This window comes from Neobacillus rhizophilus (genome assembly GCF_018343535.1).
Taxonomy (GTDB): Bacteria; Bacillota; Bacilli; order Bacillales; family Cytobacillaceae; genus Neobacillus; species Neobacillus rhizophilus.
In genome coordinates, this window is record NZ_JAGYPF010000004.1 from 145,666 (window position 1) to 376,351 (window position 230,686).

Below are 230,686 nucleotides of genomic sequence, written 5' to 3' on the forward strand. Positions count from 1 at the left end.
CGGAAAGCGAAGCACCTGGAGCGGAAATCAACAGGCCCATTAGCAGGGACAATTTTTCATAAAAATGAATTTCGGATTCTGATAAAATAAAAAATTGCCGAGAAAAATATACTTTCTCGACAATCTGTGCACCGCTTTGCGGTGCTTTGAATTCTAATTCTGTTTAATAGGAAATGTAAGTTGAAAGGTAGTTAAGTGATTATCTGATATACATTCTATTTCACCGTGATGTTTCTCAACAATATTCTTACAAACGAATAAGCCGATACCGGTGCCTAGTTTCTTAGTAGTGAAGAATGGTTCGAAAATTAATTGTACTGCCTCAGGATCGATAGTGGGGCCATTATTAGAAATACGAATTTTGATTTGGTGATCATCTATATTTGTTTGGATATCAATTTTTCGCAGATTTTCTTCTTCACACACAGCGTCAACTGCATTTATTAGCAGGTTTAGAAAAACTTGTTTTAACTCATTCCTATCGCCAGTAATACAAATATCAGCATCAATATTAGTATGAATTTGGACATTACCATCGACGATGCTTGGATATAGGAATTCAAGCACTTCTTCTATTAATAAATGGATGGTAATGTCTTCATTCTGGCTTTCTGCCAGCATGTTCAGTTTTGATGTATGAAGGAACTGAGTAATTCTGAACTTAAGTTGATCTAATTCTTGGCTGACGACATCTAAATACGGTAGAGTGGGATGCTCGTGTTTTAATAGTTTTATAAAGCCCATAACGGAAGTAAGCGGGTTGCGAAATTCATGGACAAAGCTCGAAGACATTTGGCCAAGAATCGCCAGTCGGTCCTTATGTGTTTGGGAAATAAATAAATTTTGTTCTTGAAGTTTCTTATCTTTGATTTCGGTGTACTTAGAAACAGCAAAATAACAGAATAAATCGAACTGTTTATTGACCAAGTTAATAATTGCCTGAAGATCTTCGGGCATGAGTCCGGAAAGGTTTAAGTATTTAATAATAATACTCCTACCCAGATTAACATTATAAACAAACTCCCCAATATTGATATTGGCCTTGACCCGTTCCCGGGCTACTTTGTGCGCCAATAACTTAACATCTTCTTCCGAGAATCCATTTAACATAGAATTTGTTATGAGATGGTACATTAAATGACCGTTCTGTAATATTAGCTCTGGATTATCCCGGTAATGATGGACAATAATTTGCTCTTCCCAAAAATGTATAAACTTTTGTTCATTCTCAATTAGAAATTGGCCTACTTTTTTATCCATATACAGCCTGCTTTCCACTATATTAAAGTGATTATAGCATAAAAGTTTGATGCATGGGGACGGTTCTCGTGTCTCAAAATAGGGTGTACATGAGAAAAAATTCGAAGCAATTTGATGAACGTACGAGTAAATATTTCAACTTGAAATGTTTGACTTTTCTGATTAATGTGTTAACATAAATCCATATAAGGTAATATGTTCAAATGAATATGAATCAAATCCGCTAGAGGTGCCTTTTTGAAAAGGCTGAGATTGAAGTGTGACTTCGGGACTCTATGAACCTGATCTGGTTAATGCCAGCGTAGGGAAGTGGACAACGGGATTTTTGGAGAGCAAAATTTTTATTTCTAAATTTCGGCCACTTTCTTACAAAAGGAAGTGGCTTTTTGGTTTGCCTGTTTTGCGTTTCCTTAGACCAGCGAAATCCACTCAAAGGGGGGGGACTTGTATTTTTACTAGTCTAAAAGAAAAAGAGTTGCATCTTATATCCAATGGCAAAATGTCGGTCGACCAGTTGGCTGAAATAGCAAAGGATATTCATCCATTTGTAACTGCGCTACACTTGCGGGAAAAACAAAAATCAGCAAAGGAACTTTTTCAAGCAGTCGAACTTTTAACAAATGTAAACGTCCCTCCAGCAAAAATCGTGATTAACGATCGGGTAGATGTTGCAATCGTGGCAATGGCCCTTGGAGTTCAATTAGCCTATCATAGTTTAGATTCAGACTGTGTAAAAGAACATTTTCCTCAACTTAGGGTCGGGACCTCGATTCACTCCTACGAGGAAGGACAAAATGCAAAGGAGAAGGGTGCTGACTACCTCCTATACGGGCATGTTTTTCCCTCCCAATCAAAACCGGGCAAGCCCCCAAATGGGCTTGGGGAATTGACAAGGCTCACTCAACTGGATATTCCGGTGATTGCCATTGGCGGAATAACACCAGAGAATACTGGGCAGGTAATCAAGGCGGGGGCAAACGGGATTGCTGTCATGTCTGGTGTATTAGAAGCGCGTGACCCCATTTTAGCCGTTAAAGATTATATCAAAGTATTGAAAAATTTTTCGGTATAGGAGGTAAGAACATGAAGGTAACCTTAAATGGCGAGTGGACCCAAATACCAGACAATATCATATTTGTCTCAGATGTTCTCAAGCATTATAAAATCCACGATAAGGTTGTGGTAGTAGAAGTAAATGGTGGAATATTATCCAAGTTAGAACACCAAAGTACTAGATTAGCAGATAAAGACCGAATTGAAATAGTTCATTTTGTTGGAGGCGGTTGATATGTTAAAAATTGGTCCATTATCCTTTCACTCTCGTTTGTTGCTGGGAACGGGGAAGTATCCAAGCTTCGACATCCAAAAGCAAGCGGTCGAAGTGTCCGAAGCAGAAATCCTTACATTTGCAGTTAGACGGATGAATATTTTTGAAGCCAGCCAGCCGAATTTTTTGGAGCAGCTAGAAACCAATAAATATACGCTGCTGCCGAATACAGCAGGAGCGAAAACAGCTGCAGAGGCTGTCCGAATCGCTAAGTTAGCGAAAGCTTCAGGCTTATGCGACATGATTAAAGTGGAAGTGATCGGCTGTGATAAAACGTTACTTCCTGACCCGATTGAAACGCTAAAGGCCACCGAAGAATTGGTGAAGGAAGGCTTTATTGTACTCCCTTATACATCGGACGATGTGGTGCTAGCCCGGAAACTTCAAGAAGCAGGCTGTCATGCTGTCATGCCAGGGGCGTCGCCAATTGGTTCTGGTCAAGGGATTATCAATCCGGTAAACCTCCAGTTTATTATTGAACAAGCCGTAGTTCCTGTCATTGTCGATGCTGGTATCGGATCGCCTGCTGATTCTGCTTATGCAATGGAATTAGGAGCTGATGCGGTGCTGTTAAATACTGCGGTTTCAGCTGCAAAGGATCCGGTTAAAATGGCAAAAGCGATGAAATTGGCGATTGAAGCGGGAAGGCTGGGTTATGAAGCGGGCAGAATCGAGAAAAAGAGATATGCGACAGCCAGCAGCCCTAAGGAAGGAATGAGTATCAGGTGAATAATCGATACTCTAGGCAAGAGTTGTTTTCTCCAATAGGAAAAGATGGTCAGCAGCAAATTTCCAATAAACATGTACTCATCATTGGAGTTGGAGCACTTGGATCTGCAAGTGCTGAAGCACTTGTCCGTGCTGGGATTGGCAAACTCACCATTGTGGATCGTGATTATGTCGAGTGGTCCAATATACAGCGGCAGCAGTTATTTACAGAGGAACATGCGAAAAATAGAATTCCAAAAGCGATCGCGGCCAAAAATCGGTTAATAGCGATAAACTCTTCTGTGAACATTGAGGCCATCATTGCAGATGCTTCAGCCCTAGAGCTTGAAGACTGGGCAAAAGAAGCAGATCTGGTGATGGATGCAACGGATAATTTTGAAACAAGAATGATAATAAATGATGTCTCGCAAAAAGTCGGAGTTCCCTGGATTTACGGTGCTTGTGTAGGAAGCTACGGCATTTCCTACACGATCATTCCTGGAAAAACGCCTTGCCTTTCTTGTTTGCTTGAAACAGTTCCTCTGGGAGGGTTAACCTGTGACACGGCAGGAATAATTAGTCCAGCCGTAAACATGGTTGTCTCCTTTCAAATAAGTGAAGCATTGAAAATCTTGGTTGGGGATATGGATTCATTAAGAAACAAACTTGTTTCCTTTGATTTATGGAAAAACCAATATAGTGCCATTCAAGTAGACAAATTGAAGAAGAAGGATTGTCCTTCTTGCGGACCTCAGCGCTCGTACCCTTATTTATCCTTTGAAAATCAAACAAAAACGGCAGTACTTTGTGGAAGGGATTCGGTTCAAATACGTCCCTCCGTTCCAATGGTGCGCGACCTGGAAGCGTTAGAAAAAATATTGGCGAAACAAACTGGAGCTGTACAGAGAAACCCGTACCTTCTATCCTATTCTGAGAATGCTCATCGACTAGTGATTTTTAAAGATGGAAGGGCATTAGTTCACGGAACTAAGGATATTTCGGAAGCTAAAGCGTTGTACCATAAATATTTGGGGTAAATGGTAGTGAAGCGAACCTATTTAAAGAAAAACTTTATCAAGAAGGGCGATGTTTTCGGAAAGCATCGCCTTTCTCTATTTTATAACTCACTGCTTTTCAATTCCTCCTCAACCATTTCGTCTAACCGCTCAATCATTTTTATGGCTCTATCTCGATCCATTTTTCGATAATGATGCATTCCGCCTTCTTCCTCATCCATCTCATCGGCTAATTTGACGATTTCTTGTAACGGGGTCCGGTTGATAAAACCTTCCGGCATATAAGAATCCGTATGGAATAAAACTGCCAGTGCGATTTCTTTGGCTATAATCGGATTTTCTCCCAACCGGATCAACAATTTATGGGCTCTTTCCGCTCCCTTAATCGCATGTATATCATTCTGTTTATATAAATCATAATCCCATTTTCCATTGCGATACCAAGTGTAATGCCCCATATCGTGCAGCAATGCCGCTTTCGTCGCCAGGTCAACAGAAACGCCGCGTTCTTTTGCCAACTTAAAGGCATGATAGGCACAAGCAATAGCATGTACAATTCCAGACCGGCTTAAATATTTTTTTGCAATATGATGATTGAAAATTTGAATTAATGTTACCTCTCTCATTTTAATCACCTACTTAAAATTGTTATTTTGTATTATAAAACAATTAATGTTGTTTTGTTAGAAAAAGTTCTTGATTTGACAGAAATATATTATGAAAGGTTATGGAATATAAGGGGATTTTAGAGAAGGAGGGTTTTTTAAAGCAAAGGGTTCAACATAGTTGGTGATTTTTCCTTTTATTTTTCATAAAATTCTGTTAGAATCACTCCAATAGGAGGTGTCTTACTTGAGTAACAACTTAACCGAACTACTAGGTCCTCCATACGATCAACTTATGGATGCCAAGGTAGATAAAAGTCCTAGTGAAGTCGTGATTACGAATAACGATGGCGAAACATATTACATAATTTCGGCCGAAGAATACGAAAATGGTCCGAAACAACAAGGGTATAATATCGTTGTAGCAGAAGGGGAGTAATTTTTACTCCTCCTTTTATTTTTTGATTTCATTTTCTAAAATATCCCTCAATCAATTTTATTCCAGGTTCATTTTTTGGACGGTAAAACGGAATAATAAGAGTGTGGAGGTGATAGTAGTGGAAAAAGAAAACAAATTTCCTGAAGCGATGAATGATATGGGGACACCCGCAGAAATGAGTCCCGTCAAAGACATAACGGATGCAGATTCAAAGGCACCAATGGTCGAAGTCAATCAACCGGTTGATGCACAAGATCCACTTGAAATAAGGAGCCGCGGGTCAGTGACTGTTTTATAAACCAAAAATAAAAACAGGTAAAACACAAGTTTTACCTGTTAAGAGAACTTATTAAAATTTGCACATGAAATGGCTGTAAGCCAGGTTTTGTACTTCCGTACTGCAAACAGCGTCAAGCCTCGTACAGGAAGCAGTAGTCATCTATCTATCAACGATTGGTTGATCCATCCTTTAGGTTCATTTCCCGCGGGATGGTGCCCCGACCAAAATTTGGGTTGCTCGCTCGTGGGGTTTACCCGTTCCACCTTTTCCGTTTCCAGAAAAGCATCGTCACTGTGGCACTTTCAGGCTATTCTCAGCATATCCTTAGAGACTTAGCATGATTTCACCGCCGTCAGCCAATATCAAGATTGGCTGCCCACCCTTGCAGATGGCACGAACACTACAGGCATCTCAGCACTGTGCGAGCCTGGACTTTCCTCAGCTCCTATAAAGGAACCGCGACTACTCACCATTCCATGTGTCCTTCGCTTAGAAGCGACAATAACTAATATAACAGGAATACTAAGTAAAATCCATGGTAGTTTTATTCCATTGTTACCAATTCAGTTTTTTCTAAGTGAATAGTGGGTCATTCTTTAATGGACTCTTAGCATAAAATCACCAAAGTGAAAATATTTATGTAAGAGGACAAGCATTCGTTCCCCTCATAAGCTTCTGAAAAGGGCTGATATTTTGAACAAGAATAATAATGTGCTGATCGTCATGTTCTTGCTATTAATCTTATTGATTGTTCTTATAATCAATGTGATTATCCACGTTAAAATTTATGTCGTATACAGTTCCGGTGTTGGCCCCATTTTCTTAATAGGCTTAATCATTTTTTTAATTGCTTTATTTTATTTCAAGGGTTAAAACCTTACTATGCCAGGCATCCTCAGTATGCCTGGCATTTTATTTTTATAAAAAATTGGACAGGAAGGTTAGAAAAATCTAGAAATTATAGTAAGATGGTATATATCATCTTAAATATGGTAATAGAGAGTTTTTATTATTAAAAATAACAAATAGAGGTTATGTAGCATGAGCATCGATTTGCTTGCTAGACTCGAGGAAGAAAAGGATCAATGGTTACATAAAGCTATGGATCGCTTTAATGAAGAGTTTACGTGCTTTGATGACAAGACAGTACTCACACCGGAATATCAAATAATGCAGATGAAAAGCATTCATAGACAGAACAATCTTGATCTGGACAGGCTGGAAAAAGAAATAAAGCTTATAAAGGATCGCATTGAAGAAGAAGAGCTGGGTTATCAGAATCTGACCAAGGCTGTCCAGTATTTACAAGAGGAAATAACCCATTATGAAGGGCTGCTATTGGAGTTAGAATCTATTCAATTGGAAAAATTCAACTGTTTTTTAAATATGAAATTTGAATTTGATCCGAAAAAAGATCAAGTCGTGTTCAAGGATAGGAAAACGACCAGACTGATAGAAGGCTTTAATGAGGTAGAAGCGGAGATGGCGGAGTTCTATCGAAAGCAGCTGGATGATAATGAAAGAAAATTAGCGCGAATTTTTCGCGATGCCGCTCCTGACATAAGCTATGTATTCCAATCCAATCCGCAGGCGTCCAGCCTTTCCTTGAAGCATGGCCGGGGACTTGACCAGTATTTAGTCCTGAAAAACTTTGAAGAGGATTATCGGATTGTTGCAGATACATTAAATGAAAACAACATGTTAGTTTACGAGTATTATATAAACCAATTGAATCATGTTAAGCAAATGGGAAAAAGAGATCTTTTGCTGCAGTCTGCGGCCAAAAAGGAGCAGCATCAAATGGCCTCAGAAAAAGCAGCCGAACTACAAGAGCAAAAACGGCAAAAGGAATTGAGCTTGGCAACGTTAGAAGAACAATTTACAAGGGCGCTCTGGGAACAAAACCAAGAATTAGAACGGCTCCAAAAGCTGGATGAATTTTTAAAAGAAGAATTTGTAGAAGCCGTTTCAAAATGGCAGGCAAAATTGTTTGGGGAGCAGACGCCGGACGTGGAACGCTGGTTGTATCATCAATACAGCCTGATGATTTTAAAGCATGCAGAAAGGATTATTGGAAATGAGCACTTCTAACAGAACCGTGGATGAAAAATATAATGAAGCGATTCAATCGTTAAAAAAAATCAATAACCTTCTTTTTTATGATGAATTAAAGACATTGTTAAAAGACCGGGAACAAACGATAGCCGAATTGAATGGGGAAGTATTTGAGTCTGTTGAAAATATGCGGCAGTCACTGAGTCAGTTTCCTCTAGATATCAGTGACAAGCTAAAAGAAGAAATCATCGCTCCTCAGTCGGAATTGTTTGACAGCAGGATGCACCATTTTAATGAAACGTTAACCCTATTGGAAAAAAAGATTGCCATGTGGCATCAGCAATATCAAGAATATTTATCGAAGACGGAACAGCTGCTAGAGGATTTAAAAGAACGGCAGCGCAATGATTATAAGTTCATGGAAATGCAAACCGAAAAGGTCCTAGAGGCCATTCGGTCATCGCAGGAGCAGATTAGTGTTCTATTTACACAGGGAATTACCGACCAGGCCTCCATCACGAATATAAAATATGAGGCAATGAGTGAAAGAGTATCGGATATTTCTAAATACCTGCAAAATGTTGAAGTCAGCCTGCTAGCCGAGGTTGAGCAATGGAACCTAAAACAGCAGCAGGACCAAAGAGATTTTCAGGAGCAATGGGAAGAGAAATGGAAACTGAATGCGGATGCGACTGCGAAGAAGGAAGAGCTATTTAAAAAATGGCTGATTGGGCTGGCTGTAGGGCAGGGTGTATCCATTCTATTAGTGTTGGTGGTACTATTTTTTAAGTAAAAGATGGATTTTCCTTTTATTAGAGGGTTGGGGCGCTGCTATGCAAGGCTCATAACGCCCGGGAGACAGGAAGAAACGGTGTCCCGGGCGTTATGGAAAAAACATATGCTCAACGATTCCGTGCAATCATATATCCATTATCTATTCTCTCAAACCCAATGCGCGGATAATATTCCATGGCAATCGGAGAGGCCAGTAAGATGAGCGTCACTTCATCTCCAATTTGATCTTGCAACAATCTGACCATTTCCTTGCCTATCCCCATTTTTTGATAGGTCTTGTCTACAGCTAAATCCGATAAATAGCAGCAATAGTTGTAATCGGTAATAGCTCTGGCTACTCCAGCCAGTTTTTCACCAACCCAAGCCGTAATTGTAATATCAGCATGATCAAGCATCCGCTGCAGCCGAGGTAAATCGTCAACAGGCCGCTTAATGCCGGATGCTTTAAAAACTGTAGAAAGCTCCTCTGCACTGATTGGAACATTGATTTTGTACGTTAATTGTAAAGAATCATTCATTTTTCCATCCTCCAATTTGTTAAGATGAAAATAATTGTAATGGATGGATGGCTCCCCAGAAAGTACCAGATAGAAAGGTTTTAATGGTGCCAGTTATCTATATTATGAAACATCTTCATACTGCCAACCCAAATCATAAACCCTAAAGTTTGAACCATAGTAATTATTTCCATCAAAAAGCCTGATTTCGTCAATCATAGGATTGTTGAACTTAATTACTAGTCTATGCTTGCTTTCGAAAACAATATGATTTAATTGTTCCTCTAGCAATCTATCTAAATAATCCTTCTCGTCCCAATACAATCTCATTCCTATCACGGATTTTAACCAATTCTCTTCCACGGTATTTGGATTGCAAGTATGATGATGCGTATTTCCCTGACATACCCACTTTCCTGGACCATTGCCGGGCTTTCTTCTAAATGGTTTCATACAAAAATTACAGTAGATTTTTCCTGCAAAAAATGACATACGAACCACTTCTTTCCCTTTTTAAGACTATTATATGACCAAGAATCTATCATTATTCATTAATAGTAGAGTAATTTAGTAGTTGAATTTGTCCTAAAAATCTGTAAAGCAGTTTTACCGAAAGTTGTTAATTTCCAATAAAATGAAACTTAGGATTAAAAAATAACGTATAAGGTATTAAAAGGATAAAAAGGGGGGGGGAGCCACCTAATGCCTACTTGCCAAAACTGTAGAGAAAAATGGTCTTGGTTGGATTCATTAAAAAAAATATTAACATTCCGCAAAAGTATGAAATGCAATCTTTGTGAAGAAATCCAATATCAAAGCAAGTCTTCAAAAAACGCCACATCTTTATTGGCTTTATTCCCGATAATAACTATTCCGTTTACGGTAATGTTTAATTTATCTTTAACATCCATGCTAATATTAGAACTTCCTATAATATTATTGGTACTGTTTACAATGCCATTATTTTTAATATTAAGTGAAAAAGATGAGCCACTTTGGTGAGTGATCGTTTCATTTAAAAAAGTACAAGTTACCCTCCCGCCGTGCCCGCTTCTAAGCGTTTTTTCTAAAAACTAATATTGTATTTTTTAATGCAGCATAATTCCCGATTGCCGCATATCCATAAAACCATCCCATAAAAATTCCTGCCTTTAAGCTGTGATGGTGGCTAATAAATATGGCAAATATCAACCCAAGTGCCAATGCGACCACAGGGACATATTTTTTTGAAATTTTAAAAAATACTTTCAAGAGCTGTGTTAAAATCATGACAACTGGAACAGCTATGACAGCATCCCAAAAATTTGTATAAATTGTGGGGAAGTCCATATAATGTCACCTCTAAGTGATAATCTGTCCTGAATCTACAGAATGATGCACGGGGACGGTTCTCGTGCATCATTCTGTAAGTTGGAAAGTTAACCAGTTGATTAACAAAAATCGAAAAAAGGTTATTGACAAAAAGAAATTTAAGTAATATGATTATCTCAGATTCAAGATAATTTAATTCAAGATTTCGGAGGAGGTGAAGGAAATGAACAGGAAATGCTCGAATTTGCCCTTTCTAGTATTAATGCAAACATCAAAAGCTATTCATGAACGCATTAAAGATGAAATCGCAAAAAACAATCTTGGTATTACGGAGTTTTCTGTTCTGGAGGTACTTTATCAAAAAGGGAAACAAACCATTCAACAAATCGGAAATTGCATATTAATCTCGAGTGGTTCGATGACCTATGTAATAGATAAGCTTGAAAAAAGAGGTCTGTTATGCAGAAATGCCTGTCCGGATGACCGCCGGGTGATTCATGTGACCTTAACGGATGCTGGTAATGCTTTGATGGATGAAATCATGCCAAAATATCATGAATTCGTGAATTCCATGTTTGATTCATTAAATTCTGATGAGGAAGAAACATTGGTCCGGCTTTTAAAAAAAGTAAGAGATAAAGTGTAGATTTTAATTTTTTTTTAAAATATCTCGAATCCGAGATAAAAACAATTAGGAGGCTTTTAAAATGTTAAATATTGGTTTGTTAATTATTCGTTTGGTAATTGGTTTACTATTTGTAGGGCATGGTGCGCAAAAATTGTTTGGTTGGTTCGGTGGTTACGGCCCGAAAGGCACAGGTGGTTGGTTTGAATCTATTGGCATAAAACCAGGAGTGACCATGGCAATTCTAGCAGGTTTGGCAGAGCTTTTCGGCGGATTATTGTTTGCTTTAGGATTATTAACCCCGCTTGCAGGAATTTTGATTGCAGGAACGATGGCAATGGCGATTATCAAGGTTCATGCTCCTAATGGATTATGGGCAACAGCAAATGGATATGAATTTAACCTGACTTTGCTTGCTGTTGCAATTGGTGTAGCTTTAATCGGCCCTGGTCAATATGCATTAGATGCATTTTTATTCTAAAATATCTCGAATTTAAGAATCTTAATTTATAATTAAAATGAAAAGATTTTAATTAATGGACTAGGAATAAACTAAGGTATCGAATTCATTTAATTATCTCACGAAAAAGGGAGTGTTTAAAAATGAGTAAGAAAACAATGGGTATACACCATATCACAGCCATTGTCGGACATCCACAGGAAAATGTAGATTTCTATGCCGGCGTTTTAGGGATGCGCTTGGTAAAGAAAACGGTCAATTTTGATGATCCAGGGACCTATCATCTTTATTTTGGAAATGAAGGTGGAAAACCAGGGACTATCATAACCTTCTTTCCTTGGCCAGGTGCTCGTCAAGGAATCATTGGAGACGGTCAAGTTGGGGTAACATCATATGTGGTTCCTAAAGGAGCGATGGGATTTTGGGAACTGCGATTAGAAAAGTTCGAGATTCCTTTCACAAAAATAGAACGCTTTGGAGAGCAATATTTAGAATTCGATGATCCACATGGACTTCATTTGGAAATTGTCGAAAGAGAAGAAGGGGAAGCTAATACATGGAGCTTTGGGGGAGTAACACCTGAAGTGGCGATAAAAGGATTTGGCGGAGCAACCCTTTTATCGGAACAGCCTGATAAAACAGCGGAATTGTTAGAAACGGTAATGGGGCTCGAATTTGTCGGTAAAGAAGGCGATTTAGCCCGTTATCGTTCAACAGCTGAAATCGGTAATATTATTGACCTGAAATTAACTCCAATTGGACTCGGGCAAATGGGTGTCGGTACCGTACACCACATTGCATGGCGGGCAAAGGATGATGAGGATCAATTAGATTGGAAGCAATATGTAAAGCGCCATGGGTACGGGGTAACACCAGTACAGGATAGAAACTACTTTAATGCAATTTACTTTAGAGAGCATGGAAAAATTCTGTTTGAAATTGCAACGGATCCTCCAGGATTTGCGCATGATGAATCACAAGCGACAATGGGAGAAAAGTTGATGCTGCCTTCCCAGTATGAACCACATAGAGCACAACTAGAACGAGTGCTGATTCCAATTGAAGTAAGGCCATTAGACTAATTTCTCGAGGGGACTGATTTCTATGCGTTCGATTGACCCTGCAACAATTAGCGAAAGAGAAAATTATAAATTCTTGATAGGAAGCATTATCCCAAGGCCTATTGCGTTTGTCACATCGATTTCGAAGGATGGGGTGTTGAACGGTGCACCATTTAGCTACTTTAATATTGTGTCAGCTAACCCCCCAATGATTTCTTTATCCATTCAACGTTCAGCAGGGAGGCAAAAGGACACAGCGCGAAATATCCTGGAGTCCAATGAATTTGTGGTCCATATCGTTGACGAACAAAATGTTGCAGAAGTTAACAAAACAGCGGCGACTCTTCCCCCTGACCAAAGTGAAATAGACTTAACGGATTTAACTCCAGTGGAAAGCGTGAGAATTTCAGTCCCGGGAGTAAAGGAAGCGAAAGTCAGGATGGAATGTTTATTAGAGCATTCAATAGAATTGGGAGGAAAAGATTCTCCTGGGTGTGATTTGATTATCGGAAAAATTGTTCAATATCATATTGAAAGCAGCATTTATGAAAATGGAAGAATAGACCCAAGGGGACTAACTGCTGTCAGCCGATTGGCGGGAAATAGTTATGCCAAAATTGGTGACATTTTTGAAATTGAAAGACCTAAATAGTTCCACATTCTGGAGGGAAAACAAGGATGAAACATGTATTCAATAAAGGGCAAGACCAAACAAAACCCACCTTTTTATTGCTTCATGGAACGGGTGGCAATGAATTAGACCTGCTGCCACTTGCGGGCATGATTGACGATGAAGCCAATGTTTTAAGCGTTCGAGGGAATGTATTAGAAAATGGTATGCCGCGATTCTTTAGAAGGCTAGCGGAAGGAGTCTTTGACGAAGAAGATCTTATTTTTCGAACAAAAGAGCTAAATGAGTTTCTGGATGAAGCTGCTGAAAAGTATAGTTTCGACCGAAACAATATCGTTGCGATTGGTTACTCAAATGGAGCAAATATCGCGGCAAGTTTATTATTTCATTACCAAAATGCCTTAAAAGCTGCCATTCTTCATCATCCAATGGTACCGCGAAAAGGAATTGAGCTTCCTGATTTGACCGGAACGTCCGTGTTTATAGCTGCTGGGACGAATGATCCAATCTGTTCACCAATGGAATCTACAGAACTTCAATCGTTATTACAGAACGCCAATGCAGAAGTAGAGCTTCACTGGGAGAATCGAGGACATCAATTAACGGTAGAAGAGGTAAATGCTGCCGCAAATTGGTATCGGAAGGAAATAATTAAATAATAATTACTGCATTCGAAAATGGCCAGGAAGAGGGAGGCGGAAACCTTGAATGAAAAGAATATAGTGGGAGAACTAGCAGCTGATTTCGTTAAAGATGGGATGGTAGTTGGGCTTGGAACTGGTTCAACCGTTTATTTTACACTTATGAAACTTGGAGCGCTAGTGGAAGCGGGGCTTTCCATTCAAGGAATCCCAACCTCGGTTCAAACAGCAGAATTAGCAAAAAAATTACAAATTCCATTAGCCAGTATGGACGAGGTTAAGAAAATAGATATTGCAATAGATGGGGCCGATGAATTCGATTCTAACCTGAACCTCATTAAGGGTGGTGGCGGAGCCCTAGTTCGGGAAAAAATCGTAGCCAAGGCTGCGGAAAAATTTATTGTAGTGGCTGACCCATCGAAAATGGTGAAAACATTGGGAGCCTTTCCGCTTCCTGTCGAAGTCGTTCCTTTTGGGGCGGTGCAGACTGAGAATTATATAAGGGAATTACAAGGGAAAACTAAATTGCGTCAAACGAATGGAATGCCATTTCAAACGGATAATGGCAACTTTATCATTGACTGTTCATTTCCCAGTATCATAAAGCCTCAAGAGTTGGAAAGTATCCTGAACAACATTCCCGGTGTGGTTGATAATGGCTTGTTTGTTGGCATGGCAGATATGGTGATTACAATAGATCCAGGTCATAAGCCGGTTTTGCTAGAAAGAGAAAAACAGTAATAATTGGGAGGAAATAAACATGAACAAATTAAAGGGTGTACATCACGTTACAGCCATTACAAGCAGCGCAGAAAAAATTTATGAATTCTTCACATATGTATTAGGGGTGCGCTTAGTAAAGAAAACTGTGAACCAAGACGATATTCAAACATATCATTTATTTTTTGCAGATGATGTAGGCGGTCCAGGGACGGACATGACATTCTTTGACTTCCCAGGAATTCCAAAAGGGGTTCATGGGACAGACGAGATTTCAAAAACATCCTTTCGTGTACCGAATGATACTGCATTAGATTATTGGCTAAACCGGTTTAACCGGTTAAATATTGAACATACAGGAATCAAAGAGCAATTTGGTAAGAAAACACTGTCCTTTGTTGATTTTGATGATCAGCAATACCAATTGATTTCCGATGAGAACAATCAAGGTGTTGCCGCAGGTATACCTTGGCAAAATGGACCAATCCCATTAGAACATGCCATTACAGGATTAGGACCGGTCTTTGTCCGTGTTTCCAACTTCGATTACTTTAAAGCAATTATGGAAGAGGTATTACTTTTTAAAGAAATTGATAAAGATGGTTCTTACCATTTGTTTGAAACAGGAGAAGGCGGGAATGGCGCACAGGTGATTGTTGAGTATAATGCCATTCTTCCCCGGGCACGCCAAGGGTTTGGAACTGTACACCATGCTGCGTTCCGAGTTGAAGACCGTGCTGAAATTGATGAATGGACGAAACGCATGCAATCCTTCCGCTTGCCGAATTCCGGTTATGTGGAACGCTATTATTTTGGTTCCTTATATACGAATGTTGCCCCGCAAATTCTGTTTGAAATTGCAACAGATGGACCAGGATTTATGGGGGATGAACCATATGAAACACTTGGTGAAAAACTATCATTACCGCCATTTTTTGAATCGAAACGCGAGCAAATTGAAAAACTGGTCCGGCCGATTGATACAGTAAGAAGTACCAAAGTGTTTGAAAAAGAATAGAATTCGCCGATATTACTTATAAATAATTTTTAAAAAAGTCCAACAGCTTTTTTTGACAATAAAAATTATTTCGATTACAATTATCTCGAATTAAGGATGATTTCAAATGTTAAAAATTAGACTATCATTTACGTCATCACTTGTATTCCTAAATATGCCAAGCTTATATAGCTAATGAAGGGGGTTGGAGCATATAGCGGATGAAAGTCTGCTATATTTTCCAACTTTTTTTTCATGATTTTACTATCATCAGAGGAGTGACAGAAATTGATTCAGCTTTATCCTGCAAGTAAACGCTATACAGTAAAAAATGACTGGCTGGAGAGTAATTTAAGTTTTTCTTTTGGAGAATATTATGACCCATCCAATATCCGCTTTGGCCCGCTTCGTGTCTTTAACGACGATACAGTCCAGCCGGGACGGGGTTTTGGCATTCATCCGCATCGTGAAGCGGAAATTGTCTCAATTGTATTAAAGGGACAGCTTAAGCATGAGGACAACTTAGGGAACGCTGGAATCATCGGCACTGGAAGTATTCAGCGGATCAGTGCTGGAACCGGAGTGCTTCATTCTGAATTTAACGCGTCAAAACAGGAAGAAGTCCAATTCCTGCAGCTATGGTTTTCCCCAGATGAAAAGAAGTTAACGCCTTCCTATGAGGATATTTCATATGACTTAGAGCAAATGCATAATCAGCTCTTACCAGTTATCTCTCATACCGGTTCGGAGCGGGTTGCTAAAATTCATCAGGATTTAACCCTTTATTTATCCAGATTGGATGGGAAGGAGACACTGACCTTTCGGCAGGAAGAAGGCAGGAGAATATACGTCTTTACGATTGAGGGAGAAATATCAATTAATAATGATAACATTTTAAAGTCCAGGGATGCTGCCCGAATCACAGATCTTCCGGAAATTACGATTCAAGCAAGTCAAGATAGTTTCTTTTTATTAATTGACTTACCCGGAGGTGAATTCTAATGTTAATGATTCGCCATTCCATAGGCAGCCGATTGCTATGTCAATCAGAAACCTACACGATTGATGAAAAAGAGGATCATTGGCTGATATCGCTCCCTATCGATGAGGAAACCGCTTCGAAGGTGTTGGAATTCCAAGATGAGTTAAATTTATTCGTAACAAAAGAAAAGGAAAAGACTTGGTTTTACTCCTCAGATGCCCAAATAAAGTTCCTGCCTAAGGAAAATCAATTAATGATACTAGCTGATCATAAAACGGTTTATCCAGTTTAGTGATGAATGTTGAGGACTGCCAACTAATCAGAATTATATTGAAAATGAATTTTTTACCCGCCATTTAGGAGAATGGCGGGTTTTTTCATTTTAAATATCTTTAATGCCGCTTTGAAAATACGGATCCTTTTTTCAAATAATACATCTATTTTTCTTTTATTAAAGAAAGATAAAGATTCCTTTAAGACTTAATAAATGCGAGCCCAATCGACAAATTCTTAAAAAACGCCTCTTTATAATGGCATTTATGGGAAAGGGGGAGATTGATCCTTAACACAACGCCCTGCCTTCCATCAATTGCCGTAAATACAGAAGACAACTAATTACTAATATTTTTTTTGAAAAAAGGGAGGTTTCTGTTTTGAAAAATTTACTTAGAACTGTGGTTAAGCAAAGAAGACAATTTCTGATGGATCAGCTTGTTCAATCAGGTGTTTATAAAAAGAATAATAAGCATCTATATGAATGGACTTTAAGTGATTTAGAGGAAGAGTACAACTATATCTATAATTTGGAATCCAGTAAAAAAGAAAAATATCTTCACCCTTAAAAAGGAGGAATGGGATGTTAAACAAACAAACAGTCGTTTTTTTAGGAGCCGGTTCTATGGCTGAGGCGATGATTGCAGGTATTGTTAATACCGGCAAAATACCTTCCAAACAAATACTGGTTTCCAACCGAAGGAATCAAAAACGTTTGCGGGAACTCCAGAATACTTACGATATTAAGGGAATAAGTCGAGAAGAGTTAACCTTTGAACATATTGACATCTTCATATTAGCCATGAAGCCCAAAGACATAGAATCCTCATTACAATACCTTTCAAATAAGCTTAAACCTAATCATATCATTCTATCAGTTGCAGCAGGGATTCCCACGAACTCGATTGAGAGATATCTTCCACAAGGGCAGCCTGTTGTTCGGGTTATGCCCAATACATCCAGTAAGATTGGTGAATCGGCCACGGCGATCTGTCCCGGTAAACATGCCACAAAAAAAGTGATGACAATCGTGAGGGAATTATTATCATGTTTGGGTACTGTTTATCAAATTGCCGAAGATAAAATGGATATCTTTACAGGGATCGCTGGGAGTGGCCCTGCATATTTTTATTACTTAATCGAACATATGGAAAAGGCAGGAAAAGAGTGTGGCCTTGATACCGCTATAGTTAAGCAAATAAGTGCACAAACCATTTTGGGTGCCGCCAAAATGATGATGCAGGAAACGGATACGCCGGCAGAGCTAAGAGAAAAAGTGACATCTCCGAATGGTACCACGGCTGCCGGATTGGAGGCATTGGAGAAGCATGGCGGAGGAAGGGCTATTATGCAAGCCGTTAAAGAAGCAGCAAAACGTTCTCAGGAAATGAACAGCCACTATCAAAGACGCCAAATAGGAGTGATTGGATGACCTCAGGCTTTAAAAAGAGAGTAGTTGTCAAAATTGGCAGCAGCTCACTCACAAGCCTTCGTGGTGAAATTAGCCGCAGGAAATTGGAAAAATTGGTGGAAGAAGTTGTGCAATTAAAGGATGAAGGCCACGAGCTGCTGCTTGTTTCATCTGGTGCTGTAGCAGCGGGCTATCGAAAACTTGGTTTTACGGAACCACCAAGAGCGCTGCCGGAAAAGCAAGCATCCGCCTCGATTGGCCAGAGCCTATTGATGGAAATCTATTCTGAGCTTTTTCTTTCCCACGGCTATGTTGCTTCACAAATTCTCATCACTAGAGAGGATTTATCGGATGAAAACCGTCATAACAATGCTAGAAATACAATCAATGTCCTGCTAAATCGTGGAATTGTTCCAATAATAAATGAAAACGATACGGTGACAGTCAATCGCTTAAAGTTTGGAAATAATGATGTTCTTTCCGCCAAGATAGCAGGACTCATCGATGCCGATATGTTAATTATTCTTTCGGATATTGATGGGATGTATAATGCAGATCCCCGCAAAAAAAGCCACGCTGTAAGGTTGGAACACGTTCACGAAATTACCATTAAAATCGAAGAAGCAGCCGGCGGCTCTGGAAGCTCGGTTGGAACAGGTGGAATGAGATCGAAAATTGATGCCTTTAAAATCGCCATGGCGTCCGGAATCCTTTCCTTTTTAGGGAAAGCGGGAACGCCTAATATATTAAAAGATGCCGTCCATCAAGTAGCAACGGGGACCTATTTTATCAAACGGGAAATGGTTTCAAAAACAGGAGGTTAAAAGAAAGGATATGTATCTTCCTTATCATATTTAAAAAAAATGGAGGGATTCGATGGTTCTTTTAAAAGTGGATTCAACAAAAATTGAAATTCAGGCAATCAAGGCAAAAAAAGCGGCCAAAAGACTAAGTATCTTATCGACAGAAGAAAAAAATCAAGCCCTCACTCTGTTAGCAGATCAGCTAGAAGCGAAAGTTGAGGACATATTGAAGGCTAATGAAATCGATATAAAATACGGGAGAATCGAAGGGTATAGCGAGGCCTATTTGGATCGTCTTACATTAACAAGAGAACGAGTTTTTGATTTTACTAGCGGACTTCGTGAAGTCGCCAAGCTTCCAGATCCTGTCGGCGATACCCTTTCCAAGTGGACACTTGATAATGGACTTCTTGTTAAAAAAGTATGTGTCCCTTTAGGTGTGATCGGTATGATTTATGAAGCACGGCCGAATGTGACTGTTGATGCAACAGGGCTTGCTTTGAAATCAGGAAATGCCATTCTCCTGAAGGGAGGTTCCTCAGCCATTTTTTCAAATAAAGCTATTTTTAAAGTGATTCAGGAAACGCTGGATAAGACGGCAATCCATAGAGAGGCGGTTCAGTTGATTGAGAGTACAGACCGCATCGCCACTCAGCAGCTGTTTACGATGAAAGAGCATATAGATGTGTTAATTCCAAGAGGTGGGGCTTCGCTCATTTATTCAGTTGTCAATGAAGCGACAGTACCTATCTTAGAAACAGGAGTGGGTAACTGTCACCTATATATTGACAGGGAAGCGGATGTGGAAAAGGCGCTGAACATACTGGTGAATGCCAAAACGGATCGACCTGCTGTATGTAACGCGGTGGAAACGGCAATTATCCATCTTGACTGGCTGGAGCACAATAAACAGGCGTTGATTAAAACGTTGAAAGACCACAATATTTCCGTCCATGCTGATAAAAAAGCGGCGGCGGTTATTCCTGGAGCTGAACTGGCAAACGTTGAGGATTGGGCGACAGAATACTTGAGTTTGGATCTCGCCATTAAGACGGTCACAAGTGTGGAAGAAGCGATTGAACATATTGATAAATATGGAACGAAACACTCGGAAGCTATTATTACTGAAAACTGTAAAACTGCTAAGAAGTTTATGGACTTAGTGGATGCCGCTGCGATATATCATAATGCTTCTACCAGATTTACGGACGGCGGGGCACTTGGGCTCGGTGCAGAAATTGGAATCTCTACCCAAAAGCTGCATGCACGCGGCCCAATGGGGTTGGCTGAATTGACCACGACGAAATATATTATGACCGGAAATGGCCACATAAGATAAGGAAAAGAAGCTGATTTAAAGGCATATTGCGTGCTTTTAGATCAGCTTCTTTGATTTTTTTACAATAGGCTATAACTATTTTTTAAGCTATTTTCGTAAATATTGTTGCTTCATTCTATAGAATCGACGTAACAAAGAGTAATATTAAACTTTTTTGGGGTATGTTTAGGTTTTATTTGTGAATACAGTATTTTTATTTGCGATTTTACGAGTTCTGTTTGCGAATTCAACCCTTTTATTTGCGAATCCTTATAGCAGAAATATATTAGAAAAGAGCCAATTTTTAAGAACGTCTGGATGGGCTTTTCTGTGGTTTTCGACTTTGCCATGGATAGAACGATAAATTTAATAATATCCATTGAAATATAGTCAGAATTACTCCAATTTGGTCAAATATCCTGTTATTATCAAAAAACCTAAGAAGTACTAATTGAATTGGGAAAAAGCAAAAAAATACAATTAATAGATTACGATTTAATCTTTTCCAAGAAGGTGATTGGAAGTGAGAAGTTGACCTCTTATCACGAATAATCCATAAGCAAGTAAGAACCAAAAAAAATACATCGAAAGGAAAAATTATTTTTTCCAAAGAAAAATTGAGTCCTAGGGTATCCCCTTTAAAATGGACCTTTTCTGAAGAAAAGAACCAAGAACCTGACTCAATGACTAAAAGAATAAACCATGTTAGCAATAACCAATGAAATGGTTTTTGAGCTCCTCTCCACCCCAAAATAACTATTGAAGTCATTAAGGAAACAAGAATCAATAACAGCCAATACTGCCCTCCTATTCCAGATCCGCCTAATCCCATCCATCCTGACCACGTGTATGTTGGTCCATCGAATAATCCTCTTATTATTGGCAGCCAGAACATGAACCCGCTAAGAATCACATAAAGAAGAATTAAAACTAATAACCTATCAGGTTTCCATTCCATAACAAAATCACATCCATTTTATGATCTTAATCATTATTATACTTTGGATATTTCAGTGAAATGCTTTAGGGCTAGGTATTTCTCATCTGGGCTTTACGATTCACATGGCCAATTCTGCAGGTCCAGTTTTGTGAAAATATTCCTATAAAGAGGCATTTATTTTCAAGCGCTATATACTGTATGGAAGGGAGCGCTGTGAAAATGAAAAAAGTTTCTGTTGGATTAGGTATAATTGGAGTGTTCATCGTTGTTTTCGGATTTATGTTAATGTCCAGTTATAATAACTTTGTTAATTTAGAAGAAAACGTCGATCAATCTTATGCTCAAATTGAAAATCAATTACAGAGAAGACTGGACCTAGTACCCAACTTAGTAAATACCGTAAAAGGATATGCAGCCCACGAAGAAGAAGTCATCGCTTCTATTTCAGATGCACGTGCAAGACTTGCCGGTGCTAAAACGCCGGAGGAAGAGGCCACAGCTAACGCCGAATTATCTGGCGCATTGAGCCGTTTGCTTGTTGTTGTTGAAAACTATCCTAATCTAAAAGCAGATCGTCAATTTACACAATTAATGGATGAATTGGCTGGAACAGAAAATCGAATTGCCGTTGCTCGCAAGGATTATAATGACCAGGTTGCGATTTATAACAAAAAAGTAAAAAGCTTTCCGGGTGTAATGATTGCAGCTATAACAGGTTTTGATGAAAAGGAATATTTTGAAGCAGATCCTAAGGCCTCTGAAGCTCCAAAGGTTGATTTTGGAGGAGGCAATGGATAATGAAGGCAAAGAAGGCCATCAGCTTTCTTTTGGTATTTTTGACTATTTTTCTTTTTGCAGGAAAGGCATTTTCAGAGGATGTCCAAATCCCAGAACCAGTTGGCGATATTTACGTCCAGGATTTTGCCCATATATTAAATGATAAGGAAAAAGAAGAATTACAAAACTTAGGAAGAAAGGTTGAAGACCAAACAACTGCGCAGGTTGTCGTTTTAACGGTCCAAACAATAGGCGACAGAACCATTGAAGAATATGCCAATGAAGCATTTCGGCAATACGGAATTGGAAACAGCAAGGACAACAATGGTGTGCTCCTCGTCTTATCCATGAACGAGCGAAAATTGAGGATTGAGGTTGGCTATGGTTTGGAAGGGAGGATTCCCGATGGAAAAGCAGGCAGAATTCTTGATAAATACGCCATTCCCAACCTAAAAAGTGAGCAGCCCAATATAGCTGTAGTCGAAACATATAGGGTACTGGTAAAAGAGGTTCTTGCCGAATATGGTAAAGCAGGAGACCAGCCAAAAGAGGATGAAGGAATCGGCATTCCAGGTTGGTTAATTTTTCTTTTGGTCATTATTCTTGTGTTTCTTGATTTCAAATTTTTTGGAGGGGCCCTAACCTATCTCGTTCTTTCCATTCTGTCTAGAGACGATGGCAAAGGGGGTGGAGGTGGTGGCCGAGGCGGTGGAGGAGGCTCTTCGGGTGGCGGCGGTGCAAGCCGCGGCTGGTAAACTTGATGATAGTTAATTTCCATAAATATAACTGGTTATAAGTGTCATCCCCACCCTTAAGCTTTAGACTTGTTAAATTAGTCTAAGGCTTTTTATATTTTTAACAATTTGACGGGCACATATTGGTTTAATAGCCTTTACAAAAAAGCTGAAACATTGAAAAGCCATCATTTAATTTTGACAAAGGAAAAATTCGTGTTGACAAATTGTCAACGTAAATGTATATTTCTAATAGCATTTTTTTCCGAACTGGAGAAACTGTACATAATTTTGTGAAAATTTTTCTTTATGTTTTTAATAGTTTCCTATGTTCATACGACGAATTGTAAAAAAGGAATGAAAGCGAAAATGGCGGAACAGAAAAGGGATAACAAACTTGGTTTGTTATTGAAGAAATTGCTAAAAGAACGTTCTTTATCCATGCGGAAGCTGAGTGAACTTACTGGTATTGACACAGCCACAATCTCCCGGATCATAAATGGTAAACGAAAAGCGCAGCCGGAGCATTTACAAAAGTTTGCTGATTATTTAGGGGTCCCCATCTCTGAATTATTTATCGCTGCAGGCTTTGCAGTTGAAGAGAAAAAAGAAATTCAGCAATCTGATATCACTATGTCTGTTGAAAGTATTCAAAAGTTACTTGAAGCCTCTAATTTAATAGATTCTGAATTTAGCATAGCAAGTGTTGAACGGCAGTTAGCAAATTATGAACAATATGCACAAACGGAAGAGGGAAAAGAAAGTATTCTCAAAAGCTTTGGTGAAAAGCTTAAAAAGATTGGCAGTTTAGGTCCTTTTATAAGCCAGCTAAAAGATATGTTTGAGAGGTTTCGTTTAAATAAGGGAACGCCAAGAGAGCTTGCAATTGCTGGAAGTGCACTAATCTATTTTATAGTATCAGTGGATGTTATTCCAGATTACATTTTTCCAGTCGGTTATATTGATGATGCTATGGCCATTCAACTTGTTGCAAATTTACTAACAATTAAACAGTGATCGTGAATTCAAGAAATTGTTTAATTCCTATAATTGGTTGTTAATGGGAATTGATAGGATTTACAAAATAAAAATAATCGGGAAGGTGTACTATGGAAAGAATGCAACGTAGGAAAAAACGTGTCAAGTGGACAAGGATTATTCTTTTAATTCTTCTCTTAATGATTGGCAGTGTGGGTGCTTATGCAACTTATCAATATAAACAAGGAGTTTCACTTGCTGAGGGCGGGAAATTTAAAGATGATACGAAAAAAGCGAAAGCTTTTCAAGGAGAAGATGTGAAATTTGGAAGAATTAATGTGCTCCTTTTGGGAAGCGATTCTCGTGGGGAAGAGCATGCCAGAACGGATTCCATTATGATTGCCCATTATGACCAGGATACTCATCAATCTAAGTTGATTTCTATTATGAGAGATACATATGTTAATATTCCGGGTCATGGAAAGCAAAAAATAAACGCAGCATATGCATATGGCGGGCCAGAGCTCCTTCGACAAACCATTAAAGAAAACTTTGATATTGATTTAAATTATTACGCTATAGTTGATTTTGAAGGGTTCTCAAAGATTGCCGATATTATTGCACCAGATGGAATCGAAGTGGATGTTCCTTCTAAAATGTCGTATGGAATAGGAACGACAATAGAACCTGGAAAACAAACCTTGCATGGGGACAAGCTATTAGGATATGTACGTTTTAGACATGATAAATTAAGTGACTTTGGCCGGGTTCAAAGACAACAGGAAGTCATAGGCAAGTTGAAGGATCAAGCTATGAACGTAGGAAGTATTTTAAAACTTCCTAAAATGTTAGGGGTTATAAACCCATATGTTGATACTAATTTGGATACACCTACTTTATTGTCTTTGGGAAAAGATTTGCTTACTAATCAATCTAATGACATAAAAACAATGCGTATTCCCGTGGATGGGTCTTATACAAATAAGCAATTCAACAACGTTGGTGCAGTGTTAAGTATCAACCTGGAACAAAATGAGTCTGCTCTAAATGATTTTTTATCATTATAATCATTTTGGGTTATTAAGAAAATGAAGATGTAAAATTGATAAAATTGCCCATGAAAAATGCATGATGGAAAGTGGGCATCTTGCATTTTTTATGGAATGTCTCAATTTATTAGGCAGGAGTAACACTATGGATGATAAAGAACTTAATTTAACGGAGCATCTTGATGAGTTGCGAAAAAGATTAATTATTTCGGCAATTGTTTTCATATTATTTTTTATTTTAGGAATGGTTTATGTCAAAGAAATATATGTTTTTTTTATGGGCAATCTTGATTTTAAATTAATGGTTCTCGGCCCCAGCGATATTATCTGGATCTATTTTCATATCGCAACTGTTATTGCTGTAACTGGAACAATCCCAATAGCTGCATGGCAAATCTGGTTATTTGTAAAACCTGCTTTAAAGCCAGGGGAAAGGAAGGTTACATTAGCGTATATTCCTGCCTTGTTCTTTCTTTTTATTGGAGGGCTTGCATTTGGTTATTTTTTTATTTTCCCAAATGTTATGAGCTTTCTTATCAAATTAGGAAATGATATGTTTACAACCTCTTTTACGGCAGATAAATATTTTAGTTTTTTAATAAATATGACTTTACCTTTTGGTGTAGCGTTTGAATTGCCTCTTGTCTCGATGTTTTTAACAACTTTAGGCATTGTGAATCCATATAAATTAGTAAAACTCAGAAAATATGCGTATTTCATTCTGGTCATAATAGCCTCGATGATCTCTCCGCCAGAATTTATTTCTCATATTTCCGTAGCAATTCCACTGATTCTAATATATGAGATAAGCGTTTTATTATCCAAAATGGTATTCAAACGAATGCAAAAAAGTCTTAGTGTTCAAGATTTTAATAAAGAAATGGAGCTAATTAACAATTAAAAAAATGAATAGAGTTTTTTGAGGGAGCTCATCAATGGGTCTCCTTTTTATATTTTCGAAGAGTTGAAACCTTATTAACATAATTCAAACCATTCGAATATATAAATACACAAAAGAATTGTTCTAAAGTGGCAGCTAGATGAACAGCACACCCACAGGAGGAGAATATGCATTATTTATCTATTTTGTTAATAGGTATTGCGGCAAATCTAGATAATTTAGGCATTAGTGTTTCTTATGGATTAAGGTCAACGCGAATTCCCTTTGCTTCTAATTTGATTATTGCTATCGTCTCAATGGTTTGTGCTTAGCTTTCCATTATTGCAGGTGAATTCGTTACGCAGTTTATTTCTATTGCATTAGCCAATTTTGTTGGTGGTTTAATTATTAGTAGTATTGGGATTAAATGCATAGCAGACTCCTTTTCTGTTCAAGAAACTCCAAGCAAAGTGAAAGTTGACTCTAATTTACACATGTTATCAGTCAACCAGATTCGGCAGATGTTAATGATGATAAAGTGATTTCAGTAAAGGAATCGATATTATTAGGGTTTGCGTTAGCAATCAATTGTTTAGTAATGGGGTTGGGAGCAGGTATTACAGGTCTTTCTCCAGTTTTAACAACAAATTCGATTGGATTATTTTCGGTACTATCCATTTGGAGTGGAGTAAAACTTGGAGGTGAAATTTGTGGTATGAACGTTGGCAAGTATTCTAATTTTGTTGCGGGTATACTGTTAATAATGATTGGTGTTTACGAAATGATTGTATAAAAACTGATTTAAAAAGAGGGGTGGGGTATTTGCCAACTCTCTTCTTTATTTCTACTCATTAAAAGCTTTCCATACAAAAAAAGAGCCGCCGAAGCAGCTCCATTAAAGATTAATTTTTAGAAAGGTTGCTCTTTCGTTTACCGTACAAAAGATAAACAACAAACCCCACCAACATCCAAATCACGAAGCGAATCCAAGTAATCGAAGGCAGGCTGATAATTAGATAAATCGAAAAACCAATCCCGATAATAGGGACGAATGGAACCAACGGCGTTTTAAATCGCCTTTCCAGATTAGGCTGTTTGACGCGCAGCACCATGATGGAAGCGCAAATTAGGATAAAGGCGGACAGGGTTCCGATGTTGACGAGTTCTGCGACTTCATTGATTGGAGTTAAGCCGGAAACAACAGCTGTTACCGCACCAATAATCAGTGTAGGGCGGTAGGGGGTCTTATATTTGGAATGTACTTTTGCAAACCAGTTCGGAAGCAAACCATCGCGGCTCATCGCGAACCATATACGTGAACCGGCAAGCATAAAGGAAAACAGTACCGATAAAATCCCAGTGATGGCGGCCGCAGAAATAATCAAGGTAATCCAATTCAACCCCACTTGACTAAAGGCCTTCGCAATCGGGGCTGCATTCCCTAAAGTTTCATATGGAGCCATTCCTGTAATCACGAGGGACATGCCGATATAAAGGCAAAGAGCAATCGTTAAGGACAGGACCACCGCCCGTGGCAAATCGCGTTGCGGATTTTTCGCTTCTTCTGCAGCAGTGGTTAATGTGTCATATCCGAATACGGCGAAGAATACCAGTGCGGCACCACCCATCACACCGTGAAAACCAAATGGCATAAACGGATGCCAGTTGGCAGTATCAACGTAAAAGCTGCCGACGGCAATGACCACAACCACGATGCTTAATTTGATGATGACCATCAAGTTGTTAAATCGTGCTCCCCATTTCATCCCAATCGTTAGCAGCCCGGCAATGGCTAAACTAATAATCATGGCAATCAGGTCAATTTTATGGCCGGCACCTGTTCCTGGAGCCCCCTGTGCCCATACAGGAACATGAATACCGATTTGCTGTAATATTTCTTGCATATACCCTGACCATCCAATCGCCACTACTGCAATGACCAGGGTATATTCAAGCAATAAATCCCACCCAATCAGCCAAGCGGCTCCCTCACCCAAGACAGCGTAGCTATAGGTATAAGCACTGCCCGCGACTGGAATTAAGCCGGCGAATTCCGCATAGCATAATGCCGCTGCCGCACTGGCAAGCCCCGCGATAATAAATGATAAGATAACGGCAGGTCCTGCATGTTCTGCAGCTGCCACTCCAGTCAGAACGAAAATTCCTACACCAATGATTCCCCCCAACCCGATCGCTGTCAGCTGCCATAATCCCAAGACACGTTGAAGTCTGGTACTATTTGTGCCTTCTTGCTGTAGTTCGTTAATGGACTTCCTTCTCATAAAAGATTTCATTGATTACCTCCATTTCTACCTTAAAAAGTAACAACCTATTATTTTAATTGAAGTTTTTAAGGTTAATAAAACAACTATGTTTTAATAAATGGAGATATACAAAAGTTGCCTAATACTAATGTGTTTGAAAAAAATGAAGTAAACTTACAAAAGGGTTTTCACGAATACGTAATACTTGTAAAACTTAATTTTGAATCCAATAAAATTTGAACCGCCTGGTCTTTTTGCTAAAAAAGCCTAAAACAGGCCAGTAAATGAAAATTTGGATTTGAAATATCTGAATTTTTTAATTATAATAAAAATATAACACTCGACTGTCGACAAGAAAATTAGATACGAATTAAAAATTGGAAAAGAGGTGTGCAAATGTTGGAATGCAATCCATTGCAAAAGCCGTTACCTTATTATCAACAAATTCAACAATCGATAAAAGAAAGCATCTTTAATGGTATATACAAACCAGGGGATCGATTATATGAAGCTCAAATTGCGACGTTTTATAATACCAGCCGGAGCCCAGTAAGAGAAGCGATTCGGGCACTGGTGATGGAAGGTTTACTAGTAATGGATCAAAAGTCACAAATATCCGTCTACAAACCAAACTTACAGGATGTGCGGGATATTTACGAATGCAGGATTTCCCTGGAATCTACTGCTGTTGAACTGACAGCGGTACGAGCGACAGAGGAACAGCTGCAGGAGCTTGAAAAAACGTTAGAAGATTCTGAGCAAGCAATGAAAGAAGTAATAACAGATAGGGTTATTGCATGTAATGCCCGTTTTCACGAACTAATTATCCAGTACAGCGGGAACCCCAGATTAATGAAGCTTGTTGAGGGTTTGAATGGTTTGATCCAGTATTACCGTGTATTAAACATCCAAGGTGAAAACCGCTTCAATACGATTTTAAAAGGACATAGGGAGATTTATGATGCAATAAAAGAAAGAAACCCGAAAAAAGCAGCTGATAGATTAAGAGAGCATACGCAAGAGGATCTAAGTAACTTAGTTCATGTAATCGAACAATTAGAGGAGAGATAATTTTTGCGAATCGTTCATGTTGATCAAATCATTGAAACCGTTGCCAAGCTTTGCTGGGAGGCCTGCTATTACCTTCCTGAAGATGTATTAGCAGGATTTAGAAGGGCTGAGAAGACAGAAGCATCGCCGATTGGAAAAACAATCTTGCAGCAGCTTCTAGAAAATGCCGAAGAAGCCAAGGTCAATCACATGCCGTATTGTCATGATACGGGCATGGCCGTTGTATTTGTAGAGGTAGGCCAAGATGTCCATATAACGGGCGGGAACTTTTTGGATTCAATCCAAGAAGGGGTGCGCACTGGATATCGGGAAGGGTATCTAAGAAAATCAGTTGTCGGTGACCCACTCATTCGCGTGAACACCGGGGATAATACACCGGCAGTCGTACATACTGAAATCGTTCCCGGAGACCAGATTAAATTCACGGTCCTGCCTAAAGGCGGGGGCAGTGAAAATATGAGTGCGATGAAATTCTTACTTCCTGGTGAAGGGATGCAAGGGGTTAAAAATTTTGTTTTACAAACGATTAAAGAAGCAGGCGGGAAGGCCTGTCCGCCTGTTGTCGTCGGAGTTGGCATCGGCGGAAGCTTTGATAAAGTAACCTCACTGGCGAAACATGCCGTTTTGAGGGAAATCGGTGTTCATCATCATGAACCGCATATTGCGCAGCTGGAAAAAGAACTCCTTGAGGAAATTAACAACACAGGAATAGGGCCGCAAGGGTTAGGCGGGACCAGTACGGCGCTATGGGTGCCAATTGAAACATATGCCTGTCATATAACTGCACTGCCAGTTGCGGTAAATATTCAATGTCATGCTGCCCGTAAAAAGACGGCTGTGTTATAGGAGGGGATTTTAATGGCAGAATACCGGTTAAAAACACCGCTGACAGATGAAGATATCCAAATGTTGCAGATAGGGGACCAGGTTCTCTTAACAGGGACCATCTATATGGCCCGCGACGCAGCCCACAAAAGAATGGTAGACCTGCTTGAATCAGGCCAGTCTTTGCCAGTTAATTTAAGGGGCGAAGTCATTTTCTATGCCGGTCCGTGTCCGCCAAAACCTGGGCAAATCATTGGGCCAGTGGCTCCGACAACAGCATATCGGATGGATCCTTATGCTCCTGCCATGTATGAATATGGGGTAAAAGGAACGATTGGTAAGGGGCCAAGAAGAGAAATGGTCAAAGAAGCATGTAAGCAATATGGCGCCATTTCCTTTGCTGCCGTCGGCGGGCTCTCCACGATTTTAAGCAGACGGGTAACAGATGTTGAGGTAGTAGCTTATGAGGACTTAGGGCCAGAAGCAATCAGACGGCTTGAGGTAGAAGATTTCCCGTTACTTGTTGCCTATGATGCGCACGGTCAAGATTTGTATGAACAGGAAATAGCCAAGTATGAAAATTACAATAAAAACGCGAATAAGGGAGTAGGTATATAATATGAAGAAACTAGAAATTGCTGTCATTCCAGGGGATGGAATTGGGAAAGAAGTAGTGCCAGTAGCAACAAAAGTTCTAGATACAGTGGCTGAAATTCATGGCGGCTTAAAATTTGAGTATACAGAATTTCCATGGAGCTGTGATTATTACCTGGAGCATGGAAAAATGATGCCAGAGGACGGCTTGGATATTTTAAAGAACTTTAATGCCATTTTTCTAGGGGCAATCGGGAACCCTCAGGTTGTTGCAGATCATGTTTCTTTATGGGGTTTATTAATTAAGATTCGCAGAGAATTTGAGCAATCGATTAATATTCGTCCAGCTAAATTTTTTAAAGGATTGAAATCACCTTTAGTTAATCCAAATGACTTTGATTTAATTGTTGTCAGGGAAAATAGTGAGGGTGAATATAGTGAGGTTGGCGGAAGGATTCATCGAGGGGAAGATGAGGTCGCTATCCAAAATGCCATTTTTACAAAAAAAGGCACAGAACGTGCGATGCGGTATGCATTTGAACTAGCGAAACAGAGAAGAGGGCATGTCACATCCGCGACAAAGTCAAACGGGATTTTCCATTCGATGCCGTTTTGGGATGAGGTCTTTAATGAGGTAAAAGCAGATTATACCGATATTCAAACCGCTTCCTATCATATCGATGCGTTGGCTGCCTTTTTCGTAACAAGACCGCAAATTTTTGACGTGATTGTCGCTAGTAATTTATTCGGGGATATTTTAACGGATATTGGCGGGGCCATCATGGGAAGTATCGGGATCGCGCCTGCAGCCAATATTAATTTAAATGGAAAGTACCCTTCAATGTTTGAGCCAGTACATGGATCAGCGCCAGATATTTATGGTAAAGGAATTGCCAACCCAATTGGACAGGTGTGGACAGCGAAGATGATGCTCGATCACTTTGGCGAGCAAGAACTGGGGCAAAAGCTTTTGGATGCTATCGAAGATGTTACCAACGACGGAATTAAAACTCCGGATATTGGCGGCACATCCTCCACCAATGAGGTTGGGGAAGCTATTTGCAGCCGGTTGAAAGAGGTTTGTTCAGTGTCTTAAATTAATAGTTAAGAAAGGGAGGCTGCTCAAATCAATACTTGGGCAGCCTCTTTTTGTGTTTCCCCAAAAGGTATTAGAAAGGAGGTGACCCGTAAAAATCGAGGTCTTATTTTGCCTGTGAAGTGTTGGAGAGATGGCTGACCGGTAAAAATAGAAGTCATATTTTACCCCCATAGGGTCTAAACAGAGATCAAACGGTAAAATATGCCCTGCGCATTTCAAATGAATTGCGTTCTAAGTGCTAACTCAAATTAAAAAACCCCTAACCTATAAAAATCTCATAGATTAGGGGTTTGCACTAACTATTATTTATTCTTGCTTTCTGCATCCTTAATGATATCTTCGCCGATTTTCTTAGCCCATTCATCATAGATTGGCTGAAGTTCTTTCTTAAATCCTTCAATTTCAGCTGGTGAAAGCTCATTAATCTTGGTTTGGCCGCGATCTTTTAGCTTTTTCAAGGATTCATCATTTAGCTTTTTAGCAGATTCGCGTGCAACTTTTGTACCTTGGTCAACACCTTTTTGAACAATTTCCTTCGTTTTTTCATTCAGGCTGTCCCAGAATTTCGTATTGGTTAATAAGGCATAGTCCACTCGAGTATGACCCATTACAGTTGTATACTTCTGTACTTCGTCGAATTTCTTTGATTCAATATTACTAAAAGTGTTTTCTTCTCCATCAACCGTACCTTGCTGGAGGGCAGTGTAAAGCTCGTTGAATGGAATGGATACGGAACCAGCATTAAGCTTGCCGTAAATTTCTTCGAGCAACTGTCCGCCTTGAGTCCGAATCTTTAAGCCTTTTAAGTCTTCCGGTTTTGAAATGGCTTTTTTGTTATTTGTCATGTGTTTAGCACCGTTTGGCCACATGGCAAGACCAAGCACGCCGTCCTTTTCTAAACGTTTAAAGATCTCTTTTCCTTTTTCGCCATCCCAGAAAGCTTCTGCAGCTGCATCGTCTTTAAACAAGAAAGGCATCGCAGGGACGTTAAAGCCAGGGTCGTTACCAACCATCTTGGACATATCCGGGATAATGAACTGGACGTTATTGGCTACTAAGTTCTGATATTCATCCTTATCACCAAATAGCTGGCTGTTTGGATAAACCTGAACCTTGATTTTCCCGCCGGATTCTTTTTCAATATATTCCTTCATCGCAATGGCACCGGCTTGTTTAGGTGTGTTTTCTGCCACAACGTGGGAAATTTTGATTGTCAATTCTTGAATGTCATCACCAGATTTGCCTTTTTCACCGCCGGATGAGCTGCTGCTTGTTTCTTTTGAGGAAGAGCCGCAAGCTGCAAGGCTAAATACCAACAGAAGTGTTACTGCTACTACTAATAGTTTCTGAATCTTTTTCATTTAATTTCCCCCTTAATAAATAACTTGATACAAATTGATAGATTTCTGTATGGTCCGCATCCTTATCTAGCGCAGCACTTGCTTCATAGAATCGGTCAAACACGAGCTGAGGCAGATTTGTTGCCGCCTCCGCATTTAAAAATAGCCCATTCGCCATTTCTAGATCTTTTCTTAACAGTTCCAGACTAAACCCTGAATCAAAACTATCCGTTAAGATAAAGGATGGGAATTTATACTCTGTTGAACCGCTTCGGCCTGTACTATGATTAAATACATGAATCGCTTTCTCTGGTTTCACATCAAAACTATGGAGCAATTGAACGGCCTCACAGCTCGCTAACAGATGAGTAGCAGAAAGATAGTTATTAATGGCCTTGATTAAGTGACCGCTTCCAATTGGACCAACATGAAAGAGGTTACTGCCCATCGAACCTAGCAAACGCTTACATCTAGTAAATGATTCCACTGGTCCTCCGATCATGATGGTTAACTGAGCAGTGACTGCTTTCTTGACCCCGCCGCTGACGGGTGCGTCGATAAATTCAATATTTTTTTCTGTTAATTTTTTAAAATTCTTTCTCGTTTCATCAGGGTAGGAGCTGCTCATATCAATGATGACTAATGGTTCTTGGTGAGTGTGTTGATCTGAGGTGAAATGGTCAATAATTTGGTCTATGACTTGATTTACGATCTTAGATGAAGGAAGCATAAGAATGATACATTGTACATGGTGAATCCAATCAGTAAAATAGCCCGGTTTCCCGCCATAGCTCTGGAATTCATTGATAGCGGCTTCGTTAACATCGCTGCCGTAAACAGTAAATCCGCTATTTATTAGGTTTTTTGCCATAGGCAAGCCCATTTTACCAAGCCCGATAAAACCTATTTTCTGAATCATGAAGGAAAAACTCCTTCAAGCTCTTTATGTAAAGAGCCAATCCGCGGGTGCGCCCGTCCGCTCGTGGTGACGACGGCGGCGATGACAATTTCGTCGTTTCGAGGTGCATCAGGAATCCTTGTTTCAAAGGTCATGTGGTGGCTGCGAATTTTTGCATCCATTTTGTGTTTAATCGCTAAATCCAAACTGCTGCCGGCGGCACCCCGTTTCTCAGCGGAAGGAAGGAGCGTTTCAGCATTTCCACATTGGGACCGAAATGGATTTCCAAACGTTAGGGTATGGATAATGGCAGAACCGTGTTCGATTTCTCCATCAAGTCCAACTAGTGCACCCTTTCCATAGCCTTCGACTTCATCACCTGTAACGCCTAAAGCTTCCATTGCCTTCTTTGGCAAAAGTTCACCGAGCTGTTCAGAACAGGCTTTGATCAGAGGAAGTAGATCCTCTACGTATATGCCGGCATAAGGATTCTTAATGACGGCTAGAGCAGCAGCGACCCGAACGGGCTTATCTGCTTTTTTGAAACCTTCTATAAAGGTCTCCTCCGAGATGGTCACAATTTTTCTTATTTCTAATTTCATCTTCAACCTCCTCATTATAATGGATTTTGGATACAATCTACACCCGAGTTGTTTCAACAAATGCTGATATTTCCACTATAACAAAAACAATAAATGTTGTGAATACACAAAAAATATAAAATAAAATAAATTTTCTGTTTATTTTTTGGAAACTATCTTGTATATTTTAAATTAAGGTCCAGTTGTATATTGGATACAATCTACTGAATAAGGAGTTGATTTTTATGAAGAAACTCTTTAAATGGCTTGATCACATCGAAGAAGGTTTAGCAGGAGTGCTGTTTATTGGAGGAGTAGTCGTAAGTTTGTACGGAGTTTTTACAAGGTATGTTCTCAATGCACCAGAATCATGGATTACGGAAATATTTGAATTTCTACTTACGTGGTCCATATTTATTGGTTTTGGGCTGGCGCTGAAGGATAACCGGCACATCCAAGTAGAATTATTATTTGACGTGCTTCCGAAAGGTCTAAAAAGAATAGTTGCAACGATTAGTAATCTAATTGGTGGTGGATTTTCCTTCTACCTTGCTTATTCTTCCATTGAATTAATAACGCTATCAAAAGAACAAGGAATTAAAACAATTGATGTTGGGATTCCAATTTGGATTTCATATCTGGTTCTTCCAATCGGAATGGGACTTCTCGGATTCTACTTTTTTGTAAAGGCTTACAGAGCGGCGAGAGGTGATCAAAGCGAGCTTATCGGCGAGATTGAACAGCTATATGAATCAATGCAAAATGGTGATGGAAAATCAGGTGAGAAAGGGGTAGGAGCATGAATCCAGTCTTAATGCTATTCATAATTTTTGCAGTCCTGTGTTTATTACGCGTACCGATCGCTGTTAGTTTAGGATTATCAAGTGTCATCGCTTTATCAATGGCAGATTTTACCCTTTACACCGTTATTCAGAAAATGTTTAATTCATTAAACTCAGCCACCCTAATGGCCATTCCAGGCTTTGTATTTGCCGGAATTATTATGTCAAAAGGCGGTATCTCACACTATTTAATTGAGGCATTAAAATCATGGGTAGGGCATATCCGTGGAGGGTTGGCGATCATCACCATCCTTGCTTGTATGATCTTTGCAGCCATTTCTGGTTCAAGCCCAGCAACAGCAGCGGCTGTCGGAAGTATTATGATACCGGCGATGGTGGAAGCTGGATATGGTAAAAGATATGCAATGGGGCTTGTAGCCGCATCAGGGACACTGGGAATTTTGATTCCACCTTCGATTCCATTAATCATTTATGGAACGGTGGCCGAAGAATCAATCGGAAAATTGTTCTCAGCTGGTATCATCCCTGGTTTATTGTTAGGTGGAATCCTATTAATCTCTGCGATTATTCATGCAAGAATTCATAACTTTGGTAAATTGCCAAAACAGTCGATGCAGGAAAGATGGAGAAAGACAGCGAAAGCTTCTTGGGGATTTTTTCTGCCAGTCTTGATTTTAGGTGGAATATATTCTGGTGCGGTAACACCAACAGAGGCTGCATTTGTATCTTGCTTCTACGGATTAATTGTTTCTGTCTTTATCTACAAAGAAATGCCTTTTAAAACATTTAGAGAAGTCACGAAGGAGTCTATCAATATTACGTCGATGATTTTTCTAGTCATCGCATCGGCAATGATTTTTGGTATGTTCCTGACAACAGAACAAGTACCTCAGGCATTTGCAACCTGGATTGAAACAAGTACAAGCAATAAATGGCTCTTTATCATTGGTGTCAATATTATGTTCTTTATATTGGGTATGTTCTTAGAAGCCGTCGCCATTATTTTAATAACACTGCCAATTCTTTTACCTGTACTTGCAATATTTGATATTAATGTCATTCATTTTGCGATTATTATGACCATAAACATGGAGTTAGCGATGATTTCTCCACCTGTTGGGCTCAATTTATTTGTAGTCAGTGGAATCACGAGGGAAAAGGTTGGGGAAGTTGTTAGAGGGGTGCTGCCATTCTTTGCGCTTATGGTTTTAGCGCTCGCTATCGTGGTGATTTTCCCACAGGTATCGTTGCTTTTAGCGAAATAACCTGATTTCCAAAATAAGAGAATCTGCTTACTCATTTACTAGGGTAAGCTGTTCTTTTTCTGTATCCAATATCCCAAAATAAGGAGTTTGATGGAATTAATGCGATCCTATTTATTTGTTCCTGCGACCTCCACCAGAATGTTTGAAAAAGCGCTGGCAAGTGTTGCCGATTGTGTCATTTTTGATTTTGAGGATGCCGTAGCGATCTCTGAAAAACAAGAGGCAAGAGAACGTGCGAAACATTTTCTCCTAAATAACCAGCCGGAGAAAGATGTGTTGATTAGAATCAACGATATGACCACGAATTTTTGGCGAGAGGATTTAGAAGCTGCCATTGAAGCCGGAGCCAGCGGTGTCATGGTACCAAAGGCTGAAAGCTTGGTTAGCATAAAGACGTTATGTGAAACAGCTTTAATTAATCTTGAAAGACAGAAAAGGGACCTTCATTCCTTTTCCGTAATCCCGTTAATTGAAACGGCCAGAGGGGTCCAATTTGCCTATGAAATCGCATCAGCCCATTATTTGGTAAAAAGATTAGCATTTGGTTCCATTGATTATTCCTTGGATGTCGATTGCGAACTAACGGATGAGGGAATAGAACTGCTCTTTGCCAGGTCGCAGGTGGTAACTGCGTCGAAAGCAGCGGGGATTGGCAGTCCGATAGATTCGGTATACCCTGATTTTGCAAATGAAGCAGGGCTCATTAATGAGTCACATAGGGCGAGGAAAATTGGGTTCAAGGCGAAGCTGGCCATCCATCCTAAGCAATTGCAGCCAATACACGAAATTTTCTCGCCAAGCAAAAAGGAAATGGAAGCGGCATTAGAAATTGTCAATGCCTTTGAAGCTGCTGAGCAGCAAGGGATTGCTTCGATTGCTGTAGGGAATAAACTGGTGGATTATCCGGTTTATAAAAAAGCGAAAGCGTTATTAGAGTCGTCGGGAGTTTCATAGAGAGGGTCTACGTGCCCGAAATGGGGTTCAAGAGTGGTAAATGGTCACGTAGAGGAGTTCTACGTTCCTGAAAAGCGGTTCAGGAGTAGAAAATGGTCACGTAGATGAGTTCTACGTTCCTGAAAAGCGGTTCAGGAGTAGAAAATGGTCACGTAGATGAGTTCTACGTACCCGAAAAGGGGTTCATGTGCAGAAACCGGACACGTAGATGAGTTCTACGTACCCGAAAAGGGGTTCATGTGCAGAAACCGGACAAGTAGAGGAGTTCTACGTTCCTGAAAAGCGGTTCAGGAGTAGTAAATGGTCACGTAGAGAAGTTCTACGTACCCGAAAACCGGTTCATGTGCAGTAAATGGTTACGTAGAGAAGTTCTACGTACCCGAAAACCGGTCCAGGAGTAGAAACCGGTCACGTAAAGAAGTTCTACGTTCCCAATAAGCGGTTCATGAGTAGAAACCGGACACGTAGAGAAGTTCTACGTACCCGAAAACCGGTTCATGTGCAGTAAATGGTCACGTAGAGAGGTTCTACGTACCCGAAAACCGGTCCAGGAGTAGAAACCGGTCACGTAAAGAAGTTCTACGTTCCCAATAAGCGGTTCATGAGGAGAAACCGGTCACGTAGATGAGTTCTACGTTCCTGAAAAGCGGTTCAGGGGTAGTAAATGGTCACGTAGACGAGTTCTACGTACCCGAAAAGCGGTTCATGTGCAGAAACCGGACACGTAGACGAGTTCTACGTTCCTGAAAAGCGGTTCATGAGTAGTAAATGGTCACGTAGAGAAGTTCTACGTACCCGAAAACCGGTCCAGGAGTAGAAACCGGACACGTAAAGAAGTTCTACGTTCCCAATAAGCGGTTCATGAGTAGAAACCGGACACGTAGAGGAGTTCTATGTACCCGAAAACCGGTCCAAGAGTAGAAACCGGTCATGAAGAGGGGTTCTACGATATCGATTTTTAAGAGAAAACGAGAATAATGGAGGTCAACCAAATGGTAACCGAAAAACTAGCTTTACATATTACCAATACTTCTTACGAGGATTTTAGCCAAAATGCGATCAGAGAATCCAAAAGAAGTCTATTAAACTGGCTTGGGGTGGCGATCGGCGCGGCCAACCATGAATCGATGGATATGGTGCTGAACGTGTCAAAATTAACGGCCAGTCAGCCGCAAGCAACTGTGCTGGGAAGAAATGAAAAAGTCGATATCCTGTTTGCGAGCCTATTAAATGGGATGTCATCGCATATCTTTGATTTTGACGATACCTTACTAGAAACGGTTTTACATCCGTCAGCACCTGTATTTCCAGCCATCCTCGCTTATGCCGAGCAGCAAAAGAAAACCGGGAAGGATGTACTTGAAGCATTTATTATTGGATGCGAGGTCGAAGCAAGGCTCGCTTTAAGTGTCTATCCGTCTCATTACTGGCGCGGTTGGCATATTACCGGCAGTGTGGGCGGAATTGGAGCGGCAGCAGCGATTTGTAAGCTGATGGGGTTAGATGTTGAAAAAACCATTTATGCCCTCGGGATTGCAGCAACCGACCCAACTGGGTTACGTGAAATGTTTGGCACGATGACAAAGCCTTATCACCCGGGAAAAGCGGCGATGAATGGTTTATTAGCTGCACTTGTTGGGGCTCAAGGTTTTACAGCCTCCAAACAGTCGCTTGAAGCACAGCGGGGATTCCTAAACGTGTTATCCGAAGAAAATAAGGCTGAGCTCGTGACCGAACAATGGGGCGAAAAATGGGAAGTAGAGAAAAACAGCTACAAGCCTTTTGCTAGCGGAATCGTTACCCATCCGGCGATTGATGCCATTATTACGATCCAAAAGGAGCATAAACTGCAAGCAGAAGAAGTGGAATCAATCGTTATCACGGCCCATCCACTTGTGAAAGAACTAACTGGCAAAACGGCCATCACAACCGGACTGGAAGGAAAGTTTAGTGTCTATCATTGTGTTGCAGCCGGGTTCTTTAACCTGAAGGCAGGCGTCTATGAATTCACAGATGAATATGTGAACGACCCTTCTGTAAAAAATCTTCGTGACAAAATAACGCTTGTGATCGATGAGAAGATAAAAGAAGATCAGGTTCATTTAACTGTTAAGTTAACAGATGGCCCGGAAATCTCCCTTTTTGTTGAACATGCGATTGGAAGCGCGGATACTCCAATGTCAGATGAACAAATCAAAGAGAAATTCCTGGATGTTACAGGAGAAATCATCTGTTCTGCGGCAAAAAATGAACTCATTGACCTTATCGACCGATTTGAAGAGGTCGAGGATTTGACTTCGTTCTTCCAACTCTGCCAGCCAAAAGAGACCGCCAATCAATACTAAACAAATCACCGAGGGAACAGCGGTTAGGTTCCTAAGGTGATTATGTATTTCTATCGAAAAAGGAGAGAATTATGGCTTTCCCAAATACAAGGGTGAAAGTAAATGTTGTAGCGAAGCAGAAGCAAAAGTCTTCCCTAGAAGTAAAAAAAATTATCCTATTGCTCCTTGGAATCGCGTTGATGGCGGGAGTCTATTTTATCCTTCCCGCCAACTATACAGGATCAGCCAGAATGATGCTGTCTTGTTTGGTACTAAGTGTGTTTTACTGGACGTTTGAGCCGATTCCGATTGGCTTAACAGCGGTTATTTTATTAATAATAATGCTCGTATTCGGAGTAGTCACAACGGATGTCGTCTATAGTGGATTTGCTTCACCCGCTGTATTTCTGATCATTGGCGGGATGATGCTGGCAAAAGGGGTCAATGATACGACACTGACCAAAAGAATCGCCTATATTTTCTTATCAAAATGGGGAGGTACGGCTAAGGGGCTCTTGGCAAGCATCCTAATGATTCCACAAATCCAATCTTTTTTTATCCCAGCCGCTGCAGTACGTGCGCAGCTGATGCTTCCGATTGCAACAATGTCACTTGATACCATCGGGGAAAAGGCAAAAGGGAATCTTAGAAAAATGATTCTTCTTGGCGTGGCGTTTGGCGGGACAGTCAGTGGTACTGCGGTGATGACGGCTGCGATTGGGAATATTTTAACGGTTGAATTATTAAAAGAGTTTGTTGGGATTAAAATCACCTATATTCAGTGGTTTACCTATACCTTCCCAATCTGGCTCATCATGATCCCAATACTATGGTTTACTTTATTGAAAAGCTTCCCCTTAACAGAAGAAGAGAAACACTTTCCTCATGTACAACAAGAATTGGAAAATAAGCTGGAGGAATTAGGGAGGTTAAATGTTGAGGAGAAAAAGTGTTTAGCCATCCTCTTCATTATCGTGGCATTATGGTTTACTGAGCCCCTGCATGGGCTGCACCCCAGTGTGCCTGCACTGATTGGGGTGGTGTTAATGGCCTTACCGGGAATCGGCTTCACCAGTTGGGGCAATTTAGTAAAAATCAATTTTGATACCGTCCTGTTGATGGGGGTAACACTGTCTCTAGGCTACGCTTTCAATAAGTCGGGAGCAGCCAAGTTGATTGGAGACAGCTTAAGTTCAGATTGGATTCTCTACTTTCTCCATTCACCGGTTGTCGCCGTCATCACGATTCTGGTGATTACCCATATCCTTCATTTAGCAGTGGCAAATGTTTCAACGGCGGTCGTCACCCTTGTCCCGATTTTTATTGGCTTATCCACCAAAGCCGGGGCAGATCCTGTGCTGATTTGTTTGACAGCCTCTATAGCTTGTTTACATGGCTATATTCTTGTTGTAGAAGCCACGCCAAATATCATTGTCTATAGTTCAGGCCGGATTCAGCAAAAAGAGTTCCTCATGCCTGGATTGTGGTTAACGGGTCTAATGAGTGTCGTTGTGCTTGTGATTGCGGTTACTTGGTGGAACTGGCTTGGGCTTCTATAAGAAATATTTATGAGAAATAAGCTTAATCTATAGACATTTGAAAACGGATTCTGTATCCTAATCAAAAATAGGATAATAAGAGGTATTTAATATGCTTGAAAAAAATCGACTCATGATAGAAAACAGAGATACCTTGCATTTAAAAGTATGTAATATTATTCGCGAAGCCATTTTAAAAGGAGAGTTAAAACCTGGCCAACGCCTTAAACAATCGGATCTTGCCGATGCGATGGGAGTCAGCCGGATGCCAATCCGGGAAGCTCTGCAAAAACTCGAAGCAGAAGGACTGATCAAGCTTGAGCCGCATAAAGGGGCAGTCGTTAAGTCGATTGAAGTAGGCGATATCGAAGAGATATATGCTCTCCGGACGGAATTGGAAAAAATGGCTGTCTACCAAAGTGTGGAGTATTTAACTGATGAAGACCATCAACAATTAACGTCCTTGGTAGAGCAAATGGAAGCGAGCGAAGATGTGGATGATTTTATCCGTTACAATATTGAATTTCATCGTCTATTAATGAAGCGGTGCAGCTGGGAACGGCTCAATTCCTTCATTAGTACCTTGTGGAATGGTTTGCCGCAGCAAACTCCACATATTTTAAAAGGTCAAAAGGAAACATCAAATGTTGAGCACAGAAGTATCTTAAATGCCGTGTTAAATAGAGACAAGGAAACTGCAGCGAATCTCGTTTCCAACCATATTTCGCGAACCGGCAATATGTTAGTGAAAAGATTAAAAGAAGAGGAAAAAAAATAGTTCTCTCTTTTTTTGATAAAATTGTATCCAATATCCAATACAAGAATGTGAGGGAAGTAAAATGACACTATCGAAAAGATTAGCTGAATATGTGTGCCAAACGAGTTTTGAAGATTTACCTGAACATGTCGTGGAGTTTACGAAAATCTGTATCCTAGATTGGTATGGCTCTGCCATCGCTGGAAAAGACATGCCGCCTATTCAAGCGGTGAAGGAACTTGTCGAAGAATGGGGCGGTCATGAACAAGCAAGTCTCGTCACGGGAGGAAAATCCTCACTAGGCAATGCAGTGCTGGTCAATGCCGCCTCCAGCCATATTGTGGAGCTCGACGATATTCATAAATCTTCTATTATACATGCCGGCACAGTAGTCATTCCGGCCGCAGTTACCGCAGCAGAAGCCTATGACCTCAGCGGGAAAGAATTGATTACCGCAGTAGCAGTTGGCTATGAAGTGTGTTACCGAATTGGCGAGGCTGTGTCTCCATCGCACTATTATTTCTGGCATAATACCGCCACATGCGGTACATATGGCTCCGCAGCTGCTGTGGCGAAGCTATTAAACTTAGCTGTGGAGCAAACGATGCATGCCCTCGGAAATGCCGGCAGCCAAGCGGCAGGACTGTGGGAATTTATCGAAGACGGGGCCAACACAAAACAATTACACACCGCTAAAGCAGCCTACAACGGGACACTCGCCGCCCTGCTTGCCAAAAAGAATTTCTCAGGAGCAACAAAAATTTTAGAAGGAAAAAGAGGGTTCTTTAACGCGATGGCTGAATCAGCAGATCCATCGAAAATCACGAAGAATCTTGGAACTGAATGGAAAATAATCGAGAACAGCTTTAAGATCCATGCATCATGCCGCCATACCCATCCAGCCATCGATTGTATCCTCGACATCATGAATGAACATTCCATTGCGTATCAACAGATAGATAGAATCACGATTAAGACCTATCAAACAGTCCTGAATATTACCGACAAACCAAACCCTGACAGTATCTACGCCTGTAAATTCAGCAGTCAGTTTTGCGCTGCATTGGCCGCAGTAAAGGGCTCCGCTTCGTTACAGGATTTTACGAATGAGAGCTTACAAGATTCCGAGATTTTAAATCTTATGGAAAAAGTAGACGTAGTCGTCGATGCCTATTATGAGGGAGCCTATCCGGAAAAATGGGGCGCCAAAGTCGAAATTGCTCTTACAAACGGGAAAATTTTTGAACAAGCAACCGATTATCCAAAGGGTGACCCTGAAAAAATGGCCACAAAAGAGGAACTAATCCAGAAGTTTATCATGATGACTGCAGAAAAATTAGAACATCCTGAGGAAGAGGTAGAAGCGATTTTTAAATTAGATTCATCCAGCACGAGAGAATGGCTGAGGAAACATGAAATCAGCCATTTAAAGCAGTAATGGAGGATATCCTTATTTCATATCGAACTAAATTATTGGGAGTGGTTTGAAAAATGCCCATGAATGTTGATGTCATCGTGATTGGCGGGGGCCAGGCTGCGCTTGCAGCAGCGATAGCGGCTAGGGAAGAAGGGGCACGTGTTGCCATAATCACCAAAGGGAAAGCCGGATTCGGCGGTTCATCCGTTATTTCAGATGGTGTCCAATCAGCCATTTTTTCAACAGGGGATTCGCCCGAAACCTTTTTCGAAGATATGATTCGTGGCGGCCGAAATCTATCAAATCCAATGCTAGCGAGAATTTTAGCTGAGGAGTGTACCTTCAGGGTCAACGAACTGGAGAGTAAATTCGGCATCCCCTTGGAACGAGAGCGGAAAATCAGTACGCCCGGACACTCGTTTCCGCGCAGGGTTTATGCCGCAAACGGCCTCGGGAAAAACACAACAAAGGTATTAAGACAATATGCGCTGGAAATCGGCGTAGAATTGTTCGAGCAGTCCACCTTGATTGATTTAATCAAGGTGGACCAGGTTGTGGTCGGTGTGGTCGTTGAAAAGGCAGCGGAATTACATGCTTTTTATGCGCCTTCTACGATTCTAGCAACAGGTGGATTCGGAGGGCTTTATGCGTCTACTGATAATCCAAAGGATGTATCAGGAGAGGGGATTGGCATGGCGTGGAGGCATGGTGCCGAGCTGGTCGGTATGGAATTTGTTCAGTTTTATCCGTACCGGCTCCAACATCCTGCGAACGTAGATGTCATGACCAGGATTTTTGGAAAAGGGGCCGTCCTTTTAAATGAGGGTGCGGAACGCTTTATGGCGGATTTTCCAAGAAAAGAGCTGGAAACACGAGATATTCTAAGCTACGAAATGTTCAAACAAAACGATGTGTACCTAGACTTTTCTAATGTTTCTGATGAGGATTTGGCGAAGGACAGTCCATATGTATACCGGCTTGTTAAAAAAGGACATCAAGGGGAGTGGAAAATGTACCCTGTTCAGCATTATTGCATGGGCGGGATTAAAGTGGATGAATGGGGCAGAACGAGTTTACAAGGATTATATGCCTGTGGGGAAACATCCGGCGGACTCCACGGGGCGAACCGGCTTGGAGGAGGTTCCCTGACAGAAGCACTTGTGTTTGGGCGTCGGACCGGCACGATGGCGGCTCAAGAAGGTGTGTCCGTTTCAAAAGCGTTCGAGATCCCTGCTTTTGGGGAAAACACTTTACCTAATGGAAAAGAGTTGGAGGTATCTCAACGACTAAAAGAAATCATGTGGAACCTTGTTGGCATCGAAAGAACCACTAATTCCTTACAGCGGGCGGAAAAAGAATTAGACCTACTGGCGGCGGAATTAAATGAGGATAAAGGAGTCACGGCACTTCAGCTCCAAGATAAAGTCCGTGCAGCATGGGCAGCCGCGTTTGCCGGAGCGATGAGGAAAGAAAGCAGAGGGGCCCATATCCTTCAGGATGTAAGAGGGGAACAGAAACAATGGGAAGGAAACCTTGTTATTAAAGGGAAAACCATTGAATTCAGGCAAGAAACTGTGAGTGAAAGGACATAACTTTTTTTACATAAAGGGGAAGATGGCTGTGCGAACGATTTTTTATGAAGAGATTGTCAATCAGGTGGCCAACATGTGCCAAGAGGCCAATTTTGAGCTGGGCCAGGATGTTATTCAAGCCTTTCAAGCTGCCTTGAAAAAAGAAACCTCCGAAACAGGGAAAGACATTTTAGAGCAATTGCTGCTGAATGCTGATATCGCTAGGTCTGAGCGCGTGCCGATGTGTCAGGATACAGGTGTATCCGTTTTTATCGTCGAAGTCGGACAGGATTGCCACATTAGTGGCGGCAGTCTGTACGATGCGATTAACGAAGGAGTAAAGAAAGGCTATGAAGAGGGCTATTTAAGACACTCAATTGTTGACCATCCGATCACTAGGGAGAAGAGTAAGGGCTATAATACCCCGTCGATTATTCATATTGAATTGGTACCGGGTGAGGACCTGGTCATTCATATGTCGGCTAAAGGCGGCGGCAGTGAAAATATGAGTGCCTTAAAGATGTTGAAGCCTGCAGACGGCTTAGACGGGATTAAGGACTATATTTTAAGCATTGTCGCCCAGGCAGGTCCGAATGCCTGTCCACCGTTAGTGGTTGGAGTGGGAATCGGCGGGAATTTCGAGCGTTGTGCCTATTTAGCGAAGAAGTCGTTATTTAGGCCAATTGGTCATCGCAGTGAACGGCCGGAAATCGCGGAGCTGGAAAAGGAATTAATGGGAAAAATCAATGAGCTAGGTATTGGACCGCAAGGAATGGGCGGAAATACAACGGCTCTTGATGTGAAAATCGAGATTGAACCTTGTCATATTGCCGCGCTGCCCGTCGCTGTGAATTTGAACTGTCATGCCAGCAGGCATAAAGAGGTCAGAATTTAGGGGGGAGCATTAGTGTCAGCTATTCAAATCACCAATCCAATATCCGAACAAGAATTGCTGAAATTAAAAGCGGGCGATCGAGTATTATTAAGCGGAACCATTTATACAGCCAGGGATGCTGCCCATAAAAGAATGTTCGAAACTCTGCAAAAAGGGGAAGAATTACCTTTTGATGTTGCCGGACAAACGATTTATTATGTCGGTCCGACTCCTGCCAAGCCAGGAGCTGTGATAGGTTCAGCCGGTCCTACCACCAGCGGCCGGATGGACAAATATACTCCCGTCTTATTGGATCTTGGTTTAAAAGGAATGATTGGAAAAGGCTACCGCAGTGAAGAAGTCATTGAATCGATGAAGAAAAATAAAGCCGTTTATTTTGCTGCCATCGGCGGTTCGGGAGCATTGATTGCCAGAACCATTCAATCTGTAGAAGTGGTCGCTTACGAAGACCTGGGCCCAGAAGCGATTTATAGATTAACCATCAAAAACTTTCCTGCCGTGGTCATCATTGATAGTAAGGGAAATGACTGGTACAAAATAGGGAAACAGCAATTTTTTGAGCAAAATCATGTACAAGGCGCTGACTGTTAAGGTCGGCAGCCTTGTTTTTTTGAGAAAGGAGAAATAAATTTATGAATATTCGAAAAACTATTGAAAATGTATTTTGGATACAGTATCCTATTTATATAGAAAAACATCATTTTCCTGTTGGAGGAACCATACAATGAAATTGCCTGATCAAGTCACGATTTACGAAGTAGGCTTACGGGATGGGCTTCAGTTAGAGTCAAAAGTATTAACGGTGGATGAGAAGGTTGAGATTTTTTCTTTATTGCAGAAGGCAAATGTATCTGAGATTGAATTTGGTTCGTTTGTCCATCCAAAACTCGTCCCGCAAATGGCCAATACGGCAGCATTTCACGAACATCTAAAGTCATACCCTGAGCTGAGCCTGATCGCTCTTGTTCCTAATTTGAAGGGGCTCGAGCTGGCTAAACAAACAGGCGTAAAGTCCGTCAATTATGTTTTTTCAGCAAGTAATACCCATAACGAACAGAATGTTCGGCAGACCACCGAACAGTCATTGGAAAACTTCAAGCATTTATCTCAATTTGCATCAGATAACGAGATCAACCTTAACGTTACAGTTGCTACCTCATTTGGCTGTCCCTTTGAAGGTCCAGTTCCGCGACAACGCATCATGAATCTGATTGAACAACTTCTCTTACATAACATCAAAAGAATTACACTAGCAGATACAACAGGAATGGCCAATCCGAAGCAGGTCTATCAATTGACGAAGGAAGTCGTGAATGAATGGAAGAATGTTGAATTTGGCTGCCACTTCCATAACACAAGGGGAATGGGGCTTGCCAATATCCTTGCCGGTTTAGAAGCTGGAATCACCGTTTTCGACGCATCCTTAGGCGGGATTGGCGGCTGTCCATTTGCCCCTGGAGCAACAGGTAATGTTTGCACGGAGGATGTGGTCCATATGATAGAAGAAATGGGCGTCCGCACTTCTATCAGTCTTGATGGTTTAATCGAAGCTTCCCATCGGCTGGGGGAATTACTGGAACATGACTTGCCAGGTCAAGTCGCAAAAGCAGGGAAAAGCTCACGCTTGTATCCTGTACCAAATAAAACTACAAGTTCTTTATGTTGAGGGGATGAGGATATATGCTAGTTAAAACCTATGAAACGATCAAACTAGAGCGGGCGGAGAGCCATCAAGGAATCGGCGTTTTAACCCTGAACCGTCCGGAATCCATGAACGCGATGAATACAAAAATGGCGTTGGAATTAATCGAAGCTTTTGAGGAACTTAAATACGATGAATCGGTCCGCGTTTTGGTGCTTACCGGGTCGGGTACTAAGAGCTTTTGTGTGGGGGCCGACTTGAAAGAGCGGAATGGCATGTCCCAGAAGGATTGGAAGAAACAGCATGATTATTTTGAAAAAGTAACCGAGTGTATCCGCGAATTCCCGTATCCAGTGATTGTTGCCATTAATGGTTACGCACTGGGAGGCGGCCTTGAAATGTCTCTAAGCTGTGACATTCGAACCGCAGCAGAGGGTGTTGGACTCGGACTGCCGGAGGCGAAACTGGGATTAATTCCTGGCATCGGCGGTTCTCAATTGCTTCCTCGCATTCTACCAATTGGGTTAGCGAAGGAAATGTTGTATACCGGGAAACGGATTACAGCAGAAGAAGGTAAGCAGTGGGGACTAATTAACCATGTATTTGAGAGTGAAGCCCTTTTAGTGGAAACTATTAAACTAGCTGAAACCATTGCTATAAATGCACCTCTTTCCTTAAAAGCTTTAAAGAAAGCGGTTAGTAAAGGGACTGAAACAGATTTGGCCACGGGTCTTGCCTTAGAATTAGAAGCCTACTATAGATGTGCTAACTCAGAAGACCGGTTGGAAGGCATTTATGCCTTTAATGAAAAGCGGGCTCCGGAGTGGAAAGGGCGTTAATTCGTTGGAAAGGAAAGGGTTATTTGCGGGTAAATGGGTGTAACTTGCGGAAAACCGAGTTTAATTTGCGGATAAACGGTCTTTACTTGCGGATAACCCAGTCCAACTTGCGGGTATACAAAACAGTACTATGCAAACCATTAAAAAATGATCGTGGAGGTATATAAAAATGACAAATACAAAACTAGTAGAAAACACAGAACACGAAATGATTCGGAAAAGCGTTCGAGCTTTATGTGAGCGCTTTCCGGAGGAATACTGGCGGGAAACTGATGAAAAAGATGCTTATCCTACCGCCTTTGTCCAAGCGCTAACCGAAGAGGGATGGTTATCCGTATTAATTCCTGAAGAATACGGCGGTGCTGGACTAGGAATGACGGAAGCTTGCATCATTTTAGAAGAGATCAATCGCTCAGGCGGAAACTCCGGTGCCTGCCACGCCCAAATGTATACCATGGGCGCTCTTCTCCGCCATGGGAATGAGGACCAGAAACGAAGATATCTTCCTAAGATCGCAAGCGGGGAACTTCGCCTGCAAGCATTCGGCATCACCGAACCTACCGCTGGAAGCGATACAACCAGCATCCAAACCTTTGCTGAAAGAGTTGGAGACAAATACGTGGTTCATGGTCAAAAAATCTGGACATCAAGAGCGGCGCATTCCGACTTAATGTTGTTATTGGCTAGAACGACACCAAAAGACCAAGTAGCAAAAAAGACTGACGGGTTGAGCCTGTTTATTTTAGACATGAAGGAACAAGCGGATAAAATCGACATCCGCCCGATTGATACGATGATCAATCATGCGACTACAGAAGTATTTTTTGAAGGAGCGGAAATCCCGGTTGAAAATCTAATCGGGGAAGAAGGAAAAGGATTCCGCTATGTGTTAGGCGGAATGAATGCAGAGAGAATTCTCATTGCATCTGAATCCATTGGTGATGGCATGTACTTTGTTGATAAAGCGGTCCAATATGCCAATGAGCGCGAAGTATTTGGCCGTCCAATTGGGAAAAACCAAGGGGTTCAATTCCCAATTTCTAAAGGCTATATGGATATCCAAGCCGCTAAATTGATGAGAGATAAGGCTGCTGAAATGTTTGATGCTGGAATGGATTGCGGGGCCGAGGCGAACATGTCAAAATATCTTGCATCCGAAGCTACATGGCGCGCAGCGAATGCCGCAATGGACACATTCGGCGGATATGGTTTCGCAAAAGAATACAACATCGAACGGAAATTTAGGGAAGCACGTCTATTCATCGTAGCACCGATTACCAATAACCTGGTTGTAAGTTTTGTTGGACAGCATGTCCTTGGATTACCACGTTCATTCTAAAACAACATCAGGAGGACCTTTTTTAAAAAAGGGTCCTCTCTTTGAAAAGGGGGAGCCAAGATGCCAGGACCACTAAGCGGTATTAGAGTAGTGGATGTAACAACAAATGTTTCAGGGCCAAGTTTAACGATGATTCTAGCTGATTTAGGTGCAGAAATTATTAAAATTGAGAGACCTGATATTGGTGACGATTCGAGAGGAATGGGTCCTTTTTGGGAAGGGGAAGGTGTTTATTTCCTTCATATCAACCGTAATAAACAATCGATCGTCATCGATTTAAAAAAGGAAAGCGGCCGAGAGATTGTCTACGACCTTGTCAAGACTGCAGACGTTTTTGTAGAAAACTTCCGCTTTCAAAAAGCGAAAAAAATGGGCCTTGGTTATGAGAGACTAAAAGAACTGAATCCTTCGTTGGTGTATTGTTCCTTATCAGCCTACGGCCAAGATGGCCCTCTTTGTGACCGCCCCGGTTACGATGCCATTGCCCAAGCAGATTCCGGCATTATTGGAATTAACGGTGCGGAAGGGGCAGAGATTGCCCGTGTTCCAGTTTCAGTCCTCGATCAAGGGAGTGCGATGTGGGGAGCGATTGGGGTGATTTCGGCACTTTTTCATAAACAAAAGACGGGAGAAGGACAATTAGTCACTACTTCCCTTTATGAAACTGGGGTCTTCTGGGTCGGCTATCATATGCTGTCATGGCTTGCGACAGGTACGGAGCCTAAGAAAAATGGTGCCGGACATACGGCGTTTGCACCGTATGGGGCCTTCCACGCAAGTGACGCACCTGTGATTATTGGAATCTCCAATAATTCCTTATTCAAACGTTTATGCAAGGTACTCGGAAAGGAAGAATGGGTTGAGGATCCGCGCTACAAAAATAACCCTGAGCGAGTGGAGCATCGAGAAAATTTAAGAGTGGCGATTGAAAACATTCTCCAAGCTAAAACGGCGGATGAGTGGGTACAGCTATTAGTAGATGCAGGAGTCCCAAGCTCAAAGGTGAAGAAAATATCAGAAGTAGTCCAGGATCAGCAGACAGAAGCGATCCAGATGTGGACTGATGTTGAACACTCAACTATTAAAGACTTCAAACTGCCAAGACTTCCTTTTGAGCTTAGCAGTTCACCTGTGTCCATTCAAAAGGCTCCACCTAAACTGGGCGGGAACACAGAGGAGATATTAAACAAGCTTGGTTACAACAAAGAACAAATAGAACAGCTTTTAAATGATGGGACCATCCAAATAGACGCTAAAAAGCTAGAATCGCATAAATAGTTTCCAAGGAACCCACTGCCAAATTGTAGGCAGTGGGCGTTCGTTTTCTTGTTGACAACACTAATTGGCAGGAAATACAGTAAATGTAAAAGGGGACAGAGAGGGGAAACCGTAATGAAAGCAATTGTTGTCACCGGCTTTGGCGGTACAGAAAACCTAAAATACAAAGATGTTGAAATGCCAGTTATAGCTGACAATGAAGTATTAATTAGAGTTGTGAAAACGAGTGTGAATTTTGCCGATATTAAATCAAGATACGGGCAAAAAGGAGCAACACTACCGTTTATCCCAGGTCTAGATGCCACAGGCTTTATTGAAAAGATAGGGAGCAAGGTATCGGGGCTTGAAGAAGGACAAAGAGTCATCGCCTTCCCGAAAAATGGTTCTTATGCGGAATATGTGGTGGCATCGGATCAATTAGTCTTTACCATCCCGGATGAATTGGATTTCAAGACAGCAGCAGCTTGTCCGATTGTGTCTTTTTTGTCCTATCGTTTATTGAAAAATATCGCTGCCATTCAAAAGGGAGAAACGGTATTAGTTCATTCGGCTGCTGGCGGAGTAGGGACAACTGCCATACAAGTTGCCAAGATATTGGGAGCAGCAAAGGTCATTGGGACTGTCGGCAGCAGGGATAAAATAAGATTGGCTGAAGAATGTGGAGCGGACTTCGTTATTTGCTATGAGGAGGAAGATTTCGCTCCCATTGTAAATGAGATTACCAATGGGCAGGGTGTGGATATTGTTCTCGACTCCATTTCTGGAGCCGTCACGGAAAATAGCTTCAATTGTTTAGCGCCATATGGCAGGCTGGTCCACTTCGGTAATTCCAGCGGCCATGTAGGAACAATAAAAACGGTTGATTTACATGCTAGCTGCAGAAATGTATTGGGTTTTAGTCTAGGGACAACGAGAAAGTTAAGGCCGCATTTATTAAAAGAAACAGCTGAAGAAGTTTTTCCTCTTATAGTGAATAATCAGCTGAATATTAAAGTGGGACATGAGTACAAGTTGGAAGAAGCGGCAGAGGCCCATAACCTTATGGAAAATAGGCTAAGTATAGGAAAAATAATATTGAATGTTGATCCAAATTTTTAATTAGTTCATACCTATTACTTTGGTTAAAAAGAGGAATAAATACCCATATTAAATATAAATAAAATATTTAAGGGGAATTCCCATGATTTATATTTATAATGACTATGGCGGCACACATACTACTTCTTTGGCTGCGGCCTATCATTTAAAACAATTACCTCAATCGGAAAGAAAACTAACTACCGAAGAAATATTAAATGTGAAATATTTTAACAAACTTACGAAAAAGGATTTTGGAAAACTCATTTTTCATGGTACGGATGAGGATGGGAACAAAGTTTATACGATTGGCCGGAAAAGAAACAAACTCGTTGTACCAGCGATGAAGGAGATGATTTTACTACTTCAAGAGAAATTTCAGTTTGAAGAAAAAATCGTTTTTTCCAATACCTCACCAACCGTTCCGCTTTCTATGTCTTTTGGGGGATTTTTTTCTAGAGGCTTAAAGATAGACTTTATTGGTGTACCGTTACTAGTGAGAGGTGCCAAGCAATGCTGCGATAATATTTATCGGTTGGTGGAAAACACCAAACAAGTCGGAAAAACCCCATTCAATGAAAATGTGATTATTTTAGACAATGAAATGTATAAGTAATGGGAGAAACAGCAATGCAAGGGGCTATTGAAGTCATCTTACGGACATTTACCGCTTTTATTTTATTATGGTTATTTGTCATGGTTCTCGGTAAACAGACGATTGCACAGAGGTCCTATCATCTTTATATTGCTTCAATTACGATGGGAACAATTGCAGGAAATCTAGCATTCAATGTTAAGGTGAAATTCCTGTATTTTATTATTGCGATTATTTTAATGGGTACCATTGTTTTTATGCTAAATTGGGTTGCTGTTCAAAAGTCGCGCATAGGGAAATGGATTGCAGGTGAACCGGCCACCTTAATTCAAAACGGACAAATTCTTGAACAGTCCATGGAGCAAATGGGTTATTCACTGCAATCTCTTAAACAGGCTTTACGTGCTAAAGATATCTTTAACGTAGAAGAGGTGGAGTGCGCTATTTTAGAGACAAATGGGTCACTCTCTATATTAAAAAAAGAGAAATACCAAAATGCGACCAAGCAGGATTTAAATTTACTTTCACCAACAAGGAATATACCAGTAGATAATTAGAGTTTCAAAACAATATGAAACAAAGGAAACAATGAAGAGAAAACTATCTCTTCTTTTTTATTTTCACTTCATAACTAAAATTATTTTTTAAGTAAACAAGGGAAACGAGATTATTTTTAAAAATACGGTTATGAAGGAGTGAATTATATGAAGGTTCAACCTATCATAACAAAACAAAATAAAGAAAGATATGTACTAATAAATGGTTTTGGCGAAGTTGTTGTTCCTGTAGCAAGATTTCTAAAATTCAAAGATAATATGAGTTTTGCAAGAAATACACTGCGTCGATATTGTTATGACCTTAAACTTTTTTTTGAGTTTTTAGAGCAGAAGCAGTGCTCGTATAACGAAGTGAATATGGATTTATTAGCTGAGTTTGTAAGTTGGCTTCAAAACCCACATCAAAACACAAAGGTTCTAAGTTTAAAAGAAGTACAAGAATCAAAAAGAAGTGCGAGAACTATTAATAACTGTTTAAATTGCATACTGGAATTCTATGATTATTTATTGAAACATGAAGAATTCTCTTTAACAATTAATGATAAATTCAAAAGACAAGTTTCAGGAAATAGAAGCAATTATAAGAGTCTTCTTCATCATATAAGTAAAAATAAAGTGAACTTAGTTAATACCTTAAAGATTAAAGTACCAAAACAACGATTGAAAATTTTGACTCCAGAACAAGTTGAAACACTTTTAAATGCCTGTAACAATTCACGGGATAAATTCCTTCTTTACCTACTTTATGAAACTTCAATGAGAATCGGAGAGGCTTTATCACTTAGATTTTCTGATATTGTGCCTGGATTACGTAAAATTCACATTAAAGACCGTGGAGAACAAGAGAATATGGCAGAAATTAAAACTGTTAATAGCGAAAGAACTATTGACTGTTCACAAGAGCTAATAAACTTATATAGTTCATACGTTCTAGAATATCATACAGAAGATGTTGATACCGACTTTGTTTTTATCAAACTACATAGAGAAAACAGGAATCAACCAATGACATATACAACGGTAAATGGATTATTCAATAATTTAAAAAGGAAAACTGGCATTAACATAACACCTCACATGTTTCGTCACACGTCTCTAACAGAGTTATGGAGAACCGGTGAAATGAGACCGGAAACTCTTAAAGAACGTGCTGGTCATAAACATATTCAAACTACTAATATTTACATACAAGTTAGCGAAGAGGATGTTCGCGAAGACTGGGAAAAAGCTGTGCAAAAAAAGAAAAGAGGAACTAACGATGTCGATAGGTAATGCACCATCAATCTTGCGTTTGTTAGAAAGAAATAATGAAATAAATATTGAAGTAAGTGGTTATTGGGAAACGGATAAGTGGGATTTAAAAAGTGAAAATTTAATGCAATTTGGTAAATATACTGAGCCTCTAAAAAGGCGTTATGTTAATTTTTCTGATTTTATTATTCCCTTAAAGATAGAATTAAAATTTTACTATTTAACAAAGTTAAAAACTGGAGAGATAACATTAAACACATTAATTTCTCATGCCTGTGATTTTAGTCATTTAAAAGGATTTTTAAAAAAATACTACCCTTACATCGAGGGTTTCGTGGATATACCGGAAAACGGCGTAAAGAAGTGGAAAATGTACCTTTTTGATAAGGGCTTAAAAGATTATACGCCAAGAACAGAACTTTTAAAGCGGATTATCTCTTTTTTTCAGGATTATTATGATGAACGTGACGAGTTCGAAAAAGACATTTGGGATTTTAGAAAAATACCAGGAGCAAAATTCACAAAAAATAGGACTAGTTATAAACTAAATTTCACCAATACCCCTGCTTTGTTTAAAGAACTAATTAAATCTTATTGTAAATATAAAGTCAGCACTAATGAATCGCAAGTAACCATAAATGCTAAGTTAAGAACAGTAAATTTCTTTTTAAAGTATATTCTTAATCAAAATCCCGATTGGAAAAGCTTAAATGGATTAACAAGAAAAGAGATGGAAGATTATATGAGTTATTTACGCTCATATAGAAGTGATTCTGAATATAGTTTTGAACGAGATTTAATAAATATTCGTGATTTTCTCGAACATCTGGAAAGAACTGAAAATGAATTAGGTCCAAGAAAGTCTTTAAATACATTGTTGTTTAAAGAAGATTTTCCAAAAAGAAATCAGGATAATAATAAAATCAAACATATTCCGGAAGATGTAATAGCACAATTAGAAAGCTTTTTAAACACATCTCCAGAGGAATTATTTCCCCCATTGTCGGAAAGTGATGCAGATAAAATCCCTATTGTTATTTTACTTTTAAGAACTGGTTGGCGCATTAGTGATATTTTAAATTTACGTTACCATAACTGTTTGTATTATAACAATGGATGGTACTTACAAGGTGACATACCAAAGGTAGATGTGAAGTCTCATCGAGTTCCAATTGACGAGGAAGTTGCTAAAATGATACAGGCTGTTGTAGAAACGACCAAGAAGAATTCTACATCTGAGAATAACCCACAAAAATACTTGTTTCCAACTTTAAAAGGAAAAAGAAGAGGTTTACCAATCTTAGCTGTTTCCGTTTCGAATGCACTTAATAAATGGGCAACCAATTATAGAATAGTTGGATACGATAGAAAGCCTTATTACTTTAGAAATCACGCATTTCGCCATACCAAAGGTATAGAACTTGTAAACGCAGGAATGAGTATTCTCCATATACAAAAATGGATGGCACATTCCTCTCCTGAAATGACTTTGGTTTATGCAAAGATAACTGATGATACTTTAAGGAAAGAATGGATTAAAGCAAAAGAAAAATCCAATTTATTAAAAATAGACATTAACCAAGGTACGATTTCTGAAGTTGGCGATGAGGATTCCTTGGAATGGGAATACATACGTAGTAATTTAGAAGCAGCAAAAGTGCCGATGGGTTATTGCATGGCTTCAAAAAAAATGGGCTGCCCATATGTAGAAACACCTTGTCTAACATGCACAAACTTTTGTACAACACCAGATAATCTGCCAGAATTTGATGCTGAAATTAATAACTTAGATAGTTTAATAGAGCGAACAAAGGATATGCCTATTTGGAATGAAAAAAACCAAAAAAGAAAAGAAAGACTTACTGAAATTCGAAATACATTAGCTATTGGTAAAATACATCATCCAGCCGGAAAAGCAATGAGAGAACGTCTGAAAGGAATTAATTAAATGGCAAACAATACTCCTAAAAATAATACTGGTAACTTACTTAAACACGCACAATCAAAAAGCCGGATTTCACATGAGAAAGTTGAATTGGCAATAAAAAAAATGATTAAGAACAAAGAATTAATTAATTTCAATTCAGTGGCAGCAGCAGCAAAAGTATCAAAACCATTTCTTTACAACAACAAAGAAATAAGAGAACGAATCGAAACTTTACGAAAACAACAAGAAAATGTAAGTAATCCAAAAACGATAAAACGGAACATGAGTGACCAAAGCAAAGATGCTCTAATAGAAATTTTAAGAATGAGAATAAAAGATTTAGAAATGAAGAATAAAGAATTGACTAAACAATTACAACAATATTTGGGTAATATTTACGAACAAATATAAAATAAAGGTTCTCATCAATTGTATTTGGCAATTAAAAAATGCTATAAACGTCAGTATGTTTTAAGAATGTAAAAAGAGCCAAAATACGCAAGTAGTGCATAAAAACTTGCATATTTTTGGCTCTTTATTTTTACTCCTTATTGCGCTAAAGCCCCCTTTAGCTTAAGTACAATACTTCACAATCTTAGTCTAAACCTTATTAATTGTTCTATTTATTAATAAAGGAAAAAACAAGATAAACTGCTGCCGCCCACATGATTAAGGCAGATATTTTATTAAGAATCGACAAAAAGTTTCCAGACTTATCAATTTTCCCTATGATTCTACCAACCATTGAAAGCCCAATAAACCAAATCCATGAAACCATAATACATGTAACAGTAAATATTATTTTTTCTTCTCCCTGGTATTGTAATGAACTGGTTCCAATTACCCCCACAGTGTCCATGATTGCATGTGGATTTAATAAAGAAACAGATGCTGCAAATAATACTTGTTTCTTTAAAGAAAATTTAATTTCCTCAGAATTTCTTTGACTATTTGGTTTACTATTCCATGTGGTCCATCCCATATACACTAAAAAAATAACCCCTCCTGTGATTAAAATGACTTTCATCCAAAAGGAACTTAAAATCAGTAAGGAAACGCCTAGAACAGATATTGAAATTAACAGGGTGTCGCAAAGGGAAGCTGTTATAACCACGGGTAAAACATTCATATATCGTGGTTGTAGTGCCCCTTGGTTAAAAATAAAAACATTTTGGACACCCAGTGGTAGAATTAATCCAATTGCAAGAATAAACCCATGAATAAATGGTTCGAACATCAAAAATTCCCCTTTCTTTTTATGCTCCAAAGTCAATTGTAGTTGAAATGTTGTCTTTGTCTCCTACCAATTGGGTGGAAACCAAACCAACCAAGTAATATAATAGTTTACAAAAAGGAGAACTTTTTGATGTTTACAACCGATTGGAAACCAAATAAATCATCTTCAGTACCATTACATAAGCAGATAACTGATTATATTAAAGAAAAAATATCAAATGGTGAATGGACAATAGGATATAGGCTCCCTCCCCAACGTACTTTAGCAAAAGAGTTCGAAGTAAATAGAAGTACAGTTGTAACTGCATATGATGAATTAATAGCTGAAGGACTTATTGAAGGAAAAAGCGGCAGTGGAACCAGAGTGGTAAACAATACTTGGAACTTGTTAGCGACTAACCCTCCCCCCGATTGGAATTCATATGTAAAGGTAGGAAATCACAAGCCCAACTTGCCAACGAATCAAGAAATAAATCAAGCAGAATTTATTCCTGGTATAATTCGCCTCGGAACTGGAGAATTATCACCAAATCTTATTCCGAGTACAATGATGAAAGAAATATTTCATCAATTGTCGTATAAGGAAATTTCTTACGGATATGAAGAGCCTAAGGGGTTGCTCCCCTTAAGAGAACAGATAAGCAACTATTTAAATACAATTGGGATTTCTGCTTCTCCTTCTTCCATTTTAATCGTATCAGGAGCATTACAAGCTCTACAGCTTATTAGTGTCGGTTTATTGCATAGGGGTTCTACCGTATTAACAGAAAAGCCATCATATCTTCATTCTTTAAATGTCTTCCAGTCAGCGGGTATGCGTTTAACGGGCATCCCACTGGATAAAGAAGGTATTCAAGCCAATCTGATTCAACAATATAAAAAACAACAGAAAGCTGCTTTACTCTATACTATTCCTTCATTTCATAATCCAACTGGTACCTTAATGACTGTTGAAAGACGGAAACAATTGCTGGATAATTGTCAACAAGAACAACTACCCTTGATTGAAGATGATGTCTACCGAGAATTATGGTTTGATGAACATTCACCAAAACCAATTAAGGCTTTTGACAAACATGGACTTGTCCTTTATTTGGGAAGTTTATCTAAATCTTTAAGTCCTGGTCTTCGTATTGGATGGATTGTTGGTCCAGAACCAGTAGTTGAGCACTTAGCTGATATTAAAATGCAAACCGACTATGGTTCTAGCTCTTTATCACAGTGGGCAGCAGTAGAATGGTTCTCCAGTGGACTTTACTCTACACATCTTAATGATGTAAGAGAACAACTAAAAACTCGAAGAGATTTTACTTTAGATATTTTGAATAAGTATTTTTCTGATATTGCAGTTTGGGAAAAACCAATTGGAGGATTTTATATTTGGTTGCGTTTGTTACCGACACTCTCTATGAGAAAATTATTTGAAGTTGCACTTTCAGAAGGAATACTACTGAATCCAGGAAATGTTTATGATAATCAAGCTGAACAATATCTGCGAATCTCCTATTCATTTGCTTCTCTTCCGAATATCGAGGATGGTCTTAAACGCTTATCAAAAATTGTTAAAACAATAACCAAATAAGGGCTACATTTGTAGCCCTTATACCTCGATTCTTTGTTTAACTAAACTGCTCTTTAGTTGAAGAAAAAAAGCCGGCTGTAACCGCAGCCGGAACTTTAAGTAATGCACCCCGTTAGTAAAAAAAGACGGAATATATTATAATCCCTAATATTATTACAAGAATAAGTATTCCAGTACCTTTCCATCCCAAACTACCAACCAAATCAACAAGACTGCCATTGTTTGCTCTGTTAAAAGCATCGTTCAGATTGCCTGTTGGATTACCTTTTAATTCTTGTTGTCTTAATATCTCTCTTTTTTGTTCAGGAGTTTCTTTGTTGTCTTGCATTTAAACACCCCCTATAAATTAAACAATCTTTCCTTATAAATTTAACCACTAAAATCCATTAACATATTCAACAATCGCACCCTTTAGTTTAATAACGGGGATTAAGATTCTTTAAATCTTCCTCTTTAATACCTTCTTTCTGTCCTTGTTCGTTGAGTTTGTAATTAGATTGAAATACATCATTATCTTGTGCAAAGTATATATACTCAACTTGTGGCTCATTTTTAAAAGTTACAATTACATAATATGACGGGAGTTTAAAACCCCATTTTCCTTTAATAGATTCTATATCGTCTCTATCAATGCCTTCCTCTTCAACTAGGTAATTAGATACTCTATTTTTGTAGATAAATTTATTTGTTTGGATTGTGATTATCGGGACAATTATTATTCCTACTAATAACACCAGTAGAGTGACGCGAAAAATCTTCCTCGTTCTTTTCAATCTAATACTCCCCCTTGAATTTTTTGTTCACTATCTTTAAGTTCATTAATTCCACAATAAAGCGTTTACCCCTTATAGCCTTGTGTTTCCTATATAATAACATTAATTCCTAAAAATAGTATGAATGCTTATTGAACTAAATTTCCCGTTAGTTCAGTAAGCTTCGCTTTTCGAATATGAATAAATATTAGTGTTTATTCAGGTTAGCTTCTATGTAATGATTCATAAAGATTTATAAACATACTGCCAACACATGCATCAGTTTATTCCCATAACACTCGTTAATTACATATAAACATGGGGAGAACCCTTTTGTATTCTGTTGTTTATTTTTTTAATTACAGTTATCTAATGAGATGATCTATGATGGGGAAATCTTATATGCAAATTTAACCGAAAACGGCTATGACGAAGAATGGATAATGACTGAGCTTAAAAGGAGAAAACTTGCTGTTAATGACATTTCATATGCTGTAATGGGGACAAAAGGAAATTTATATATTGAATTGCTTCGCATGCAATAAAAATAATCCCATCCCTTCAATTTATTTCATTAAAGCTAGATTTCGGTACATCACTTTTTTCTGAATACTATTAAAATAAAAAGCCAGGAGGAATGAAGAGACCTAGTTAAATAAGACAAAGGAAAAAGCACCCCCTGGATCGTATTTAAATAATACGTAACTCAGGAGGTGTTTTCTTATGGGGAAGAAAAATGCTTACTCAGAAGAAGTTAAAATGGCTGTTATTGAGATGAAATTAAGTGGTGAGTATTCAAACCGTGAGATTATGGACAAATTTGGAATAACAAATGTTACTCAGGTCAAAAGGTGGATGCAGTGGTATCGTGAAGGACAAAAATATCGTTTGGCACAGGGGATTGGTAAACAGTACAGTTATGGGAAGGGTCCCGAAGAATTATCTGATATGGAAAAATTAAAGAGAGAAAATGAGTATTTAAAGGCACAATTAGAAATTTTAAAAAAGTACCAAGAAATCGAGAGGAGTTGGTTCCAGAAGCTGTAGTTACCTTAGTTGAAAAATTAAAGGAAAAATATTCTGTAACCTTTCTTTGTAGGTGCCTAGGTATCCCGAAATCAACTTACTATAGATGGAGGAATCAAGGTCCAAAAGGTAAAACTGAACTCGAAATACAAATCACTGAAATTTGTAAACGTCATAAATTTTTAATTGGTCATCGGACAGTTAAAGCCTGGTTATTACGTGATTATAAAAGGAAAGTTAACCGAAATACTGTCCAACGTATTATGCAAAAATATAATCTCCAATGCCAGGTGAAGCCTAAACGTAAGAATAATATAGCTGGAGAAATTAAGATAGTAGTCCCTAACCATTTAAATAGAAATTTTACTTCTTCTAAACCAAATGAAAAATGGGTTACAGATATTACTTATCTGCCATTCGGCCAATCTATGTTGTATTTAAGTACAATCATGGATTTATTTAATAATGAAATAATCGCATACCGAATTAGTACCAGCCAAGATGTGTCTTTAGTGGTAAACACATTAAAAGACGCTGTAGAAGGCCGTGATACGAGTGGCTTAATATTACATAGCGATCAGGGAGCTCAGTATACGTCCCATTCATTTCAAAGAATAGCAAAAGAAAAAGGCATTACCACAAGCATGTCCAGGAAAGGCAATTGCTTGGATAATGCCGTTATTGAATCCTTCCACTCCACCATAAAGTCGGAAGAATTCTACTCTCAAGGAAGAGAGTTTCTTACAAATTCTATTGTAATCGAAAGAGTTGAGAAGTTCATCAATCATTATAATCAAACACGACTTCAGGCAAAATTAAACTACCTGTCCCCTATTGAGTTTAGGGAACAGGCAGCATAAATTGGTGCTTTTTCGTTGTCTCATTTTAATAGGTCAGTTCAGAAATCCTGGCTTTTTATTTGAAATATGTGATACATAAACCAAGTATCGTAAGTCTTTTGAACCGAATTTCCTTTCAAAAAAATCATCTTACCTTAAATGATCATTAAGTACATTTTCCTCCAAAACGGCGAATTTGTCCCCATAAACCTTTGTAATATGGTTTTCTCCCCAAGCACATAATGAATCAAGTATACCTTTCAGACTTAATCCATAATCACTAAGTTCATATTCCACTTTCGGTGGTACTTGATTATGGACGATTCGGTCTATGACCCCGTCATCCTCCAGTTCACGTAATTGCTGCGTTAACATTTTTTGTGTAATATTTGGCATCAGGCGTTTTAATTCGCTTGTACGTTTTTTGCCGTGTGTAAGATGGCAAAGGATGACACACTTCCATTTTCCTCCAATAACTTCCAATGTGGCTTCAACGGCAATATTATACTTCTTATTATTCATGGTGTACCTCCAATTTCATAGGTACTAAAAAGTACCTATCGCACTCTTTGGTGCCTATGGCACTTTAAAGTACGTTCTTTTCTATTAGACTGATATGTTCCATAATAACATGTGCCGGTCAAACTTCAACATATTCAATATGTATCTGCTAGCAGATTAAATAATACAACCATACTGTGTTCAGGAGGGGAACCATATTATGTCCTTTGATAAAAAAAAGAGTACATTAGCGCTCTTGGCATTGGCAGTGAGCGCATTTGCAATTGGAACAACAGAATTTATCAGTGTAGGTTTATTGCCGCTGATTGCGAAAGATTTACAAATCTCGGTTACAACAGCTGGATTAACAGTTTCTTTATATGCATTAGGGGTAACATTTGGGGCGCCGATCCTAACGTCTTTTACATCTAGTATGTCACGAAAGTCTTTATTACTTTGGATCATGATTGTTTTTATTATAGGCAACAGCATTGCAGCCGGTGCTGAAAGTATAGGTGTTTTATTAGTTGCCCGTGTTCTTTCCGCATTTTCACATGGGGTGTTCATGTCGATTGGATCTACTATTGCCGCCGATTTAGTACCTGAAAACCGCAGGGCAAGCGCTATTGCCATTATGTTTACAGGGCTCACAGTCGCTACCATTACAGGTGTTCCTTTCGGTACGTTCATCGGCCAAGAATTTGGGTGGAGAACCTCATTTATGGTAATAGTGGCAGTTGGAATCATTGCTTTTATTGCTACTAGCATCCTTGTTCCATCTCAGTTACGTAAAGGCGTTCGTACAGCATTTCGCGATCAGTTCAAATTATTGTCAAATGGCCGATTAGTACTTTTATTTGCGATTACAGCATTAGGATATGGTGGGACGTTCGTTGTCTTTACGTATTTATCTCCACTGCTTCAAGAAATAACAGGCTTTAAAGAAGGAACAGTTGCTGTGATTTTGCTTGTATACGGTGTTGCAATTGCAATCGGAAATGTTATTGGCGGGAAGGCAGCAAACCGAAAGCCGATTGCCGCATTATTTTATATGTTTATCCTACAAGCCATCGTTCTATTTATCTTAACGTTCACTGCACCATATAAGACTGCTGCCCTCATAACCATCATCCTGATGGGCTTATTAGCTTTTATGAATGTGCCTGGACTTCAGGTCTATGTCGTAATGTTGGCTGAACGTTTTGTACCGAGTGCAGTAGATGTTGCTTCTGCCATTAACATTGCCGCATTTAACGCAGGAATCGCAATTGGTTCATACTTAGGTGGGGTAATAACGGATTCAATCGGGCTCATTCATACGCCTTGGATAGGGGCATTGATGGTAGCAGGAGCAGTGATTTTAACAGGCTGGAGCAGAGCTCTGGAGCGCAAAGATGAAAAAACAGCTGACACAAATCGAAAACAATTTTTTCAATACAATTAGGAGGTAATTTCTTATGACAGCAAAAAATTTAAAAGCTACAACAACTTTAAAGAACGGCGTACAAATGCCTTGGTTTGGCATCGGAGTGTTTAAAGTAGAAGAAGGTCCGGAACTGGTTGAGGCAGTAAAAACAGCGATTAAGCATGGGTATCGCAGCATTGATACAGCAGCTATTTACGGAAATGAAGAAGGAGTCGGACAAGGTATCAGGGAAGGTTTGAAAGAGGCAGGCATTGCCAGAGAAGACTTATTTGTAACCTCGAAGGTTTGGAATGCTGATTTAGGGTATGACTCAACAATCGCAGCCTACGAAAAAAGCTTAAATAAACTCGGTTTAGAATACCTGGATTTATTCCTCATTCACTGGCCTGTAGAAGGTAAATATAGAGAGTCTTGGAAAGCTTTAGAGACTCTTTATAAAGAAGGCAGAGTCAGAGCAATCGGAGTAAGTAATTTTCACGTTCATCATCTAGAGGAATTAATGAAAGGCGCGGAAATCATCCCCATGGTGAACCAAGTGGAGTACCATCCGCGTTTGACTCAAAAAGAGCTTCAAGCGTTTTGCGTGGAACAAGGCATTCAGCTGGAGGCTTGGTCTCCGCTCATGCAAGGCCAATTACTGGATAACTATGTGCTGAAAGAAATCGCTGATAAGTATAAAAAATCAGTTGCACAAGTGATTTTACGCTGGGATTTACAGAATGGCGTTGTGACGATTCCAAAATCAACAAAAGAACATCGCATTGTTGAAAACGCGTCAGTATTCGATTTTATGTTAACAGAAGAAGACATGAAACGAATTGATGGCTTGAACCAGAATCACCGTGTCGGTCCAGACCCAGACAATTTTGATTTTTAAATATACCGATTTGGGACTCATCATGAAGATGGGTCCTTGTTTAGTTTACAAATAATAAAATATCTTATTTTCCTTATTTTTAATATGGTAATATTAATAGTGATTTAATGATTTTGGAAATAAGAGGTAATAGAGATAATGGATGAACAGGACTGGATAATCTTAAAGGTTCTATACGAAAAAAAGAATATCACGAAAACGGCTGAGAGTTTATATATATCCCAACCATCATTAACGAAAAAAATTCAACAAATAGAAAAAGAATATCAAGTCGAAATTGTCAAACGGGGAACGAAAGGTGTTCACTTTACACCCCAAGGAGAATATTTAGCTCAATGTGCGGATGAAATGCTGGGTCGTCTCCAACAGATTAAAGATACAGTAATAGATATGGGAGAAGAGGTTAGCGGAACCTTACGGTTAGGGGTTTCTAATTACATAACCAGGCACAAGCTGCCACACCTTTTAAAGCTTTTTCGTGAACAGTTCCCAAAAGTAAATTATAAAGTTACCACGGGATGGAGCAGGGATGTGTTTAATCTTGTATATAATCGAGATGTTCATATTGGAATGGTCCGTGGGGACTATCAATGGCCAGATTCAAAAATACTACTCTTTGAAGAAAATCTCTGTGTGACTTCATTAGAAAAAATTGAACTTCGTGACTTGCCTCAACTGCCGAGAATTGAATATGAAACAGATGCCTTATTAAAGACTATGATTGATAATTGGTGGAGTGGAGAATTTTCACAGCCGCCTTTTATAGGCATGGAAGTGGATAAAGCCGATACATGCAAAGAAATGGTATTAAACGGATTGGGATACGGAATCCTTCCTAGTGTTCTTATTCAGGAGCATCAACACCTTAACCGGATCATTCTAAAAAATAAAAAAGGGGATCCTATTGTAAGAAAAACATGGATGTTCTATCATGAAAAATCTCTTGAGACCAAAGTAATTAAAGAGTTTGTAGAGTTTGTGAAAAAATTGGATTTTAAATCTTCTATTTAAAAAAGCGTGGGCAAATGCTCACGCTATTTTTAACGTAAAATTCCGCATGAAATATGTGGTAGGAAAGTAAAATGGTGATTTTGGAAAGTATTTCGTGAAAAAGTGGAAGTAAAATGATCAAAGTGGAAAGTATCAGTTCGGATTTAGAAGTAACCACCCCAAATCGGAAAGTATATCCAAATAAATGGAAATTCCTCAAAAAAGGTCATTGAAAATTACCTGAGCCAGGCTGTGCGCCTGGCTTTTTTGTGTGAAATACCACGTAAAATATGGGTAGGAAAGTAAAATGGTGTTTTTGGAAAGTATTTCGTGAAAAAGTGGAAGTAAAATGATAAAAGTGGAAAGTATCGGCTCAAATTTGGAAAGTAACCACACCAAATCGGAAAGTATATCCAAATAAATGGAAAATTTTCAAAAAGGTCATTGAAAATTACCTGAGCCAGGCTGGGCGCCTGGCTTTTTTGTGTGAAATACCACGTAAAATATGGGTAGGAAAGTAAAATGGTGATTTTGGCAAGTATTTCGTGAAAAAGTGGAAGTAAAATGATCAAAGTGGAAAGTATCGGATCAAATCTGGAAAGTAACCATAACAAATCGGAAAGTATATCCAATTAAATGGAAATTCCGCGAAAAAAGGTCATTGAAACTGTGCCAGGCTGTTCGTCTGGCTTTTTTCATTGGTGCCAAACAGGAATCGGTGTCATTCCTTTTTTGAATGAAGGTCGATAATTTATTTGTATTTCAACTATTTGGATATTGTTTTTAAAATGAAATGGATAAGGGGTGAGAGTAATTGGAGAACAATTCAAAGAAACTTATTACATTTATAACGGAGCAAGAAGGGAAAGATATCGAGGCAATCTTGACGGATGAGATCGTGGGGACAGTTGGATTTAGTTTTATGAGTTACATTACAAGCTCAAAAATTCATATTCAATCCGGAAGAATAACGGCGAGTGAACCAATTACAGGAAAATATTTTTGCTTACCGGTCAACGGCATCAAGCAGATTTATGATGAAAGCAATGGACCGTACGATCTAGCATTAACAATTGAATATAACAATGGTTATTCCATTTTTATACAAATATTTGAATCTTAATAGTTAATTTACAGATATCATTCTTTAAATGGAGAGGATTATTTTATGAGCATTTTATTTCACATCACTTTGTATGTTATTTTACCCATATTTGCCCTTATTGGAGCTGGGGCTTTTCTTCATAGAAAATTTAAATTCGATATGCATACCTTATCGAAATTAAATACGTATTTCCTCATGCCTGCTGTGAGTTTTAGCAATGTCTATCAGAGTAAAATTAGAGGGGATACACTCCTGCAAATTCTTAGTTTCCTAGTCTTACAAAGTCTTTGTTTAATGGTTTTCAGCACAGGCATATCAAAAATGGCGAAATTTGAGAGCAGCCTTTCATCCACTTTTAAAAACAGTGTGGTACTAGTGAATTCGGGTAATTATGGATTACCAGTTAGCCAGGTTGTTTTTCAGCAAAATCCTCTTGGTCTATCGATCCAAGTTGTGGTGATGATATTTCAAAACCTCTTAACTTATACATATGGATTATTTAATTCTGTTTCTGTTGATAAGGCAAAATTCCAGGCGTTCAAAGCATTTTTGAAAAACCCTGTATTCTACGCTTTTTTGTTTGGGGTCTTTCTCAATGCAGTATCAATAAAAATTCCAGAATTCATCTGGACCCCTATTGAAAATACTTCAAACGCATTTATAGCAATCGCACTTGTTACTCTTGGCGCACAAAGCGCATTCCTGAAAATAAGCAGCTTTTCGCTGCCTTTAGTTCTAAGCCTGATCGGACGTCTCATTTTTTCACCGTGTATGGCATTGATCATCATCTTAACATTGAAGCTGGACGGTATTACAGCACAGTCATTGTTTATTGCGAGCTCTTTTCCAACTTCAAGAAATAGTTCGCTGTTTGCACTGGAATATGGAAACCATCCTGAATATGCAGCTCAAGCCGTTTTGTTGTCTACCATATTCAGTATGATGACAGTAACGACAGTTATTTTTTCTGCTCATTTGATGTTTTCATAAGGAGTCTTAGTTAACACATAATTTTTAGTTTGATAAAAAATGCCGAAACTCTAAGGGTTCGGCCATAATTTTTTCACTGATTTATAACACTAAATTCATAATAAACTGTTCACCAAGAGGACCTGCATTCAGCATAATTTTTCACTCACTTTATCGTAACCTAAAATACTCTTAAATTAACCCTTCTTGTTGTGCCTTTACCGCTGCTTGAAACCGGTCCTTCACGTCTAGTTTATGGTAGATACTGGAAATATAGTTTTTAACCGTTCCTTCAGATAAAAACAGTCTTTCCGCAATTAGTTTATTGCTTAGTCCTTGGGCAATGCATTTTAGTACTTCTTCTTCACGTTCAGTCAGGTCGTATTGATTCTTGTTTCCTTGCAGGGACTGAGTTTCAGGGCTATTGATTTGCTGAACAAGCAATTTGGCTAGATCCTGTGGGAGGAGGGTGCCGCCTTTATGGATAAGTTTAATACCTGCAAGCAAATCTTTAGGGTGAATAGCCTTCAACAAATAACCTTCTGCCCCTAGCGTCAAAGAGTCAATCACATGATTTACTTCTTGGAAGGTTGTTAAAATAATGATCTTTATATCAGGCCAGCGCTGTTTGATGATTTTCGTCGCAGAAATCCCGTCCATTACCGGCATATTTATATCCATTAAAATCGTGTTGGGTTTATGCTGTTCACATAACTCAATGGCTTCTGCACCATTTTCTGCCAAACCGACGATTTCAATTTCATCATCCATATCCAGCACGATTGACAAGCTCTCACGAATAAGTTCTTGATCATCCGCTATTAATAATCTTATAACACTCACTTAGGCAACTCCTTTTATCGGTACTGTAATCGTCAGCTTCACTCCACAATGTTCCCCGCTTGAAATTTCGAGATTTCCTTGTAACTCCCCGATCCGTTCTTTCATAGCTGTTATGCCGAACCCCGGATGCAAGGCATCAATAGGGGTTCCATTATTTTCGATTATTAAAACAATTTCCGAGTTACTAAAAATGTAATCTATGATAATTTCTGATGCACCACCATGTCTTTTGGCATTTGTAAGCGCCTCTTGCAGGCAACGGATAAACACGAGTTTAATATTTTTAGAAATAGAAAATTCTTTCCCTTTCATATGGAACTGGACATCGGTATCTGTATTTTTTTTAAAATTATCAGCGATCTGATGTAATAAAAATGACAGAGGTTCATCATTTTCAGCTGGGGCAATTTGATGAATGTTTTTTCTAATGTCCTCTAAGCCTTTACGGGAAACGTTTGCTAGCATTTCAATTTTTTGTTTAGCTTTATCAACATCTGTTTCAAGTAAATAGGAAATGGCATCAAGCCCAACCGTTACGGAGGTAAAGTGATGACCAATCGTATCGTGCAGCTCTTGAGCAAGCCGATTCCGTTCTTGGAGCAGCGTTACTTTCTCAATTTGCTCCGCATATTGCTGAAGCACCCGATACTGTTCTTGAATTAATTGATATTGTTTATGATTTTCCTCAATGATTCGTTTTGTCTTTTGACGTGATTGAATAACGTAGTTAAAACAAGCACCAAAGCCGAAAAAGATAAAGATATCGATGTATTGCAGAAAATAATCGACTGTATCCATTGTCCATAGCCTTGGTATCGGCAATCCAAGAAAAAACAAAGGATAGGTCCATTTGGCAGTCTGTTTTGTAGCTAGGAAACCAATCATCAATATGGGCATGAGGACCATGGAGGCGCCAAGATCAAGCTGTGAGACAATATTGAAATAGATGGAAGCTCCACCTGCAACGATTAGCTCTGCAATTGGATAGAAGACAGGATCCTTGTATCCGGGCCTCCAAAAAATATGAGGCACAATATAGGAAACTGTTAAAATACCTACAAAAAGGAAAAAAGATTTTCCTCCTAAATCTTCCATATGAAGATAGAAGTAAAGTATGCCGGAAAGATACCAGCATAATCTTAAGAAAAAAATAAACCAATCCACCCAGATCCAATCATGGTCTGTTTTTTTCATCGCACACCTCAACCTCTGCTGCTTTTTACCTACCTTTTCCTATATTACAAGAAATTGGGTAAATCTAACAGTCTTAAAATAAATAAATGTTAAGACATTGAGAGTAAATCAACAGGTAATAAGGAATTGATTAGAATTTGATGACTACCTTCACTCCAGTCATATGACTTTTTCTTTATATAATTTGGTCATAGGGTTACAGAAGGGGACGAAGGACATGAAAAACGAAGATATGTTGCATGAACTGCAGGAACGATTAAAAGGGCTGCCAGCAGAGGATCGCCAAAAGCTAATCGAACTGTATGAGGATTTAATGGTAGTAGCAAAAGAAAATCGGAAAGGTGATACCAATTTATCTGTAACATTCGCAGACGACTACCCGCCGCCGATAAGTATAGAAAATGATTCTTACCGAAATATAGGTCGAATCATTTTAGCATCCATCAGTTTATTTTTCTTTAATTTTATTTTTGTGTTAGGTCCATTGATTGCCATTTTTGCGGTTTATCTGTCTTTTTGGATTGTATCTGCTTGCTTTGTGGTCTCACCACTTTTTGTCTTTACCCAGGTGTTTATTGGGGGCTTTACGACTTTTGAATTATTTCTATCCATTATTCTTTGTGGAATCGGACTTGCGATTGGGGCAGGGTTGTTCCAAGCAGGAAAAAGATTATTTCTGATATTTAGTAAGTATGTCAATTGGAATATGAAATTAATAAAAGGAGAATAAAAAATGAGAAAAATAATGTATACAGCGTTAGCACTTGTGATTGTTGGAGTAATAGGTGTGATTATGTCGATCAACACATCAGGCGTAGAGGCATTTACATTCAGTTCTGTAGATGTTCATGAAAAGAAAGATGTTTCAGCAAAAGACATTAGTAATATTATCATTGACTCTCCAACGGTGGATGTAAAGGTTCAGCCTACGAGTGGAAATAAGATTGAAGCTGATTTTTCAGGAAAGGTAGGGAAAAAGAGTAAAGATTTATATAAGTTAGATATTGACGAAGATGGTGATACAGTTACAATCACTATGGAAAAGGAAAATAAGTTTCAATTTATGATGTTCAATTTTACAAAAGTAAGCCTTAATGTCAAAGTACCTGAAAAAGTTTATCATTCTATTGAAATAGCCGCAGCATCAGCTGATATTTCCCTAGATAAAATGGAAGCCAAAAAATTAGCAATCGAGACACAATCGGGTGATATAGATGTCAGAGATGCAGCGATTGAGGACACTCTCACACTTAAAGCTTCAAGTGGAGATATCATTGCAAAGGATAATCGTGCAAATCGACTAAGTATTGAATCAAGTAGTGGAGATATAAGGATAAACGATCATGAAGCCAAGGAGGTAGAATTATTTACTAGCAGCGGTGACATTGTTTCTGATTATCTCGTTTCGGAAAATATCAAAATGAATACCTCTTCTGGTGATATTTTTGTAAAAACGAAAGAAATGAAAGGGAATGTAGCGTTGGAATCGAGCAGTGGAGATATCGACGTAAGTTTCACAAACCCCGCCAATTCAATGAAAGTTGATTACAAAAGTAGTTCAGGTGACGGAACAGCGAATATAGATAAAATGAATTACTCCGAAAAATCGGAACATCGGATTGTTGGCCAGATCGGAGACGGTAATTTAAAGTTAACTGCAAGAACAAGTTCGGGCGATTTTAAAGTGACAGACTGATTGTTTATTAACTTACGTATCTTCCATTATCAAAGTTTTCGAAAGGAAAATGGCGTCGAGCTTGTGGAGGAAAGACCGAAAAGGAAGCCACTATTAATAAAGTGGCTTCCTTTTCGGTTCATGGTGATTTAACTAGAGTCGTTAGCTTCATAGTTTCCATTTTTTGTTTGTTAAACAAACTAAGAAACGCATCAACTACTTGAGGATCAAATTGCGTCCCTTTATTTTGCCGGATTACATGAAGAGTGTGTTCTAAATCAAACTCATTCCTATAAACACGTCGGGACATCATGGCATCAAAAGTATCAGCAACTGCGATTATTCGAGCGTATAAAGGGATTTCATTGCCTTTTAATCCGGCTGGGTAACCATTGCCGTCAAATCTTTCATGGTGATATAAAACAATATCTAAAGTACCGTTTTTCTCAAAACGCTTAACGTGTTTAAGCATATCATATCCAATGACTGGGTGTGACTTTATAATCTTATATTCGTCGTCTGTTAATTCCATTGGCTTGGTCAAGATTTGTTCAGGGATACCAATCTTTCCAATATCGTGCAATAATCCCCCTGTGCGAATGATCTGACAAACATCCTTAGAAAGATTCATCTTTTCTGCTATTTGCATAGCGTATCTCGATACATTTTCAGAATGGTCATAAGTATAAGGGTCTCTAGAATCCAGAGCCTTGACGAGAGAGGTAATTATATCTAGACTCTTTTGTTTCACTCTTTGAACATAGGTTATCATAGCTGCTGAAATAAACGTCATAAATAGATAGCTCACTAGATAAATAAAAAAGAGACTCTCTTCTGCACGCGGGACGAATTGAAATCTTGAAGTAGTTACTAAAATGGTAAAAACAACCAAATATACAGGTTTATTATAAAATCCAAAACCTAAAAAAATGACAGAAATATTATAAAGAATAAAAAAATTATCATTATGGAAGACAATGGTGATGAATAAACTCAATAATAAAAATATAAAAAAAGCATATCGGTAAAATTTATAATGATTAGACCATTTATCTAAGATATTTAACATTGCACCCTCCATTTAAAAAACAAAATGGAATAAAGATTCCTTGTTAAGAGTATCATAATATTTTCCAAATGGTGATTTTTACCGAATAGCAAGTTTTTTAAAATGATTCAGACATATTGGCGCTTACAAAAGTTATCGTTTTTGTAAATAAAGAGTCGCATTCTTATAGATTAAAGTCTTTTTTTACAAGCTGACTAAAACAACCCGCTCCTCTGTTTCTTCAAGAATAACTTCCATTGTCCTTAAATATAATGGATTGGATGGCTGAAAATGGCCCTTTACTAAAATCCCTTAAATGAATGGGAGGGATGTTCTTGTTTAAAGAGAGTATAGACCCTTATTTGCATGTTCGCTATGCGAAGAATCCTGTTTATACCCCTGATGGTCAAAAGCTTAGCTTTATTGCCGATTATACGGGCATACCACAGGTTTGGGAACTCAATCGTGGGGAAGAATGGCCTGCTCAAATTTCTTTTACAAAAGAAAGAATTACCTTTGTTGGACTTGTTAAGGGCACTTCTGACCGGATTATTGGGATGGATGTGGGCGGAAATGAAAATCAGCAGTTGTTCTTACTCAAGGAGGATGGGAAACTAATCGGACTGACAAAATCACCAAATCATGTTCATCGATATGGAGGCAGCTCCCCGGATGGAAAATGGATTGTCTGGTCAAGCAATCGCCGAAATCTAGCATTTTTTGATATTTATATTCAAAGTCTAGAAACACTGGAATTTCATCCTTTGTTAACTGGAGATGGCCTTTTTACAGCAGTGGAATGGTCTCCTGATGGGAAATCATTATTAGTCCAAAAGACAAATTCTCCCCTGGATAATGATTTAGGCGTACTCGATCTGGCAACAGGGTCTGTTGATTGGATAACAGAGCATAAAGGAGAAGCGAGTTTCAGAGAAGTCCATTTTAACCAGGATGGGGATCATATCTATGTATTAACTAATAAAGATAGCGAATTTTTCGGGCTAGCACTTATCCATATAAAAACCAAGCATTTTGTGTGGCTAGAGCAAGGAAATTGGGATTTTGAAGAACTCGAAATGAATAATGATAAAAATTTGTTAGCCTTTTGCGTAAATGAGGGTGGAGTATCCAGGGGCGTACTTTTAGACATCAACCGAAGTTACCTGTATTCGTGGAAAACGCCGACTGGAATCATAAAAGATTTAAAATTTTCCCCTGATAGCAAGAAATTGGCCTATGTTTTTAATGGCCCGGCATATCCATCTGATATTTGGGAGCTAGATTTAGAAAGCATACAGCCGGAGAGACTTACCTATGTTTCCCGTTCCCCAATACTGCAAGATAAATTAGTTGAGCCAGAGCTTATAAGTTATCGCTCATTTGATAATCTTGAAATTCCAGCATTTTTTTATAAACCAAAGATTACAACTGAAAAATTTCCGTTAGTCATTGTCATTCACGGCGGCCCTGAGAGCCAGTCTCGTGCTGTTTACAACCCTGTTGTACAATATTTAATCGGTAAAGGGTATGCGGTGTGCACACCAAATATCCGTGGGAGTACAGGTTATGGAAAAACGTTCACGAAATTAGATGATGTACGAAAAAGAATGGATGCTCTGAAGGATATAGTTTTTTTAGTTGAATGGCTAAAGGTGAATGGGAACATCGATTCTAATAGGATAGGAATAATGGGAGGCAGCTATGGAGGATTTATGGTCCTTGCAGCCATCAGCCACTATCCACAGCTATGGTCTGCCGCGATTGATATTGTGGGTATGTCGAGCCTTAGAACATTCCTGGAAACTACCCATCCTTGGCGTAAGAAGCTTAGGGAAGCGGAATACGGAACGATTGAAAGAGATGGAGACTTTTTTGATAAAATTGATCCATTGAATCATGCAAATCGGATAACCACTCCGTTATTGGTGATTCATGGGGAAGGTGACCCTCGTGTCCATATTAAAGAATCCGAGCAAATCGTCAATAAATTGAAGGGAAAACAACACCCTGTTGACTTTATTCGCTTCGACGATGAAGGCCATACGATTTCAAAGCTAAAAAACAAAGAAATTGCCTACAAGGCAATCGTAGAATTTCTTGAACAATGTTTTGGAATCGAAGACAAAAGAAGCAGGGGATTTAAAAGGAGTCGGGAATATCCTTTCTTCTTTGATTGAATCTCAGGCAAAAAGGACTGACCTAACTTGGTTAGTCCTTTTTGCCATGCACATGTATGGCGTATGCCACTTCTGTTACATTAATAGTAAAGAATAGGATAAACAGCCTGCTAATATTCCAAGGATTGCTCCGAAAACCACGTCGGATGGATAATGAAGGCCTAAGTAAATTCTTGAAACCCCTACACATACACCCACGAGAATCAGAACCAAAGAAAATGTCGGGATCGTTAAGATATAGGGAGTCAATACGGCAAAAATGGCGGTTGTATGACCCGAAGGGAAGGAATGGTCCTGTAAGGGATTCTCCAGTATATTCGTTTTTTCAATCGTCATATAAGGTCTTTTTCTAGGAAAAAATTCTTTTGCAAGATGGACCGGGATATGGCTCGATGCCAAAGCAAGAGCACTGGAAATGGCAAGAAGCCGCGTTTCCCTGGACCATGCAGTTAGAAAAAGCAGAATCGTGCTGATAATCGTAAATCTCGCTCCTCCGAAATGTGTGATCGTTCGAAAAAAGAGGTTTAACAAATAAAGATGAAAATACCGGTTAATTTTCTGGAAGATTCGACAATCGAACCCGTAAAGGACATGTATGAATTTGCTCATGCTCGGCTCCCCTTATAAGTAAAATTCCCACTTCAATCCAAAACCCAAACATGGGGTTTCCTCCATTATAAAGGGAAAACGGCTAGTTTTTATGAAACTGGTGTTAAGAATAAATTAAGAATTGTAAATTGTCCTTTTCGGTTGGCTCTTCAGGTTTAAATGATGCATAAGAACCGTCCCCATGCCTCAATATCAATGTCAGGATGTCTTCGGCGGCGGTTGCATGGATAAATTTTCTTTGGGAGTTTATTATTTTGTTGAGTTTTTCACCATTATTTTCGAGTAGGTTCGTTACAGTACGTCTAATTTCCTTTGGGTTTTTGCAAACTACTCCCAAATTGAAGATTTCGGCGAAGGCTGGATTATCCTCTTCTTGACCTGGCAAAGCCCCTGTAATGATAAGCGGTGTATTGGCAGCAATAGCTTCAAACATGACATTGGGGCTTCCCCTGGTAAAAGCAATATCAGATTGCAGCATTAAATCTTGAATGTTTTTCGTGAACCCATAAATCTCAACTCGATCACCATATTGGGGCATAAGTGCTCTCGCTAGCTTTGCTTTAAGTTTTTCATTTCTTCCCGCTACAATTTTTACCGTACAATTGAAATGATTAAGGAGGCTTTTCGCTATATTCTCCATGTTTCCTACACCTTCACCGCCGCTCATGATCAAACATTTTAAGGGATTTTCTTTTCTATAGAGTTCAGGTTGTGGATGGCTCTTTCGGAAAAAGCGAGATCGGACTGGAAATCCTATTACCCTTATCTTCTTAAGCGGAATCCCAAATTCAATACACTTAAATTGGGCTTCAAACGTGGGACAAATAATGGTTTCTGCCCGCTTATCCAGCCATAGAGGGGAAATGTTTACAAGGTCAGCAATTAAGGTAATGAAAGGGATCTTTACCTTTTGCTTCTCTAGGATGCTCAAGATAGAGCCATTAAAATTGGGATGAACTGATAAAATCATATCGGGCTTTATTTCGTCGAGGATTTTAAGAAAATGATCTTTAATAAGTCCTTCAAAAAAATGGTTTACGATGGAAGGTTTTTCAGCTGATAGTTTCCAGATCATTTTCCATAGTGTTTCGGAATTTCTTGTGAGGGGACCATAAGCTCCACCGATTTTTGACAGTAATGGTTTGCCAAGCGAAAACCCATCCACAACGTGAATTTTTACTCCATTGAAAGATTTGACCTTTTCACACAGTGCTTCTGTTATACTTTTATGACCATGGCCTGTATGATCTGATGAAATAATCAATAATGTCTTATCCATAGTATCAGCCCTTTTTAAGTTTTTTTATAGTTCGTACTATGAGTACTGACACCTACGTAAAGAAATATGAAAAGAAAGAAGATATGAAAATAGCAAACAAGACGGAAGTACCCGTCTTGTTCCATCTTTTTCTTCCTGCTTATTGACCAGACTTGCCATCTTCATTTTGTGATCCATCATCTTGGGAACCATCGTCGGTTTGTTCAGTGTTCGTATCATCTGTTTTTGAACTGGTATCTGAGCATGCTGTTGCAACTCCGAGTAACATTAATGCTGACATCAAAGCAAATAACCATTTTTTGAATTTCATCTTTCTTCCTCCTTGAATGTTGCATTTTTTATTACAGTCTTATCATACAAGCATTTGAGGAAAAAAAGAGGCGATTTTCCAATTCTTAACATGAATTAACCGTATCTATAAACGGCTTTAATAGTTTCTATTTAAAATTTACTTATAATTTACGAAACTGGATTTTTGGTTAATTTTCTTTTTTATAACTTCTTACTATAAATGTTTTTCTTCGACATAAGTTTGTGGTAAAACTCCTATTCCGATATAATGAAAACTATTGATAGCAAGGGCTTCATCGAGTGAGAGTGGGTAAAATATGATTGATATCAGTAAAATTGTTCAAGGGAAAAATTTAACCGAAATAGATGTCCAGATTGTGCAATTTATCATTGAAAATATCGACACTGTTTTGCAAATGGGCGTACGGAAAATAGCAAAAGAAAATTTCACTTCTCCAGCAACTGTCATCCGTCTGTCCAAAAAATTAGGCTATACCGGATTTGTCGATATGTATTATCAGCTTCTGCCGCTTGTCAAAAAAGCAGATTTACCGCAAAGCGGCGTGATGGAGGATTTTTTGGAAATTAGTGAGAAGGATTTTCTCGACCATAATTCGCTGGGAGATTTCCAATCCTTTATACACAATGTACTAAACCTTAAGCAAAGCTATATTTTTATTTACGCCACCGGATTTTCCGCCATTGCAGCAGAATATTTGTATAAAAAATTATTGGTTTTGGGCAGAAAAACAATTTTTGCAAGCGGAACTGATTCGGTTGGCGTATTCGAAAATAATTTGGAAGATATCGGGGCCTTAGTCGTCATTTCCAAATCAGGTGAAACACAGCTAATTATCGATAAATTACAAGCAGCCAAAGAGCATCAGATTTTTACGGTGTCATTCACAAAAGAAACAGACAATCGGATCGCAGAGCTTTCCGATTTGAATTTTAAAATCATTGACCACAGCAAACTGGACGATCGAAATATGCTGCCAAACAGCTTTTTTCCGAGTCTTATGCTGATGTTTGAATTTATCATCAAGCAGTATGTTGAAACGATTTTGACTAAAAAAGACAGCAACGAGTGAAACGTGTTTCAATATGTGAAACACGTTTTTTATCTTGTAGAATCTATCGACTATGAAACGGTTACATTGTATTCTAAACCTGTCGACGAAAAGAATACAAAAACACACATACAGGAGGGGAAGGCAAAATGAAAGCGAAAGTCATGGATGGCATGCAGCGCTTTTCAAAAGCGATGTTCATTCCGGTACTTATTTTGCCGATTGCGGGTATTTTAATTGCCCTGGGAAATTTACTAACCAATCAAAGACTATTAGAAGTCATCCCATTTTTAAATAATCCGATTACGACCGGTTTTGGAACAATTTTAACAGGATCATTGGTTTCGATTCTTGGTAACTTGGGACTTATTTTCTGTGTCGGGATCACGGTCGGTTTAGCGAATAAAGAAAAAGCTGTTGCTGGATTTACCGCATTGTTGGGGTACCTGGTGTTTGTCAATGCGATGAATAAATTTATGCAGCTGAGCGGGGTTCTTTATGAAGGAGAAACCTTGCAAGGGACTGGACAAACTCTTGTATTAGGTGTGCAAATCCTCGACATGGGTGTGTTCCTTGGACTAATCCTCGGTATCATCACTGCTATGGTCCATAACAAATTTAGTGATACAGAATTCAATGGCGCTTTTCAAATTTACGGCGGTTCACGATTTGTCTTTATCGTTCTAATTCCAGTCGTTGTGCTATTATCCATCGCTCTTACATTTATTTGGCCATATTTCCAAACGGGCATTAACAAGCTTGGAACACTGATTAACCACAGCGGAAGCTTCGGAATTTTCCTATACGGAGCATTAGAACGTTTGTTAATTCCAACCGGTCTTCACCACCTTATCTATACACCATTCTTATACACAGAATTGGGCGGCAGTGCTGAAGTTGGCGGCAAAGTATTCGAAGGGGCAAGAAATATTTATTATGCGGAAATTGCCGATCCAAGCGTAAAAGAGCTTTCCCCAAGCGTTGTTTGGGATGCGCGCGGTATTTCCAAAATGTTTGGTTTAATCGGTGCATGTTTAGCCATGTACCACACTGCGAAGCCAGAAAATAAAGCCAAGGTCAAAGCTATTTTGATTCCTGCTGCGGTTACATCTTTTATCGCAGGTGTCACAGAACCAATTGAATTTTCATTTATGTTCGTTGCACCATTACTATTTGTGGTTCACGCATGTTTAAGCGGTTTAGCGATGGTAACGTTCCATCTATTTGATGTACGTGCGATTGGACCAAACGGAATGATTGACTTCTTACTGTTCAATCTACCGCTCGGAATTCAAAAGACACACTGGCCAATGTACATTTTAATCGGATTGATCTTCTTTGTGATTTATTATGTTGTCTTCCGCTTCTTGATCGTGAAATTTAACTTCAAAACGATTGGAAGAGAAGATGAAGGTAATGAGACGAAATTGTATTCGAAGAACGATTACAAAGCAAAGAAAAGTGCAGGAACTGCTGGTACTCCTGTGCCGCAGGGAAATGACGGAATTGCCACTGTAATCGTCGATGCTTTGGGTGGAGCAAGCAATATTAATACAGTCACCAATTGTTATACACGACTTCGCTTAACTCTGGAGCATCCTGAAAGGGTAAATGAAGATGTGTTGAAAAAAGAAACAGGTGCTAGCGGAGTTATCATCAAAGATAAAAATGTACAGGTTGTTTATGGCTTACAGGTAACGAACATCCGTAAAGCGGTAGACAGCTACTTAGGATTAAGCACAAACGAATAAACATTAACAGATTGAAACCTATAACAACAAAGAGAAGACAGATAATAGAAGGGAATGGAGAACATGAAGAAATTCTCAGTAGTAATTGCAGGCGGAGGAAGCACCTATACACCGGGTATTGTGATGATGCTATTGGATAATCTGGACCGTTTCCCGCTTCGAAAATTAAAATTATATGATAATGACAGAGAAAGACAAGCTGTTTTAGGGGAAGCGCTGGACATTGTAATGAAAGAAAATGCACCGGATATTGAATACTCTTTTACAACTGATCCAGAGGAAGCATTCACCGATATCGACTTCTGTTTTGCCCATATTCGTACTGGAAAATATGAAATGCGCGAAAAAGACGAAAAGATTCCATTAAAGCATGGTGTCGTCGGCCAAGAAACCTGCGGACCTGGCGGGATTGCGTATGGAATGAGAAGCATTGGTGACATGATTGAGTTGATTGACATTATGGAAAAATATTCACCGGATGCTTGGATGTTAAACTATTCCAATCCTGCAGCAATCGTAGCGGAAGCTTGCCGCGTGCTTCGTCCAAATTCCAAGGTATTGAACATTTGTGATATGCCTGTCGGGACGCTGCGCAGAATGTCGCACATTATCGGCATAGAGCCAAAGGACTTGGAAGTACGTTATTTCGGATTAAACCACTTTGGCTGGTGGACAAGCATAAAAGACAAAGAAGGACATGAATATCTGCCACAAATTCGTGATTATGTCGCAGAGAATGGCTATCTGACACAAAAAGAAGTGGACACCCAGCATACGGATGCAAGCTGGCAGGAGACACATAAGAAAGCGAAGGATCTGTTAGCGGTAGATCCAAGATTCTTGCCTAACACCTATTTAAAATATTATTTCTATCCTGATTATGTGGTGGAGCATTCCAACCCAGAATTCACCCGTGCTAATGAAGTCATTGCCGGCAGGGAAAAGACGGTCTTCTCAACAGCAAGAAACATCATTGAAAGAGGAACAGCGGAAGGCTGTGAATTTGAAATGGGCGCTCATGCAGTCTTTATCGTTGACCTTGCTCGTGCCATTGCCTTTAACACACATGAAAGAATGCTATTGATCGTCGAAAACAATGGTGCCATTGCCAACTTTGATGATGACGCCATGGTAGAAGTTCCATGTATTATCGGCAGCGACGGTCCAGAACCATTAAGCCAAGGAAAGATTCCTGAATTCCAAAGAGCATTAATGTACCAGCAGGTAACAGTAGAAAAACTAGTCGTCCAAGCCTATATCGAAGGCAGCTACCAAAAACTATGGCAAGCTCTAACACTATCAAAAACAGTACCAAGCGCCAAAGTAGCAAAAGAAATCTTAGACGACCTAATCGAAGCCAACAAAGCATACTGGCCAGAACTGCACTAAAATGATGCATGGGGACGGTTCTCTTGTCTCAATCACACGTATCAGTAATAATGAAGGAAGAGGCGAATCAAGCGGAAAGCTTTTTCGCCTCTTCCTACGGGCATCATACGTATAGGAGGTAAATAGAATGTTTAAAAAGCTATTTGGAAAAAAAGAGACAACGATGACACTTGTTTCTCCGATTACAGGAAAAGTGGTCAAAATTGAAGATGTTCCTGATCAGGTGTTCAGCCAAAAAATGATTGGTGACGGGATTGCAGTTGAGCCAACTGAAGGAGTAGTCGTAGCACCGCTGGACGGTGAGATTGCGCAAATTTTTCCAACCAATCATGCTGTTGGAATTCGCAGCAAAGATGGTCTGGAAATCCTCATTCATATCGGAATGGAAACCGTTGCGATGGGTGGAGAAGGCTTCGAAGGCCATGTAAAACAAGGTGACCAAGTTAAAGCGGGTGACAAGATTGTTACCTTTGATTTGGAGCTGGTAAAGGAAAAAGCGGAAAGCATCATCTCGCCAGTTGTGATTACAAACTTTGATGCAGTCGACACTTTAACTAAAACGGATGATACTTCAGTTACACGTGGGGAATCTGTTTTGTTGCAGGTGAAAATGAAGTAGAAAAATGATTCGTTGTTGGGTTACAAGAGATCTCTACAAAATATCGCAAAAAGACCAAACGTGTGTACGTTGGTCTTTTTTATTATTTTATTTTTTGAGTTCTGAATGGATTGTGTGGCTGAAATATCAGCCTGTATCTCGATGGATTTATAAAGATAATAGTTTTTATTAAGGAAATTTTTTTGTATTAAGGAAACTTTTTAGAGGAATTAAATAATATAAGAATAAAGGGAGTGATAAGGGTGTTTCCAACTAAACGCATTAAGAAAAAAATCCTATTACATTCCTACTTTTTTAAAGTGTTAGGGATTATTAGTGACCAAGAATATAATACAATTGTAAACAATATTAGTTCTCATGAACATTAACTATAGATGAAAAAGATATTAAGAACACTATGGCAGCTTTTTATTTAGCGTACAATTCCGTAGAGTTAAAGAAGAGAGATGGAAAACCAATCCATCTCTCTAACAATGAAACTACTGTATCCAAAGTTTAAATAATCCTTCAGTTACCCCTAGGTTGTACATATAAAATATCCCAAACAATATACTAATCAAGCCCGTTATTTGAGTAAGTGATTTATTTAGCCCAACTTTTTTGGAGCTAAAAACGAAAGGAATTCCTATAATTGTGGTAAAGAAAAGCATTCCAATGATAGTTCCTACACCGAATATAAGGATATAGATTGCCGCTTCCCATACACTATTAACAGTGCTCATGGTCAGAAGTACCATAGCCCCACTCCCAGCAAGACCATGAATTAAGCCAATCACCATGGATTTCAAATAGGAAACATTTTTATGTTTGTGTTTATGTTCATGTTTACCACTAAAGTTATGTGAGTGGACATGTTTATGCTCTTCTTCATCGTGATTATGCTGATGTAAGTGGATATTCTTAAATGAAAGGACAGTTGAAACGCCAAGATAAACAAGCATGATACCGACTAAAAATTCTAATGACATCACCCATTTTTCAGGTATTTCACCTTTCATCAGAATAATTATAATCCCGATAATAAATAATGTAGCAGTATGACCAATCCCCCAGAATACCCCTGCTAAAGACGAACGTAATAATTTTTTACTTTGACTAGCAATGGTAGATACAGCAATCACATGGTCTGGTTCTATTGCGTGCTTGATACCCAGCACAAATCCTAGAGCAAGAACCGATAAAAAACCTACCTCCATTAAATAACCTCCTTTAAAAATAGTAAAAAAGCAAACACCAAACATTTGTAAGTTGGATGGAATTTAACAAAAGAATTTATAATGGTTTTGAGCATTAATCAATAATATCATAGAATGGATTATCTTTATTGATAAAATTGTAAAATGATAATCAACAATTTTTATAGATTTGTTGAGTAAACAACGAAATGAGTTTTTTTATCCATTGAAAGCATCTTGGTTCTATTTATAATGATTAACAGATGTTGATTAGGTCATCGCCGGTCGTATGCTGGCTCGATGATTGGTGGAATTCGCGAAACGCAGGAAATGCTCGACTTTTGTGCTGAACACCAGATTGCTCCGGAGATCGAGGTTATTTCCGCCAATCAGATTGATGAGGCCTGGGAGCGCGTATTATCTTCAGATGTACGGTATCGATTTGTGATCGATATCAGCACGATGGAGAATGAATAACAAGTATTCTCGGAAACATTTTTTTGGCATGCCTAGGCAGGTGTGCCTCTTTATTTCCATTACAAAAAAGTGCCAGGCACTGTCCAAAAATTAGATGGTGCCTGGCACATTTTTTTATTTCATTATTATTCAAGGTTTCTGTCCAACAATGCTCCCGTCTGCTCAGCCATAACACGAGCTGGCAAAGGCATTCCATTCTTGAACCACCATTCCACTGCCCCAACGACCGCAGAACCAAAAAATTGAAGAATAACATCTTCACTTAATCCCTATGAAAAAATTCACGGACGATCCGGATGTAAAGCATGGATGTGTGGTAGAGTAACCATGGAGGAACATTTTACCTTTGGCCATCAATGTGATTTAAAACAAGATAACATTTCGACGATTCCTAGAACTGATTACGTTGCAAATAAAGATGCAAAAGGACTCTTATCAAAAAAAACCACAACCAGTAAATTTCTTCCTAAAGGATATAAAAAAACTGGACGATGGTGGACTCTGGATGCAGTATGTATCAAAAAGTGATTATCCTTTATCAAACAAATAGCAAATAAATATTGAATGTTTCATGAAATATGTGGGGAGGGGTTATGAAAAAGGTGATGGTTTATTTATTCATTTTTTTAGTTTCATTAATCGTTTTCATCTTATTGTTTATCAACATAAGTCCAGCTTTCGGCAGCAACCCAAGCAAAAAGCAAAAAGAGCGATTCAGTCAATTGGCCAATTATGCTGATGGTAAATTTCTCAATCCAAAACCAACAAAGTTAAATATGGGGGCAGCTGATTATTTCTCCATGCTTGAGGAAAATATTTCAGGTGCTAAAGACCGTAATCCTAAAGGTCAAATTCCTGTTTCCGAAATTGATTGGAACAAAGTTAAAAGTGAGAAAGATAGTTTAACTTGGTTTGGTCATTCTGCTTTTTTAGTTAGTATCGATAATAAAAAGATACTTGTAGATCCCATGCTCGGTCCAGTTGCTTCACCAGTTTCTTTCGTAGGGAGCAAGCGTTACAGCGAAGATATGCTGCATCTTATTGATGATATGCCGCCAATTGATGCTGTTTTTATTACTCATGATCATTACGACCACTTAGATTATCCATCTATTAAAAAATTAAAGAACAAGGTTAATCATTTTTTCGTTCCTCTTGGTGTAGGTGCACACTTAATCGATTGGGGAGTTAAAAAAGTAAAAATAACAGAATTAAATTGGTGGGATGAATCAGAGTTTCAAGGCTTAACGGTAGCATTTACACCTTCCAAACACTTTTCTGGCAGAGGACCGTTAAATAGAAATTCCACTCTTTGGGGCGGTTGGGTCATACTTGGAGAAAAGACACGTTTCTATACAAGCGGAGATGGAGGGTATGGCACACATTTTAAGGAAATTGGAAAAAAATACGGACCATTTGATCTTACTTTAATAGAAGGTGGACAATATGACCGTCGTTGGTCTTGGGTTCATATGACACCTGAACAATCTGTTCAAGCTCATTTAGATGTAAATGGCAAAAATATGATGTTAATTCACTGGGGAGCCTTTACCCTTGCTTACCATGGATGGACAGAACCGATAGAACGAGCATTAAAAGCGTCTGAAAAATCAGGAGTAAATATAATCGCACCTAAAATTGGCGAAACAGTACCATTAGATGGGGAGTTCTCCATTCCTAGCTCCTCTTGGTGGGCTAAATTAAATAAGTAGGTAAAAAAGATGAAAAAGAACAATGAAAAAATGGTCCAATCTTTTAAATTTTTCATTAGAATTAAATCAAAGTATAATTACAAAGAGTTAGTCTAAGAGTAACACTCTTTAAAGAAAGGAAGATTTGGGCAATGAAGAAATCATTAAAAGAAAATGCTGTTTCGTTTTTGCAAATGGTTGCGGCGGGGGAAGTACGCGAAGCATACCGTAGGTACATTAGTCCTGATTTTCGCCATCATAATCCCTTTTTCCGTGGAGATGCTGACACTCTAATGCTTGCAATGGAAGAGAATGCTGCCCAGAATCCTAACAAAAGCCTAGAAGTAAAACGTGTCATTGAAGATGAGGATATGGTTGTAGTTTACTCCCATATAAAACAAAAACCTGAAGACCTTGGGGTGGCTGTGGTTCATCTATTCCGCTTTCATAACGACTCTATCGTCGAATTGTGGGATGTAGGTCAGCCCATACCGGAGAATTCTCCCAATGAAAATGGCGTGTTTTGAGCTTGTATATTGTAGCAATGCAAACGAAGACCATCCAAATGGATGGTCTTTTGGCTGTAGGAACCCTTATCGCAGCTGTTGTCAAAGTCAAAACGATTCTTATTATGATTACTTCAAGCAACCTAACCTTAATCCATATTAACAAAAACACTTTTTACTTCAGTATAGGCATCAAGCGCATAAGATCCCATTTCACGTCCAATTCCGGACTGCTTGAATCCACCAAATGGTGCGGCGGCATCTACAGCATTATAACTATTGACCCAGACCGTCCCGGCTTGTAGTTTACTAGCTACATAGTGGGCATTGCGAACATTCTCAGTCCAAACGGCTGCAGCAAGGCCATAAGTGGTATTATTAGCGCGTTTGATCACTTCGTCTAAATCGTCAAACGGCATAGCAACAAGGACCGGACCAAAAATTTCTTCCCGTGCAATTGTCATATTATCTTGCACGGCTGAGAATATCGTCGGTTCAACAAAGTATCCACTATCGAATGGATTTCTTCCACCTGTTAACATTTCAGCCCCTTCTTGTCTTCCTTTTTCAATATAGCTCATCACGCGATTTTGCTGTTTTTCCGTAACAAGTGGTCCCATTTGCGTATTGGTATCAAGCCCTGGGCCCTGTTTGATACTTTTTGAATAAGAGACAAGGTCAGCTACGACATTATCATACGCTTTCTTTTGGACAAAAAGACGCGAACCCGCAGTGCAAACTTGTCCCTGGTTAAACATGATTCCCATCAATGAACCAGGGATGGCTTTTGTCAAATCGGCATCAGGAAGTATAATATTAGGTGACTTTCCTCCAAGCTCTAATGTCACTCTTTTAAGCGAGTCGGAAGCAAGTCGCATAATCTGTTTTCCCACTACTGTTGATCCAGTAAAGGCGACTTTGTTAACCATTTCATGCCTTACCAGGGGTTCTCCTGCTGTCGGTCCAAATCCAGGAACAATATTGACCACTCCATCAGGGAAACCGGCTTCCTGCATTAACTTAGCTAAATACAAGGCTGAAAGTGGCGTTTGCTCAGCTGGCTTCAATACAACAGTACAACCAGTCGCAAGTGCAGCCCCTAATTTCCAAGCTGCCATTAAAAGTGGAAAGTTCCATGGAATAATTTGTCCGACTACACCTACCGGCTCATGCCTAGTATAGGTGAAAAAATTACCGTTTACCGGGATGGTCTGCCCTACGATTTTAGTTGACCAGCCGGCATAATATCGGAAGTGTTCAATGGCCGTCGGGACATCAAAAAATTTAGATTCATTAATAGGTTTTCCATTATCTAATGTTTCAAGTTGTGCAAGCTCTTCTAAATTCTCTTCCATTAGGTCGGCTAATTTATAAATGAGCCGACTACGGTCTGAACCAGATATCTTAGACCATGGACCATTGTCAAATGCCTCCCGTGCAGCTTTTACTGCCCGATCAATATCTGCTTCTTGGGATTCATATACGTTGGTAATAACTTCGCCGGTAGCCGGATTTTTGGTTTCAAATGTCTTTCCGCTTACTGATTCAACCCATTGCCCATTGATAAATAGTTTTTTAGTACCTTTTAAAAATTCTACTACCTTTTGACTCAATTCCAAAGTTTGTACCATTTACATTCCTCCATATTTACAAATATTTGTCATACAGAAATATTTCTCTCAATTTAAACAAAATCATGAACTACGGTTTATACCTGCTAAATTCGGTTTATTCTAGTTATCTTACTGAATCCACCTCCTTAACTGTTAATATGCAATAAGCATGCCAAAACTACTTTGAAAGTATTATTATCAATACCAAAGAGAGTGCCATTTAATCTAGTGCTGTCCATGTCCCAATGCCGAAACAATTTGTTTCATTTTTAAAACATCCCAACATAAAAATTCCACGAATAAATAGTAAAAAAGGCCATCATCTATTCTTGAAACCAAAAAAATCAGGGGAAATAGCAAGGTTCTATGAATATAAGAACCTGATTACTTTTTTGTAAAAAGAAATGTGGCACAAAAGTTGCATATTAAAAAGTTACAAAGTAATGATTTTGAAATACAAAGGAGGATAAAAAATTTTGGTTAATCAAGAGACAACAAAAACCAGCGAGTTAGTGAAGGATCATGAAGCATCTTACAAAAAAGACTTAGGATATTGGAACTCTACTTTAAGTTATTTAGCAGAAAAAGACCCGGAATTCTTTGAGATTTATAAAAAGTTAGTAGCGACTCCCTACAAAAATAACATTCTTGATGCCAAGTCCAGAGAATTAATAAACGTTGCATTAAGCTCCGCTCCTACGAATCTAAGCACGGACACATTAAGAACCCACATAGAAAACGCCATTGATCAAGGGGCTACCGAAAAAGAAATATTAGAAGTTTTTAAACTTGTCAGTGTACTAGGTATGCATACATGTGCGGTCGGGGTTCCAATTTTAGTTGAAGAAACAGGTGCCTTCGCAGATGCAAAATTGGATGCACATCAGGAGGAGTTAAAAGAAAAGTTCATTCAAAAGATGGGCTACTGGCATTCATTCAGAGACACGCTCTTATTAAATGATGAGCAGTTTTTTGAAAGTTATTATCAATTTCTGACAAACCCTTGGGAAAATGACATTCTAAGCCCAAAATTAAAAGAATTTATTTACATTGCCGTTGATATTGCCACTACACATTTATTTGCTGTTGGAACTAGGGTCCATATTCAAAGTGCCTTAAGACAAGGGGCGACATTTGAAGAAATTATGGAAGTTTTAAAAATAACAAGTGCTCAAGGTGTTGATACTTTTTATGCGGGAATACCGATTTTAAGATCGGTGCTAGCTGAAAAGGGGAATAAATAAAACTATTTTATAGGGGGAAAGTATATGAAAAAAAGAAATTTGATTATCTCCATTATGTTACTGGCAGCAATCCTTTTAACAGCTTGCGGCCTGGCAAAAGAATCGTCAACATCATCCAAGGGCTCCACAAAAGCAAGTAAAGATGTAATTGAAATAAACTACAATGACCTTGCTCCACCTACCCACCCTTATACGAAACAAGTTGCAGAACCTTGGGCAGAATTTGTTGAAAAGGAAACAAATGGAAGGGTGAAAGTTCATGTTTTTCCAAGCTCAGCATTAGGTAAACCAGATACTGGTTATGATGATATCAGCGGTGACGTGTTTGATGTGGGACTTTTATACGCAAGTTCTGACAAGAACGATATCTTGTTCCCATTATCAATTGGAGACTTACCTTTTGCCATTCCTAACTCTGAAGTTGCGATAAAAGTAATGAATAAATTTTACGCGAAATTTATGAAAGATACATTTAAAGATGTTGTCTGGCTCGGTGCTTCTTCTACAGATACAGCACAGCTATATACTTCAGATCCTATTGAAACCGTTAAAGATATAAAAAATAGAAAAATAGTTAATAGTCTATATTCTAGAAATGAATTAATCAAAATGTGGGGAGCTGCTCCTGTATCTATTGATAACTCACAGTTATATGAATCCGTGGAAAAAGGTATGGCTGATGATATTATCTACAATACAACAGGCGCGATTGGGTTTAATTTAAATGAAGTGGCACCGTATATGACAAGGATTGATTTAGGGGTTTCTTCAAATGGCTTGTTCCTAAATGCAAACGTATTCAACAAGATGCCAAAAGATCTTCAAACGTTATTCGTGGAAAAATTAGGTCCAAAACACCAAGAATTGATGTCCCAACTTTATATGAGTTCCATGCAAAATTCCATTAAAGAATTTGAAAATAGAGTGAAAGAAAAGGGTGGAAAAGTAATCACACCGAATAAGGAAGAATCAAATAAATTCAAAGCACCTGCGGAAAAATTATGGGTCAATTGGGTAGCGGAAGCAAATAAAAAGGGCTATCCAGGTGATGAAATGATGAAGTATTTTAAGCAGCAGTTAAAGGATGAGGGAGTAGAAATTCCTTTTTAATAAAATAGAATAGAAGCTAATATGTAAAAAAGTATTATCACTCAAGACTAGGAATGTTTTCTTCCTAGTCTCCTCTTTTATTTATTAATCTAACCAATTTTTAAATTAATACTTAAGAAATGATTTTTATAGATAGAAAGGATGATTGAAGCATGTCATTAAAAAGATTAGAAAATAAGATAGCTATGATTACTGGAGCCGGTAATGGAATTGGGAGAGGAACAGCCGCTTTATTCTCTCAGCATGGGGCAAAGGTTGTAATAACGGATATTGATGAGGCTGGGCTTCAGGAAACATTGGGGATCATCCAGGCGAACGGAGGAGAGGCCATTTCTTTAAAACTAGATGTTTCTAAAGAAAAGGATTGGCAAGAAGTAATGTCGATAGTCGAGGATAACCTGGGCGGATTAGATATTCTGATGAATAATGCCGGTATCGGAGGAAGGGTAGGCTTAGCGGAAACCTCTTTGGAAAGATTTGAAAAGGTCCAATCTATAAACTCTACTGGTGTTTTCTTAGGAATGAAATATGGATCAAATTTAATGAAAAAGACTGGCGGCGGTTCCATTATTAATACATCATCCATGTACGGAATAGTTGGCAGTCCCAGTAGTACGGCCTATCATGCTTCAAAAGGGGCTGTAAGACTTATGACCAAATCCGCAGCGCTTGAGCTAGCAAAGGACTTAATCCGAGTGAATTCGATTCATCCTGGCGTAATTGAAACAAACATGTCCGGTGCGAAAAACGGTGAACATTTCTTAAAGGATAAAACACCTTGGCCTCATTTGGGGGAACCAATTGATATTGCATACGGTGCACTTTATTTAGGTTCCGATGAGTCCCGTTTTGTAACAGGTACAGAGTTGGTGATAGACGGTGGTTTTACAGCTCAATAATGTATCGAATGGCTGTTTAAGAGATGCCCTGATAATATTCATTGTTGATTTTCGTATGGTAAGAGAATTCATATGCGGAGAATTTCCGGCTAATGTATAAAGAGGCAGCTTAACAAGCAAATATAAGCGAAGAAATTCCGATTAACTGCTCTAAATAAGACAAAATCCAAAGATTTGGATCAAATAAACGGAAAAACTTCCTTTATTTTTAAGGAAATAAGGGTATTTCCAAATTTAAACGGAATTTTTCCGTTTATTTTCAAACACAGTAAAATCAAAATTCAGTAATAACAGAGCCTAGAAAATAGTCCATTAATAGTTAAGATGAGAAGGGGATAGGTACGATGACAGAAAAAAGATTAGAAAATAAAGTCGCAATTATTACCGGAGCTGCAAATGGTATTGGTAGAGAGGAAGCCATATTATTTGCTGAAAATGGTGCAAAGGTAGTTGTAACCGATATTAACGAAGAAGCCCTTCAAAAGACTGTCGAAGCCATTAGAATGCAGGGAGGAGAAGCAATTGGCATCAGGCATGATGTCTCTGTTGAAGAGGATTGGCAAGAAGTCATCTTGAAAACAGAAGCAGAATTTGGCCAATTGGACATTCTTTTAAACAATGCGGCAATTTTAAGCAGAAATGGATTAGCAGAAACAACTGTGGATGAATTTTTAAAGATTCAATCCGTTAACTCCGCAGGAACTTTTTTAGGAATGAAGTATGGAGCAGCATTAATTAAGAAAACATCAGGTAAAGGATCAATCATCAATACCTCATCTGGATCAGGCTTGGTTGGAACTCCAGGAAGTACTGCCTACCATGCCTCAAAGGGTGCAGTTAGGTTAATGACCAAATCTGCAGCATTGGAACTAGCTAAGGACTTTATTCGGGTGAATTCCATTCATCCAGGAGTCATTGAAACAGCAATGTCGGGCGGCAAAGACGGCAAACACTTTTTGAGTGAAAAAATCCCTATGAAGTGTTTAGGGAAACCGATTGATATTGCCTATGGTGCCCTTTATTTAGCTTCGGATGAGTCCCGATTTGTAACTGGTTCAGAGTTAATTATCGATGGCGGATATACAGCTCAATAATTATGATGAAAAGGCGCTTGGAATTGCACTCTATTCCAAGTGCCTTTTTTGTCAAAACATGAGCGTGTTATTTTTGGAACCTTGATGTTTCAAAGATGAAACACAAAATGTGCCGTCTAAAAAAGTTCTAACAAGTTTGTGGTGGAAAATCAGAATTTGCTGGGTTTTATAGTGGAAATTTAGATTGGCACGATTATTGCAAGTATTAATGATAAGGATATTAATTTCAAATAGAGAGGAGTAATCGAATGGCTTCACAGAAAAGTTTAGAGGCTCTTTTTCAACCCAAGAGTATCGCGATTATCGGGGCAAGTCCCGACAGCAATAAATTGGGCGGAAGACCTTTAAATTATTTACAAAGAAATGGCTATAAAGGCCAAATTTTTCCGATAAATCCAAATTACAACGAAATATCTGGTTTGAAGTGTTATTCCAGCCTTCTAGACATAGTAGAAGATATCGATTTAGCGATCATTTCACTGCCGAGCAAATTGGTAGTCAACGTATTAAAACAATGTGCAGAAAAAGGGGTTAAGGCAGCGGTCATCTTTAGCTCCGGCTTTTCCGAAATTGGTGAAGAGGGAAGAAAACTGCAGGAAGAAATGACGGCGATTTCAAAGAAAAGCGGGATTAGGATACTAGGACCCAACACACTTGGAATGTTTAACCTTAAGTCTGAGGTATTTGCTACTTTTTCAACCATCTTGGAAAAGCAAACGCCGCTTAAAGGCAACATTGGTTTTGTCAGTCAAAGCGGAGCATTTGGTTCCCACGTTTTTACGCTCGCTAGACAAAATTTTATCGGCTTCAGCCATTTTGTCGCAACTGGAAATGAAAGCGATATCGATGTGGCGGATTGTATTGAATTCCTTGCTGAAGATCCGGATACAGATGTAATCGCTTGCTATATGGAAGGCATTAAGGATGGAAATAAGTTAATCAACGCATTTAAACTGGCTGCTGAAAAGAAAAAACCTGTAATTGCCTTTAAGGTTGGAAAAACGAATGCAGGACAACGAGCTGCCCTTTCGCATACAGGTTCCTTAGCCGGATCGGATCAAGTGTTTAATGCCATTGCAAAACAGTACGGAGTATATCGGGCCGAAACGATTGAAGAATTTATCGACGCAGCCTACGCTTGCTCCATGCTTCCGCTCCCAAAAGGAGATAAAGCGGCTGTCTTTACCGTATCGGGTGGAGTTGGCATTCTGCTAGCAGACCAATTGACGGAAGCATCGTTAACTGTACCGGAGCCTTCAGTTGAAGTGCAGCAGCAGCTTAGTGATCTTCTGCCGATTGCAGGAGTAAAAAATCCAATTGATACAACCGCACAATTAAACACAAGGCAAAATTTATTACAAGATTTTATGGAAATTGTTCTTTCCAGCGGGGAGTACGACTCCGCTATTGTTTTCCTAGCCTTTGGCGGACTGTATCCTGAACATGCGCAAAACCACATTCGATCCATTTCTAACATTGCCGGAAAGTATAAAGAAACTCCGATTATTACCGTTTCGCTGAACTCGGAGGCTTCGAAAAAATCATTTATGGAAAAGCGGTTAGCTGTCATTGAGGATCCTTCCCGGGCGGTAAATGCCATGAAAGCCCTTAAATATTTCAGCCAATTCTATAAGGAAGAATTCGAGACTGCTAGATTTGACGGAATGAACGGCGTATCATTTGACAATCTTCCATCCGTGCTAACAGAACATAAAAGTAAAGAAATACTTAAACATATCGGAATTCCAATCACGAAAGAACAACTAGCTGCAACACTCGCGGAAGCAAAAATAATGGCAAGAGAAATTGGGTATCCAGTTGCCCTTAAAGGGATGTCCCCACAAATCTTGCATAAGAGTGACAAAGGGCTCGTCCAGTTAAACATCACGAATGAAGAAGAATTGGAAGAAAAGTTTTCTTTTATTAAGCAGCAAATCAGCTTAACCGAAAAGGCAGAATACGAGGGTATTCTAGTCCAGGAAATGCTGTCAAAGGATTCTGTGGAAATGTTCATCGGAGCAAATCAGGACCCTGTTTTCGGGCAAATGATTCTCGTCGGTTTAGGCGGAATTCATATCGAAGTGTACAAAGATGCAGTCATGCGAAAGGCACCTATTTCCGAGAAAACCGCAGAAGAAATGCTAGATGAACTTCGCAGCAAAGCCTTATTAAAAGGTTTTCGCGGGTCCGCACCTCGGGATCTGAAAGAATTGAGCCGAGTAGTAGCAAAGTTCAGCCAATTCATCTCGACCCATGATGAGATTGAGGAAATCGATCTAAATCCAATCATGGTCCATGCAGAAGGGGAGGGCGTAACCGTCGCGGATGCCCTGATTACTTTAAAGAAGAAAGCACTTTCAAATATTAAATAATAGATTAAAAATTTAGGAGTGAAAGAACATGGATTTTACAATTCCAGAGGAAACACAAGAAATTATTAAAGGATTAAAACAATTTATTGAAAAGGTAGTATTACCCCTTGAAAAGGAAAATCATGAGCTGTTATACAATGAACGGAACTACTATACGGAAGATGGACGCCACCACCCTAAAGTGGAGGAATTACGGAAGATTGTTCGGATGGAATCGGCGAAAGCAGGCTACTATACGATGTTTGGTGCAGAAGAGCTTGGCGGAGAACAACTCGGGCCAATGACAGCATTACTCGTCCAAGAGGCAATTAATATTTCGTATCCATTTAATAAGCTGGTTGATCCAATCGTCATCCCGTCACCATTTACCAACGGCTTATCACCAATTTTAACCGGCTTAAAAGAGGAATTGAAAGAGCGATATTTAGACGGAATCCGTTCTGGGGAAAAAACACTTTGCTTTGGTTTAACGGAACCGGATGCAGGATCAGATGTATGGAGCATTAAAACGAATGCCGTAAAAGAAGGAAATGAATGGGTCATTAACGGCAGCAAACAATGGATTACAAATGCTGCCCACGCTGATTATTGCATGCTGTTCGCCGTGACAAATCCGGAATTGAAAGCGCAAAGAAAAGGCGGCATTACCTGCTTCTTCGTTGAAACGAGTACAGAGGGGTTCTCCGTTGACTCCGTTATCCCAGTTATGGGTGAGTTAGGGGGAGAAGCATGTATCATTAGTATCGATAATCTCCGGATCCCAGATGAAAATGTAATTGGGGAAGTCGATAAGGGCTTTTCTATCGCCATAAATGGTATTAATACGGGAAGACTTGGGATGAGCGGGAAATGTATCGGTTCTGCTCAATGGGCATTAAAGAAGGCAGTAGAATATGCGGAAATTCGTAAAACCTTTGGTAAGCCAATTAAAGAACATCAAATGATTCAAGCTATGCTTGCAGAATCTGCTATGGATATTTATGCAGCCAGAAATATGGCCCTTAACTGTGCCTGGAAGATTGAAAGTAGTAAAAAACAACCTCGTAAGGAAATTTCAATGGTAAAGGCTTTTTGTACGGAAATGATGGGAAGAGTTTATGATCGGGCCATGCAAATCCATGGTGGGGTAGGGATTTCCAATGAACTTGGATTAGAGCAGGGATACCGCCTGGCAAGGATTGTAAGAATTCCGGATGGCACCTCAGAAATTCACCGCCGAACCATTGCAAAAAGTTTACTAAGCGGAGATTTAACATTCTAATATTTTTTTGGACAGATTGGGACATTCACCGATAAAAAAATCATTTTTAGGGAGCTTGCTATGAAAAATGAATTGGTTCTTCGTGAAGAAGAATGGATGAAAAATAATCGGTTTCGGGATTTAATTGGACTTCAAATTGAGGATATTGGTGATGGAACCGCAACTTTATCCTTGGCAGTACAGGACCAATTGCTGCAAGGGGCAGGAATGGTTCACGGCGGTGTGATTACTACATTAATAGATTCGGTCATTGGTTCGGCTGTAAGGAGCGTAATGTCTGAACAGACGATTAGTTTAACCGCGGAGCTAAACATCAACTTTTTTCGGCCGGCCACACAAGGAAGAATTTTTGCGGGAGGCAGAGTCATTAACAGAGGGAAACTGCTTGCTGTCGGTGTTGGCGATGTCAAGGATGAAGCTGGAAAATTGCTGGCTACTGGCAGGGCGACTTATGTTTTAAAGGATATTTCAAAGAAATAATTGATTCAATACTAAAACAAGGAATGGGTGAATTTTTATGGAAGATCAATTAGTCCTCATTGAGAAAAAAGGGAGAATTGCATACGTAATCCTAAATCGTCCTGATAAATTAAATGCACTAAGCAGGGAGCTATTCCAAGCCTTCGACAAGGCCCTTGACGAGCTTGAAAAAGATCAGGATATCAGTGTGTTAATCATTAAAGGAAATGGCAGGGCTTTTAGCGTCGGGTACGATGTCGGCAAATACAGGGAGCCTAGCGTCACGGAGGACAGAGATTACTTGGAAGAATGCACACGGCGCTGGCTTAGACTGTGGGAATATCCGAAACCGGTCATTGCCCAAGTTCAGGGCTTTGCTTTAGCGGGAGGGACCCAAATGCTAGCTTGCTGCGATATTGTCATTACGGATAAGAAGGCTCAATTTGGTTTCCCATCCTTGCCTCTTGGCGGGGGATTTGTCGGCATCTATTGGGGCTGGCATGTCGGGCCGCAACGGGCAAAAATGTTAGATCTTACAGCAGGAAGCCGGATAAGTGGAGAAAAAGCTGTCCAATATGGGTTTGCCGCCGAATGCTTTGATGCGGATTGTCTTGAAGAAGAAACACTTAAAATTGCAAGAGGCATTGCTAAAACGCCAGCAGATGTCCTAAAGCTGAAAAAGATGGCCCATAATCGGATTATGGATTTACAAGGGTTCCGTACAGGCTTGATGTATGGACCTGAACAGGATGCGATTATCCATACGGCGGAAGGAATCAAATTAATGTACCGTAAAATAAATGAACTAGGCTTAAAAGGCACAATTGAGTGGTTTAACAGCCAGGAAGTATAGCAAATCATTTTTTCTAAAAAATAGCAGTCTATTAAACATTGGGGACCTAGTGCTACGCGTATTTTTCTCCCCAAAAAATCCAATAAAACAGGGAGGGATATTTATGATGGAAACGCGGCTAACAATTGATAAACTACTGTACAGGGCAGAAAAATACTTCCCGACGAAAGAAGTTATCTCCAGAACTGAAAATGGCATGATCCGCTTAACTTATGAGGAATTTGCCAAAAGAACCCGTTCGTTGGCGAGTGCTTTGCAAACGCTTGGGGTTAAAAGAGGAGATCGGGTCGGGACATTTGCCTGGAATGATCACCGGCATTTGGAAGCGTATTTTGCTATTCCCAGCATGGGTGCGGTTTTGCACACCATCAATATCAGGCTTTCTTCCGAACATCTTGCTTATATTATAAACAATGCCGAAGACAAGATACTGCTTGTCGATAAAGGGCTATATCCTTTAATTGAGAACATAATAGATAAAATTCCAACCGTAAAGGCAATTATCATCATGTCGGAAGAGGCTGAGCTACCCCGTACGGAGGAAAAACATCTCTATAACTATGAATTGCTTATTGCAACCGGTGATAATAGTTTCTTGTTTCCAGATGATATAGGCGAAAATGAAGCTGCTGGATTATGTTACACTTCGGCAACGACCGGAAACCCAAAAGGCGTATTATCTACCCATAGAAGTATCGTATTGCATAGCATGATGCTCGGTCTTACGGATACGATGGGGTTGTCTGAGGAAGATCGAGCGATGCATGTGGTACCGATGTTTCACGTAAACGCGTGGGGATTTCCTTTTGCGTCCGTTTGGTTTGGCACGACTCAAATATTGCCTGGCCCAAACTTTACTTCGCAAACACTCTTGGAATTGATAGAGTCTGAACGTGTAACGATAACGGCAGGTGTACCGACTGTATGGATCGGGGTTCTAAATGAATTGAATAGAAGAAGTTATGATTTATCCAGCCTGCGTTATATCCTATGCGGTGGGTCGGCTGCATCGAAAGGGTTGATTTCCTCATTTATGGAAAAATACAACGTGCCGATCATGCATGCTTACGGGATGACAGAAACGGGACCGGTGGCTACAGTCAGCAAACTAAAAAGCTATCATCAAAATCTATCAGCAGAAGAAAAAATAAACCAGCTTACTAAACAGGGAATACCAGTGCCTTTGATAGATGTTAATGTCATAAATGAGTCTGGAGAAGTAAAAATGGACGGTGAAGAGATGGGGGAGGTCCTCTTTAGGGGGCCATGGATTACTGACCATTACTATAAAAAGCCGGAGCAAACGGCAGAGGCTATCAAGGAAGGCTGGCTTTATTCCGGAGATATAGCAACGATTGATGATGCCGGGTATATCAAAATAGTAGACCGAACGAAAGATTTGATCAAAAGCGGCGGCGAATGGATTTCTTCTGTACAGCTTGAGAATGCGCTAATGACCCATGAAGCTGTATTTGAAGCTGCGGTCATTGCGATTCCCCATCCGAAATGGCAGGAACGGCCTGTAGCCTTTGTCGTTTTGCACGACAATTATAAAGATAAGGTGACAAGGGATGAGTTGCTAGCTTATTTAGCACCCCAGTTTGCTAAATGGTGGCTGCCGGACGACATTTTATTTATCCAGGAAGTACCGAAAACAGGTGTTGGAAAGTTCCTAAAAAGGAAACTTCGCGAAGAATATGAGAACTTTTTCGTTAAAGAATAGACCAAATATAATTTCCAACTTTTGTGTTTCAAATGTTTTGACCTGTTTCAAAGGTTTCAATATGTTTCAATTTTGAAACGTTTTATTTTGCTACGTGGCGCATAGCAATTATTTGGATGGATATAAGGTTTGTTTTAGTAGGGGACTTTTTCCTAAAATGTATAGAAATTGTGGTGGTCCAGGCAGGGTTTCACAGACTAATGGCCATTAGCGATTAAGTTGGCACAATATTTGCATTATTAAAAGTGAAAGGAATTTTCCCACTTTAGTAAAGAAAGCCCATGGGATTTATTGTGTCTTTTAAAGGGATTTTGTCTGAATATGTCAAATTGATATGTTTAGGAATTTTTCCATTGTAAGGGTTTTCAGTTGAGCTATCCATTCAAATAAAAATTAATTAGTTCGAAAGTGGAAGTTTAAATTCTTTATTAATATTAAACAGCTAATAAATTTTGAAAGGAATGTTAATATGACAAATCACAAAAATGAAATGAGCTTTGGTCTATTTTTCCTGAATTCAAAATCACCTTTTAAATCGGAAGACGAAGAATTAAGAAACGGTTTGGAGCAAATCAAAGTGGCAGATGAACTTGGGTTCCACAGCGCTTGGATGGCAGAACACAATGCCAGAGACTACGGGGTCGTCACTTCTTCAACCGTTTACTTAGCTGCTGCTGCGGCCCAGACTAAAAGAATTAAATTAGGATCTGCTGTTGCCAGATTACCTTTGCACCATCCAATGCAGCTGGCTGAAGAAATGACTTTAGTTGACGTTATTAGTAACGGCCGCTTATATGTGGGGGTTGGAAAAGGGTATGACAAATTAGAATTTGATGCTTACAATGTGGATTTCGATGAGAGACATGCTAGGTTCGAAGAATCTCTAGATATTTTAAAGGCAGCATTAACCAATCCGAGGATTTCTTATTCAGGTCAATTTTTTAACTTCAGTGATATTCCAATTAACCCAAGGCCAATTCAACAACCCGGCCCTCCCCTCTTCGTGATGGTTTCTCAAAATGACGCGTCCATTATCAATGCTGCGAAGGACGGCTACTCGTTTGTATTAGGCGGAATCAAAAACGATGACACTCTTCATAAAATCAGTTTATACCGGGAAACGGCCCTTGCTGCTGGATACTCGGAGGATTATGTAAATGATGCAATGGCCCGTTCAGGTAAGCTCCTTTTCGTATATGTTGCTGAGACTGATGAACAGGCGTATGAAGAATTTAAGGAAGGATTAATGTGGTATATGTCTGAACGAGATAATCGTCCGGTGTTCGGAGTGGTTCAGCGGGATAAAGTGCTTGATTATAATGAATTCCTTAAATCTGAAAACGCGATTGTCGGCTCTCCTGATAAAGTTCGAAGAGATATTGAAAAATTCCAAAAGGAAACAGGGCTGAATAATATTATTTGTTGGATGAATATCGGCGGTCAGCCTAATGATCGGGTGATTAAATCGATGAACTTGTTCTCCAAAGAGGTAATGCCTTATTTCTGCAATGTAGAAACCTACCAAAAAATTTAAAGTCGTTGCTGGAATAAACGCAAAATAGAAGGATGCAGCAAGATAGGGGCTGTCGGAAAATTCAGATGGAATGATTGGAACCGGAAGGCCCCTTTTGAAGCATCCAATCTTTCCCTTATTGATTAAGAATGAATAGAAAGGGGATTTGGTACATTGTTTGATAAAATCATTAAATATATAACGGACATTAATAAATGGATTGCTTATGTCGGCCTCTTGCTGATGGTGGCCCTTGTATTTTGTTTCTCTGTATCAAGGACGATCGGTGTTCCAATTATCGGGGATATAGAAATTGTTCAATTTCTAATGGCTGTCATCATCTTTGCATCCCTGGCTTTTACAGAATCGACAAATTCCCACATTTCCATAGGAATATTAACCGAGAAATTTCCTCAATCCCTGCAAAATATATTGGGGATTATTGGGAAGTTGATTACATTAGTTTTCTGCCTGGTCGTAATCTGGGTCTTTATACAAAAAATGGAATACTCAACGACATCCTTGCTCTTAAAAATTCCTTTATATCCTTTTAAGTTTTTATTGGTCATCGGTTTTGCAGCCTGGTGTTTGGAGCTGATCAAAAAATTATTCAATAAAAAATTTATAGATTAGTTTAATTTGCCTCAAGGTTTATATAAAGGAGTGATAAACGTTGTCCATAACTACTGTAAGCATGATTGTCATAATCGCGGTTTTTGTCCTGATGTTTCTCCGGGTGCCTATCGCTGTCTCGATGGCCGTACCTGCCTGTTTGGGGATTGTTTATTTAAAAGGATGGGAAACCCTTTTTTCTGTTGTTAATACCAATGTTTGGGAACAAAGCTTTTCTTATACGTTAAGTACAATTCCCCTATTTGTTCTGATGGGACAGTTACTATATTATTCGGACCTGACAACGGAATTGTTCACGGCCTTCCGGAACTGGCTCAACCAATTAAAAGGCGGATTAGGTATTGCCACAGTCGGGGCTTCCGCCATGTTCGCTGCCGCTTCCGGTTCCAGTTTGGCCACTACCGGGACGATGGGAGTCATGGCAGCCAAAGAAATGTTAAATGCTGGATATAGCAAAAGCTTAACAGGGGGTTCCATAGCAGCCGGAGGCACACTCGGAATTTTGATTCCCCCAAGTACAATGTTTATCGTCTATGGAATGATGACTGAACAATCGATTGGGAAACTGTTAATTGCAGGAATTATTCCCGGGATTCTCCTAACTCTTTTATTTATGCTGGCGATTTCAATCGCTATATTCATAAATCCAAACCATCATATAAAGACGAAAGAAGAGGAAAAGATAAGCTGGAAAGAGAAGTTTAGCTCTCTAAAACCTACTATTTGGATCGTCGTTTTGTTTATTATCGTTATTGGCGGAATGTATGTAGGATTTTTCAGTGCTACAGAATCTGCAGGAGTCGGTGCTCTTGGTGCGTTTGCAATTGGCTTTATGCGCAGGAAATTAACAAAGGAGAAAATAACGGCTACTGTTTATGAAACGATTAAAACAACAGGATTTATTTTTGCCATAGTCATGGGGGCATTTATCTTAAACTACTTTTTGATGATTACTAGAGTTCCGCAGATGATATCGGACTTCCTTTTCGGGAGAGATTTATCCGCAACGATGATTTTTGTCCTTATTATTTTAATGTACATGGTCCTTGGTTGTGTCATGGACTCCCTCTCAATGGTTGTGGTTACGATTCCCATTATACTCCCGTTAGTAGAAGCGCTTGGGTTTGATTTAATTTGGTTTGGCGTCATTATTGTTTTAGTAGTGGAAATGGCCTTAATCACTCCTCCCGTGGGAATGAACTGTTATGTTCTGAATGGAGTGGTAAAAGAACTGGATTTAGCAAGTATATTTAAAGGTGCTATCATCTTTGTCATACCGATTCTCGTGTTAATAGCATTATTGTATATATTCCCTGAAATTGCTTTGTTCTTACCGACCTCGGTGAAATAGTTTCTCTTTGTTCAGAATATTTCGATTACAAGGTGTATAATAAATGTTGTAGTCAAAATTAGATGAAGTTTGGCAAAGTAAGGGGAATCTTGGGAGGAAAGAAAATGGCAAGACTTATTATATCAGGTTCATCGCCATTGGACGACTTAATTAAAAGGGCAATAGAAAAGAAAAATAGGACGATAAAAGGGCTTGTCATTGAATCAATGGTAGGTCAGCGTATTCTTGATAACAAGAATGTCATCAGTAATGAAGATGTTGTTATTTGTGGTCCAGCAATTTATAAAGTGTTTAAAGAACAAAATTTGCTCGGGCAAATAGTTCCGATCAGGCTGCAGGTCAATGATCTCCTGAATGCCCTTCAAAAGGGATGCCAACATAGCGATGAAGTCAACTTAATCAATTTTAAAGATTATATAATTGATCAAAATATAGAGCAGCTTGAATCGCTCTTTAAAATTAGGATTCACCAATATACGTATGAGACATGGAATGATGCCGAGACCATCATTACTCAGCTAAGGGAAAATCATCAATCTGTTGTAATTGGTGCAGGGCTGATTACAGGACTCGCAAAAGAAAATGGAATGCATGGAATTGTCTGGTACGGAGAAGAAAGTATTAATCTGGCAGTTGATATTGCTTTAGGTATTCTAAATGCCCGTTTCGAAGAAAAAAGAAATTCTCAAAGAGAAAATTACATTATGGAGAATTTTAATGAAGGAGTAATTATATCCAGCGATACTGGACATATAGTCAATGTCAACCGCAAAGCCACTGGTCTCCTTGGAATCGAGGAAAAAGACCTGCGTGGATTACACGTAAAAGAAATTCTTGTTGATACAAAAGGTATTGGTAATACTGAATGGAAAAAAGGGATAAAGGAACAAATTGTCTCCTTTAAAGACAAGAATTTCTTGCTGAGTACATTTCCGATTGTTGTAGACCATCATTATGATGGGATGGTCGGCATCTTTTCCGATATTAATGCCGTTCAAGAAAGCGGAAACAGAATAAGACGCAAAATGTATAGCAAACCCAATACGGCCGAATACCAATTTGAAGACATCGTTGGTGCAAGCCAAGGAATAGTAACCACTATCAAAAAGGCAATCAAATTTTCCCGGACCGATTCCAATGTTTTAATTCTTGGGGAAAGCGGTACAGGGAAGGAATTGTTTGCCCAAAGCATCCACAATAAAAGCTACAGAAAAGACCAGCCCTTTATTGCCATCAACTGTGCTGCTGTTCCTGATAACCTGCTTGAATCTGAATTCTTCGGATATATTGAAGGGGCGTTTACGGGAGCAAAAAAAGGGGGAAAACCAGGACTCTTTGAAAAAGCCCATAATGGGACTGTGTTCTTAGATGAGATTGGAGAAATCCCTTTAAGCATGCAGGCAAAACTTCTTAGGGTTCTCCAAGAGAAAGTGGTCATGCGTGTAGGCAGCACGACCCCCATTCCTGTTAATGTAAGGGTTATTTCGGCAACGAATGTAAATTTGATCGACAAGGTTAAAAATAATGAATTTCGAACGGATTTATATTATCGAATTGCAGTCTTAAATTTGTTTCTTCCGCCATTAAGAAATAGGTTGTCTGACCTTGAGCCTTTGGTGAAATTCTTTACAACGAAACACTATCCGCAGTTTGCTCGACTAATAAATGAAAATAGTAAAGAAATAGCCTATATATTGTCCGAGCATAAGTGGCAGGGGAATATAAGAGAATTGGAAAATACATTGGAGAGAATGTTTGCTTACTTAGAACATCCTTTTATGGTTACCAGAAAAGAATTGGTAAGGAACCTCCGTGAAGCAATCGATGAAAATAGTATCGTTCTGCAGGAAGAAATAGGGGAACAAGATACATTTCAGGATGTAATCAAACAGGTAGAAAAGAAGCAGATTTATGAAGCCATTAAGGCAGCTAATGGAAGCAAAATAGAAGCTGCTAAATTACTAGGCATCAGCCGCAGTACTTTATGGAGGAAGCTAAATCAACCTGATTAACAGGGTTAAATTTCTAAAAATTGTGTCTATTCATCATAAATTAGTGAAAAGAGGTTTAAGGCGTGAACAAAACGACGGACTTCATAACTGGATTGACCTTTAGTGAGGATCCTAGAATCTATAATGGTTACTTATGGTTTTCTGATTTTTTCAGCAAACAGGTATTGAAGGCTGATATGGACACCGGTGAAGTTGAAACGGTTTGCCGATTGGATGACCAACCTTCAGGACTGGGTTGGCTTCCTGATGGACGGATGCTTGTAGTATCTATGCTCAATCGAAAAGTATACCGTCTAGAAACGAACGGGGAGCTAACGGAATACGCAGATCTTAATCATATTGCCACATACCATTGCAACGACATGCTCGTTGACAAAGCAGGAAGGGCATATGTCGGAAATTTCGGAGGAAATCTTTCTGCTATAGCTAAAAAATACGGCCGGGAAGCATTGAAAAATATGGAACTGCCAACTGCTGCAATTGCTTGTATTGAGCCGAATGGAGATGTAAAGGTAGTTGCTGAGAACATGCTTTTTCCAAATGGGACTGTTTTGACTGATAACGGAAAAACAATGATTATCGCAGAAACGTATGGAAATTGTTTGACTGCATTTGATGTAGAAAAAGATGGGACCCTTGTTAACCGAAGGACATGGGCTCAATTCGACAATATTTATCCTGATGGAATTTGCATTGACTCAGAAGGAGCCATTTGGGCATCCAACCCTATAGAAAATGCGGTTTATCGGGTAAAAGAGGGGGGAGAAATAACAGATAAGGTTCAAACTAGCCAAAACTGTTATGCTGTCGCCCTGGGTGGAAAAGAAGGAAGGACCCTTTATTGTTGCACCGCACAAACCTCCGACCCTGTGGATGCAGTTCATTTGAAGTGCGGCAAAATTGAAACAATTGAAGTGAAAGTTCCGGCATTGAATGTTTGAAGTATGATTTTGCCCTAACCGATTAAGGCCTTGGAAGTACCATATGAAAGAATGAATATTTTAATAGGTTGGGAGGTACCGGTTGTGTTAACGACTAATGTAAACGTTCCAGACTATACCTTTCAAAAAAGTATTGAAAAGAACTTTGGAATCAATCGCGGGATTTACAACAGAATTGATGAATGGTTTTTCGAACAGGGGATACAGGATGTAATGACAAGAAGGCAAGTCATTGTCGAGTTTTCCAACTTTGTTGTTGAATCAAAGATGAAAATGGGGACATCAGCAAGAACACGGTTTGGACATGGAGGTCTTGTGAAAAGACTAAATGATTTTTGGAATGTCAGACCTTTCGTCATTGAGGAAGCTATTAAATAATCGATTTTTTATAAAAAATATGCTGAGAAGGAGAATTATGAGATGACAAAAACCACCGAAAGAGCATCTATTTTTAAAAAAATAATGGGGCAATATCCGACTGGAGTAACCATTGTGACAACGATGGATGAAAACAAGAATCCCGTTGGTTTAACCGTCAATTCCTTTGCTTCTGTATCCATCGACCCTTTAATGGTGCTTTGGTGCATTGATAAAAGGTCATCCGCGTTAAACGCATTTTTACAAGGTGGAAAATATGCCGTGCACACCCTCGCTGTAGATCAGGCAGAGGCATGCTGGGCGTTTGCAGGGAAAGAAAAAGACCGTTTTTCAAAAGTACAATGGGAAACTTCTTCAAATGGGCTGCCAATCATAAAAGATTCCTTAGGAATTTTTGAATGCAAAACAGTCAATAAAATCGATGCCGGTGACCATTTTATCCTTTTAGGCGAAGTAATCGACCTATTCGTTAACGAAAAAGAACCCCTATTATATTACAATCGGAATGTTGCTGGAATTCCTGCAGATTGGCCAAATCAATAGAATCTCTTTTCGCTAGATTATTGACTCTTAGGGGGGGAATGAAATGAAAATTTTAGGGATATCAGGAACTGTTGTCGGGAGTAAAACAGCGATTGTGATCGGAAAAATCTTAGATACAATGAAAATCCATAATCCTGAGTTGAAAATAGAATTTTTGGATCTTAGGGATTATCAAATTGAATTTTGTGACGGCCGTCCAATCTCCAATTACACTGGTGACACCAAAAAGGTAATTGACCAAATGATGGGGGCGGACGGATTTGTATTCGGAACCCCTATTTTCCAAGGTTCATTTAGCGGTGCATTTAAAAATTTAATTGATTTAATTCCACCGGCAGCATTCAAACATAAAGTGATGGGGTTCGTGACGACTGGAGGAAACCAACAGCATTTTCTAGTAGCCGAAAATCAGTTAAAACCGCTTGCTGGGTATTTAAATGGGTACGTCGTACCAACTACCATTTTTGCCCATAACAGCCAGTTTAATGATAAAAATGAAGTAGAAGATGTGGGACTATTGGAATGCATTCGTGAATTTAGCCAGCAATTTTGTTATATGAGTGAAGGTTTAACGGGAGTCAAGCAAAACTAATGAAAAAACAACTAAATCAATAAATCAACCTTCGCACCAAAAATGAGTGCTGTATCATTGGCTTTATTGAGCTTGGAATATAATAAATTAAAATAGCTTCTATCTATTAATAAGCTTGCCCTAGCCGGGGCAATGTAACTGGACGCAATATTTTCGGCGGATGTCATGCCGCAGAGTTGATATTTGCGTGAATCAATGCCGGACATGTACTTGTCTACGATCTATGATGTCAATACTTTTGCCAACCGAATTTAAATGATGAAGTAAATTAAAACTTAAAGTTCTTGTTATAAACTATTTAAATTTTAGGAGAATAAAGTGTAAAAGTGTGGGCAGCCAATTAAACAAATATGGCTGCCCATATACATTACATACTGAATTACATTACATACTGAATGGATTTGGGCTTGTAGGAACGGGAGCGGGGGCCATCTTCTGTTTACGAAATGATTTATCGATGAAATCATTCTTAATTGCGAAAGATGTATATTTATATGCACAAGAAGGGTTCGAAATTAAGATTAAAAACGGATGGTTCGAGGAACCCCCACAAATGGAGGACCGTGCCCGGATTATCAATAATGGAAATTGAATAAAGAGATGGACTGAAAGCGCAAAATAAAGCTAGTGTCGGTTCGCCGATACTAATTTCAGTGTGGGGGGAGTTAGTTTGAATATACTTCGTTTGTTTAATTTGGTTATTACATTCGTGATCAAGGTTAGATTCTTTATAAAAATGGTAAAGAACATGAGGCTAGACCATTTAATAAGAATGCCCATCCTAACATAACTTAGTATGTAAAAAACTATCGATTTCCACATTGTCCAAAAGGTAAGCACATTCCTGTGTTTGCCTTTTTTGTCTTATCATTCTATATGGCAGGGCAGCTAATTATCTTGATGACAATTTGAAAAAATAGAAGTGCCAAGGACCCTTTTAAAGAATATATCACGCATGGCACTTCATGCTTGAATGATGCATTAGAACCGTCCCCATGCATCATAACCTAACCGGACGATTTTATAGGTGCTTTTATGTAGAAAGAGTAAATAATCAATGTAATCATTTATAGGGTTAAAACGTTTGGGTTGTGATAGTAATCTGTTATATTCATTTAAAAGGTCATCTAGCTCTTGACTGCAATAAATGGTTTCTTCACTATCAAGTCCCTTTGACATCCCTATTTGAATCATCTCGGCTCTTTTATTACGTATAGCTTCTGCTAATTGTGCTTGTCCCATTGCAAAAACACACCCCGAAAATGTTTGTTTAATAATTAAATTAACACAAAAAGTATTATAACATTTTCAGACTTCCGTAGAACGTTTTCGATAAAACAAGGTATAAAAAGATAAAAAGCGACGAAATTCATCGACTTTCGACGCACTGATGCATGGGGACGGTTCTTGTGCATCAACTTTCTAGTTCTAAGAGGTGTGTTCATGTGTCAACCACCAAATTGAAACAATAAAACCGTCCCTATTTACCCAAGGACGGTTCTTGTTCCTTATCTTATTTGTTCATAGATATGTGTTCATCCAAAATGCAACAAGAGAACCGTCCCCATGAACCATGTTACCCTTTTTTCTTTAGGCGTCCTACAAGAGGAACTACAATGATGCCTGCTATTACGACCTGCATTATGTTTCCAGGGATGGAGCCGAATGGCTGGATCCAGTTCCCGTAGAGGATGACTTCGGTGAAATAGTAGCCCACAACTTTTATGACTAGTGCAGCTACAACGGCTAGAGAATATACAAGTACCCTTTTTCCGGGCACCTTTTCGGCAATGAGACCGACTACAAAGCCCATTGTACCTACGATGACAAAGGTAAACGGTGACCATAATGCCCATCCTGAGACAATATCAAACAAACCCATACCAAACGCCCCAGCAATGGCTCCGGTTCTTTTACCGTAAACCAAGGCTGCGATAAAAAGAGGAACGTTACCCAAATGGATTAGACCACCGTTCCCCATGATTGGGAGCCTTAAGTTGATGAACATCGTGGCTACGAAGGTTAAGGCAATGAAAAGTGCACTGATGACAATGGCTTTTGTTTTTGTTGATTCTGTTGTTGAAAATGTCGAATTCATATCTAACCTCTTCTTTTCTAAAAAGTAAAATAATATATCAAATATTAAATATATACCTAAATCAAGTAGAAGAAAAGATTATTTTTGTACTTATATAAACTTGAGTTGAAGATAGGCTTTGTGGTTGTTCCCCATTTTTTTATGTGCCAACAAAATTCTAAAAGAGTTTCAGTTGGTGCGGGGATCGCTACGCTGTCCCATTTGCTATTAAACTAAATGGGCAGGGAGTTGAACAAGGAATTCAACCTATGTATATAGAAATAGTAATATTAACAATGTTTGGTATTGCTCTTATAGAATTATAACTAGTATTTTAACAGTTAATTTATTTTCTAAATGGGGAGGGGCACTTTTGCAAATTTTTTTTAGATATAACTGGATGGTAAGAGAAGACTGGTATCGTTGGTGTGAAGAGTTAAGTGAAGAAGAACTTCTGCAGGACCGAACGGGTGGAATGGGAAGTATATTGCATACACTTTTCCATATTGTTGATGTCGAATGGAGCTGGATACGTGTCTTACAAGGTAAAACTGACTTTCAGGAGAGTTTCGATAGTTATAAAAACTTGAACAAGGTTCGAAAATTGGACGCTGAATTTCATTTAGAAGTGGAAAACTTTGTGAACAATTGGGATGCTAGCATGGAAAATCAATTATTTTACGATACTTTACCAGATGGAAGAATTGTGACGGATACTTGGGGTGAAATCATGCGACATGCCATTGCTCACGAAATTCACCATATAGGACAGTTATCAATTTGGGCAAGGGAATTAGGAAAAAAGCCAGTTTCTGCAAACCTTATAGGTCGGGGTCTTTCCTCTCATTTGAATAAATAATTTAAAGCGGTATTAATTTAGTCGGTTTATGTTTACTTTAATCGCCTTTTCCAGGTACTGCTGCATGTTCAATTTTTGTGGAGAAATATGAGTTTGTGAAGAATTGTACTTAAAGTAAACGGGTGCTTTAGTAAAAGATGACAATAATTGATTTTATGATTGAGATCATTTTTTATTTATTCCATTATAGGGCGCCATTCTTAAAAAGTCCTTTTTGAATTGGGCCAAATATTGTTCTTCAACTTTCTAGCAGTGGTCTTAATATGAATTTGAAATTTTTGGTTAAACTAACAGAAACTAACCTTTTTGTTTAGGAGTGATCACATGTTGCTGACGGGGAGCATTATTTCGGGTGAGTTTGACGAACTCATGAACGAATTTTCTTTACAGAAAGTAAAACATTTCACCACAGAATCGACTATTAAACAAAGCCAGTTAAAAAGTCTTTATGATTATTTGAAAAAACACCGGAATGACATAGATGGTCAAATCATTACTTTATATGATCAAATGCCCATACTGTTGAGCCAAGAGGAAATTAACCTCTTTATAAGTGATCTTGAAAAAGTACAGTTAATGTACCGGCAATGAGATTAGACAAGAATAAATAAAAATGTAAATTTAGTTACACCCCCTAAAGATTTACTAATAATAAATCCAACAATCGGGCGCTTTTCTTTAATAAGAAGGCGTCTTTTTGCATAGACAACACATTTAGAGGATTGAATTTATTGAGGTGAAAAAAATGATTGTGAAGTATTGTACTTAAAGGGTACGAGAGTTCACGATGGAGGTCGCTATGGCGGCTCTTTTTTTGTTGTGCTAACGGTTCATGCTAGTTCCAGAACAGAGATCTTTTTTAAAGAAAAATGAAGCAAAACCCCATCAAATTCTGTTTAAGGGGTTTTTAGTACTATTTTTTCTCGATGATATCGAATATAACAACTGTGAGAATCAGAAAAGAGCCTATCCAAAATGTGATACCTATGGTTTCTCCAAGAATAAGCCATCCAAGTAATGTCCCAACCACGGGTTGAAAGAAGAAAAATATCCCCCCACTTGAGGCGTTAAGCATTTGTAAACCGCGATTCCAAAGTAGGAATCCACCTGATGTTGAGACAATACCCAAATATAAGAGTCCTCCCCAAATTGTCGGATGAGTCAATTCAGAAATATTAATTTCGTTTAACCGCGGCAAAACAAAAGGGGTCAACACGATTAGGGCTACCGCGATGGAATAGGTGGTTACCACAATTTGTGAATAGTCACTCGGCAAATGCTTTACAAGTACAGACATAAGTGCCCACGTTAATGCAGCAATAAGCAGTGCAATACCACCAAGTTTACTTGATAAATCCACATCTCCGATTCCGACAATGAGAAAAACTCCAATCGTCGCTAGAAAAACGGAAAGCCCCTTTTTTAACGTCAATCGTTCTTTAAGAAGGAAGCGAGCAAAAATAACCATAAACGCGGGTGTTGAAGAAGTTATAATGGCTCCCATTTGTGCTGTGGACAGCATTGTCCCCGTTTCCTGTGCAACAATTGAGATGGCGTTACCAATTACGCCGATAGCTATAATTAATAAGAAATAACGTTTCTCAATTCCCCATTTTTGTCGGGTTATGAAGCCGATGATGAGAAGTGCGACAATAGCCACTAAATAACGCATCCACACAAGTTCTAGTGGAGGTATGACCGCTACTACAACTTTGACAACAACATACATGCCACCCCAGATACTGGCGGCTAAAGTTAAATATATAGAACCTAATAAGGTGTTTTTCATTTTTTTATACCCTCCGTCTTTTTTTAGGTCAAAAATGCCCTAAACGGAGAGATGTAGTCACCTTCTCTCCATTAAGAGCAGAAGTGTGCTACTGGTACATCATTTTCAAATAATGGAGTCCAATACATTTTGATTCACCTCTTATATTAAAAATTTTCTGTGTTTAATTATAGCAAACAGTTGCAGTTCTATATATGAAAAAAGAAATGGCTCAGTTCACTGAGCCATTTCTTTTTTCTGTAATCTTTAGCGGTTGCACTAAAAGAATGCAGTCGTCTTTCCTTCGTTCATTTACTAATAAGAACATTGAACATATTAATAGAAAGTTTATTCACTATATGTTTTCTCATTTCATCAAGCAGCTAGTTTCTTTTCCATACGATCATTCGGTAAAAAGACCGCAATCAGCGAGCCAGCAAGCGGAAGCAGCGAGAGAATGGTGAAGACGGTCGCGATCCCAAAGATGTCTGAGATACCGCCCATAAACACGGATCCAATCCCACCGGCACCTACGCCGAAACCAATCGAAAGACCGGAGGCCAGACCAATGTTCTTCGGAAGCATGCGCTGCATGTAAACCACACTGACCGAGAAAGATGAAAGAACACTGAAACCAAACAAGAGCAATACGAGAACCGACAACACCCCATGTACATGTGGAAAAATAAGAGCAAACGGTGTTGCAAGCAGCATGGAACTGACCAGTAAACGTTTCATGCCAAGTTTGTCTGCCAGAACCCCGCCGACAAAAGTACCAAGTGCTCCTGCCCCGACAAAGACAAAGCTAAGAATCTCTGACTGTTGAATGGTGAGGTTGTGCAAGTAAAAAGGCAAAAAGACGACAACGCCAATTTGGCACCAGGAACGCAGGATGATAACACAAGAGAGCAAGGTAGCTCCAAGTAAATTGTTGTCTCCATTTATTTGTTTCTTAGATTGAAGCTTAGTAGTCTCTAATTTTTCACGCAGCCAAGGCAGAATTTGGCCGGTTAATAGAAGCGACAAGAACGCTATAGGTATAAGCCATAGCAGTCCCTGAATACCGGAGTGGCTAACGTACAGAGAAACTAATAATGGCCCAAAGGCTTGCCCTGCATTTCCACCGACTTGAAAAATGGCTTGTGCGAGAGCTTTTTTAGATCCCGAAGCAAGGTGGGTTGCTCGGGAGGCTTCCGGATGGAACGCGCCCGATCCGAGACCGGAAATCGAAATAAATAAAAGCAGCCAAGGCAGAGATGGTGCGAGTCCTGTTAAAGCCAGCCCCATAATCGAACAGAACACTCCTGCCGGATACAGCCAGATACGAGGCTTACGGTCCGCGAACATGCCAAACAAAGGCTGGGAGACGGAGGATGTTAGATAAGACATTAAAACCACTAAAGTGGACTGGGTATAGTTTAGGTCAAAGGCTTGTTTGTAAAGCACAACCAGTGCCGGAACCATACCTGTGGTCACTAAATCATTTAAAAAATGTGATCCGCTGAAGGTAAAAACACCCCGGCGAAAAAGGGGTTCTTTTCCTTTCATTATGGGTTGTGATGCTGTTTCCAATGGTGTGCTCCTCCAATCAATAGCAAAGCGATATTTTGTGGTACAAATTTTTTCCTTTTTTAATAATATCTCAGCTTCATATAATTGTCACTTTTTCAAGCCTTAATTTGTAAAAGCATTTTTTGGGAGGACAATTGGTGATTAATGAAAAAAAGATGGGTTTTCCCCGTAAAAAACAAGGGGAAACCCATCCTTTTTTCTAGATTGGCAGATGATTCACTTCATTGGCAACGCGAATGCCTGATTCAATTGCACCCTGCATCCAACCGTGGGTAAGTGTCGTATGTTCTCCGGCAAAGTGAACTCTGCCTTCTGGCATTGTCATATAAGGAAACAATTCATTTTCTTGGCCGGGCTCAAATGCCACAACCGCTCCAGTGGCCAGCGGATTATCGACCCAGCTATAAGAAGTACCCGAAACAAATTCAGAATAGACTTGGTTACCAAATATTTCAGCTAAATTCTTTAAGGCGAATTGAATTCGATCTTCGTTTGATAAACCATTCCATGTCATCGCTTCATCCGCCCATGTATAGCTTGCGACCACAACAGCAGGTTCAGATGTGCCGATCCCTCGACTCGGGTAATAGGTGAACCGGATGGGCAGGTCTGTGATAGATTTACCGCCGTATTGGCCGTACCTTTCCCAAAAACGGCTCTTAAACTGAATTCCAACTTTAGTGGCGGCCATATAGTTGATTTCACGAATGGCTCTGTGTTTGTAATAAGAAAAAGAATGGTAGGGTTCAATAGTTACAAATCGTAAAACAGAAAAGGGGATGGTAATGATGGCAAGATCACTAGTAGTAGTCGAATTAGTTATTGTACGAGGATCAGTCGAATGGATGGCTACACCTTTGTCATGTTGGACAATTTTTGTTATCCGATGATTGAACCAAATATCCTCTTTTAATTGAGGCAAAAATGCCTTCGGAAGCAGATCCATTCCACCAGTGATTTCATAGAAACGATTGGTTCTAAAGCCCGCCGTTTCACGGAACACTTCTAGAAACGACATCCCCATAAAAGCTTCATAATCGAGAAGGACATCAATCATATCAATGGCACCATCAGAGAAAGTCGTTCCAAATTTATAATGGTAAGAATTTAAGAACGTTCCAAGTGACTGGTTTTTAAATTCTTTTTCGATAAGCGGCCAATGTGTCTCGGGGTCCTTATTAATAAATTGCACAATCGGATCTGTAGCTAATTTCCATAGTTCTTCTGCGCTCTTGCCTCTTTCATTCGGCAGGACTGGAAAGTTAAGAATTTCAGGATTTTGTTCAAATATGCTGAGACGGGTCATGACCCCATTTACATAAAGAATGTCTGCGGGAGTCCGGTTGATAAAAGGGTTTACAGGCAACCCAAATTTTTTAATATATTCTAGAGTTAATAAATGGGTATCAGGAATACGCATAGGGCCGGCGTTTAAATAAAGTCCATTGCTGAATGGGCTGCGAATCGTATAAATACGGCCGCCCACCATGCTGTTGGCTTCTAAAATAGTAACCTTGTGCCCCGCCTCCTTCAATAGGGAGGCTGCCACAAGCCCTGCAATTCCCGCACCGACTACGGTAATCTGCTTAGGAGTTTGTGTTTTATCAAGCCCATTCCTAATCATGTGAATCATTTGTTGGGGTGATAATGTTATTGGTCCATTCATATTTATTGGCATCTCACTACCTCGTTTAAATAAGGATTAATACATTTTATTCACTGGTTGAGATGTCTATGTGTGATGCATGGGGACGGTTCTGATGCATCATTTATTTATGTATTTATGTATTTAAACAAAAAGAGAGGGTGCCTCTTCTTGTATTGATTCTTTTCGCAAATATAACAGGGGGATTCGCAAATAAAAGGAGGAGATTCGCAATTAAACTTAGCGTTTTCGCAATTAACTTGTAGATGCAGCCGTTACTTGTTAAGGTCCGTAAATATTCCGGGGCGATTCGCAAATAAAAGGAGGGGATTCGAAATTAAATAGGGATTTTTAGCAAATAACTTGCGGGGGCAGCGTCTTCATGTTTAGGTCCGCATCTAAAACGGGGGGAATCGCAAATAAAAAAGGGGAATTCCATAATTATTCTGCTCGGATTCGCAAATATTTTGTTTGAAATCGAAAATTAGGTCAAAAAAAATGAGGAACATCACTCAGATGTTTCTCATTTTTTAAAGTTTTATTGGCGAGGTGCAAACAAGATCACGGCAGCTCCAATTAAGCATATTCCCGCACCAATCCAGTCATATAAGTCAGGAGCTTTTCGATCAATTCCCCATCCCCATAAGATAGATAGAACGATAAATACTCCTCCATACGCAGCATATACTCTGCCGAAGGATGGGAATGATTGAAATGTTGCTATGACACCATATAATGCAAGGATAAATCCTCCGAAAATTCCCCAATACAATGGTTTACCTTCTCTTAAACATAGCCAAACTAGATAACCGCCGCCAATTTCGGCAAGTCCTGCAAGTATAAATAACACAATTGATTTAATCAAATGACATACACCTTTCAAAAGCCTATCTAATTGGAATTATATTTTTCAATTAAATTTAGGTCAAATCACAAACTGGTGTACTTCGGCAAAAGCAACTAGGAAATCAGTCGGGTGAGTTGCTTTTATCTTCATTTTGACTATCACTATTCCCGTCCAAAAAACGTTCTAGAGCTTCTTTGTTTTTCACGAAATCCACTTCCAATACATCACCAAGCTCATCATCCCGTTTATTTTGAAAACTGCCATCCTCAGGAATGCGTAAAGTTTCAATCTCGCTGTTCTTTCTCGTAAGTATGTCTTTTCCAATTCCAATAAGGGTAGAACTGTTCATATTGGTCTCTATATATTTATCCAAAAGACCGATTAGCTCGGGGAGTTTTAACACACTTTTTGGACCTAACGCTTCTTCCTTTAATTTTGAAATCACTTCCTGCTGCCTTTGAATTCGACCGAAATCACTTAAACGATCATGTCGAAACCTAACATAGCCTAACAGTTCTTTCCCATGGAGCCGCTGCTTGCCTTCTTCTAACGTCATGCCAATCCCATAAGACATCTCATACGGCACGTCCACTTCGATTCCCTTTGGAACAAGCAGGTCGACCGCTTTTTCGAAGCCTTTAAAATCAATAATGGCATAATAATGAATATCGAGCCCAAAATTCTCTTGAATTGTTTTGCTTAGCAATTCAGGACCGCCAAAAGCGTAGGCGGCATTTAGTTTTTGCTGTCCATGATTGGGTACGGAAACAAGCATATCGCGCATTAAGGAAATTAGTTTAAATTGATGTGTTTTTGGATCATAATGGGCGATCATAATTGTATCTGTTCGGGATTGTTTTTCTCCCCGTGAGTCACTTCCTAATAAAAGCACATTGACCTCATCGATGTTACTCTTTGCATCTTGAACTGTATGTTTTCCCTCCACTTTTTTAAGCGGTGGGTTGATTGTTTTAATTTTTCCTTCTATGTATTGAAAAATGGTAAAGAGACCAACTGTGATAATACCAATTACAAGTAGGGCTCCAAAAACTCTGCCCCATCTTATTCGTTTCTTTTTCATCCGTGTCAACATTTGCACCACCTAGACTAAACTTATATCCATGTTCCAAGACTAGTAAGTTGGAAAATTTTACGAATCCCTGAAGTAGTGATTATCCCATAAATAGTTTACATTTATTTAACTATCAGGTTACAATTTTTTAAATTTCTTTTTATATGAATAAAAGGTTGCGGGAAAGGGGCATGCCATTAGCCAATGTGCCAGCGTAAAGCATTAAAGAAATTATTTGATTAGTAACGAAAATAATAGTAAGTTATGTGAAAGGTGAAGGTCATTTCCACGCACCCCGAACGTACTAGTAACAACCACATAAAATCATCACTAGAGGTTATGCAATGAAAGTATATAAACTAAAAAAGCAGTTTAATGGATATAAAAAAGGAACACATTTTTATTTGATTAGTGAATCAGAATTTATAGGAGTTAAAGAGTTTGTCTTTAGAACGAAAGACTTAGCCAATAGGATATCCATCAATGAAAGTGAACTTCTTAAGAATTTTATTTTTATAAAAGAAATCTTTTAACGAATTAAAGTGCCAATCTGGAGGCAAAAAAAGCTGCCCCTAAAAAGGGCAGCTAACGTTATTTTTTCAGCTAGAATCATAGTTCCTTAGACGTCAGCGGCAAGAACAGTTTAATCCCCCGCTTGTTAAATGGCAAGATTTTTAAATCAGCGATTAGGTGACTGATGTAACCAGCTAAACTAGTATAGAAAACACCTTCGATCCCAAGTGAAGACTCTAAATGGAAAGCAATGACCCCGAAGAAAATAACGCCTAATATAGAATGAGTATAGCTACGATGAGAAGTCATGGAAGCAATGATAAAGTAAATTCCTAAAAGGATGATCCAAAGCTCCCCTAAAGATAATCCGCCAACCAGAACAGCAATTCCCGTAATGGTTAACATATGTTTTTGCTTAATGAGGGATGCAACCAGCACGATCAAAAGCCCGATACCGACCCCCATCCATCGTTCTGCCGCCATTTTCTCCAAGACACTATAGAAAATCATCAGCAATCCAATGATCATCGCAGCTAGTCGAACCATCTTATGCGACAGTGTAATTTTTCCACGAAGCTTCCCGTCAATATCCAAATCAGGCATCAATCCTGACACGGCACCTAATCCGACAAACAAGAGTGTTGCAGAAGGAGACGTCTGATATGTATTAGCCACAATATATCCTGTTGCCGATCCAATTACTGCATGTGCTGTACCATTCAATTTCATTCCACCTCTAAAATTATTAATCTTGTCAAACAGAAACAGACATTCCTATTCTACACCAAAACATCTGTTCTGTTTACAAATTAAATTAAATTTCAGTAGACTGGGATTAGGATTCTCATTGGTTAACACTTAAAGATGAAGAACGAGGTGAAATCGTAATGCAAACCATAAACAAAATAGGCAATTCATTTTGGTATATGACACCTGTTTCGGAGACAGACAGACCGATTTTAGGAATGGTCGTGGGAAAAGAAAAAAGATTAATGATTGATGCTGGGAATTCGGAAGCACATGCCCTATTATTTTTAAAAATGCTGGAGGAACAAAATGTCGGTAGTCCTGAAATGGTTGTGTTAACACATTGGCATTGGGACCATATTTTTGGATTGTCGGCATTAAAGGATAGTGTATCCATTTCTTCAAAAGAAACAAAAGGAGAAATAGAAAAACTAATGCCTTTAGCATGGACGGATGAGGCTATGGATGAGCGGGTGAAGGAAGGCACAGAAATTGAATTTTGTGCCAGCTGCATCAAAAATGAGTTTGTGGATCATAGGAATATACATATTACATTGCCACAAGTCGTTTTTGACAACGAACTCGAAATCGATCTTGGCGGGGTAACTTGTGTATTAAAGCATGTGGGAGGGGACCATGCATCTGATTCTGTTGTCATCTATATTAAAGAAGAGAAGATATTGTTTTTAGCTGATAGCATTTATCCTGATATATTTTCTCCCAAACGGAACTATACAACCAAACGAACAAAGGAACTAGCGGCAATCCTGGAACAGTTTGATGCAGAGACCTATATCCTTTCCCACTGGAAACCAATATCGCGGACTGAGTTTAACAACGAAATGCAATTGTTAAAGACAGTGGCCGATTATACAGAAAAATATAATGGTGATGCAGAACTAATTAAGTCGGAATATGCAAGAGCGTTAAACCGAGATTTAAACGAAGACGAATCGGAAACGATCGAGTATTTTGTGAATGGATTTGAATTAAAACGATAACTTTTACCCTACTCAATCTTGTTAATGTAAAAGAGCCTTAGCAAAAATCTTATGAACTAGATTGCTTAAGATTCTCGTAATGTTGATTAAACACTTTAAAAAGCCTTTCATCCCCGCCGCGGTCGGGATGGAGGGCTTTTAGCAGTTTCTTAAATTCTTTTTTCATTAAATGGCTGCTCGAGTCTTGATTTAATCCCAATAACTCTCCGTAGTGAAGAGTACTAGATTCAGTGACTTCAATCTGTGTGTTAAGCATTTTTTTTAAGGTGCGTACCTTTGATTGTTCAATATGTATACGGGTTTTTAATATCTCTATTTGTTCGGTAAGTCTGCGATTTTCTTCTAGGGACTCTTCTAATTGAGCAGTAAGTTGAGCGGCATGCGTTTGGATGATAAATTCAATTAGATCCTTAACATTGATTTTGTAGGTAGTTGTTCTTCTTTTGTTTATCTCGGCCTTAATTTTGCCTTTCTTAATCCACGCAATTACGTCATCGTCACTGGCTGCTATGCCAGACGAGGTTAATTGCTCAACCGCTTCTTTTATATTCAGCATCATTTTTCACTCGCTTTTTTTAAAATCTAGCATTTTGTATTCAGATAGAACCATCATATCACTGAATTTTTTCAGAAAAAGAACAGGAATGTGACAATAAATTAAAGTCTCTTTACATTGAGATATTTTTAATTAAAGGATGCTCTAAAGGTACGAACATCCCCAATTTTATGAACAGATGCGTTATTTATGAATAAAAACCTGCGTACCAATTGGGACTAAAGATGACAATTCAAGAACATCATGATTAAACATTCTAATACAACCATGTGAGACATTCTTACCGATAGAAGATGGATTATTTGTTCCATGTATACCGTAATGAGGTCTTGACAATCCCATCCAAAGGACTCCGAATGGTCCGCCAGGATGAGGGTCCTTGTTTATAATCGTGTATGTTCCTGTAGGAGTTGGTGTCAATATTTTTCCAACTGCAATTGGGTAAGTTTTTAAAAGCTTATGACGATCAAAGAGTTTTAATTGGTGTTTTGATGTTGATACATCAATCCATTTAGCCATGTGGATCAACTCCATTTTTTGAATAGTGTATTAAATAAAACATGCAAATGTTCATTAACAAGAATTGGCGGGCGGTTATTTTTACTTACAATCTTACGAAACCAATTAAACTATTAATTTTAAATGTGTTTTAGAAACATTCTTTAAACCATCAGCTAAAATAGGCTCTTTATTTAGTGACAGCGACCTATTAGAAATCATAATTTGTTGAAGAGAGTACAAAGCGAATCTGATGTCTTGATTCGCCAAAATATCATTCAACTCTCTATATTTGATTAAATACAAAGGGGAGGAAAAAATGCAAAATTTTCATAATGAGCTGCAAGGGTTGGGAATCGCCCCATATCAAGCTGGTCAGCTAGTTTCAATGGATCCACAGATCCAAGATCCGCGGATCATGGGGATGCGCTGTGGTGGTTTCCGTTGTGGAGGCTGTGGAGGCTGTGGCGGCTTTAGATGCGGCGGCTTTCGTTGTGGCGGTTTCCGTTGTGGCGGCTTTGGTTGTTTCAGCTGTGGAGGCTGCGGCGGCTGTGGAGGCTGTGGAGGCTGTGGCGGCGGCTGCGGTAGTTGTGCCGGCTTTAACTGTGTTGGCGTTATTGTTATTTAAACTTTGTTTTAACTTCTGGAAATTTATAGGGGAATATTATGGGAAGGAAGTGTCCCTGCAGGATAAGTGTATGGTGCCTGACACCATCCGTGGACAATTAACCTCCCTGAATGGACAATCAAGACACTTATCACCTTTGAAAATTACCAAATCAAAACCCCGATGGATGTCGGGGTCTTTTTGTACCCCCTATTTCCTGTACCTATTATTGTATACACAACTAAGTAACATACCTACAAAACCTTTTAATATAGTGAATACAAATTTTAGACGTATGTTGAGAACATTCTATAAAGCTTCAACATAAAATAGGCTCTTGATTTAGTGACAGCGACCTATAAATAATCATAATTTGTTGAAGAGAGAACAAAGCGAATCTGATTTCTTGATTGACACAAATATGATCATTCATCTCTCTATACAGGTTTCACCTGATTAAATACAAAGGGGAGGAAAAAATGCAAAATTTTCAAAATGAGCTACAAGGGTTGGCAATCGATCCTTATCAAACTGGTCAATTAGTTCCATTCGGTCAACAGATGGAGGATGCACGCTTGTGGGGTCGCTGTGGCGGCTTTGGTCGTTGTGGCGGCTTTGGTCGTTGCGGAGGCTTTGGTTTTCGCTGTGGTTTTGGTTGCGGCGGTTTTGGCTGCGGCTTCGGTTGCGGCTTCGGTTGCGGCTTTGGTTGCGGCTTCGGCTTCGGTGGATTTGGCTGTGTTGGTATCGGCATCGGTTTTATTTAATTGGTGTGGCTTTTGGCAATTACCAAAAAAAAGTATTTATGAAACAAAGTGCCCCTGCACGGTCTTGTGCCTCAGGGGCACTTTTTACTGTGTTTATCATATTGGACAAAAAATCGTACATAAACTGATAGTGCGCAAGTAGTAACGATAGGAATAAGGAGGAGCGCCAGTGACAGAACTTACCTCGTCCTCACGTCTAAAGGTCAAAAGGGATACATTTTTTCTCCCAGATCAAAAGGGGGGTGCCTATTTTAGAAATAACACAAGTTCATTCCGAATGGAAGGCAAAACCATCTACCAGTGGATTGAAAAATTGTTTCCGATGTTCAATGGAGAGCACACTTTGGAAACTTTGACACACGGACTAACACCGCCGTACCGTGACAGGGTATTCGAGATTGGAGAAACGTTGTACAAGAATGGGTTTGTTCGTGATGTCAGCAAAGATATTCCCCATGAATTAAATCGTCAAGTTCTTGAAAAATTTGTTTCACAAATTGAATTCATCGAGAATTTTGTCGATTCAGCTGCTTACAAATTTCAAGAATACCGCCAAGCTAAGGTTTTGGCTGTAGGTTCAGGACCCTTCATGGTTTCTTTGGTATCTGCTTTACTCGAATCAGGACTGCCCAAATTAAATGTCATGATAACAGATGGGGTTCCAACCAATCGGCTCCGTGTTCATGAGTTGGTGGAGAATGCGAGAAAAATCGATTCTGATGTGGAATTGGCAGAAGTCCCTTACCGTCATGGGGCAGGGATAAATTTTTGGAAAGAAGCCGTTCAGGACTATGATTGGATTCTATATGTCTCTCAGGAGGGAAATTTAAATGAATTAAGGAGTCTAAATCAAGTCTGCAAAGAAGAAAAGAAGGCATTCCTGCCAGCCATCTGTTTAGAAAAAGTGGGGCTCTCCGGTCCGTTGACTCATCCGGAATCAGAGGAATGCTTCGAGTCAGCATGGCGAAGAATTCATCAATCTTACCTGCAATCAGGAAAGCAGCCTGTAGAGTATTTTTCCACATCAGGAGCGCTTTTAGCCAATGTCTCTGTTTTTGAATTTTTCAAGAAGGCTACAGGAGTTGCAAGTTCAAATCAAAGTAATCAAATTTACCTGCTTAATCTTGAAACGATGGAAGGAGACTGGCTTTCTTTCATCACACATCCTTCATTAGCAGCTAAACGTAATACACCCGAACTGATTGAAAATCTTGATGAAAGACTGAAACAAGAAGCGGACAGGGATGAGGAACCGGGTTTGCTTTTAGACTATTTCAGTCAATTAACTTCAGAGGAAATAGGTATTTTCCATACCTGGGAGGAACGGGATTTGCCGCAGCTTCCTCTTTCCCAGTGTTATGTTCAGGCTGTTGACCCATTGTCAGAGGGACCTGCGGAGCTGCTTCAGGAAGTGTTATGTTCGGGCCTGACACATGAAGAAGCAAGAAGAAAAGCTGGGTTGAAGGGTATAGAAATGTATGTTTCAAAAATGATAGATTCCAATATATTTAGAGTCAGGAATCAGGCAGAGGGAGCACCAGTCGGTTTTATGGGCATCGGTTCAGGGGAAACAATTGCAGAGGCTGTTTGTCGGGGGCTGCAAGCCTATCTGGATGAAGAGTTGGAAAAAAGAAAAGCTGAAGGGCACAACACGGTTTATCGTGTGCCGATTGGAGCCATAGAAGATAAAACATGCAGATTTTATATAAATGCCCTGACTACCTTGAAAGGTTCACCGGCGATTGGTGTAAAAGAGGATGTAGCAGGCTTCCCAGTTGTATGGGTAAAGTCAAACGGCCGTTGGTACACAGGAGCAGGCTTAAATACAACATTGGCATTGCGCAATACACTCGAGCAAGCACTTTTCGATGCTCAAAACGGGATTAGTTCCGCTGAGAGGCAAGAGAATGATTCGATGATTTATCTGGAAAGAATAGGTACCAAATTCGAATTCTCCTCTTGTGAAGATATGACACAATTGGAGCTATTACAATCTGCTATTCAGGTGTTACACAGAAACAGTAAACAGCTATTAGTCTATGACCTGTCGATAGAGCCATTTTTACAACAAGTGCTGGCAGGAGTGTATGGTGTGCAGGTACGAGAGGGGGATTCCAAATGACTGCACCGGTCCTTATTAACGGAGCTGGTTTATTAGCGGAGTACGTCTATGATCTTCTGTCTACTAGCTATCTAGTAAGGCGTCAAGGCGTTTTGGAAGATATTCCTAAAGAAACGGAATTAGTCCTGTTGCTAGACGATGCCTGGCATCCAGCCGTTCATCAACAAGCTGAACAGCGATGCAGGACCGCCGGGATTCCTTGGCTTCGAGGTTTCGTTTCCTTTGGTGAGGGGATCATCGGCCCAATGATACGGAGAGAAAAACCGGGATGCTCACTCTGTGCCGACAAACGGCGCTTGATCGCCGGACCCGACCGCCTTGAAATGTGGGGAATTCAGGCGAGATTGACTTCAGGTGAAGGTGTGCTGCGTGATGCCTGGGCTTCCCGAACGGGGCTATCACAAATGGCCATCTTGATCAAAAACGAGGTTGACAAAGTTCTTCAAGGAGAACCCTCCTCCTTGGACGAAAGAATGTTCATTACCAATCTGAGATCGTTAACGACCTCTAGTCACTTTTTCCTGCCTGAACCATTGTGCCCGATTTGCAGTCCAATTCCTGAAGACACACCGGAATTAGCACAAATCAGGTTGGAATCCAGTCCTAAATTAAATGGTGAAGGCTATCGCACTCGTTCGATGGATGAATTGAAAACGGTGCTGGCTGCAGACTATTTGGATGAACGTACTGGAGTCATGAATGGAAAAATGGCGGATTTCAGGCTGCCATTTGCCGATATTTTAGTAAACATGCCGTTATTTGGTGCGGACGAGGGAGTAGCGGGCCGTACTAATTCCTATGAAATGAGTGAATTGACGGCAATTTTGGAGGGGTTGGAGCGATATTGCGGAATCCAGCCTCAAGGCAAAAGGAAGAAAGTTCGAGATAGTTATAACAATGTAAAGCATATCGCATTAGATCCTGCATCAGTAGGTCTGCATGACCAGGAACAATATACAAAGCCTCATTTTCCGTTTAAACCGTTTCATCCTGATGCACCCATGAATTGGGTTTGGGGTTATTCTTTTTTACAAGAACGTCCAATATTGGTACCGGAGTTACTTGCCTATTACAGTTTGGGAAATGGGGATGGCTATGTTTATGAAACCTCTAATGGGTGTGCGTTGGGTGGGAGCTTGGAGGAAGCCATTTTCCATGGGATTATGGAGGTCGTCGAGCGGGATTCCTTCTTGTTAACCTGGTATGCCAAGCTGGCCCTTCCTCGGCTTGACCCTCGTTCGGCTGACGATAAAGAAGTAGAGTTGATGGTGGACCGCTTACGTGATGTCGCGGGATATGACGTTTATCTTTACAATTCAACGATGGAACATGAAATCCCCAGCGTTTTTGCAATTGCAAAAAACCGACAATCAAAGGGGGTAAACCTCATTTGTGCTGCAGGAGCGAATCCTGATCCTGTCAGAGCTGTAAAAAGTTCGCTTTTCGAGCTCGCTGGAATGATGGTTCGGCATGACAAAATATTGGAGGAAGACCGGCAGAAATATGAACAAATGCTGAAGGATCCATATGCAGTCCGTTTGATGCCGGACCATGGCTTGCTCTACGGTCTGAAGGAAGCAGAGAACCGGCTCGACTTTTTATTGGATGACAATCGTCCATTACGAACGTTTGCTGAGGAATTTAAACAGCCTCCTGCGAATACCGATTTGAAGGATGACCTGCAGGATATTCTTCAGCGGTTCCAAGAACTGCACCTCGAGGTTATTGTGGTGGACCAAACAACACCGATCACCAAACGGAATGGATTATACTGTGTAAAGGTATTGATTCCTGGCATGCTGCCGATGACATTCGGACATCACCTGACCCGTGTCAAAGGACTGGAAAGGGTTCTCCAAGTGCCAGTGAAACTTGGATACGCCAAACAGCCGTTGGCGTATGAACAGCTAAATCCAGATCCGCATCCATTCCCATAATGGAAAGGAAGGAGGTTTACTCTTGAAACTGGAGACATTTCTGCACCACCTTCACTTTGATCCGGAAAAAATCGCTCCGCCAGATTGGCAAGTCGATTGGGACGATGCGCCGCTTCCCTATAAACTATACCGCGGAATACCCGAGATTCCATTAACCGGTGAAGTACCGTTAACGCTTGAGCAGCGAGATGCCCATGCAGAGCAAGGACTAGAGGAGCTCGGGTCTTTCTTATGGTATGTATACGGTCTAACGCATTACGCACAATCCGCTTACCTTGAAGATCCCGAGGATATAACTACTGTAAACTATCTTCAGTTATTACGAAAATTTGTTCCTTCTGGCGGGGCATTGTATCCCAATGAATTATATGTGTATGCAAAGATAAAGGACGTACCAACGGGAATTTACCATTACGATGTAGCCCATCACAGCCTTCGCTTGCTCCGAGAAGGAAATTATGATTCCTATTTGTCCAGGAGCCTTGGGAATTGTGATGTTTCTGATTGTTTCTGCACGGTTTTTGTCTCGACGGTTTTTTGGAAAAATTTTTACAAATATAATAATTTTTCCTACCGTCTACAAGGTTTAGATACTGGTGTGGTCATTGGGCAAACATTAGAAGTGGCAGATCGGATGGGATTCTCGTCAATGGTATGCTACCAATTTCTTGATCGCTCTATTAATCATTTACTTGGACTAACCGAACAGGACGAAAGTGTCTATGCGGTGATCCCTTTATCTATCAATCCATTTATCCAGTGTGATGACCACGTTTATACGGAGGAGATTGTTTCTGCCGCTGAATTGTCCCAGGAAGTGCCGTTGCTGAAAACGGAAACCTATAACCGTTCAAAGAGAGTCCTTGATTACCCGCTACTCAGAGAGATGAACGGGGCATCGATGTTTGAAACAACCCAGTCATTTGTGAAGATAAAGAAGGGTGATCGTGTTCAAAGGTCATATGGTACGGAATTGATCATGCTACCATATACGGAGTCCTTTTCGTACGATCTTGTTTCTGTTTGTAGAGAGAGGCATTCTCCTGATGTTGATTTTATGATGGGGAAAGTCAGTCAAACTCAACTAGCCACCTTGTTGAAGGAGGTTTTTTCCAGACCTTACCAGAATGATCTTGACGGCACAGATGGAAAAACGGGGACTCGTGTTTCGTTGTACGGCTTTTTTTATAACGTGGAGGGTGTTTCAGATGGTGCTTACACCTATGAGAAAGGCGCTCATGCACTGAGTAGAATTAGAAACGGGGATTTCCGTGAGATATTACAAAATGGTTTAACCATGCCCAATGTCAATCTGTTTCAAGTTCCGCTCTGCCTGCATTTGGTTGGAGACAAGGAACATCTTAAAGAAAAACTGGGCTATAGAGGATACAGAATTCAACAAATGGAAGCGGGAATCCTCTTGCAACGGCTGCTTTTGATCTCATGTGCCTTAGGGTTAGGGGGACACCCTTTATTAGGTTTTGATGCGAAGCAATGTGATGAACTTTATCGAGCCGAAGCGAAACAAATAACGAGCCTCATCCAAATCCCTGTGGGGCCGTACCGTTCGCGTGCATGGTTAAAAGGAAGTTTAAAAAGTTAGACCTGTTTACCTTGTATATCTAATATCAGGTGCCCTAGTCCAAGGTTAGTTAAAGGACTAGGGTTTTTTGTTATTTAAACTATCCATTAATGAACAATCTTTGGCGAATTAGAAAAAATATGGGCAAGTACACAAATAGGTATATAACCCCCCAGGACATTTCCAGGGGTTTTTATAGTTGTTAGCCCATACAAATTTTCTCCATTTACATAGTCTGTATTGACAGTTCGAAAGGAAGTATCAAATACGTGGTAGGTAACAGCAGTGGATTTGCATTAATCGTTGTTTTGTTTATCCTGCTAATTATTATTTGTGCTTCTTTTTGTGGTGTCTGGTAAAAAAATTTGAATGCTTTAAAGAAAGGGTGATTATTGATGGATGGATTAGGTGCTTATGGCTACGGAGGTTGCGGATGCGGCGGTTATGGCTACGGAGGTTGTGGATGCGTCAGTTATGGTTACGGAGGTTTCGGTTGCGGAAACACGTTTGTTTTAATCGTTGTATTATTTATCCTGTTAATTATTGTTGGATGTGCCTGTTACTATTAAGGTTTGATCAAGGTCCTTTAAAGGGCCTTTTTTTTATGAAGAATCATTTATATTATTGTCTGGCAGATGTAACAGCGAAATTTTAAGGGAACTCTTCTTTTGATTTTTATAAAAAGCCCATACATAAAAGACTTTTAGGCATACTCTATTGTAGGCCATATCTAATAAACATAATATCTCCTGAAGAAGACGGTGTCGGATACCATCTTCTTCGTACATATTTTTATGGGTTACACTACATTATTATTTCAAACGTTGTCTTATAGGTTAGTTTGTATTATTTTATTGGAAAACTTGGCTACTTGTTCATAGTGGAAAAGCCCTTTTTTTATATGGGGAAAAGTAACGGACTGGATAGACAATCTGAGTGCCTATCTCCATTAAAAGTTCCCTAATGAAAAAAACACTTAAGGGAGAAATTGTACTTAGTAGAAATGTTGGAGGTATTTGGAGAACTTCCAGATCTTAATACAGTAAAGAAACGTTTGCGATAAACGCAAACGTTCCTTAAGTGGTGTATATGGTATGGTGCTTTTGGCTGCGGCTAGTAATATTATATGCAACTAGAATAAATGAGAGTGGACAAGCGTTGAATTTACAAAAGATTATTTTTTACAAGAAGAATCCGCCTCTTCTTCTTCTTCTCTCGATTTCAATTGCGATTCGTCTTCTTCTCTCTATTTCGATTTCAATTTCAATTATTCTTCTTCTTCTTTCAATTTCAATTTCAATTTCAATGGGAACGAATCGTCTTCTTCTAAAGCCGTCTGGAAAGGGAAACATGCATAAAACCTCCTTTCCTATATATTAATATCGGGTAAAAGGACAGATTAATCTAACCCAACCTGTCCTTCACCAATTAGGAGCGCCACTAAATTAATAGCCGCTCATAAAGGAAGCTCCTACGATGATAAGGAGAACAAACAAAACCACAATTAATGCAGCAACATTGTTTTTGCGTTCTCTGCGTTCTCTGCGTTCTTCCATGTATAACACCTCCTATCTGAAAAGTTTATATTCATCGGATTCTATCGTTGGGATTAATAAGCAAAGCTAGTTAGAACGATAATTAACAGAACAAACAAAACTACGATTAAGACAAAGCTGCTGCCGCCGTATCCATACATGTGCCTCACCACCCTTTGTTGGTTTTTATACGAAAATCAATCAATCAATAAACAAGGCTAGTTAGAACGATGATAAGCAGAATAAATAGTACTACGATTAACACAAAGCTATTGCCGCCGTATCCATACATAACCCTCACCACCCTTTTTTAATAGGAGGAAAGAAACTTTCCTCTATGTATATATATTTATTTGGACAAGGATTGCGTGGACAAGCATCACGGTATTCTGAAATAATTATTTTTTTTAAAATTTTCCCCTGAAAATATAAAAAAGAGGCGTCTGCAATTCGTGCAAACGCCTTAAAGGAGGTTTTAATATATGGTTGACGGAGGTAATAATAACATATTCATTCATTGCTAAAGTGTGTGGACAAGCGTATAAAAAAGAAAAAACTTTTTTAGAATAATATACAGCATATGCTTGAAATCAAAATGTAAATATTCTGTCACTATAATATCGTTGAGGTTATGAATTGATAAGTATAAACTTTAATTACTATTTGAGGAGTGATTAAAGTGAAAACAGTTTCAGTAAATGAGTTAAAGTTTAAGAAAAATTTAACGATGATTGAGCAATTTTCAATACAAGATTTCCTATTTAGATATATTAGACAAACCGCAGAAGAAATTGATGATATTCTAAAACTTGAGTATTCAGAGAATGTCTTTGCTAAGATGGAGGCAAAGCTGGAACCAGTAATACTTATTAATGGGGATGAACAATTCAGATATGTGACAATAACTGAAGATAATCAAATTGTAATAGGTGTTTTAGATTCCAATAAAGAGTTAAAGCATAGTATCATTTTTCTAGATGAAGTTTAATAGTTAGCATTTATGAGGAAATATAAACAACTGTTTTACATACATAACAAATCTTTTAATCTAGGTAATACTATTTTTAGACTTTTTTGAGAACATTTTATAAATCTTCAACGAAAAATAGGCTCTTTATTTAGTGACAGCGACCTATAAGAAATCATAAATTGTTGAAGAGAGTACACGGCGTGTTTAGTGTTTTATCTTACACATTCATCTCTCTATTCAGGTTTAACCTGATGAAATACAAAGGGGAGGAAAAAATGCATAATTTTCAAAATGAGCTGCAAGGGTTAGGCATCGATCCTTATCAAGCTGGTGAGTTAGTTGCGATGGATCCACAGAGCCTGGATCCGCGCCTGCATGGCGGCATGGGTTGTGGTGGCGGTATGCGCTGTGGCGGTGGCATGGGTTGTGGCGGCATGCGATGCGGAGGGGGCTTTAGGTGCGGAGGCTTTCGTTGTGGCGGTTTCCGTTGTGGTGGTTTTAGCTGCATTGGTTTTAGCTGTTTCGGTATTGGGTTTTCGTGTGGCGGATGTGGTGGTTGTGGTGGTTGTGGCGGCTACTATGATGGCTACTATAATGGCTACTATAACTGCTATAACTGTGTCAGCGTTGTGGTTGTATAAACTTATTCAAGTAACGGCATTTTGTAAAATAAACAAATAAAATAATAAAGGGACAGTACTGTTATTCGTACTGTCCCTTTTAGATTGAATTTGTATAAATCTTACTGCGCGAAGCAAGCATAATTTGCTTCGCTTTTTTTTTTCGTGAGACTTAGCCATTAGAGTTTCATTCTTTATTGGATATTTCCTTCTGTTTGGACATCGGTAAAGTTATATTGTGATTATTTTTTAGACTCCAGTTGATTTATTGAAAAAAGGGTACAAGTCTAAAGCCTGTCTTATTCGTTTTTCATAGGATAAAGTACAACAACACAAGAGGGACAGATGGTAGGGGGGGACATCAGCGGAACGATTGTAGAGGAAGGTATGTGGTCTCAGGAAACTTCCTGAGATATCACAAAATGAAGGGAGAAAAAATATGGTCCATTTAACCGTCTGGATCACCATTGTGACTTTTTTGGTTACCCTCGGACTTATTCTTTGGCGGCCAAAAGGCATCAATGAAGCGATACCTGCCGCAATAGGTGCGGTTATTGTTGTCCTTAGTGGAAGTGTTTCATTATCAGATCTGGGGATCATTTCAGAAACCATAAGTGGTGCTGCCATTACGATCATGGCAACGATTGTCATGGCGATTGTATTAGAAAGTTTTGGGTTCTTTAGCTGGATGGCTGAAAAACTCGCAGAAAGAGCAAAGGGGTCAGGAATACGTTTATTCTGGTATGTCAATCTTTTGTGCTTTCTAATGACACTTTTCTTCAATAACGATGGAAGTATCTTAATCACAACCCCAATCTTAGTCATGTTGCTAAACAACATGGGTTTAAAAAACCATCAGAAAATTCCGTATTTGCTATCTGGAGCGCTAATTGCGACTGCTTCCAGTGCCCCAATTGGTGTAAGTAACATTGTAAATTTAATTGCGCTTAAAATCGTCCATATGGATTTGTGGCTGCATACGGCGATGATGTTTGTACCTGCAACGCTAGGATTACTGCTGCTGACTTGGTTCTTGTTCCTTCGTTTTAAGAAAATCTTACCGAAAACCGTTCCTACGAATGTTTCAGGGCTGACAAGTTCAAAGTATCACCCGCTTAAACCAGCTAAAGGTGTTGAACATCCTTCAGAAAAAGCCCGTTCAAGATTTATGCGTAATGTTTTGCTGTTCGTGTTTGCTGTCCGTTGCAGCCTGTTTGTTGCTTCATTTTTGGGCATTCCCGTTTCTCTAATGGCTGTAATCGGTTCGCTTATTCTTTTAGCATGGAGATGGGCATACTTAAAAATCTCCCCAGCCGATATGCTGAAGAAAACGCCGTGGTATATTATCGTTTTCGCCTTTTGTATGTATACCATCATTTACGGTCTCAATAACATCGGATTGACAGACTGGCTGATTGGTTTCATGGAACCGATAGTTTCTGGAAGCCTGCTCCACGCGAGTGTCATGATGGGCGTGCTCCTATCCGTTCTCTCCAATATTTTTAATAATCACCCAGCCCTCATGGTTGGAACACTTACCTTAACCCATATGGATCTTAGTTTGCTCGAATTGAAAATTGCCTACTTGGCGAACGTGATTGGCAGCGATATGGGCTCGTTGCTGCTTCCGATGGGAACCCTTGCTACATTGATGTGGATGCATATCGTAAGGAAAGGAAAAGTAATGATCAGTTGGTGGGAGTATATCAAAATTACGGTTGTCGTCATACCACCTGCAACTCTGTTTACCCTAGTCGTTTTATATTATTGGGTTTCTTGGCTTTTTGGCGGCGCTCTTTCGCATTAAGATATTTTAGTGAAAAAGGAGAATTAAGATGCCGATTGATTTTGTTGATTTAATAGGAAAGAAAATTGAAGTTGAACTTTCGGGAGGAAATTTTCACAAAGGAATCCTGTTAGATAGCGGATTAGACATCATCGTCTTGTACGATAGCAAAAACCATCGTTTCATTTATATTCCATTCATTCATGTACAAAGATTAAAAGAAACTGAATTAGAAGAAGAAGATTTTACTAATACCCCACCGACGGAAAAACCAATTGAAACAGATGCCATTTCTTTTCGAAAGGCATTAACTGTTGCTAAAGGATTGTTCTTGAATGTTTATGTTACAGGGAATAAATCCATTCATGGCTACCTAACTAGCATTATGAACGACTATTTCGTATTTCACTCACCTGTATATAAAACAATGTGTATCTCAATGAATCATGTGAAATGGCTCATTCCCTATCCGCCAAATACAACACCATATTCCTTAACAAGTGAAAATCTGCCCCTTATGCCTAAATCCACTGCTTTGGCAAGGTCGTTTGATGAGCAGTTGAAAAAATTTGAAAATCAACTTGTCATTATTGATGGTGGAGATGATCCTGAAAAAATAGGCGTACTCCAAAAGATTCAATATAACAAAATCGCTTTAGTCACAGCCGAAGGGGAACGGATCTATCGGAATGTGGAGCATATTAAAACAGTACAATTACCTTAACAACGATGTGAAAACTTGAGAGATTGATATAACAACATTAAAGAAAGGCAGAGTAATGTCGTGTTTAGTCAATATAAACAAAATGAATAATCCATTCTGTTGGCAGACGAGAATGGATTATTGAATCAACGTTAACGCTATATTTGACCGTGTCGTTTTTGTCACGGTCTTTTTTTTCTGGTGTCCTACCTATGGTTATGATATGTTATTGACTTTAATTTTGTTCAGGCTAAAAATTATTTTGTCGGTTTAGCATTAACTCTTTTCATAAATAAAGGAAAACAAACCATTAAATGACGGCACTGGTATCAAGATGGATTTGTAAAATGGGGGAGAAATTTATGGGGATTGTCTTACTTATTTTAGCAGGGATAATCGAGGTTGGGTTAGCAGTTTACAGCATCAAGACTAAATCCAACCAGAAGCGCATCAGAAATTGGGTGCGCATTAGCGCGCTTATTGTTTTCGTAGTATTCGTAACCATCATCAAGTGGAGTCTCAGGTGGGAGATCCCAGCAGCTGTGCTTCTAATTTTTGGAATCATCGCCGTTATTTCATTACTAAGAAACAAGGAAGAGAAGAAATATCGTCCTGTCGGGAACATCTTTAAGGCGGTTGGGACATGGGTATTGATCGCTGTTGCATTGTTACCTGCCATCATTTTTCCACAGCATAAGGCAGTAGCAGCAACTGGCTTTTACGATGTCACGACAAAAATGTTTACGTTAACAGATGACAAGCGAAACGAAACTTTCACCGATTCAGAGGAGAAGAGAAAGGTAAATATTGAATTTTGGTATCCAAAGAATGCAATAGGGAAATATCCACTTATCGTCTTTTCTCATGGTGCGTTTGGAATTAAGGCAAGTAATTCTTCTACTTTTGAAAATCTAGCAAGTAACGGGTATGTCGTTGTATCGATTGACCATCCCTATCATTCTTTGTATACGAGAGATAGTGATGGCAATATGACGTTGGCAGATCAGTCTTTTATGCAGGAAGTGCAGGATGCGAATAATGGCGTATATGATGAGGAGACTTCCTTTAAGCTCGAGCAAAAGTGGTTGAAATTGAGAACAGACGACATCAATTTTGTAATGAATACCATAAAGCAACAAGCGAGTAATCAGGCTTCGGATGAAGTGTATCAACTGATCGACACAAATAAAATCGGTTTAATTGGTCATTCCTTAGGTGGTGCCGCAGCTGCAAAGCTTGGCAGAGATCGTCATGATATCGCTGCTGTCATCAATCTGGATGCAGACTTGCTTGGAGGAGAGTTAGGAGTGAAGGATGGCAAGCCAGTCATTAATAAAGATATTTATCCGGTCCCATTGCTAAGTATTTATACGGATACGATGAAGAATTTAATGGAAAGCGTTACTGACCCAAATCTCGTGCTGCCGCAAAAGTATATCTCGGACACTGCTCCTGATGCATATGAGGTGTTTATAAAAGGAACAAATCACTTGAGCCTAACTGATTTACCTGTTGTATCACCGTTTTTTGCCAAGATGATTAATGGTTCAACAGATAAGAGCACTACCGCTCATGCTGCTGATAAATACAAAGTGCTTGAAACGATGAATGAGATTGTCCTAGAATTCTTTAATAGTTACGTGAAGGATGAAGGTAGTTTTCATGCCGCTAAAACGTACTAGAAATGATTGTGATTGGAGATGACGTGAGAAATTAGCAAAGGAATAGAACAAGTAACGAACACGAAAGAAGCCTTGTGTTGAAGAATAGCACTCCCGGGAATTTAAAAAGCGGTCAATTCTTTTATCCAAATAAAAGGCACCCGAATCACTCATTCGGGTGCCTTTTGTCTACTATTCTCTCATGCCTTTTTAATGGTGCTGCATAGGGATAGCTTTTACCTGTTTGGCTGATTTAAGCTTTAGCATTGGGAGTAAAGTTAATGCACCGATTAGGAATAGAGAGGATGCCATTAGATACATAACAATAAGCGGATATTCTGCCTTTAATAGACCTACTAAGCTCATGTTTAACACCATTCCACCCATAAATAGAGGGTTTAAGATTCCATTGACTCGACCTACAAAAGATTCTTCGGCGTTTGTTAAAATCAATGTATTACACGCAATATGGATAGGCGGGCCCATAATTCCGAATACGAATTGAGCCAGTAAGGCTGCCCAAACGAGATTAACAGACCCCAATACCGCAACAGATACGGCACTCGAAATAAATCCAATCAGTAGCATCTTTTGCGGTGTGATCTTTTTGGAGAGCGCCATTGCTCCAACCCCGCCAAGGATCATACCTGCACCATTTAAAGCGGTAAACCATTGCAGGTTATGTGCAGATAATCCTAGATTCTCAGTGACCAAGAATATTCCCAGCGGGTTGACAAGGCCAAGCCCCATACCAGCGGCAAGGAAAAATCCCCCCATATAAAGGAAAAGCTTATTTGAAAATACATAACGCAAACCCATCTTCATCTCCGCTGAAACATTTGTTGTCAAAACCGTTTCTACCTTTTGATCAGCAGGCAAGAACGCAAGAACAAGAGCGGATAATAGAAAACAAATGCCCATGATGGCGATCGATACATAGATACCGAATTGGAAGTAAATCAGCGTACCAATGATGGGTCCCAATACCGTAAAAATAGATTGAAGCGTTTGATTCATGGACATCCCAAGCTGCATTAAGACTTGCGGAACATGAAGCTTAAACAATTTCATACCAGATGGCTGTGAAAACTGTGACAAAACAGATGATACGAGGGTGGCGAAGAAGATTGCCTTCCAGCCGCCAAAAACGAGTGCCAGTAATACTGCGAATATGGACAGAGCACTTAGCAGATCACATAAAACCATGGTGCGTTTCGGTCTCCACCGGTCGGCAAAGGTCCCGCCGATAAAAGAGAATAAAAAGATTGGTCCGAATTCAGCAACGGAAATCATCGATATTGCGAATGGATCCTTATTGGTTTGTTCAGTTACAAACATTAAGATAGCAAAGTTTCGGACCCAAATGCCTAACTGTAAAAACAATCCAGATAATAATATCGATTGAACAAAGCGATTGGCAAACAACGATTTCATCGTTGGTGCCTGGATTTGTGGTTGACTTGACATAATTACAACACCCTTTCAATTTTTTTGGAAAGCAAAAATCAGCTTGTGATCCTTATGGCGACTTCTTAAGAATCGGCTTCGTCTGCTTTGAAACTATCTTACGCCAGTTTGGAGAAGCCAAAACCGCAAACATACAGCATGATTACCGCAAAATAAGGTGGAAGAATCCGCAAATAAAAGGAGGAGATTCGCAATTATAGGAGTAGATTCGCAATTATTCAGTGAGTTTTCGCAAATAACTTGTTGGAGCAGGTCCTTCTTGTTTAGAACCGAAAATTATGGGGGGATTCGCAAATAAAAGGAAGAAAATCGCAAATAAAGAGTGAGTATTCGCAAATAACTTGATGAGGCAGCTCCTTCTTGTTTAGAACCGTAAATATATGGGGGGATTCGCAAATAAAAGGAGGAGAATCGCAAATAAAGAGTGAGTATTCGCAAATAACTTGTGGGGGCAGGTCCTTCTTTTTTAGATCCGCAAATATATGGGGGGGGATTCGCAAATAAAAGGAGTAAATTCGCAATTAAACAGTGAGTTTTCGCAAATACCTTGTTGGGGCCAGCCCTTCTTTTTTGGATCCGCAAATATATCGGGGGGATTCGCAAATAAAAGGCGTAGATTCGCAAATAAACAGTGAGTATTCGCAAATAACTTGTGGGAGGCAGGTCCTTCTTGTTTAGAACCGCAAATATATCGGGGGGATTCGCAAAAAAAAAGGAGTAAATTCGCAAATAAACAGTGAGTATTCGCAAATAACTTGTGGGGGGCCGATGCTTTTTTTTAGATCCACAAATATATGAGGGGATTCGCAAATAAAAGGAGTAGAATCGCAAATAAACAGTGAGTATTCGCAAATAACTTGTGGAGGCGGGCCCTACTTGTAATAATTCGCAAATATATGAGGGGATTCGCAAATAAAAGGATGAGATTCACAAATATATTGGAAGATACCACAAATAAGTTTCAAAGCCTGTGCAAATTAGTAGGTATTAGATTGGAATTTAATAAAAAGGTAATTTTTATAGGCTTCTAGAAAAAGAATAGACACAATGTTTTAATATTTTTCGATAAATTTCAGCAGGATTTTCGATATTGGGAGAGAATTTATTTTTCGAAAATAGAAAGGAGGAGTTATTTTGATACTGAAAGTAAGAGTAGTTCCGCTTATTATTCTCATCTTAGAGGCTATTTTGAGGCGGCTCCCGAAAAGTCACCCTAGATATCCAATGATTGAGGACGAACATCGAAGGAGGTTGATTGGCTACAAAGGCGAAGAGTCGCTCGATTTCTACTATCGATCCCTTCCAGAACAGAAATACTTCATACTCCACGATTTAAACCTACCTGATGGCCCGTACAACTGCCAAATTGATACACTCCTAATTAGTTCAGATTCCATTATTGCTGTAGGTTCGAAAAATATAGGTGGAAACCTAACTTTTGACACTGAAAACAAACAGTTTATTCAAGAGTGGCATGGAGAAATTAAAGGATATCCTAATCCAATTGCTCAAGAAGAACGGCATCAAGAATACTTACAAAAACTACTGGCAGCGCACAACTTCCCTCCAGTTCCGGTTGATTATGTGGTCGTCCTAAGCAATCCGTATGCAACATATGTTGTTACTGGCCCAGAATCGGGAAAGGTGAAAAAGCGGATTTGCAAGGCCGATGCGTTCCTTAATAGAATTAAAATGTTTGAAGGTTTTTATAAAACTCCTGTACTTGACACGAAGGATATGCGAAGATTATCCCGGCTCCTCATTAAAATGAATACTCCTCCGACAAACTTCGTGTTAGAAAAGTTCGGAATTCAAAAATCAGACTTAATATCTGGTGCTCTGTGCCCTACGTTTCATCATCCTCTTATTCGCAAAAAGCGTAAATGGTATTGTCCTACCTGCCAAACTTATTCCAAGGATGCTCATATTAATATGTTAATGGACTATTTTTTGCTGTATGATTTGAAAATCACAAACAAGCAGTTCCGAGAATTTGCTCGTTTGGATTGCATACATACCGCCGGAAGAATCCTCCGTTCCTTAAATCTTATTTCTTCCGGTGCGAAAAAGACGCGGACGTATTCGCCCGCTAGTTTTCCTTGGGATCCTAAAAAGGAAGTTAAAAATATGAGCAAAAAAGTGAGAAGCGGAAATTAATATCAGATGGCTCTCTCAATAAAAATTTTAGGAGCACAATTTTCTGATTTGGGTTTGCAAATAAATAGGGGGTTTTCGCAAATATTTATCTTGGGCTCGCAAATATTTCGTTATAGATCGAAAATAAATTTAGGGAGTTCCCTCTTCTCTTTTAGGTTCGCAAATAAATAGGGGGATATCGCAAATATATTTCCCGGTTTCGCAAATAAACCTCTAATTTTCGCAGAATAGTGTTGATTCCCCGCAAAAGTGAAACTAGTTGATTTATATAGAAGTTTAGATTTACATAAAAAAGGAGGGATAGTTAAAATTTAGGTTTCGAAGGCCCTACAAATCTTTGCGGGGGTGGTGCTCATTTTTGCGCGTTGTAACTTCTTCTTCTGCCGTAAGATGATTTCATACCAAATGGAATGAGAATTTATATGGGTACAAGGGGGTCTCGTATATGATTTACGATGTGGCCGTTGTTGGTGGCGGGCAGGCTGGTTTATCAATGGGTTACTACTTGAAGCAAATAGAGTTTTCGTTTTTGATCCTTGATAATCAAAGCAGGGCAGGAGATGTTTGGCGAAATCGTTATGATTCTCTCATTTTGTTTACACCAAGATTATATAGCTCGTTACCTGGTTTGCCTTTACCAGGTGATCCGAAGGGGTTTCCAACAAAAGATGAAATTGCAGATTATCTCGATCAATACGTTCAAGCATTTGATTTGCCAATAAAGTTCAATACTCAGGTACAAAAAGTACGAAAGGAAAAGGATATTTTTGTCATATCAACAAACGATTTAATGATAAAAACAAAGAGAATCGTAATCGCCACAGGTCCATTCCACACACCAAGTATTCCATCCTTTGCGAAAGAACTCTCAAGAGAATTAACGCAGCTTCATTCTTCAGAATATAAAAACCCAACTCAGCTGCAAGATGGTCCTGTATTAGTGGTAGGAGGCGGCAATTCGGGTGCCCAAATCGCGGTAGAACTATCGGAAAGTCATGAAACATACTTATCTGTTAGTCAAAAAATCCGCTTCATGCCTTTAAATAAAGCTGGCAAGAGCATTTTCTGGTGGTTTGATAAATTGGGGATATTAAAGGCAGATCGTCACTCTTTCATTGGTAAAAAGATCCAAGGTCAAGGTGACCCCATTTTCGGATACGAACTAAGGGAGAAGATAAAGAATCATAGTGTCAAAGTAAAGAACCGAACCAAGTCTGTTCTTAAAAATGAAATTCAATTTGAGGATCTCACCTCCATAACCATAAAAAATATTATTTGGGCTACTGGCTTTACTCCGAACTATTCATGGATTGATATCCCCAATCTTCTCGATTCTAACGGAAAGGTAAAGCATGAAAGAGGGGTAACGGAAATTGACGGACTCTATTTTCTTGGTTTGCCATGGCAGCACCGCAGGGGATCGGCCCTGCTTTTAGGCGTTGGGGACGATGCGGAGTATCTTTATAAATGCATGATAAAGAAAGACTTATAAAACTGAATTTGCTGTTTGGCGTTTTTTTTGCCTAGGCTTATTGCGGGAAACTGAAAAATGATTGCGCGAGTTAACGCTTTTTTTGCGGTTTTTAAAGACTACTTGAGTTCTATGATAGGAATGTATCATCCATTAATGATTAGTTTGGGGAGGATTATCATGAAAAAGCAATGGAATGTAGGTATATTGCTGTTTGAGGATGTAGATGTACTAGATTATGCTGGGCCGTTTGAAGTATTTTCTCTTACCGTATTTGAAGATGACAAAGTTTCGAAAATGTTAACAGAAGGCCTAACGGTTGAAGAAAGACCTTTTACTGTTAAAACGATTTCGCAAACTGGGGGAATCATTTCTTCTCATAATGGCCTTAAGGTCCAACCTGATTATGGCTTTCAAAGCAATGAGTTTAAAATAGATATTTTAATTGTTCCTGGCGGGCCGCTATATGCCATCCATAAATGTGTTGAAAATAAAGAGTTAATCAAGTGGATTTCGGATTTCTACGAATCAGGCGGTATCGTTGCCTCTGTTTGCTCCGGTGCAATCAATTTGGCCGAAGCAGGTGTTCTATCTGGAAAAAAAGCAACCACCCACTTTTTGGCTTTAGATTACTTAAAATCAAATTATCGAGATATTACGGTTGTTTCAAAGGTGCGTTATGTCGATCAGGGAAATATTCTTACCTCTGCAGGTGTATCTGCTGGTATCGACATGTCACTGTATCTTGTTGGAAAATTAATGGGTGAAACGGCGGCAGAAAGGACGGCGGCTACTGAAGAATACCCGTATGACTGGAGATTAAAGGCAGATATTGAAATTTAACCTATACCAACAAATCTTGAGGGGGTGCCGAAATTTGCAGCCCTCCCTTTATTCGTATAAAACAGACAAGCCATTACAGGGAAAAGATTTTTTTTCATATCCGACCATTAGAATGAAAAAAGTACGTACTGGAACGAACATTATGTATTCAATTCTCAGTTCATCGTGTAAAATGGAATTTATAGGAAAAATTATCCATAGGCGGTGAAAGTTTGGAAAATAAGACCTATATGAACTGGGAATTTGAAACGATTGCAAAGCATACACTCGATATCCTTTTGATTGTTGACCAACATCAAATCGTTCAGTTTGCTACACCATCTGTCGAAACAATTTTAGGCTATCGTCCGGAAGAATTTGTTGGGGTAAATGCATTTGATCCCCTTTTACCGGAAGACCGGGATCGACTGATGCAATCACATAAAGAAGCGATCGCGACAGGTGAACCAAGGGTGGACGAATATCGCGTGTTTCATAAAAACGGCGAATTAAAATATTTTGAATCGCGGGTCATGCCGGTTCAAAACCATCCCGACAATCTTATCGTTGTGTCCATTCGGGATGTTACATTGAGAAAAAGAATGGAATCGGAGCTTGAGCGAAGAAAGAACCGATATCAAGAACTGCAAAATTGTTTAAAAAACTACTCACAGGACCTATCTGGAGTTATGAAGGTGTCGGAGCTTAAAAGCAGACTAATACATGAGCTTAACACAGTAATCCCGGATTCTGAACCGCAAATGATGATATATGATCGGGAATCGAAAGCGATAGAAGGGGAGTACCCAGTAAGTCTGGCGGCTGTTTTGACAAATTTAACGGTTGGAAAACTCAAGGTTGAAAACGAGCAGATTTATATTTTAATAGGTGACCGGAAAGAAATGGCTTATATTCTCACCATTAAATCCTCTTCCATCAAGGAATCAATGGATTTGATTTGGCTGGAGACATTGGTTCATTACACCGTAATGGTTTTTGAAAGTTTGAATGTAATTGAGAGTCTGATGAGTCAATTGGAAACAGCCCTTCAAAAAAGTGAAAAACCACAGTGGATTTTAAGATTATTGTTTAACTTATCGGAAAAACAAAGAATGGAATTATCAAGCGATTTGCATGATACCGTCCTGCAGGATCAAATGGCTTTATATCGAAACTTGGAATCCGTTTTAAAGGAATACCAATTTGATAGTGAAGTGGACCGGCAGCTAAAAGGAATCGTGCATGGGCTGTTGGACACGATTCATCAAATTAGAATGACTTGCAATGAGCTCCGGCCACCGCTTTTAAGGGAAGCGGGCCTTATTAGCGCTTTAGAAAATTTATTTGATTATACCCAAGTAACATCAACCTTTAAAATTATTTTTTCAGTCGGGAATATGGATAGCCTTATGATAAATGAAGAAGAAACCATCGGCATTTACCGCATTGTTCAAGAGCTGCTTAACAATGCCGCTAAACACTCCCAAGCTAGTAATCTGCATTTTCATCTAAGCAGAACTGATGAGAGTATTCATCTTCACTATTTGGATGACGGCGTCGGCTTTGCGGCTGAAAAATTGACTCCGTCCTTTAAAAGTATGGGGCTTTCTGGTATGAGGGAAAGGATTCAGAGTCTTAACGGCACAATAGAATTCACTTCACAGCCAGGAGCGGGCCTGAGTGTGAAGCTGCAGGTACCACTTAGTGTTTAATATATAGTAGCTACTATTGTAAATTAACTTTTTAAATAAAAATTTATTTATTATGATTTACAAAGTTATACAAAAAGCCGATTATCCTAGTTCACAGGAAATGGATAATCGGCTTTTTTCCTATTGGCTTTTAAAATAAATCAATAATAGACAAGCGCCGATTCATTTACTAACACCCATTAATATATTGCTAATGTAACCGCATTAATGTACATACCGATTCGCTTTGTGAGAGGTGCTGGCGGTACTGCAGGTACTTTTAGTGAGTGGTTATAGCGGCGGTGGTAGGTTGGTCGAAAAACGAATTCCTACCATTAGTTGAATTGGTGGACATTGAATTTATTTCTATGAAAGTGAGGTATCATATACTGTGAAATTTGAAGATGAAAAAGATCCAAAATCAATTTTATCCGATGCTTTAGAAAATCTTGAAAATGCTGAAGAGATCAATGAGGCTGCTGAAAAAGTGCAACAAGTTCTCGGGACTGAACCGGGATCTACAGAAGGTTCAGTCACTTTTGATGATCTTCTTGAAGTGGATGAATTTGCAGATGAGGTTGTACAACAGGCGATTGCTGATGAGCTTGCCCCCCCACCCCCTTCTCCATTTTGCGTTTGTGCTGTAACATTTAATATTTCTAACGCTGTATTTACACGCGTAGGGGACGGTTCCGCAGCAGCTGATCTGCAAAGGAGAATGGGTGACGGTCTTGATGGACGTGGTGATATCTGTGGTCCTGGAGAAGGTTCAGACTCATGTAATACAGCAATAAGAGACCTTTTTGGTTTTCAATTTCCTAGACTCACTCCTACTTTTACATTTTTAGCAGATCAATATATTTTAAACCCCGATGGGTCTGTGGGTACATGTGTCAGCACTGATTTGGGGGTTACATTTACTATTACAGGAACGGGAACATTAAATGGTACACCAGGTTTCAATTTCATACTTACTTTATTAGATGGTGGTATGGGTAATCAAGATTCCGCTACCCTGACAATACCCGGTGCTGGACTAGTATTTACAGCTAATCAAACTATCTCCCCCGGTCAAGTAATGGTTAGAATGTGTCCGTAACCTCCATTTTGCAACCACAACACAGGTTGGCAATGTCGAACTAGTTGTTACGAATTGTCCATAGCTGTCACATGTAAAATGAAAAAACCCTATACGGGTTTTTTTGCTGGGTAAAGGTTTTTTTTTAGATATTATTCAATCCAATTACTACAATTTACAAAATAAGAGATGAGTAAGGAGGATCGGGATTACAAATCACCAATGCGTCTGTAATTGTTTAATGCATAAAAAAGCCCATTCTTATCCGTCTCCTTAAAGAATAGGCTTTCCATGCTGAATTTCAACGGAAAATTGGTTGGATTTATTTAAGACAAAAATGCCAGTACTGTCATTTCTATAGTCGTTGTTTAAAATCCAAAATAGAATATGTTAACAAGACCGTCTCCGATACCAACACCGGCTGTGTTAACTTGGTTCGTTCCGTTGTTTCGAGAACCACCGCCGCCGCCGCCACTAGCAGATAAAACAACATCTATTCTACTGCCACCACCACCGCCGCTGTAGCCGCCGCCACCGCCGCCATTAAGTCCTGATCCACCGCCACCGCCGAAACCCCCAGGGGACCCAGTGTCTCCAGGAACTCCACCGGCACCACCATTAATATCATTATTAATTCTAATCCCGCCACCGCCGCCAACGGTACGGTCTAATGCATCTCCACCATCAGAGAAAACTCCGGCACCGCCGCCGCCGCCGCCCCTAGTAGTGCTGGAAACGACACCGGTGCCGCCAGCACCACCCATGCCGTTAGAACCTGGAGCACCGCCAACTGGATTACCAGTGGTTCCGGGACCAGTATTTGTGATATCGAATATTGAAGCGTCTGCTCCGTTATTACCGAGGCCACTATTATTGCCTCCAGCACCACCACCTCCTCCGGCTGCAATCAGTAAAGTTAACGATGTAAGATCGGAAGGTTTCGATCCTCTCCATACAAAGGATCCGCCACCGCCGCCGCCACCTCCGGAACCAGAACCGCCCATTTCACCAGGGAGTATGGCTAGTGATTCTCCTGGTGTTACAGCAAATTCACCCTGTAAAGACGCACCTCTGCCACCTACTGTACCACCATTTCCCAATCCTCCTTGAGCGCCAATTGCTTGAATTATTGCGGTAGTTGCACCTGCTGGAACAGTAGTTGTTACCACCGCTCCTGTAAGGGTAAATGTTTGTTGGCCCAATAAAACAAGTGGGGGTGTAAGGATTTGGATTAAATCTAAAACATTTTCAAATTTGAATTCTAACAACATTTCCTTCTTAATCACATCACGAAGCGTTCTTTGAACACTTGCGTCTACAGCAAGAAGGTTGGACAACGAAATGGTTGCAGGGGAGAATGTGGTACTTGTTGGGGTTAATGTGCCAAGAACAAATTGAAGTTTCTCGGCTTCTGCGTTCATCAGATGAGCGAGAGCCAACTCTTCAAGGGCAATGGAAGACAAAAGCAATGGAACTGTCTGTCCTATACTAAGGGAAATAGTAGGAGTAATATTTGGAATGCTGGGATTAGACAATACTCTTCATCTCCTTAAATATATTAAATTAATTCTATATACCTTACTCGATTAACTATTAAGTGGACTGTACCCTTGTCCATGTATAAGGTAAATAAGGAATGTAGTGTACAGAAGTTCTCGTTGCAGGTTTAACAGAAAAACTTTTTTGTAATGATGAACGATATGTAAGGTCGGGCAAGATGCCCACCGTTTTGATGCGTTGCTCGCCCTGCAAACCATTTTTTCCTTAGGTTAAATAGGTGCTCCTGGAAAAAAATCGCCACTCCGACAGGTGCCCGTAAATGTGATGTAATCTGCCCGACACGAGTAGGATTGGGAGGAAAGGACACATCATAAATTGATACCGTATTGTTGTTCATATTGGCGACGTAACAAGGATTAGGTGGGTAAATCACCATATGTTGCGCCCCACTTAACTCTCCCATCCCAAACTCGTTTATTTTTATAGGAACAGGAGGAGAAATACTATAAACTTCTGCCCTGCTGATGTTAAAATTGGCCGCATAGAGAACGTCACCATTAACCGCCAAACCAGTTGGTCCATCCAACTCTTCATCATCACCAAAGCTTCCTGAAGGCTGCGGCATCGAATCGATAATTTGATAAGTTTGGATAGTGTTACTGAATTGATTGGCTACGTAAAGCGTTCTGTCTTTGATTGCCAATCCATTAGGTCCAACTAACTCTCCTTCAACAATCGGCCCTATAAGTGTGGGATTAAGAGGATCGAAAATATTATATTGTTGTATTGTATTATTGTTTTGGTTGGCGACAAAAAGTTCGTCATTAAAAATCGCCAATCCCATAGGTCTAGCTAATTCTCCTCTTTCACCAAAAGTCCTTACAAATACAGGGTCAGTAGGGGTAGAAATATCATAAATGCTTATAAAACTCCTGTTCATACTCCTGTTAAAATTTGCGACATAAAGAGTAGTACCTGTAATCGCAAGTCCAGTAGGCCCTTCCAACTGCGGAGGACCACCAAACTCCCGAATAAATGCAGGATTTATCCGATCTGTAATATCAAAAATCGATACCGTGTTCCCTTCATTATTTGATACAAACAGAAATGCCGTTGGAGATGGTGTAATAGTGGCTACTAAATCCAATATATTTTCAAATTTGAATTCAAGTAACATTTCCTTTTTTATGACATCACGAAGGGTTCTTTGAACACTCGAGTCAACAGCCAGAAGGTCGGATAACAAAAGGGTTGCTGGGGAAAATGTAGTCCTTGTTGGAGTTAATGTACCAAGAACGAATTGAAGTTTTTCGGCTTCAGCATTCAAAAGGTGTGCGAGTGCTAATTCTTCAAGGGCAATGGTAGCCAACAACAATGGAACAGTTTGTCCAACACTAAGGGAAATGGTAGGTGTTATATTCGAAATGTTGGGATTAGACAATATTATTTCAACTCCTAAATATTTTATCTTTATAATTTACTCAATTAACTATTAAGTGGACAGTACTCTTGTCCCTGTGTTATCGGAAGAAGTATTCTTTTACAGAATTAAAGCTAGTAATTCCCTATGGGAAAGCGGGAGTTTTTTATTTGCACAATATTTAGTAGATATTACTTTAAACATCGAGGGTTAAGGGAGTTCAAAAGGAAATTTTTAAAAAAAGCCTGTATCAATGATTACTTGCTAATCAATGATACAGGCTTTTTCTATTGGAATTTAACTGCCCTTTATATCTTATTAACTTTAGAGTCCGTCTTTTTTAAAATTTAAATTCTAGCCCATTTTCTATATAGATCGTGTTCTGAAATCCGGTTTGGTTTATCAGATATTCCAATACATTTTTAGCAGTGCTTCTGATTATTATGGTCAGTCCGAAGTTGTCAATCACGCGTGCATAGCAGCGGATAATCAGCGAATCATTTTCTGTTAACAGATGATAATAGACGGTTTCTTTCTGTTTTTTCGAAAAACAGTGAATGAATAGATATTCATCTGTTGGTACTATTGCTTTAATAAAAAGTTCTTTTTGAACGATTCGTATTATTTCCGCCATTTGTTTCTCTGATAAATTTATTCTCATTCCGAGTTCACCATCTTATTTTTGATCGGTATTTCATCCCTTTTATTATACGAAAGTGTTAGTTCGCCTGTCACTAAGCGCAATGTATCCCTTTTTGTTTAATGGTCAATTTTCCTCCATTTCTTTGGAGGAGGTTATCAAAAACTTTGCGGGGTGATTCAAGTGATTTGCGGTTTGAAGTTAGCCATTTAGCAGTATGCTAAGAACATAATAAATGGAAGGATTTATCCATTCAACATTATAAGGAGTGAAAGAAATGAGAAAATGGGCAATAGCGGGAATGCTTTATGTAACGATTGTCATTGTAGGTTTTCAGACTTATGACAAATGGTTTGCAGATGAAAAGTCAACAGCTGCAGAGGCGGGAATGCAGGATATGGGTAATACGAAAAACAAAAAGAATAAGGATAACAAGGAAAGCATGGATACCATGGGGGATATGGGGAGTTCAGATCATGGCAGCGAGGCAGCGGAAACGGGCGCTCATGGGGAGGAAGGAAGCCATGGCCATGATGGGGGTTCTTCACATAGCGATGGCAGCGAAGTAAATACCTTTGTTTACAATGATAAAGACAATATTAAAATTTATTTAAAAGATAAGGCAGGAAATCCGATTGATGATTTAGAAGTCAATCATGAAAAGATTCTTCATTTGATCATTGTCGACGAACAGCTTCAGAAGTATTACCATTTACATCCTGAGCGAACAGGTAAAGGTGAGTTCACGATTGGAAATATACTTCCTGAAGGGTATTATAAGGCATTTATCGACATTAAGCCTAAATCTCATGCTTATGCAGTAGAACCAGTTCCATTTGTGGTTGGTTCACCAGTTGTAAATACGGATGCACATGGTCATTCATTAGTTCCAGATACTGATTTCACCAAGGTTGTCGATAGGGAAAAGGTTACAATGACCGTCAGTTCTTTTAAAGCAGGGGAGAACGTTAAACTTTCCTTCGATCTTGACAGAACCAATTTGACTCCATATTTAGGAGCAATGGGCCATGTGGTGATACTTGATGAGTACGGCAAGAAATTTCTCCATGTGCACCCGTCCAATGATACGGAACCGATTTTTGAAACTACATTTAGTAAGCCTGGCATCTATAAAATCTGGGCTGAATTCCAACAGAATGGTAAAGTGAGAGCATTTCCGTTTGTGATTGAAGTGACGGAATAATAAATAGAATGTGAACCATGTGGAGGGGGAGGGCAGGCTGGACTCTCCCTTTCGTTAAAGCTGTGAAGAAAAAAACAAAAAATCTAGAAAGTGCACGAAAAGTGTGCCAAACACGCAAGAATTTTGCGGTTCGAATATAGAAGTTTCAGTTAAACTAAGAATAAGAGGAGAAATTAGGTGGTGCTTTTATGGATAACAACCAGCAATTTTTTCAAACTATCCTCAATCATACAAGCGACGTACTCATGATTGTGGATCGAAATCGTCACATTATATATATTACCCCAAATGTTTATGAGTCTCTGGGTTATAGACCTGAAGAGCTGCACAATCGAGACGGATTTGACCTTCTTCATCCTGAGGATAAGGAAAATATGCTGCAAAGGCACCATAACCTGCTAACCTCTAAACAAAGTAATACCTCCGAATATCGAATGATTAGGAAGAATGGGGAAGTGCGTTATGGTGAGTGTAAAACCACGCCGCTTCCAGATACAGAGAATTATCTTCAAGTGGTTTCGATTAGAGATATTACGGAACGAAAGCGGATGGAACTAGAGCTCGAGTACCACAAGAACCGCCATGAAGTTTTACAAAATAGCCTGAAGAATTTTTCGAATGATCTTTCTTTCGTGATGAAACATGCGGACCTGGAAGAGAGACTAATCAAGGAACTTATAACCATTTTACCAAACTCGAATCCTACCATAATGAAAATTTTTCCAAAAAATATACATTTATCATTAGGAAAAATGGAGACGGTCTCCGACAAGGTACTGATTAAAATAGGCGAGCGGCTGCAGAGCCCATACATCATGTCCATCAATGCAAGTACCATTCGGGAAAAGATGGAATCCATTTGGCTGGAAACGCTGGCCTATTATTCGATGATGGTTTTTGAAAATTTAAATATGATAGAGAATCTGATCCAGCAGCTAGAAACCGCCACCCGTAGTAAGGAAACGCCGCAATGGGTGCTGCGGTTGATGTTTAATCTGCAGGAACAGCAGCGATTGACGTTATCGAGTGATTTGCATGATACAGTTTTGCAGGACCAAATTGATTTATACCGTAGACTGGAATCCCTTTTAAACCGCTATGAAATAGACAAGGAAGTCAAAACCAAGCTTGTTGGGATTGAACAGGGCTTGTTGGATATCATTCATGATATTCGGGTGACTTGCAATAACTTACGCCCTCCGCTGCTAAGAGAATTAGGGCTAAAAAGATCATTGGAAAATTTGTTCGAGCATATCCAGGTTAGCTCCACCTATAAAATTACTTTTACGTCAGAAGATCTCTCCATGCTTCCGTTAAGCGAGGAGCAGACGATCGGGATTTACCGGATTGTGCAGGAACTCCTTAATCATGCAGAGGAACACTCTCGGGCGAATGAAATAAAATTTGATCTCTACCATGAGGATCATCAATTGAAGCTGGTTTACAGTGATGACGGAATCGGGGAGAGTTCTTCCTCGAATCATTTGAGATTAACAAATGTAGAGCAAAGAGCGCAAAGTCTTGGAGGGAAGATGGAGATCAGTTTGGAGCCGGGATGTGGGTTATTTGCTGCTTTACAGCTTCCCATTAACTTAGAAAGGAGTTTAGTATAATGGTAAATATTTTAATTGTAGATGACCATTTATCCATTATTGAAGGTACCAAAATGCTGTTAGAACAAGAACCGGATTTCAACATTACGGTTGAAAACAGTTCATTGAATGCGATGAATTTAATCAAGCTGCACCATTATGATGTATTGTTGTTCGATTTATACATGCCACACCTAAATGGGCTTGAGTTAGCAAAGCAAGCTTTGGCCTATAATCCGGATTTGACTGTATTGATTTATACAGGCTTCGATATCAAGCCTCATTTTAATTTGCTGGTTGAAGCAGGTGTTTCTGGTTTTCTTTCAAAAACTTCATCGCGGGATGAGTTAGTTGCGGGAATTAGGAGTGCCTTAAGGCAACAGGTAGTTCTGCCGCTTTCATTGGTCAGAGAATTAAGAAGGCCAGGGATCATATCGGATCAGTCCACTGCTAATGAAAAAGTGGTTTTAACCAGCAATGAAGAACAAATCCTGACAGAACTAGCTAAAGGGAAAAGCACAAGGGAAATCGCCTCCAATCTAGCGATGAGCCAGCGGTCATTAGAATATAACTTGACGGCTCTTTACCAAAAGTTTGGCGTCCGAACAAGAGTCGATACCATTGCCAAGGCCAAGAAGCTTGGGTTGATTCCTGAGGAAGAATTGAAATAATAACATTCTCATTTGGCGTACCTGTATTTGAAAAAATAAATAAAAAAGTAGTGGATTTCACAATTAAAATCGCACTGATTTTAGCGTGTAATGGGGGTTCCTTTGGGAGCCTCTTTTTTGTGTATGAACGTAGTAAAAACAGAAAATACAAAAAGGTAAACAAAAAAGACATAAAATATTTTTTATGCGAATATTTAACATTGAATAGACAAAGGAACTATTAAAGGGGGGGAAACAGGATTGAAAAATTTTTTAAGAGCAATACCATTGTCATTACAACATTTGTTTGCGATGTTTGGTGCAACAGTTTTGGTGCCAGCGCTCACAGGTCTTGATCCAGGAAGTGCCCTTATAGCCAGTGGTGTAGGAACCTTGATCTTCCATCTTATTACAGGTGGAAAAGTTCCTACGTATCTAGGTTCGTCCTTTGCGTTTATTGCTCCACTTGCGTTATATGTGGGGAAGCTGCACTCGCCAGGTCAAGCGGTGGCAGGTCTAATCAGCGTATCAGTTGTTTATGCACTCGTATCACTTATCATTGCCACAGTTGGCTTTGATAAAGTGCGAAAAGCAATTCCTCCAGTCGTCGTCGGTCCGGTTGTCAGCATTATCGGGCTTTCCTTGGCGACAACAGCCGTCACCAATATGGCCGCGACACATTGGGACGCTGCCATTGTGAGCCTTCTTGCCGCCATTATCGCGACTCTTGCTGGCACGAAGGTGATCCGCCTCTTACCAATTATCATCGGTCTTATCGTCGGTTATGTTTATTCCGCTGCCCGCGGCTATGTTGATTTTCAAAACATTGCAGATGCCCCTATTTTTGCGCTCCCTAATTTCGTGATGCCTGAATTCACATGGGTTGTCATCCTTGGTATGGCACCGATTGCTCTTGTTACAATTATTGAAGACTTAGGCCATATGTTTGTATTAAACGAGATTACTGGAAAAGAAGTCACAAAAGATCCTGGATTCGGCCGTATTCTATTGGGGAACGGTCTTGCCACCCTTATCTCCGGATTCGTCGGCGGACCGGCACAGACCACTTACGCTGAAAACCTCGGGGTTCTGGCCATCACACGCCAGTTTTCCAGCAGGATCATTCAAGGTGCTGCTGTTATTGCGATTCTCCTTGGCCTGTTCGGTAAAGTTGGAGCTCTAATCCAATCAATTCCAGTGGCAGTGATGGGCGGTATATGTATCCTGTTGTTTGGTATGATCGCCGCAATGGGGATTCGTCACCTCATTGAGGAAAAAGTAAGCCTGGCAAATATGAAAAATTTGGTCATCGTGGCAATCATCTTCATTATCGGAGTAGGATATGCACATAACGGTATCGCCTACGCAACCATCGCCGGCTTGCTCATCCATTGGCTCGTACCCGATTTTACGACAAAGAATGAAGGTTAAAATGAACAAGCCATTCCAAACACTTGCAGCGGAATGGCTTTTTATGTACTTTAGCAGCATGGGGACGGTTCTAGTGCATCAACTTACTAGGTCCAAAGTGGTTTGATCTTCTGTGAACCAAAATGAATCCAAATACGACACTTGACACAATTACCCTTATAGACAAAGTGTTAAGAGGAGATACAGACTTGCATGGCATCTTTAATGAAAAGAACTATATGTATTATGACGGAACTACGTTAAGGATTAATTGGGAACTCCCCCTTATAACAGACCCAGCCATTTCCATAACAAGTACAACACCAGAACCTAATCCAGAACAAACATCGTCTGATAATCACGATCTTGCAGCTACGTCAGAAACTAGTACAACACCAGACCTAACTCCAAAGACAAGTCAAAATTCCAGCCCAGACCCAACTCCAGAGACAGGTCAAAATTCCAGCCCAGTTCCAGCACCAGTACCGGCAACACCGAATTCGGAACAGGATCAAAACTCTAGTCCGGATTCTAATCCTGAAATAAATCAAAATTCAGACCAAAATCCGGAGCAGGTTCAAATAACTAGTGAAGCACCTAGCCAAAATGTTAATCCAACCACTGCATTTGAACCTGACAGCAATCTAGTTCAAACAGAAATGAATCCTGATACAAACTCCACTTCAGTAAATAAAGCAAGCACTTCAACTGAGAATGCCAATACTAGCCTAACAAATCCGACAACAAGTACTGCTGCAGAATCAATACAGCCTGTTGAACCAGCTACTAGTAATACTCAAGAATCGCAAACAACAAATACTAATTTATAGGAAAAAAAGAAAATGGAGGGGGCTTCCCTCCATTTTATATGGGTCTGTTTTTTGAGATAACAAAAAAAGATAGTAAAACATAGGCTTACTATCTTAACACTTTATTTAAAATATCTTTATCTCAGAATGGATTGTTAATCGCGCATTGCTCCTGCTTCTCGGGAAGTCATTGCACCTTGTCCCGCACTTACATCGTTTTGAATTTCTTGTTTTACTTTTTGTGCATCAGTTCCAGCAAATTCTGGTTTCATCATGGAAGCCGCATTACCTTTAGCTTGTTGATTCTGTTGCTGCATATAAATCCTCCTCGAATTTCATTTAACAATCATATTATTTACAAAAAACACTCGGTAAATCCGCCCTAATATTGAAAGATATTAACTGCAGGTATTAAAGATATCTATTTAATTGTCTTTTGAAGTAGGTAGAAAGGCTAAATCATTTGATCTTTTGTAAAAATTAAAAATATTTTTGTTTATCGTTATTTGTTTATCCTTTTGCTTTCAATGTGAAGGTATAAAGAATAAGTATATGGTAAATATCATATAATCGTTGAGAAAAAGACGTTTTGGAACGGGGTTATTTCATTATGGGCAAATGGTGCTACAGGTGGAGATTTGACCCGGAAAGAATCTATTTCTGAATAGACCCTCAAACTCTTAAGGGAGGAATTAAAAATGGCTAATTTTACATGGAAGGGAAATCCAGTAACCCAAATTGGACGCGACTTAAAGGTCGGGGAAAAAGCTCCTGAGTTTAATCTACTGGCGAATGACTTATCACCTGTTACACTAGCTGATTCACACGGGAAAGTTCGTCTAATATCGGTTATACCTTCTATTGATACTCCTGTTTGTGATGCACAAACACGTCGTTTTAACGAGGAAGCTTCCAAATTAGATAATGTAGAGATTCTTACTATTAGCGCTGATTTGCCATTTGCACAAAAAAGTTGGTGTGCAGCAAATGGTATTGGGAACGTACAAACATTATCAGATCATCGTGATCTTTTATTCGGTGAAGCATATGGTGTAGCTATCCAGGAACTTCGCTTATTAGCACGTGCTATTTTTGTTGTTGATAAAAATGACTTAGTAACATATGTTGAGTATATTAATGAATCAACAGACCACCCAAACTATGAAGCGGCATTAAAAGCGGCTAAAGCAGTATCATAATTAAAGTGTGGCAAGAGAAATGCCTCAGAGGCTTAATTAGGAATAAAAAATGGTCCAGTATCGCGAACTGGGCCATTTCTTTTTGCGATGGAAAACGCGGCCCGTATTCTTTAGCAGTTACTCTGCGGTCTAATACAAAAAGAATGCGGTGGTCTTCAAAAAGAGTGCGGTTAGGGAAGAGACTGAACTGAGTAATATGTGAATATAGAAAACAACAAACAGTGGGATTGACTAAATCCCATTAAGGGGGACAATTACAATGACATTGAATCTATTATTCTTTACCGTTAGCATAAAAAAACGATTAATCGCACCGGAAGAAGCCCTGCACTACGAAATGGTTGAAAAACTGTATGAAGAACATAAAGATCGGTTAATCTCTAATCATTATTTGATGCATTAACAAACTGCCAGGGGGTAATCCTGGCAGTTTTTTTTTGCCTCGTTATGGTAATACGACAGTAGCAGCGGCTTATCCGACAGTAAGGGCAGGCAATTCGCCAGTAATGTTAGCTCACGCGAGAGTAATGGACCGGTATCCGAGAGTAACGGTGCTTTATCCGAGAGTAATGGACCTGTATCCGAGAGTAACCACACTTTATCCGAAAGTAACGACACCTTATCCGAGAGTAACTAATCGCGATCACCGATAAACTTGCGGGCTGCCGCAAAATCCTGCGGCGGCACCTTAAAAAGACTGCGGTGACCTCCAAAAAGAGTGCGGTTTGGCAACATTCTTTCATTACTACAATGAAGATATAGAAAACTAAACGCCAATAAATGGAGGGTGAAAAAATATGATTTCAGTTTCAAATGTTTCGAAAATGTATACTTTGGAGTCGGGTGATTTCTTTGCACTAAAGGATACCACTATGCAAGTCCGTAAAGGGGAATTTGTGGCCATCATGGGACCCAGTGGTTCTGGGAAAAGCACATTGCTGCAGTTACTAGGAGGACTCGATCAGCCTACCACTGGAAATATCATTGTAGATGGAATTGACTTAACCAAATTGAATGAAAAGGAACGAACATTATTTCGTCGTACAAAGGTGGGCTTTGTTTTTCAAAATTATCAGCTCCTGCCAATGATGACGGTCGGAGAAAATATTGCCCTTTCCCTTACTGCTAATAACACTCCAAAAAATGAAATCAAAACGATTGTGCAAAAATTGCTGTCCGAAGTTAATCTGCAAGGTAAAGAGTCCGTTTTCCCTTCGCAGCTAAGCGGCGGCCAACAGCAGAGAGTAGCAATAGCGCGGGCGTTAGCGATGAAGCCAAGTTTAATCCTAGCAGATGAACCTACCGGCAACCTCGATCAAAAGAATGGAGAAGATATTTTAAAGCTTTTATCAAGGCTTAACAAAGAGGAAAAGATTACGGTGGTCATGGTGACTCATGATCAACAGGCAGCGCAAGTGGCAGATCGAATCATTGTTGTAAGAGATGGAATGATCGTAGAGGAAGGAGGATACCGAAATGAAAAAGTGGCAAATCGCATGGCGTAATTTAATGCGGCGGAAGATGCGGACTTTTCTCACGATGTTATCAATCGTGATAGGGGTCGCCTCCACATTTGGTGTCATAGCAGCTGTAAATACCGCAGAAAAAGCCTTTCCTATTTACCTAAAGGAGGCTATAGCAAAAGCAGATTTTAATATTGCTGGAACTGAAGCCTATTTTTCCGAGGATGTTCATAAGCAAATGTCTTCGGGAAAGGATTATGAATCCGTTGCGATGTTAAAGCAGAATACCAAGTTGATTACCAAAGAAAAAGGGATCTCTTCCATCCAGAAACGAGTCGTGCTCACCGGCTATAGCCAGCTTGATACCACAGTTACTGGTTTCAAAGTAATCGAAGGTGATTTAAAAGGCAAGGGGGCCGTTATTACGGATCGAACGGCAAAGGTTTGGGGATCTAAGATTGGCGATACGGTTTCCTTTGACACAGACAAAGGTGTCAAAACGATTAAGATCACAGCTATTGTTAGATACACAAAAGACTTAATGGGCCCTTCCAGTTGGAATATGGCTAAATATCACCACTGGGCGGTCGCAGTTCCACTCCCAACTGTACAAGATTGGTTTGATTTAAACGGAAAAATCCAAGCAATCCAAGTGAAAGCATTAAGCCCTAATAAGCTTGATGCCGTAGAGAATGAATTAGATGACTTTGTGAAAAGCAATCCAGGTATTTATATGCAGCCAATGATTATTAACTTCGATACAGCGTTTAAAGATTTGAATACTTTCTTCTTAGCCCTATATATTGCTGGTTTTCTCGGAATCGCACTGAGTGCCTTCATCATTTTTAATTCGCTCTACGTGAGTATAAAAGAAAGAAAAAGTGAATTTGCCGTGATGAAAACGATTGGATATACACCTGGACAATTACAGGGAATGGTTTTAACAGAGGTATTACTGGTTGCCATTATCGGAACTGTCTTAGGGCTTACGGCAGGATATGGCCTTGCCCATGGATTGAAGCTGCTCATCTTCATGGTGTATGGCGTACAAAGCACCAGTTCCATGGAATTAGCAACTGGTTTGATCGTATCAATTCTAGCCGGACTGCTCGTTCCAATTCTTGCCTCCTGGTACCCGATTCAAAAGGTTGGTAAGACGAGTGTGATTGAAGTATTAAAAGAAAACAAAGCAAAGCCAAGCGGTCATTCTAAATGGTTAGGAATCGTCGGTGTCCTGCTTATTCTATCAAGCTTTTTCATCAAGCATTTGATTTTAGTCCTGCCGCTTATGATTGGCATCACCCTAGTGTTTCCTTATCTCTTTAAACTGTTTAGTTTTCTTCTGAAAGCGTTCTATCGTCTTGCATTCAAATTTTCGGGAGACGTCGCGATCCGTAATTTAAATCGAAATATTGGTCGAACCTCCATGACTTCAGTGATTCTCTCTCTTGGGATTGCCATGATTGTGTTAATGAGTTCCCTAAATTCAGCTCTCTTACAGTCGTATGAGAAAATGATTAACCAATCTTACGGCGGAAATCTCGACATCATGTTCCACCATATTGAGAAAGAGGATCTAGGGATTATTAAAAATACAGACGGCGTGAAAGATGCAGCAACGTATTCGATGCAGGGAATTGTCTGGAATTTGGACGGCGAGAAGCGGATGCTCCCTGTATACGGAGTGGGGGCAGACTGGATTGACCGGTTCCCGTTATTTACCGTATCAAATGGTTTACACAGTGCATTAATTAAGAGTTTAAAAAATGATGAAATTATCCTTGACCAAACCTCCTTTGCAACTTGGGGAGGAAAAATTGGTGATAGCATTACATTAGATACCATTCATGGTGAAAAGACCTTTAAAGTGGCCGCTATGGTTAATACAATGAAAAATAGTGGTTACGGGGCGTTTATGAGCGACAAGAACTTCAAGGAAAACTTCGGTGTTAAATATGAAAGAAATGCGTTAGTCATCAAGGAAGCACAAATCAGCCCACTGCAATTGCGAGAAAATATTTACTCCAAATTCGGTGGAAGAATTGAGGAAATGTGGGGTCCGGAGGATTGGGTTTCCATGATTGGCGGTACCATTACAGCATCTTTCAGTATGGTGAACGCACTTGTTGTTCTTGGTATTATCGTATCTGGTATCGGGATTGCGAATACCTTGCTGATCAATATTATGGAACGGGTCCGGGAAATAGCGATGATGCGGGCAGTTGGTGTTACTCACCGTCAGATTATCGGGATGATTTTATTAGAGGGATTTGGAATAGGGCTTGCAGCAACCGTCATTGGGATCTTGTTTGGCATACTGTTAATCTATTTGACTTCCACGTTTATACAAGTAAACTCCTTAACCTTTGAATTCGGCGTCTCTTGGTTAATTATCGCGATAATAGCTTTGTTTGGGATTATTGTCAGCATTATTTCAAGCATCGCTCCAGCATCCAGAGCGGCAAAAATCAAGTTAAGTGAGGCGCTTCGCTATGAGTAGAATCATTTTAGTGCTGTTCTTACCTTTGTTATTGCTCTCTGCATGTGGGGGATCGAATGAATCGTGGGAGAATGAGAAGGTTGCGGAAGTCGGTACCCGAATTACCGCTGATGATGTTAAGGCGAACTGGAAGATTGAAAGTGCACTAGGTGACGAGCAACGGATACAACTAAAGATTTTGAAGAATGACGGGAAACCAATTAATGATTTTGAGATTACGCACGAAAAATTGTTGCACTTAATTATCGTCAGCAAGGATTTAGCCTATTTCAATCATATCCACCCAGAGTACAAAGGGAACGGATTGTTCGAGATTACAAATAATTTCCCGGCAGGCGGCAAGTATAAGCTAATTGCAGACTTTGAGCCATCTGACGGCGATTCAATGACCAAAATGGCGTGGGTTGACGTTGAGGGAAGTGAAAAGGCTTCTGTTCCTGTGGTGGTTGACGACGACCTTGTGAAAAGTGTGGATGGCAATCGAGTTGTCTTAACGATGGATTCTGCTGAGGCAAACAAGGAGCTTACTCTTAAGTTTACAATAACGGATGAAAAAACCAATCAACCGATTACGGACCTTGAGCCATACTTAGGTGCAATAGGTCATGTGGTAGTTTTATCCGAGGACGGTGAACGTTACTTGCACGTTCATGCAGTTGAAGGGCAGGGAAGTGGTCCGGAAGCTCTTTTTGAAACAGAGTTTCCCAAAAGCGGAGTTTACAAGATTTGGCTACAGTTTCAGAGAGATAACCAAGTTTTTACAGTTCCTTTTGTGATAAAGGTTGATTAAGAGTGAAATAGGATGGAGAGGCAGATCGAATTAGATTTGCCTCTCTTTTTTGTGCGATCGGAGGTGTCGCAAAAATATGCGGTAATACTCAAAAAGCCTGCGGTAAAGGTCCATAAAGTATGCGGTGGGGGTTCAGAAAGTATGCGGTTAGGAAGCTATTAAAACAACGTAGAATGAAATCATCCAATACATTAGAAGATTTTTAGTCGGAATGGCGCTGGATCAATTTTTGAAAGGAGTTTGATAAAATGAAAGATTTCAAGTTATTTTTACCATATGTGAAACCAGTAAGGGGATTATACTTGCTTGGATTTGTCGGGAGCATCTTTCGTTTCCTGGTACCGCTGTTTGTTCCATTAATTTTAAAATATATTTTTGATTCTCTGCTGCAAAATGAGCAATTGTCCCGCACGGAAATGCTTGAACAGCTAATGATGATTGGGCTTGGTATGCTGGCCATATTCCTTTTCATCCGAACACCGATGGAATACGTAAGGCAATTTTGTATCCACAAGGCCAACAATAATATTATGAAACACCTTCGCAAAGATGCCTTTAAGAAAGTTCATTCTCTTGATGCGAAATATTTTGTAGATAACAAAAGCGGAGAAATCGCTACACGTTTTTTCGATGATATCGAGAAGGTGAAGGGTTTCTTGACAGCCTTATTTGGAAACATTTGGATTGAAATGATTGTGCTCGTATTCGTTGTGGCGGTCATGTTGACCCTTAACGTAAAATTAACGATCCTATCTGTTTTCCTAGTCGGCTTACAATTTATTCTTGCTCATATCCTGTCAAAAAGATTAAAAAAGTCAACCCGCAGCATGATGCAATATCGATCGGTAATGAGCGGGTTTATTTTTGAAAAAATCCAAGGTGCCTTCCTCTCAAAGTTGTTTGCTTCGGAAAAAAGAGACAAAGAGGAACTCGATCAACACTTAACTCAATTTGACAAATTAACAGATCGGCACGCCAAAATTAATGCGATCATGTTAGCATTCGTCAATGTTTTAAGTGATATGACACCATTTATCGTCGCGATCATTGCCAGTTTGTTTGTGATTGATGGCAGTTTATCGATGGGAAGCCTGATTGCTTTCTTTGCCTATGTCGATAAAATGAGAAGTCCTGTTGCCGCTCTAGTTAACGCCTATCCAGCAATTACCGAAGGAAGTGTTGCATTAAAAAGGATTTTTGATTTCTTTGGTACCCCTAAGGCAATTAACGAAAAAGCAAACCCAGTTGAGTTAAAGGAATTTAACGATTGCATCGAGCTTAATAACCTGACATTCTCCTATGATGGAGCGAGGAACATAATAGATAATGTTTCTTTGACCCTTGAGAAAGGTAAAACTTATGCGTTTGTTGGTGAAAGCGGCGGCGGTAAGAGCACCATTCTGCAGCTTTTGCTGAGAATGTATGATGTAACAAAAGGTGAGGTGTTAATTGATGGGGTCAATATCAAAGAATACGCGATTGAAAACCTTAGAGAGCATATGGGAATTGTCACGCAGGATAACTTTTTATTCAGTACTTCGATTAAGGACAATATTAAAATGGCAAAGCTTGATGCGACAGATGAAGAAATAATCGCTGCTGCCAAAAAGGCTTTTGCACATGATTTTATCTCAGCAATGCCAAATGGTTATGATACAGAAATTGGGGAGAGAGGCGTTAAACTATCTGGCGGCCAAAAACAGCGGGTAGCCCTTGCCAGGATATTCTTAAAGAATCCTTCGTTGATTTTCTTGGATGAGGCCACCAGCGCTCTGGATAATGAAAGTGAAAAACTTGTTCAAGAGTCGATTAATCAATTTGATCAAGATAAGACCATCATAATGGTCGCCCACAGACTATCAACGATTTTGAATGCTGATATGATATTTGTTTTGAAAAACGGCAGGATTGTAGAAAGCGGAAATCATAAGACCCTGCTAAAAAGAAACGGTTATTACAAAGAACTATATTCAAAGCAAAATTCGACTGCCGAAGAAGAAATGAAATTGGCAGCTGGCTGATAAAATATTGGGTGGGTCAGATCCTCAAGTGAAATGTAATATTTACGTTCCGAGGGACTGACCCTAATGTTAGTTTTAAAGTCAAGAAGTCATTTTTTCTAGTTTGAATTAAAAATTCATCTTCGATTGTCCGCCATCAACATTGATACTGGCCCCGACAATCCAGGATGCTTTTTCAGAAGCAAGGAATACCGCAACATTGGCGATTTCTTCTGGGGTACCGAAGCGGCCTGCGGGAATTTCCTTATTCACAAACTCTTTGATTCCCTCCGGGTCTTCGTTCATGCGTCTGATCCAATTGCCAGTCTCGTGCAAAATACTTCCGGGAGCAATACTGTTCACCCGGATTCCATATGGGATGACTTCGTCGGCCAAAGACTTCGTAAAGCTGATGAGCGCAGCTTTTGCATTATTATAAGTAACCTTTCCGCCGCTTTCCCTACCATAGACAGAGGTAATATTAATGATTGATCCAGACCGCTGATTTTTCATATGAATGGCAGCCAGTTTACTCATATGTACTGCGGAAAAATAGTTCAGTTCCATTGCCTGATGAAAAAGCTCCATATCGGTTTCTATTGCTTTACCGCCATTACTGCCGCCGGCATTATTAATCAGGATATCAATCGTTCCATTTTCCTCGATAAACGTGTGAATCAATTTGTCCCGTTCCTCTGGATTAGTAAGGTCAGCCTGATAAATTAATACGTTGCCGCCAAGTTCCGCTTTTGCCTCTTCTAAATAACCTAGACCTCTGGCGGTAATCGTAACATTTGCTCCTTCATCAACAAATGCCTTGGCAATTGCTTTCCCGATTCCTTTTGAACCGCCAGTAATAAGTACGTTTTTGCCTTGTAATTGCAAGTCCATTTTTTAAAGCTCCTTTTTTGCTTCTTTAATGTGTCTCTAAGTAATTAGTATAATGGAAACCATTCATAAAAACGAAAGAGCCGTTAGGCATGCTCTCTCGCAACATTATTTTTTTATGTATTTTTTTATTGATTTAAATTAATATAGCTTGATTTTGATTTTCAAAGTATTGAATGATGATATCCTTCAAATCATGGATAATAGGCTGAAAGTATCGATCTTTATGGAATGCTACATAAAGGGTTCTCAAAGGAGTGGGGTTTATTATATTTGTGATATTAAAATCACGATGATTTGCGAATTCTAAAAAAGATTCTGGCACTATAGCAACACCAAGATTGGAAAGAACCATACTTCTAACGGTTTCTAATCTTCTACATTCACATAGTACACGTGGTTCAATGCCGGCATCCTGAAATGATTTTATGATAATATCACGCAATTGATAGCCTGGTTTATATTGAATAAAAGTTTCATTGGATAATTCGGAAAGATTTACTTGTTGAAGGTTCTTAAAAGAGTGATTGGCATGTGTTATTAGTAACATTTCCTCGTTGTAAATGGGTATAAATTTGAGTTTGTCGGAATGGAAAAACTTGGAGGTAATACCAAGATGGATTTCATAGTTTAATAAGGATTTCTCTATGTTTTCTGCCCCTGCTTCCAAAACATTTAAATTGAGATTTGGGTAGTGATCCTTTAGTTCCGTGATGACATGCGGTAACCAATAGGTAGCAGACGGAAATATACCGATTTTAATTTCCCCAGATTCTACTTCTTTTACTTCTTCCAATTCTTTGTAAACATTTTCAACCTGTAACAGAATTTGACATGCATGTTTGTAAAGAACTCTTCCTGCTTCTGTTAAGCTAATTTCCCTAGAATTTCGTTCTAAAAGTTTGCAGCCTACCATTTGTTCAAGAGTTTTAATTTGTGCACTTAGTGATGGTTGTGCAATATGAAGTTCCTCAGCTGCTCTCGTAATATTCTTATTTCTTACAACGGACACAAAATATCTCATGTGACGAATTTCCATAAATTTTTACCCCCATTTTATTTGTATAGTCCAAAACTATGAGGTTATAGGAAACATGTATTGGAAACTATTTTCTATTATTTGTATATTTAGAATACAATAAAAATTCGAAATTTTCCATAAGAGTAAAGATTGGAAGTAGGATTTTAAAAAGGGAGGTAGAGTTTCTGCAGGGTCACATAGCGAATTGATAGATAAGGAGGCAATAAAATGAAAACAGATTTCGAAAAGTTTTTTAAACCAAAATCAATTGCAATTGTTGGCGCTTCACCAAATGAAAAAAGTATTGGCGGACGTACAATATCACATTTACTAAAATACAAATATAGCGGAGACATTTACCCAGTAAACCCAAAATACGACCAAATAAAGGGAATCCAGGCTTATCCGGATATAAAATCAATTCCAAACACAGTTGACCTAGCTATTATAATCGTTGCAGCTAAAGGTATTCCAAGAGTGATTGACCAATGTCTGGAAAAAAAGGTTCCGTTTGCCATTATATTTAGTTCGGGATTTGCAGAAGCGGGGACAGAAGGTGAATATCTTCAATCCTATTTAAAAAATATAACAAAAAACGGAGATATAAGAATCTTAGGACCTAATTGCCAAGGGATGTTTAACATCGTTGATGAAGTAGCAGCTACTTTCAGCGGAGCGTTGGAACTTCCCTCCATTATTCCGGGTCCCGTTGGTTTTGTATCACAAAGTGGTGCATTGGGATTTTCAACTTTTAACCAGTTGGAAGAGGAAGGTATTGGGTTTAACTACGTAGTCAGTACAGGAAATGAAGCCGATCTTGAAGTAACCGATTTCTTGATTGAATTTGCTACACATGACCAAACTGAGGTATTAGTATCGTATGTTGAGGGTTTTAAAAAGCCTGAACGATTATTTGATTTAGCAGAAATATGTTTAAGGGAGGAAAAGCCACTCCTAATATTTAAAGTTGGAAATTCGGAACTCGGTGCTAAAGCTGCATCGTCGCATACAGCAGCACTAGCAGGATCAAGTGATTTATATGACAGTTTATTTAAACAAATTGGGATAACAAAGGTTTCAGATATAGAAGAAGTTGCGGATTTGTGCAAAATTTTAACTAGGACCAAAAGGCCGCCTGGAAATCGGGTAGGTATTATAACAACTTCTGGTGGAGCCGGGGTAATATTAGCTGATCATTGTGCCATAAATAGTATTGATGTGCCGCCACTTGCAGAACCAACAAAGCAAATTTTACAACAATATTTACCGGATTTCGGCTCGGATCTTAACCCCGTCGACTTAACTGCTCAAGTAGCTGGTTCTGAAGAACTGTTTAATGAATCGGTAAATGCAGTTGCGAATGATCCAAACATTGATATATTAATTGTGGCTTTAACAATGGTAACAGGACCACGTGCAGGAGATATGGCAAAGTTTTTGATTAAAAAGTCAAAAGAAATGGATAAACCGCTTGTTGTTGTGTGGATGGCAGGGGATCAATTAGCGAAACCGGGATTTGAAGTACTTAAATCGGAAAAGCTAACATTTTTTAAAAGCCCAAAACGATGCATAGAGACTCTAAGAAAGTTTATTGATATTCATTCAAACTTCAAAAGACGAAAAGAAATCTACCAATTTATTTCTGAACGAAGGGAATGCCTGATTACGACGAAAAGCATCGAAAATAATCTGAATGAGTATGAGGCAAAACGATGGCTAAATCAACAGGGATTACCGGTTACAAAAGAGAAAATAGCTAGATTTCCTGAAGAAGCTGTGAAATATGCGACGGAAATAGGATTTCCAGTTGCCCTGAAAGTAGTATCAAATAAAATTCCTCATAAAACAGATGTAGGTGGGGTAGCATTAAATCTCTGTTCACCGGAAGAAGTTGAAAACGCTTACCTATCGATTAAAAATAATATTAAACAAAACACGGGATTAGAAATTGACAACATTATAGTCCAGGAAATGGTGCTTGATGGAATAGAAGTTTTTGTGGGTTGTCATGTTGATCCTCAGCTCGGTCCTTCCCTAACATTTGGCCTTGGTGGCATTTTCGTGGAAGTTCTTAAGGATACCAAAACTGTTTTACCTCCAATATCTCAAAATACAGCAAAAACATTAATACAAGAGTTAAACGGATCTAAAGTTTTAACTGGAGTACGCGGGCAACAATCAATTGATCTTGACTTATTAGCAGAATTTATTTCGAGGTTTTCACGAATTTGCGCCAGCTTAAAACAGGAGATTCAGATTGATTTAAATCCTGTTGTCATTACAAAGAGTGGAATTAAAATCGTTGATGCTTTGGTGATTGTTGAGGAAGAGGAGAAGAACTTTATAAGGAGTGTTTAAAATGGATTTTAGGTTACCAGACGAATTACAAATGCTGCAAAAAACAATAAGAAAGTTTGTTGAAAAGGAATGTCTACCATTAGAACAGCATTTATGCAATACCGATCCTGATTGGGTCGAACTCCCGGAAGATGAATACAGTCGAATTTCGAACAAATTAAAAGAAAACGGTTTATGGGCGCTGACAACTCCAGTTGAACTTGGGGGCGGAGGAGTAGGTCCTATGGGTATGGTCATTGCACAAGAGGAAAAAAGTAAAACCACTATTGGAACAGCACATCACAGTCCGTTTGGAGGAGAGCCGCCGGGAATTCTATATAAGGCAAAAGATGAGCAAATCGAAAAATATTTACTGCCCATGATTCGGGGAGAAAAAAGGTCGGCAATGGCAAACACCGAACCTGCGGCAGGATCAGATGCTGCAGCTATTCAAACAACAGCTGTCAAACAAGGGGATCATTGGGTTATTAATGGAACCAAGCTTTTTAGTACACTTGCGGATCGGGCGGACTTTTTGTTCGTCACGGCTGTTACAGACAAAGAAAAACGCGGACGAGGCGGAATTACAATGTTTCTCGTCGATGCTGATACTCCAGGTTTTAAAGTTAACCGAAAGGTACCTGTAATTAGGCCTCAATATTCGACAGAATTACTCTTTGACAATGTCGTCGTTCCTGATTCTCAGATTTTAGGTGAAGAGGGCCAGGGGTTCAACTTATTTAAGGAGTGGGCTGCATATGGGCGCATTCGTATGGCCGCCACTTGTTTAGGGATGGCTCAGAGGGCACTGGAAATGTCAATCCGACATGCCAAACAAAGAGAAACCTTCGGAAAAACTCTTGCACAGCGTCAGGCTGTTCAATGGATGCTGGTAGATTCCGCAGTTGAAATAAAAACTGCTAGATTGCTAACCCATGAAACTGCCTGGAGGTTAGAGCAAGGAGAGGATGTCCTGGAAGAAGCGTCCATGTGTAAGTTATATGCGACAGAAATGGCCTTCAAAGTAGTTGACCGGGCGATTCAAATTCATGGAGGAATGGGATTAACGAAAGAGTTACCTTTAGAAAGATGGTTCCGGGATATACGTGTCATGAGAATTGTGGAAGGAGCTACCGAAATCCAAAAATTTATCATTGCTCGTAAAATGCTCAGATAGGGGGGAAGGGAAATATGAAAAGAAAAATAAATATTATTTTATCTATTTTAATTGCAGCAGTGATTGTCCTATCTGGGTGTACAGAACAAAAGCAATCAGGAACAAAAGAGACATCCGAATCAAAAGGAACAAGCAATTCCTCAAAGGAAAAAGCTATAAATGTAGCCATGTCTGGTGAGGCAGAAAAGCTTGACCCACATTTCGCGTCACCTGTTAATGAAGTAACAATTGTACAAACCATCTTTAATGGCCTAGTCAAATTCCCTACCGGAACGGTAGACTTTGAAAAGATTGAAGGGGATCTTGCAGAAAAATGGGAGAGTAATAGTGATGCCACTCAATGGACGTTTCACCTAAAAAAAGGTGTGAAGTGGCAAAAAGGGTATGGCGAACTTACGTCTGAAGATGTGAAATGGTCATTTGAAAGGGTAATGGATGAAAAAACAGGTTCTCCATGGAGAGCTGATTATGATAACGTGGCAAATATTGAGGCACCTGAACAATATACAGTGGTTTTTAATCTTAAGCAGCCGGATGCATCTTTTCTATTAAAAGTCTTAAATTATCATGGAGGAATGATTGTAAACAAGAAAGCAATTGAAGATGCGGGGGATAAATTTATGACATCCCCAGTCGGCACGGGACCTTTTATCTTTGAGGAATACAGCCCTAAGGATAAAGTAGTGCTTATTAAGAATAAAGACTTTTTTAAAGGAGAACCCAAACTAGAGAAGGTCATCCTTAAGATTATGACAGACCCAACTGCCGTAGAGATTGCGATGGATAAGGGAGAAATACAGTTAGGCCTGGGAATAGGTGACCAGCTCTGGATTGATAAAAGAAAAGAAAATAAAGATTTAGTATTAGATTTCACTACTCCGGCGTTATTATGGGGAATACATTTAAACATGTCAAAGCCGCCGCTCGATGATATCCGGGTCCGAGAAGCAATCGCACATGCTATTGATATTAAAACATATGTAAATAAAGTCGTAGGAAAAGATGCTGCGAGCTTGCCAACTGGAAATGTATCAGCTGTTTATTTTGGCGCTGCCAAGGTGGGTGCATACGATTATGACCCAGAAAAATCGAAGGAATTGTTAAAAGAAGCAGGATATGAAAAAGGTCTTACACTACCAAAACAATATATAAGTACGTTGAATTCTTATTTGGATATTATGGTCTATGTCCAGGACCAGTTAAGAAAGGTTGGCATTGAAATGCCATTGGAAAAAGTAGAACATGCAACTTATCATGCAAATGCAAGGAAAGATTTAAATAATATTGCCTTGTATGGCTATGTAAGAGCGCCTCATGCTGACACAGTGCTTACCCAATTCTTCTATGGTCCTTCAACGGTCGGAACGCCAACGGGAGTGACAAATTACAGCCATTACAACAAAGTTGATAAATTAATTGAACAAGCACGTGTTGAATTAGATAAAACAAAAGCCAAACAAATCTATAAGGAAGCACAAGAACAAATCAAAAAGGACTTCATATATGTTCCTCTGGTAGAAACGAATACCGTTCTAGTTAGAAGGAAAGAAGTCGATTTGGGGTATAACCAAAACAAGATTAAAGGAACGATGATTTATAACTACTATATCGATGAAAATACTGATCTAAAAGATTAAGAGAGAGTGGTGTAAGGTACAAGAGTAACCTTATATTGTTACCTCTTGTACTTTATCCGCTTAAATGGGAGGGATAAAAATGCTTAAATATTCGATTAGAAGGATCTTGTTGACCATTCCCACAATCTTTATAACTATATCAGTCATCTTTTTTGTCCTTCGCATTCTTCCGAGTGATCCAGCCAGTGTGATTTTAGGCGACAATGCCACTCCTGAGGCCATTCAGGCACTAAGAGAGAAGCTAGGTTTAAATACGTCGGTTTGGGCTCAATATCTCCATTTTCTTCAAAGTATGATTCAGGCGGATTTTGGTAATTCAATCGCGACAGGAAGGTCCGTATCTGATCAAATTATTAGTTTATTACCATACACACTAGAACTTACACTGGCTAGTATTTTAATTGCCGTAATTATTGGTGTTCCTATTGGCATCTATTCTGCAATAAAACGGAATTCTATCTCTGATGCTTTAGTTAGACTGTTTGCCCTGATGGGAATCTCAATGCCTGCATTTTTTCTGGGAATACTTTTGCTTCTCGTCTTTTCATTAAAAATTCCTATATTTCCTTCAATGGGAGCGGGTGAAAATTTCGTAGGAAATTTATATCATCTAGCCCTACCGGCACTTTCCCTTGGTTTGATTGAAGCAGGAATCGTGATGAGGATTACCCGCTCAAGTATGTTGGATGAGGTCAATAGGGATTATGTCCGGACAGCAAAAGCAAAAGGAATTCCAAAGAAAATGGTCATTTCGAAGCACATTTTAAGAAATTCTCTTATTCCGGTCGTAACCGTAATCGGATTAAATATGACCACGTTAATTAGCGGTGCCGTTTTGACTGAGGCCATTTTTAGCCGGCCCGGTTTAGGAAGTTTGGCAGTGGGTGCTATTGAAACAAGGGACTATCCTACACTACAAGCATGTTTGGTGTTGTTTTGCATCTTGGTTATATTTGTTAATTTGATTGTTGACCTAAGCTATTCAATCTTAAACCCAAGAATTCGCCCGCAATAAAGGAGGAGTATTTTTGAGTGAACCCGTTATGAAAGAAACCCTATTCACTGACACAAGCGTGCCCGAAACTCTTCCAGAGGTAGAACAAAGCCGCAAAAACGTGTTCTGGTCAGTTTTTAAAAAGAGTAAATTGGGAATGTTTTCTTTAATCTTCTTGTTATTAACCATCACCATTTCCATATTGGCACCGATAATTTCCCCATACGATCCTATAAATCAAAATGCTGCTGAAAGAATGCTGCCTCCTTCAGGTGATCACTGGCTTGGCACAGATGCATTTGGTCGGGACATACTGAGCCGTATAATCTATGGTTCTCAGACATCATTGTTAGTTGGTTTTATATCAGTGCTAATCAGTAGTTTGATAGGGACTGCTCTTGGCATGGTAGCTGCTCTAAAAGGGGGTTTGCTGGATGATATTTTAATGAGGATATTGGAATCAATCCAAGCGATTCCCATGCTCTTGTTAGGGCTAATGCTGTTAGTGGCATTGGGGTCAAATACGACTACATTGATTATAGCGATAAGTTTAGGTTTAACGGTTAGCTGTGCAAGGGTTGCGCGTGGGCCAACGTTAGAACTTAAGGAAAAAGAATTTGTAAGAGCCTCCATATCTTACGGCGCTAGCACATTTCGAATTATTGTCGTTCATATACTCCCAAACATTCTTGGTCCGGTCCTGGTAATGGCAACGCTCCATATGGCATCGGCGATAAGAGTGGAAGCCAGCCTCAGTTTTCTGGGGTTAGGGATTCAGCCGCCACATCCAACATGGGGAAACATGATACAGGATGGCTTACGGTTCCTTACTAGTGCACCGTGGGTTGCCGTTTATCCCGGGGTGGCTCTTATGGTGGTAGTTATTGCGTTCAATATTTTCGGAGATACATTACGGGATGCTTTTGATCCACACATTATCAGGGAGCGAAAGTGAGGGTGTTATGTTGAGTCCTGTTTTAAACATTAATAATTTGAATGTAGAAACAACGGGCAGGGATGCTTACTCTATATTGGATAATATTCACTTTCAAGTTCAAGCAGGTGAAACGCTTGCGATTGTCGGTGAAAGTGGATCTGGTAAAAGTATGACAGCGTTGTCCATATTAGGACTGTTGCCGGAATCAGGTCTAAGGATATCCTCGGGTGAAGTCTTGTTGGAAGAAACCAACCTTACGAATCTTTCCGATAAGAATATGAATCAAATTCGTGGGAAAGAGATAGGAATGATCTTCCAGGAACCGATGACTTCTTTAAATCCATCTTTTACGATTGGAAATCAGCTTGCTGAGACTTTTAAATACCATACCAACTTTTTTAGAAAAGAAATAAGAGAACAATCGATTGAACTCCTAAGAAGGGTAAAAATACCTGACCCAGAAGAAAAACTAAAGGCATATCCACATGAGTTATCTGGGGGAATGCGTCAAAGAGTGATGATTGCTATGGCTTTGGCCTGCAATCCAAAGGTATTAATTGCAGATGAACCGACAACTGCTCTTGATGTCACGATTCAAGCCCAGATTTTAGATATCCTCTCAGACCTGCAAAAATCTTACGGGATGACAGTAATTCTAATCACACATGACCTGGGTGTTGTAGCGGAAACCTGTTCTAGGGTAATCGTCATGTATGCTGGTCAGATCGTGGAAGAAGGTTCGGTCGATGAAATATTTGAATCTCCTAAGCACCCCTATACAAAGGCACTTTTACTTTCCATGCCTATGCTGGGGACTTCCAAGAAAAAGCTTCACACAATAAAAGGGGTAGTTCCGGATATTAAAAAAATGCCAACAGGATGCCGTTTTCACCCAAGGTGCGAAATGGCAACAGATATGTGCCGGCAGCAAGCACCCAAATTAGAACAGACTGAAGACGGAAGGAGGGTTAGATGTTGGAACAAGCTGTAAAAACGGAAGAATTGCTAAAAGTAGAAAACCTAAAGAAATATTATCCGATTCGGGGAGGTGTTTTTGGTGGTATAACCGGTTCAGTTAAAGCTGTAGATGATGTGAGTTTTACCGTTAGAAAAGGAGAGACGTTTAGTTTAGTCGGAGAGTCAGGCTGTGGAAAGAGTACAACAGGAATGTGTTTAGCAAGGCTTGTGGATCCTTCATCAGGAAAAATTTATTTAAACAATGCCAATATACATGAAGCTAATAAATCGGCATTAAAACAATACCGCAGAAACATTCAAATTATTTTCCAAGACCCATACAGCTCTTTAAACCCGAAACTTACAATTCGTAAAATTCTAAGTGAACCTCTACTGATCAATGGATATGGTTCAAAATTGGAAATTGAGAATAGGGTTCTATCATTGCTTGAAATGGTTGGGTTAGGCTCACAGCACATGGATCGTTATCCACACGAATTTTCTGGAGGACAACGGCAGCGGATTGGTATCGCACGGGCAATATCATTAAACCCTGATATCATCATTTGTGATGAGCCTGTCTCTGCATTGGATGTCTCGATACAGTCCCAACTTCTTAATCTACTAAAAGATTTGCAAGAAGAATTTGGTTTAACCTATATTTTTATTTCTCATGATTTAAGTGTGGTAGAACACATAAGTGACCGCGTAGCAGTGATGTACTTAGGAAAAATTGTGGAAATGGGCACGACAAAGGAAATATTTGAAAGCCCAAAGCATCCTTATACTAGAGCACTACTGTCATCTGTCCCTATTGCAAATCCAAAGACAAAGCTGATGAGGAAAAGAATTATTCTGGAAGGAGATGTTCCGAGTCCAAAAAACCCACCACCGGGTTGTTCTTTTCATACAAGATGTCCGTTTAAGACTGAGATTTGCGAGAAAAGCATTCCAAGTGAATTTCAAATAAACAAGGAACATTCAGTCTCCTGCCATTTGGTAGAAAACGGTGCTATTTTTTAACTATCCCTAAATACTAATGAAAGGAGTTCCTTCCTTTGGATTTCCCATATAAACAATCCCTCATGCAAAAGGGAGCGTTAAAAGATAAGGTTGCCATTATTACTGGCGGTGCGACAGGGATTGGAAAGGCAATGGCGTTGGAGTTTGCTAGATTAGGTGCAGACATTGTCATTGCCAGTAGAAATGTAAAGAATTTAGAGAGTGCTGCTATAGAAATTGCCGAGTTTAATAAAAAGGTAATATACGTGCAGACTGACGTTCGTAATCCTGATGATGTTGAAAACATGGTTTCCAAGGCAGTTTCCAAGTTTGGCAAACTTGATATTTTAGTAAATAATGCCGCTGGAAATTTTAGAGTACCTTCATTAGAAATGTCAGTGAATGCTTGGAATTCAGTCGTAAACATTGTATTAAATGGCACCTGGTACTGCAGTCAGGCAGCTGCAAAACAGATGGTCCGTCAAAATTCGAAAGGGGCGATTTTAAATATCGGATCTACACATGTTTTGTCAGGGAACCCTGGAACGGCACACTCGACCGCTGCAAAAGCCGGGGTGCTCGCATTAACTAAAACGCTGGCTGTAGAGTGGGCAAGGTATGGAATAAGAGTCAACTATATTTCCCCTGGGCCGATTGAAGGAACGGGAGCGGCAGTAAAATTGTGGCCAACTCCGGAAGTGAAAGAAACAGTACTTAATAGAATTCCATTGGGGCGGATGGGCACTGTTCAGGAAGTGGCCAACCTAGCTTCATATCTTGTTAGTGATTATGCCGATTATATCTCTGGGGCAAATTTTATCCTTGATGGCGGAGGCCATCTTAATAAACGATAACTGTTAAAAAGAGGAGGAAATAAAATGTCATCTACTTTACTTACAACAATTGAGAATAAAGTTCAAATAATTACCCTAAATCGTCCCGAAAAGAAAAATGCGTTTAACAATGAAATGATTGATGCCTGGGTAGCTTCATTAGAAGAAGCCAAAAATAACGACAATGTTAATGTTATTGTTGTGACTGGTGCCGGGGACGCTTTCTGTTCTGGAGGGGATGTAGGGAACATGAGAGGGGGAAAACCTACCCCGTTGGATTCTAAAAATGTCCTCTGGGGGAATATCCACAGGATTCCTTTTCTATTAAAAGAAATTGATAAGCCAGTTATTGCTGCCATCAATGGTGTTGCTGTTGGAGCAGGACTTGATATGGCATTAATGGCTGATTTTAGAACGATGGCAGACACAGCAAAGGTGAATGAAGGTTATGTGAAGGTTGGCTTGATTCCAGGGGACGGGGGTTCATACTTTTTGCCAAGAATTGTAGGTCAAAGTAAAGCCTATGAACTCCTCTGGACAGGAGACTTTATTGAGGCACAGGAAGCGTTAAGGATTGGTTTAGTGAATCATGTTTATCCGAAAGAAAATTTTATGGAAAAAACCTTGGAATTAGCAGAAAGAATTGCATCTGGACCTCAGGTGGCGATTCGAATGATTAAAAGGTCGGTTCGACAATCTTTAGACCTAGAGCTGGAACCAGCATTGGATCTTATCTCATCCCACATGGCTATTATAAAAGAAACAGAGGATCACAAAGAAGGGGTTGCAGCCTTTCTTGAAAAAAGAAAACCAAATTTTAATGGAAAATAACATTCTATTGAATGAAAGTAATTTGTTTACCATGAATAACAAGGGGTGATTTCACAGATGGATTTTACAATACCAGAGGAACTAGAGATGTTGCAAAAGTTAGTTCGCGATTTTGTAAAAAAAGAGTTAATGCCTTTAGAGAAAATGGTCATAGAAAACGAAGCTAAAAGGGGCTTAGAAAATACACCATTATTACCTGAAGATATTGAAATTGGACTGCTCAACAAGGCGAAAGAATTGGGCCTTTGGGGATTGGATGTTCCAGAAGAGTATGGAGGAGCCAACCTTGGATTTCTAGCAAAAGCTATTGTAACAGAAGAATTAGCTAAAACAATCGTTCCATTCACATTACCCCCAGATGCACCGAACCTGCATTTTCTAATGGAATGCTGTACAGAAGAACAAAAAGATCGTTACCTCATTCCCTACGCAAATGGTGAAAAAAAATCTGCCATTGCCATTAGTGAGCCGAATGCAGGATCAGACATCAGTGGAATGCAGACAACAGCAATAAAAAAGGGAAAAAAGTGGATCATCAACGGTACTAAAATATGGATTTCCTCCGCTAATAATGCTGACTTTTTCATCACAATGGCTGTAACAGATCCAGAAAAAAGGCAGCGAGGTGGAATTACGGCTTTTTTAATCGATAAAGATACGCCTGGGTTAAAAGTGGCGAGAGGGATTCCGACGATCGGCTACCAACATCCATATGAAGTCTACTTTGATAGCGTCGAAGTAGATGAAGGCCAGGTGTTAGGCAAATTAGGCGAAGGGTTTATTCCTATGCAAAATCGATTGGTTGTCCGTCGATTAGAAATGGCTCAGCGTTCCGTTGGAATGGCAGAAAGATTGTTAAGCATGATGAAAGAACACGCAAATCAACGAAAAACATTTGGAAAATATTTATCAGAACGGCAAGCAGTGCAATGGTGGGTGGCCAATTCCGCTATCGATATTCACGCCACACGTCTTATGTCCTATCATGCAGCATGGAAAATGGATAATGGAGTGAAGGATATTAGGCATGATGCTTCCATGTTAAAGGTATTTGGAACAGAGATGGCAATGAGAGTAGCTGACCGTGCTATTCAAGTGCACGGGGCGATGGGACTTACAAAAGATTTGCCAATAGAATTTATGTATCGTAACATCCGTTCTTTAAGAATTATTGAGGGAGCATCGGAAATCCATCGTTGGACCATAGCTAGAGAAATCCTAAAAAGGTAGAAAAAGATTCATTCCCAAGGAGGACTAAATGGGTTCGCTTATTTACGAACAAGATGGAAATATTGCCTATCTATTTTTTAATAGACCTGAGAGAAGGAATGCCATTGATACGCAAATGTCGCAAGAGTTTATTGAATATTTGGGTGAATTCAAAGCTGATCAAAATGCTAGAGTTCTCATCTTGAGCGGTAAAGGCGATAAGGCATTCTGCAGCGGAATAGATTTAAAAGAGTCACTAGAAAACGTGGATTCATCAAAGAAAGGCTATTCATCAAGAGGAAAGATGTTTGAATACATTATAGAAACTTGGAAGCCAGTAATTAGTGCAATTAACGGAGCGGCAGTCGGCGCAGGCTGTGAAATCGCATTGGCAAGTGATTTTCGCCTTGCTGTTAACAATAGTATACTAGGTCTTCCCGAAGCAAAACGAGGGATGGGTGCAACTTTTGGTTCTACATTACTGCCAAAACTTATTTCACCAGCCAAAGCCGCTAATCTATTATATACTGGCAGGCTTATTAGGGCGGACGAAGCCTTTCAAATTGGTTTAGTCGATGAAGTGCTGCCTGATCATTCAAGTTTATTGAATCGTGCGAATGAACTCGCATTCGGAATTTGCCGAAATGCCCCTTTATCTGTAAGAAGAATGAAAGAAACGATTTGGAAAACCATGGGTGTACCGTTATTCCAAGCGTTACATATGGATATAGGACCTAATGTATACGAAAGCGAAGATCGAATAGAAGGGGCAAAAGCCTTTTTTGAGAAGAGAGAACCGATTTGGAAAGGGAGATAATTCAAATTGAATTCGTGAAATGCTGGTGTCCAATCCTTGAGAATTACTTGCTGCAATAAAAATGACTCGTAATTGAATTACCAATGTATTCAACATAATAATTGGTAGTGAAAAACCTTGGAGTATAACAAAACTCCGAGGTTTTTTGTCTCAGGTTATTAAACAAAGCCTTTTTTGTCCCTCAAAACTTATGCTCTTGGGGGGAATGAAGACAAAGCCATGGGGAAGGTTCTGTTGTCTTTTTTAACAAGAAATGAATGAAAAATGGCATGGAACCCGTCCCTGCGGTTTACCGATTCCTGTTCATGTCCAATTTAAGTTGTGTGAGACTTTTTCTTTTTATTTAATATAAAGATTTCTCTTATAAATGCACCCACGATTGAGGAAAGTATGATGACAAGGATAAGATTCAACACTTTGATAAATACATATGGTGAGCCAATCACTAATACACTATCAAAAATTACAATGAATCCAAAAAGAATGCAATAAATAATGAGTTTGGCCGGCGTATTTACTTTCTCATTACCCATCCCATTTCCCTCCTGAAACTGCTCCTATATACCACTTTCCTCTATTTAAACACAAAATGGGAATGAGCTGTTTTGCTTTCTTAAAACAACTTTAAAAAGAATAGAGATCTTATCCATTGAAACCTATAGAGTTACCAACCTATATTAGTAAAAATAAATCGGTTTGTAGGGGAGGGGAACAAGTATGTCTGAAAAGGGCTGTATAAAATGTGGAAGCAATGTTGCATGAAAGAACCATAATTAATCCAAGCGTTAAGAAAAAATCGTTCACTGGAATTACATCTAAAAAGAGCCGCATGAACATGAAGGAGGTACAGAATAGCAATAATGATAGCAAGTATCTTTTCAGCTTTCATAATATTTATGACTATCTTTAATATGGTGAAAGTTTTCATCAAAATCGCTTATAAAAGGAATAAAATATCACATCGAAAGCTCTTTATTTTTTTCAGGTTAAACCATTGTAAATCTTTTATACAGTATCATATTATCTAGTGTCCCAAATTTAGGTCACCCTCAAAATCATCTATGTTCACTGAGCCAACGTTACTTTTCCCAGAATTATTCATACCAAGGTAAGAATAATTCAGGTTAATTACCGTCTGTTTTTATTATTCCTTTACGAGATAATTTTAAAATTTAACTCTGTGTAATTAATTTTTTTCGTCGTTGTCCTTTTTAATGTTATCCAGTTTTCCAAAAAAATTAATAATTAGTTTGTTTAATTCAAGTACAACAGGTTTATGGTAACGTTTATTCAGTAATACGGTATATAATGTCCTAGTTGGAGTAAAGTTATTTATTTTTAATATGTTTATACCGTTGAGGTTTGAGAATCTAATAGATGTTTCCGGAACAATGGCTACACCTAATCCAGAAAGTACTAAATTGCGCACGGTTTCTGAATTTCCACATTCGTAAAAAACCTTCGGCTTAAAACCAGCATTTTCGCACGATTCCAATACTATTTCTCGAAGTTTATATCCTTGTTTATAAAGAATAAATCGCTCATTGATTAAATCAGAAATATTGATTGACTTAAATTTTTTGAAGAGATGATCCTTATTTGTAATAAGAAGTAATTCCTCTTTAAAAAAGGGGGAATATTTATAGATATCTGAATTAAAAAGTCTTGAGGAAATTCCTAAATGTATATCATAATTTCTTAATGCATTTTCTATATTATTTGAACCTATTTCGTGTATTTTAAAGCGTAAATTAGGATATACTTTTTGGAATTCCATTATAATTTTCGGGAACCAAGAGGACGCAGATTGAAACATACCAACGTTTATTTCTCCAGAGCCTACTTCACTCACATCCTCCATATCTCGATAAATATTTTCAAATTGAACAAGTAAATCACATGCATGATTATATAGAATTTTACCTGGTTCCGTTAAACTGATTTCCTTGGTATTCCTCTCTAGTAACTTACAACTTAGTTCTTGTTCAAGAGATTTAATTTGAACACTTAAGGATGGTTGAGAGATATGTAGTTCTTCTGCTGCTTTTGTAATGTTCTTATTCCGGACAGCAGTTTCGAAGTACTTCAATTGACGGATATCCATTCTTTTACCTCCTAATTCTCATAGTCTAAAACTATCCTTTTATAGGTAACATGTATTGGAATCTATTTAAGCTAAGATGTATGTTTATAATATACTAAATATTCAGAGTTGGAAAATAATAATATTGATATTCTGAATCTAATTGGATGAGATATGCGAATATTAGATTAAGCTATAAGAAGAACTTGAAAGAAAGATAGAAAATAAACATATAGAATAAAGTAGGATTTTTTTTAACCTCAAAATACGATCGATTTTAGTGTTACCGATCAAGTGGATCGGTTGGATAAAATCGGACCATAGATTTTTAGGGGGACTAAATATAAGTATGGATAAAGTAATTCAACTTTTAAATAGCTCAATTTTAGTACTTAACCAATTGGATAAAACATTAAAAATCTTAAATGAAGAAGAATTAGAGAAGATTGCAAGTTCTTATCCATTTAATGATTACTTTCATGAAGTAATATCAAAACTAAAAAAATGGAAAATAGAAATTGAGAATGACTAATACAAGCTAAGCTCAAGTTTAAAAAAGAGAGCACCAATTTGGAAAGGAATTTAACAAATATTATAGTAAGCTGGTGATTGTTGGTGGAAACCATAACAGAAATAAAAGTAGAACAAGAAGCCATTGATGAATTAGAACACGTTAATAATAGCGTTTATGTAACCTATCTAGAAAAAGCTCGAGGGGATTGGTACAGGGATGCCGGGATATCTTTCAATGAAATGCGAAAAAGACTGGTATCCACAGTTGTCCTAAAACTTGAGATTTTATATATCCAGGAAGCAAAATTGGGAGAAATACTAAAAGTAAAAACTTCTCCAATTCGTCTTGGAAATAAGAGTTTTGTTTTCCAACAAGATATTTACAATCAATCTGGCAAAAAAATAGTTGAAGCTTTAGTAACAAATGTAATGATAGATAGATCAGTACGAAAGAGCATTCCAGTTATAAAGGAAATTGCTCGTTTTTTTAGAGCATCCGAGTAAAACTGAGCTTAAAGAGAAAAGCAATTTCATTATCAATCTAATTTAGGCAGGGCTTATAGGGTGATATTATTGTTGAAAATATCGCAATCTATAGCCCCTCTTTTAGTTAGCATTCTGAAAATACCATAAACTATACCAAGATGAAAATGTTCATAAATCTTTGATCATTGTACAAGGGGAGGACAAGATGGAAAATCTTGTACTGAGAAAAAAACTCATAATTATGCTATCAGTAATGTCAGCAATGCTTTTTGCTTCATTAAATCAAACGATTGTAGTTACCGCTCTTCCTACTATAATTTCTGACTTAAATGGTATTAATTATTACAGTTGGGTATTTACAATGTTCATGCTAGCATCTAGTGTAACTTCGATATTAGTAGGAAAACTATCAGATATATATGGACGTAAAATATTCATCTTAATAGGTATTAGTGTATTTACAATAGGTTCATTTCTTTGTGGTCTATCAGACAGCATGATTAAACTTATTCTTTTTCGGGGTATACAGGGTTTTGGAGCTGGAATGATTATGTCAACTGCTTTCACAATAGTTGGGGATTTATTCTCTCCTAGGGAAAGAGGGAAATGGCAAGGCTTCATGTCAAGTGTTTTTGGTATTTCGAGTATGTGTGGGCCAACAATTGGAGGATGGATTGCAGACAATGCAGATTGGCATTGGGTATTTTGGGTTTTCCTACCTCTTGGAATTGTTGCTTTTCTGATGATTCTATTTATCTATCCGAGCCAAGCTGTCAAAACGAAAGAATCCATTGACTATTATGGTTCGTTATTTATTTCATTAACAATTGTCCCTTTACTTCTTGCTCTTACTTGGGGCGGAAGGAATTATGGCTGGATATCATCAATTATTATTTTTCTATTTGTCTGTTCGGCATGTGCTTTCCTATTTTTTATTTACTCGGAAAAAAGGGCTTCTAGTCCAGTCCTTCCTTTAAGCTTATTTAAAAATGACATATATAGTCTATCTAATTTCATTGCTTTCCTATTAGGGATGGGAATGTTCGGAACAATTATGTATATGCCGTATTTCATCCAAGGGGTAATAGGGACTTCTGCAACAAAGTCTGGACTTATCATGATGCCAATGATATTAAGTATGGTTTTTGCGAATGTAATCTGTGGCCAATTAATGTCTAAAACAGGAAAATACAAAATATTTGTCATCATCGGGTTACTCATAATGGGATCTGGGATGCTTTTATTATCATTTTTGAATATATATTCTACTACCTTAAGAATAGTTGTAAATATAATTATGATAGGTTTTGGGCTTGGCCTAAGTACACCAGTTGTATTATTGTCAGTTCAAAATGCAGTACCACAAAGAATACTAGGTGTTGCAACTTCTTCTGTTCAACTTTTTCGCCAACTTGGTGGTACGGTTGGTGTAGCTGTAATGGGGACAATTATGAATTTAAAGTTACAGTTTGAATTAACAGGTTTATCAAAAGAATCAGATTTATACAGTGTCATTGAGCAAAATTCAACTTTCAAGAAGCTCCAAGATCCAGAAATTTTGATGAATCATAAGGAAATTGAAAATATAAAAGAGTCATTAACACCTGAAATGCAGGAAACATTGATCCAAATAAGTGACATGATTAGGGAAGCGCTAGGACATTCGTTAACATTTGCTTTTCTTCTTACTAGTATTTTTCTTTCAATTGGATTTGTATTGTCATTTTTTTTAAAAGAAATCCCGTTTAGACGCTCAAATCGGACAAACGTTGCACCAGGACTTCCCCCCGAAAAAAAGGAACCATCTACATATTACAAGTAATTAAAAGCTAAAAGAACAAGGTAATTTGCTCTTTTAGCTTTTCTTATTTGTGTACCCAGCAAGCCGTTAATTGCTAATTGGTGAAAGTCCAATCTGAGTAAGTATCAAGATGCTCAGTAGCTGACAGGCAACTGGTGAAGAAATTCTAAGGTTGAAGCCCTGTGACAAAGTAACTCTGTCAATGAGTGTGAGCAAACTAACAGGTTGTAACATAAAGTGAATCCTGACGTCTGGTCGTTTGAAAGTATAACAATTGACTTTGAGAATTGTCCAGCTCCAGCGCTTAGTGTCCTTCGTTCTCCTCCCTATGATAAGTCAACATCGAATCGCCTCCGGCTCTTCGTGTTTCCTTTATCATAGTTAGAGAGCTCCAGGCCGTACGCCGATGATCGGGACGCTTCCGCTTTTCTTATATCAAATCACCATAGCCAGATGCTATAGACCAATAGGAAACATGTATCACAACTATTAAAATTTTAAGAGTATAATCGAGTTAGCTCCGTTGCAGTCTACTAATTTTTATGGAGGGGATATACAAGAAACTGGCTGATGGATATTGAAATTGTCGAAAAAAGAGAATTGGCAAGGGAGGAGTTAAATGTCCCCGAAAAAAACCATTGGTTTCATCGGTTTTGGCGAAGTGGCAATGATTTATGGAAAATTATTAAAAGAGCAAAATTGGACGGTATTTGTTTATGATCACCGTTATGGTGAAGAAAGTACCAGAGCAGATTCTAAACGGAATAAAGCTAAACAACTTGGGATTGAATATGTTCCTTCATTGGAAGTTCTCGTTCATCACACATCCAATCTTCTTTCTACTGTTACACCATCAAGTGCATCGCAAATTGCAAAAAATATTTCACTCCTCGTTTCTAAACATCATGTATTCCTGGATTTGAATTCAACCAATCCGAAAGTCAAAATGGAAAACAGCAAATATTTTCAAGCTGCCAATTGTCCATATCTTGACGGCGTCATCATGCGCTCGCCTCAGGTTACCGGAAGCCAAACGCCAATTTACTATAGTGGAGAAATCGAATTGCATCATTTGCCATCATCGGTTTTCCATCTCAAAAGAGTTGGTCAGATCGTAGGGCAGGCTTCCGCAATGAAAATGTGCCAAAGTATCATCACAAAAGGGATTCAATGTCTTGTTTGGGAACAAATATTACTTGCGGAAAAGTGGAATATCCAGCAGATAATGGCGGAAAACCTGGACGAGCTGTTCCTTAATCGGTCGTATTCAGATTGGGTTGACTATGCCATTACCTCTAACATTATCCACTCAAAACGCCGGCAGCAAGAAATAGGAATGGCTGTTGACTTTTTAAAAGAAATGAATTTTAACGCTTTTCAGAGTGAGGCTATCTGCCAAACACTGAATTGGATATCTGAACAAAATCTCCATAAATTACTTGATGAGAAAATGACAAACGAAGAATTTCTTCAATTTATAATCTCGGAAGGGAGCAGGCAAATATGAAAATCATGAATCCGGTGGCAAGTCCAAAAAAATTCAAACGAGAAACGACAAAGGTATCAACATTGGCTGGGAAAAACATTGGTTTGCTTGACAATGGCTGGCCGAGTTGGAATTTTATTATTAACGAGATCGAGAAAACGCTTACGAACAAGTATCACGTAAAAAAGGTGACGAAGTGGAATATTCCATTAAGCAACGCAGCCCCGGCGGAACTGATTGAAGAAATAGCGGAAGTATCCGATATTTGTATCGTCGGGTTAGGCAATTGAGGGTCATGTACATCGTGGAGTGTCCACGACTCAATTGAAATTTTTAAACAGGGGAAAAACTCCCTTGTGTGTATAACTGAAAACTTTACCCAGCTAGCCAATGCCATTGCGGAAAGCAGGGAAGTTCCGGAGATCCCTAAAATCATCCTCTCGCGGCATATTGAAGAGGAATCTGAAGAAGCGCTTAAGAAAATGGCTGGAAACATTATTGATATTCTGTTTACTCAGCTGATTAAGTAGATGTGGAGGCGATTTCATGGAAATAACCGGGGACGAAATGTTTATTGATGTACCTGATGATCCATATGCATTTTTTGAATACGTTTACGAAAAGAAGTTGACAGATGGTCTGCCGATCATCCCCCCGACGGAAGAGCTGGTCGAAACATTTATCAGTTACATCGGCATGCCGCGTGACCAAGTCATCGCCGAGGTGGAACCAAGAAAAGGGGTTGCCACTGTTGAGAAAATTGCCGTCAATGCAATCATGGCGGGCTGTAGGCGTGAGTATTCGCCTGTCTTAATAGCAATGATTCAGGCCATTACTAAGCCTGAGTTTAATTTAGGCGGCATCCAGGCAACGACAAATCCTGTCGCCCCGTTGACAATTGTCAATGGCAAGATTCGAAATAAAATTGGCATGAATGCAGGAATGGGGGCACTAGGACCGGGAAACCGGGCAAATGCCACTATGGGAAGAGCACTTAGGATGATTTTATTAAATATTGGCGGGGCGTTTCCGGGAAAAATCGATAAAGCAACATTGGGGATGCCGGGCAAATATACATTCTGCATCCCGGAAAATGAAGAAGAAAGTCAGTGGGAGCCATTATCGGTTGAACTAGGCTACGCAAAAGGCGAAAATGTCGTGACGATTTTTGGAGGTCAAGGAACCAATAATGTTCTCACTGGCGGGATTGACAGCAACTCTCAGTTGAGTTTATTAGCAGATTGCATGTCAAACATAGGCAATAATAATTTTTTGACTGGACACGGCAACCCCTGTATTTTATTGAGTCCCGGCCATGTAAGAGTGATGGTGAAGGACGGCTGGACGAAAACTGCAGTTAAGGAGTGTTTGTTTGAAAAATCGAAGCGGAAGCTTGCTGATTTTCCCAAGGAGTTATTCCAGCCTGATATGCCGAAGAATCTAAAAGGTGATACAGCGTATGTATGCGACAAACCGGATGACATTAAAATCGTGGTTGTTGGAGGGAATGATCCTTACCACATCCAGTATGTGCCCAACTTTGGTGCGACAAATTGCGTTTCGCAAAGTTTTTAATTAATTCATTACATTCAGTCTAAAAAACAAGGTGGGGTAAAATGAACGGTTGGAAAAGGCCTATTCATAATGACCGCTTTTCACTGGAAGTTGATCATTGGATCCAAATACAGCCGAAAGCAGAATCTATTTCTGAACTGCTTGAAGGAGGCATTGAGTTTCACGCCCATAGTTCTCCAAGTGTGTCAAAACGAAAGTACTCGGATATTGAGTATGCAATGGAAGCGAGAAGCTGCGGAATGTCGGGAATCGTTTTGAAAGCACATGAAGGCGATACTGCGGCCCGGGCGCAGCTAGTTCAAGAGGTAGTTCCGGAAATCAGAACAATAGGCGGCGTTGTATTGAATCGTTATGTCGGCGGTTTTAATGCAGATGCGGTCAAAATGTCTCATCAATTGGGGGGTGGAATCGTCTGGTTTCCCACTGTTGATGCGGATAATCATGAGCGCTTTAAAGCAACCCTGACCACGGATATGGCATCTTATGAGCCCGGCCAATACGGGGGATTAACCATTTTGGATGCCAATGGAGAAGTGAAAAGAGAAGTTGAAAGGATCCTGGAATACGTAGCCAGACATCAGCTGATTTTGGCAAGCGGGCACCTTTCAGTTACTGAGATTAAAGCTTTAATTCCAGTCTTGCATCAATATCAAATCAGAAAATTTGTGATTCAGCATCCCGATTTACACTTGATCAACATGTCGCGGGAAGATCAAATGGAGGTCGCAAACGAAGGATTCTTTTTAGAAAAATGCTTAATCAGTTTCCTGCCCAACCATCGCGTCCGGTCTGTAGCTGAGATTTTAACAGATATTAAAGAAGTGGGCCACAGCCATTATCTCATGGTGACAGATTTTGGCCAGCATCATCATCCATCCCCAATCGAGGGGCTGAACTTTTTTGTCCATCTGCTGCAATCATCCGGAATTAGCAGCCAACAAATCGTGGATATGATCCGGGAGACTCCTGAGAGGCTTCTTTCGGGGAAAGTATAATGGCAGAAAAGAAAGTTGAGGGCTGTGGAGCAAGGTAGAGGTTTAATCTTTTTACAAAATAAACCCTCACAATAGCCAAATTGTGAGGGTTTTGTCATAACATGAGAGGCAAAATCGAAATGATACACCAAGTGCTGTGATTTAGTGATCGTACGGGATCTTCTATTGCAAATGTCGTAGTTTATCGGGATTAGCAACCGTGTAGATCGTCTGCATTCCGATTGTCACTAAAAGCAAAGGTGTATACATATTGTATGTGTTCATCGGTTGTTAAAATCAGTCCTGGCAGACCGTTGACAGCTGTATATTTGAAGGTGAACTTGCCTGCATACATTTTCATGAGGCTTTGGAGCAAATGAACCACTTTGGCAGCACCGAAAATAGGTATTTGTGCGGCTTCTACTTTACCACCGCCATCCGAGTACATTGCGACATCTTCGCTAATAACCTCTAATAATTGGTTTACGTTTCCATTCAAGACGGACTTGTACAAACTTTTTTTACTGTAGATTCCGCCATTAAAATCGAAAGATGTTTCTTTGGGTCAAATTCCATGCTTTTTTTCGCACGGCGAAATATTTGCCGGCAGTTAGCATTGCTTTTTCCAAGAATTTCAGCTATTTCTAGCGAAAGCTTTTTTATGTTTGCAGTTTTCAACTATTTTCTCCTCCTTTAATTGTCTCCAAAATTATTTTTACTGTTTGATTTATACATTGCTCTTTCTTCAAACCACTCACTGTTCTTAATGTCTTATAGAACAGGGGATTATGGCTGTCGCCCGTATTCGTGATGAGCTTGCGAATCGTATCAAGAAGGTTCAACGGATTATGAAAGAACTAGGGTTAAAGTGTATCGTACGCATGAAAAAATACAAATCTTATAAAGGTACGGTTGGTAAAATTGCGCCGAATATTTTAGACCGCCATTTTACAGCAAATACCCCAAATGAAAAGTGGGTAACAGACATTACAGAATTTAAATTATTCGGTGAAAAACTTTATCTATCGCCTGTCTTAGATTTATTTAATGGGGATAATCACGTACACAATTGGTTCTAGACCAACCTATTCCCTAGTTTCAGATATGTTGGAGAAGGCTTTCGAACGTTTACCTGTGAACCACCAGCTACTTCTGCATTCCGATCAAGGCTGGCATTATCAAATGAAGAAATATCGTCACGCACTTGAATCAAGAGGGATAGTCCAAATTATGTCTCGCAAAGGAAACTGTTACGACAACTCTGTTATAGAGAACTTCTTTGGAATTATGAAATCTGATTTCCTCTACATGAGAGAATTTGAAAGTGTAGAGCATTTCAAAATAGAATTAGAAAAATACATCGATTACTACAATACAAAGCGAATAAAAGCAAAATTAAAAATGAGTCCCGTGCAATACCGAACTCATTTTACCCAAGCTGCCTAATGAAATAACCGTGTCTAACTTTTAGGGGTCACTTCAGTATAAGAAAAACTCTGAGGTTTTTTATATCTGGTTATACAACATAGCCTTTTTTGTCCCTCAAAGCTTATGTTCTTGGGGGAGTGAAGGCAAAGAAATGGGGAAGGTTCTGCAGATTTTTTAAACAAGAAATAAATGAAAAATGTCATGAAAACCGTCCCCGTGGTTTACCCATTCCTGTACATGACCAATTTAAGTTGTGTGAGACTTTTTCTTTTTATTTAAAATAAAGATTTCTCTTATAAATGCACCCACTATCGAGGAAAGTATGATGACAACGATAAGATTCAACACTTTGATAAATACATAGGGTGAGCCGATCACTAATACACTATTAAAGATCACAATGATTCCAAAAAGAATACAATAAATAATGATTTTGGCCGGCGTATTTACTTTCTCATTCCCCATCTCATTTCCCCTCCTGGAACTGTTCCTTTATATACAACTTTCTTCTATTTTAGCACAAAATGGAAATAGGATTTTCTGCTTTCTTAAAAACTATAAAAATAATGTAAACTAATTCATGATTAATCCATTGAAACCTTATCGAGTTTTTACCGTATATTAGTACAAATACAACGGCTTGTAGGAGAAAGGGACAAGTATGTCCGAGATGGACTGCATAAAATGTGGAAGCAAAGATGCAGGAACAAAAGGGATGGTCCGTCCCCGTGGCTTAGATTAAATTGAAGCAGAGGTGGTTAACAATGATTCGAAAAAGAACAATACATATTCTAAATGGACTAGCTATGTATAATTTTTACAAAAAGGCAAAGTTTCTTGAACAAGAATTAATGGTTCCCTTTAACGAGGCGATGTGTTATGGAAACACAAGTCCCAATCTATTTTCCGAAGAATTCGTCCAATTACGTGCGAAGGTCCATCATGTAACGCCTAAACAATACACTGAACACACACTAACACCATTGCAGCCTTTTTTCAGTGAGAAATTTACTCATATTGTCTTATGGTTTGATGCCGATATGTTTTGTCAAATCAACATTCTGACCATCCTTGCTTGGTTAGACAAAGCAGAGCATATAGATGCTATCGAACTTTATATAGTCGATGATCAGTTTGAGCCTGTGAGTCAGTATACCTTAAAGGCGAAGGGATATTATGACATTTACAAACAAGTGTTGATTGATAAAACTATGCCTGAAAATATCGATCCCAAACCTTTAAAGAAGGGGATAGAGCTATATTTGAATTACCTAAGAAAAGACAGTGATCTTCTGCAGTATATTCGCAAACACCGTGATGTTCCAGAAGAAGAACTTATGCTAGCTTTATTGGAAAAATTTAAAGATTATGGGCTGGGCGATACACAATATTTTGAGATTATAAAATCTCAACGGCAAAATCATCTATAAGAATCTATTTCCTATATTCCATGAGTTGCGAGTTGGGATGAAAAGGTATAAACAGATTAAATCGTTTATTTTTCAGAAAATATAGAATACAATAACTATAATCACATTAATTACATACAACTCTAATTGGAAGGAGGACCAAGGAAATAACAAACAGTGATCGTAAATGGACGTTGGTATCTGACGCACCGAGCGAATTAGAGAAACTGGAAGAGATATATGAAACGTATCAGCAAATGTTTCAGCATTCCATAACAGGAGTGGTCATCACCGATAAGGACGGCAGGATTACCGAAGTAAATCCGGCATTTAAGGAACAAACGGGATTATCGGCAAGTGATGTTGTTGGCCGCAAACATCGGGATTTAATAATCGAGGAAATCATCGACCAAACTGCCGAACTGCAGGTTTTTAAAGAAGGCAAACCTAGTACCCAACTGACAAAACTCTATAATGGCAAAGAAGTTTTAGTAACCGCCATCCCGATTAAAAATAAACAGGAACAAATCATTAAAGTTGTCAGTCAGATTTTGGACGTAACGGTATTAAACCAGCTCAAGGATGAAATTTTTCTATTAGAGCAGGAGCATGAGGAAATCACTCAGCAGCTGGAGGAACTAAAATCCAATAAAACCGCCATTCATTCCATTGTCGCCTACGACAAGAAAATGAAGAAAGTCTTTGACCGCGCCTTACGAGTCTCTCAGCATGATTCAACTGTCATTATATATGGGGAATCAGGAGTAGGGAAAGAGGTTGTTGTAAAATTAATTCATGAAAATAGTAATCGAAGCAGCCAGCCGCTGATTAAAGTGAATTGCGGGGCAATTCCCAATGATCTGTTAGAATCTGAACTATTCGGCTATGAATCTGGGGCGTTTACTGGAGCCAGCCCTAAGGGTAAGATTGGTTTATTTGAACAGGCCGCTAAAGGGACCATTCTTTTAGATGAAATTGGCGAAATCCCCTTACACTTACAGGTCAAATTACTAAGGGTGCTGCAGGAATTTGAAATTACCAGGGTCGGCGGGACAAAGCCGATCAAAATTGACACCAGGGTGATCGCTGCAACTAATCAAAATCTGGAAGATTTAATCAAAAAAGGAGGATTTCGAAAGGACCTCTATTATCGATTAAATATCATTCCGATTCATATTCCTCCGCTAAGGGAAAGACCAAATGATATCGTTCCATTAACCTATCACTTTATCAATAACATCAGACAAAAATATGGCGTGAATAAGATTTTTTCAAAAGAAGTTTTGGATAGCTTTCAACGTTATCATTGGCCGGGAAACGTGCGAGAACTTCAAAACATAGTTGAGCGGCTGTGCATTATGATTGAAAAACCGATCATTACTGCTGAGGACATTCGAAATGAATTGTTTATACCGCAACATAAAGAAAAAAAGCAGTCTGAACCCCAAAGGGAAATTGACAACATCATCACTAAGCCTAACAATTTAAAGTCCCTGAAAGAGCAAATGGAACATTATGAAAAACAGGTCATTGATCGTGCCTTGAAGAATTATCCCAGCATTCGTGCGGCAGCTAAAGCATTAGACGTCGATGCTTCCACGTTATCAAGGAAGGTACAAAAGTACTCTAATTTTTAAAAATAGTGCAAAAACGCAACGTGTTGCAATTTTGCACTATTTTTTTGTTGTGTTTTTGCATTACCGAGGGATTATAGCCTAAATAACCTGATTATTTAGTTTGGCACAGAAATTGCATTTTAAAAGAATAATGACAATGGGAGGAGCAATGGAATTGATTCAGGAAGAGATTCATGTGGTTCGGCATTTTATCCGGTCTATTGCAGAGGATTGCTTTCGTCCTGCAGCAAAAGATGTGGATCAACTTCAAAGAATACCGGACACCCACGTCAGGAAGTTAGCAGAAAATAGATTATTCGGAACAAGTGTACCTACCAGTTTTGGCGGTGGCGGCCTATCACACTTGAATCAGTTGATCATTATTGAAGAGATTGCTCGCTGCTGCGGTTCAACATCCATACTGTTGACGAATCAAGGAATGGTGATGAACCCTATTCTTCTAGGTGGTACGGAGGAGCAAAAAGTGAAGTATTTACCCCCTCTCACATCAGGTGATTTAATAGGGGCGATTGGGATTACAGAAGAGGGAATCACCAGTGATCTTGAAACGGTTTATACGACAGCTGAGAAAATGGGCGATTATTATGTTTTGAATGGTAAAAAGTTATTCGTGTTTAACGCTGGGGTAGCAGACATTTACACGATTGTTGCAACAATGGACCCCAGAATAAAAAATGCAGGCATCACCTATTTTATTGTCGAGCAGGGAACACCCGGATTAACAGTGGGAAGAGAAACAGGGAAAATGGGTGTAAAAGGGATTCCAGCAAGAGAGGTTATTTTAGAAAATGTAAAAATTCATCATTCACAGCTAATTGGAGGGGAGGGCAAAGGATTTAAAATTTTAAAAGAAACGCTTAATCGAACGAGATTAAATGTTGCGGCTCTAGCTTTGGGGATTGCACAAGGCGCTTATGAAGAGGCAATTAAGTATGCCCATAGATTTATGCGCTCTTCGAGGGAGAGTTTGAGATTTCATAATACCCAGCTGATGCTGGCTGAAATGGCTACAGATATTGAAGCGGCAAGAAGATTGCTTTACTACGGTGGAGAATTGCTGGAAAAAGGGTCAAGTGAAGTGGCAGGTGCAGCCTCTATGGCAAAGCTATTCTGTTCGAATGTCGCGGTGAAGGTGACTACGGATGCGGTTCAAATGCTAGAAGGCAGCGGCTATACCGAAGACTACCCGGTGGAAAGAATGTTGCGGGATGCGAAAATTACCCAGTTTTATGAAGGTTCAAATTTGATACAAAAGCTTGTCATTGCAAGACAGGTTTTACTATAAACATAGTTAATAGATGAATAGGGAGGAAAAAAGCATGTCAAAAAGAGATGCAGTGATCGTATCAGCCGTAAGAACTCCGATTGGAAGGCAGGGCGGGGCATTAGCAAGCCTGAATGCCCATGAATTTGGTGCAGTGGTGATAAAGGAAGCGCTAAATCGAGCAGGTGTTAACGCGAATCAAATTGATGATGTTATTTTTGGAAATGTGTTAAGCGGTGGCGGAAACATTGCTAGGTTAACAGCCCTGCAAACGGGACTTTCTCTTGAAATTCCTGGTTTAACCATTGACCGTCAGTGCGGGTCTGGTATCAATGCCGTTGTTTTAGCTGCCCAGGCGATTAATGCCGGAGCAGGAGATATTTATGTGGCGGGTGGAACAGAAAGCATGAGCAGAGCTCCATATTTAATGGATCGCCCTACAAAAGCATATAGTGCAGCGCCTCCAAGTTTTCGTAAATCGCAGCTTTCACCAAAGGAAATCGGTGATCCGCCAATGGGAATCACGGCTGAAAACCTTGTAAAAAAATATAATATTTCTAGAGAAGAACAGGATGCCTATTCATTAAGAAGCCAGCAAAGAATGGCAGCCGCCATGGAACAAGAATTCTTTAAACAACAAATTGTGCCAATTGAGATTCCTGTAAGAAAAGGGCAGCCGATCACAGTTGGAGTGGATGAGCATCCGAGACCATCTACGACGCTTGAAGGATTAGCTAAATTACCGCCAGCCTTCCTTGAAGGTGGAACAGTGACAGCCGGAAGCAGTTCAGGACTCAATGATGCGGCCAGCGCATTAGTGATCATGTCCCGTGAAAAGGCTGAAGAATTAGGCTTAAAGCCGCTGGCAGTTGTTCGTGACGCTGCGGTAAGCGGTGTGGACCCTAATATTATGGGAATTGGTCCGGTACCGGCAACTAGAAAGCTATTACAACGGACAGGATTAAAGATTGATGATTTTGATTTAGTAGAACTGAATGAAGCGTTTGCTGCTCAGGTTCTTGCCTGCAACCTTGAGCTTGAAATCGACGAAGCAAAGCTTAATGTTAACGGCGGGGCTATTGCGCACGGGCATCCACTCGGTGCAACGGGAGCAATTCTGATGACGAAAGCCGTTTACGAATTACAAAGAACAAATAAACAGCGGGCTTTAATTACCGCCTGTATTGGCGGCGGCCAAGGCATTGCAGCGCTGATTGAGCGAGAAGGATAAGAAAGTTTGTTTTTTGAATATTGCCAAAGTACTAACCGGTTAGTACCGGAAGGAGTGAAATAATTGAATATACAGGATGTTAAACATATTTCGGTGTTAGGTGCAGGGTCAATGGGACACCAAATTGCCATGTTATGCGCGTTAGGCGGATTTTCAACAACGATCTACGATATCCAGGAAAAGGCGTTGGAACAAGCAAAGGAAGCCCTCGATTTTCAAATGGGAAAATGGGTTCAAAAAGGGAAAATCAGTCAGGAAGGTTTGGATCAGGCCTTCGCCCGTTTATCGTTTACTACTAATTTGGAGGGTGCGGTAGGGAATACAGACTTTGTCATTGAGGCGGTTGTTGAAAAGCTAGATGTCAAACGTGAGCTTTTCGCTGTTGTTGATCGTTTGGCACCACCTCATGCCATTTTAGCATCCAATAGCTCCACTATTGCTAGTTCAAAAATTGCCGATGTAACTAGGAGGCCGGAGAAAGTCTGCAATATGCACTTCTTCTTTCCAGCTTTAGTGATGGATTGTGTCGAGGTGGTTATGAGTGAAACCACATCTGAAGAAACGGCTGCTGTCACATTGGCTGTTTGTGAAAAAATCAATCGTACAGGCGTTTTGCTGCGCAAGGAAACATGGGGCTTTATAGCCAACCGTCTGTTGTTTGCCTTAAACAACGAGGCGCTTAAGCTGTATGAGGAAGGAATCTGCGATTATAAAGACATTGATACAATAGTCAAAAAAGCATTAAACCACCCGATGGGTCCCTTTGAGCTAATGGACTTATCCGGCATTGATGTCGGCTACTATGCACTGGCGGAAAAATATAAAGAAACAGGCAATGAAGAGGATAAGCCGTCTGCAAGCCTGGAAGAAAAAGTGAAGGCTGGGACTCTTGGCCGGAAAACCGGCAAGGGCTGGTATGAATACGAAAAAACAGGGGTGAAGGCAAAGTGAATACGCAATTAGTCAAACTGGAAAAAAACGATCATATTGCAATTGTGACGATTGATAATCCGCCGCTAAATGTTTTAAGCGGGCAGGTAACCAGTGAGTTAAAGGCTGTCTTTGATGATATTGCCAGCGATAACGACATTGTCGTGGCCATCTTGACGGGCGCCGGCAGCCGGGCGTTTATGGCGGGAGCAGATATTAAGGAGTTCCCTCAATCCATTGGCAAAGCAGGCATGAAGGACCGAGTTTTGGAGCAGCATGCCGTCTTTAACCAAATCGATTTCCTGCCAAAGCCGACGATTGCTGTCTTAAATGGCCTGACCTTCGGCGGCGGCTGTGAGCTTGCCATCACTTGTGACATCCGGATTGCCGAAGAACATGCACAGCTTGGCCTGCCGGAAATCAAATTGGGAATCTTCCCAGGCGGAGGAGGCACCCAGCGTCTTCCGAGAATAGTAGGAGAGGCAAAAGCGAAAGAGCTCATGTTTGTCGGCGACCCCATTTCGGCACATGAAGCGGTGAAGCTTGGACTCGTGAACAAAGTTGTCGCAACAGGACAAGGAATGAACGCGGCGCTGGCGATGGCCAAGAAAATCAGCGGGTATTCTCTGCAGGCCCTATCTCGGATTAAAAAGGCGGTAGATGAAGGAACAAATATGGAATTCCATGCCGGAATCGAGAGAGAAGCTGAACTGTTTGGAGAGGTCTTTTTAACAGAAGATGTGAAAGAGGGAGTTTCAGCATTTATTGAAAAAAGAAAGCCCGTATTTGCCCATAAATAAAATGGGTAACAATGAACATGCCAGCACTCGATTCAGGTCTATTGTACAATCTTAAATTTATCTAAAAACATGAAAAGGGGATGGATAGGATGAATTTTTCATATTCTGAAAAGGTTGTTAACTTGCAAAAGAGAGTTATTATGTTTATGGAGGAGCATGTTTACCCAAATGAAAAGTTATATAAGGAGCAGCTGAATCAACAGGAATCACGCTGGTCTGATATTCCTCCGATTTTGCAAGAACTGAAACAAAAGGCAAAAGCGGAAGGTTTATGGAATTTGTTCTTGCCTGAAAGTGAGTATGGGGCAGGATTAACCAATCTGGAATATGCACCGCTTTGTGAGATTATGGGGAGATCCGTCATTGGACCGGAAGTATTTAATTGCAGCGCACCAGATACAGGAAACATGGAAGTTCTTGTTCGTTATGGGACGGAAGCGCAAAAGAAACAATGGCTTGAACCGCTTTTGGCCGGCGAGATTCGTTCCTGTTTTTCGATGACAGAGCCAGATGTGGCTTCCAGTGACGCAACCAATATTGAAACAAGCATTATCAGAGATGGTGATGAATATGTCATCAATGGCAGGAAATGGTGGTCTTCAGGAGCTGGGGATCCTCGCTGCAAGATTGCGATTGTGATGGGGAAAAATGATCCTAACGCAAAGTTGCATGAACAGCAGTCTATGATTCTCGTACCATTAAACACACCAGGTGTGAAGATTGAACGAATCCTGCCGGTGTTTGGGTATGATGATGCCCCTCATGGACACGCGGAAATTGTCTATGAAAATGTCCGGGTGCCAGCTGAGAATATGCTATGGGAAGAAGGAAAAGGATTCGCGATTGCCCAAGGGCGGCTTGGACCGGGCAGGATTCATCATTGCATGAGATTAATCGGCCTGGCAGAACGTGCACTTGAAGACCTCACCAAGCGCGTGCTAAACCGGACTGCTTTTGGTAAAAAAATTGCGGAGCAGGGTGTTGTTCAAGAGTGGATTGCAGAATCAAGAATTGAAATAGAGCAAGCACGTTTATTGACATTGAAAGCGGCCTATATGATGGACACAGTTGGAAATAAAGAAGCGAAAGCCGAAATTGCGATGATTAAAGTGGTTGCACCAAATATGGCACTAAAAGTCCTTGACCGTGCGATTCAAGCTTTTGGCGCTGCCGGCGTAAGTGATGATTTCACGCTTGCCTATCATTGGGCACAGGCACGTACATTAAGACTCGCCGATGGTCCTGATGAAGTACACCGCCGTCAGATTGCTAGATTGGAACTTAAAAAATATCAAACTCCAGAATTATCGGCAGTCCGGAGTTAAAAACAATACCCAATGTTCAGGTAATGAGAGGTCAGTCCTCCATTGCCTGAACATTTTTTTAGAATGGAGTGGAAAGAAATGAAGGAAACCTTTCGTGACACGATTGATGTGAGAAAAGGGGAGGAGCTCGATCAAGAGAAGCTGCAAAAGTTTATTCATGAACATATCGAGGACGCCCCTGCGGGTAAATTGGAGATTGAACAATTTGGTGCAGGTCAATCCAATCTGACCTATTTAATACGAGTTGGTGAATGGGAGGCTGTGCTGCGGCGGCCGCCGCACGGACCTGTTGCCCCAAAAGCCCATGATATGGAGCGGGAATATACGATTTTATCGAATGTGCACCCGATCTTTTCAACTGCGCCAAAGCCGTATATTTTTTCCAATGATCACTCCATTGTCGGCAGTCCTTTTTTTATCATGGAAAGAAGAAAAGGGTTGGTGTTAGATAAAGAGTTCCCAACGCATGTTCCCTATCATCCTGGTTTAGGGAGAAAAATATCGGAAATCATGGTCGATCAATTGGTAGAACTGCATCAGGTCGATTACACGAAAACAGAATTACTAAACATCTCAAGGCCGGAAGGTTTTATGGAGCGGCAGACTGGCGGCTGGATTAAACGGTATGAAAATGCAAAAACGGAAGAGGTTCCCGGTGTTAAGGAGTTAACTTCATGGCTGCAAAAAAACATCCCTGTTTCCCCTAAACCTACCATCATTCAATATGATTATAAATTGAATAATGCGATGTTTTCGGAGGATTTTCGTGTGATGACCGGTTTGTTTGATTGGGAAATGGCAACAATCGGCGATCCGCTCGCAGATGTTGGGGTTGCCTTATGTTACTGGCTGGAATCCGGCGACCCTGATGAATTAAAAGGAGGGGCAGGAAACCAACCCATTACAGCAAAAGAAGGCTTCTATACTCGCAGAGAATTTTTAGAAAGGTATGCGAAGAAAAGCGGTATTGACGTTTCCAATATCCCTTATTATCTTACCTTCTCGTACTTCAAATTGGCGGTCATAGCCCAGCAAATCTATTACCGGTACTTCAAAGGACAGACCCATGATGAGAGATTTGCACGGATGAATCGAGCAGCTGCTAGCTATATTGAATTTGCCTTGTTGTCAACTAAAGGGCTTTAGGAATGATGCATGGGGACGGTTCTCTTGCCTCAAAATGATTGTGGGATTTGGGACGGTCCTGGTGTCCCAAAGGTACCATGAAATCCGTCCCTATGGCATTTTTTTTAGGCTATTTTCTAAAAGATTGTCGCTAATAAGAATTCGCAATTAAAGAAATAGAAATCGCAAATAAAAGGGGGGATTTCGCAAATAAAAGGGTTAGTTTCGCAAATAAAACTCGTAAAATCAAATAAGGGTGCTGGTTGCACAAAAAGCTTCGGAAAATCCTCTTAAAAAGTGTAATATTACTCTTTGTTACGCCGATTCTATAGAAAGAAACAACAATATTTACGAAAACAGCCTTTTTAAAAAGCTCTTTCAATAAACCAAACAAGTCCAAATGCTAAAATGGCTGCTGAGGTCCCGGGAATGACCCATTTAATTGGTTTCAACGTTAATTTTTTGATCCATAAAATCAGCGGGTATACCAACGAAACAATGATAAGTTGGCCGATTTCGATTCCGATATTAAAAGATAAGAGGGACCGAGCCATATGGTTCGTATCTAATCTCATTTCCGATAATATTCCTGCAAAACCGAATCCATGGATTAAACCAAAAGCAAAGGCAAGCCATGGCTGGTGTTTCGAGTCCTTATTAAAAATATTCATCAGTGCAACGTAGATGATGCTTAAAGCGATAGCGGATTCCACAAATCTGCTTGGCAATTGAACAATGTCGAAAGTAGCAAGAGCCAGTGTGATACTATGGGCAATCGTAAAGGCAGTGACTAAAGAAAGAATGTGACGAAATGTTTTTGCTCCAAAAAGCAAACTAATGATAAAAAGGATATGGTCATAGCCTGTAAAAATATGTTCTAGGCCAAGAACGACAAACTGTTTAACATTTTGCAAAAGGCTTACCTCACCAATTTCTAATTCCCTCGATTCAAATGTAAGAATCTTTTCCTGTTGTTTCCCGTCCATTTTAATGGTTGCGAAATTGGCATGACTTGGATCGGAGTCGTCCATAAACATATTATATTCCATTACTAGTTTTTCAGGTTTATGTTCAATATTATAAGCTAAGTTAATGACCGCAAAGGGTCTTTCCTTAATCGTCTCTATATCTGTTTTTTCCACGCTGCCTTCAATAAGTTGGCTGTCCGCATAAAGTTTTATATGGGTATTAATATATTGCTCCACAATCTTATTGTTAATAAGTTCCTTTTCTGCTGTTGTCTTATTAAGGGCATGCCCGAGTTCTTCTAAATCAAGTTTTAACTCGTAATCTAGCGATTTCTCTTTCACTTCAATGCTTGAAAAACCTTCGCTATTATTGGTATGGGCAGATGATGGGGTAGGAAGAACTGAACTAAATGCTAGTAAAAAGAATAAAATAGGTAACCATAGCTTTTTCATTAATTCCACGTCCATTTCTATTGTTTTCTCGCAATGGTGTTATTTTCAAAAGATAATGGAAAGACGAGGAGTATGAATGCCCCTCGTCAAGAATCCTTAAATTCTTAATTATTTACTTGCTTTCATGAAAATTGGATTGGAGTAGAACCAAAGATCATTCCATGGGTTTTCACCTTTAGGATCTTTTTCTGGTTCTAATTGATCAGTGTTAGTACCACGTAAACGAATGTAACTATCTTTATCCACATCTTTTAAAGTATAAGTAATCGTGATGTATTCACCGTCTTGTTTCCAATCGTTTTCAGTGAAACGCTTCACAACTTTTGTTGTAGGATTAGAAGCAGTAGAGCGGTCTTCCACTTTACCGTTCACTTCTCCCATGATTAAATCTACACGTTTTACATTTGGCTTATCTCCATGAGAGTTCGCAGCGTTTGGATCTTTGATGCGAACTGTTACCGTTACATCAGATTTATTACCTGGAAGTGTAAGTGTTTCGCCGATTGTTGCTGTATTTCCTTTTGCCTTCGCATGCAATGGTGATTTGCCTCCTGCTTGCAGTCTAACATCAAGTTCTGAGATAAGATCACCCGTGGTAACAAACACATTACCTTTACGAAGGTTTTCCATTACATCTTCATAATTTTTCACTGCTTTTACATATGTTTTAGAATATTCACCAGGCCAGAAGTCACTTCCTCCATCACGCCAGTTAACATGTGAGTCAGAGGTAGCAGTAATCCACCAATGTCTTCCTTCACCTAACATCGAATCCCATAAACCGCCAACGATAGCTGACATTTGGTCAAATCCACCCATTGTTGGAGCGTTTACGTTTCCGTATGACCCACGAGATCCTTTAGGATCTATCGAACCATCCCGGTTGATTGCAGCCGCTTGGTGACCAGGTGCTCCTTCCATCCCAATCGAGATATTTGGTGCGGTATCATTCCAATTCCGCAATTCTTGCGGTGTCGTTTGTCCCCAAACACCAATACCTGTCGCTGAACGGGAAGCATGGTGAGCAATATGAATCGGAAGCTCGTCCATTTGTTTCATATAGTTAAGAGCTTCAATCATTTTTGATTCCGTGTTTCGGCTTGGATCATTTGGATATGCATCACGTGAATTGAACTTGCTTTCAATGTCATAGAGCATTTGTGATTCATTTTCGCTTTTTGGGATCATTAATGTGCTGTGATCAGCTGCTGGTGTATCAAACTCCATTCCATAGAATTGAAGAACTTCAGGAACAGCTGCACGGGATTTTAATAATTCGGGATAGGCTTGTTCTAAGTTAACCTTGGAATGATTAGGGCCCCCATGATCTGTTGTCATCATCCAATCCAGTCCATACTTTTTACCATTTTCGGCATTTTTAGAGATTGGATATATAGCATCCCCACCTCTAATAGCAGTCGGAGGATTTGTAGAATTGTCCCAACCAACACTCCATTCACTATGTACGTGGTGATCACCTGCAAGCCATGTAGCATCCTTCTTTTTCACATCTTCATTTGAGACTGACTGTGCTTCTGCTTTTTGATTACCACCCTCATTAAATAATGATTGGGTTGTAAGAGCAGTTGTTGCAAGAACTGTTGTTGCAATGAAAGGAATAGCTTTCTTAAAACGAGTTTTCATTTTCCTTCGCCCCCTTATTAATATGCTTGCTCAACAGCTTAAATATTAAATAAGTTTTATTAGGGGAGAATAAATATTCTGTAAATGTTGTGTAAATTAGGAAAAATAAGACAAAAGGACTATTTCTTTTGGAATGTAATAGTAGATAAAAATTTACAAAATTCAAACTATTACTTAATACGGGTTTAACCATTTTCCATTAAACTCATAAGGGAAGATCAAAACCAATAGGTAGGAGTGAAGTGGAATGAAAAAAATGGTTGTACCAGTCCTAGCAGCATCATTAACACTTTCAACTTTCAACGCAGCGATGGCTGCCCCAAAGGAAGAAGGCAAAATAAAGTCGGTTGAGTTTATTGGAATGGATGCGCCTAAAACAGACCAAGAGAAAAATAACCTTATGTACACGAGAGCATCTGTGAAGGTTACATACAACGATGGAACGAAGAAAACGGTTCCCCTAAGTTATGAAACATTATTCAGACCTGGTGATGTAATTAATGGGAATACAGCAGGAGTGACAATCAATGCAAAGGGCGAAATCATGACAAAAGCAAATGGAAAGCCGTATGTTTCCTCAGCTCCTGACATGAACAGCCTTATGAAGGTCCCTGGACTGCCGGAAAATACTTATTATCTAATTAGCCATTATGAATCCATGCCCAAAAACGAAAATGGGCTTGAAAACCCGGGTGCGATGAGTTTAAGTACAGTTAAAATGGATCCGGCAACAGGAAAATTGACAGTCGTTGATATTAAGCCGATTGATTTTTCAGAAGTTCATGGGATTTGGAAGCCGTGTGCGGGAATCTTAACTCCTTGGAATACCCATCTTGGTTCGGAAGAGACAGATCCCGATGCAAGAGCACACGAAGTAAACCCGACTTCCTCTGCAGTGACCAACTTTACAAAAAACTACTATGGGGATGCAAGTTTAATTGGCAACCCCTACTATTATGGGCATGTCCCGGAAGTAACAGTTAAAGCAGACGGCTCGACAAAAGTGGTCAAACATTACAGTATGGGACGGATGGCATTTGAACGAGTCAAGGTTATGCCTGATAACAAAACGGTCATTTATGGAGTGGACAGTAACCCGGGCGGATTCTTTATGTATGTGGCGGATCAAGAAAAGGACTTATCGGCAGGTACTTTATATGCAGCCAAATGGGTCCAAACAGGAACGGAAAATGGCGGTTCAGCCAAGCTGGAATGGGTTAAGCTGGGACATGCAACAGATCAAGAAATTGAAAAACTCGCCTCTACGTTAAAATTTAGTGATATGTTCGAGGTCACTGATGATGCAGCAAAAGGCAAAGCTGAGGGCTATACAGCGATTAAAACGGCAGCAAACGGAAAAAAGGTTGAATGGGTGAAAGTGAAGCCTGGAATGGAAAAAGCAGCCGCATTTTTAGAAACACACCGTTATGCTGCATACCTTGGGGCAACGGTAGAATTTAATAAAATGGAAGGTTTGGATTTTAACGAAAAAGACAATAAAGCTTATTTAGCCATCTCTTATCAGGAGAACACGATGCTGCCTGAACCAACCGCACCTGTTGACCACATCCAATTGCCGAAGATTAGCGCAGGCGGGATCTATGAGATCGACTTCAAGCCGAATCGTAAAACGACTGATGGCCAAAAAATTGACAGTCATTATGTGCCAGTCAGCATGGCCGGATATTTAATGGGCGAGGATTTAGCCGCTCCTGATGCAGACGGCAATACCGCAAATGTTGATAAAATTGCCAATCCGGATAATGTAATTTATTCAGAAAAAATGAAAACTCTATTTATTGCGGAGGATTCCGGTCATCATCAAAATAACTATACGTGGGCCTATAATGTAGAGACGAAGGAACTGTCAAGAATCTTATCGGTACCTGGCGGCGGAGAATCTACCGGCTTGCAAATGCTTGAAAACCTTGATGGTCACGCCTATCTCATGAACAGTTCACAAAATCCAGCTTATGTAGGCTATATTTCCGGGCTTCCAAGCTTTGATGAGAAGAAAAATAAAAAATAAGCTTAGCATTTACATTGTTTAGCAGTCTTGGTGCATAAGGCTGCTTTTTTTGTGTGCAAAATGATGCATAGGGACGGTTCTTTTGCATCACATCTATATACGACCGAATGTTTCAAGAGTTAGCTGGTTTGGGAGTATAAAGCCTCGTTAAGATTTTTGCTCCTTATGAAATGCTTTTCTAAAAAGGCATTTTCCCTAAATATATTCTCATTGATTCTCAAAAACATGTAAGAGGGAAATATCGTTTGATATTGACGTGGGTATAAAGGCTTAAGGTAAATTGAAGGATTTACTTTCCACCTTCCTTTATTAAAAATTAATAGAGAAGAAGGCAGAAAATTACTTTGAATGATAATTTTTAGGAAGGGAAGTGATCGATAAAATGCTTTATGTATGGGATATTGAGGAGATCATAAGTAGTACTTTAGAAGAGCTCAAATTAGATATTAGTTATGAGATCAACAATAAATTACCTGCACCGATGAGTTATAACGTATCGACAAATACTCTTAAGTTTAACTACCTACAAATAAATGGATACATAGCTAATATAAACTTTAAAATTAAACAGTCAGATGAAGAATGTGTTAGACTTATTCTTTATCGCCAACTCGGCTATTATTTAGATTTTAGGAAAAACAAACATGATTTAAGGACTATTCATTACGGTGGAGATGAAGAAAAAGCACAGCTTCTATCTCAAATAGAAAGGAATGCCTGGGAATATGGCAGAACCTTGGTACCTGAGAAACTATTAATTTCATATGATAAAGTCCGTGAAATTGATAAAATGCTGATAAAAAACTATTAAGAACCCACGGGGACGGTTCTGCAGGCTTTTTTAAACATGAAATTAAAATTGCCATGTGAACCGTCCCTATGTTTCATTTTTGTTTAGCCTTTAACCGCTTTAATTTTCTTTTATGGGTTCTTATTGCGGTCTCCTTATCTTTTAAACTCATGGTAACCACTCCATCGCTTTCTACTATTACCAAATTATTATATCCGCCTTGATAGTTTTTATAGGAAATATTCATAAATCACCCTACCTTTATGAATAATATTTTTTGTGCTATTCCATCTTGTTACTAACGTTAATTGTAGACTTTCTTTTTTAAGGTTTGATTAAAAAGCAGTAATATTTTCTTGAATTATTTGTAACGAATTGACCACTTTGGACGAAAAGGCCAAAACGAGGAAAGCCGAAGTTTGAAAAGTCCTTCATCAAGGCGATGAAGGACAAAACGGAGGAGCCACAGGGAAGAAATGTCCTTCATGAAGGGGATGAAGGACAAAATGAACGAATCGCGGTCAGGAAATGTCCTTCATTCACGAGCAGGGATCCTATTAGTGAACTTTTAGGACTCGCCCATCAATGAAAGAGCGAATAGGTTTTTTATCTTGTTTCATGTATTCTTTAAAACTATCAACATCAATAGGTCCAATCTCTTTATTCGTACCATTTTGAAAAACAGTGAAATGATCACCGCCATTTGAAAGGTAGTTGGTTACTGTCACGGTGTAGGTTTTTTCAGGTTGAATGCGAACACCGTCATCCATAAACATATCGACTACTTTGTCACTGCTAGCTTTCGTATCATTCCAGGTGTATCTCAAACCGGAAACCTGCAGCATCCGCACTTGACCTTGCTGCCACTGTTGATTTAACACCTGTCGGATTTGTTCTCCAGTCAGCCGCATCTTAACGAGATGATGATGAAATGGCAATATCGTTAACAGCTCTTCATGAGTGACAGTCCCAGCTTGAAGATCTGCTCGGATTCCACCAGGGTTCATAAAAGCAAAATCCGTATTCATCATGGAACGCTCGGAATCAGCAATCAGATTGCCCAAAGCAGATTCTCCGTTTTCGTTCCGATTGCCAGCTATATCAAAAGCAGCAGTTCCAACAATTTCGTCCACAACAGAGGTTACTTCTGTTTCGTATTTTTCAATTAATGCTTTCATCTCTGGTGCTGGCTTGATGCCGTCATGATAGGTAACAACAATCTCCGCTTTTTTTCTCACAATGTCTTTCGTTTCCGGGTCAATCTCCAAATCCACATCGGAGAAGGCAGTCCCGTAGGATTCAGCCTGGACAAGCAGCTTTCCGTCAACCTCTGTATTTAGATAGGAATGGCTATGCCCGGCAAACATGACATCTACTTCATCGTCAACCCGTTTGGCCATATCTACAATCTCACCGGTCGCGGCATCGTCGCGGGAAGACTGTTTACCTTCATTGTGGGCCAGGACTATGATTGCTTTCACGCCTTGTTCCTTTAATTCATTCACAGCTTGATTAATGGCAGTTACCTCATCGATGAATTTGACTCCTTCAACCGCGTTCGAATCAACCATGGAAGGGGTATCGTCCGTTACGACGCCGATGAAGCCGATTGGAACGCCTGCTACTTTCATAATTTTATAAGGAGGGAAGAGTGGGGAATTCGTCTTGGCGTTAAGAACATTGGCACATAGATAGGGGAACCCAGCACCGATAAAGAATTCGGACTTTTGGTTGAAACCTCCGCGAATCAATCTGAGCATTTCCTTAACGCCCCGGTCAAATTCGTGATTCCCTAACGTTCCGATATCAAAGCCGATTCGGTTTAACACGTCGATTGCGGGCTCCTCTTGTAAAAGCGAAGAGACGGGTGCACTCGCGCCAACCATGTCGCCGGCGTGAACGATAAGGGTGTTTTTGTTTTCCGCTTTTCTTTCCTTTAAATAGGCAGCGAGATAATCCGCGCGGCCAACTGGCCTTCCGTTTACTTCACGAGTTACATTTAATTGGCCGTGAAAATCATTAACCCCAAGCAATTGAACGTGAATGCGCGACTGACCAGTCTCGATGATGCGAGAAATGCCTGTCGTTTCAGGTCTCCCTGAGTCTAAAACAAAAGCCGCTGAAAACACAGTCGTAAGGATCAAAGCAGGTACAGCTTTTCTGATGGCATTCCCATTCAATGCGCCTTTCACTTTTTTTCCTCCTAAACTATTTTTTAGGGTGCGGATAAAATTTATGGCGGAATTTTTATGTAAAAAAGAGTGTGAGGATGGGGGAGAAGTATTGTGCTATGAACATAACCTGTTATTTCGCTAGTAATCATCCATAATGTTTTTTTCATTAAATCACCCTTTTTTATATTTTTAGTTTTCGAATAACCTGTTTGTATTGCTTCAAGGAATGCAAGGTACCGATAAAGCAATTCTTCATCTTGAAATCAGAAGAAATAAATAGAATGGCAAGAGTAGGAAAAAATTTTTTGGTTCGAAAACGAAGGTCCTTCCAATAGATGAGGTATCCATTTTTCCAAGACCGAACAGACGGAAAGGCATATTGGGTGCTAGAAAGAAAATCGGAAACGGTAGGATGGTTTTGGCTATCTGAAACGAGTTCCGGAAAGTCTATTTCCTTTGAAAAAGTATGCTCAATGTGTAGACTTCCTTCAGAATAGACGCCAAATAAAAAGTCTGTATTTGTCTCGATTAAGACGTCCCATTGAAACAAGAACGTACGTGGAATCAATTTAATCCGTAGGGACCGGATAAAGTGGTGCTCTAATTTTCTTTTTATTAAAAATGCGTAAATGGTCCGGACAACAACATATAGGAAGATAAAAAGATAGATAATAAGAAAGGTTTTTCCAGGTTCATTGAAAGGCAGCAGGCAAAATCCTAGGATATGTACGAAAGAAATAGTTGGGTCAAATAAGGGGAGCGAATCAAAGGCAATCCATTTTTTTGAGAAAGGGAGTAAGACCTGCGTTCCGTGCACATTAAACAAATCAAATAAGACATGCAGAATAACGGATAAGAAGGTCCAAAAGAATAGATGGGAAAAAGACGGCACGTTGAAAAGTGAAAAAATAATTCCTGAAACCCCAGCACTCCATAATGGTAAAGCAAGAAGAGAATGGGACCATGCTCTGTGGTTTCGATAGTAGCTGCCTTTTCCTTTCAAAAGATACATAAAGTCAAAATCAGGGGCATTGGAACCAATGACTGTACCTAAAACAACAGCTTGTGCCAGGGCAGCATTATTAGCGATCACAGGATCAATTTGAGCAAGGGCACCTAATCCCAACCCCATTAAGATGTGAGAAGTTGTATCCATTTCATCACTCCTCTAAAAATGTAAGCTTCTACTTTATTATATTTGAAGTTAGAGTCTACTTTATTAATCTAATGTAAAATGTGTATTTTGTTTTTGTAATGATGTATGGGGACGGTTCTCGGCAGTTTATTGAAAGAGAGATAAAAAAGAAGGGTGCAATTCACACCCTTTACTTTTCTCCCCATATTTTTAAATGAGTTGTAGGATTTACATCATTTTCTTGTGCATCATCCTCGGCAACGTAGCAATCGCCATAATAATTGCAGCGATTGCTACTGTCAACCTTAAACGTCAAAAAGCAACGTGGAAATTCGCGTCGCTTTTTTTTAGCAAGCTAGGCCTTTAGGACCGTACCAAGAGTTAATTTGGTACCAAGTCCAGTAATCTAGGTCTTGAAAAATTGGTCTATGCAGCTTGCAAGGTCCTTATCACAGCAGTTCTTCCCTTTATCAAGAGTCGATACCATTCAGGAGCCATAACATTAAGTGGAACAGACACATGCATCAATTGCGCTGCCGTCATTTGATAATTTTTTTCCCTTAGATGTGAGTGGAGAAATGAACTGAACATTGATGCCTGACCCTTTGCGTTAAAGCTTTAACATGCTGAGTGTCAGGCACCGTGGACCAGTTAGAAAACGAAGGAAAATATTACTTTTTCCTAATGAACATGGACGATCATCGCTGATATAAGGCGTTTATTCTGTTTCTTCTCCAGAAGGCCGAGTCGTTTGGGTTGGAAGGGTATTCCAAAAACTTGTATCCACATTTTCAATTGAACCATCAGCGATGGCTCTAGTTGCTGCATCAAGGGTGGTTATCGTTTGCTGAATCAAATAACCATTGCTTTTTTGTCCAAGCGCGTAAGACTCATAGTTGTGATCAGACATGCCGCGCATTTCAAAGAGAAGTGTTGAAATATCATATTGAACTGCGGCACCATTACGGCCAATTGTTTCCTCTGAACCGCCATTGTACTTTCCAATATTCCCCCATCCCTTAGAGTTAATCGCATTGAACACGACAGCTCCTAATTTTTTGGAACGTTCTAGGACTTCCGGCTTTACATTCCGGTTTGTCGGATAAAGGATGGAGCCTGATACATATTTCCCGTCTATTTCACTTTGAGTTCCTTGATGATGGAGATCAATCATATAATTTATTTTGTACTTTTGTAACACATTATTGTGCAATGCTTGAGTTTCTGGATGTATTTTGGCAACATGGTCACGGTTTAAATCTACGCCAACAGCATTATAGCGAGTCAAATGCCTTCCGCCGTCAGCGACATAGTCATCAAGGGAAAAGTTGACATCACCCATTGCTCCGTCAGCATTTAACATTGGTACGATAAGGATGTTTACATGATCAAGAACACCTTTCATTTTGTTCGTTCCTAAGTGTTTGATAAATTCTAGAGCGCCTTCTGTCGTCAGTTGTTCATTACCGTGTTGTTGGGTTAAAAAGAGGATGGTAGGATTGTTAGGGTTAGAAATATATTTTGCAAGATAAATATCACGGCCTTTTACAGTTTGACCAATCACTTCTAGTTCCATATCCTTTTGTTTTGCATCTTGGGTTTTAAGATTTTCAACTAGTTCATTGTATGTATGTAGGATAGAAGTCTGAATCGACTCATTTCCGCCATAATTCGGCCCTTCACCGACTGCCCCAACGTAATTGGGAGCGCTTACAAAACCTCCGACTACCATTAAACCAGATAATGATAATGCAATGACTTTATTTTTCATTTTATAACCTCCATTTAATTTAATTGTAATAAGATTCCAAAAATTCACTACAAGGAAAATATTACAATTAAAATGGGGGCATGTACATAGTGATTAATTACTGAATTTTTTATCCTTCAATTTGCCTACTAAGGGTGATTTTGGAAATAAAAAATACCGATTTGCTCTTTAGCTCTCACATAATTAAACAGTTATTAATGGCAAAAAACAAACAGGCAGAATTAGAGGAAAGGGTCCTAGAAGGCCCGAATTAAAAATTGATAATCAATCGACTTCCCCAGAGAATTGGTCACTACAAGGGACGGTGAATTTGATGTATTTACATTGCCAGGAGGGGAAGTCTGTTATTAAGTTAACGGGGATGTTTATCCAGGAAGGATTAATGCTTTTTTAGTAGAAGTCCTTATTGAACAAACGGGAGTTAAGTTGATGCAAAATGTATGGTGCTTTATGGAAAAATTATTTTTTGGGAGGGGTTGGGAGAAGAAAGAAATTGAAAAAATTATTGTTAAATCCTTTTTTAATAAAGATAAACAACAAAAAGTTTTATTTGACCATTTGAGCTTTAAATTCAGGGGTAAATGTTCTTCTAGTCCTTGTCATATTGGCGTTCCTCCATAACCGAATAAGATATAATAAACTTCAGAATTTTGTGGGTAACCACCGCAACTTGACAAGGGGCTCCAGGGGCATGCTTTGCCAGCCAGGAAGCCAGATGGCAAAGACATCTGGCTTGCTAGCTAGGCTAGCATACTCGCCTTCTCCTAATAATGTTGCTAGTATAGATATCTTATACTAATTAGCGGTATGCCCTGATTTTGTGATTAGTCTACTGGACCTTATTTTTTGTCCAGTTAAGTGTAGTTCATTCAACGGATATATAATAAAATGGCATCAATTTGCTAATACACCTTGATACTCTTCCTTACTTTCAAGAACACTTTTTGCGTAAGGACATACAGGAATAATATATAAGTTTTCATCTCTTGCATATTCAACTATTTTGTTTACTAATTCTTTGCCTAATCCACGACCATCATGTCCCTCGTATACAACTGTATGGCTTACAATAATTAAATTTCTTCCATTTACATCTTTTCCGCTTGGGATAAATTGAATTCTAGCAATAATTTCATTAGATTCCTCAATATAGAATTCATTCTTGCCCATTTTAATTTCAGTCATTTCCTCATTCTCCTAACTTTTTTAGTTCTGTTTATTTTTGCTCATAAGTAAGTGCTCTGCTTGGACAACGATCAATCACTTCCATGACTTTTTTAGCTGTTGCATTCTGTGGTGATATCCAAGGTCTATTCTGGGTATTGAATACACTTGGCAATCCCTTTACACATTCTGCTGCATGTTTGCAAATATTGGGTTTCCAATATATTATGATACCTTCAGCTTCATAAGTTTTAATATTTTCGCTCATAATATCCTCCTTCTAATAGTTCTGTGGGAATAATAATTTTAAATTACTCTTAATTCTTCTTCTGATCTAAATTTCACAGAACTGTGGGTTTTACCAACAAACGAGCCGCTTGGTAGCAACATGATAAATTTGTGAAAAACAATATTAATTTAATAGTATTTTATGTTATGAGGAATCTCCAATTTGAGACGTGTTATTTAAAAATAAAATAATGTAGACGTAGTGAAGTTATTTATAATTGGATAAACAAAGGGTCGCAGCTGCAGCCCTTTTTCTTGTTCCACTGAAGAGAGGTTAGTTGAATTAGAAAGGAAAAATAAGACAATGAAAAGGGGAATTGATTGTGAATGGAGAATGTATTAAATTAGGAGAAAAATTAAAGAGGGCGGGTAATCTAATGAAATTAAATTCAAAAAGGGAATTAAAAAGTTGGGGCAAATCATTGATGATTGCATTTGGAGTGGTGTTTTTTGTAAGAACATTCCTATTTGCACCTTACATAGTAGAAGGGGCTTCAATGGAACCAACATTACATAATCAGGAAAAAATATTTGTAAACAAACTAAATTTTACAGATAGTTTTAGTAGAGGAGAAATAGTCATTATAAAAGGGAAGGAAGTAAATTATGTAAAAAGAATAATTGGTCTCCCAGGAGATACAATTTTAATGAGAAATGATAATTTATTTATTAACGGTGAATTAGTGAAAGAACCTTATCTTTTACAAAATCTTAAATTAGCTAAAGAAATAGGAAGTCAACGGTTAACAGGCGACTTTGGACCGATCACAGTTCCAAAAGACAAATATTTCGTTATGGGTGATAATAGATTAAAAAGTAAGGATAGTCGTAATGGCTTAGGATACTTCACAAAAAACCAATTTGTTGGACAAAGTGAATTTGTCGTTTACCCTTTCTCGAATATTAGGGAAACAGAGTAATTCTTATTAAGCTAAACGGGTGCTTTACTTGAAGAGCCGGCTGCCATAATTGGCGGCTTTTTTGTTATTCAACCAAAGTAATGATAACGGGCATTGCCCTTGTTTGCAGAGCTGCCATTGAAGGGGGCTTAAATGAGGAAACGGCCTTTACTTTAAGTGATTATTATATTCAACAAATAGAAGAATTAGGAAACTTAAAGGCCATATTGAGATTAACGGAAGAAGCCATAAGTGATTTTACCAATCGTGTTCACGGATTAAATATAGAAAAATATTCTGCACCCATAACTGCTTGTCGGCATTATATTTACAACCATCTTTATGGAGACATTACACTGGAACAACTCGCAGAAATGTGTAGATTAAGTCCCAATTACTTATCATCGCTTTTTAAAAAAGAAGTAGGTATTCCTATAAGTGAATATATACAGCAACAACGAGTAGACGAAGCAAAAAAGCTGTTGGTTATAACAAATTATTCGATTTCAGACATCAGCACCTGGTTAAATTTCAATGATCAAAGTTATTTTATAAAAGTATTTAAAAAATACACAGGTTTAACCCCTAGGCAGTTTAGAAATGATCATTCTTCACGTCATCCATCGACATGATGGGATGAAAATGTATTGTATAAGTAAGGTATGGACACGCAAACTGGGCGACTAATTTTATGAAAAGGGCTGTTCCGTTTGGCTGCCGCAGCTGATTTAGTGGCCGGAGCTTTTTCCTTTTCAGGACAAGTTTGTATCCGGTCGGCATATGAGTGAACCATATTGAGCGTACTAATTGCTAATTCTTGTTGACTAAAGTGTGCAAGGGGTTAACTCCTTTCTTAAAGGTCAGGGAGTTGAAAAAGGGTTCAACAAAAATTTGTAGAAATTTTTTAGCGAATGTTAGGTGTTGCTCTTGTAGTATTCTCAATAGTTTTCTAAAATGGGGACTGCCTTTTTTGCGTATTTTTATTGGTATAACTGGATGGTTAGAGAGGCAAATACGGTATTATTCTAGAAGAATTGGAATATGTACAGATTAATGTAATTCAAAGAAGGATAATGGAGAACGGGTTGAGTCTTTTTGTTAAAGCCCATCTTATATTGTACAAAAGATAGACTAATATCATTTAAAAAATGTTCCGTTAGAGATCTTAATTCTTTTTATATTGTGTCAAGTTTAATTTGTTAAAACGGGAAATTTTGCTTCATATAACTGTAACAAGAGATCGTTGAGATCCCTTGTTTAATTTAAACCTAATTTTCTGCCAACTCCTTCCTATTCGGAGCGTGTGGTGGTTCCTCCATCCATCCCCTTTCTATCAAGATGTCGGCGCCCTCCTTCCCATACTGCAATATTTCAGGAATTAGTTTTGAATATTCAATAGCAAGGTCAATTCGTGCTGATGTAGCTATTGCATGACCAATATAGGTTATTCCTTGTGTATTGAGTATAGTTACAAGGTTCATGATGAGCTTTTCTGAAAAAGGAGATACAGTAGAAGTTGACACTTCTGAGTTAACCATTATAGTGCCAAGCAGATCATCCTTGATTAAAGTATGGTTTAGGAAATGAATTTGTTTTTGAGCTAATTCTTTTCCTTTTGTCAAAAATTTTTTTATTTGTTCATCTTTCACAACTTGAATAAATCCAGTGAGTATGACTACAGCAAAATAGTTCCTTTCAATGTTAAAAAATATTTCAGATAGTTCAAGAACATTTAGAGGACGTTGCTTTTCGAACCACTTGGATAAAAATGTTTCTTTCTTTTTAACAAATTCAACTTTATCGGGATAAGGGATCATTGTTGGGCGATCGTATATCCCTTTAGAAAGCATTAGATTTACTGATGTATTATAAAGATCCAATGTGGAAGTTAAACACTTAGAGAAGAAAGATCGAATATCTTCGCGGGCAACATTAGAAATTAGCATACTATAGGACATCAAACCCATACGACTCATCCCGTAAGCGAAGCTTACAGGAAATAAATCGAAAAACAAAGGTGGAGCTGAAAGATCAATGTCTTCATCGGAAAATCCCTTGGGAATAGGGAAATTCTCCTTTTCAAAAATATTCTTGATTTCCTCAATATGTTTTTGTGATATATCTAATGTTAGTTTAATTATGCGCTTAACATCTTCATTGTTCGACTGTTGCAGGAAATGCTTAGAGAGACAGATAGATAAGCTATCCATAATATAAGTAGCCCATAATCCTGCAATTTCTGTTGATGATAAACCAACAATATGTTTTGTATTCATTGAAGAGTTCTCCTCTTAATATTGGATTTTTCTAATTTAAGTATTACTCATACCAAAAAAACTTATTCTTCCTTTCATATTTGTACAGAATAAGCGAAAAAAACAAAAAGGAAAAATCCGGAAGGGTTTGAGTGGACAAGCGTGGAATTTGCTGTTAAATAAGAGTGGAATGGAACTTTTTAATCAATCTTTATTTTAAAGCTACACCTTATCCTTATTCGAATAACCGGGCAGGATAGGATCACAAATATAGTCACTAAGCCTATAATGGATTTATATGTAAAAAGTTGAAAGGAGGATGCTTATGGTTTATATCGCTCTTCTTCGGGGGATTAATGTGGGTGGAAAAAATAAAATTGACATGAAGTTGCTTAAACAAACGTTTGAACAAGTCGGGATGAATGATGTGGTGACATACATCAATACAGGTAATATTATTTTTTCATACAAAGGCCTATCAAAACCTGAACTATCACTTATTTTAGAAAAAGCGATACATAATGATTTTGGATTACAAATTAAAGTAGTAGTTCGTAGTGTCGATGATGTCAGAAGAATCATTAACGCTATTCCAGACACATGGAAAAATGACAAAGACATGAAAAGTGATGTCATGTTTTTATGGGATGAAATTGATGATGAATCTGTACTAGAGAATCTGGTCATTAAACCAAATATTGACACGGTGAAATATGTCCCAGGTGCGATCCTATGGTCGGTTGATAAGAAAAATGTAACCAAAAGCGGAATGTCAAAGATCGTTGGATCAAAGATATACAAACAAGTTACGGTAAGAAATGTCAACACCACTCGTAAGATATATGAGCTAATGCAAGCTCAAAACAGATAGTTCTCCCGATAATTTGAGGTGAATATGATGCTGATATTGTATTCCATAAAAAAAATTGTTAATATAGAAATACAATTATGAGAGGACTGATGGATGGACAATGATTAACTAATCTATATTTATATTTGAAATGAATAACTTCAAACTACAGAATATAGGGTTAGTCTATCCATTTTTATAAATCAGTTTATACTTTATTTGTCATGGTTTCAATGGCAAAAAAGGACTTATTTAATATTAGTGAAAGACTAATCCTTCCAATTACAAATTGGGGGGATTTTTTATTCTCCCATAGGTAAGATTGATGTTTTTTAATCTGTAACTTTATTTAAATAAAGGAGCGAGAGAAATGAGCAATTCAGACACTATTGTTACGCATGTAATACTCCGTATAAGTCGTTAATATCCATCAAACTTATACGGAGAAATTTAGAATAGATGGATGTACCGACTTTGTATAAAAAAGTAAAAGTGTTGATATACAAAGGAGGAATTATCATGTCAATGATACAAGTTCAAGACTTAACTTTTTCTTATCCAGGTAGCTTTGATAATATTTTTGAAGGTGTAAACTTTCAAATAGATACGGATTGGAAACTTGGATTTATCGGTAGAAATGGAAGAGGTAAAACAACATTCTTTAATTTATTATTAGGGAATTATGAGTATTCTGGGAAAATCATTTCCTCGGTAGAATTTAATTATTTTCCTTATCCAGTTTCGGATCAAAACAAGTATACTCATGAAATCCTTGAAGAAATTTGCCCCGAAGCAGAAGATTGGGAATTTCTTCGTGAAATATCCTATCTAAATGTTGATGCCGAGGTCATGTACCGACCATTTAAAACATTATCAAATGGAGAACAAACAAAGGTGTTGCTTGCCGCACTTTTTTTGAATGAGGGTCAATTTTTATTAATTGATGAGCCAACCAATCATCTAGACACTGATGCACGAAAGATGGTCTCTGATTATCTAAGGAAGAAAAAAGGGTTTATTTTAATTTCACATGACAGAATCTTTTTAGATGGATGCGTTGACCATATCTTATCTATAAATAGAGCAAATATTGAAGTTCAAAGTGGTAACTATTCTTCATGGAAGTTAAATTTTGATAGACAGCAGGAACACGAAGAGGCAACAAATCAGCGTCTACAAAAAGACATAGGGAGATTAAAACAGTCTTCAAAACGTTCAGCTGGTTGGTCTAATCAAGTGGAAGCTTCCAAAAATGGAACAACAAATTCAGGTTCTAAGTTAGACAAGGGTTTTGTAGGACATAAAGCGGCAAAGATGATGAAGAGAGCAAAGAACATTGAAGCAAGGCAACAAAAAGCTATCGAGGAAAAGTCAAAACTGCTAAAAAATGTGGAAAAAACCGAGTCATTAAAATTAGAACCATTGGAATTTCATTCAGATGAATTGATTGTTTTGGCTGATGTGTCCGTTAAGTACGATGACCAAATAGTGAATAAGCCAATTAGCTTTATAGTTGAACAAGGTGACAGAATTGTACTTGATGGAAAGAATGGAAGCGGAAAAAGTAGTATCCTAAAATTAATTCTAGGAAACCCGATACAGCATACAGGTTCAATGCACTTAGGTTCAGGCCTCATTATTTCCTATGTCCAACAAGATACTTCACATTTGAAGGGACTGTTAACGGATTTTATTGAAATGCATGAGATTGATGAAACGTTATTTAAATCCATCCTACGTAAGCTGGATTTTGACCGAATTCAATTTGAGAAAGATATATCTCATTATTCTGGTGGACAAAAGAAAAAGCTGCTTATAGCCAAAAGTTTATGTGAAAAAGCTCATTTATATATATGGGATGAACCGTTAAATTTTATTGATATTTATTCGCGCATGCAGATTGAAGAGCTTATTCAAAGATTTAATCCCACAATGGTTATTGTTGAGCATGATCAGGCATTTCAACAAACAGTTGCAACAAAAACTATATTTATGTAGTTAAATATGAAGAATTTGAAGATTTAATCAGTAAATCAAGTTATTAAACTATACTGCTTTAGTTGAAGAACGCAGCTAAAATGATCAAACTTTTTTTATGAAGACTAAACTTAAATCTGTTAGAGAAGAATTCATTTTGATCAATCTTTTTTCAAAATACTAAAGGGTGCAAGAGTTAAAGATCGGAGCTACCATAATGGTGGCTTTTTCTTATTCGACTCTAAAGGGCAGTTAAGTTAAACAAAAAAAGAAGTATTTTTCGAGAATTTTAAGGATTATAACCTTTGAGGATTTATCAATAAGGAAGAGCTCCTTTGGTATAAGGATTAAAAATACCTTTAATTCGAGACTCTTTAATTGAAAGTAATTAATAGAAGGTTTATTATTAACTTGTTCACTAAAAGCACATAATAGAAATTGTTCATGAAGTTGTTTTCTTAACAGAAAAAGACTTGAAAATTTCGAAAGGAGAAATTCAAAATGGGAAAATTAGATGGAAAAGTAGCAATCATTACAGGGGCAGCACAAGGTATGGGTGCTATGCATGCTAGTAAATTCGTTGAAGAAGGTGCGAAAGTAGCGATTACTGATCTTAACTTCGAAGGTGCGCAAAAATTAGCCGATGAATTAGGAGAAAACGCAATCGCTCTTAAATTAGATGTTTCTAATGAAGGGAACTGGTTAGAAGTTGTAGCAAAAACAGAAGATACATTTGGTCCTATCAACGTTTTAGTAAACAACGCAGGAATTGGTATCTTCAAAACATTGGAAGAACTAACTGTAAAAGACTTCGAATTAACATTTAAAGTAGATGAGCTTGGTGTATTTTTAGGAATGCAAAAAGTACTCCCTTCAATGAAAAAAGCTGGCGTAGGTTCTATTATTAACATTTCATCCGTAGATGGTTTGGTAAGTGCCCCAACGGCTATTGCTTATAGTGCTTCTAAACATGCTGTAACTGGTATGACTAAAGGTGCGGCTACTGAGCTTGGGCAATATAACATCCGTGTAAATTCTGTACATCCAGGAATTATCAAAACACCTATGGCTGACCAACCAGATGTTGAAGAATATCTTAAGCAACTTGAACAAGATATTCCACTAAGAAGAAGAGCAGAAGTAGAAGAAGTATCTAATTTAGTTGTATACCTTGCTTCTGACGATTCTAGTTATTCAACCGGAGCACAATTCGTTGTCGATGGCGGTATGATTTCAGATTTGTAATTAAATTAAACTTATGACCCCAACATTGGAAGTTGGGGTATTTTATTGTCATCATTAGATGCACAACTAAATAATGCCGTTAAGACAAGAATCAGGTGATAATAAATCTTCTGTTTGTATTTCAGCTAATATGCCACATTCGAAGGGGGGGACAATAGGATTAAAAAAAAGAGATGAACTAAACTAGCCCTTCACGTGAAATATATAAGTGCATAATATGTTGTTCGCCGTTTGGCCCTAAGAAGATTTCATTGTGATCTACAAATCCAGTCTTTTTATATAGATTGATAGCAGCCGTATTTCGCTTATTTACTCCTAAAACTACTTCGTTAACATTCTGGAAATTGTTGTTAACAAAACGGGGTAATAAAAGAAGTCCCTGCTTGGCAAAACCTTTACCCTGAAAGTCATTATTAATAGAAAAAGCTGTTAGTAATCTAGCATTCAAATTTTTTGTATATTTCAAGACTTTTTCACCAGATTCTAAGGCAAAAAAGCCAACTGGAATATCCTTAACTAGTATTAAAACATGAATGGTGTCTTGAGATGTGGTTGGATTATTAATTTTTTCTAAAGGATAACAGGTGAATTGTAGCTTCTCTGGAGGCAAGTAAAAATTCGAAATAAATAGTTCGTAATGGTCTGTATACTTAACCAGCTGGACTAAATTGTTTTTAGTCTTAGATTCCATGTAGGTGCTCCTTTCTTTATATGTATAAGTAGATTATAAAATAAAGGAAAAATAGAAACAACTGTTCTGTGATTAGGCTGGTTAATATAATAAGGCAGGCATAAATTTATCCCACATTTGGAAATATATTATAAATTGTTCCTAAAGGTGGATTAGATGAACAACTATACAAATGATAATACAGCTAGACGGTATAAAGCCCATGTTAGTATTTGGGGCACAACCCAATTGCATTTAAGAAATCCATACATTATTGCATGGTGGTCTGCTGCATTCCCTGGATTTGGGCATATGCTATTATCTAAATATCTTAGAGGATATGCGTTATTTATTTGGGAAGTGGTTGTTAATATCAAGGCACATGTTAATTCTTCGATGATTTATTCCTTTCAGGGGAATATTGACATGGCAAAAGAGGTATTGGACACAAGATGGCTTCTTATGTATATTCCTGTTTACCTCTTCGGCATTTGGGACAGTTACCGGACAACAGTAGACATGAATAAATTCTGTCTTTTAGCTGAGAGAGAGGAACACCGCTATAATTCATTTGCATTAGGAGCGTTAGAAATTAACTACTTAGATAAGCGAAATCCCATACTTTCCGTTTTGTGGTCGTTGTTTATCCCTGGTCTTGGGCAGCTTTATATACATAGGATACTAACTGCTTTTTTTGTCATCGTATGGTTAGTGATATTTTATTATTATTCACATGCTCAAGAAGCTGTATTACTTTTATTTTTAGGGAAAGTAAAGGAAGCAACTTCGGTACTAAATCCAGAGTGGCTTCTTTTTATCCCTTCACACTATGGTTTTGCAGCTTATGATTCTTATAGTAATACAGTTGAGAATAATAAACTTTTCGAAAAAGAGTTACGAAATCATTTGACCGAGAATTATCAATCGGATGGCTTCAAACTACTAAAAGGACAAAAAGTGAAGTGATAACAGGTGCAGCTATTTTCAACATTTGAAACCACTGGATTCTTAGAAATGGCCATATCAACGCTAGAGAAGAAAGGGATTAAAAAAGAAAGCATATTTGCTGTTCCTCTGGATAATAGAGTGGAAGAACGAAAAATTTTAGATACCCTGCATCGATCTGACGGTACAAGCCTGATTGATATTGGAATGGCGCTTGCCACTGCATTTTCAGTTATTGGAGCAAGTATTGGATTTAAATTAGCTTGGGGACCAATTTATTGGGGACTGATAGGTGCATTTGTTGGATTTGTTCTTGGATTTGCTATTCGGCTTTTTATGGAATTGGTTATAAAGAAAAAGAAAAAAGTTTTAAAAGGAAAACATTCTGAAGTAATCTTAATTGTTGATTGTGAAGAATCACAAGCTGATATAGTAGAAGATATACTTTGGAGCCATTTTGCATTAGGAGTAGCAAAAGTAAAATGATTCGTTATTTTTCTTCACTTAAACTGCCCTTTAGTTGATTAACAATGTAGAGCCCAAATAAAAAGTGATGGATAAAGACCATCACTTTTTATTAAGAATACTATTTACCTGCTACATCATCCTTTAAATGCTTTAGGGATTAAATGCTGGTACTTTTTCATCTTGGATTCAATTTCTTCTCCAGTTTGTGGGTTTCGTTCCTTACGAGCAGCACGTTCACGAACTTCAAAGTTACCGAAACCATTTAATTGAACTTTATCTCTATTATTTAATATACGAATTGGAAGTAATTGCAGATCTACGATTAAAATAGGCTTCTAAGGAATCATTTATAAAAGCCATACTTAATGCTGTGCATACAAAGAACATGATTGGAACTAGTACCATCCAATGGTAGGAATAAAGGTAGCTAATGCTGCCGCCAATCACTCCCGACCATTCATATGAAAGTGAGAGCGGGGGAGTATCAAGGTCTCCATATGGGACATCCGTACCACCGAAGAACAGACTCATAAAGCCAAGATGGGCTAACAGCTGCAGAACTTGTATGAATTGTTGGCCAAATAGTAAGATCCATTTCTCATAAACGTGTGGAACAATATGTTTGAAAAACAAATAAACTTTACTCCCACCCATTGTTTTGGCAGCCTCAATAAACTCTTCCTTTTCAACAAGCCTCATTTCACTTGAAAGATGGACTGTTAAATTGGGAATCGCAATTATGACTAGAATGAATGTCTCAAATAATGCCCGTTGCCAAAAAAGTGTGGAAAATCCATCAATGGGCTCCCACAAAACACTATGAAGGATAAAATAGGCAATAATTGTCTGGGGCACCACCGAAAAAGGTTCAAAAATGACTTTAATAGTATCGTAGATTCTCGGCTTTAACGGATAAATGAAGGCACTCAAGACCAGTGAAAACAATAGGCGAAGACTTGTTACGATAAAGGTAATCCCAATTGTCCATTTTGCTCCTTCAATCATCATTTGCCCAAGGTTATATCCAAATATGTCCGTACCAGTAATATACACAGTGAATGGCGGATGAGGCGGTGCGGCTTTTAGATTTCCGTTATCATCATAAATAAACCTAAACAGTTCGATTTCACCATTATTGACAATGGTATTTAAAAAACTTAATGTCAGTAAAGTTGTCAGAAAAAGAACACTAATGACGAATCTTTTCTTTTTTAATAGAAATTGAACCATATCATCTATTATCCTTTCTATTCGAAAAGCTTACCCATTCATAGACCCGATAGAGTATAAATAATGGAACAAATATTAGCAGGCAGCCGATAATAAATGGATCGGGCCCCAATAACATGGTGCGTGACAAACCGTTTAAATTAAATAAATAATCGATGACTAACAATGTGGAAAGCATGGACCAAAAGACCGTTTTGGAGGATCCAAACATACTCTCGATAATATTTCTAATGACATGGACATTCAAGATGTAGGAAAACTTTAATCCTTTGGCTTTAGCCTGCAGAATGTAGTTCTTTTCCAATTCCTCCTCAATGTGGAGAATTAATATTCTTGTCACATAAAAGCTAATTGGAACACCTAAGCAAATAACTGGCAGGAGAACGGCTTTTTCCCTGACAGATACGACCTGTGCAAGCTTTATTCCCGTTTTCTTAAAAATGATAATTACAGACAATTGGAGCAAGAGAATCAGCATCAAATCTGGTATGGATTCGGCTGCCTTCAGAAGATTTTTCACCCAATGCATTTTATTTTTAAAAAAGAAAAAGGTTAGGTAGGAAACGAAGACAGCAATACTACAGGCAAGTAGAAGCCCAAGACCAAATAGTTTCATAGATTCTATGTAACGTACCAAAATAATTGGGAACAAAGAGTTTTTGCCATCAATCTTAAACTCTCCGATGGTAAAGAGCTTAATGTTCAAATCCGAAACGGCATGTAAATAATCCGTTAGGTTAAAGGGTAAATTTTGGAATAATATAGGAAAAGCCGTAATGAGAATCAAAATCTCCACACCAATCAAGCAATGCAAAATAAAGTAAAATATTTTTTTTATGACATTCATAGGGACTCCTCTTTATTAAATGTAGGAATTTAATACAGTATTGGTAATAATTAGACGAACTCTAATTCAAAAACGTTTCATTAAAAAAACTCTTTTTAAATGGGTTCGAGCACATTAAAACTATGAAAGAAAATTTTTGTAATCATATAAAATCAGGTCTTTATTCAACCCCAAATTAATATAATGGCTTAGTTAAACTTAAGCCAGAGGTGGTTGAATTGGAGATATTTGGTTTGTCGTTCACGGTGCTTTTGGAGGTTATTTTAATCAATATAGTATTGAGTGGCGATAACGCGGTTGTGATTGCTATGGCGGCTCGTAATGTTCCAAAAAAACAACAAAAGAAAGCAATCTTTTGGGGCACAGTTGGAGCCATTATTTTACGATTAATTTTTGCAGTAGCAATAGTGTACCTATTAGAGTTACCATTCTTAACCTTTGCTGGCGGCCTGCTTCTCGTATATATAGCCATTAAACTGTTAGTTGATGAGGCAGGGGGTTCTCATAGGGAAGGTGGTTCAAGTTTATTTTCGGCAGTGAAAACCATTATTGCTGCTGATGCAGTGATGTCCCTTGATAATGTACTAGCTCTTGCCGGTGCCGTTAAAGGAAATTTAGCTGGTATTATCATCGGTGTGATGGTTAGTATCCCAATCGTCGTTTTTGGAAGCCAATTCATATTAAAAGCTATGGAAAAGTACCTGATTATCACCTATGCTGGTGCTGGAATATTAGCGTGGACAGCAGGTGAAATGATGGTCGGAGAACCAAAATTCCAGCCAATCCTCCCAAATGATTTTCACTTATTGGTACCAACTGCTATTACAGTTCTTGTTATAGGTTTTGGATATATCATTTCAAAGATTAATGCAGCTAAAGAAGGCTAAAAAAATATAAGGTTAAAATGGACAACGATAGGAATTAGACTGTTGTTCTTTTTGCTTGTTGAAATCATTTTTTGGGGCCATGGATTACATCTGGAACCACTCGTCTTTAGTCTTTTTGTGATAAAAAAATGGGGAAGTAAAGAAATCGTACTCTAGCTGTAACATTATTCTCCGATATGTAAATACCTTCATAGAATTAGCATAATTGTTACCGATTCTTATCATGAAATGCCAAACCTCTAGTGTTATGATAATGCAAAGCCAAATTTTCAGGAGGTATTTTTATAGAAAAGATACTCATCCAATGAAAAATGGCGCTTTAAGGAGGTTTTATTTTGAAACTCAAATTAAAGGCAATGTTTCTTGCTATAGCGATGCTTGTCTCGATCCCTTCGATCTGCTTTGCAGACGCATCAAAAGGAGATGTAATTGTTACGTTAGGAGAAAACCTGACACAACAGCAAAAAAATGACATGTTAGCAGAGTTAAGGGCACCGGAAAACGTGCAAATGATTACCGTAACCAATCAAGAAGAGCATGAATATTTAGGGGAGTTTGTTCCCAAGGCACAAATTGGCAACAAAGCTATTTCATCAGCAAGTATCACAATCGACGCTAAGGATTCCGGGTTAAAGGTTCAAACGAATAATATTACTTGGGTAACAGAGGAAATGTATAAAAATGCCTTGATGACAGCAGGGGTAAAGGATGCAACAATCAAGATTACTGCTCCCTTTGCAGTATCAGGAACGGCTGCTTTGACGGGGATTATGAAAGCTTATGAAACAACCACGAATAAAGAAATTCCAGAAGAGGTCAAAAAAGCGGCCAATGAAGAAATGGTGAAAACCGCACAGCTTGGTGATTCCATTGGAGCGGACAAAGCCGCTGCTCTTATGGGAAAAGTCAAAGATGAAATCGCCAAAAATGATCCAAAAACAGAAGCTGACATACGGGAAATCATTCAACAAGCTGCAACAGAGCTTGGGATTTCGTTAACAAATGAAGAGTTAAATAAGTTAGTAGATTTCTTCAACAAACTGAAGGGGATGGACATTGACTGGAACCAAGTAAAGAACCAGGTAAGTGATACGGCAGAAAAAGTCTCCAACTTTTTACATTCAGATGAGGGGCAGTCATTTTTACAAAAGCTGCAGGATTTCTTAAATCGGACAATTGAAGTGATTCGTACCAATTTAACTAATGGATAAAATTTATTCTTGCGTGTTCCTAATCAAAAAAACGAAGGATATGTCCTCCACGTCTGAAAGATCTTCGAAATGAAATGCATAATTGGGGATTGAATGATAGATGTATAAATAGGATAGGAGTTATGACAAACAAGACGGCAGCAGCCGTCTTGTTCAATTTTGCATGCTACTTTTCCTTATTGACCAGAATTGTCATCTTCATTTTGTGAACCATCATCTTGTTGAGACCCATCATCTTGTTGAGACCCATCATCTTGTTGCGAACTATCGTCATTCTGTGAATCATCATCCTGTTGCGAGCTATCGTCATTCTCTGTGCCATCATCCGGTTGAGATCCATCATTTTGTAAACTATCGTCGTTTTGTTCCGTGTTCGGATCATCCGTTTTTGAACTGGCATTTGAGCATGCCGTTGCAGCTCCCAGTAACAACAATGCGGACATCAAAGCAAATAACCATGTTCTGAAAGTTTTCATCTTTGTTCCTCCTTGAGTTCCATATTGTCTTACAGTCTTATCATACAAGCCTTCGAGGAAAAAAGAAGGCATTTTTCCAATTCTTTACACAACTTAATCCTATTGAAAAAACTCTTTAATTTTTTGAATTGAAAATTAATAGACAAATAACGAAACCTACAACTTCTTTCACTTTACACGAGCCTTTATCAATTCCAAGTGTGAAGAAATAACTATGGGCAAAAAAAAGCTGGAAACGTTGGATCATCATGTTTCCAGCTTTATCACTTATTGAGTAATTGTTATAGAAGTTACACGGTTTAATGCTGGAGGTTCGATGACCTTCTGCTCCTTTAAATAGTTTAGGAGAGCCCAATAATCAACTTCAGTGCGAACAGGTTGGCGATATTGTGTAAATGTCGGGTATCCATCAGCTCCAATGACCATATACGCCAGAGCAGCTACCCTGTAGGAACGGTTCAAATCGAGGGATTCCCCATTAATGATAACTGTCTTTTGATCGATTCTATCATTTATTGGTTTGCTTTTATCGTAACTATAGTGGACGTTATAGGAAACAGCTAGCGGATAAAAGCTTTCAGTGCCGTTTGCATTTTTTCTCCACTGCTCTTCAAGGATTTGTTTAATTTGCTGGCCAGTTAGCGTCACGACTAATAGCGGGTTTTGGTAACCATGGGCTTGCCACGCTTCGCCAAATAGGATCTGCCCGTCACTGTCAGCCGCATTTGTTCCCTTTTTGTACAGTAAATCCCCACGCAATGGACTGGCCGCGGTCAAAGCGAATTCGGCTGGATTCTCTGCTTTTTTACCAGAATAATAGTGAGCATCCGCAACAAAGTTTGCAAGTGTACTTTCACCGTTTGCATTACGAGCCCGTGTCAAATCGCCTGTCAGTTTGGCAACTGGCTCTGCCCAGCGTTCCTTTCCACGTTCTACCCAGTAAGAAACCATCTTCTCAATCTCCGGGTCTGCTGTAATATCTCGTGTAACCGGGTGGTTTGTGGATGTTGTTAAATTACGAACTACATCCTTGGTTTTTGGATCAATCGACAAGTTGATTTCATTAAGAAGGCGTCCATGATTGGCGGCTTCTACAACAGGACGAGGGTTACCGTCAGGATCTTCAATAAAGGCATTAAACTTTGCATGCCAGTGTCCGGATACAATCGCATCAATCGCCGGTGAAGCTTCTTTTGCAAAATCGAAGATAGGACCAAAAGGACTGTCAGACCCGTTAATGTCATATCCATCGCTTTTGGTCGACCCACCTTCATGGACGACAGCAATAATGGTTTCAACACCTTTTTCCTGCAATTCCTTTGCATACCGGTTGGCTGTTTCCACGAGAGGATCCGCTGTTAGAACCCCTTCTTGAAACGAAGTGGACCCTGTTATGGTTGTCGGCGTGGTAAGAGCAATGAAACCGATGGGGATAGCACGACCTTTGCCATCATGGATCATTTTAATGGTGTAAGGCTTTAGCACCAGATCCCCAGTTTTTGCATCACGAATATTTGCAGAAAGGTAGTCATAATCGGTCCCTTTGAATTTCTTTCCTGTAGAGTCAGTAAATGAACTATCAACACCCGGGACTCCAAAGCTTTTTCCCTTCATGATATGCTCCGTCAAGAACTCCCTGGAAGCATCAAATTCATGGTTGCCAGCCGCAGAAAATTCCAATCCAATCGCGTTAAGGAATTCGATTGTTGGCTCATTATGATGTGATGCCACTTCAAAAGGCCAACCGCTGAAATCGTCCCCAGCGGAAAAAAGGATTGAATTTTCGTGACCTGCTTTTAGGTTTTTGATATGGGCGGCCAAATACGCTGCACCACCAACTGTAAGCGGTCCATTTGTAGTCATGATTTGACCATTCGACTTGTCATTGAAGGCCTGAAGATAGCCATGCAAGTCCGTCAAACTTAATAATTGGAGATTGACAAGGTCCTTGTTTCCCAGACCTTGATTGGACACTGCTTGTCCAGTATTATTGGATGCTAGAGTTTGTGAAGAATTCATTAGGATTCCACCGCCAAGGACCGCGGCAGTAGTGACAGCAAATAGACGTTTGAACGACTTTTTCAATTTCATTCCCCCTAAATGATTAGTTACAAGAAAATGGTAGCAAATAATTGTTAAATGATAGTTAAAGAAGGGTAAAAATATTGAAAATTCAATCTCTTTTAATTTATTTATAGAATGCGAATGGAAGTACGCTGTTCATGGTTGTTCATAAGATTCTTGAGGAACAAAACTGATTGCTTTACCAGTTCTTAACATTTTTTAATGTGCTTTTTACACGTCAGAAATCAATACTTCAAATTGATCAAGTAATATTTAATAGAAAGAAAGCAATCAGGGAGGGATGAGAGAATGAAAATCGGCACAAAGAAAAGAGGGAAATGGATGCTAAGCCTTCTGTCTATGGCATTTTTTATTGTTTCTTTAACAGGGGTGCAGACAAAAGCAGCAGGGATTGAAATGGAATTTCCTAGAGGACAATCAGTCAACGTAAAGGTAATGTCTTATAACATTCATCACGCTGAAGGTGTTGACCGAGGATTGGATTTGGAACGAATTGCAAAGGTCATTGAGTATGAAGAGGCAGATATTATCGGACTTCAGGAAGTAGACAACCACTGGTCGGAACGTAGTGATTTTCAAGACCAGGCAAAGTGGCTTGCAGATCGTCTAGGAATGTTTTATGTTTATGCAGCTAACTTGGACAGAGATCCATTTCATGAAGGTGAGCCACGCCGGCAGTACGGTACAGCGATTTTAAGCAAATATCCAATTTTGCATTCTGAAAACCATCCCCTTACAAAAATAGGAAACACTGAACAGCGTGGTCTCCTTGAAGCGACTATTAATGTAAAAGGAAATCATCTTCATTTTTATAATACACACTTGGCCTTGACAACTGCAGAACGACAAATACAGATTAAGGAAATTATTTCTATAGCAGGAGAATCTGAAGGACCAAAAGTGATAATGGGAGACTTAAATGCTGTTCCAGATAGCATTGAAATGCAGCCGATGTATGATCATTATCTTGACGTTTTTTATGATAAGCCTGAAGCTTATACCTATTCCGCTGAAAATCCTACCAAACGAATCGATTTTATTTTTACATCAGCTGAAATTAAAACAGTAGAAAAAGAAGTAATAAAAACGTTAGCATCGGATCACCTGCCCATAACTGCAGAAATTGTTTTGGAGAGAACAGAGCCATATGAAAATGGTGGAAACTAAATGCTTCCGAAGGAATCAGAAAATCCCGCTGAGCTGTAATGGCTTGGCGGGTATTTTTGGAATGAGGGGACGGTTCTCGTGTTTCAAATAGTTAGTTGAATGAAGTGAAGAAAAGCCGCGGAACTTGTTATAAATGCCAAGTCTTCGTAAAATAAACATAGAATACATACAATAAACCAATAGAACAGTATGAAAGTTTAAATGGGAATTGGGAATCCTCTGGGGAAGGAATGAATCGATATATGCAACAAATTTATTTGGACTATAACGCTAGTACACCTCTGGCTCCTGAAGTAACCGATGCCATGATGCCGCTCCTGCATGACTATTATGGAAATCCGTCAGCGCTGCATTGGGCTGGGGCACCAGTGAAAGAATTGTTACAGAAGGCAAGGGAACAGGTTGCCGGCTTAATTGGCTGTTCTCCGAGAGAAGTCATTTTTACTAGCGGGGGAAGTGAAGCCAACAACCAGGCATTAAAAGGCTATTATTTTAAGAATAAAAGCAAAGGGAACCATATTATTACATCAAAAATAGAACATCCAGCTGTGAAAAATCCATGCCAATTTCTCGAGCAAATCGGGGCGAGGGTCACCTACGTAGGAGTGGATCAATACGGGAGAGTGTCAGTTGAAGAAATTGAACAAGCCATTACGAAGGACACCATACTGATTTCGATTATGCACTCCAATAATGAAACCGGGACTTTACAGCCGATTCACGAGATTGGGAACCTTGCTGAAAGGCACGGGATTGCCTTCCATACGGATGCTTCTCAATCAGTCGGGAAAGTGCCGGTTAATGTCAACGAGTTAAAAGTCGATATGTTGACCATCGCCGGTCATAAGCTATATGCTCCTAAAGGAATCGGAGCGCTTTATATAAAAGAAGGAATCAAATTGGAACCGCTCATTCATGGGGCTGGTCATGAATTCGGGCTGCGGGCAGGAACGGAAAATACCTTGTTGGCAGTCGGCTTGGGAAAAGCTTGTGAAATCGCTGAAAGCCAGGTTGGAAAAAGTGAATTGAAGGAACTTACGGACTATTTTTGGAGCGGATTAAAAGTAGAGTTCGGGGACCAAGTTCAGTTAAATGGACATCCTGTGGAGCGTCTGCCCAATACATTGAACGTAAGCTTTGTCGAAAAAATTGGACAAGATCTGCTGACGGCGATCCCACAGTTAGCAGCCTCAACCGGTTCGGCTTGCCATGCCGGCAGCATCGAATTATCACCGGTATTAAAGGAAATGGCTGTTCCTGAAAAGGTTGGCATGGGGGCCATTCGCTTTAGTTTGGGCAGGTATACGACGAAGGATGAAATCGATCAGGTATTGCAATGGTTAAGGGAAACGATAGATTAAACTTATCGGGGACAACAGTGAGATTCAACTGTTGTCCTTTTTATATTATTTCAGAATGAGGCAAAAGAACCGTCCGAGACCACTGAAAAACAATTGTTTCGTTTTATTAAAGACAAAATCGGCCTTGCGAATAGGCAAAATGTCTTTTATACACCTTATTAAAGACAAAATCGACCTCACGAATAGGCAAAATGTCTTTTATGTGCCTTATTAAAGACAAAATCGACCTTGTGAATAGGCAAAATGTCTTTTATACAACTTATCAAAGACAAAATCGACCTTGCGAATAGGCAAAATGTCTTTTATACACCTTATTAAAGACAAAATCGACCTTACGAATAGGCAAAATGTCTTTTATGTGCCTTATCAAAGACAAAATCGACCTCACGAATAGGCAAAATGTATTTTATGTGCCTTATTAAAGACAAAATCGACCTTGTGGATAGGCAAAATGTCTTTTATACACCTTATCACAGACAATTATGCATTAATAGAAGGTAAAAATGTCTCTAATCTTCCTCTTAGTAAGTGTTTTTCAGTGGTCTCGAACCGTCCCCATGCCTCACTCGTGAATAAGTTACACCTTTTCTAATCAAGTTAAGAAATATACTAATTGGAAGAAGGTGTATTATGGCGAAGTATTGTTATCGGTCATTCACCATTATTTCGTTAAGTTTGGTCTTATTACTACTGTCATCGTGTAGTCAGGTACAAACAAAAGAAGAGGACAAAAAGGATAAAAATAAAACTCCTCGTGAAATTTTAGGTTTCTACACTGAACAGGAAGGAACGTATCCAGGGTCGCAGCCTACAGTGAACTCACAATTCAAAAGTTTAAGCAGCATCGCACCCTTTTGGTATAAACTAGACGATAAAAGTCCGGGAAGTCTTATAAGTTCCGTTCCAGCAGATCATAAGACAAAGGTTATTCAGAGTGCTCATGAAAAAAACCTAAAGGTATATATGGTTGTACATAATCTTTTCTATGAAACCGTTGAGAAGGGCAAAGAGGTTGCTAGTAATGTCCTCGATAACGATAAAAACCGCGATGTTTTCATTCAAAGCCTGTGCAATGAAGTAAAACAGTTTAATTATGACGGTATTAATATTGACATGGAAAATTTGAATCTGTCTGATCGAGATTCCTTTAGTCTAATGATAAAAAAATTATCTGATGCGCTGCATCGTGATGGAAAAGTAGTGACGGTTTCAGTCCCGGCAAATACAGGTGATTCCCGTGCTAATCCCTGGTCACCATGGTTTGATTACGAAAAGCTTGGCCAATATTCAGATGGGTTAATGATAATGACTTACGATGAACATAACCCAAGAACAAAACCCGGTTCAACCGCATCGGTCGATTGGACAAAAGCAACGATTCGTTATGCTTTGAAACAAAAAGTCCCACCAGCAAAAATTTTACTCGGAATCGCTGGTTATGGATGGGACTGGGATGCAACAACAGAAGGCGAAGCCAGGTATACCTCCTATGAAGAGTTGATGGGACAAAAAACAAAATATAAAGCTAAAGTTAAATGGGACTCCCGTTCGCAAACACCCAATTTCAGTTACGTAGATGAAGAACAACATAGCCATCAGGTTTGGTTTGAGAATAGCGATAGTCTGCGGTATAAGCTAGACCTTGTAGAAAAATATAACCTACGGGGAATCGGGATTTGGCGGCTCGGTTTAGAAGATCCAAAGTACTGGACGACGATACCCGAGAAAATAAAAGTAAAAAAGTGAGGGAATGGTCCTCCAAAACTTGAACTAATGTGAAAATAATCTTATTGTAATACTGGTTATCCTTCAATAGTTATTTACAAAACCAAAAGCACCGCGCTACGCGGTGCAAGTAATTATACATTTTAGTTGTAAATCCAAGTTTTGCGATAAATAATGAAAACCTGTTATAATGGGGTTTTTTTTTAAGAATGAAGATTAGGTTAAGGAGAATTTACTGTGGCTTGAGTAGTAGGTTACATCCATTGACTCCACTAATTATAAAACCTTTGAACCAACTGGGGATACATCCTCGGAAAATGTGGAATATGATTCTGAATCTGCGAAGAAGCCGAGAAATTTTGCAACCTGTTCCCCTTTATTTTGGACGAAGTGTGGGGTTGATGGTGGTATGACTAAAAGCTCCCCATCAGAGACTTCAAAGCGCTCATCACCTACAACTACATCTACATCCCCACTAATGACAAAAAGGATTTCCTCACTACTCTCATAATGCTCTCCAAGCTTACACCCGGGTTCTAGCTCAAAATACACAACGCTAGATTGTTCTGTTTGGATACCAGACCAAAGTGGAAACTTTGGTGTAAATGGTAAATTCGCTTTCCATCTCTTTTTATTATCACTGTCATACCATAGATCCAATAGCGGAAGCTTTTTTACGTTTGCTGTTTTCAACTATTTTCTCCTCCTTTAATTGTCTCCAAAATTATTTTTACTGTTTGATTTATACATTGCTCTTTCCTCAAGCCACTCACTGTTCTTAATGTCTTATAGAACAGGGGATGCAATAAACCTTGTATATAGCCTTGTAGCTGCTCCTTACTTTGGAGTTCTGAAATGATGATGTCCTGAAGCATTACCTGTACAGCAGCTTTTATTAACGCTTCGTTTTGCAATGTTGAGTTTCTCATCACAATAGATTGTTCTGCCAAACGGAAAGACAACCAGACCGATTCCATAGTTTTTTCATGAAAGGAATAAAAGTCATTTACAATCGCCTCAACCTTCTCATTAAAACTTTGAATATCTAAATACTTAAATATCTCTGGCAACTTGTTTACTTTTAAAAAGTGATTTGCACATCCTCTAAATAGGTCTTCATTTGTAGGGAAGTATTTTCGAATTGTTGGAACGGACACACCTGAATTTTCTGCTATTGTTTTTATATCTGTTATTCCTTCGGAGTGCAGCTTGTAGGTATTTTCGATGATTGTTTCGATGGTTATTTGTTTACTTTTTTTCCGAAGCTCGGAATGATAATTACGCTTTTTATTCATTTCTGGATACTTCTCCTAGTAGGAATGTTTCAGGATTCATTCAACACTCCTCTCCAATTGTTTTTATTTATGGGAAATATTCCCTTTAATAATTTTACACTAATTGAGTATATATGGTCAATATTAAATATAAATTATAATTATTAAATGTATTGTGTTGTGCCTGTCACTACACGTTAAGGATGGATTCCAGAAGATTGGCATTAAAATAGATTTTTTTGCTTGGGTCAATGCTTCAAAAAAGAATTACTTTTTGGAGAACATTGGAACCAAATTTATAATGATAATATTTAATAATTTTGAAAAAAATAGTGTTAGGAAAGGAGGGGTTACGAATGTCTCTGAAAAAGTGGTTAACTGGATTGGCCGTTTTGCTTGCGATGATTGTGGTTGTGACAACTTCAGGCTCACTCAGTGTAAATGCCGAATCCGGCGTCCTAACACAGCCTATTGAGTCAGTTAAAGCAATTGAGGTCGAGTTGTATGATGATTACTTTAAACCGGAAGTCATCACGATTCCGAATGGAAGCATGACAACGTTAATATTGAAAAACAAAGGAAAGAAAAAGCACACCTTTACTGTGGAAAAGCTAAAAATTGACGTCGAAGTCCTGCCGGGAACAGAAAAAACCATTACTGTGAAACCGAATATGCCCGGTACATATGATCTTATATGCCGGTACCATTTACAGGAAGGAATGGCTGGAAAAGTAATAGTCAAATAACAAGCAGGGCCATTCGGGCCTTGCTTTTTTTATAGGCAACGGTAACTGAATCAAACATCATCATAAAAGCTATCTCCCCATCATAACCCGACGTTCCTTTTATAAGTTAATTCCACCCTGATTGAATAGGAAAAATATATAAAAGGGGATAATAAAACCATCTGATGCGAGAGAGTGAAGAAGTTGAAAGCAACTTATCCACGTTATGAAGAAATTCGAAAGATCGAATATAAATTAACTGAAATGAAAAATGAATACTGGTTCCATCACGATTTGTTTTCATTTCAATGGTGGTTACTTTTGATTATTTTTATTCTTCCATGGATTATATGGTGGAGGTACGTTGATAAATCTAGATTAAAGGAAATTTTACTCTTTGGAAGTTTATTGATGCTTTTAGTTGGACTGTTGGACGATATAGGTGTTACTACTCACCTTTGGTCATATCCCTATAAATTGGTACAGGTATTACCACGATTGGTCCCAATAGATTACGGAATACTTATTGTTGCACATATGACTGTTTATCAATTCTATAAAAAATGGAAATCATTTATCATTGTAAATTTAGTAATGGCAACTATTTTTACCTTTATTTTTGAACCTTTGTCAGTTTGGCTTAACATTTATAAATTAGATAACTGGAAATACATCTATTCGCTTCCAATATATGTTGCAAAGGCTGTATTTATAAAATGGTTAGTTCAAGGAGTAACTCGAATATCTAAATAAATGTGATGGGGTGGAAAATTCATGGTTAAACACATACCCAAAATAACATCTGCTGAAATATCAATGTTATGGAGTACCTATATTGGTGACACCATGTCTATTTGTGTTTTAAAGCATTTTTTTCAAACCTGCGAAGATCTGGACGTTAAAACTATTATTAAACTTGCGCTAAAGTTTTCCCAAGACCATGTGGCACTAATATCGGATTTATTTACAAAAGAAGGCATTCCTCTTCCTAATGGATTTGGAGACCAGGATGTGAACTTGCAAGCAAAGAAGCTTTTTTCGGATATAACGTATTTGCGTTACTTGCATCATATGGGTAGAACAGGATTGAATTCATATAGTTTGGCAAAGTCAATTTCTGCCCGTAAAGATGTCCGTGACTTATTCAAACAGTTTTACATTCAAACCGAAATGCTATATGACCGTAATGCAGAACTGATGCAGGAAAAAGGGATTTTTATCCGATCTCCTTATATTTCTTATCCTGATAAAATTGAGTATATAACAGAGAGAAAATTTCTTGGTGGTTTAATAGGTCATCGGCGACCGCTCCTTGGAATAGAAATTGCCCATTTAGGAATTAATATCGAAGTGGCAAATGTGGCGAAAACAATACTTTTAGGATTTAGCCAAGTCGCTCAATCCAAAAAAATTAGTGACTACTTTAAAGATGGATATGAATTAGGAAAGAAAATGGTGGAAGACTTTATGATAAAACTAAAAGAAGACGATAATTCTTATCCCTCTACATGGGATTCCACCATTACCAATAGCACTGATCCACCTTTTTCCGATAAACTAATGTTATTTCATACAAATGTACAAAGTGCCATTGGAATTGGAGATTTTGGACTTGCCATTGCTGCATCATTTCGAAAAGATTTAACGGTCAATTATGAAGGGTACATCCTGAGGGTCGGGACCTATGCTGAGGAAGGTACAAAACTTTTAATTGATCATGGATGGTTTGAAAAACCTCCCCAATCGATTGATAGAGAATCACTTAGAAATCAAAATATAATGAAAAGGTAGAATACTTCATTTTAAAAAAGAGTGTAAAAAAAAGAGCATTATGTTCAAATTAATGGTACAGTTTAGTAAGAAAATTTTAAAGATGAATAGGAGAACAACATGATTGAGATAAAAAAATCTCCACTAAGTGATGGAGAATTCGATAGAGGAGTATTTGCTACACGTGATATCAAAAAAGGAGAGCTTTTACATGAAGCCCCTGTCATTG

General features: G+C 39.1%; 228 protein-coding genes, 1 other RNA gene, 5 pseudogenes and 1 riboswitch (1 of these 235 cut by a window edge). Of the genes and pseudogenes, 168 read left to right on the plus strand and 66 right to left on the minus strand.

Annotation, left to right across the window (positions count from 1 at the left end):
• Positions 1-153 precede the first annotated feature (153 nt).
• Entirely contained in the window at positions 154-1,260 is a 1,107-nt protein-coding gene (locus tag KHA99_RS18945) for a histidine kinase N-terminal domain-containing protein (RefSeq protein WP_213119062.1), read from the minus strand.
• Positions 1,261-1,475: 215 nt separating this feature from the next.
• Positions 1,476-1,585: riboswitch (TPP riboswitch) on the plus strand.
• Between the two features lie 150 nt (positions 1,586-1,735).
• Between KHA99_RS18945 and KHA99_RS18950 the strand changes: the two genes are divergently transcribed.
• Genes KHA99_RS18950 through KHA99_RS18965 form a run of 4 tightly spaced genes read left to right on the plus strand, consistent with a single transcriptional unit; the run spans position 1,736 to position 4,332 of the window.
• Positions 1,736-2,332 carry a thiamine phosphate synthase gene (locus KHA99_RS18950; RefSeq protein WP_261363817.1) on the plus strand — a complete coding sequence of 199 codons (597 nt, stop codon included), beginning with the start codon at positions 1,736-1,738 and terminating at the stop codon, positions 2,330-2,332.
• Positions 2,333-2,343: 11 nt separating this feature from the next.
• Positions 2,344-2,547 carry a sulfur carrier protein ThiS gene (gene thiS / locus KHA99_RS18955; RefSeq protein ID WP_213119063.1) on the plus strand — a complete coding sequence of 68 codons (204 nt, stop codon included), beginning with the start codon at positions 2,344-2,346 and terminating at the stop codon, positions 2,545-2,547.
• Position 2,548: 1 nt separating this feature from the next.
• Positions 2,549-3,316: a thiazole synthase gene (locus KHA99_RS18960; RefSeq protein WP_213119064.1), complete on the plus strand. Its 768-nt coding sequence runs from the start codon at positions 2,549-2,551 to the stop codon at positions 3,314-3,316.
• On the plus strand, positions 3,313-4,332 hold the full coding sequence (locus KHA99_RS18965; protein WP_213119065.1) for a thiazole biosynthesis adenylyltransferase ThiF: 1,020 nt from the start codon (positions 3,313-3,315) through the stop codon (positions 4,330-4,332). Before KHA99_RS18960 ends, KHA99_RS18965 begins: the two co-directional genes overlap by 4 nt.
• Positions 4,333-4,412: 80 nt before the next feature.
• Here the strand turns inward: KHA99_RS18965 and KHA99_RS18970 are convergent, their stop codons facing one another.
• Positions 4,413-4,937 carry an HD domain-containing protein gene (locus tag KHA99_RS18970; protein WP_213119066.1) on the minus strand — a complete coding sequence of 175 codons (525 nt, stop codon included), beginning with the start codon at positions 4,935-4,937 and terminating at the stop codon, positions 4,413-4,415.
• Between the two features lie 226 nt (positions 4,938-5,163).
• On the opposite strand from KHA99_RS18970, the gene KHA99_RS18975 reads away from it, so the two are divergent.
• Positions 5,164-5,355, plus strand: coding sequence for a type II toxin-antitoxin system Phd/YefM family antitoxin (locus KHA99_RS18975; RefSeq protein ID WP_213119067.1), 192 nt, complete (start codon positions 5,164-5,166; stop codon positions 5,353-5,355).
• A gap of 118 nt (positions 5,356-5,473) precedes the next feature.
• Positions 5,474-5,653: a hypothetical protein gene (locus tag KHA99_RS18980; protein WP_213119068.1), complete on the plus strand. Its 180-nt coding sequence runs from the start codon at positions 5,474-5,476 to the stop codon at positions 5,651-5,653.
• A 71-nt stretch (positions 5,654-5,724) separates the two neighbouring features.
• Here the strand turns inward: KHA99_RS18980 and rnpB are convergent.
• Positions 5,725-6,109, minus strand: an RNA gene (rnpB, locus tag KHA99_RS18985) — RNase P RNA component class B.
• 219 nt (positions 6,110-6,328) lie between these two features.
• Between rnpB and KHA99_RS18990 the strand changes: the two genes are divergently transcribed.
• The 3 genes from KHA99_RS18990 to KHA99_RS19000 all read left to right on the plus strand — a co-directional run bounded on the left by KHA99_RS18990 (position 6,329) and on the right by KHA99_RS19000 (position 8,483).
• Positions 6,329-6,508, plus strand: coding sequence for a hypothetical protein (locus KHA99_RS18990; protein ID WP_213119069.1), 180 nt, complete (start codon positions 6,329-6,331; stop codon positions 6,506-6,508).
• Between the two features lie 168 nt (positions 6,509-6,676).
• Complete coding sequence (locus tag KHA99_RS18995) at positions 6,677-7,726, plus strand: hypothetical protein (protein WP_213119070.1); 1,050 nt, start codon at positions 6,677-6,679, stop codon at positions 7,724-7,726.
• On the plus strand, positions 7,713-8,483 hold the full coding sequence (locus tag KHA99_RS19000; protein ID WP_213119071.1) for a hypothetical protein: 771 nt from the start codon (positions 7,713-7,715) through the stop codon (positions 8,481-8,483). The genes KHA99_RS18995 and KHA99_RS19000 overlap by 14 nt, the downstream gene beginning before the upstream one ends.
• Positions 8,484-8,592: 109 nt before the next feature.
• Here KHA99_RS19000 and KHA99_RS19005 read toward each other — a convergent pair whose 3' ends face one another.
• Together KHA99_RS19005 and KHA99_RS19010 are read right to left on the minus strand one after the other, a co-directional pair.
• Positions 8,593-9,003, minus strand: coding sequence for a GNAT family N-acetyltransferase (locus KHA99_RS19005; RefSeq protein ID WP_213119072.1), 411 nt, complete (start codon positions 9,001-9,003; stop codon positions 8,593-8,595).
• 102 nt (positions 9,004-9,105) lie between these two features.
• Positions 9,106-9,474: a recombinase zinc beta ribbon domain-containing protein gene (locus tag KHA99_RS19010; protein WP_213119073.1), complete on the minus strand. Its 369-nt coding sequence runs from the start codon at positions 9,472-9,474 to the stop codon at positions 9,106-9,108.
• Between the two features lie 210 nt (positions 9,475-9,684).
• On the opposite strand from KHA99_RS19010, the gene KHA99_RS19015 reads away from it, so the two are divergent.
• Positions 9,685-9,984, plus strand: a complete 300-nt coding sequence (locus tag KHA99_RS19015) for a TIGR04104 family putative zinc finger protein (protein WP_213119074.1) — start codon at positions 9,685-9,687, stop codon at positions 9,982-9,984.
• A 51-nt stretch (positions 9,985-10,035) separates the two neighbouring features.
• On the opposite strand, the gene KHA99_RS19020 is transcribed toward KHA99_RS19015, so the two are convergent.
• Positions 10,036-10,311 (minus strand): hypothetical protein, encoded by a 276-nt coding sequence (locus KHA99_RS19020; RefSeq protein WP_213119075.1) that lies wholly within the window; start codon positions 10,309-10,311, stop codon positions 10,036-10,038.
• Positions 10,312-10,516: 205 nt separating this feature from the next.
• Here KHA99_RS19020 and KHA99_RS19025 point away from each other — a divergent pair, with 205 nt between their 5' ends.
• From KHA99_RS19025 to KHA99_RS19085, 13 genes and pseudogenes are all read left to right on the plus strand, one after another.
• Positions 10,517-10,939, plus strand: a complete 423-nt coding sequence (locus KHA99_RS19025) for a MarR family winged helix-turn-helix transcriptional regulator (RefSeq protein ID WP_213119076.1) — start codon at positions 10,517-10,519, stop codon at positions 10,937-10,939.
• A 61-nt stretch (positions 10,940-11,000) separates the two neighbouring features.
• Complete coding sequence (locus KHA99_RS19030) at positions 11,001-11,399, plus strand: DoxX family protein (protein ID WP_213119077.1); 399 nt, start codon at positions 11,001-11,003, stop codon at positions 11,397-11,399.
• 122 nt (positions 11,400-11,521) lie between these two features.
• Positions 11,522-12,460, plus strand: coding sequence for a ring-cleaving dioxygenase (locus KHA99_RS19035; protein ID WP_213119078.1), 939 nt, complete (start codon positions 11,522-11,524; stop codon positions 12,458-12,460).
• Positions 12,461-12,482: 22 nt separating this feature from the next.
• Complete coding sequence (locus KHA99_RS19040; RefSeq protein ID WP_213119079.1) at positions 12,483-13,091, plus strand: flavin reductase family protein; 609 nt, start codon at positions 12,483-12,485, stop codon at positions 13,089-13,091.
• A 26-nt stretch (positions 13,092-13,117) separates the two neighbouring features.
• Positions 13,118-13,729 (plus strand): alpha/beta hydrolase, encoded by a 612-nt coding sequence (locus KHA99_RS19045; protein ID WP_213119080.1) that lies wholly within the window; start codon positions 13,118-13,120, stop codon positions 13,727-13,729.
• A gap of 45 nt (positions 13,730-13,774) precedes the next feature.
• Complete coding sequence (gene rpiA, locus KHA99_RS19050) at positions 13,775-14,452, plus strand: ribose-5-phosphate isomerase RpiA (RefSeq protein ID WP_213119081.1); 678 nt, start codon at positions 13,775-13,777, stop codon at positions 14,450-14,452.
• 19 nt (positions 14,453-14,471) lie between these two features.
• Positions 14,472-15,449 (plus strand): ring-cleaving dioxygenase, encoded by a 978-nt coding sequence (locus tag KHA99_RS19055; RefSeq protein WP_213119082.1) that lies wholly within the window; start codon positions 14,472-14,474, stop codon positions 15,447-15,449.
• 267 nt (positions 15,450-15,716) lie between these two features.
• Complete coding sequence (locus KHA99_RS19060; protein WP_213119083.1) at positions 15,717-16,430, plus strand: pirin family protein; 714 nt, start codon at positions 15,717-15,719, stop codon at positions 16,428-16,430.
• Entirely contained in the window at positions 16,430-16,702 is a 273-nt protein-coding gene (locus KHA99_RS19065) for a hypothetical protein (RefSeq protein ID WP_213119084.1), read from the plus strand. The genes KHA99_RS19060 and KHA99_RS19065 overlap by 1 nt, the downstream gene beginning before the upstream one ends.
• Positions 16,703-17,063: 361 nt before the next feature.
• Positions 17,064-17,252, plus strand: a complete 189-nt coding sequence (locus KHA99_RS19070; protein ID WP_213119085.1) for a Fur-regulated basic protein FbpA — start codon at positions 17,064-17,066, stop codon at positions 17,250-17,252.
• A 14-nt stretch (positions 17,253-17,266) separates the two neighbouring features.
• Positions 17,267-18,115 (plus strand): pyrroline-5-carboxylate reductase, encoded by an 849-nt coding sequence (gene proC, locus KHA99_RS19075; RefSeq protein WP_213119086.1) that lies wholly within the window; start codon positions 17,267-17,269, stop codon positions 18,113-18,115.
• A pseudogene (gene proB, locus KHA99_RS19080) lies at positions 18,112-18,882 on the plus strand (glutamate 5-kinase); the annotation flags it as partial. The gene proC and the pseudogene proB, both read left to right, overlap by 4 nt.
• Positions 18,883-18,970: 88 nt before the next feature.
• Positions 18,971-20,236 (plus strand): glutamate-5-semialdehyde dehydrogenase, encoded by a 1,266-nt coding sequence (locus tag KHA99_RS19085; protein WP_213119088.1) that lies wholly within the window; start codon positions 18,971-18,973, stop codon positions 20,234-20,236.
• Positions 20,237-20,519: 283 nt separating this feature from the next.
• Here the strand turns inward: KHA99_RS19085 and KHA99_RS19090 are convergent, their stop codons facing one another.
• Positions 20,520-21,173 carry a hypothetical protein gene (locus KHA99_RS19090; protein WP_213119089.1) on the minus strand — a complete coding sequence of 218 codons (654 nt, stop codon included), beginning with the start codon at positions 21,171-21,173 and terminating at the stop codon, positions 20,520-20,522.
• Positions 21,174-21,374: 201 nt separating this feature from the next.
• Here KHA99_RS19090 and KHA99_RS19095 point away from each other — a divergent pair, with 201 nt between their 5' ends.
• The 6 genes from KHA99_RS19095 to KHA99_RS19120 all read left to right on the plus strand — a co-directional run bounded on the left by KHA99_RS19095 (position 21,375) and on the right by KHA99_RS19120 (position 26,366).
• Positions 21,375-21,953 (plus strand): LemA family protein, encoded by a 579-nt coding sequence (locus tag KHA99_RS19095; RefSeq protein WP_213119090.1) that lies wholly within the window; start codon positions 21,375-21,377, stop codon positions 21,951-21,953.
• Positions 21,953-22,687 carry a TPM domain-containing protein gene (locus KHA99_RS19100; protein ID WP_213119091.1) on the plus strand — a complete coding sequence of 245 codons (735 nt, stop codon included), beginning with the start codon at positions 21,953-21,955 and terminating at the stop codon, positions 22,685-22,687. Before KHA99_RS19095 ends, KHA99_RS19100 begins: the two co-directional genes overlap by 1 nt.
• A gap of 348 nt (positions 22,688-23,035) precedes the next feature.
• Positions 23,036-23,683: a helix-turn-helix domain-containing protein gene (locus KHA99_RS19105; RefSeq protein WP_213119092.1), complete on the plus strand. Its 648-nt coding sequence runs from the start codon at positions 23,036-23,038 to the stop codon at positions 23,681-23,683.
• Between the two features lie 92 nt (positions 23,684-23,775).
• Positions 23,776-24,711 (plus strand): LCP family protein, encoded by a 936-nt coding sequence (locus KHA99_RS19110; RefSeq protein ID WP_213119093.1) that lies wholly within the window; start codon positions 23,776-23,778, stop codon positions 24,709-24,711.
• A 127-nt stretch (positions 24,712-24,838) separates the two neighbouring features.
• Positions 24,839-25,594 carry a twin-arginine translocase subunit TatC gene (gene tatC / locus KHA99_RS19115; protein WP_213119094.1) on the plus strand — a complete coding sequence of 252 codons (756 nt, stop codon included), beginning with the start codon at positions 24,839-24,841 and terminating at the stop codon, positions 25,592-25,594.
• 478 nt (positions 25,595-26,072) lie between these two features.
• The gene (locus KHA99_RS19120; RefSeq protein ID WP_307852137.1) at positions 26,073-26,366 is read left to right on the plus strand and encodes a manganese efflux pump; all 294 of its coding nucleotides are present in this window, start codon (positions 26,073-26,075) and stop codon (positions 26,364-26,366) included.
• 109 nt (positions 26,367-26,475) lie between these two features.
• On the opposite strand, the gene KHA99_RS19125 is transcribed toward KHA99_RS19120, so the two are convergent.
• Positions 26,476-27,867 carry an amino acid permease gene (locus tag KHA99_RS19125; protein ID WP_213119096.1) on the minus strand — a complete coding sequence of 464 codons (1,392 nt, stop codon included), beginning with the start codon at positions 27,865-27,867 and terminating at the stop codon, positions 26,476-26,478.
• Between the two features lie 366 nt (positions 27,868-28,233).
• Between KHA99_RS19125 and KHA99_RS19130 the strand changes: the two genes are divergently transcribed.
• Genes KHA99_RS19130 through KHA99_RS19145 form a run of 4 tightly spaced genes read left to right on the plus strand, consistent with a single transcriptional unit; the run spans position 28,234 to position 31,423 of the window.
• A complete protein-coding gene (locus tag KHA99_RS19130; protein WP_213119097.1) occupies positions 28,234-28,908 on the plus strand; it encodes a GntR family transcriptional regulator in 675 nt (224 codons plus the stop codon).
• 3 nt (positions 28,909-28,911) lie between these two features.
• On the plus strand, positions 28,912-29,754 hold the full coding sequence (locus KHA99_RS19135) for a fumarate hydratase (protein ID WP_213119098.1): 843 nt from the start codon (positions 28,912-28,914) through the stop codon (positions 29,752-29,754).
• 12 nt (positions 29,755-29,766) lie between these two features.
• On the plus strand, positions 29,767-30,351 hold the full coding sequence (locus tag KHA99_RS19140; protein WP_213119099.1) for a FumA C-terminus/TtdB family hydratase beta subunit: 585 nt from the start codon (positions 29,767-29,769) through the stop codon (positions 30,349-30,351).
• Position 30,352: 1 nt separating this feature from the next.
• Complete coding sequence (locus KHA99_RS19145; protein ID WP_213119100.1) at positions 30,353-31,423, plus strand: tartrate dehydrogenase; 1,071 nt, start codon at positions 30,353-30,355, stop codon at positions 31,421-31,423.
• Between the two features lie 305 nt (positions 31,424-31,728).
• Here the strand turns inward: KHA99_RS19145 and KHA99_RS19150 are convergent, their stop codons facing one another.
• The 3 genes from KHA99_RS19150 to KHA99_RS19160 are packed head-to-tail and all read right to left on the minus strand — an operon-like array spanning position 31,729 to position 34,266.
• On the minus strand, positions 31,729-32,787 hold the full coding sequence (locus KHA99_RS19150) for a DctP family TRAP transporter solute-binding subunit (RefSeq protein ID WP_213119101.1): 1,059 nt from the start codon (positions 32,785-32,787) through the stop codon (positions 31,729-31,731).
• On the minus strand, positions 32,732-33,685 hold the full coding sequence (locus tag KHA99_RS19155) for an NAD(P)-dependent oxidoreductase (protein WP_213119102.1): 954 nt from the start codon (positions 33,683-33,685) through the stop codon (positions 32,732-32,734). Before KHA99_RS19155 ends, KHA99_RS19150 begins: the two co-directional genes overlap by 56 nt.
• A complete protein-coding gene (locus KHA99_RS19160) occupies positions 33,682-34,266 on the minus strand; it encodes an amino acid synthesis family protein (RefSeq protein ID WP_213119103.1) in 585 nt (194 codons plus the stop codon). Before KHA99_RS19160 ends, KHA99_RS19155 begins: the two co-directional genes overlap by 4 nt.
• 224 nt (positions 34,267-34,490) lie before the next feature.
• Between KHA99_RS19160 and KHA99_RS19165 the strand changes: the two genes are divergently transcribed.
• From KHA99_RS19165 to KHA99_RS19260, 20 genes are all read left to right on the plus strand, one after another.
• Positions 34,491-35,048, plus strand: coding sequence for a TRAP transporter small permease (locus KHA99_RS19165; RefSeq protein WP_213119104.1), 558 nt, complete (start codon positions 34,491-34,493; stop codon positions 35,046-35,048).
• Positions 35,045-36,313, plus strand: a complete 1,269-nt coding sequence (locus tag KHA99_RS19170) for a TRAP transporter large permease (protein WP_213119105.1) — start codon at positions 35,045-35,047, stop codon at positions 36,311-36,313. Before KHA99_RS19165 ends, KHA99_RS19170 begins: the two co-directional genes overlap by 4 nt.
• Positions 36,314-36,412: 99 nt before the next feature.
• Positions 36,413-37,267, plus strand: coding sequence for an HpcH/HpaI aldolase/citrate lyase family protein (locus tag KHA99_RS19175; RefSeq protein ID WP_249366777.1), 855 nt, complete (start codon positions 36,413-36,415; stop codon positions 37,265-37,267).
• 992 nt (positions 37,268-38,259) lie between these two features.
• Positions 38,260-39,612: an MmgE/PrpD family protein gene (locus KHA99_RS19180; RefSeq protein WP_213119107.1), complete on the plus strand. Its 1,353-nt coding sequence runs from the start codon at positions 38,260-38,262 to the stop codon at positions 39,610-39,612.
• 71 nt (positions 39,613-39,683) lie between these two features.
• Positions 39,684-41,150: an SLC13 family permease gene (locus KHA99_RS19185; RefSeq protein ID WP_213119108.1), complete on the plus strand. Its 1,467-nt coding sequence runs from the start codon at positions 39,684-39,686 to the stop codon at positions 41,148-41,150.
• Positions 41,151-41,241: 91 nt separating this feature from the next.
• Complete coding sequence (locus KHA99_RS19190) at positions 41,242-41,907, plus strand: GntR family transcriptional regulator (RefSeq protein WP_213119109.1); 666 nt, start codon at positions 41,242-41,244, stop codon at positions 41,905-41,907.
• 61 nt (positions 41,908-41,968) lie between these two features.
• Positions 41,969-43,324, plus strand: a complete 1,356-nt coding sequence (locus tag KHA99_RS19195) for an MmgE/PrpD family protein (RefSeq protein WP_213119110.1) — start codon at positions 41,969-41,971, stop codon at positions 43,322-43,324.
• A 53-nt stretch (positions 43,325-43,377) separates the two neighbouring features.
• Positions 43,378-44,895: an FAD-binding protein gene (locus tag KHA99_RS19200; RefSeq protein WP_213119111.1), complete on the plus strand. Its 1,518-nt coding sequence runs from the start codon at positions 43,378-43,380 to the stop codon at positions 44,893-44,895.
• A gap of 22 nt (positions 44,896-44,917) precedes the next feature.
• Positions 44,918-45,769, plus strand: a complete 852-nt coding sequence (locus tag KHA99_RS19205) for a fumarate hydratase (protein ID WP_249366778.1) — start codon at positions 44,918-44,920, stop codon at positions 45,767-45,769.
• Between the two features lie 12 nt (positions 45,770-45,781).
• Positions 45,782-46,360 (plus strand): Fe-S-containing hydro-lyase, encoded by a 579-nt coding sequence (locus tag KHA99_RS19210; RefSeq protein ID WP_213119113.1) that lies wholly within the window; start codon positions 45,782-45,784, stop codon positions 46,358-46,360.
• A 133-nt stretch (positions 46,361-46,493) separates the two neighbouring features.
• Complete coding sequence (locus KHA99_RS19215; RefSeq protein ID WP_213119114.1) at positions 46,494-47,435, plus strand: hydroxymethylglutaryl-CoA lyase; 942 nt, start codon at positions 46,494-46,496, stop codon at positions 47,433-47,435.
• Positions 47,436-47,449: 14 nt separating this feature from the next.
• Positions 47,450-48,250, plus strand: a complete 801-nt coding sequence (locus KHA99_RS19220) for an enoyl-CoA hydratase/isomerase family protein (protein WP_213119115.1) — start codon at positions 47,450-47,452, stop codon at positions 48,248-48,250.
• 169 nt (positions 48,251-48,419) lie between these two features.
• Positions 48,420-49,589, plus strand: a complete 1,170-nt coding sequence (locus KHA99_RS19225; protein ID WP_213119116.1) for an acyl-CoA dehydrogenase family protein — start codon at positions 48,420-48,422, stop codon at positions 49,587-49,589.
• Positions 49,590-49,649: 60 nt separating this feature from the next.
• Positions 49,650-50,867, plus strand: a complete 1,218-nt coding sequence (locus KHA99_RS19230) for a CaiB/BaiF CoA transferase family protein (RefSeq protein WP_213119117.1) — start codon at positions 49,650-49,652, stop codon at positions 50,865-50,867.
• A gap of 114 nt (positions 50,868-50,981) precedes the next feature.
• The gene (locus KHA99_RS19235) at positions 50,982-51,965 is read left to right on the plus strand and encodes a quinone oxidoreductase family protein (protein WP_213119118.1); all 984 of its coding nucleotides are present in this window, start codon (positions 50,982-50,984) and stop codon (positions 51,963-51,965) included.
• 82 nt (positions 51,966-52,047) lie between these two features.
• Positions 52,048-52,560 (plus strand): DUF3189 family protein, encoded by a 513-nt coding sequence (locus tag KHA99_RS19240; RefSeq protein ID WP_213119119.1) that lies wholly within the window; start codon positions 52,048-52,050, stop codon positions 52,558-52,560.
• A 14-nt stretch (positions 52,561-52,574) separates the two neighbouring features.
• Positions 52,575-53,096 carry a DUF421 domain-containing protein gene (locus KHA99_RS19245; protein ID WP_213119120.1) on the plus strand — a complete coding sequence of 174 codons (522 nt, stop codon included), beginning with the start codon at positions 52,575-52,577 and terminating at the stop codon, positions 53,094-53,096.
• A gap of 147 nt (positions 53,097-53,243) precedes the next feature.
• Complete coding sequence (locus tag KHA99_RS19250) at positions 53,244-54,368, plus strand: tyrosine-type recombinase/integrase (RefSeq protein ID WP_213119121.1); 1,125 nt, start codon at positions 53,244-53,246, stop codon at positions 54,366-54,368.
• Positions 54,355-56,295 (plus strand): tyrosine-type recombinase/integrase, encoded by a 1,941-nt coding sequence (locus KHA99_RS19255; protein WP_213119122.1) that lies wholly within the window; start codon positions 54,355-54,357, stop codon positions 56,293-56,295. The genes KHA99_RS19250 and KHA99_RS19255 overlap by 14 nt, the downstream gene beginning before the upstream one ends.
• Positions 56,296-56,685 (plus strand): DUF6262 family protein, encoded by a 390-nt coding sequence (locus tag KHA99_RS19260; RefSeq protein WP_213119123.1) that lies wholly within the window; start codon positions 56,296-56,298, stop codon positions 56,683-56,685. It begins immediately after the preceding gene.
• Positions 56,686-56,893: 208 nt separating this feature from the next.
• Here KHA99_RS19260 and KHA99_RS19265 read toward each other — a convergent pair whose 3' ends face one another.
• A complete protein-coding gene (locus KHA99_RS19265; RefSeq protein ID WP_213119124.1) occupies positions 56,894-57,511 on the minus strand; it encodes a LysE/ArgO family amino acid transporter in 618 nt (205 codons plus the stop codon).
• Between the two features lie 129 nt (positions 57,512-57,640).
• On the opposite strand from KHA99_RS19265, the gene pdxR reads away from it, so the two are divergent.
• Positions 57,641-59,092 carry a MocR-like pyridoxine biosynthesis transcription factor PdxR gene (gene pdxR, locus KHA99_RS19270; protein ID WP_213119125.1) on the plus strand — a complete coding sequence of 484 codons (1,452 nt, stop codon included), beginning with the start codon at positions 57,641-57,643 and terminating at the stop codon, positions 59,090-59,092.
• Positions 59,093-59,204: 112 nt separating this feature from the next.
• On the opposite strand, the gene KHA99_RS19275 is transcribed toward pdxR, so the two are convergent.
• Positions 59,205-59,420 (minus strand): DUF6366 family protein, encoded by a 216-nt coding sequence (locus KHA99_RS19275; protein ID WP_213119126.1) that lies wholly within the window; start codon positions 59,418-59,420, stop codon positions 59,205-59,207.
• Positions 59,421-59,508: 88 nt separating this feature from the next.
• The gene (locus KHA99_RS19280) at positions 59,509-59,865 is read right to left on the minus strand and encodes a DUF3139 domain-containing protein (protein ID WP_213119127.1); all 357 of its coding nucleotides are present in this window, start codon (positions 59,863-59,865) and stop codon (positions 59,509-59,511) included.
• Between the two features lie 356 nt (positions 59,866-60,221).
• Between KHA99_RS19280 and KHA99_RS31570 the strand changes: the two genes are divergently transcribed.
• On the plus strand, positions 60,222-60,389 hold the full coding sequence (locus KHA99_RS31570; RefSeq protein ID WP_372447619.1) for a YetF domain-containing protein: 168 nt from the start codon (positions 60,222-60,224) through the stop codon (positions 60,387-60,389).
• Positions 60,390-60,567: 178 nt separating this feature from the next.
• Positions 60,568-61,730, plus strand: a protein-coding gene (locus KHA99_RS19285; RefSeq protein ID WP_213117572.1) for an IS3 family transposase whose coding sequence is annotated in 2 segments (ribosomal slippage) — positions 60,568-60,847 and positions 60,847-61,730 — 1,164 coding nt in all. Because the reading frame shifts where the segments join, the coding sequence is not laid out codon by codon here.
• Between the two features lie 129 nt (positions 61,731-61,859).
• Here the strand turns inward: KHA99_RS19285 and KHA99_RS19290 are convergent.
• Complete coding sequence (locus tag KHA99_RS19290) at positions 61,860-62,231, minus strand: winged helix-turn-helix transcriptional regulator (RefSeq protein ID WP_213119128.1); 372 nt, start codon at positions 62,229-62,231, stop codon at positions 61,860-61,862.
• Between the two features lie 199 nt (positions 62,232-62,430).
• Between KHA99_RS19290 and KHA99_RS19295 the strand changes: the two genes are divergently transcribed.
• The 5 genes from KHA99_RS19295 (at position 62,431) to KHA99_RS19315 (ending at position 67,598) form a co-directional block, all read left to right on the plus strand.
• Entirely contained in the window at positions 62,431-63,654 is a 1,224-nt protein-coding gene (locus KHA99_RS19295) for an MFS transporter (protein ID WP_213119129.1), read from the plus strand.
• A gap of 13 nt (positions 63,655-63,667) precedes the next feature.
• Positions 63,668-64,513: a glyoxal/methylglyoxal reductase gene (gene pgoN / locus KHA99_RS19300; RefSeq protein WP_213119130.1), complete on the plus strand. Its 846-nt coding sequence runs from the start codon at positions 63,668-63,670 to the stop codon at positions 64,511-64,513.
• Between the two features lie 138 nt (positions 64,514-64,651).
• Positions 64,652-65,524, plus strand: coding sequence for a LysR family transcriptional regulator (locus tag KHA99_RS19305; RefSeq protein WP_213119131.1), 873 nt, complete (start codon positions 64,652-64,654; stop codon positions 65,522-65,524).
• Positions 65,525-66,317: 793 nt separating this feature from the next.
• Entirely contained in the window at positions 66,318-66,626 is a 309-nt protein-coding gene (locus tag KHA99_RS19310) for a hypothetical protein (protein ID WP_213119132.1), read from the plus strand.
• Positions 66,627-66,671: 45 nt separating this feature from the next.
• The gene (locus KHA99_RS19315; RefSeq protein ID WP_213119133.1) at positions 66,672-67,598 is read left to right on the plus strand and encodes an AEC family transporter; all 927 of its coding nucleotides are present in this window, start codon (positions 66,672-66,674) and stop codon (positions 67,596-67,598) included.
• Between the two features lie 171 nt (positions 67,599-67,769).
• Here KHA99_RS19315 and KHA99_RS31415 read toward each other — a convergent pair whose 3' ends face one another.
• Together KHA99_RS31415 and KHA99_RS19325 are read right to left on the minus strand one after the other, a co-directional pair.
• Positions 67,770-68,420: a response regulator gene (locus KHA99_RS31415; RefSeq protein WP_213119134.1), complete on the minus strand. Its 651-nt coding sequence runs from the start codon at positions 68,418-68,420 to the stop codon at positions 67,770-67,772.
• Positions 68,421-69,614, minus strand: coding sequence for a sensor histidine kinase (locus tag KHA99_RS19325; RefSeq protein WP_213119135.1), 1,194 nt, complete (start codon positions 69,612-69,614; stop codon positions 68,421-68,423). It abuts the gene before it with no gap.
• A 217-nt stretch (positions 69,615-69,831) separates the two neighbouring features.
• Between KHA99_RS19325 and KHA99_RS19330 the strand changes: the two genes are divergently transcribed.
• Positions 69,832-70,344, plus strand: a complete 513-nt coding sequence (locus KHA99_RS19330) for a DUF1700 domain-containing protein (protein WP_213119136.1) — start codon at positions 69,832-69,834, stop codon at positions 70,342-70,344.
• 3 nt (positions 70,345-70,347) lie between these two features.
• Positions 70,348-71,310: a DUF4097 family beta strand repeat-containing protein gene (locus KHA99_RS19335; protein ID WP_213119137.1), complete on the plus strand. Its 963-nt coding sequence runs from the start codon at positions 70,348-70,350 to the stop codon at positions 71,308-71,310.
• A gap of 118 nt (positions 71,311-71,428) precedes the next feature.
• Here the strand turns inward: KHA99_RS19335 and KHA99_RS19340 are convergent, their stop codons facing one another.
• On the minus strand, positions 71,429-72,358 hold the full coding sequence (locus tag KHA99_RS19340) for an HD-GYP domain-containing protein (protein ID WP_213119138.1): 930 nt from the start codon (positions 72,356-72,358) through the stop codon (positions 71,429-71,431).
• 314 nt (positions 72,359-72,672) lie between these two features.
• Here KHA99_RS19340 and KHA99_RS19345 point away from each other — a divergent pair, with 314 nt between their 5' ends.
• Entirely contained in the window at positions 72,673-74,514 is a 1,842-nt protein-coding gene (locus KHA99_RS19345; RefSeq protein WP_213119139.1) for a S9 family peptidase, read from the plus strand.
• Positions 74,515-74,589: 75 nt separating this feature from the next.
• Here KHA99_RS19345 and KHA99_RS19350 read toward each other — a convergent pair whose 3' ends face one another.
• The 3 genes from KHA99_RS19350 to KHA99_RS19360 form a co-directional block, all read right to left on the minus strand.
• On the minus strand, positions 74,590-75,123 hold the full coding sequence (locus tag KHA99_RS19350) for a phosphatase PAP2 family protein (RefSeq protein ID WP_213119140.1): 534 nt from the start codon (positions 75,121-75,123) through the stop codon (positions 74,590-74,592).
• 103 nt (positions 75,124-75,226) lie between these two features.
• Entirely contained in the window at positions 75,227-76,402 is a 1,176-nt protein-coding gene (locus tag KHA99_RS19355; protein WP_213119141.1) for an MGDG synthase family glycosyltransferase, read from the minus strand.
• A 139-nt stretch (positions 76,403-76,541) separates the two neighbouring features.
• The gene (locus KHA99_RS19360) at positions 76,542-76,712 is read right to left on the minus strand and encodes a hypothetical protein (RefSeq protein WP_213119142.1); all 171 of its coding nucleotides are present in this window, start codon (positions 76,710-76,712) and stop codon (positions 76,542-76,544) included.
• 298 nt (positions 76,713-77,010) lie between these two features.
• Here KHA99_RS19360 and KHA99_RS19365 point away from each other — a divergent pair, with 298 nt between their 5' ends.
• From KHA99_RS19365 to KHA99_RS19380, 4 genes are all read left to right on the plus strand, one after another.
• Positions 77,011-77,784 (plus strand): MurR/RpiR family transcriptional regulator, encoded by a 774-nt coding sequence (locus KHA99_RS19365; protein WP_213119143.1) that lies wholly within the window; start codon positions 77,011-77,013, stop codon positions 77,782-77,784.
• Positions 77,785-77,912: 128 nt separating this feature from the next.
• Positions 77,913-79,514, plus strand: a complete 1,602-nt coding sequence (locus tag KHA99_RS19370) for a PTS transporter subunit EIIC (protein WP_213119144.1) — start codon at positions 77,913-77,915, stop codon at positions 79,512-79,514.
• 63 nt (positions 79,515-79,577) lie between these two features.
• The gene (locus tag KHA99_RS19375; RefSeq protein ID WP_213119145.1) at positions 79,578-80,903 is read left to right on the plus strand and encodes a 6-phospho-alpha-glucosidase; all 1,326 of its coding nucleotides are present in this window, start codon (positions 79,578-79,580) and stop codon (positions 80,901-80,903) included.
• Positions 80,904-81,030: 127 nt separating this feature from the next.
• The gene (locus KHA99_RS19380; protein ID WP_213119146.1) at positions 81,031-81,522 is read left to right on the plus strand and encodes a PTS sugar transporter subunit IIA; all 492 of its coding nucleotides are present in this window, start codon (positions 81,031-81,033) and stop codon (positions 81,520-81,522) included.
• A 479-nt stretch (positions 81,523-82,001) separates the two neighbouring features.
• Here KHA99_RS19380 and KHA99_RS19385 read toward each other — a convergent pair whose 3' ends face one another.
• Complete coding sequence (locus tag KHA99_RS19385) at positions 82,002-82,718, minus strand: urease accessory protein UreH domain-containing protein (RefSeq protein ID WP_213119147.1); 717 nt, start codon at positions 82,716-82,718, stop codon at positions 82,002-82,004.
• Between the two features lie 255 nt (positions 82,719-82,973).
• On the opposite strand from KHA99_RS19385, the pseudogene KHA99_RS19390 reads away from it, so the two are divergent.
• A pseudogene (locus KHA99_RS19390) lies at positions 82,974-83,174 on the plus strand (alcohol dehydrogenase); the annotation flags it as partial.
• 125 nt (positions 83,175-83,299) lie between these two features.
• Here the strand turns inward: KHA99_RS19390 and KHA99_RS19395 are convergent.
• Positions 83,300-83,443: pseudogene (locus tag KHA99_RS19395) on the minus strand (TetR-like C-terminal domain-containing protein); the annotation flags it as partial.
• 58 nt (positions 83,444-83,501) lie between these two features.
• Between KHA99_RS19395 and KHA99_RS19400 the strand changes: the two are divergent.
• From KHA99_RS19400 to KHA99_RS19410, 3 genes are all read left to right on the plus strand, one after another.
• Positions 83,502-83,702, plus strand: a complete 201-nt coding sequence (locus KHA99_RS19400) for a hypothetical protein (protein ID WP_213119148.1) — start codon at positions 83,502-83,504, stop codon at positions 83,700-83,702.
• A 77-nt stretch (positions 83,703-83,779) separates the two neighbouring features.
• Positions 83,780-84,886 (plus strand): MBL fold metallo-hydrolase, encoded by a 1,107-nt coding sequence (locus tag KHA99_RS19405; RefSeq protein WP_213119752.1) that lies wholly within the window; start codon positions 83,780-83,782, stop codon positions 84,884-84,886.
• Between the two features lie 131 nt (positions 84,887-85,017).
• Positions 85,018-85,392 carry a nuclear transport factor 2 family protein gene (locus tag KHA99_RS19410; RefSeq protein WP_213119149.1) on the plus strand — a complete coding sequence of 125 codons (375 nt, stop codon included), beginning with the start codon at positions 85,018-85,020 and terminating at the stop codon, positions 85,390-85,392.
• A gap of 128 nt (positions 85,393-85,520) precedes the next feature.
• Here KHA99_RS19410 and KHA99_RS19415 read toward each other — a convergent pair whose 3' ends face one another.
• Positions 85,521-87,002, minus strand: a complete 1,482-nt coding sequence (locus tag KHA99_RS19415; RefSeq protein WP_213119150.1) for an aldehyde dehydrogenase family protein — start codon at positions 87,000-87,002, stop codon at positions 85,521-85,523.
• Positions 87,003-87,460: 458 nt separating this feature from the next.
• Between KHA99_RS19415 and KHA99_RS19420 the strand changes: the two genes are divergently transcribed.
• The 18 genes from KHA99_RS19420 (at position 87,461) to KHA99_RS19505 (ending at position 106,554) form a co-directional block, all read left to right on the plus strand.
• A complete protein-coding gene (locus KHA99_RS19420; protein WP_213119151.1) occupies positions 87,461-88,228 on the plus strand; it encodes a carboxymuconolactone decarboxylase family protein in 768 nt (255 codons plus the stop codon).
• Positions 88,229-88,252: 24 nt separating this feature from the next.
• Entirely contained in the window at positions 88,253-89,338 is a 1,086-nt protein-coding gene (gene dctP, locus KHA99_RS19425) for a TRAP transporter substrate-binding protein DctP (RefSeq protein WP_213119152.1), read from the plus strand.
• A 152-nt stretch (positions 89,339-89,490) separates the two neighbouring features.
• Positions 89,491-90,237: an SDR family NAD(P)-dependent oxidoreductase gene (locus tag KHA99_RS19430; protein ID WP_213119153.1), complete on the plus strand. Its 747-nt coding sequence runs from the start codon at positions 89,491-89,493 to the stop codon at positions 90,235-90,237.
• Positions 90,238-90,581: 344 nt separating this feature from the next.
• Positions 90,582-91,331: an SDR family NAD(P)-dependent oxidoreductase gene (locus tag KHA99_RS19435; RefSeq protein ID WP_213119154.1), complete on the plus strand. Its 750-nt coding sequence runs from the start codon at positions 90,582-90,584 to the stop codon at positions 91,329-91,331.
• 248 nt (positions 91,332-91,579) lie between these two features.
• Complete coding sequence (locus KHA99_RS19440) at positions 91,580-93,703, plus strand: acetate--CoA ligase family protein (RefSeq protein ID WP_213119155.1); 2,124 nt, start codon at positions 91,580-91,582, stop codon at positions 93,701-93,703.
• A gap of 28 nt (positions 93,704-93,731) precedes the next feature.
• Positions 93,732-94,964, plus strand: coding sequence for an acyl-CoA dehydrogenase family protein (locus KHA99_RS19445; protein WP_213119156.1), 1,233 nt, complete (start codon positions 93,732-93,734; stop codon positions 94,962-94,964).
• Positions 94,965-95,024: 60 nt separating this feature from the next.
• Positions 95,025-95,444 (plus strand): PaaI family thioesterase, encoded by a 420-nt coding sequence (locus KHA99_RS19450; protein ID WP_213119157.1) that lies wholly within the window; start codon positions 95,025-95,027, stop codon positions 95,442-95,444.
• Positions 95,445-95,481: 37 nt separating this feature from the next.
• The gene (locus KHA99_RS19455) at positions 95,482-96,276 is read left to right on the plus strand and encodes an enoyl-CoA hydratase/isomerase family protein (RefSeq protein ID WP_213119158.1); all 795 of its coding nucleotides are present in this window, start codon (positions 95,482-95,484) and stop codon (positions 96,274-96,276) included.
• A gap of 103 nt (positions 96,277-96,379) precedes the next feature.
• A complete protein-coding gene (locus KHA99_RS19460; protein ID WP_213119159.1) occupies positions 96,380-97,999 on the plus strand; it encodes a long-chain fatty acid--CoA ligase in 1,620 nt (539 codons plus the stop codon).
• 469 nt (positions 98,000-98,468) lie between these two features.
• A complete protein-coding gene (locus KHA99_RS19465; protein ID WP_213119160.1) occupies positions 98,469-99,533 on the plus strand; it encodes an LLM class flavin-dependent oxidoreductase in 1,065 nt (354 codons plus the stop codon).
• 153 nt (positions 99,534-99,686) lie between these two features.
• A complete protein-coding gene (locus KHA99_RS19470; RefSeq protein ID WP_213119161.1) occupies positions 99,687-100,145 on the plus strand; it encodes a TRAP transporter small permease in 459 nt (152 codons plus the stop codon).
• 40 nt (positions 100,146-100,185) lie between these two features.
• Complete coding sequence (locus KHA99_RS19475; RefSeq protein ID WP_213119162.1) at positions 100,186-101,496, plus strand: TRAP transporter large permease; 1,311 nt, start codon at positions 100,186-100,188, stop codon at positions 101,494-101,496.
• A 104-nt stretch (positions 101,497-101,600) separates the two neighbouring features.
• Positions 101,601-103,508 (plus strand): sigma 54-interacting transcriptional regulator, encoded by a 1,908-nt coding sequence (locus KHA99_RS19480; protein ID WP_213119163.1) that lies wholly within the window; start codon positions 101,601-101,603, stop codon positions 103,506-103,508.
• A gap of 62 nt (positions 103,509-103,570) precedes the next feature.
• Positions 103,571-104,449: an SMP-30/gluconolactonase/LRE family protein gene (locus KHA99_RS19485; protein ID WP_213119164.1), complete on the plus strand. Its 879-nt coding sequence runs from the start codon at positions 103,571-103,573 to the stop codon at positions 104,447-104,449.
• Positions 104,450-104,533: 84 nt separating this feature from the next.
• Positions 104,534-104,827 (plus strand): hypothetical protein, encoded by a 294-nt coding sequence (locus KHA99_RS19490; RefSeq protein ID WP_213119165.1) that lies wholly within the window; start codon positions 104,534-104,536, stop codon positions 104,825-104,827.
• Positions 104,828-104,869: 42 nt separating this feature from the next.
• Positions 104,870-105,370, plus strand: coding sequence for a flavin reductase family protein (locus tag KHA99_RS19495; protein ID WP_213119166.1), 501 nt, complete (start codon positions 104,870-104,872; stop codon positions 105,368-105,370).
• A 43-nt stretch (positions 105,371-105,413) separates the two neighbouring features.
• Positions 105,414-105,962, plus strand: coding sequence for an NADPH-dependent FMN reductase (locus KHA99_RS19500; RefSeq protein WP_213119167.1), 549 nt, complete (start codon positions 105,414-105,416; stop codon positions 105,960-105,962).
• Positions 105,963-106,290: 328 nt separating this feature from the next.
• The gene (locus tag KHA99_RS19505) at positions 106,291-106,554 is read left to right on the plus strand and encodes a DUF3231 family protein (protein ID WP_307852105.1); all 264 of its coding nucleotides are present in this window, start codon (positions 106,291-106,293) and stop codon (positions 106,552-106,554) included.
• 389 nt (positions 106,555-106,943) lie between these two features.
• On the opposite strand, the gene KHA99_RS19510 is transcribed toward KHA99_RS19505, so the two are convergent.
• Positions 106,944-107,204, minus strand: coding sequence for an aspartyl-phosphate phosphatase Spo0E family protein (locus KHA99_RS19510; RefSeq protein ID WP_213119168.1), 261 nt, complete (start codon positions 107,202-107,204; stop codon positions 106,944-106,946).
• Positions 107,205-107,538: 334 nt separating this feature from the next.
• Complete coding sequence (locus KHA99_RS19515; protein ID WP_213119169.1) at positions 107,539-108,060, minus strand: ECF transporter S component; 522 nt, start codon at positions 108,058-108,060, stop codon at positions 107,539-107,541.
• 352 nt (positions 108,061-108,412) lie between these two features.
• On the opposite strand from KHA99_RS19515, the gene KHA99_RS19520 reads away from it, so the two are divergent.
• Complete coding sequence (locus KHA99_RS19520) at positions 108,413-108,898, plus strand: DinB family protein (protein ID WP_213119170.1); 486 nt, start codon at positions 108,413-108,415, stop codon at positions 108,896-108,898.
• 324 nt (positions 108,899-109,222) lie between these two features.
• Entirely contained in the window at positions 109,223-109,489 is a 267-nt protein-coding gene (locus KHA99_RS19525) for a hypothetical protein (protein WP_213119171.1), read from the plus strand.
• Positions 109,490-109,811: 322 nt separating this feature from the next.
• On the opposite strand, the gene KHA99_RS19530 is transcribed toward KHA99_RS19525, so the two are convergent.
• The 5 genes from KHA99_RS19530 to KHA99_RS19550 form a co-directional block, all read right to left on the minus strand.
• On the minus strand, positions 109,812-110,687 hold the full coding sequence (locus tag KHA99_RS19530) for a DMT family transporter (protein ID WP_213119172.1): 876 nt from the start codon (positions 110,685-110,687) through the stop codon (positions 109,812-109,814).
• 354 nt (positions 110,688-111,041) lie between these two features.
• Positions 111,042-112,214 (minus strand): MFS transporter, encoded by a 1,173-nt coding sequence (locus tag KHA99_RS19535; RefSeq protein ID WP_213119754.1) that lies wholly within the window; start codon positions 112,212-112,214, stop codon positions 111,042-111,044.
• 223 nt (positions 112,215-112,437) lie between these two features.
• Positions 112,438-113,916, minus strand: coding sequence for a flavin monoamine oxidase family protein (locus KHA99_RS19540; protein ID WP_372447620.1), 1,479 nt, complete (start codon positions 113,914-113,916; stop codon positions 112,438-112,440).
• A 505-nt stretch (positions 113,917-114,421) separates the two neighbouring features.
• On the minus strand, positions 114,422-114,745 hold the full coding sequence (locus KHA99_RS19545) for a YnfA family protein (RefSeq protein WP_372447626.1): 324 nt from the start codon (positions 114,743-114,745) through the stop codon (positions 114,422-114,424).
• 106 nt (positions 114,746-114,851) lie between these two features.
• Positions 114,852-115,823, minus strand: coding sequence for an LCP family protein (locus tag KHA99_RS19550; protein WP_213119174.1), 972 nt, complete (start codon positions 115,821-115,823; stop codon positions 114,852-114,854).
• A 323-nt stretch (positions 115,824-116,146) separates the two neighbouring features.
• On the opposite strand from KHA99_RS19550, the gene KHA99_RS19555 reads away from it, so the two are divergent.
• Positions 116,147-116,335 carry a hypothetical protein gene (locus KHA99_RS19555; protein WP_213119175.1) on the plus strand — a complete coding sequence of 63 codons (189 nt, stop codon included), beginning with the start codon at positions 116,147-116,149 and terminating at the stop codon, positions 116,333-116,335.
• 76 nt (positions 116,336-116,411) lie between these two features.
• Here the strand turns inward: KHA99_RS19555 and KHA99_RS19560 are convergent, their stop codons facing one another.
• Positions 116,412-117,038, minus strand: coding sequence for a metal-dependent hydrolase (locus KHA99_RS19560; protein WP_213119176.1), 627 nt, complete (start codon positions 117,036-117,038; stop codon positions 116,412-116,414).
• A gap of 164 nt (positions 117,039-117,202) precedes the next feature.
• Here KHA99_RS19560 and KHA99_RS19565 point away from each other — a divergent pair, with 164 nt between their 5' ends.
• Positions 117,203-118,063 (plus strand): MBL fold metallo-hydrolase, encoded by an 861-nt coding sequence (locus KHA99_RS19565; RefSeq protein ID WP_213119177.1) that lies wholly within the window; start codon positions 117,203-117,205, stop codon positions 118,061-118,063.
• A 49-nt stretch (positions 118,064-118,112) separates the two neighbouring features.
• On the opposite strand, the gene KHA99_RS19570 is transcribed toward KHA99_RS19565, so the two are convergent.
• Positions 118,113-118,619 carry a DnaJ domain-containing protein gene (locus tag KHA99_RS19570; protein ID WP_249366779.1) on the minus strand — a complete coding sequence of 169 codons (507 nt, stop codon included), beginning with the start codon at positions 118,617-118,619 and terminating at the stop codon, positions 118,113-118,115.
• Positions 118,620-118,802: 183 nt separating this feature from the next.
• On the minus strand, positions 118,803-119,138 hold the full coding sequence (locus KHA99_RS19575; RefSeq protein WP_213119178.1) for a L,D-transpeptidase: 336 nt from the start codon (positions 119,136-119,138) through the stop codon (positions 118,803-118,805).
• A gap of 298 nt (positions 119,139-119,436) precedes the next feature.
• Between KHA99_RS19575 and KHA99_RS19580 the strand changes: the two genes are divergently transcribed.
• From KHA99_RS19580 to KHA99_RS19610, 7 genes are all read left to right on the plus strand, one after another.
• Positions 119,437-119,745, plus strand: coding sequence for a heterocycloanthracin/sonorensin family bacteriocin (locus KHA99_RS19580; RefSeq protein ID WP_213119179.1), 309 nt, complete (start codon positions 119,437-119,439; stop codon positions 119,743-119,745).
• Positions 119,746-120,203: 458 nt separating this feature from the next.
• On the plus strand, positions 120,204-120,488 hold the full coding sequence (locus KHA99_RS19585) for a heterocycloanthracin/sonorensin family bacteriocin (RefSeq protein ID WP_213119180.1): 285 nt from the start codon (positions 120,204-120,206) through the stop codon (positions 120,486-120,488).
• Between the two features lie 169 nt (positions 120,489-120,657).
• On the plus strand, positions 120,658-122,610 hold the full coding sequence (locus KHA99_RS19590; RefSeq protein ID WP_213119181.1) for a putative thiazole-containing bacteriocin maturation protein: 1,953 nt from the start codon (positions 120,658-120,660) through the stop codon (positions 122,608-122,610).
• On the plus strand, positions 122,607-124,547 hold the full coding sequence (locus tag KHA99_RS19595) for a TOMM precursor leader peptide-binding protein (protein ID WP_213119182.1): 1,941 nt from the start codon (positions 122,607-122,609) through the stop codon (positions 124,545-124,547). Before KHA99_RS19590 ends, KHA99_RS19595 begins: the two co-directional genes overlap by 4 nt.
• Positions 124,548-124,569: 22 nt before the next feature.
• Positions 124,570-126,150, plus strand: coding sequence for a SagB family peptide dehydrogenase (locus tag KHA99_RS19600; RefSeq protein ID WP_213119183.1), 1,581 nt, complete (start codon positions 124,570-124,572; stop codon positions 126,148-126,150).
• A gap of 248 nt (positions 126,151-126,398) precedes the next feature.
• Positions 126,399-126,488, plus strand: a complete 90-nt coding sequence (locus KHA99_RS19605; RefSeq protein WP_372447621.1) for a YjcZ family sporulation protein — start codon at positions 126,399-126,401, stop codon at positions 126,486-126,488.
• A gap of 36 nt (positions 126,489-126,524) precedes the next feature.
• Positions 126,525-126,698, plus strand: coding sequence for a YjcZ family sporulation protein (locus KHA99_RS19610; RefSeq protein ID WP_213119184.1), 174 nt, complete (start codon positions 126,525-126,527; stop codon positions 126,696-126,698).
• Positions 126,699-127,310: 612 nt separating this feature from the next.
• Here KHA99_RS19610 and KHA99_RS19615 read toward each other — a convergent pair.
• From KHA99_RS19615 to KHA99_RS31575, 4 genes are all read right to left on the minus strand, one after another.
• Entirely contained in the window at positions 127,311-127,481 is a 171-nt protein-coding gene (locus KHA99_RS19615) for a hypothetical protein (RefSeq protein WP_213119185.1), read from the minus strand.
• Between the two features lie 93 nt (positions 127,482-127,574).
• Positions 127,575-127,685 carry a YjcZ family sporulation protein gene (locus KHA99_RS19620; RefSeq protein ID WP_213119186.1) on the minus strand — a complete coding sequence of 37 codons (111 nt, stop codon included), beginning with the start codon at positions 127,683-127,685 and terminating at the stop codon, positions 127,575-127,577.
• A 53-nt stretch (positions 127,686-127,738) separates the two neighbouring features.
• Positions 127,739-127,825 (minus strand): YjcZ family sporulation protein, encoded by an 87-nt coding sequence (locus KHA99_RS19625; RefSeq protein ID WP_213119758.1) that lies wholly within the window; start codon positions 127,823-127,825, stop codon positions 127,739-127,741.
• Positions 127,826-127,869: 44 nt separating this feature from the next.
• Positions 127,870-127,956 (minus strand): YjcZ family sporulation protein, encoded by an 87-nt coding sequence (locus tag KHA99_RS31575; protein WP_213119759.1) that lies wholly within the window; start codon positions 127,954-127,956, stop codon positions 127,870-127,872.
• 387 nt (positions 127,957-128,343) lie between these two features.
• Between KHA99_RS31575 and KHA99_RS19635 the strand changes: the two genes are divergently transcribed.
• The 5 genes from KHA99_RS19635 to KHA99_RS19655 all read left to right on the plus strand — a co-directional run bounded on the left by KHA99_RS19635 (position 128,344) and on the right by KHA99_RS19655 (position 133,425).
• Positions 128,344-128,652 (plus strand): hypothetical protein, encoded by a 309-nt coding sequence (locus tag KHA99_RS19635; RefSeq protein ID WP_213119187.1) that lies wholly within the window; start codon positions 128,344-128,346, stop codon positions 128,650-128,652.
• A 257-nt stretch (positions 128,653-128,909) separates the two neighbouring features.
• Positions 128,910-129,275: a heterocycloanthracin/sonorensin family bacteriocin gene (locus KHA99_RS19640; RefSeq protein WP_213119760.1), complete on the plus strand. Its 366-nt coding sequence runs from the start codon at positions 128,910-128,912 to the stop codon at positions 129,273-129,275.
• 418 nt (positions 129,276-129,693) lie between these two features.
• Positions 129,694-131,061, plus strand: a complete 1,368-nt coding sequence (locus KHA99_RS19645) for an arsenic transporter (RefSeq protein ID WP_213119188.1) — start codon at positions 129,694-129,696, stop codon at positions 131,059-131,061.
• 28 nt (positions 131,062-131,089) lie between these two features.
• The gene (locus KHA99_RS19650) at positions 131,090-131,764 is read left to right on the plus strand and encodes a YwrJ family protein (protein WP_213119189.1); all 675 of its coding nucleotides are present in this window, start codon (positions 131,090-131,092) and stop codon (positions 131,762-131,764) included.
• A 341-nt stretch (positions 131,765-132,105) separates the two neighbouring features.
• Entirely contained in the window at positions 132,106-133,425 is a 1,320-nt protein-coding gene (locus KHA99_RS19655; protein WP_213119190.1) for an alpha/beta hydrolase family protein, read from the plus strand.
• Between the two features lie 189 nt (positions 133,426-133,614).
• Here the strand turns inward: KHA99_RS19655 and KHA99_RS19660 are convergent, their stop codons facing one another.
• Positions 133,615-134,871: an MFS transporter gene (locus tag KHA99_RS19660; protein WP_213119191.1), complete on the minus strand. Its 1,257-nt coding sequence runs from the start codon at positions 134,869-134,871 to the stop codon at positions 133,615-133,617.
• A 1,134-nt stretch (positions 134,872-136,005) separates the two neighbouring features.
• Here KHA99_RS19660 and KHA99_RS19665 point away from each other — a divergent pair.
• From KHA99_RS19665 to KHA99_RS19685, 5 genes are all read left to right on the plus strand, one after another.
• Positions 136,006-137,028: a nuclease-related domain-containing protein gene (locus KHA99_RS19665; RefSeq protein WP_213119192.1), complete on the plus strand. Its 1,023-nt coding sequence runs from the start codon at positions 136,006-136,008 to the stop codon at positions 137,026-137,028.
• 445 nt (positions 137,029-137,473) lie between these two features.
• Positions 137,474-138,520: a flavin-containing monooxygenase gene (locus KHA99_RS19670; protein WP_213119193.1), complete on the plus strand. Its 1,047-nt coding sequence runs from the start codon at positions 137,474-137,476 to the stop codon at positions 138,518-138,520.
• A 159-nt stretch (positions 138,521-138,679) separates the two neighbouring features.
• Positions 138,680-139,342, plus strand: a complete 663-nt coding sequence (locus tag KHA99_RS19675; protein WP_213119194.1) for a DJ-1/PfpI family protein — start codon at positions 138,680-138,682, stop codon at positions 139,340-139,342.
• Between the two features lie 212 nt (positions 139,343-139,554).
• Entirely contained in the window at positions 139,555-141,033 is a 1,479-nt protein-coding gene (locus KHA99_RS19680) for a PAS domain-containing sensor histidine kinase (RefSeq protein ID WP_249366780.1), read from the plus strand.
• Positions 141,034-141,403: 370 nt separating this feature from the next.
• Positions 141,404-142,111: an alpha-helical endospore appendage domain-containing protein gene (locus KHA99_RS19685; RefSeq protein ID WP_213119195.1), complete on the plus strand. Its 708-nt coding sequence runs from the start codon at positions 141,404-141,406 to the stop codon at positions 142,109-142,111.
• Positions 142,112-142,458: 347 nt separating this feature from the next.
• On the opposite strand, the gene KHA99_RS30905 is transcribed toward KHA99_RS19685, so the two are convergent.
• The 3 genes from KHA99_RS30905 to KHA99_RS19700 all read right to left on the minus strand — a co-directional run bounded on the left by KHA99_RS30905 (position 142,459) and on the right by KHA99_RS19700 (position 145,671).
• Positions 142,459-143,625 (minus strand): alpha-helical endospore appendage domain-containing protein, encoded by a 1,167-nt coding sequence (locus tag KHA99_RS30905; RefSeq protein ID WP_249366872.1) that lies wholly within the window; start codon positions 143,623-143,625, stop codon positions 142,459-142,461.
• Between the two features lie 131 nt (positions 143,626-143,756).
• The gene (locus tag KHA99_RS31420; RefSeq protein ID WP_307852107.1) at positions 143,757-145,031 is read right to left on the minus strand and encodes an LVIVD repeat-containing protein; all 1,275 of its coding nucleotides are present in this window, start codon (positions 145,029-145,031) and stop codon (positions 143,757-143,759) included.
• 319 nt (positions 145,032-145,350) lie between these two features.
• Positions 145,351-145,671 carry a hypothetical protein gene (locus KHA99_RS19700; protein ID WP_213119196.1) on the minus strand — a complete coding sequence of 107 codons (321 nt, stop codon included), beginning with the start codon at positions 145,669-145,671 and terminating at the stop codon, positions 145,351-145,353.
• A gap of 256 nt (positions 145,672-145,927) precedes the next feature.
• Here KHA99_RS19700 and KHA99_RS19705 point away from each other — a divergent pair, with 256 nt between their 5' ends.
• From KHA99_RS19705 to KHA99_RS19725, 5 genes are all read left to right on the plus strand, one after another.
• On the plus strand, positions 145,928-146,854 hold the full coding sequence (locus KHA99_RS19705; RefSeq protein ID WP_213119197.1) for a DUF8832 domain-containing protein: 927 nt from the start codon (positions 145,928-145,930) through the stop codon (positions 146,852-146,854).
• A 188-nt stretch (positions 146,855-147,042) separates the two neighbouring features.
• Entirely contained in the window at positions 147,043-148,467 is a 1,425-nt protein-coding gene (locus tag KHA99_RS19710; RefSeq protein WP_213119198.1) for a PAS domain-containing sensor histidine kinase, read from the plus strand.
• Positions 148,467-149,117, plus strand: a complete 651-nt coding sequence (locus tag KHA99_RS19715) for a response regulator transcription factor (protein ID WP_213119199.1) — start codon at positions 148,467-148,469, stop codon at positions 149,115-149,117. The genes KHA99_RS19710 and KHA99_RS19715 overlap by 1 nt, the downstream gene beginning before the upstream one ends.
• 240 nt (positions 149,118-149,357) lie before the next feature.
• Positions 149,358-150,527, plus strand: coding sequence for a uracil-xanthine permease family protein (locus KHA99_RS19720; protein WP_213119200.1), 1,170 nt, complete (start codon positions 149,358-149,360; stop codon positions 150,525-150,527).
• Between the two features lie 188 nt (positions 150,528-150,715).
• Positions 150,716-151,336, plus strand: coding sequence for a hypothetical protein (locus KHA99_RS19725; protein ID WP_213119201.1), 621 nt, complete (start codon positions 150,716-150,718; stop codon positions 151,334-151,336).
• A 134-nt stretch (positions 151,337-151,470) separates the two neighbouring features.
• On the opposite strand, the gene KHA99_RS19730 is transcribed toward KHA99_RS19725, so the two are convergent.
• Positions 151,471-151,632 carry a hypothetical protein gene (locus KHA99_RS19730; protein WP_213119202.1) on the minus strand — a complete coding sequence of 54 codons (162 nt, stop codon included), beginning with the start codon at positions 151,630-151,632 and terminating at the stop codon, positions 151,471-151,473.
• Positions 151,633-152,013: 381 nt separating this feature from the next.
• On the opposite strand from KHA99_RS19730, the gene tpx reads away from it, so the two are divergent.
• From tpx to KHA99_RS19760, 6 genes are all read left to right on the plus strand, one after another.
• The gene (gene tpx, locus KHA99_RS19735; protein WP_213119203.1) at positions 152,014-152,514 is read left to right on the plus strand and encodes a thiol peroxidase; all 501 of its coding nucleotides are present in this window, start codon (positions 152,014-152,016) and stop codon (positions 152,512-152,514) included.
• A 259-nt stretch (positions 152,515-152,773) separates the two neighbouring features.
• On the plus strand, positions 152,774-152,917 hold the full coding sequence (locus KHA99_RS19740; protein ID WP_213119204.1) for a YrzI family small protein: 144 nt from the start codon (positions 152,774-152,776) through the stop codon (positions 152,915-152,917).
• A gap of 394 nt (positions 152,918-153,311) precedes the next feature.
• Complete coding sequence (locus KHA99_RS19745) at positions 153,312-154,019, plus strand: ABC transporter ATP-binding protein (RefSeq protein WP_213119205.1); 708 nt, start codon at positions 153,312-153,314, stop codon at positions 154,017-154,019.
• Positions 153,991-156,477, plus strand: a complete 2,487-nt coding sequence (locus KHA99_RS19750; RefSeq protein ID WP_213119206.1) for an FtsX-like permease family protein — start codon at positions 153,991-153,993, stop codon at positions 156,475-156,477. Before KHA99_RS19745 ends, KHA99_RS19750 begins: the two co-directional genes overlap by 29 nt.
• Positions 156,470-157,267: a DUF8832 domain-containing protein gene (locus tag KHA99_RS19755; RefSeq protein WP_213119207.1), complete on the plus strand. Its 798-nt coding sequence runs from the start codon at positions 156,470-156,472 to the stop codon at positions 157,265-157,267. Before KHA99_RS19750 ends, KHA99_RS19755 begins: the two co-directional genes overlap by 8 nt.
• A gap of 248 nt (positions 157,268-157,515) precedes the next feature.
• Positions 157,516-159,288: an ABC transporter ATP-binding protein gene (locus tag KHA99_RS19760; protein ID WP_213119208.1), complete on the plus strand. Its 1,773-nt coding sequence runs from the start codon at positions 157,516-157,518 to the stop codon at positions 159,286-159,288.
• Positions 159,289-159,396: 108 nt separating this feature from the next.
• Here the strand turns inward: KHA99_RS19760 and KHA99_RS19765 are convergent, their stop codons facing one another.
• Together KHA99_RS19765 and KHA99_RS19770 are read right to left on the minus strand one after the other, a co-directional pair.
• On the minus strand, positions 159,397-160,158 hold the full coding sequence (locus KHA99_RS19765; protein WP_213119209.1) for an SDR family NAD(P)-dependent oxidoreductase: 762 nt from the start codon (positions 160,156-160,158) through the stop codon (positions 159,397-159,399).
• Between the two features lie 133 nt (positions 160,159-160,291).
• The gene (locus tag KHA99_RS19770; RefSeq protein ID WP_213119210.1) at positions 160,292-161,194 is read right to left on the minus strand and encodes a LysR family transcriptional regulator; all 903 of its coding nucleotides are present in this window, start codon (positions 161,192-161,194) and stop codon (positions 160,292-160,294) included.
• A gap of 210 nt (positions 161,195-161,404) precedes the next feature.
• Between KHA99_RS19770 and KHA99_RS19775 the strand changes: the two genes are divergently transcribed.
• From KHA99_RS19775 to KHA99_RS19825, 11 genes are all read left to right on the plus strand, one after another.
• The gene (locus KHA99_RS19775) at positions 161,405-163,534 is read left to right on the plus strand and encodes an acetate--CoA ligase family protein (RefSeq protein WP_213119211.1); all 2,130 of its coding nucleotides are present in this window, start codon (positions 161,405-161,407) and stop codon (positions 163,532-163,534) included.
• A 1-nt stretch (position 163,535) separates the two neighbouring features.
• Complete coding sequence (locus tag KHA99_RS19780) at positions 163,536-164,690, plus strand: acyl-CoA dehydrogenase family protein (RefSeq protein WP_213119212.1); 1,155 nt, start codon at positions 163,536-163,538, stop codon at positions 164,688-164,690.
• A 14-nt stretch (positions 164,691-164,704) separates the two neighbouring features.
• The gene (locus tag KHA99_RS19785; RefSeq protein WP_213119213.1) at positions 164,705-166,327 is read left to right on the plus strand and encodes an ABC transporter substrate-binding protein; all 1,623 of its coding nucleotides are present in this window, start codon (positions 164,705-164,707) and stop codon (positions 166,325-166,327) included.
• 79 nt (positions 166,328-166,406) lie between these two features.
• Positions 166,407-167,342 (plus strand): ABC transporter permease, encoded by a 936-nt coding sequence (locus tag KHA99_RS19790; protein WP_213119214.1) that lies wholly within the window; start codon positions 166,407-166,409, stop codon positions 167,340-167,342.
• Positions 167,343-167,355: 13 nt separating this feature from the next.
• Entirely contained in the window at positions 167,356-168,276 is a 921-nt protein-coding gene (locus KHA99_RS19795) for an ABC transporter permease (RefSeq protein WP_213119215.1), read from the plus strand.
• Between the two features lie 7 nt (positions 168,277-168,283).
• Positions 168,284-169,249 (plus strand): ABC transporter ATP-binding protein, encoded by a 966-nt coding sequence (locus KHA99_RS19800; protein ID WP_213119216.1) that lies wholly within the window; start codon positions 168,284-168,286, stop codon positions 169,247-169,249.
• The gene (locus KHA99_RS19805; protein WP_249366781.1) at positions 169,234-170,238 is read left to right on the plus strand and encodes an ABC transporter ATP-binding protein; all 1,005 of its coding nucleotides are present in this window, start codon (positions 169,234-169,236) and stop codon (positions 170,236-170,238) included. The genes KHA99_RS19800 and KHA99_RS19805 overlap by 16 nt, the downstream gene beginning before the upstream one ends.
• Before the next feature lie 62 nt (positions 170,239-170,300).
• Entirely contained in the window at positions 170,301-171,071 is a 771-nt protein-coding gene (fadH, locus tag KHA99_RS19810; protein WP_213119762.1) for a 2,4-dienoyl-CoA reductase, read from the plus strand.
• 24 nt (positions 171,072-171,095) lie between these two features.
• Entirely contained in the window at positions 171,096-171,881 is a 786-nt protein-coding gene (locus KHA99_RS19815; protein ID WP_213119218.1) for an enoyl-CoA hydratase/isomerase family protein, read from the plus strand.
• A 57-nt stretch (positions 171,882-171,938) separates the two neighbouring features.
• Positions 171,939-173,111 carry an acyl-CoA dehydrogenase family protein gene (locus tag KHA99_RS19820; RefSeq protein WP_213119219.1) on the plus strand — a complete coding sequence of 391 codons (1,173 nt, stop codon included), beginning with the start codon at positions 171,939-171,941 and terminating at the stop codon, positions 173,109-173,111.
• A 28-nt stretch (positions 173,112-173,139) separates the two neighbouring features.
• Entirely contained in the window at positions 173,140-173,907 is a 768-nt protein-coding gene (locus KHA99_RS19825; RefSeq protein WP_213119220.1) for an enoyl-CoA hydratase/isomerase family protein, read from the plus strand.
• Positions 173,908-174,221: 314 nt separating this feature from the next.
• On the opposite strand, the gene KHA99_RS19830 is transcribed toward KHA99_RS19825, so the two are convergent.
• A complete protein-coding gene (locus KHA99_RS19830; RefSeq protein WP_213119221.1) occupies positions 174,222-174,440 on the minus strand; it encodes a hypothetical protein in 219 nt (72 codons plus the stop codon).
• Positions 174,441-175,093: 653 nt separating this feature from the next.
• Positions 175,094-176,011: a LysR family transcriptional regulator gene (locus KHA99_RS19835; protein ID WP_213119222.1), complete on the minus strand. Its 918-nt coding sequence runs from the start codon at positions 176,009-176,011 to the stop codon at positions 175,094-175,096.
• Between the two features lie 328 nt (positions 176,012-176,339).
• Here KHA99_RS19835 and KHA99_RS19840 point away from each other — a divergent pair, with 328 nt between their 5' ends.
• The 7 genes from KHA99_RS19840 to KHA99_RS19875 all read left to right on the plus strand — a co-directional run bounded on the left by KHA99_RS19840 (position 176,340) and on the right by KHA99_RS19875 (position 182,846).
• A complete protein-coding gene (locus KHA99_RS19840; RefSeq protein ID WP_213119223.1) occupies positions 176,340-176,522 on the plus strand; it encodes a hypothetical protein in 183 nt (60 codons plus the stop codon).
• 83 nt (positions 176,523-176,605) lie between these two features.
• Positions 176,606-177,007, plus strand: coding sequence for an acyl-CoA thioesterase (locus KHA99_RS19845; RefSeq protein WP_213119224.1), 402 nt, complete (start codon positions 176,606-176,608; stop codon positions 177,005-177,007).
• Between the two features lie 187 nt (positions 177,008-177,194).
• A complete protein-coding gene (locus KHA99_RS19850) occupies positions 177,195-178,811 on the plus strand; it encodes an MDR family MFS transporter (RefSeq protein ID WP_213119225.1) in 1,617 nt (538 codons plus the stop codon).
• Positions 178,812-179,409: 598 nt separating this feature from the next.
• Entirely contained in the window at positions 179,410-180,297 is an 888-nt protein-coding gene (locus KHA99_RS19855; protein ID WP_213119226.1) for an NAD(P)-binding domain-containing protein, read from the plus strand.
• Complete coding sequence (locus tag KHA99_RS31425) at positions 180,294-180,806, plus strand: UGSC family (seleno)protein (protein WP_273701415.1); 513 nt, start codon at positions 180,294-180,296, stop codon at positions 180,804-180,806. The genes KHA99_RS19855 and KHA99_RS31425 overlap by 4 nt, the downstream gene beginning before the upstream one ends.
• A gap of 16 nt (positions 180,807-180,822) precedes the next feature.
• On the plus strand, positions 180,823-181,851 hold the full coding sequence (locus tag KHA99_RS19870) for a hypothetical protein (protein ID WP_213119229.1): 1,029 nt from the start codon (positions 180,823-180,825) through the stop codon (positions 181,849-181,851).
• Between the two features lie 41 nt (positions 181,852-181,892).
• On the plus strand, positions 181,893-182,846 hold the full coding sequence (locus KHA99_RS19875) for a DUF6282 family protein (RefSeq protein ID WP_213119230.1): 954 nt from the start codon (positions 181,893-181,895) through the stop codon (positions 182,844-182,846).
• A gap of 190 nt (positions 182,847-183,036) precedes the next feature.
• Here KHA99_RS19875 and KHA99_RS19880 read toward each other — a convergent pair whose 3' ends face one another.
• Together KHA99_RS19880 and KHA99_RS19885 are read right to left on the minus strand one after the other, a co-directional pair.
• Entirely contained in the window at positions 183,037-183,324 is a 288-nt protein-coding gene (locus tag KHA99_RS19880) for a sigma-70 family RNA polymerase sigma factor family protein (RefSeq protein WP_213119231.1), read from the minus strand.
• Positions 183,321-183,503, minus strand: a complete 183-nt coding sequence (locus tag KHA99_RS19885; protein WP_213119232.1) for a hypothetical protein — start codon at positions 183,501-183,503, stop codon at positions 183,321-183,323. The genes KHA99_RS19880 and KHA99_RS19885 overlap by 4 nt, the downstream gene beginning before the upstream one ends.
• 119 nt (positions 183,504-183,622) lie before the next feature.
• On the opposite strand from KHA99_RS19885, the pseudogene KHA99_RS19890 reads away from it, so the two are divergent.
• A pseudogene (locus KHA99_RS19890) lies at positions 183,623-184,271 on the plus strand (IS3 family transposase); the annotation flags it as partial.
• A gap of 228 nt (positions 184,272-184,499) precedes the next feature.
• Here the strand turns inward: KHA99_RS19890 and KHA99_RS19895 are convergent.
• Positions 184,500-184,718 carry a hypothetical protein gene (locus tag KHA99_RS19895; RefSeq protein ID WP_213119233.1) on the minus strand — a complete coding sequence of 73 codons (219 nt, stop codon included), beginning with the start codon at positions 184,716-184,718 and terminating at the stop codon, positions 184,500-184,502.
• Positions 184,719-185,017: 299 nt separating this feature from the next.
• Between KHA99_RS19895 and KHA99_RS19900 the strand changes: the two genes are divergently transcribed.
• The 8 genes from KHA99_RS19900 (at position 185,018) to KHA99_RS19935 (ending at position 193,995) form a co-directional block, all read left to right on the plus strand.
• Positions 185,018-185,683 carry a hypothetical protein gene (locus KHA99_RS19900; protein ID WP_213119234.1) on the plus strand — a complete coding sequence of 222 codons (666 nt, stop codon included), beginning with the start codon at positions 185,018-185,020 and terminating at the stop codon, positions 185,681-185,683.
• Positions 185,684-185,856: 173 nt separating this feature from the next.
• Positions 185,857-187,299 (plus strand): sigma-54 interaction domain-containing protein, encoded by a 1,443-nt coding sequence (locus KHA99_RS19905; RefSeq protein WP_249366783.1) that lies wholly within the window; start codon positions 185,857-185,859, stop codon positions 187,297-187,299.
• Positions 187,300-187,447: 148 nt separating this feature from the next.
• Positions 187,448-188,584, plus strand: a complete 1,137-nt coding sequence (locus tag KHA99_RS19910; RefSeq protein ID WP_249366784.1) for an acyl-CoA dehydrogenase family protein — start codon at positions 187,448-187,450, stop codon at positions 188,582-188,584.
• Between the two features lie 34 nt (positions 188,585-188,618).
• A complete protein-coding gene (locus tag KHA99_RS19915) occupies positions 188,619-189,794 on the plus strand; it encodes a thiolase family protein (RefSeq protein WP_213119235.1) in 1,176 nt (391 codons plus the stop codon).
• Positions 189,795-189,857: 63 nt separating this feature from the next.
• On the plus strand, positions 189,858-190,745 hold the full coding sequence (locus tag KHA99_RS19920; protein ID WP_213119236.1) for a 3-hydroxyacyl-CoA dehydrogenase family protein: 888 nt from the start codon (positions 189,858-189,860) through the stop codon (positions 190,743-190,745).
• Positions 190,742-191,524 carry an enoyl-CoA hydratase/isomerase family protein gene (locus tag KHA99_RS19925; protein ID WP_213119237.1) on the plus strand — a complete coding sequence of 261 codons (783 nt, stop codon included), beginning with the start codon at positions 190,742-190,744 and terminating at the stop codon, positions 191,522-191,524. Before KHA99_RS19920 ends, KHA99_RS19925 begins: the two co-directional genes overlap by 4 nt.
• 89 nt (positions 191,525-191,613) lie before the next feature.
• Positions 191,614-192,849 carry an acyl-CoA dehydrogenase gene (locus tag KHA99_RS19930; RefSeq protein ID WP_213119238.1) on the plus strand — a complete coding sequence of 412 codons (1,236 nt, stop codon included), beginning with the start codon at positions 191,614-191,616 and terminating at the stop codon, positions 192,847-192,849.
• A 78-nt stretch (positions 192,850-192,927) separates the two neighbouring features.
• Positions 192,928-193,995: a phosphotransferase family protein gene (locus KHA99_RS19935; protein WP_213119239.1), complete on the plus strand. Its 1,068-nt coding sequence runs from the start codon at positions 192,928-192,930 to the stop codon at positions 193,993-193,995.
• 344 nt (positions 193,996-194,339) lie between these two features.
• Here the strand turns inward: KHA99_RS19935 and KHA99_RS19940 are convergent, their stop codons facing one another.
• Together KHA99_RS19940 and KHA99_RS19945 are read right to left on the minus strand one after the other, a co-directional pair.
• Positions 194,340-195,395: a HupE/UreJ family protein gene (locus tag KHA99_RS19940; protein WP_213119240.1), complete on the minus strand. Its 1,056-nt coding sequence runs from the start codon at positions 195,393-195,395 to the stop codon at positions 194,340-194,342.
• A gap of 108 nt (positions 195,396-195,503) precedes the next feature.
• On the minus strand, positions 195,504-197,039 hold the full coding sequence (locus tag KHA99_RS19945; RefSeq protein ID WP_213119241.1) for a CehA/McbA family metallohydrolase domain-containing protein: 1,536 nt from the start codon (positions 197,037-197,039) through the stop codon (positions 195,504-195,506).
• A gap of 247 nt (positions 197,040-197,286) precedes the next feature.
• Here KHA99_RS19945 and KHA99_RS19950 point away from each other — a divergent pair, with 247 nt between their 5' ends.
• Together KHA99_RS19950 and KHA99_RS19955 are read left to right on the plus strand one after the other, a co-directional pair.
• The gene (locus KHA99_RS19950; protein WP_213119242.1) at positions 197,287-199,068 is read left to right on the plus strand and encodes a PhoX family protein; all 1,782 of its coding nucleotides are present in this window, start codon (positions 197,287-197,289) and stop codon (positions 199,066-199,068) included.
• Between the two features lie 370 nt (positions 199,069-199,438).
• Positions 199,439-199,879 carry a hypothetical protein gene (locus KHA99_RS19955; RefSeq protein WP_307852109.1) on the plus strand — a complete coding sequence of 147 codons (441 nt, stop codon included), beginning with the start codon at positions 199,439-199,441 and terminating at the stop codon, positions 199,877-199,879.
• 536 nt (positions 199,880-200,415) lie between these two features.
• Here KHA99_RS19955 and KHA99_RS19960 read toward each other — a convergent pair.
• The 3 genes from KHA99_RS19960 to KHA99_RS19970 form a co-directional block, all read right to left on the minus strand.
• Entirely contained in the window at positions 200,416-202,050 is a 1,635-nt protein-coding gene (locus KHA99_RS19960; protein ID WP_213119243.1) for a bifunctional metallophosphatase/5'-nucleotidase, read from the minus strand.
• A gap of 163 nt (positions 202,051-202,213) precedes the next feature.
• Positions 202,214-203,188 (minus strand): metal-dependent hydrolase, encoded by a 975-nt coding sequence (locus KHA99_RS19965; protein ID WP_213119244.1) that lies wholly within the window; start codon positions 203,186-203,188, stop codon positions 202,214-202,216.
• A gap of 697 nt (positions 203,189-203,885) precedes the next feature.
• Complete coding sequence (locus KHA99_RS19970; RefSeq protein ID WP_213119245.1) at positions 203,886-204,938, minus strand: M14 family zinc carboxypeptidase; 1,053 nt, start codon at positions 204,936-204,938, stop codon at positions 203,886-203,888.
• A 429-nt stretch (positions 204,939-205,367) separates the two neighbouring features.
• Between KHA99_RS19970 and KHA99_RS19975 the strand changes: the two genes are divergently transcribed.
• On the plus strand, positions 205,368-205,559 hold the full coding sequence (locus KHA99_RS19975) for a hypothetical protein (protein ID WP_213119246.1): 192 nt from the start codon (positions 205,368-205,370) through the stop codon (positions 205,557-205,559).
• Between the two features lie 273 nt (positions 205,560-205,832).
• On the opposite strand, the gene KHA99_RS19980 is transcribed toward KHA99_RS19975, so the two are convergent.
• Together KHA99_RS19980 and KHA99_RS19985 are read right to left on the minus strand one after the other, a co-directional pair.
• The gene (locus KHA99_RS19980) at positions 205,833-206,123 is read right to left on the minus strand and encodes a GNAT family N-acetyltransferase (RefSeq protein ID WP_213119247.1); all 291 of its coding nucleotides are present in this window, start codon (positions 206,121-206,123) and stop codon (positions 205,833-205,835) included.
• Between the two features lie 31 nt (positions 206,124-206,154).
• On the minus strand, positions 206,155-206,370 hold the full coding sequence (locus KHA99_RS19985; RefSeq protein WP_213119248.1) for a (4Fe-4S)-binding protein: 216 nt from the start codon (positions 206,368-206,370) through the stop codon (positions 206,155-206,157).
• 397 nt (positions 206,371-206,767) lie between these two features.
• On the opposite strand from KHA99_RS19985, the gene lepB reads away from it, so the two are divergent.
• Entirely contained in the window at positions 206,768-207,310 is a 543-nt protein-coding gene (gene lepB / locus KHA99_RS19990) for a signal peptidase I (RefSeq protein WP_213119766.1), read from the plus strand.
• Positions 207,311-207,390: 80 nt separating this feature from the next.
• A complete protein-coding gene (locus KHA99_RS19995; protein WP_249366785.1) occupies positions 207,391-207,921 on the plus strand; it encodes an AraC family transcriptional regulator in 531 nt (176 codons plus the stop codon).
• Positions 207,922-208,557: 636 nt separating this feature from the next.
• On the opposite strand, the gene KHA99_RS20000 is transcribed toward KHA99_RS19995, so the two are convergent.
• A complete protein-coding gene (locus KHA99_RS20000; RefSeq protein ID WP_213119249.1) occupies positions 208,558-209,565 on the minus strand; it encodes a DUF3231 family protein in 1,008 nt (335 codons plus the stop codon).
• Positions 209,566-209,869: 304 nt separating this feature from the next.
• Between KHA99_RS20000 and KHA99_RS20005 the strand changes: the two genes are divergently transcribed.
• The 3 genes from KHA99_RS20005 (at position 209,870) to KHA99_RS20015 (ending at position 213,616) form a co-directional block, all read left to right on the plus strand.
• A complete protein-coding gene (locus KHA99_RS20005) occupies positions 209,870-210,415 on the plus strand; it encodes a DUF1697 domain-containing protein (RefSeq protein ID WP_213119250.1) in 546 nt (181 codons plus the stop codon).
• A 498-nt stretch (positions 210,416-210,913) separates the two neighbouring features.
• Entirely contained in the window at positions 210,914-212,392 is a 1,479-nt protein-coding gene (locus KHA99_RS20010; RefSeq protein WP_213119251.1) for an Lsa family ABC-F type ribosomal protection protein, read from the plus strand.
• Between the two features lie 480 nt (positions 212,393-212,872).
• Entirely contained in the window at positions 212,873-213,616 is a 744-nt protein-coding gene (locus tag KHA99_RS20015) for an SDR family NAD(P)-dependent oxidoreductase (RefSeq protein ID WP_213119252.1), read from the plus strand.
• Positions 213,617-213,794: 178 nt separating this feature from the next.
• Here the strand turns inward: KHA99_RS20015 and KHA99_RS20020 are convergent, their stop codons facing one another.
• Positions 213,795-214,307 carry a GNAT family N-acetyltransferase gene (locus tag KHA99_RS20020; RefSeq protein ID WP_213119253.1) on the minus strand — a complete coding sequence of 171 codons (513 nt, stop codon included), beginning with the start codon at positions 214,305-214,307 and terminating at the stop codon, positions 213,795-213,797.
• 156 nt (positions 214,308-214,463) lie between these two features.
• Here KHA99_RS20020 and KHA99_RS20025 point away from each other — a divergent pair, with 156 nt between their 5' ends.
• Entirely contained in the window at positions 214,464-215,252 is a 789-nt protein-coding gene (locus KHA99_RS20025; protein ID WP_213119254.1) for a hypothetical protein, read from the plus strand.
• A 6-nt stretch (positions 215,253-215,258) separates the two neighbouring features.
• Entirely contained in the window at positions 215,259-215,717 is a 459-nt protein-coding gene (locus KHA99_RS20030; RefSeq protein WP_213119255.1) for a hypothetical protein, read from the plus strand.
• Positions 215,718-215,817: 100 nt separating this feature from the next.
• On the opposite strand, the pseudogene KHA99_RS30910 reads toward KHA99_RS20030, so the two are convergent.
• From KHA99_RS30910 to KHA99_RS20045, 3 genes and pseudogenes are all read right to left on the minus strand, one after another.
• Positions 215,818-215,989 (minus strand): annotated as a pseudogene (locus KHA99_RS30910) (HU family DNA-binding protein); the annotation flags it as partial.
• Positions 215,982-216,929, minus strand: coding sequence for an ABC transporter permease subunit (locus KHA99_RS20040; protein ID WP_213119256.1), 948 nt, complete (start codon positions 216,927-216,929; stop codon positions 215,982-215,984). The pseudogene KHA99_RS30910 and the gene KHA99_RS20040, both read right to left, overlap by 8 nt.
• A gap of 1 nt (position 216,930) precedes the next feature.
• Positions 216,931-217,776, minus strand: a complete 846-nt coding sequence (locus KHA99_RS20045) for an ABC transporter permease subunit (protein WP_213119257.1) — start codon at positions 217,774-217,776, stop codon at positions 216,931-216,933.
• A 218-nt stretch (positions 217,777-217,994) separates the two neighbouring features.
• On the opposite strand from KHA99_RS20045, the gene KHA99_RS20050 reads away from it, so the two are divergent.
• The gene (locus KHA99_RS20050) at positions 217,995-218,663 is read left to right on the plus strand and encodes a TerC family protein (RefSeq protein WP_213119258.1); all 669 of its coding nucleotides are present in this window, start codon (positions 217,995-217,997) and stop codon (positions 218,661-218,663) included.
• A 356-nt stretch (positions 218,664-219,019) separates the two neighbouring features.
• Positions 219,020-219,874, plus strand: coding sequence for a DUF1002 domain-containing protein (locus KHA99_RS20055; RefSeq protein WP_213119768.1), 855 nt, complete (start codon positions 219,020-219,022; stop codon positions 219,872-219,874).
• 176 nt (positions 219,875-220,050) lie between these two features.
• Here the strand turns inward: KHA99_RS20055 and KHA99_RS20060 are convergent, their stop codons facing one another.
• On the minus strand, positions 220,051-220,350 hold the full coding sequence (locus tag KHA99_RS20060; protein ID WP_213119259.1) for a hypothetical protein: 300 nt from the start codon (positions 220,348-220,350) through the stop codon (positions 220,051-220,053).
• 267 nt (positions 220,351-220,617) lie between these two features.
• Positions 220,618-222,435: a bifunctional metallophosphatase/5'-nucleotidase gene (locus KHA99_RS20065; RefSeq protein ID WP_213119260.1), complete on the minus strand. Its 1,818-nt coding sequence runs from the start codon at positions 222,433-222,435 to the stop codon at positions 220,618-220,620.
• Positions 222,436-222,723: 288 nt separating this feature from the next.
• On the opposite strand from KHA99_RS20065, the gene KHA99_RS20070 reads away from it, so the two are divergent.
• The 3 genes from KHA99_RS20070 to KHA99_RS20080 all read left to right on the plus strand — a co-directional run bounded on the left by KHA99_RS20070 (position 222,724) and on the right by KHA99_RS20080 (position 226,709).
• Complete coding sequence (locus KHA99_RS20070; protein ID WP_249366786.1) at positions 222,724-223,602, plus strand: endonuclease/exonuclease/phosphatase family protein; 879 nt, start codon at positions 222,724-222,726, stop codon at positions 223,600-223,602.
• A 242-nt stretch (positions 223,603-223,844) separates the two neighbouring features.
• Positions 223,845-224,963 carry a cysteine desulfurase family protein gene (locus KHA99_RS20075; RefSeq protein ID WP_213119770.1) on the plus strand — a complete coding sequence of 373 codons (1,119 nt, stop codon included), beginning with the start codon at positions 223,845-223,847 and terminating at the stop codon, positions 224,961-224,963.
• A 630-nt stretch (positions 224,964-225,593) separates the two neighbouring features.
• Positions 225,594-226,709, plus strand: coding sequence for a glycosyl hydrolase family 18 protein (locus KHA99_RS20080; protein ID WP_213119261.1), 1,116 nt, complete (start codon positions 225,594-225,596; stop codon positions 226,707-226,709).
• 255 nt (positions 226,710-226,964) lie between these two features.
• Here the strand turns inward: KHA99_RS20080 and KHA99_RS20085 are convergent, their stop codons facing one another.
• On the minus strand, positions 226,965-227,381 hold the full coding sequence (locus KHA99_RS20085) for a cupin domain-containing protein (RefSeq protein WP_213119262.1): 417 nt from the start codon (positions 227,379-227,381) through the stop codon (positions 226,965-226,967).
• The gene (locus tag KHA99_RS20090) at positions 227,378-227,983 is read right to left on the minus strand and encodes a TetR/AcrR family transcriptional regulator (protein ID WP_213119263.1); all 606 of its coding nucleotides are present in this window, start codon (positions 227,981-227,983) and stop codon (positions 227,378-227,380) included. Before KHA99_RS20090 ends, KHA99_RS20085 begins: the two co-directional genes overlap by 4 nt.
• 335 nt (positions 227,984-228,318) lie before the next feature.
• Here KHA99_RS20090 and KHA99_RS20095 point away from each other — a divergent pair, with 335 nt between their 5' ends.
• From KHA99_RS20095 to KHA99_RS20110, 4 genes are all read left to right on the plus strand, one after another.
• On the plus strand, positions 228,319-228,708 hold the full coding sequence (locus KHA99_RS20095) for a cupredoxin domain-containing protein (protein ID WP_213119264.1): 390 nt from the start codon (positions 228,319-228,321) through the stop codon (positions 228,706-228,708).
• Between the two features lie 183 nt (positions 228,709-228,891).
• Positions 228,892-229,440, plus strand: coding sequence for a CBO0543 family protein (locus tag KHA99_RS20100; RefSeq protein ID WP_213119265.1), 549 nt, complete (start codon positions 228,892-228,894; stop codon positions 229,438-229,440).
• 21 nt (positions 229,441-229,461) lie between these two features.
• A complete protein-coding gene (locus tag KHA99_RS20105; protein WP_213119266.1) occupies positions 229,462-230,478 on the plus strand; it encodes a DUF3231 family protein in 1,017 nt (338 codons plus the stop codon).
• A 99-nt stretch (positions 230,479-230,577) separates the two neighbouring features.
• Positions 230,578-230,686 carry the beginning of an SET domain-containing protein gene (locus tag KHA99_RS20110; RefSeq protein ID WP_213119267.1) on the plus strand. Its footprint extends 269 nt past the window's final position, so only the first 109 of its 378 coding nucleotides appear in the window; it begins with the start codon at positions 230,578-230,580; its stop codon lies off the right edge, out of view.

Excerpts from the sequence above, each read along its gene's own strand:
- KHA99_RS18945 (WP_213119062.1), bottom strand. The coding sequence starts at position 1,260 with ATGGATAAAAAAGTAGGCCAATTTCTAATTGAGAATGAACAAAAGTTT.
- thiS (WP_213119063.1), top strand. The coding sequence starts at position 2,344 with ATGAAGGTAACCTTAAATGGCGAGTGGACCCAAATACCAGACAATATC.
- KHA99_RS18960 (WP_213119064.1), top strand. The coding sequence starts at position 2,549 with ATGTTAAAAATTGGTCCATTATCCTTTCACTCTCGTTTGTTGCTGGGA.
- KHA99_RS18970 (WP_213119066.1), bottom strand. The coding sequence starts at position 4,937 with ATGAGAGAGGTAACATTAATTCAAATTTTCAATCATCATATTGCAAAA.
- KHA99_RS18995 (WP_213119070.1), top strand. The coding sequence starts at position 6,677 with ATGAGCATCGATTTGCTTGCTAGACTCGAGGAAGAAAAGGATCAATGG.
- KHA99_RS19000 (WP_213119071.1), top strand. The coding sequence starts at position 7,713 with ATGAGCACTTCTAACAGAACCGTGGATGAAAAATATAATGAAGCGATT.
- KHA99_RS19005 (WP_213119072.1), bottom strand. The coding sequence starts at position 9,003 with ATGAATGATTCTTTACAATTAACGTACAAAATCAATGTTCCAATCAGT.
- KHA99_RS19010 (WP_213119073.1), bottom strand. The coding sequence starts at position 9,474 with ATGTCATTTTTTGCAGGAAAAATCTACTGTAATTTTTGTATGAAACCA.
- KHA99_RS19015 (WP_213119074.1), top strand. The coding sequence starts at position 9,685 with ATGCCTACTTGCCAAAACTGTAGAGAAAAATGGTCTTGGTTGGATTCA.
- KHA99_RS19020 (WP_213119075.1), bottom strand. The coding sequence starts at position 10,311 with ATGGACTTCCCCACAATTTATACAAATTTTTGGGATGCTGTCATAGCT.
- KHA99_RS19025 (WP_213119076.1), top strand. The coding sequence starts at position 10,517 with ATGAACAGGAAATGCTCGAATTTGCCCTTTCTAGTATTAATGCAAACA.
- KHA99_RS19030 (WP_213119077.1), top strand. The coding sequence starts at position 11,001 with ATGTTAAATATTGGTTTGTTAATTATTCGTTTGGTAATTGGTTTACTA.
- KHA99_RS19035 (WP_213119078.1), top strand. The coding sequence starts at position 11,522 with ATGAGTAAGAAAACAATGGGTATACACCATATCACAGCCATTGTCGGA.
- KHA99_RS19040 (WP_213119079.1), top strand. The coding sequence starts at position 12,483 with ATGCGTTCGATTGACCCTGCAACAATTAGCGAAAGAGAAAATTATAAA.
- KHA99_RS19045 (WP_213119080.1), top strand. The coding sequence starts at position 13,118 with ATGAAACATGTATTCAATAAAGGGCAAGACCAAACAAAACCCACCTTT.
- KHA99_RS19055 (WP_213119082.1), top strand. The coding sequence starts at position 14,472 with ATGAACAAATTAAAGGGTGTACATCACGTTACAGCCATTACAAGCAGC.
- KHA99_RS19065 (WP_213119084.1), top strand. The coding sequence starts at position 16,430 with ATGTTAATGATTCGCCATTCCATAGGCAGCCGATTGCTATGTCAATCA.
- proC (WP_213119086.1), top strand. The coding sequence starts at position 17,267 with ATGTTAAACAAACAAACAGTCGTTTTTTTAGGAGCCGGTTCTATGGCT.
- KHA99_RS19085 (WP_213119088.1), top strand. The coding sequence starts at position 18,971 with ATGGTTCTTTTAAAAGTGGATTCAACAAAAATTGAAATTCAGGCAATC.
- KHA99_RS19090 (WP_213119089.1), bottom strand. The coding sequence starts at position 21,173 with ATGGAATGGAAACCTGATAGGTTATTAGTTTTAATTCTTCTTTATGTG.
- KHA99_RS19095 (WP_213119090.1), top strand. The coding sequence starts at position 21,375 with ATGAAAAAAGTTTCTGTTGGATTAGGTATAATTGGAGTGTTCATCGTT.
- KHA99_RS19100 (WP_213119091.1), top strand. The coding sequence starts at position 21,953 with ATGAAGGCAAAGAAGGCCATCAGCTTTCTTTTGGTATTTTTGACTATT.
- KHA99_RS19105 (WP_213119092.1), top strand. The coding sequence starts at position 23,036 with ATGGCGGAACAGAAAAGGGATAACAAACTTGGTTTGTTATTGAAGAAA.
- KHA99_RS19110 (WP_213119093.1), top strand. The coding sequence starts at position 23,776 with ATGGAAAGAATGCAACGTAGGAAAAAACGTGTCAAGTGGACAAGGATT.
- tatC (WP_213119094.1), top strand. The coding sequence starts at position 24,839 with ATGGATGATAAAGAACTTAATTTAACGGAGCATCTTGATGAGTTGCGA.
- KHA99_RS19125 (WP_213119096.1), bottom strand. The coding sequence starts at position 27,867 with ATGAAATCTTTTATGAGAAGGAAGTCCATTAACGAACTACAGCAAGAA.
- KHA99_RS19130 (WP_213119097.1), top strand. The coding sequence starts at position 28,234 with ATGTTGGAATGCAATCCATTGCAAAAGCCGTTACCTTATTATCAACAA.
- KHA99_RS19140 (WP_213119099.1), top strand. The coding sequence starts at position 29,767 with ATGGCAGAATACCGGTTAAAAACACCGCTGACAGATGAAGATATCCAA.
- KHA99_RS19145 (WP_213119100.1), top strand. The coding sequence starts at position 30,353 with ATGAAGAAACTAGAAATTGCTGTCATTCCAGGGGATGGAATTGGGAAA.
- KHA99_RS19150 (WP_213119101.1), bottom strand. The coding sequence starts at position 32,787 with ATGAAAAAGATTCAGAAACTATTAGTAGTAGCAGTAACACTTCTGTTG.
- KHA99_RS19155 (WP_213119102.1), bottom strand. The coding sequence starts at position 33,685 with ATGATTCAGAAAATAGGTTTTATCGGGCTTGGTAAAATGGGCTTGCCT.
- KHA99_RS19160 (WP_213119103.1), bottom strand. The coding sequence starts at position 34,266 with ATGAAATTAGAAATAAGAAAAATTGTGACCATCTCGGAGGAGACCTTT.
- KHA99_RS19165 (WP_213119104.1), top strand. The coding sequence starts at position 34,491 with ATGAAGAAACTCTTTAAATGGCTTGATCACATCGAAGAAGGTTTAGCA.
- KHA99_RS19170 (WP_213119105.1), top strand. The coding sequence starts at position 35,045 with ATGAATCCAGTCTTAATGCTATTCATAATTTTTGCAGTCCTGTGTTTA.
- KHA99_RS19175 (WP_249366777.1), top strand. The coding sequence starts at position 36,413 with ATGCGATCCTATTTATTTGTTCCTGCGACCTCCACCAGAATGTTTGAA.
- KHA99_RS19180 (WP_213119107.1), top strand. The coding sequence starts at position 38,260 with ATGGTAACCGAAAAACTAGCTTTACATATTACCAATACTTCTTACGAG.
- KHA99_RS19185 (WP_213119108.1), top strand. The coding sequence starts at position 39,684 with ATGGCTTTCCCAAATACAAGGGTGAAAGTAAATGTTGTAGCGAAGCAG.
- KHA99_RS19190 (WP_213119109.1), top strand. The coding sequence starts at position 41,242 with ATGCTTGAAAAAAATCGACTCATGATAGAAAACAGAGATACCTTGCAT.
- KHA99_RS19195 (WP_213119110.1), top strand. The coding sequence starts at position 41,969 with ATGACACTATCGAAAAGATTAGCTGAATATGTGTGCCAAACGAGTTTT.
- KHA99_RS19200 (WP_213119111.1), top strand. The coding sequence starts at position 43,378 with ATGCCCATGAATGTTGATGTCATCGTGATTGGCGGGGGCCAGGCTGCG.
- KHA99_RS19205 (WP_249366778.1), top strand. The coding sequence starts at position 44,918 with ATGGCTGTGCGAACGATTTTTTATGAAGAGATTGTCAATCAGGTGGCC.
- KHA99_RS19215 (WP_213119114.1), top strand. The coding sequence starts at position 46,494 with ATGAAATTGCCTGATCAAGTCACGATTTACGAAGTAGGCTTACGGGAT.
- KHA99_RS19220 (WP_213119115.1), top strand. The coding sequence starts at position 47,450 with ATGCTAGTTAAAACCTATGAAACGATCAAACTAGAGCGGGCGGAGAGC.
- KHA99_RS19225 (WP_213119116.1), top strand. The coding sequence starts at position 48,420 with ATGACAAATACAAAACTAGTAGAAAACACAGAACACGAAATGATTCGG.
- KHA99_RS19230 (WP_213119117.1), top strand. The coding sequence starts at position 49,650 with ATGCCAGGACCACTAAGCGGTATTAGAGTAGTGGATGTAACAACAAAT.
- KHA99_RS19235 (WP_213119118.1), top strand. The coding sequence starts at position 50,982 with ATGAAAGCAATTGTTGTCACCGGCTTTGGCGGTACAGAAAACCTAAAA.
- KHA99_RS19240 (WP_213119119.1), top strand. The coding sequence starts at position 52,048 with ATGATTTATATTTATAATGACTATGGCGGCACACATACTACTTCTTTG.
- KHA99_RS19245 (WP_213119120.1), top strand. The coding sequence starts at position 52,575 with ATGCAAGGGGCTATTGAAGTCATCTTACGGACATTTACCGCTTTTATT.
- KHA99_RS19250 (WP_213119121.1), top strand. The coding sequence starts at position 53,244 with ATGAAGGTTCAACCTATCATAACAAAACAAAATAAAGAAAGATATGTA.
- KHA99_RS19255 (WP_213119122.1), top strand. The coding sequence starts at position 54,355 with ATGTCGATAGGTAATGCACCATCAATCTTGCGTTTGTTAGAAAGAAAT.
- KHA99_RS19260 (WP_213119123.1), top strand. The coding sequence starts at position 56,296 with ATGGCAAACAATACTCCTAAAAATAATACTGGTAACTTACTTAAACAC.
- KHA99_RS19265 (WP_213119124.1), bottom strand. The coding sequence starts at position 57,511 with ATGTTCGAACCATTTATTCATGGGTTTATTCTTGCAATTGGATTAATT.
- pdxR (WP_213119125.1), top strand. The coding sequence starts at position 57,641 with ATGTTTACAACCGATTGGAAACCAAATAAATCATCTTCAGTACCATTA.
- KHA99_RS19275 (WP_213119126.1), bottom strand. The coding sequence starts at position 59,420 with ATGCAAGACAACAAAGAAACTCCTGAACAAAAAAGAGAGATATTAAGA.
- KHA99_RS31570 (WP_372447619.1), top strand. The coding sequence starts at position 60,222 with ATGATCTATGATGGGGAAATCTTATATGCAAATTTAACCGAAAACGGC.
- KHA99_RS19290 (WP_213119128.1), bottom strand. The coding sequence starts at position 62,231 with ATGAATAATAAGAAGTATAATATTGCCGTTGAAGCCACATTGGAAGTT.
- KHA99_RS19295 (WP_213119129.1), top strand. The coding sequence starts at position 62,431 with ATGTCCTTTGATAAAAAAAAGAGTACATTAGCGCTCTTGGCATTGGCA.
- pgoN (WP_213119130.1), top strand. The coding sequence starts at position 63,668 with ATGACAGCAAAAAATTTAAAAGCTACAACAACTTTAAAGAACGGCGTA.
- KHA99_RS19305 (WP_213119131.1), top strand. The coding sequence starts at position 64,652 with ATGGATGAACAGGACTGGATAATCTTAAAGGTTCTATACGAAAAAAAG.
- KHA99_RS19315 (WP_213119133.1), top strand. The coding sequence starts at position 66,672 with ATGAGCATTTTATTTCACATCACTTTGTATGTTATTTTACCCATATTT.
- KHA99_RS19325 (WP_213119135.1), bottom strand. The coding sequence starts at position 69,614 with ATGAAAAAAACAGACCATGATTGGATCTGGGTGGATTGGTTTATTTTT.
- KHA99_RS19330 (WP_213119136.1), top strand. The coding sequence starts at position 69,832 with ATGAAAAACGAAGATATGTTGCATGAACTGCAGGAACGATTAAAAGGG.
- KHA99_RS19335 (WP_213119137.1), top strand. The coding sequence starts at position 70,348 with ATGAGAAAAATAATGTATACAGCGTTAGCACTTGTGATTGTTGGAGTA.
- KHA99_RS19340 (WP_213119138.1), bottom strand. The coding sequence starts at position 72,358 with ATGTTAAATATCTTAGATAAATGGTCTAATCATTATAAATTTTACCGA.
- KHA99_RS19350 (WP_213119140.1), bottom strand. The coding sequence starts at position 75,123 with ATGAGCAAATTCATACATGTCCTTTACGGGTTCGATTGTCGAATCTTC.
- KHA99_RS19355 (WP_213119141.1), bottom strand. The coding sequence starts at position 76,402 with ATGGATAAGACATTATTGATTATTTCATCAGATCATACAGGCCATGGT.
- KHA99_RS19360 (WP_213119142.1), bottom strand. The coding sequence starts at position 76,712 with ATGAAATTCAAAAAATGGTTATTTGCTTTGATGTCAGCATTAATGTTA.
- KHA99_RS19365 (WP_213119143.1), top strand. The coding sequence starts at position 77,011 with ATGATTGATATCAGTAAAATTGTTCAAGGGAAAAATTTAACCGAAATA.
- KHA99_RS19370 (WP_213119144.1), top strand. The coding sequence starts at position 77,913 with ATGAAAGCGAAAGTCATGGATGGCATGCAGCGCTTTTCAAAAGCGATG.
- KHA99_RS19375 (WP_213119145.1), top strand. The coding sequence starts at position 79,578 with ATGAAGAAATTCTCAGTAGTAATTGCAGGCGGAGGAAGCACCTATACA.
- KHA99_RS19380 (WP_213119146.1), top strand. The coding sequence starts at position 81,031 with ATGTTTAAAAAGCTATTTGGAAAAAAAGAGACAACGATGACACTTGTT.
- KHA99_RS19385 (WP_213119147.1), bottom strand. The coding sequence starts at position 82,718 with ATGGAGGTAGGTTTTTTATCGGTTCTTGCTCTAGGATTTGTGCTGGGT.
- KHA99_RS19400 (WP_213119148.1), top strand. The coding sequence starts at position 83,502 with ATGGAGGAACATTTTACCTTTGGCCATCAATGTGATTTAAAACAAGAT.
- KHA99_RS19405 (WP_213119752.1), top strand. The coding sequence starts at position 83,780 with ATGGTTTATTTATTCATTTTTTTAGTTTCATTAATCGTTTTCATCTTA.
- KHA99_RS19410 (WP_213119149.1), top strand. The coding sequence starts at position 85,018 with ATGAAGAAATCATTAAAAGAAAATGCTGTTTCGTTTTTGCAAATGGTT.
- KHA99_RS19415 (WP_213119150.1), bottom strand. The coding sequence starts at position 87,002 with ATGGTACAAACTTTGGAATTGAGTCAAAAGGTAGTAGAATTTTTAAAA.
- dctP (WP_213119152.1), top strand. The coding sequence starts at position 88,253 with ATGAAAAAAAGAAATTTGATTATCTCCATTATGTTACTGGCAGCAATC.
- KHA99_RS19430 (WP_213119153.1), top strand. The coding sequence starts at position 89,491 with ATGTCATTAAAAAGATTAGAAAATAAGATAGCTATGATTACTGGAGCC.
- KHA99_RS19435 (WP_213119154.1), top strand. The coding sequence starts at position 90,582 with ATGACAGAAAAAAGATTAGAAAATAAAGTCGCAATTATTACCGGAGCT.
- KHA99_RS19440 (WP_213119155.1), top strand. The coding sequence starts at position 91,580 with ATGGCTTCACAGAAAAGTTTAGAGGCTCTTTTTCAACCCAAGAGTATC.
- KHA99_RS19445 (WP_213119156.1), top strand. The coding sequence starts at position 93,732 with ATGGATTTTACAATTCCAGAGGAAACACAAGAAATTATTAAAGGATTA.
- KHA99_RS19450 (WP_213119157.1), top strand. The coding sequence starts at position 95,025 with ATGAAAAATGAATTGGTTCTTCGTGAAGAAGAATGGATGAAAAATAAT.
- KHA99_RS19455 (WP_213119158.1), top strand. The coding sequence starts at position 95,482 with ATGGAAGATCAATTAGTCCTCATTGAGAAAAAAGGGAGAATTGCATAC.
- KHA99_RS19460 (WP_213119159.1), top strand. The coding sequence starts at position 96,380 with ATGATGGAAACGCGGCTAACAATTGATAAACTACTGTACAGGGCAGAA.
- KHA99_RS19465 (WP_213119160.1), top strand. The coding sequence starts at position 98,469 with ATGACAAATCACAAAAATGAAATGAGCTTTGGTCTATTTTTCCTGAAT.
- KHA99_RS19480 (WP_213119163.1), top strand. The coding sequence starts at position 101,601 with ATGGCAAGACTTATTATATCAGGTTCATCGCCATTGGACGACTTAATT.
- KHA99_RS19495 (WP_213119166.1), top strand. The coding sequence starts at position 104,870 with ATGACAAAAACCACCGAAAGAGCATCTATTTTTAAAAAAATAATGGGG.
- KHA99_RS19500 (WP_213119167.1), top strand. The coding sequence starts at position 105,414 with ATGAAAATTTTAGGGATATCAGGAACTGTTGTCGGGAGTAAAACAGCG.
- KHA99_RS19510 (WP_213119168.1), bottom strand. The coding sequence starts at position 107,204 with ATGGGACAAGCACAATTAGCAGAAGCTATACGTAATAAAAGAGCCGAG.
- KHA99_RS19515 (WP_213119169.1), bottom strand. The coding sequence starts at position 108,060 with ATGAATTCGACATTTTCAACAACAGAATCAACAAAAACAAAAGCCATT.
- KHA99_RS19525 (WP_213119171.1), top strand. The coding sequence starts at position 109,223 with ATGTTGCTGACGGGGAGCATTATTTCGGGTGAGTTTGACGAACTCATG.
- KHA99_RS19530 (WP_213119172.1), bottom strand. The coding sequence starts at position 110,687 with ATGAAAAACACCTTATTAGGTTCTATATATTTAACTTTAGCCGCCAGT.
- KHA99_RS19535 (WP_213119754.1), bottom strand. The coding sequence starts at position 112,214 with ATGAAAGGAAAAGAACCCCTTTTTCGCCGGGGTGTTTTTACCTTCAGC.
- KHA99_RS19540 (WP_372447620.1), bottom strand. The coding sequence starts at position 113,916 with ATGCCAATAAATATGAATGGACCAATAACATTATCACCCCAACAAATG.
- KHA99_RS19550 (WP_213119174.1), bottom strand. The coding sequence starts at position 115,823 with ATGTTGACACGGATGAAAAAGAAACGAATAAGATGGGGCAGAGTTTTT.
- KHA99_RS19555 (WP_213119175.1), top strand. The coding sequence starts at position 116,147 with ATGAAAGTATATAAACTAAAAAAGCAGTTTAATGGATATAAAAAAGGA.
- KHA99_RS19565 (WP_213119177.1), top strand. The coding sequence starts at position 117,203 with ATGCAAACCATAAACAAAATAGGCAATTCATTTTGGTATATGACACCT.
- KHA99_RS19570 (WP_249366779.1), bottom strand. The coding sequence starts at position 118,619 with ATGCTGAATATAAAAGAAGCGGTTGAGCAATTAACCTCGTCTGGCATA.
- KHA99_RS19575 (WP_213119178.1), bottom strand. The coding sequence starts at position 119,138 with ATGGCTAAATGGATTGATGTATCAACATCAAAACACCAATTAAAACTC.
- KHA99_RS19580 (WP_213119179.1), top strand. The coding sequence starts at position 119,437 with ATGCAAAATTTTCATAATGAGCTGCAAGGGTTGGGAATCGCCCCATAT.
- KHA99_RS19585 (WP_213119180.1), top strand. The coding sequence starts at position 120,204 with ATGCAAAATTTTCAAAATGAGCTACAAGGGTTGGCAATCGATCCTTAT.
- KHA99_RS19595 (WP_213119182.1), top strand. The coding sequence starts at position 122,607 with ATGACTGCACCGGTCCTTATTAACGGAGCTGGTTTATTAGCGGAGTAC.
- KHA99_RS19610 (WP_213119184.1), top strand. The coding sequence starts at position 126,525 with ATGGATGGATTAGGTGCTTATGGCTACGGAGGTTGCGGATGCGGCGGT.
- KHA99_RS19615 (WP_213119185.1), bottom strand. The coding sequence starts at position 127,481 with ATGTTTCCCTTTCCAGACGGCTTTAGAAGAAGACGATTCGTTCCCATT.
- KHA99_RS19620 (WP_213119186.1), bottom strand. The coding sequence starts at position 127,685 with ATGGAAGAACGCAGAGAACGCAGAGAACGCAAAAACAATGTTGCTGCA.
- KHA99_RS19625 (WP_213119758.1), bottom strand. The coding sequence starts at position 127,825 with ATGTATGGATACGGCGGCAGCAGCTTTGTCTTAATCGTAGTTTTGTTT.
- KHA99_RS31575 (WP_213119759.1), bottom strand. The coding sequence starts at position 127,956 with ATGTATGGATACGGCGGCAATAGCTTTGTGTTAATCGTAGTACTATTT.
- KHA99_RS19640 (WP_213119760.1), top strand. The coding sequence starts at position 128,910 with ATGCATAATTTTCAAAATGAGCTGCAAGGGTTAGGCATCGATCCTTAT.
- KHA99_RS19645 (WP_213119188.1), top strand. The coding sequence starts at position 129,694 with ATGGTCCATTTAACCGTCTGGATCACCATTGTGACTTTTTTGGTTACC.
- KHA99_RS19650 (WP_213119189.1), top strand. The coding sequence starts at position 131,090 with ATGCCGATTGATTTTGTTGATTTAATAGGAAAGAAAATTGAAGTTGAA.
- KHA99_RS19655 (WP_213119190.1), top strand. The coding sequence starts at position 132,106 with ATGGGGATTGTCTTACTTATTTTAGCAGGGATAATCGAGGTTGGGTTA.
- KHA99_RS19660 (WP_213119191.1), bottom strand. The coding sequence starts at position 134,871 with ATGTCAAGTCAACCACAAATCCAGGCACCAACGATGAAATCGTTGTTT.
- KHA99_RS19670 (WP_213119193.1), top strand. The coding sequence starts at position 137,474 with ATGATTTACGATGTGGCCGTTGTTGGTGGCGGGCAGGCTGGTTTATCA.
- KHA99_RS19675 (WP_213119194.1), top strand. The coding sequence starts at position 138,680 with ATGAAAAAGCAATGGAATGTAGGTATATTGCTGTTTGAGGATGTAGAT.
- KHA99_RS19700 (WP_213119196.1), bottom strand. The coding sequence starts at position 145,671 with ATGAGAATAAATTTATCAGAGAAACAAATGGCGGAAATAATACGAATC.
- KHA99_RS19705 (WP_213119197.1), top strand. The coding sequence starts at position 145,928 with ATGAGAAAATGGGCAATAGCGGGAATGCTTTATGTAACGATTGTCATT.
- KHA99_RS19710 (WP_213119198.1), top strand. The coding sequence starts at position 147,043 with ATGGATAACAACCAGCAATTTTTTCAAACTATCCTCAATCATACAAGC.
- KHA99_RS19715 (WP_213119199.1), top strand. The coding sequence starts at position 148,467 with ATGGTAAATATTTTAATTGTAGATGACCATTTATCCATTATTGAAGGT.
- KHA99_RS19730 (WP_213119202.1), bottom strand. The coding sequence starts at position 151,632 with ATGCAGCAACAGAATCAACAAGCTAAAGGTAATGCGGCTTCCATGATG.
- tpx (WP_213119203.1), top strand. The coding sequence starts at position 152,014 with ATGGCTAATTTTACATGGAAGGGAAATCCAGTAACCCAAATTGGACGC.
- KHA99_RS19740 (WP_213119204.1), top strand. The coding sequence starts at position 152,774 with ATGACATTGAATCTATTATTCTTTACCGTTAGCATAAAAAAACGATTA.
- KHA99_RS19745 (WP_213119205.1), top strand. The coding sequence starts at position 153,312 with ATGATTTCAGTTTCAAATGTTTCGAAAATGTATACTTTGGAGTCGGGT.
- KHA99_RS19750 (WP_213119206.1), top strand. The coding sequence starts at position 153,991 with ATGAAAAAGTGGCAAATCGCATGGCGTAATTTAATGCGGCGGAAGATG.
- KHA99_RS19755 (WP_213119207.1), top strand. The coding sequence starts at position 156,470 with ATGAGTAGAATCATTTTAGTGCTGTTCTTACCTTTGTTATTGCTCTCT.
- KHA99_RS19760 (WP_213119208.1), top strand. The coding sequence starts at position 157,516 with ATGAAAGATTTCAAGTTATTTTTACCATATGTGAAACCAGTAAGGGGA.
- KHA99_RS19765 (WP_213119209.1), bottom strand. The coding sequence starts at position 160,158 with ATGGACTTGCAATTACAAGGCAAAAACGTACTTATTACTGGCGGTTCA.
- KHA99_RS19770 (WP_213119210.1), bottom strand. The coding sequence starts at position 161,194 with ATGGAAATTCGTCACATGAGATATTTTGTGTCCGTTGTAAGAAATAAG.
- KHA99_RS19775 (WP_213119211.1), top strand. The coding sequence starts at position 161,405 with ATGAAAACAGATTTCGAAAAGTTTTTTAAACCAAAATCAATTGCAATT.
- KHA99_RS19780 (WP_213119212.1), top strand. The coding sequence starts at position 163,536 with ATGGATTTTAGGTTACCAGACGAATTACAAATGCTGCAAAAAACAATA.
- KHA99_RS19785 (WP_213119213.1), top strand. The coding sequence starts at position 164,705 with ATGAAAAGAAAAATAAATATTATTTTATCTATTTTAATTGCAGCAGTG.
- KHA99_RS19790 (WP_213119214.1), top strand. The coding sequence starts at position 166,407 with ATGCTTAAATATTCGATTAGAAGGATCTTGTTGACCATTCCCACAATC.
- KHA99_RS19800 (WP_213119216.1), top strand. The coding sequence starts at position 168,284 with ATGTTGAGTCCTGTTTTAAACATTAATAATTTGAATGTAGAAACAACG.
- fadH (WP_213119762.1), top strand. The coding sequence starts at position 170,301 with ATGCAAAAGGGAGCGTTAAAAGATAAGGTTGCCATTATTACTGGCGGT.
- KHA99_RS19815 (WP_213119218.1), top strand. The coding sequence starts at position 171,096 with ATGTCATCTACTTTACTTACAACAATTGAGAATAAAGTTCAAATAATT.
- KHA99_RS19820 (WP_213119219.1), top strand. The coding sequence starts at position 171,939 with ATGGATTTTACAATACCAGAGGAACTAGAGATGTTGCAAAAGTTAGTT.
- KHA99_RS19825 (WP_213119220.1), top strand. The coding sequence starts at position 173,140 with ATGGGTTCGCTTATTTACGAACAAGATGGAAATATTGCCTATCTATTT.
- KHA99_RS19830 (WP_213119221.1), bottom strand. The coding sequence starts at position 174,440 with ATGGGTAATGAGAAAGTAAATACGCCGGCCAAACTCATTATTTATTGC.
- KHA99_RS19835 (WP_213119222.1), bottom strand. The coding sequence starts at position 176,011 with ATGGATATCCGTCAATTGAAGTACTTCGAAACTGCTGTCCGGAATAAG.
- KHA99_RS19840 (WP_213119223.1), top strand. The coding sequence starts at position 176,340 with ATGGATAAAGTAATTCAACTTTTAAATAGCTCAATTTTAGTACTTAAC.
- KHA99_RS19850 (WP_213119225.1), top strand. The coding sequence starts at position 177,195 with ATGGAAAATCTTGTACTGAGAAAAAAACTCATAATTATGCTATCAGTA.
- KHA99_RS19855 (WP_213119226.1), top strand. The coding sequence starts at position 179,410 with ATGTCCCCGAAAAAAACCATTGGTTTCATCGGTTTTGGCGAAGTGGCA.
- KHA99_RS19870 (WP_213119229.1), top strand. The coding sequence starts at position 180,823 with ATGGAAATAACCGGGGACGAAATGTTTATTGATGTACCTGATGATCCA.
- KHA99_RS19875 (WP_213119230.1), top strand. The coding sequence starts at position 181,893 with ATGAACGGTTGGAAAAGGCCTATTCATAATGACCGCTTTTCACTGGAA.
- KHA99_RS19895 (WP_213119233.1), bottom strand. The coding sequence starts at position 184,718 with ATGGGGAATGAGAAAGTAAATACGCCGGCCAAAATCATTATTTATTGT.
- KHA99_RS19900 (WP_213119234.1), top strand. The coding sequence starts at position 185,018 with ATGATTCGAAAAAGAACAATACATATTCTAAATGGACTAGCTATGTAT.
- KHA99_RS19910 (WP_249366784.1), top strand. The coding sequence starts at position 187,448 with ATGGAATTGATTCAGGAAGAGATTCATGTGGTTCGGCATTTTATCCGG.
- KHA99_RS19915 (WP_213119235.1), top strand. The coding sequence starts at position 188,619 with ATGTCAAAAAGAGATGCAGTGATCGTATCAGCCGTAAGAACTCCGATT.
- KHA99_RS19930 (WP_213119238.1), top strand. The coding sequence starts at position 191,614 with ATGAATTTTTCATATTCTGAAAAGGTTGTTAACTTGCAAAAGAGAGTT.
- KHA99_RS19935 (WP_213119239.1), top strand. The coding sequence starts at position 192,928 with ATGAAGGAAACCTTTCGTGACACGATTGATGTGAGAAAAGGGGAGGAG.
- KHA99_RS19940 (WP_213119240.1), bottom strand. The coding sequence starts at position 195,395 with ATGAAAAAGCTATGGTTACCTATTTTATTCTTTTTACTAGCATTTAGT.
- KHA99_RS19945 (WP_213119241.1), bottom strand. The coding sequence starts at position 197,039 with ATGAAAACTCGTTTTAAGAAAGCTATTCCTTTCATTGCAACAACAGTT.
- KHA99_RS19950 (WP_213119242.1), top strand. The coding sequence starts at position 197,287 with ATGAAAAAAATGGTTGTACCAGTCCTAGCAGCATCATTAACACTTTCA.
- KHA99_RS19965 (WP_213119244.1), bottom strand. The coding sequence starts at position 203,188 with ATGGATACAACTTCTCACATCTTAATGGGGTTGGGATTAGGTGCCCTT.
- KHA99_RS19970 (WP_213119245.1), bottom strand. The coding sequence starts at position 204,938 with ATGAAAAATAAAGTCATTGCATTATCATTATCTGGTTTAATGGTAGTC.
- KHA99_RS19975 (WP_213119246.1), top strand. The coding sequence starts at position 205,368 with ATGCAAAATGTATGGTGCTTTATGGAAAAATTATTTTTTGGGAGGGGT.
- KHA99_RS19980 (WP_213119247.1), bottom strand. The coding sequence starts at position 206,123 with ATGACTGAAATTAAAATGGGCAAGAATGAATTCTATATTGAGGAATCT.
- KHA99_RS19985 (WP_213119248.1), bottom strand. The coding sequence starts at position 206,370 with ATGAGCGAAAATATTAAAACTTATGAAGCTGAAGGTATCATAATATAT.
- lepB (WP_213119766.1), top strand. The coding sequence starts at position 206,768 with ATGAAATTAAATTCAAAAAGGGAATTAAAAAGTTGGGGCAAATCATTG.
- KHA99_RS19995 (WP_249366785.1), top strand. The coding sequence starts at position 207,391 with ATGATAACGGGCATTGCCCTTGTTTGCAGAGCTGCCATTGAAGGGGGC.
- KHA99_RS20000 (WP_213119249.1), bottom strand. The coding sequence starts at position 209,565 with ATGAATACAAAACATATTGTTGGTTTATCATCAACAGAAATTGCAGGA.
- KHA99_RS20005 (WP_213119250.1), top strand. The coding sequence starts at position 209,870 with ATGGTTTATATCGCTCTTCTTCGGGGGATTAATGTGGGTGGAAAAAAT.
- KHA99_RS20010 (WP_213119251.1), top strand. The coding sequence starts at position 210,914 with ATGTCAATGATACAAGTTCAAGACTTAACTTTTTCTTATCCAGGTAGC.
- KHA99_RS20015 (WP_213119252.1), top strand. The coding sequence starts at position 212,873 with ATGGGAAAATTAGATGGAAAAGTAGCAATCATTACAGGGGCAGCACAA.
- KHA99_RS20020 (WP_213119253.1), bottom strand. The coding sequence starts at position 214,307 with ATGGAATCTAAGACTAAAAACAATTTAGTCCAGCTGGTTAAGTATACA.
- KHA99_RS20025 (WP_213119254.1), top strand. The coding sequence starts at position 214,464 with ATGAACAACTATACAAATGATAATACAGCTAGACGGTATAAAGCCCAT.
- KHA99_RS20040 (WP_213119256.1), bottom strand. The coding sequence starts at position 216,929 with ATGGTTCAATTTCTATTAAAAAAGAAAAGATTCGTCATTAGTGTTCTT.
- KHA99_RS20045 (WP_213119257.1), bottom strand. The coding sequence starts at position 217,776 with ATGAATGTCATAAAAAAAATATTTTACTTTATTTTGCATTGCTTGATT.
- KHA99_RS20055 (WP_213119768.1), top strand. The coding sequence starts at position 219,020 with ATGTTTCTTGCTATAGCGATGCTTGTCTCGATCCCTTCGATCTGCTTT.
- KHA99_RS20060 (WP_213119259.1), bottom strand. The coding sequence starts at position 220,350 with ATGAAAACTTTCAGAACATGGTTATTTGCTTTGATGTCCGCATTGTTG.
- KHA99_RS20070 (WP_249366786.1), top strand. The coding sequence starts at position 222,724 with ATGAAAATCGGCACAAAGAAAAGAGGGAAATGGATGCTAAGCCTTCTG.
- KHA99_RS20075 (WP_213119770.1), top strand. The coding sequence starts at position 223,845 with ATGCAACAAATTTATTTGGACTATAACGCTAGTACACCTCTGGCTCCT.
- KHA99_RS20080 (WP_213119261.1), top strand. The coding sequence starts at position 225,594 with ATGGCGAAGTATTGTTATCGGTCATTCACCATTATTTCGTTAAGTTTG.
- KHA99_RS20090 (WP_213119263.1), bottom strand. The coding sequence starts at position 227,983 with ATGAATAAAAAGCGTAATTATCATTCCGAGCTTCGGAAAAAAAGTAAA.
- KHA99_RS20095 (WP_213119264.1), top strand. The coding sequence starts at position 228,319 with ATGTCTCTGAAAAAGTGGTTAACTGGATTGGCCGTTTTGCTTGCGATG.
- KHA99_RS20105 (WP_213119266.1), top strand. The coding sequence starts at position 229,462 with ATGGTTAAACACATACCCAAAATAACATCTGCTGAAATATCAATGTTA.